The 230,686-nt window shown below is 30.6% G+C and carries 190 protein-coding genes, 6 tRNA genes, 6 rRNA genes and 4 pseudogenes (2 of these 206 running past the window's edge); 156 read left to right on the forward strand and 50 right to left on the reverse strand.

Annotated features, from left to right (window positions below; all coding sequences use genetic code 11):
- The 7 genes from AXF11_RS06185 to AXF11_RS06215 form a co-directional block, all read left to right on the forward strand.
- Positions 1 to 6,655, forward strand: the 3' portion of a protein-coding gene (locus AXF11_RS06185; RefSeq protein WP_068155956.1) for a two-partner secretion domain-containing protein. The gene continues 1,799 nt to the left of window position 1, outside the view; the window shows 6,655 of its 8,454 coding nt (coding positions 1,800–8,454); its start codon lies off the left edge, out of view; its stop codon occupies positions 6,653 to 6,655.
- Positions 6,656 to 6,799: 144 nt separating this feature from the next.
- Positions 6,800 to 7,366, forward strand: a complete 567-nt coding sequence (locus tag AXF11_RS06190) for a toxin-antitoxin system YwqK family antitoxin (RefSeq protein WP_068155959.1) — start codon at positions 6,800 to 6,802, stop codon at positions 7,364 to 7,366.
- 181 nt (positions 7,367 to 7,547) lie between these two features.
- Positions 7,548 to 10,523, forward strand: a complete 2,976-nt coding sequence (locus AXF11_RS06195) for a hemagglutinin repeat-containing protein (RefSeq protein WP_068155964.1) — start codon at positions 7,548 to 7,550, stop codon at positions 10,521 to 10,523.
- Between the two features lie 2 nt (positions 10,524 to 10,525).
- Positions 10,526 to 11,095 carry a hypothetical protein gene (locus tag AXF11_RS06200; RefSeq protein ID WP_068155967.1) on the forward strand — a complete coding sequence of 190 codons (570 nt, stop codon included), beginning with the start codon at positions 10,526 to 10,528 and terminating at the stop codon, positions 11,093 to 11,095.
- Between the two features lie 175 nt (positions 11,096 to 11,270).
- Positions 11,271 to 11,573, forward strand: coding sequence for an EndoU domain-containing protein (locus AXF11_RS06205; RefSeq protein ID WP_068155970.1), 303 nt, complete (start codon positions 11,271 to 11,273; stop codon positions 11,571 to 11,573).
- Positions 11,574 to 11,668: 95 nt separating this feature from the next.
- Positions 11,669 to 11,893: a hypothetical protein gene (locus AXF11_RS06210; protein WP_068155974.1), complete on the forward strand. Its 225-nt coding sequence runs from the start codon at positions 11,669 to 11,671 to the stop codon at positions 11,891 to 11,893.
- An 84-nt stretch (positions 11,894 to 11,977) separates the two neighbouring features.
- Complete coding sequence (locus AXF11_RS06215) at positions 11,978 to 12,535, forward strand: ankyrin repeat domain-containing protein (RefSeq protein ID WP_156440393.1); 558 nt, start codon at positions 11,978 to 11,980, stop codon at positions 12,533 to 12,535.
- A 438-nt stretch (positions 12,536 to 12,973) separates the two neighbouring features.
- On the opposite strand, the gene AXF11_RS06220 is transcribed toward AXF11_RS06215, so the two are convergent.
- The gene (locus AXF11_RS06220; RefSeq protein ID WP_068155980.1) at positions 12,974 to 13,255 is read right to left on the reverse strand and encodes a hypothetical protein; all 282 of its coding nucleotides are present in this window, start codon (positions 13,253 to 13,255) and stop codon (positions 12,974 to 12,976) included.
- A 482-nt stretch (positions 13,256 to 13,737) separates the two neighbouring features.
- Here AXF11_RS06220 and infA point away from each other — a divergent pair, with 482 nt between their 5' ends.
- The 10 genes from infA (at position 13,738) to AXF11_RS06265 (ending at position 20,075) form a co-directional block, all read left to right on the forward strand.
- Positions 13,738 to 13,956: a translation initiation factor IF-1 gene (infA, locus tag AXF11_RS06225; RefSeq protein ID WP_006805851.1), complete on the forward strand. Its 219-nt coding sequence runs from the start codon at positions 13,738 to 13,740 to the stop codon at positions 13,954 to 13,956.
- 21 nt (positions 13,957 to 13,977) lie between these two features.
- On the forward strand, positions 13,978 to 14,091 hold the full coding sequence (rpmJ, locus tag AXF11_RS06230) for a 50S ribosomal protein L36 (RefSeq protein ID WP_068155982.1): 114 nt from the start codon (positions 13,978 to 13,980) through the stop codon (positions 14,089 to 14,091).
- Between the two features lie 193 nt (positions 14,092 to 14,284).
- The gene (rpsM, locus tag AXF11_RS06235; RefSeq protein ID WP_068155983.1) at positions 14,285 to 14,650 is read left to right on the forward strand and encodes a 30S ribosomal protein S13; all 366 of its coding nucleotides are present in this window, start codon (positions 14,285 to 14,287) and stop codon (positions 14,648 to 14,650) included.
- 30 nt (positions 14,651 to 14,680) lie between these two features.
- Positions 14,681 to 15,070 carry a 30S ribosomal protein S11 gene (gene rpsK, locus AXF11_RS06240; protein WP_068155985.1) on the forward strand — a complete coding sequence of 130 codons (390 nt, stop codon included), beginning with the start codon at positions 14,681 to 14,683 and terminating at the stop codon, positions 15,068 to 15,070.
- A gap of 28 nt (positions 15,071 to 15,098) precedes the next feature.
- Positions 15,099 to 15,686: a 30S ribosomal protein S4 gene (gene rpsD, locus AXF11_RS06245; RefSeq protein ID WP_068155988.1), complete on the forward strand. Its 588-nt coding sequence runs from the start codon at positions 15,099 to 15,101 to the stop codon at positions 15,684 to 15,686.
- A 31-nt stretch (positions 15,687 to 15,717) separates the two neighbouring features.
- Positions 15,718 to 16,698, forward strand: a complete 981-nt coding sequence (locus AXF11_RS06250; RefSeq protein ID WP_068155990.1) for a DNA-directed RNA polymerase subunit alpha — start codon at positions 15,718 to 15,720, stop codon at positions 16,696 to 16,698.
- 35 nt (positions 16,699 to 16,733) lie between these two features.
- Entirely contained in the window at positions 16,734 to 17,108 is a 375-nt protein-coding gene (gene rplQ / locus AXF11_RS06255; RefSeq protein WP_068155992.1) for a 50S ribosomal protein L17, read from the forward strand.
- A 117-nt stretch (positions 17,109 to 17,225) separates the two neighbouring features.
- Positions 17,226 to 17,930 (forward strand): S1 RNA-binding domain-containing protein, encoded by a 705-nt coding sequence (locus tag AXF11_RS10870; RefSeq protein WP_231724657.1) that lies wholly within the window; start codon positions 17,226 to 17,228, stop codon positions 17,928 to 17,930.
- A gap of 2 nt (positions 17,931 to 17,932) precedes the next feature.
- Positions 17,933 to 19,036 (forward strand): S1 RNA-binding domain-containing protein, encoded by a 1,104-nt coding sequence (locus AXF11_RS10875; RefSeq protein ID WP_231724658.1) that lies wholly within the window; start codon positions 17,933 to 17,935, stop codon positions 19,034 to 19,036.
- A 97-nt stretch (positions 19,037 to 19,133) separates the two neighbouring features.
- Positions 19,134 to 20,075, forward strand: a complete 942-nt coding sequence (locus AXF11_RS06265; protein WP_068155994.1) for an aminotransferase class IV — start codon at positions 19,134 to 19,136, stop codon at positions 20,073 to 20,075.
- Between the two features lie 41 nt (positions 20,076 to 20,116).
- Here AXF11_RS06265 and AXF11_RS06270 read toward each other — a convergent pair whose 3' ends face one another.
- From AXF11_RS06270 to nadE, 6 genes are all read right to left on the reverse strand, one after another.
- A complete protein-coding gene (locus AXF11_RS06270; RefSeq protein ID WP_068155996.1) occupies positions 20,117 to 23,398 on the reverse strand; it encodes an AAA family ATPase in 3,282 nt (1,093 codons plus the stop codon).
- On the reverse strand, positions 23,395 to 24,537 hold the full coding sequence (locus tag AXF11_RS06275; RefSeq protein ID WP_068155999.1) for an exonuclease SbcCD subunit D: 1,143 nt from the start codon (positions 24,535 to 24,537) through the stop codon (positions 23,395 to 23,397). Before AXF11_RS06275 ends, AXF11_RS06270 begins: the two co-directional genes overlap by 4 nt.
- Before the next feature lie 74 nt (positions 24,538 to 24,611).
- Positions 24,612 to 26,249, reverse strand: a complete 1,638-nt coding sequence (locus AXF11_RS06280; protein WP_068156003.1) for an ABC1 kinase family protein — start codon at positions 26,247 to 26,249, stop codon at positions 24,612 to 24,614.
- 207 nt (positions 26,250 to 26,456) lie between these two features.
- Complete coding sequence (locus tag AXF11_RS06285) at positions 26,457 to 26,993, reverse strand: adenylyltransferase/cytidyltransferase family protein (protein WP_068156006.1); 537 nt, start codon at positions 26,991 to 26,993, stop codon at positions 26,457 to 26,459.
- Between the two features lie 31 nt (positions 26,994 to 27,024).
- Positions 27,025 to 28,077: a nicotinate phosphoribosyltransferase gene (gene pncB / locus AXF11_RS06290; protein WP_231724659.1), complete on the reverse strand. Its 1,053-nt coding sequence runs from the start codon at positions 28,075 to 28,077 to the stop codon at positions 27,025 to 27,027.
- A gap of 149 nt (positions 28,078 to 28,226) precedes the next feature.
- Positions 28,227 to 28,964 (reverse strand): NAD(+) synthase, encoded by a 738-nt coding sequence (gene nadE / locus AXF11_RS06295; RefSeq protein ID WP_068156009.1) that lies wholly within the window; start codon positions 28,962 to 28,964, stop codon positions 28,227 to 28,229.
- Between the two features lie 163 nt (positions 28,965 to 29,127).
- On the opposite strand from nadE, the gene AXF11_RS06300 reads away from it, so the two are divergent.
- The 8 genes from AXF11_RS06300 to AXF11_RS06335 all read left to right on the forward strand — a co-directional run bounded on the left by AXF11_RS06300 (position 29,128) and on the right by AXF11_RS06335 (position 38,299).
- Complete coding sequence (locus AXF11_RS06300; RefSeq protein ID WP_068156013.1) at positions 29,128 to 30,432, forward strand: hypothetical protein; 1,305 nt, start codon at positions 29,128 to 29,130, stop codon at positions 30,430 to 30,432.
- 182 nt (positions 30,433 to 30,614) lie between these two features.
- Positions 30,615 to 32,125 (forward strand): 16S ribosomal RNA (locus tag AXF11_RS06305).
- 112 nt (positions 32,126 to 32,237) lie between these two features.
- Positions 32,238 to 35,142 (forward strand): 23S ribosomal RNA (locus AXF11_RS06310).
- A 57-nt stretch (positions 35,143 to 35,199) separates the two neighbouring features.
- Positions 35,200 to 35,313 (forward strand): 5S ribosomal RNA (gene rrf / locus AXF11_RS06315).
- Together the 16S, 23S and 5S rRNA genes with 1 tRNA gene alongside form the textbook arrangement of a ribosomal RNA operon.
- 14 nt (positions 35,314 to 35,327) lie before the next feature.
- Positions 35,328 to 35,404, forward strand: a tRNA-Asn gene (locus AXF11_RS06320).
- A gap of 264 nt (positions 35,405 to 35,668) precedes the next feature.
- Positions 35,669 to 36,694, forward strand: a complete 1,026-nt coding sequence (galE, locus tag AXF11_RS06325; RefSeq protein ID WP_068156016.1) for a UDP-glucose 4-epimerase GalE — start codon at positions 35,669 to 35,671, stop codon at positions 36,692 to 36,694.
- Between the two features lie 53 nt (positions 36,695 to 36,747).
- Complete coding sequence (locus AXF11_RS06330) at positions 36,748 to 37,983, forward strand: aminopeptidase (RefSeq protein WP_068156019.1); 1,236 nt, start codon at positions 36,748 to 36,750, stop codon at positions 37,981 to 37,983.
- 25 nt (positions 37,984 to 38,008) lie between these two features.
- Positions 38,009 to 38,299 carry a chorismate mutase gene (locus tag AXF11_RS06335; RefSeq protein WP_068156021.1) on the forward strand — a complete coding sequence of 97 codons (291 nt, stop codon included), beginning with the start codon at positions 38,009 to 38,011 and terminating at the stop codon, positions 38,297 to 38,299.
- 55 nt (positions 38,300 to 38,354) lie between these two features.
- Here AXF11_RS06335 and AXF11_RS06340 read toward each other — a convergent pair whose 3' ends face one another.
- From AXF11_RS06340 to AXF11_RS06365, 6 genes are all read right to left on the reverse strand, one after another.
- Positions 38,355 to 39,395: a glycosyltransferase family 4 protein gene (locus tag AXF11_RS06340; protein ID WP_231724660.1), complete on the reverse strand. Its 1,041-nt coding sequence runs from the start codon at positions 39,393 to 39,395 to the stop codon at positions 38,355 to 38,357.
- A complete protein-coding gene (locus AXF11_RS06345) occupies positions 39,289 to 40,551 on the reverse strand; it encodes a glycosyltransferase (RefSeq protein WP_068156027.1) in 1,263 nt (420 codons plus the stop codon). Before AXF11_RS06345 ends, AXF11_RS06340 begins: the two co-directional genes overlap by 107 nt.
- Positions 40,552 to 40,583: 32 nt before the next feature.
- Positions 40,584 to 41,453 (reverse strand): ribosome biogenesis GTPase YlqF, encoded by an 870-nt coding sequence (gene ylqF / locus AXF11_RS06350; protein WP_068156033.1) that lies wholly within the window; start codon positions 41,451 to 41,453, stop codon positions 40,584 to 40,586.
- Positions 41,454 to 41,584: 131 nt separating this feature from the next.
- Positions 41,585 to 42,277: a 16S rRNA (cytidine(1402)-2'-O)-methyltransferase gene (gene rsmI / locus AXF11_RS06355; RefSeq protein ID WP_068156036.1), complete on the reverse strand. Its 693-nt coding sequence runs from the start codon at positions 42,275 to 42,277 to the stop codon at positions 41,585 to 41,587.
- A gap of 16 nt (positions 42,278 to 42,293) precedes the next feature.
- Entirely contained in the window at positions 42,294 to 43,595 is a 1,302-nt protein-coding gene (locus tag AXF11_RS06360; protein ID WP_068156039.1) for a S41 family peptidase, read from the reverse strand.
- A gap of 44 nt (positions 43,596 to 43,639) precedes the next feature.
- The gene (locus AXF11_RS06365; RefSeq protein ID WP_068158293.1) at positions 43,640 to 44,383 is read right to left on the reverse strand and encodes a TlyA family RNA methyltransferase; all 744 of its coding nucleotides are present in this window, start codon (positions 44,381 to 44,383) and stop codon (positions 43,640 to 43,642) included.
- A 307-nt stretch (positions 44,384 to 44,690) separates the two neighbouring features.
- Between AXF11_RS06365 and glmU the strand changes: the two genes are divergently transcribed.
- The 12 genes from glmU (at position 44,691) to AXF11_RS06425 (ending at position 55,407) form a co-directional block, all read left to right on the forward strand.
- Positions 44,691 to 46,025, forward strand: coding sequence for a bifunctional UDP-N-acetylglucosamine diphosphorylase/glucosamine-1-phosphate N-acetyltransferase GlmU (glmU, locus tag AXF11_RS06370; protein WP_068156043.1), 1,335 nt, complete (start codon positions 44,691 to 44,693; stop codon positions 46,023 to 46,025).
- A 28-nt stretch (positions 46,026 to 46,053) separates the two neighbouring features.
- Positions 46,054 to 47,046 (forward strand): ribose-phosphate diphosphokinase, encoded by a 993-nt coding sequence (locus AXF11_RS06375; protein WP_068156046.1) that lies wholly within the window; start codon positions 46,054 to 46,056, stop codon positions 47,044 to 47,046.
- 3 nt (positions 47,047 to 47,049) lie between these two features.
- Positions 47,050 to 47,676 carry an L-threonylcarbamoyladenylate synthase gene (locus AXF11_RS06380; RefSeq protein WP_068156048.1) on the forward strand — a complete coding sequence of 209 codons (627 nt, stop codon included), beginning with the start codon at positions 47,050 to 47,052 and terminating at the stop codon, positions 47,674 to 47,676.
- A 37-nt stretch (positions 47,677 to 47,713) separates the two neighbouring features.
- Complete coding sequence (locus tag AXF11_RS06385) at positions 47,714 to 48,190, forward strand: viral A-type inclusion protein (protein WP_068156051.1); 477 nt, start codon at positions 47,714 to 47,716, stop codon at positions 48,188 to 48,190.
- A 41-nt stretch (positions 48,191 to 48,231) separates the two neighbouring features.
- Positions 48,232 to 49,374 (forward strand): GspE/PulE family protein, encoded by a 1,143-nt coding sequence (locus AXF11_RS06390; RefSeq protein ID WP_068156055.1) that lies wholly within the window; start codon positions 48,232 to 48,234, stop codon positions 49,372 to 49,374.
- Positions 49,375 to 49,451: 77 nt separating this feature from the next.
- Positions 49,452 to 50,237 carry an SDR family NAD(P)-dependent oxidoreductase gene (locus AXF11_RS06395; protein WP_068156058.1) on the forward strand — a complete coding sequence of 262 codons (786 nt, stop codon included), beginning with the start codon at positions 49,452 to 49,454 and terminating at the stop codon, positions 50,235 to 50,237.
- A gap of 221 nt (positions 50,238 to 50,458) precedes the next feature.
- A 16S ribosomal RNA gene (locus tag AXF11_RS06400) occupies positions 50,459 to 51,969 on the forward strand.
- A gap of 42 nt (positions 51,970 to 52,011) precedes the next feature.
- Positions 52,012 to 52,088: transfer RNA gene (locus tag AXF11_RS06405), tRNA-Ile, on the forward strand.
- Between the two features lie 10 nt (positions 52,089 to 52,098).
- Positions 52,099 to 52,174, forward strand: a tRNA-Ala gene (locus AXF11_RS06410).
- Between the two features lie 66 nt (positions 52,175 to 52,240).
- Positions 52,241 to 55,145: ribosomal RNA gene (locus tag AXF11_RS06415) — 23S ribosomal RNA — on the forward strand.
- Positions 55,146 to 55,202: 57 nt separating this feature from the next.
- Positions 55,203 to 55,316: ribosomal RNA gene (gene rrf, locus AXF11_RS06420) — 5S ribosomal RNA — on the forward strand.
- A gap of 14 nt (positions 55,317 to 55,330) precedes the next feature.
- Positions 55,331 to 55,407: transfer RNA gene (locus tag AXF11_RS06425), tRNA-Asn, on the forward strand.
- A 97-nt stretch (positions 55,408 to 55,504) separates the two neighbouring features.
- Here the strand turns inward: AXF11_RS06425 and AXF11_RS06430 are convergent.
- Together AXF11_RS06430 and AXF11_RS06435 are read right to left on the reverse strand one after the other, a co-directional pair.
- On the reverse strand, positions 55,505 to 56,188 hold the full coding sequence (locus AXF11_RS06430; protein ID WP_231724661.1) for an N-glycosylase/DNA lyase: 684 nt from the start codon (positions 56,186 to 56,188) through the stop codon (positions 55,505 to 55,507).
- Between the two features lie 15 nt (positions 56,189 to 56,203).
- Positions 56,204 to 57,082 carry an alpha/beta hydrolase fold domain-containing protein gene (locus AXF11_RS06435; protein ID WP_068156059.1) on the reverse strand — a complete coding sequence of 293 codons (879 nt, stop codon included), beginning with the start codon at positions 57,080 to 57,082 and terminating at the stop codon, positions 56,204 to 56,206.
- Positions 57,083 to 57,294: 212 nt separating this feature from the next.
- Between AXF11_RS06435 and AXF11_RS06440 the strand changes: the two genes are divergently transcribed.
- Positions 57,295 to 58,053, forward strand: a complete 759-nt coding sequence (locus AXF11_RS06440; protein ID WP_068156062.1) for a DeoR/GlpR family DNA-binding transcription regulator — start codon at positions 57,295 to 57,297, stop codon at positions 58,051 to 58,053.
- A gap of 201 nt (positions 58,054 to 58,254) precedes the next feature.
- Here AXF11_RS06440 and AXF11_RS06445 read toward each other — a convergent pair whose 3' ends face one another.
- A complete protein-coding gene (locus AXF11_RS06445) occupies positions 58,255 to 59,352 on the reverse strand; it encodes an RNA-guided endonuclease TnpB family protein (RefSeq protein ID WP_068156065.1) in 1,098 nt (365 codons plus the stop codon).
- 399 nt (positions 59,353 to 59,751) lie between these two features.
- Between AXF11_RS06445 and lacA the strand changes: the two genes are divergently transcribed.
- The 8 genes from lacA to AXF11_RS06485 all read left to right on the forward strand — a co-directional run bounded on the left by lacA (position 59,752) and on the right by AXF11_RS06485 (position 67,645).
- Positions 59,752 to 60,174, forward strand: coding sequence for a galactose-6-phosphate isomerase subunit LacA (lacA, locus tag AXF11_RS06450; RefSeq protein WP_068156067.1), 423 nt, complete (start codon positions 59,752 to 59,754; stop codon positions 60,172 to 60,174).
- A gap of 49 nt (positions 60,175 to 60,223) precedes the next feature.
- Positions 60,224 to 60,739 (forward strand): galactose-6-phosphate isomerase subunit LacB, encoded by a 516-nt coding sequence (gene lacB / locus AXF11_RS06455; RefSeq protein ID WP_060918037.1) that lies wholly within the window; start codon positions 60,224 to 60,226, stop codon positions 60,737 to 60,739.
- A 128-nt stretch (positions 60,740 to 60,867) separates the two neighbouring features.
- A complete protein-coding gene (locus AXF11_RS06460) occupies positions 60,868 to 61,806 on the forward strand; it encodes a tagatose-6-phosphate kinase (RefSeq protein WP_068156070.1) in 939 nt (312 codons plus the stop codon).
- A gap of 93 nt (positions 61,807 to 61,899) precedes the next feature.
- Complete coding sequence (gene lacD, locus AXF11_RS06465; RefSeq protein WP_068156072.1) at positions 61,900 to 62,877, forward strand: tagatose-bisphosphate aldolase; 978 nt, start codon at positions 61,900 to 61,902, stop codon at positions 62,875 to 62,877.
- A gap of 65 nt (positions 62,878 to 62,942) precedes the next feature.
- Entirely contained in the window at positions 62,943 to 63,260 is a 318-nt protein-coding gene (locus AXF11_RS06470; protein ID WP_068156073.1) for a PTS lactose/cellobiose transporter subunit IIA, read from the forward strand.
- Positions 63,260 to 64,963: a lactose-specific PTS transporter subunit EIIC gene (locus tag AXF11_RS06475; RefSeq protein WP_068156076.1), complete on the forward strand. Its 1,704-nt coding sequence runs from the start codon at positions 63,260 to 63,262 to the stop codon at positions 64,961 to 64,963. Before AXF11_RS06470 ends, AXF11_RS06475 begins: the two co-directional genes overlap by 1 nt.
- Before the next feature lie 53 nt (positions 64,964 to 65,016).
- On the forward strand, positions 65,017 to 66,423 hold the full coding sequence (gene lacG, locus AXF11_RS06480) for a 6-phospho-beta-galactosidase (RefSeq protein ID WP_068156079.1): 1,407 nt from the start codon (positions 65,017 to 65,019) through the stop codon (positions 66,421 to 66,423).
- 214 nt (positions 66,424 to 66,637) lie between these two features.
- On the forward strand, positions 66,638 to 67,645 hold the full coding sequence (locus AXF11_RS06485; RefSeq protein ID WP_068156083.1) for a LacI family DNA-binding transcriptional regulator: 1,008 nt from the start codon (positions 66,638 to 66,640) through the stop codon (positions 67,643 to 67,645).
- 230 nt (positions 67,646 to 67,875) lie between these two features.
- Here AXF11_RS06485 and acpS read toward each other — a convergent pair whose 3' ends face one another.
- From acpS to hemA, 4 genes and pseudogenes are all read right to left on the reverse strand, one after another.
- Complete coding sequence (gene acpS / locus AXF11_RS06490) at positions 67,876 to 68,241, reverse strand: holo-ACP synthase (RefSeq protein WP_068156086.1); 366 nt, start codon at positions 68,239 to 68,241, stop codon at positions 67,876 to 67,878.
- 18 nt (positions 68,242 to 68,259) lie between these two features.
- The gene (cobA, locus tag AXF11_RS06495; protein ID WP_068156089.1) at positions 68,260 to 69,759 is read right to left on the reverse strand and encodes a uroporphyrinogen-III C-methyltransferase; all 1,500 of its coding nucleotides are present in this window, start codon (positions 69,757 to 69,759) and stop codon (positions 68,260 to 68,262) included.
- A gap of 43 nt (positions 69,760 to 69,802) precedes the next feature.
- Positions 69,803 to 70,749, reverse strand: a pseudogene (gene hemC, locus AXF11_RS06500) (hydroxymethylbilane synthase).
- A 9-nt stretch (positions 70,750 to 70,758) separates the two neighbouring features.
- On the reverse strand, positions 70,759 to 71,775 hold the full coding sequence (gene hemA / locus AXF11_RS06505; RefSeq protein ID WP_068156091.1) for a glutamyl-tRNA reductase: 1,017 nt from the start codon (positions 71,773 to 71,775) through the stop codon (positions 70,759 to 70,761).
- Between the two features lie 242 nt (positions 71,776 to 72,017).
- Between hemA and AXF11_RS06510 the strand changes: the two genes are divergently transcribed.
- From AXF11_RS06510 to AXF11_RS06595, 18 genes are all read left to right on the forward strand, one after another.
- Positions 72,018 to 73,475 carry a PTS transporter subunit EIIC gene (locus AXF11_RS06510; protein WP_068156094.1) on the forward strand — a complete coding sequence of 486 codons (1,458 nt, stop codon included), beginning with the start codon at positions 72,018 to 72,020 and terminating at the stop codon, positions 73,473 to 73,475.
- Between the two features lie 81 nt (positions 73,476 to 73,556).
- Positions 73,557 to 74,918 carry a 6-phospho-beta-glucosidase gene (locus AXF11_RS06515; protein WP_068156098.1) on the forward strand — a complete coding sequence of 454 codons (1,362 nt, stop codon included), beginning with the start codon at positions 73,557 to 73,559 and terminating at the stop codon, positions 74,916 to 74,918.
- Between the two features lie 14 nt (positions 74,919 to 74,932).
- Positions 74,933 to 75,268: a PTS lactose/cellobiose transporter subunit IIA gene (locus AXF11_RS06520; RefSeq protein WP_068158299.1), complete on the forward strand. Its 336-nt coding sequence runs from the start codon at positions 74,933 to 74,935 to the stop codon at positions 75,266 to 75,268.
- A gap of 102 nt (positions 75,269 to 75,370) precedes the next feature.
- On the forward strand, positions 75,371 to 75,676 hold the full coding sequence (locus tag AXF11_RS06525; protein WP_068156101.1) for a PTS sugar transporter subunit IIB: 306 nt from the start codon (positions 75,371 to 75,373) through the stop codon (positions 75,674 to 75,676).
- Between the two features lie 137 nt (positions 75,677 to 75,813).
- The gene (locus tag AXF11_RS06530; RefSeq protein ID WP_068156106.1) at positions 75,814 to 77,163 is read left to right on the forward strand and encodes a PTS sugar transporter subunit IIC; all 1,350 of its coding nucleotides are present in this window, start codon (positions 75,814 to 75,816) and stop codon (positions 77,161 to 77,163) included.
- The gene (locus AXF11_RS06535; protein ID WP_068156110.1) at positions 77,164 to 78,255 is read left to right on the forward strand and encodes a DUF871 domain-containing protein; all 1,092 of its coding nucleotides are present in this window, start codon (positions 77,164 to 77,166) and stop codon (positions 78,253 to 78,255) included. It begins immediately after the preceding gene.
- A 26-nt stretch (positions 78,256 to 78,281) separates the two neighbouring features.
- Positions 78,282 to 79,163: an N-acetylmuramic acid 6-phosphate etherase gene (murQ, locus tag AXF11_RS06540; RefSeq protein ID WP_068156113.1), complete on the forward strand. Its 882-nt coding sequence runs from the start codon at positions 78,282 to 78,284 to the stop codon at positions 79,161 to 79,163.
- A gap of 210 nt (positions 79,164 to 79,373) precedes the next feature.
- Positions 79,374 to 81,605 carry a formate C-acetyltransferase gene (gene pflB / locus AXF11_RS06545; RefSeq protein WP_068156116.1) on the forward strand — a complete coding sequence of 744 codons (2,232 nt, stop codon included), beginning with the start codon at positions 79,374 to 79,376 and terminating at the stop codon, positions 81,603 to 81,605.
- Positions 81,606 to 81,763: 158 nt separating this feature from the next.
- Positions 81,764 to 82,492: a pyruvate formate-lyase-activating protein gene (pflA, locus tag AXF11_RS06550; protein WP_068156119.1), complete on the forward strand. Its 729-nt coding sequence runs from the start codon at positions 81,764 to 81,766 to the stop codon at positions 82,490 to 82,492.
- 79 nt (positions 82,493 to 82,571) lie between these two features.
- Positions 82,572 to 83,732 carry a nucleotidyltransferase family protein gene (locus AXF11_RS06555; protein WP_231724662.1) on the forward strand — a complete coding sequence of 387 codons (1,161 nt, stop codon included), beginning with the start codon at positions 82,572 to 82,574 and terminating at the stop codon, positions 83,730 to 83,732.
- A gap of 79 nt (positions 83,733 to 83,811) precedes the next feature.
- Positions 83,812 to 84,768 (forward strand): alpha/beta hydrolase, encoded by a 957-nt coding sequence (locus AXF11_RS06560; RefSeq protein ID WP_068156122.1) that lies wholly within the window; start codon positions 83,812 to 83,814, stop codon positions 84,766 to 84,768.
- Positions 84,769 to 84,853: 85 nt separating this feature from the next.
- Entirely contained in the window at positions 84,854 to 86,107 is a 1,254-nt protein-coding gene (locus AXF11_RS06565; RefSeq protein ID WP_231724663.1) for an MFS transporter, read from the forward strand.
- 18 nt (positions 86,108 to 86,125) lie between these two features.
- Positions 86,126 to 86,935, forward strand: coding sequence for a transketolase (locus AXF11_RS06570; RefSeq protein WP_068156128.1), 810 nt, complete (start codon positions 86,126 to 86,128; stop codon positions 86,933 to 86,935).
- A gap of 12 nt (positions 86,936 to 86,947) precedes the next feature.
- On the forward strand, positions 86,948 to 87,874 hold the full coding sequence (locus AXF11_RS06575) for a transketolase family protein (protein WP_068156134.1): 927 nt from the start codon (positions 86,948 to 86,950) through the stop codon (positions 87,872 to 87,874).
- A 167-nt stretch (positions 87,875 to 88,041) separates the two neighbouring features.
- On the forward strand, positions 88,042 to 88,302 hold the full coding sequence (locus AXF11_RS06580; RefSeq protein ID WP_068156137.1) for an HPr family phosphocarrier protein: 261 nt from the start codon (positions 88,042 to 88,044) through the stop codon (positions 88,300 to 88,302).
- Positions 88,303 to 88,493: 191 nt separating this feature from the next.
- Positions 88,494 to 89,804 (forward strand): phosphopyruvate hydratase, encoded by a 1,311-nt coding sequence (gene eno / locus AXF11_RS06585; protein WP_068156140.1) that lies wholly within the window; start codon positions 88,494 to 88,496, stop codon positions 89,802 to 89,804.
- A 374-nt stretch (positions 89,805 to 90,178) separates the two neighbouring features.
- On the forward strand, positions 90,179 to 90,616 hold the full coding sequence (locus AXF11_RS06590) for an adhesion protein FadA (RefSeq protein WP_068156145.1): 438 nt from the start codon (positions 90,179 to 90,181) through the stop codon (positions 90,614 to 90,616).
- Position 90,617: 1 nt separating this feature from the next.
- On the forward strand, positions 90,618 to 91,013 hold the full coding sequence (locus AXF11_RS06595; RefSeq protein ID WP_068156148.1) for an adhesion protein FadA: 396 nt from the start codon (positions 90,618 to 90,620) through the stop codon (positions 91,011 to 91,013).
- A 317-nt stretch (positions 91,014 to 91,330) separates the two neighbouring features.
- Here the strand turns inward: AXF11_RS06595 and tpx are convergent, their stop codons facing one another.
- Both tpx and AXF11_RS06605 read right to left on the reverse strand, forming a co-directional pair.
- Entirely contained in the window at positions 91,331 to 91,846 is a 516-nt protein-coding gene (tpx, locus tag AXF11_RS06600) for a thiol peroxidase (RefSeq protein WP_068156150.1), read from the reverse strand.
- Between the two features lie 64 nt (positions 91,847 to 91,910).
- A complete protein-coding gene (locus tag AXF11_RS06605; protein WP_082729391.1) occupies positions 91,911 to 92,288 on the reverse strand; it encodes an ArsR/SmtB family transcription factor in 378 nt (125 codons plus the stop codon).
- A gap of 308 nt (positions 92,289 to 92,596) precedes the next feature.
- Between AXF11_RS06605 and AXF11_RS06610 the strand changes: the two genes are divergently transcribed.
- The 10 genes from AXF11_RS06610 (at position 92,597) to AXF11_RS06655 (ending at position 109,395) form a co-directional block, all read left to right on the forward strand.
- A complete protein-coding gene (locus AXF11_RS06610) occupies positions 92,597 to 93,094 on the forward strand; it encodes a KdsC family phosphatase (RefSeq protein WP_068156154.1) in 498 nt (165 codons plus the stop codon).
- A 44-nt stretch (positions 93,095 to 93,138) separates the two neighbouring features.
- Positions 93,139 to 95,643, forward strand: coding sequence for a DegV family protein (locus AXF11_RS06615; RefSeq protein WP_068156157.1), 2,505 nt, complete (start codon positions 93,139 to 93,141; stop codon positions 95,641 to 95,643).
- A 293-nt stretch (positions 95,644 to 95,936) separates the two neighbouring features.
- Positions 95,937 to 97,355 carry an NADP-dependent glyceraldehyde-3-phosphate dehydrogenase gene (locus AXF11_RS06620; protein ID WP_068156160.1) on the forward strand — a complete coding sequence of 473 codons (1,419 nt, stop codon included), beginning with the start codon at positions 95,937 to 95,939 and terminating at the stop codon, positions 97,353 to 97,355.
- 594 nt (positions 97,356 to 97,949) lie between these two features.
- On the forward strand, positions 97,950 to 98,579 hold the full coding sequence (locus AXF11_RS06625) for an MliC family protein (protein WP_068156163.1): 630 nt from the start codon (positions 97,950 to 97,952) through the stop codon (positions 98,577 to 98,579).
- A gap of 688 nt (positions 98,580 to 99,267) precedes the next feature.
- Entirely contained in the window at positions 99,268 to 101,184 is a 1,917-nt protein-coding gene (locus tag AXF11_RS06630; protein ID WP_068156167.1) for an autotransporter-associated N-terminal domain-containing protein, read from the forward strand.
- 188 nt (positions 101,185 to 101,372) lie between these two features.
- Positions 101,373 to 105,743 (forward strand): autotransporter domain-containing protein, encoded by a 4,371-nt coding sequence (locus AXF11_RS06635; RefSeq protein WP_068156170.1) that lies wholly within the window; start codon positions 101,373 to 101,375, stop codon positions 105,741 to 105,743.
- Positions 105,744 to 105,923: 180 nt separating this feature from the next.
- Positions 105,924 to 106,340 (forward strand): hypothetical protein, encoded by a 417-nt coding sequence (locus AXF11_RS06640; protein WP_068156174.1) that lies wholly within the window; start codon positions 105,924 to 105,926, stop codon positions 106,338 to 106,340.
- Between the two features lie 121 nt (positions 106,341 to 106,461).
- Entirely contained in the window at positions 106,462 to 107,514 is a 1,053-nt protein-coding gene (locus AXF11_RS06645; RefSeq protein WP_068156177.1) for a hypothetical protein, read from the forward strand.
- Between the two features lie 40 nt (positions 107,515 to 107,554).
- Positions 107,555 to 108,250: a PspA/IM30 family protein gene (locus AXF11_RS06650; protein ID WP_068156181.1), complete on the forward strand. Its 696-nt coding sequence runs from the start codon at positions 107,555 to 107,557 to the stop codon at positions 108,248 to 108,250.
- 167 nt (positions 108,251 to 108,417) lie between these two features.
- The gene (locus tag AXF11_RS06655; protein WP_068156186.1) at positions 108,418 to 109,395 is read left to right on the forward strand and encodes an SPFH domain-containing protein; all 978 of its coding nucleotides are present in this window, start codon (positions 108,418 to 108,420) and stop codon (positions 109,393 to 109,395) included.
- A gap of 122 nt (positions 109,396 to 109,517) precedes the next feature.
- On the opposite strand, the gene AXF11_RS06660 is transcribed toward AXF11_RS06655, so the two are convergent.
- Positions 109,518 to 110,222, reverse strand: a complete 705-nt coding sequence (locus AXF11_RS06660; protein WP_068156190.1) for a hypothetical protein — start codon at positions 110,220 to 110,222, stop codon at positions 109,518 to 109,520.
- A gap of 650 nt (positions 110,223 to 110,872) precedes the next feature.
- Between AXF11_RS06660 and AXF11_RS06665 the strand changes: the two genes are divergently transcribed.
- The 22 genes and pseudogenes from AXF11_RS06665 to AXF11_RS06770 all read left to right on the forward strand — a co-directional run bounded on the left by AXF11_RS06665 (position 110,873) and on the right by AXF11_RS06770 (position 137,904).
- Complete coding sequence (locus AXF11_RS06665) at positions 110,873 to 111,472, forward strand: histidine kinase (RefSeq protein WP_068156192.1); 600 nt, start codon at positions 110,873 to 110,875, stop codon at positions 111,470 to 111,472.
- Positions 111,473 to 111,478: 6 nt separating this feature from the next.
- A complete protein-coding gene (locus AXF11_RS06670) occupies positions 111,479 to 112,231 on the forward strand; it encodes an energy-coupling factor transporter transmembrane component T (RefSeq protein WP_068156197.1) in 753 nt (250 codons plus the stop codon).
- Entirely contained in the window at positions 112,216 to 113,052 is an 837-nt protein-coding gene (locus AXF11_RS06675; protein WP_068156199.1) for an energy-coupling factor ABC transporter ATP-binding protein, read from the forward strand. The genes AXF11_RS06670 and AXF11_RS06675 overlap by 16 nt, the downstream gene beginning before the upstream one ends.
- A 61-nt stretch (positions 113,053 to 113,113) precedes the next feature.
- Positions 113,114 to 113,676 (forward strand): annotated as a pseudogene (locus AXF11_RS06680) (macro domain-containing protein).
- Positions 113,673 to 114,485 (forward strand): hypothetical protein, encoded by an 813-nt coding sequence (locus tag AXF11_RS06685; RefSeq protein ID WP_068156203.1) that lies wholly within the window; start codon positions 113,673 to 113,675, stop codon positions 114,483 to 114,485. Before AXF11_RS06680 ends, AXF11_RS06685 begins: the two are co-directional and overlap by 4 nt.
- Positions 114,486 to 114,517: 32 nt before the next feature.
- Positions 114,518 to 115,315, forward strand: a complete 798-nt coding sequence (locus AXF11_RS06690; RefSeq protein ID WP_068156206.1) for an energy-coupling factor ABC transporter ATP-binding protein — start codon at positions 114,518 to 114,520, stop codon at positions 115,313 to 115,315.
- A gap of 19 nt (positions 115,316 to 115,334) precedes the next feature.
- The gene (locus AXF11_RS06695) at positions 115,335 to 116,006 is read left to right on the forward strand and encodes an OB-fold nucleic acid binding domain-containing protein (protein WP_068156210.1); all 672 of its coding nucleotides are present in this window, start codon (positions 115,335 to 115,337) and stop codon (positions 116,004 to 116,006) included.
- Between the two features lie 631 nt (positions 116,007 to 116,637).
- Positions 116,638 to 117,882 (forward strand): RNA-guided endonuclease InsQ/TnpB family protein, encoded by a 1,245-nt coding sequence (locus AXF11_RS06700; protein ID WP_068156213.1) that lies wholly within the window; start codon positions 116,638 to 116,640, stop codon positions 117,880 to 117,882.
- A 71-nt stretch (positions 117,883 to 117,953) separates the two neighbouring features.
- Positions 117,954 to 119,360: pseudogene (locus tag AXF11_RS06705) on the forward strand (ATP-dependent DNA helicase RecG); the annotation flags it as partial.
- Between the two features lie 87 nt (positions 119,361 to 119,447).
- Positions 119,448 to 120,305: a DMT family transporter gene (locus tag AXF11_RS06710; RefSeq protein ID WP_068156216.1), complete on the forward strand. Its 858-nt coding sequence runs from the start codon at positions 119,448 to 119,450 to the stop codon at positions 120,303 to 120,305.
- 106 nt (positions 120,306 to 120,411) lie between these two features.
- A complete protein-coding gene (locus tag AXF11_RS06715; RefSeq protein ID WP_068156219.1) occupies positions 120,412 to 121,395 on the forward strand; it encodes an FAD-dependent oxidoreductase in 984 nt (327 codons plus the stop codon).
- Between the two features lie 768 nt (positions 121,396 to 122,163).
- The gene (locus AXF11_RS06720) at positions 122,164 to 122,439 is read left to right on the forward strand and encodes an ACT domain-containing protein (protein ID WP_068156222.1); all 276 of its coding nucleotides are present in this window, start codon (positions 122,164 to 122,166) and stop codon (positions 122,437 to 122,439) included.
- 27 nt (positions 122,440 to 122,466) lie between these two features.
- On the forward strand, positions 122,467 to 123,831 hold the full coding sequence (locus AXF11_RS06725) for a PFL family protein (protein WP_068156224.1): 1,365 nt from the start codon (positions 122,467 to 122,469) through the stop codon (positions 123,829 to 123,831).
- Positions 123,832 to 124,669: 838 nt separating this feature from the next.
- A complete protein-coding gene (locus AXF11_RS06730; RefSeq protein ID WP_068156226.1) occupies positions 124,670 to 131,011 on the forward strand; it encodes an autotransporter-associated N-terminal domain-containing protein in 6,342 nt (2,113 codons plus the stop codon).
- A 220-nt stretch (positions 131,012 to 131,231) separates the two neighbouring features.
- Complete coding sequence (gene ulaG, locus AXF11_RS06735) at positions 131,232 to 132,323, forward strand: L-ascorbate 6-phosphate lactonase (protein WP_068156229.1); 1,092 nt, start codon at positions 131,232 to 131,234, stop codon at positions 132,321 to 132,323.
- Between the two features lie 135 nt (positions 132,324 to 132,458).
- Entirely contained in the window at positions 132,459 to 133,991 is a 1,533-nt protein-coding gene (locus AXF11_RS06740; RefSeq protein WP_068156231.1) for a PTS ascorbate transporter subunit IIC, read from the forward strand.
- Positions 133,992 to 134,117: 126 nt separating this feature from the next.
- On the forward strand, positions 134,118 to 134,396 hold the full coding sequence (locus AXF11_RS06745) for a PTS sugar transporter subunit IIB (RefSeq protein ID WP_068156234.1): 279 nt from the start codon (positions 134,118 to 134,120) through the stop codon (positions 134,394 to 134,396).
- 87 nt (positions 134,397 to 134,483) lie between these two features.
- On the forward strand, positions 134,484 to 134,939 hold the full coding sequence (locus AXF11_RS06750; RefSeq protein ID WP_068156236.1) for a PTS sugar transporter subunit IIA: 456 nt from the start codon (positions 134,484 to 134,486) through the stop codon (positions 134,937 to 134,939).
- Positions 134,940 to 135,046: 107 nt separating this feature from the next.
- Positions 135,047 to 135,706: a 3-keto-L-gulonate-6-phosphate decarboxylase UlaD gene (locus tag AXF11_RS06755; RefSeq protein WP_068156238.1), complete on the forward strand. Its 660-nt coding sequence runs from the start codon at positions 135,047 to 135,049 to the stop codon at positions 135,704 to 135,706.
- Positions 135,707 to 135,843: 137 nt separating this feature from the next.
- Positions 135,844 to 136,731 (forward strand): L-ribulose-5-phosphate 3-epimerase, encoded by an 888-nt coding sequence (locus AXF11_RS06760; RefSeq protein WP_068156240.1) that lies wholly within the window; start codon positions 135,844 to 135,846, stop codon positions 136,729 to 136,731.
- Entirely contained in the window at positions 136,731 to 137,432 is a 702-nt protein-coding gene (gene araD, locus AXF11_RS06765) for an L-ribulose-5-phosphate 4-epimerase (protein ID WP_068156242.1), read from the forward strand. Before AXF11_RS06760 ends, araD begins: the two co-directional genes overlap by 1 nt.
- Before the next feature lie 70 nt (positions 137,433 to 137,502).
- On the forward strand, positions 137,503 to 137,904 hold the full coding sequence (locus AXF11_RS06770) for a helix-turn-helix domain-containing protein (protein ID WP_068156245.1): 402 nt from the start codon (positions 137,503 to 137,505) through the stop codon (positions 137,902 to 137,904).
- 22 nt (positions 137,905 to 137,926) lie between these two features.
- On the opposite strand, the gene AXF11_RS06775 is transcribed toward AXF11_RS06770, so the two are convergent.
- Positions 137,927 to 138,382 (reverse strand): low molecular weight protein-tyrosine-phosphatase, encoded by a 456-nt coding sequence (locus AXF11_RS06775; protein WP_068156248.1) that lies wholly within the window; start codon positions 138,380 to 138,382, stop codon positions 137,927 to 137,929.
- Positions 138,383 to 138,469: 87 nt separating this feature from the next.
- Positions 138,470 to 139,390, reverse strand: a complete 921-nt coding sequence (locus AXF11_RS06780) for a hypothetical protein (protein WP_068156251.1) — start codon at positions 139,388 to 139,390, stop codon at positions 138,470 to 138,472.
- Positions 139,391 to 139,795: 405 nt separating this feature from the next.
- On the opposite strand from AXF11_RS06780, the gene AXF11_RS06785 reads away from it, so the two are divergent.
- The 17 genes from AXF11_RS06785 to thiD all read left to right on the forward strand — a co-directional run bounded on the left by AXF11_RS06785 (position 139,796) and on the right by thiD (position 154,397).
- Positions 139,796 to 140,275 carry an S-ribosylhomocysteine lyase gene (locus AXF11_RS06785; protein WP_068156254.1) on the forward strand — a complete coding sequence of 160 codons (480 nt, stop codon included), beginning with the start codon at positions 139,796 to 139,798 and terminating at the stop codon, positions 140,273 to 140,275.
- 51 nt (positions 140,276 to 140,326) lie between these two features.
- Entirely contained in the window at positions 140,327 to 141,208 is an 882-nt protein-coding gene (locus AXF11_RS06790) for a hypothetical protein (RefSeq protein WP_068156256.1), read from the forward strand.
- A gap of 19 nt (positions 141,209 to 141,227) precedes the next feature.
- Positions 141,228 to 141,755 (forward strand): hypothetical protein, encoded by a 528-nt coding sequence (locus tag AXF11_RS06795; protein WP_068156259.1) that lies wholly within the window; start codon positions 141,228 to 141,230, stop codon positions 141,753 to 141,755.
- 25 nt (positions 141,756 to 141,780) lie between these two features.
- Complete coding sequence (locus AXF11_RS06800) at positions 141,781 to 142,323, forward strand: DUF6892 domain-containing protein (RefSeq protein ID WP_068156261.1); 543 nt, start codon at positions 141,781 to 141,783, stop codon at positions 142,321 to 142,323.
- Positions 142,324 to 142,387: 64 nt separating this feature from the next.
- Positions 142,388 to 142,993: a hypothetical protein gene (locus AXF11_RS06805; RefSeq protein WP_068156264.1), complete on the forward strand. Its 606-nt coding sequence runs from the start codon at positions 142,388 to 142,390 to the stop codon at positions 142,991 to 142,993.
- A 63-nt stretch (positions 142,994 to 143,056) separates the two neighbouring features.
- Positions 143,057 to 143,821 carry a TatD family hydrolase gene (locus tag AXF11_RS06810; RefSeq protein WP_068156267.1) on the forward strand — a complete coding sequence of 255 codons (765 nt, stop codon included), beginning with the start codon at positions 143,057 to 143,059 and terminating at the stop codon, positions 143,819 to 143,821.
- 232 nt (positions 143,822 to 144,053) lie between these two features.
- Positions 144,054 to 145,226 carry a D-alanyl-D-alanine carboxypeptidase family protein gene (locus AXF11_RS06815; protein ID WP_068156269.1) on the forward strand — a complete coding sequence of 391 codons (1,173 nt, stop codon included), beginning with the start codon at positions 144,054 to 144,056 and terminating at the stop codon, positions 145,224 to 145,226.
- Positions 145,227 to 145,291: 65 nt separating this feature from the next.
- Positions 145,292 to 146,077 carry a glutamate racemase gene (murI, locus tag AXF11_RS06820; RefSeq protein WP_068156271.1) on the forward strand — a complete coding sequence of 262 codons (786 nt, stop codon included), beginning with the start codon at positions 145,292 to 145,294 and terminating at the stop codon, positions 146,075 to 146,077.
- 15 nt (positions 146,078 to 146,092) lie between these two features.
- Positions 146,093 to 146,722: a Holliday junction branch migration protein RuvA gene (gene ruvA / locus AXF11_RS06825; RefSeq protein ID WP_068156272.1), complete on the forward strand. Its 630-nt coding sequence runs from the start codon at positions 146,093 to 146,095 to the stop codon at positions 146,720 to 146,722.
- 72 nt (positions 146,723 to 146,794) lie between these two features.
- Positions 146,795 to 147,541: an adenosylcobinamide-GDP ribazoletransferase gene (gene cobS / locus AXF11_RS06830; RefSeq protein WP_068156274.1), complete on the forward strand. Its 747-nt coding sequence runs from the start codon at positions 146,795 to 146,797 to the stop codon at positions 147,539 to 147,541.
- Positions 147,542 to 147,557: 16 nt separating this feature from the next.
- Complete coding sequence (locus tag AXF11_RS06835; protein WP_068156277.1) at positions 147,558 to 148,157, forward strand: histidine phosphatase family protein; 600 nt, start codon at positions 147,558 to 147,560, stop codon at positions 148,155 to 148,157.
- Positions 148,158 to 148,282: 125 nt separating this feature from the next.
- Entirely contained in the window at positions 148,283 to 149,002 is a 720-nt protein-coding gene (locus tag AXF11_RS06840) for a YebC/PmpR family DNA-binding transcriptional regulator (RefSeq protein ID WP_068156280.1), read from the forward strand.
- 295 nt (positions 149,003 to 149,297) lie between these two features.
- Positions 149,298 to 150,518, forward strand: a complete 1,221-nt coding sequence (locus AXF11_RS06845; RefSeq protein ID WP_068156282.1) for a S1C family serine protease — start codon at positions 149,298 to 149,300, stop codon at positions 150,516 to 150,518.
- Between the two features lie 122 nt (positions 150,519 to 150,640).
- Positions 150,641 to 150,781: a methylenetetrahydrofolate reductase gene (locus tag AXF11_RS10595; RefSeq protein ID WP_231724664.1), complete on the forward strand. Its 141-nt coding sequence runs from the start codon at positions 150,641 to 150,643 to the stop codon at positions 150,779 to 150,781.
- A 618-nt stretch (positions 150,782 to 151,399) separates the two neighbouring features.
- Complete coding sequence (locus tag AXF11_RS06850) at positions 151,400 to 152,647, forward strand: RNA-guided endonuclease InsQ/TnpB family protein (protein WP_068156285.1); 1,248 nt, start codon at positions 151,400 to 151,402, stop codon at positions 152,645 to 152,647.
- A gap of 46 nt (positions 152,648 to 152,693) precedes the next feature.
- Complete coding sequence (locus AXF11_RS06855) at positions 152,694 to 153,473, forward strand: methylenetetrahydrofolate reductase (protein WP_257720984.1); 780 nt, start codon at positions 152,694 to 152,696, stop codon at positions 153,471 to 153,473.
- A gap of 105 nt (positions 153,474 to 153,578) precedes the next feature.
- Positions 153,579 to 154,397: a bifunctional hydroxymethylpyrimidine kinase/phosphomethylpyrimidine kinase gene (gene thiD / locus AXF11_RS06860; protein WP_068156289.1), complete on the forward strand. Its 819-nt coding sequence runs from the start codon at positions 153,579 to 153,581 to the stop codon at positions 154,395 to 154,397.
- Positions 154,398 to 154,489: 92 nt separating this feature from the next.
- Here thiD and AXF11_RS06865 read toward each other — a convergent pair.
- Positions 154,490 to 154,565, reverse strand: a tRNA-Thr gene (locus tag AXF11_RS06865).
- Between the two features lie 103 nt (positions 154,566 to 154,668).
- On the opposite strand from AXF11_RS06865, the gene AXF11_RS06870 reads away from it, so the two are divergent.
- The 7 genes from AXF11_RS06870 to AXF11_RS06900 all read left to right on the forward strand — a co-directional run bounded on the left by AXF11_RS06870 (position 154,669) and on the right by AXF11_RS06900 (position 163,299).
- Positions 154,669 to 155,229, forward strand: a complete 561-nt coding sequence (locus tag AXF11_RS06870; protein WP_068156292.1) for a 5-formyltetrahydrofolate cyclo-ligase — start codon at positions 154,669 to 154,671, stop codon at positions 155,227 to 155,229.
- A 100-nt stretch (positions 155,230 to 155,329) separates the two neighbouring features.
- Entirely contained in the window at positions 155,330 to 157,672 is a 2,343-nt protein-coding gene (locus tag AXF11_RS06875) for an endonuclease MutS2 (RefSeq protein WP_068156295.1), read from the forward strand.
- 22 nt (positions 157,673 to 157,694) lie between these two features.
- Positions 157,695 to 158,345 carry a precorrin-8X methylmutase gene (locus tag AXF11_RS06880; protein ID WP_068156298.1) on the forward strand — a complete coding sequence of 217 codons (651 nt, stop codon included), beginning with the start codon at positions 157,695 to 157,697 and terminating at the stop codon, positions 158,343 to 158,345.
- Positions 158,346 to 158,347: 2 nt separating this feature from the next.
- The gene (gene cbiD, locus AXF11_RS06885; protein ID WP_068156302.1) at positions 158,348 to 159,466 is read left to right on the forward strand and encodes a cobalt-precorrin-5B (C(1))-methyltransferase CbiD; all 1,119 of its coding nucleotides are present in this window, start codon (positions 158,348 to 158,350) and stop codon (positions 159,464 to 159,466) included.
- 160 nt (positions 159,467 to 159,626) lie between these two features.
- Positions 159,627 to 160,658 (forward strand): rod shape-determining protein, encoded by a 1,032-nt coding sequence (locus AXF11_RS06890; RefSeq protein WP_068156304.1) that lies wholly within the window; start codon positions 159,627 to 159,629, stop codon positions 160,656 to 160,658.
- Between the two features lie 151 nt (positions 160,659 to 160,809).
- Complete coding sequence (locus tag AXF11_RS06895; RefSeq protein WP_068156307.1) at positions 160,810 to 162,291, forward strand: phosphoglucomutase; 1,482 nt, start codon at positions 160,810 to 160,812, stop codon at positions 162,289 to 162,291.
- A gap of 42 nt (positions 162,292 to 162,333) precedes the next feature.
- The gene (locus AXF11_RS06900) at positions 162,334 to 163,299 is read left to right on the forward strand and encodes an ATPase (protein ID WP_068156310.1); all 966 of its coding nucleotides are present in this window, start codon (positions 162,334 to 162,336) and stop codon (positions 163,297 to 163,299) included.
- Positions 163,300 to 163,356: 57 nt separating this feature from the next.
- On the opposite strand, the gene AXF11_RS06905 is transcribed toward AXF11_RS06900, so the two are convergent.
- Positions 163,357 to 164,172, reverse strand: coding sequence for a Cof-type HAD-IIB family hydrolase (locus AXF11_RS06905; RefSeq protein WP_068156313.1), 816 nt, complete (start codon positions 164,170 to 164,172; stop codon positions 163,357 to 163,359).
- Positions 164,173 to 164,348: 176 nt separating this feature from the next.
- The gene (locus AXF11_RS06910) at positions 164,349 to 165,008 is read right to left on the reverse strand and encodes an outer membrane beta-barrel protein (protein WP_068156316.1); all 660 of its coding nucleotides are present in this window, start codon (positions 165,006 to 165,008) and stop codon (positions 164,349 to 164,351) included.
- Positions 165,009 to 165,346: 338 nt separating this feature from the next.
- On the opposite strand from AXF11_RS06910, the gene AXF11_RS06915 reads away from it, so the two are divergent.
- Positions 165,347 to 165,919 (forward strand): outer membrane beta-barrel protein, encoded by a 573-nt coding sequence (locus AXF11_RS06915; RefSeq protein WP_068156321.1) that lies wholly within the window; start codon positions 165,347 to 165,349, stop codon positions 165,917 to 165,919.
- 328 nt (positions 165,920 to 166,247) lie between these two features.
- On the opposite strand, the gene AXF11_RS06920 is transcribed toward AXF11_RS06915, so the two are convergent.
- Both AXF11_RS06920 and AXF11_RS06925 read right to left on the reverse strand, forming a co-directional pair.
- The gene (locus AXF11_RS06920) at positions 166,248 to 167,186 is read right to left on the reverse strand and encodes a hypothetical protein (protein ID WP_156440395.1); all 939 of its coding nucleotides are present in this window, start codon (positions 167,184 to 167,186) and stop codon (positions 166,248 to 166,250) included.
- 41 nt (positions 167,187 to 167,227) lie between these two features.
- Positions 167,228 to 167,725, reverse strand: a complete 498-nt coding sequence (locus tag AXF11_RS06925; RefSeq protein ID WP_068156323.1) for a methylated-DNA--[protein]-cysteine S-methyltransferase — start codon at positions 167,723 to 167,725, stop codon at positions 167,228 to 167,230.
- Between the two features lie 611 nt (positions 167,726 to 168,336).
- Between AXF11_RS06925 and AXF11_RS06930 the strand changes: the two genes are divergently transcribed.
- Positions 168,337 to 169,566, forward strand: coding sequence for a replication-associated recombination protein A (locus AXF11_RS06930; RefSeq protein ID WP_068156325.1), 1,230 nt, complete (start codon positions 168,337 to 168,339; stop codon positions 169,564 to 169,566).
- Positions 169,567 to 169,648: 82 nt separating this feature from the next.
- On the opposite strand, the gene AXF11_RS06935 is transcribed toward AXF11_RS06930, so the two are convergent.
- From AXF11_RS06935 to AXF11_RS06950, 4 genes are read right to left on the reverse strand one after another with little or no spacing between them, the layout of a single operon-like run.
- Entirely contained in the window at positions 169,649 to 170,410 is a 762-nt protein-coding gene (locus AXF11_RS06935; protein ID WP_068156326.1) for a hypothetical protein, read from the reverse strand.
- The gene (locus AXF11_RS06940; protein ID WP_068156328.1) at positions 170,403 to 171,209 is read right to left on the reverse strand and encodes a hypothetical protein; all 807 of its coding nucleotides are present in this window, start codon (positions 171,207 to 171,209) and stop codon (positions 170,403 to 170,405) included. The genes AXF11_RS06935 and AXF11_RS06940 overlap by 8 nt, the downstream gene beginning before the upstream one ends.
- 12 nt (positions 171,210 to 171,221) lie before the next feature.
- The gene (locus AXF11_RS06945) at positions 171,222 to 172,040 is read right to left on the reverse strand and encodes an SH3 domain-containing protein (RefSeq protein ID WP_068156331.1); all 819 of its coding nucleotides are present in this window, start codon (positions 172,038 to 172,040) and stop codon (positions 171,222 to 171,224) included.
- On the reverse strand, positions 172,024 to 173,040 hold the full coding sequence (locus AXF11_RS06950) for a hypothetical protein (protein WP_068156333.1): 1,017 nt from the start codon (positions 173,038 to 173,040) through the stop codon (positions 172,024 to 172,026). The genes AXF11_RS06945 and AXF11_RS06950 overlap by 17 nt, the downstream gene beginning before the upstream one ends.
- Before the next feature lie 231 nt (positions 173,041 to 173,271).
- Here AXF11_RS06950 and AXF11_RS10880 point away from each other — a divergent pair.
- Both AXF11_RS10880 and AXF11_RS06955 read left to right on the forward strand, forming a co-directional pair.
- Positions 173,272 to 173,349: pseudogene (locus tag AXF11_RS10880) on the forward strand (hypothetical protein); the annotation flags it as partial.
- 271 nt (positions 173,350 to 173,620) lie between these two features.
- Complete coding sequence (locus AXF11_RS06955; RefSeq protein WP_068156336.1) at positions 173,621 to 174,013, forward strand: MliC family protein; 393 nt, start codon at positions 173,621 to 173,623, stop codon at positions 174,011 to 174,013.
- A 191-nt stretch (positions 174,014 to 174,204) separates the two neighbouring features.
- On the opposite strand, the gene AXF11_RS06960 is transcribed toward AXF11_RS06955, so the two are convergent.
- Positions 174,205 to 174,281, reverse strand: a tRNA-Arg gene (locus AXF11_RS06960).
- 139 nt (positions 174,282 to 174,420) lie between these two features.
- Between AXF11_RS06960 and AXF11_RS06965 the strand changes: the two genes are divergently transcribed.
- The 22 genes from AXF11_RS06965 (at position 174,421) to AXF11_RS07075 (ending at position 201,889) form a co-directional block, all read left to right on the forward strand.
- Positions 174,421 to 176,139 carry a phospho-sugar mutase gene (locus AXF11_RS06965; protein ID WP_068156338.1) on the forward strand — a complete coding sequence of 573 codons (1,719 nt, stop codon included), beginning with the start codon at positions 174,421 to 174,423 and terminating at the stop codon, positions 176,137 to 176,139.
- 143 nt (positions 176,140 to 176,282) lie between these two features.
- Entirely contained in the window at positions 176,283 to 177,524 is a 1,242-nt protein-coding gene (gene hemW / locus AXF11_RS06970; RefSeq protein ID WP_068156340.1) for a radical SAM family heme chaperone HemW, read from the forward strand.
- Between the two features lie 67 nt (positions 177,525 to 177,591).
- On the forward strand, positions 177,592 to 178,281 hold the full coding sequence (locus tag AXF11_RS06975; protein ID WP_231724665.1) for a YggS family pyridoxal phosphate-dependent enzyme: 690 nt from the start codon (positions 177,592 to 177,594) through the stop codon (positions 178,279 to 178,281).
- Positions 178,282 to 178,293: 12 nt separating this feature from the next.
- A complete protein-coding gene (locus AXF11_RS06980) occupies positions 178,294 to 178,833 on the forward strand; it encodes a cell division protein SepF (protein WP_231724666.1) in 540 nt (179 codons plus the stop codon).
- A gap of 1,032 nt (positions 178,834 to 179,865) precedes the next feature.
- Positions 179,866 to 180,681: a toxin-antitoxin system YwqK family antitoxin gene (locus AXF11_RS06985; protein ID WP_068156343.1), complete on the forward strand. Its 816-nt coding sequence runs from the start codon at positions 179,866 to 179,868 to the stop codon at positions 180,679 to 180,681.
- Between the two features lie 13 nt (positions 180,682 to 180,694).
- Positions 180,695 to 181,603 carry a DNA-binding protein WhiA gene (gene whiA / locus AXF11_RS06990; RefSeq protein ID WP_068156346.1) on the forward strand — a complete coding sequence of 303 codons (909 nt, stop codon included), beginning with the start codon at positions 180,695 to 180,697 and terminating at the stop codon, positions 181,601 to 181,603.
- 14 nt (positions 181,604 to 181,617) lie between these two features.
- Positions 181,618 to 182,625: a tetraacyldisaccharide 4'-kinase gene (gene lpxK, locus AXF11_RS06995; protein WP_068156349.1), complete on the forward strand. Its 1,008-nt coding sequence runs from the start codon at positions 181,618 to 181,620 to the stop codon at positions 182,623 to 182,625.
- A 124-nt stretch (positions 182,626 to 182,749) separates the two neighbouring features.
- Positions 182,750 to 183,490, forward strand: coding sequence for a hypothetical protein (locus AXF11_RS07000; RefSeq protein WP_231724667.1), 741 nt, complete (start codon positions 182,750 to 182,752; stop codon positions 183,488 to 183,490).
- Positions 183,491 to 183,528: 38 nt separating this feature from the next.
- Positions 183,529 to 184,800, forward strand: coding sequence for a serine--tRNA ligase (serS, locus tag AXF11_RS07005; protein ID WP_068156355.1), 1,272 nt, complete (start codon positions 183,529 to 183,531; stop codon positions 184,798 to 184,800).
- Positions 184,801 to 185,006: 206 nt separating this feature from the next.
- Positions 185,007 to 185,738 carry a GH25 family lysozyme gene (locus AXF11_RS07010; RefSeq protein ID WP_068156358.1) on the forward strand — a complete coding sequence of 244 codons (732 nt, stop codon included), beginning with the start codon at positions 185,007 to 185,009 and terminating at the stop codon, positions 185,736 to 185,738.
- Positions 185,739 to 185,843: 105 nt separating this feature from the next.
- Positions 185,844 to 186,827 (forward strand): class II fructose-bisphosphate aldolase, encoded by a 984-nt coding sequence (locus AXF11_RS07015; protein ID WP_068156360.1) that lies wholly within the window; start codon positions 185,844 to 185,846, stop codon positions 186,825 to 186,827.
- Between the two features lie 350 nt (positions 186,828 to 187,177).
- Positions 187,178 to 188,788 carry a CTP synthase gene (locus AXF11_RS07020; RefSeq protein WP_068156364.1) on the forward strand — a complete coding sequence of 537 codons (1,611 nt, stop codon included), beginning with the start codon at positions 187,178 to 187,180 and terminating at the stop codon, positions 188,786 to 188,788.
- A gap of 10 nt (positions 188,789 to 188,798) precedes the next feature.
- Positions 188,799 to 189,365: a bis(5'-nucleosyl)-tetraphosphatase (symmetrical) YqeK gene (yqeK, locus tag AXF11_RS07025; protein WP_068156368.1), complete on the forward strand. Its 567-nt coding sequence runs from the start codon at positions 188,799 to 188,801 to the stop codon at positions 189,363 to 189,365.
- Between the two features lie 750 nt (positions 189,366 to 190,115).
- Positions 190,116 to 191,306 (forward strand): M50 family metallopeptidase, encoded by a 1,191-nt coding sequence (locus AXF11_RS07030; protein ID WP_068156371.1) that lies wholly within the window; start codon positions 190,116 to 190,118, stop codon positions 191,304 to 191,306.
- A 374-nt stretch (positions 191,307 to 191,680) separates the two neighbouring features.
- The gene (locus tag AXF11_RS07035) at positions 191,681 to 192,271 is read left to right on the forward strand and encodes a TetR/AcrR family transcriptional regulator (RefSeq protein WP_068156374.1); all 591 of its coding nucleotides are present in this window, start codon (positions 191,681 to 191,683) and stop codon (positions 192,269 to 192,271) included.
- A gap of 17 nt (positions 192,272 to 192,288) precedes the next feature.
- A complete protein-coding gene (locus AXF11_RS07040) occupies positions 192,289 to 193,557 on the forward strand; it encodes a TolC family protein (RefSeq protein ID WP_068156376.1) in 1,269 nt (422 codons plus the stop codon).
- Positions 193,558 to 193,590: 33 nt separating this feature from the next.
- Entirely contained in the window at positions 193,591 to 194,787 is a 1,197-nt protein-coding gene (locus AXF11_RS07045; protein ID WP_068156381.1) for an efflux RND transporter periplasmic adaptor subunit, read from the forward strand.
- A 54-nt stretch (positions 194,788 to 194,841) separates the two neighbouring features.
- A complete protein-coding gene (locus AXF11_RS07050; RefSeq protein WP_068156384.1) occupies positions 194,842 to 197,919 on the forward strand; it encodes an efflux RND transporter permease subunit in 3,078 nt (1,025 codons plus the stop codon).
- Positions 197,920 to 197,958: 39 nt separating this feature from the next.
- Positions 197,959 to 198,255 (forward strand): PG0541 family transporter-associated protein, encoded by a 297-nt coding sequence (locus AXF11_RS07055; RefSeq protein ID WP_068156387.1) that lies wholly within the window; start codon positions 197,959 to 197,961, stop codon positions 198,253 to 198,255.
- A gap of 204 nt (positions 198,256 to 198,459) precedes the next feature.
- Positions 198,460 to 199,155: an ABC transporter ATP-binding protein gene (locus AXF11_RS07065; protein ID WP_068156393.1), complete on the forward strand. Its 696-nt coding sequence runs from the start codon at positions 198,460 to 198,462 to the stop codon at positions 199,153 to 199,155.
- A complete protein-coding gene (locus AXF11_RS07070; RefSeq protein ID WP_068156395.1) occupies positions 199,155 to 200,009 on the forward strand; it encodes a hypothetical protein in 855 nt (284 codons plus the stop codon). The genes AXF11_RS07065 and AXF11_RS07070 overlap by 1 nt, the downstream gene beginning before the upstream one ends.
- Before the next feature lie 74 nt (positions 200,010 to 200,083).
- Entirely contained in the window at positions 200,084 to 201,889 is a 1,806-nt protein-coding gene (locus AXF11_RS07075) for a peptidylprolyl isomerase (protein ID WP_068156399.1), read from the forward strand.
- Between the two features lie 318 nt (positions 201,890 to 202,207).
- Here the strand turns inward: AXF11_RS07075 and AXF11_RS07080 are convergent, their stop codons facing one another.
- From AXF11_RS07080 to AXF11_RS07140, 13 genes are all read right to left on the reverse strand, one after another.
- Positions 202,208 to 203,818, reverse strand: a complete 1,611-nt coding sequence (locus AXF11_RS07080) for an Rqc2 family fibronectin-binding protein (RefSeq protein WP_068156402.1) — start codon at positions 203,816 to 203,818, stop codon at positions 202,208 to 202,210.
- Positions 203,819 to 203,854: 36 nt separating this feature from the next.
- On the reverse strand, positions 203,855 to 205,645 hold the full coding sequence (gene sppA, locus AXF11_RS07085; protein ID WP_068156405.1) for a signal peptide peptidase SppA: 1,791 nt from the start codon (positions 205,643 to 205,645) through the stop codon (positions 203,855 to 203,857).
- A 551-nt stretch (positions 205,646 to 206,196) separates the two neighbouring features.
- A complete protein-coding gene (locus AXF11_RS07090) occupies positions 206,197 to 206,973 on the reverse strand; it encodes a polyphenol oxidase family protein (RefSeq protein WP_068156408.1) in 777 nt (258 codons plus the stop codon).
- A gap of 122 nt (positions 206,974 to 207,095) precedes the next feature.
- On the reverse strand, positions 207,096 to 207,800 hold the full coding sequence (locus AXF11_RS07095; protein ID WP_068156410.1) for a hypothetical protein: 705 nt from the start codon (positions 207,798 to 207,800) through the stop codon (positions 207,096 to 207,098).
- Positions 207,801 to 207,832: 32 nt separating this feature from the next.
- Entirely contained in the window at positions 207,833 to 208,750 is a 918-nt protein-coding gene (locus AXF11_RS07100; protein ID WP_068156412.1) for a polyprenyl synthetase family protein, read from the reverse strand.
- 78 nt (positions 208,751 to 208,828) lie between these two features.
- The gene (gene xseB / locus AXF11_RS07105; protein WP_068156416.1) at positions 208,829 to 209,050 is read right to left on the reverse strand and encodes an exodeoxyribonuclease VII small subunit; all 222 of its coding nucleotides are present in this window, start codon (positions 209,048 to 209,050) and stop codon (positions 208,829 to 208,831) included.
- Between the two features lie 129 nt (positions 209,051 to 209,179).
- On the reverse strand, positions 209,180 to 209,731 hold the full coding sequence (gene rsmD / locus AXF11_RS07110) for a 16S rRNA (guanine(966)-N(2))-methyltransferase RsmD (RefSeq protein ID WP_068156417.1): 552 nt from the start codon (positions 209,729 to 209,731) through the stop codon (positions 209,180 to 209,182).
- Between the two features lie 15 nt (positions 209,732 to 209,746).
- On the reverse strand, positions 209,747 to 210,484 hold the full coding sequence (locus tag AXF11_RS07115) for a hypothetical protein (protein ID WP_068156419.1): 738 nt from the start codon (positions 210,482 to 210,484) through the stop codon (positions 209,747 to 209,749).
- A 108-nt stretch (positions 210,485 to 210,592) separates the two neighbouring features.
- Positions 210,593 to 211,321 (reverse strand): tRNA1(Val) (adenine(37)-N6)-methyltransferase, encoded by a 729-nt coding sequence (locus AXF11_RS07120; RefSeq protein ID WP_068156420.1) that lies wholly within the window; start codon positions 211,319 to 211,321, stop codon positions 210,593 to 210,595.
- A 76-nt stretch (positions 211,322 to 211,397) separates the two neighbouring features.
- Positions 211,398 to 212,060 (reverse strand): MarR family transcriptional regulator, encoded by a 663-nt coding sequence (locus AXF11_RS07125; protein WP_068156422.1) that lies wholly within the window; start codon positions 212,058 to 212,060, stop codon positions 211,398 to 211,400.
- Positions 212,061 to 212,077: 17 nt separating this feature from the next.
- Positions 212,078 to 212,713 (reverse strand): ribulose-phosphate 3-epimerase, encoded by a 636-nt coding sequence (gene rpe, locus AXF11_RS07130; RefSeq protein WP_068156424.1) that lies wholly within the window; start codon positions 212,711 to 212,713, stop codon positions 212,078 to 212,080.
- 27 nt (positions 212,714 to 212,740) lie between these two features.
- Positions 212,741 to 213,631: a ribosome small subunit-dependent GTPase A gene (gene rsgA / locus AXF11_RS07135; RefSeq protein WP_068156427.1), complete on the reverse strand. Its 891-nt coding sequence runs from the start codon at positions 213,629 to 213,631 to the stop codon at positions 212,741 to 212,743.
- Between the two features lie 31 nt (positions 213,632 to 213,662).
- Positions 213,663 to 214,652 carry a PASTA domain-containing protein gene (locus AXF11_RS07140; RefSeq protein ID WP_068156430.1) on the reverse strand — a complete coding sequence of 330 codons (990 nt, stop codon included), beginning with the start codon at positions 214,650 to 214,652 and terminating at the stop codon, positions 213,663 to 213,665.
- 230 nt (positions 214,653 to 214,882) lie between these two features.
- On the opposite strand from AXF11_RS07140, the gene AXF11_RS07145 reads away from it, so the two are divergent.
- From AXF11_RS07145 to AXF11_RS07190, 10 genes are all read left to right on the forward strand, one after another.
- On the forward strand, positions 214,883 to 216,016 hold the full coding sequence (locus AXF11_RS07145; RefSeq protein WP_068156434.1) for an SIMPL domain-containing protein: 1,134 nt from the start codon (positions 214,883 to 214,885) through the stop codon (positions 216,014 to 216,016).
- An 89-nt stretch (positions 216,017 to 216,105) separates the two neighbouring features.
- Positions 216,106 to 217,197 (forward strand): SIMPL domain-containing protein, encoded by a 1,092-nt coding sequence (locus tag AXF11_RS07150; RefSeq protein ID WP_068156437.1) that lies wholly within the window; start codon positions 216,106 to 216,108, stop codon positions 217,195 to 217,197.
- A gap of 46 nt (positions 217,198 to 217,243) precedes the next feature.
- Positions 217,244 to 218,293: an SIMPL domain-containing protein gene (locus AXF11_RS07155; RefSeq protein WP_068156440.1), complete on the forward strand. Its 1,050-nt coding sequence runs from the start codon at positions 217,244 to 217,246 to the stop codon at positions 218,291 to 218,293.
- A 125-nt stretch (positions 218,294 to 218,418) separates the two neighbouring features.
- Positions 218,419 to 220,110 carry an alpha,alpha-phosphotrehalase gene (gene treC, locus AXF11_RS07160; protein WP_068156443.1) on the forward strand — a complete coding sequence of 564 codons (1,692 nt, stop codon included), beginning with the start codon at positions 218,419 to 218,421 and terminating at the stop codon, positions 220,108 to 220,110.
- Positions 220,111 to 220,229: 119 nt separating this feature from the next.
- Positions 220,230 to 221,531 (forward strand): sucrose-specific PTS transporter subunit IIBC, encoded by a 1,302-nt coding sequence (locus AXF11_RS07165; RefSeq protein WP_231724669.1) that lies wholly within the window; start codon positions 220,230 to 220,232, stop codon positions 221,529 to 221,531.
- A 281-nt stretch (positions 221,532 to 221,812) separates the two neighbouring features.
- Positions 221,813 to 223,066, forward strand: coding sequence for a Glu/Leu/Phe/Val family dehydrogenase (locus tag AXF11_RS07170; protein WP_068156445.1), 1,254 nt, complete (start codon positions 221,813 to 221,815; stop codon positions 223,064 to 223,066).
- Between the two features lie 149 nt (positions 223,067 to 223,215).
- Positions 223,216 to 224,889: a sensor histidine kinase gene (locus AXF11_RS07175; RefSeq protein WP_068156449.1), complete on the forward strand. Its 1,674-nt coding sequence runs from the start codon at positions 223,216 to 223,218 to the stop codon at positions 224,887 to 224,889.
- A gap of 140 nt (positions 224,890 to 225,029) precedes the next feature.
- On the forward strand, positions 225,030 to 225,446 hold the full coding sequence (locus AXF11_RS07180) for a Fur family transcriptional regulator (RefSeq protein ID WP_068156452.1): 417 nt from the start codon (positions 225,030 to 225,032) through the stop codon (positions 225,444 to 225,446).
- Positions 225,447 to 225,471: 25 nt separating this feature from the next.
- Complete coding sequence (locus tag AXF11_RS07185; RefSeq protein WP_068156456.1) at positions 225,472 to 225,969, forward strand: ferritin; 498 nt, start codon at positions 225,472 to 225,474, stop codon at positions 225,967 to 225,969.
- Positions 225,970 to 226,054: 85 nt separating this feature from the next.
- Entirely contained in the window at positions 226,055 to 227,266 is a 1,212-nt protein-coding gene (locus tag AXF11_RS07190) for an IS256 family transposase (RefSeq protein WP_068153993.1), read from the forward strand.
- Positions 227,267 to 227,476: 210 nt separating this feature from the next.
- Here the strand turns inward: AXF11_RS07190 and AXF11_RS07195 are convergent, their stop codons facing one another.
- Positions 227,477 to 229,939 (reverse strand): glycogen/starch/alpha-glucan phosphorylase, encoded by a 2,463-nt coding sequence (locus tag AXF11_RS07195; RefSeq protein ID WP_068156460.1) that lies wholly within the window; start codon positions 229,937 to 229,939, stop codon positions 227,477 to 227,479.
- A 114-nt stretch (positions 229,940 to 230,053) separates the two neighbouring features.
- A protein-coding gene (gene dapA, locus AXF11_RS07200) for a 4-hydroxy-tetrahydrodipicolinate synthase (RefSeq protein ID WP_068156464.1) crosses the window boundary here: on the reverse strand, positions 230,054 to 230,686 show its 3' portion. The gene runs 252 nt beyond the window's last position; the window shows 633 of its 885 coding nt (coding positions 253–885); its start codon lies beyond the right edge, outside the window — the gene reads right to left on this strand; the stop codon is at positions 230,054 to 230,056.

Raw genomic sequence — 230,686 nt, forward strand, 5'->3', positions numbered from 1 at the left:
GGAAGCTGTAGAAGATATAAAGGTTTCGGGAAATGTAAGAAACACTAAAGAGATAGCGACAAATGGTAATTTTTCTGGTAAGAATGTGGTTTCAAAAGGGAAAATTATTTCCAAAAATTTTGAATCTGATGATTTGGATAATGATGGGAAAATTTCTTCAAATGAGAATGTAAAAGCTAGAAATATTAAAAATACTGGAGAGATTCAGGCTGTAGGATCAATATCAGGAAATAATTTAAAAACTTCAGGAAAAGTTAGGGCAAATAAAAAAATTACAGTTTCAGGAGAACTTGAAAATGGTGGGGATTTAGAATCAGGAAAAAGTCTGACTGTTTCAAAAAATATTAAGAATACTGGAAAGATTGCTGTAAATGAGGATATTTCAGGGAAAGATACTCAAAATTCAGGAACCATGTATTCTAAAAATCTTAAAACTGATAATTTGAAAAACGATGGAAAAGTTGAAGTTGGAAACGATTTGAAAACGGCGGATATTGAAAATACTAAAGATATTACAGCTGTTGGGAAAATCTCAGGGAAAAATGTCAATAATTCTGGAAAAATTTTGACTAATGGAACACTGGATGTTAAGAATGTTAAAAATATTGGAAAAATTGCAGCAGGAAGTGATGTTACATCGCAAAGGCTTGAAAATTCAGGAGTTCTGGCGACAAATGGGAACATTACGACTTCGGATTCGATGACTAACAGCGGAAATATTGAGGGTAAAAATCTTGATATAACTGGTTTGGAATTCACAAATAGCGGTAAAATATCAGCTGACAACATTAGGGCAAGGGTTAATGACACTAAAAATAATGGAAGTATTTCTTCAGCAAATGACATTGATTTAACGACAAATACTTTAACGAATACAAAAGAAATGCTGGCAGTAAACGACATAAATTCAAATAATGCGACAGTTTTAAATTCAGGAAAAATGGCTTCAAACGGTAAAATACTGCTAAATAATTCAAGCATTACAAATATTGGACAGATTTTGTCTGGAGAAATTTCTATGCAAAATGCGAAAAAATTTGATAATACTGGAACTGTAAAAGGGAATAAGACGGTTCTTACAACTGACCAGGATCTAAATCTGGTTGGAAATTTGCATGGAGAAAGCTTGCTTGAAATTTCAGGAAACAACATTACAAACAATGGAAATACGACAGGGGCGGGGCTTATTAAAATAAGTTCTAATGACTTTACAAATAATAAGGAACTGGCTTCAAATGCTGTGATTATTGATGGTCGTGGGAATGTTGTAAACAACAATATGATTACTGGAAATGATGGTAAAATTAATGGAAACAGCATTACTAACAATGATTTGATCGCTTTTGATAATTATCTTGAGATGAATGCTAAAAGTAAGGTCTTGAATAATAAAGATAAAAGTATTTATGGTGGTCAAACTTTAATTATTCACGGTCAGGAACTGATGAATGATGAAGGTGAAATTCTTGGTGGAAATATGGATCTGAATGCTTCTAAAATCACTAATAATGTTGGAACTGTTCAGTCAACTGGGGATATTTTCGTTACTTCAAATGATTTTCAGAATATTGGAAGAGTTACTGGTTTAGGAAATTATGAGAAGTATTATGAAACTTGGGATGGACAAAGATTATCTGAATCAGAAATTGCAAGTAAATGGCTGCTTAATGATAATGGAGGATGGAAGAAAAAAACTAGCGGACATACTAGAAAAAAAGCAAGAAAAGAACAAAAAGAGTGGTTTGAAAAACAAATCCAGAATAATAATAAATCTGAATCTAAATCATATCTGCTTACAAAATATGAGCAATTTTTTAGATCGATTTTAGGACATACAAACGTAGATGATTCAAAAAAAGTAGCAAGCAGTACCAAAGATCCGACAATACCTCTTGTTGGAAAATTAAAAAGTAAAGCATCAACTGAATATGGAAAAGTCCTGGCAAATGGAAACATTACAATAAATTCAGGTAATTTTAAAAATAAGGACAGTTTAATTTCAGGTGGAGGCTTAGTCAATATTACTGCAACAAATTTTGAAAATTCAGTAAGCATTGATGATAAAAATCCTATAAAACTAAAAAATGGTAGAGAGATATTGGATTTAAATATCAAGGAGGGAACTCATCATCATATTCTAAGAACTACTCTAGTTGCTGTTCACACAAGAGATATGGTTGACGAGGATATAGGCTATGCAACAGGACAGCCTTCTATCATTGAAGGTTCACTTGTAAACGTGAATGCTCCAAATATCATAAAAAATTCTATTGAAGCAGGAAACGGAAAAGTACTGAATAATGGTGGGGCAACTGGTAGAGCCTTGATTTCTTCAAATTCAATAGGAATTAACAAGGGTACAGGTTCAGCAAATGGAGCGGTTCAGGTTGCTGGAAATGCTTTACTATCCAAAGTAAATAGCGGCTTTAATGGAAATTTACAGGTTAATGGCAGCAGCAATAATAGTTTTGACAGGGCAATACAAATTTCAGGAAATAATTCAGTTATTCAAAATATTAAAAAAACTGGAACAATTGATGTAAACCCACTATTAAGCAGCGCAATGTTTACGATGAATATGAGTCCATCTTCAAAATATCTTCTAGAAACTCGTTCAAAATACATAAGTCTAGGTCAATACTATGGAAGCGACTACTTCACTTCAAGAGTTGGGTATTCGGAAATTTGGGACAGAAGTAAAAGATTAGGAGATGCCTTTTATGAAAATCAATTGCTTACAAGAGCTTTAAATGAAAAGCTTGGAACAAGCTTTTTGAACGGAAAATCTAATCAGGAATTGATTCAGTCAATGATGGATAATGCGGCTGATGAAAAAGCAAGGCTTGGTCTTGTTGTCGGTCAGGCATTGACTCAGGATCAGATAAATGCCTTAAATGAAGATATTATCTGGTATGTCTCAAAGGAAGTGAATGGAGTCAGTGTTTTGACACCACAAATTTACTTGTCAAGCAGAACTAGGGAAAGCATAAGCGATGACACTAGAAATAGAATTGGTGGAATAAATGGAACTTATGTCAAGACTAAAGATTTTGTAAATGACGGGACAAAATGGGGTAACGGCGGAGTTACCTATGTTGAAGCGAATACTGTGAGAAATGAGACTACAACAAATCTTCTTTCTGAAATTTCAGGAGATAGAACATTCATAAGTTCAGTTGGAAATATTGAAAATATCGGCGGAAAAATAAAGGGAAATGAAGTTGTAGGTTTAATTTCTGAAAATGGAAATGTAATCAACAATACAACCAAAAGAAAAGTAGGATTCAATAATGGCGAGTTTGACAGAAGCTGGCATGAAGAAATAGGCTCAATTGGGCAAATTTCTTCAAATGGATTAACTTTTATTAAGGGTAACAGCTATGAGTCAACAGGAGGAATTCTAAACACAAATCATCTTGAACTTGATGTAAATAAATTCAATGTATCGGCATTGTCTTTAAGCGGTGAAGATAAATTCGGCAAGGGCAGCAATAATTACACAAAATATGGTGCAACAGAACATTTAGGCGGAGAAGTAACTGCAAATTCTACTTCAGGAAGAATAGGAGATTTAAACCTTACAGGCTCAGCATTTATTGGCGGAGATACACAAGGTCTGAAAATTGGGAAAGTGAATGTAGAATCCGCTGTAAACAGTTACGACTTGGAGTCAAAACAGACAAGTAAGAATACGGTTTCTAAAAGCAGTACATACATAAAATCTCATCAGGAAGAAAATGTTGCAGGAAATTTACAGCTTAGCGGAGCAAGAATTGAAGGAAACTTGACAGGAATCGGAAGTAACATTGATTTAGGTGAAAATACCTTTGTTGGCGGGAAATTGACAACAGATTCGAGAGAATTACATAATAGTTTTTATGAAAAAAATACGTCCAGAGGATTTAGTGCAGGAATTAGTCACGGAACGGCTTCATTAAATTATGGAAAATCAGGCAGCACCTATGATGAAAAAGATACGATAAATGCCAAATCAAATTTAAGAATTGGCGATGGAAGTGTGCTAAATAACGGAGCGGAAATTACTGCCACAAATTTTGAGTATGGAAATATTCAAATTAATAATGGTGACGTAAAATATGGTGCAAGAATTGATACAAGAGATGTAAAAACTACTTCAAGAAGTAGTAATTTTGGTGTGTCAATTGGAATAAACAGTCCAATTAAAGATAGAATTGAACAAGCAGCTGGAGCTGTAAAGCAAGCTAGAAGGGGAGATACGATAGGTGGTCTTGTAGCGGGAGTAAATGCAGGAACTGGAATGGTTTCAGGACTTGCAGGAAATCAAGGGACAAGACAGGCTTATCACACAGGAAATTTAAGTCAAAGTGAAGTAAGAAATGCGAGTGCAAACAATAACTTTTATGCAAATATTGGAGTAAATGCAGGATATTCTACTTCTAAAAACAGTAACAACTCCCACAATGAAAGTGCCGTAGTTACGACAATGAAACCAATGCATGAAAATTCAAGCATAACTTACAACAATGTAAACAACATAACTTATCAAGGAACACAGGCTCAAGGTGGAACATTCATTTACAACAATGTTAAAAATATTCGGAAGGAAGCAGTAGAACTTCATAACAGCAGCAGTTCAAGAAGTTCAAATTTTGGAATAAGTACGGGAGCGACAATTGGATATGGCTACGGAACACAGATTACTGGAAATGGTGGAAGTGTTTCTGCAAATAGAAGTAATCAAAATACGAATGAAACTATTTATCAAAATGGTAATTTTCAAAATGTAAATGAAGTTCACAATAATACTGGTACAATGACACTTTCAGGATTTAACCAGGAAGGCGGAAAAGTTACAGGTAATATCGGCAAGTTGGTTGTAGAAAGTAGACAGAACACAAGCACGACAACTGGAAGATCAAGCGGTGCAAGTGTAGGAATAAATGCAAATGGAGTTCCTAGTTCTTTAAATGTAAATGGAAGCAGAACAAATGGAAGTAGAGCATTTGTAGATAATCAAAGCAGCTTTATTGTTGGAGAGGGAAGTAATCTTCATGTTGGTACAGTTGAAAATACTGGAGCAATTATTGGAAAACAGAGTGAAAACGGTACTACATTTAAAGTTGATAAGTATGTTGGCCACGATATTCAAAACTACGATACAATGACAACAACTGGAATTTCAGTAGGGACTTCATTAGGAAAATCTCCTAGAGTTACAAATATCGGATTTAATCAAGAAACAGGAGATAAACAAGGAGTAACTAGAAATACAGTAGTTGGAAATGTAGAAATAGGAGAAGCTTCTGGAAGTCCAATAAATAAGGATGTTACAAAAGCTAATGAAGTTACAAAAGATGTACAGCATTCGACTAATATTAATGTTGAGAGTCAGACTATTGAGTATGCTACTAATCCTGGTAAGTTGAAAGAAGATTTGAATAAGGCTAAAGATGAAATAAAGGATGTTACAAAGGCACTTGATAATTCAATTCATGACCCGGGAGATGACAACAGAAATTTCTTTGGACAGTTGAGAGAAACTAGACTTTCTGAGACAGTCAATAATATTGCTGGAGAGAGATTGAAAGTTGCACAAACAAGAAAAGAAATAGCAAGTGCCTTTGAAGAGGCTTACTCTGATTTGGGATATAAAAATGTAAAAGTAATTTTTACAACACCTGAACATGCTAGTCAATTGATTGATGAAAATGGAAAACCAAAGGCTGGAACGGCTTATATAAATAAAAAAACAGGTGAAAAAACAATATTTATCAATGAAAATGCTGAGGAAAATCAAACAAAAACAGGACTTATTGGAGTAATTGCTGAAGAAGGAAGCCATATTATAAATGGAGTTGAAGGAAGACAAATAGAAACAGGAACTGAAGAAAAAGGACTTGAAAGTACAGGAAGAGCAACTAATGAATATTTCCAAGAAAAATATAAAGATGATGCTGACAAGTTAATAATTCATAAATCTGATGGGATTGACTATTCTGGAATTGATTTTGGAGAAAATGTAGGAGATAGAAAAGGAAAAGAAATTACAAGTACTTTTCTAGATTTCGTACCTTATGTTGGAACAGCAAAAGGTATAATTGAAGGAATAACGGGGAGAGATTTAGTAACTGGTGAAAAAATTGACCTATTTTCAAGAGTGATGGGAATAATTCCAGGTGCAAAAGCAGTAGGTAAAGGAACAAAAGCAACAGTTAAAGGAATAAAAGCATCAGGTAAAATAATAAAAAATTCCAAAAAAATAAAAGTAGTGTTATCAGATGGTTCAAAAATAACATTAAAGTCAAATGAAGTTACTAAATTAGAAAATAAATTTAAATTTAAAATATCTACGAAAAAAGAAAATATTAAGATAAAATCTACGCGAACAATTAATTCGAGTAAAATAAAATCAGATATACTTCAAACAAATAAAAATATAAAGTTTAACGCATTAAAAACTAACATAAAGGGACAAAAAGTTTTTAAAAATTCAAAAGGTTTTGTCTTTTATGCAGATGATTTTCATTATCCAGTTCATTATGAAGTTTTTAAAAATGGGAAGCATGTAGGTATAATAGATGCGAAGACTCTACAAAAAAATAAAGGAAATTTTGATATAAAATCTGTTAATACAAGTGAAGCCAAAAAAGGAAGAACTATAAATATGAAATGAAAGGAGAATATTAATGTATAGAAAAATAAAAATTTTTCAAGATATTTATTTGTATAATTATTACGAAAACAATATTTTTATTTCGGATTATATTGTATATAAAAAAATATATTAGGTACTTTTTATTTTAAAAAAGAAAATAATGTGTCTGAGTATTCTTGCTTAAATAATTATATTCAAATTGGAATGAAGATAGAGATAGATATAGATGATAAAACCTTTTCGATATGTACAATAGATGAAAATGAGGAAGAAATAGGAAGAAGTTTAGTTTATGATATAAAAACAGGAAAAATATATCATAATATAATTTCAATTAACAATAAATGGTATTATGAAAAAGATTTTACGGTAATTAATAAAGATAAAAATTCAGTAGAAAAATCCTTGATATTAGATAAAAAAATCATATTAAAAAAAATCTTTTATAATGAAAAATGTATAGATTTTAAATTATTTAAAAGTAATAAATTATATGGTTTTAGAGAAATTAGAGATAATAATGGTAAATTATTACTAAGAGGAAGTTATTTAAATGGGAAAAAAATAGGATTATGGTATGAATATGAAAATGGAAAGATTATTTATAAAGCTTCTTTTGATGAGAAAGAGAGACTTTGTGGATTATGTAAAGAATATGACTTAAACGGAAAATTATTAGCAAAAGAAATTTATCTAAAAGGTAATCTAATAAAAAGGATAGAAATATAAAGAAAAATTACATGTACCGTAAATTTTGCATAATCAAATAGAAGATTATTTTTCGGCTTGTTAAAATATATTCCAAATAAATAAGAATACGGTTTCTAAAAGCAGTACATACATAAAATCTCATCAGGAAGAAAATGTTGCAGGAAATTTACAACTTAGCGGAGCAAGAATTGAAGGAAACTTGACAGGAATCGGAAGTAACATTGATTTAGGTGAAAATACCTTTGTTGGCGGAAAATTGACAACAGATTCGAGAGAATTACATAATAGTTTTTATGAAAAAAATACGTCCAGAGGATTTAGTGCAGGAATTAGTCACGGAACGGCTTCATTAAATTATGGAAAATCAAGCAGCGCCTATGATGAAAAAGATACGATAAATGCCAAATCAAATTTAAGAATTGGCGATGGAAGTGTGCTAAATAACGGAGCGGAAATTACAGCCACAAACTTTGAATACGGAAATATTCAGATTAATAATGGTGATGTAAAATATGGTGCAAGAATTGATACAAGAGATGTAAAAACTACTTCAAGAAGCAGTAATTTTGGTGTGTCAATTGGAATAAGCAGTCCGATTAAAGATAGAATTGAACAAGCAGCTGGAGCTGTAAAGCAAGTTAGAAGGGGAGATACAATAGGTGGACTTGTAGCTGGAGTAAATGCAGGAACTGGAATGGTTTCAGGACTTGCAGGAAATCAAGGGACAAGACAGGCTTATCACACAGGAAATTTAAGTCAAAGTGAAGTAAGAAATGCGAGTGCAAACAATAACTTTTATGCAAATATTGGAGTAAATGCAGGATATTCTACTTCTAAAAATAGTAACAACTCCCACAATGAAAGTGCTGTAGTTACGACAATGAAACCAATGGATGAAAATTCAAGCATAACTTACAACAATGTAAACAACATAACTTATCAGGGGACACAGGCACAAGGTGGAACATTTATCTACAACAATGTAAAAAATATTCAGAAGGAAGCAGTAGAGCTTCATAACAGCAGCAGTTCAAGAAGTTCAAACTTTGGAATAAGTACGGGAGCGACAATTGGATATGGCTACGGAACACAGATTACTGGAAATGGTGGAAGTGTTTCTGCAAATAGAAGTAATTTGAATACAACTGAAACTGTTTATCAAAATGGTAATTTTCAAAATGTAAATGAAGTTCACAATAATACTGGTACAATGACACTTTCAGGATTTAATCAGGAAGGCGGAAAAGTCACAGGTAATATCGGCAAGCTGGTTGTAGAAAGCAGACAGAACACAAGCACAACAACTGGAAGATCAAGCGGAGCAAGTGTAGGAATAAGTGCAAATGGAGTTCCTAGTTCTTTAAATGTAAATGGAAGCAGAACAAGCGGAAGTAGAGCATTTGTAGATAATCAAAGCAGCTTTATTGTTGGTGAAGGAAGTAATCTTCATGTCGGTACAGTTGAAAATACTGGAGCAATTATTGGAAAACAGAGTGAAAATGGTACTACATTTAAAGCTGATAAGTATATTGGCCACGATATTCAAAACTATGATACAATGACAACAACAGGAGTTTCAGTAGGGACTTCATTAGGAAAGTCTCCTAGAGTTACAAACATTGGATTTAATCAAGAGGATAGGGATAAACAGGGAGTAACTAGAAATACGGTAGTTGGAAATGTAGAAATAGGAGAAGCTTCTGGAAGTCCAATAAATAGAGATGTTACAAGAGCAAATGAAGTTACGAAAGATAAACAACATTCGACTAAAATCAATGTTGAGAGCCAGACTATTGAGTATGCTACTAATCCTGGTAAACTGAAAGAGGATATTGGAAAAGCCAAAGGGGAAATAAATGACATAAAATGGGCAATAAAAGAGTCAATTCACGATAGAGGAGATGACAACAGGAACTTCTTTGGACAGCTTTCAGAAGTTAGACTGGACAAGAGTCTTGAAAATATAACGAGCGAAAGACTGATAGGTAAGACAGTAGATACTGAAATAGCAGATGTTTTTAAGGATGCCTATAAAGATTTAGGATACGATATAAACATCATATTTTCAGATCCTAAAAATTCTCCGCAATTATTAGATGAAAAAGGAAAACCAAAAACAGGAACGGCTTATGTACGTGATGAGAATGGAAAGAAAATCAAGACAATAATAATCAATGGAGAAGATCCTAAGAATGCAACAAAGGCTGGACTTATCGGAACAATAGTTGAAGAGGGAAGCCACGTAATAGGAAAAGTCGAAGGTAGACAAAGAAAAACTGGAACTGATGAGAAAGGATTAGAAAGCACAGGAAGAGCTTCAAATGAATACTTTGCTGAAAAATACAAGGATGACAATACACCTATTAGTATTCATTCGGATGGTAAGGATTATTCCAATGTTGATTTTGGGGAGAATGTGGGAGATACTGCAAGTTCAGTTAATCTCTATAGATTAGTAGGAGCTTTAATTAATGCAGAAAAAGTATTATCTCAAAATTATAGTGATAAACATAAATATTTCTCCGTGTTGAAAGAAGTAGGAAAATATGCAGGACATAGAGTTGGAAGCCCATATGAGGCATTGTATTTAATATCAAAAAAAGGTAGGAAAAATGTTTTAAATAATAATAATTTAGATATAAAAAGTTTTGATCCAGAGGGATGGAAGAGAGTTGAAGGAAGAAATGAATATAAAAAAGCAGTAGAAAGTGTAAAAATTAAGGCAAAAAATATTGCACTTAACATTTTAAGAGAAAAACCTGACACTAAATATTTAGAACGACGTAGTAAGGGAGATATTGTTTCTGGATTTAAATTAGAAGGATCTGAAAAAATAATAGATAAAAAAGTTTCTAATACTTTAGAATTTGCTTTAGGGAGTCCTGTTATTACTGGAACAGCACTAATACAGAAAAATGTGAAATCTAATGGTAGGATAGATTTAAAAATTAGTGTCAGATATAATCTATCAGATGAATTTGGAGATGTTTATGGTATAAAAGAAGCTCAAAAAAAATTCTGGAAAATATTAGGATTAAAAAATATGCCTCAATTAATTCCATCAGAATATGGAGCTCCTTATGGAATGTTAGGACCTTCTAAAACTGAGAAAATTCTTTCAGAACAATTTAAATCGAAAAAAGAATATTTAAAATTTTTGGAAGGAAAATATTAAAAATGAGAAAAAAATTATTACAATTTTCTATATCAATCTTTCTATTAGTTTTTATAAAGTATGTAGGCTTTTTTCTGTTTGGAATTTTTCCTTTATTATTTAATTTATTAACTTTAAAAACTGAATATGATACAAATGGTAAAAATTTAAAACTTTCAAAAAGTTATAATATAATAGATTGTGATTTTGGAAATTATTTAGTCTTACATGGACCAGAATATTTGTATTCTTTCAAAAAAAAAGATTATCTTAGCTATGATTATGGGGTAGTAACAAAACTTGTCAAAAATGGAAATGATTGGATAGGTTTTATTCGAGATGAAGACAAAGAAAAAATAAAATATTATATGGTTAATTTTTCAAAAGAAGATGAAGGGTTTTATAGAGCATCAGAAAAAAAAGTTAGGGAAGTACATGGATATTTTATAATAAATGAAAAAGAAGCTGTCTTCAATTTATCTGAAGAAGAATTAAAAAACAGAAAAATAAATAAGATAGAATTTAAAAACCCTGGTTATTATGTAGCAAAATATGGAGAAAATACGTGTAAAGATATTCTTAAAACAAAATAGTTTTGTTCGGCAATCTTTTATTTGAAGAATAATATTAAAGTATAATAATACTGTTGATAAAAATGATAAATGTTGTTGCAAAAAATAAAAAAACTTAGAGAGGAAAACTGTTTTTTGATATATTAAATTAAATCCTAAATATAATATAGAATTTTCAAATAGAAATGTTGGAAATGTGACAGTACCAATAGATTTTGATAATCATATTATAGGCGGAGAAATAAACAGACGTGGAGATCCGGTAGGAGGTCACAGCACTCTAACTCCAACCGTTAGAATTAGCAATGATTTGGGAGTTACATCAAATGGAGTTCGTAAAAATAATATTGAGATATTTAATTCAAGAACTAATCAATGGCTTCCGAAGAGATATATAAATACTATGTTTCCAGAATGGTGGACAGGGAATAGAATAAAAGTTGAAAATGATACGGCGTATAAATTAAGAACTCAGCATCCTACAAATCAATCAAAATGAGAAGGAATTACGCCATCAGGAATTAAAGTAGAAGGATTCGAATATCCGAGAACAACAGTATTTCCTAAAAAAAATCAATAAGAAAGGATATTAAAATGAAGTTTAAATTTAAATTTGTGTCTGTAGGAAATAATAATCTTATTAAAACGAGAGCTGATTGTATTAGTTTAAATAATTCAATACAGGAAAAAAATGTAACAAGTTATTTAGCAGATATTGAAGAAGATATATTAAATGGAAAAATTGATTATAAATATAATATAAAAATGTTGAGAAGTGATGTATATGATGTAAAAACTGGAACTGAAGGATGGGCATGATATATAGTAGCGAACAACATGTATCTTTCATTTATTTTTTCTCCAGAAGATAGATATTCGCAGGCGGAAATTTCAAGGAAATCAATGTCAGTACTATTAAAAAAATGGACTAAATTTTTAGAAAGAGAACCAGAATTAAATTATGAAGAGATAGTTGAATTGCCTGATAATGAAAATCCTACTGTGTATTCAGAAGCATATTTTGGTACATATGAAACTTTTCTAGAAAAATTTGAGGAGGGGCAACAATATGAGGAAGATTTACTATATACTGCTTTTTGCAATTATGAACCTAAAGAAAAATATAAAATAGTTAAATTTTTATTAAAAAAGGGAGCTTCAGTCAAAAAGAAGAAAGGGGGTGGAATAAACCTGTTTTTCCCATTGTTTAGTAATATATCCTTGGATAATAGAAAAACAGATTTAGAAATTACATTGGATTTGTACAAAATATTACTAGAAAGAGGAGAAAGTTTATCGTCAATAGATATGAATACAGGAGAATCTCCATTAAATCGCCTTTTTTGTGCATATGGGACATTGTATCCTGATGAAAAAATGACATCATTATACAATATAGTATTCTCAGAACCCAATTTAAAAATTTTATTTAAAGATAAAAATGGGAATACTCCAACTTGATATAGCCAGAAAAAATAGAAGAAAAACAGGTGTGAAATATATGGAAGAATACATTGAAAAATATCATTTAACAAAGGAATAAAATATATTACAGAAAAACAGACGGGGAGAACTATCTTGTCCCGAGATACAATGAAAGTCCAGTTTTTTCTTTCAACTTTATACATTCCAAATAATTAACACAAAATATTTTGACTATATCAAATTTGCCCATATAACCCCTACAAATTAAAATTTTTATTTAAGGCATAGAAAAGTTTATACCAAAAATCGATTTTTCAAGCTATATGGATGTTATATGGACTTTTTAAATGATATTTTTTTAATAAGTTAGATGGCATATTTTTTAAACCAGTTTTCAAAATAATTAAAATCTCAAGAGCATAAATTTTTTTATATAAATTCCTAAAATTATAAATGGATACTCCCTTTTTTTATTTATCTTTCCAAAAATTTTGAAATTAAATCTTTAACTTTTTCATTAAATTCTTTACTTAAAAAATAGTCTTTTACTTCTTTCTGAATACCGGAAAGTCTAGTTGCAGATTCCATAATTTTAGTAACAGGATTTTCTTTTCCTGAACTGAATTTCTTTATATTTTTTTCTTCTAATTTAAATTGCTTCTCAAATTCAAAATATTGTTTTTTTAAAGTCAGCTCTTCTTCAAAATTTAACAATTTTTCAAAATTAATTATTGGATAAAACTTATTTTTATACATTCCATAAAGATAAGATTTCTGATAAATTTCTTAGATTTTAGATTACTTTTTTCTTCCATAGTTATTACTCCTTTTTCTATATTTATTTATAAAATTCTTTCTTTTATTTTGGATAAATTGTATAATAAAATACAGTAAGAAATTTAAATATTTTAAGAAAATTAGAAATATCTATACTTGAAGAGTTGCCATTTAGAAAAAAATACAGTAGAAGAATAAAAAGGTATACTATATCATTAGATGTGAGAAGATAATTAAAATTATTTTTTAAAATATGAGGATAATATTGTAAAAAAAAGAAAATAAAAAAAGGTAGTTTAAAATATTCATGTCATTGCCTGCATTCTAAAATTTTTTTATTGAAAAAAATGTCAATATATGATAAACTAAAAATTAGTATAAGTAAATTTGAAATTTAAAAAAATTTACTGGACAATTTTTTTAAAATTTGATACAATAAAAAGGATCCGAGGTGATTTTCAATGGCAAAACAGGATGTTCTTGAGCTAGAAGGTGAAATAATTGAAGCACTGCCTAATGCGATGTTTCAAGTGAGGCTTGAAAATGGACACGAAGTTTTAGGACATATCTCAGGAAAGATGAGAATGAACTATATAAAGATTTTACCAGGGGATAAAGTTACGGTTGAAGTTTCTCCGTATGATTTATCGAGAGGTAGAATTGTGTATAGAAAAAAATAAAATCTGGAAGGAGGGTTTTTAGTGAAAGTAAAAGCTTCAGTAAAACCTATGTGTGACAAATGTAAAGTTATTAAGCGTCACGGAAAAGTAAGAGTAATATGCGAAAACCCTAAACACAAACAAATACAAGGATAATTAATATTTTTTAAAATATTTAGGGCGAAAAAAGTTAAAAACAAACTGATTAAAAATTTTTATTATAAGACTTTTAAAGATATTTAAAATAAAAATTGTAAAAGTATGTTTAGCTGTAGAGCTTATTCCTTATATCATTTGTGAGGGCATATTGAAGAAGATTAAAAATATCAAATAACGAGGAGGAAACAATTTGGCTAGAATAGCAGGAGTAGATATTCCAAGAAATAAAAGAGTAGAAATTTCATTAACTTATATTTTTGGAATTGGAAAAAGCACTTCAAACAAAATTTTAGAAAAAGCAGGTGTTAATAAAGACACTAGAGTTAAAGATTTAACAGAAGAACAAGTAGCAAAAATCAGAAACTTTGTAGAAGAATATAAAGTTGAAGGTGAATTGAGAAAAGAAATCAGACTTAATATAAAAAGATTGCTTGACATAAAAAGTTACAGAGGATTAAGACATAGAAACGGTTTACCTGTAAGAGGACAAAAAACTAAAACAAATGCAAGAACAAGAAAAGGGCCAGTAAAAATGGCGATTGCTAAGAAAAAATAATAAATTATTGAGTTAAGGAGGAAACCATAAGTGGCTAAAAAACCAGCAGTTTCAAAAAAGAAAAAATTAAAAAATATTCCTAATGGGATAGCATATATACACTCTACTTTCAATAACACTGTTGTAACAATTACAGATGCAGAAGGAAAAGTAGTAATCTGGAAATCAGGAGGGACTTCAGGGTTCAAAGGAACTAAAAAAGGAACTCCATTCGCAGCTCAAATAGCAGCTGAACAAGCAGCACAAGTTGCAATCGAAAACGGAATGAAACAAATCGAAATTAAAATAAAAGGACCGGGATCTGGAAGAGAAGCTTCTATAAGATCAATTCAAGCAACTGGATTAGAAGTAACAAGAATAGTTGATATAACTCCAGTGCCTCACAATGGTGCAAGACCACCTAAAAAGAGAAGACCGTAATTTTAAAAACTAAGGAGGAAATAGATAAATGGCAAGAAATAGACAGCCGGTTTTGAAAAAATGTAGAAATCTTGGCTTAGATCCAAGCGTTCTAGGAGTAAATAAAAAGTCAAACAGAAATATTAGACCAAACGCAAATAGAAAATTAACTGAATATGGAATACAATTAAGAGAAAAACAAAGAGCAAGATTTGTTTACGGAGTTCAAGAAAAACAATTTTATAAATTATATGAAGAAGCAACAAGAAAAGAAGGAGTAACAGGGGAATTGTTACTTCAATATTTGGAAAGAAGATTAGATAACGTAATTTATAGACTAGGATTTGGTTCTACAAGAAGACAAGCAAGACAAATCGTAAGTCATGGACATATTTTAATTAACGGAAAAAGAGTAGACATCGCTTCTTACAGAGTAAAACAAGGTGATGTTATTACCGTAAAAGAAGATTCAAAAGAGTTAGCTATTATCAAACAATCTGTTGGACAAAAAACAGTTCCAGGATGGTTATCACTTGAAGAAGGTTCATTAACTGCAAGAGTAATGGAGAATCCAGGAAGAGATGCTGTTGACTTCGAAATTGATGAAGCAATGATTATCGAGTATTACTCTAGATAATAATATTTTGTTCGAAGGAGATGAATTAGCTTTGTTAAAAATTGAAAAAATAGCTAAAAATGTTAAATTAACAGAAGAAAAAACAGATGATTATACAGCAAAATATACATTAGAACCTTTATATAGAGGTTATGGAAATACTATTGGAAATGCATTAAGAAGAATATTGTTATCTTCAATACCGGGAACAGCAATAAAAGGAATTAAAATTAATGATGTTTTAAATGAATTTTCTACAATAGAAGGTGTAAAAGAAGCAGTTACAGATATTATTTTAAATGTAAAAGAAATCGTTGTAGAAGCTGATGAACCTGGTGAGAAAAAAATGTCCCTATCTGTAAAAGGGCCTGCCGTAATAACAGCTGCCGATATAAAAGTAGAGCCTGGTCTAAAAATTATAAATCCTGAACAAGTTATAATGACTGTTACAGTTGACAAAGAAATCAATATGGAGTTTCTTGTTGATTCAGGAGAAGGATTTGTAATTTCGGATGAAATCAATACGGATGGATGGCCAATTGGATATTTAGCAGTAGATGCAATTTACACACCTATCAAAAGAGTAAATTATGCTGTGGAAGACACAATGGTTGGAAGGGTTACAAACTACGATAAACTAATTTTGGAAGTTGCGACAGACGGAAGTATCGAAATAAAAGATGCATTATCTTATGCAGTAGAATTACTGACTTGGCACGTGGAGCCATTTGCAAATATTGGAAACAGTATGAGTAAATATCGCGAAGAAGAAGTTGAAGCGGTTGTATCAAGTAACGAATCTGAATCCAGTGTCGAAGATATGAAAATTGAAGAGTTAGACTTTACTGTTCGTTCTTATAACTGCTTAAAAAAAGCTGGAGTCAATACAATTTCTGACTTAACTTCAATGAGTTATAACGAACTTTTAAAAATAAAAAATTTAGGTAAAAAGTCTTTAAATGAAATCATTGATAAGATGAAAGAGCTTGGTTATGATCTAAGCGACCACGTTTCAACTAATGAAGAAAACTAAAAAAATTTAACTAAAACTTTTGACGAGGAGGGAAAATGAATCATAATAAATCATATAGAAAGCTAGGTAGAAGAACTGACCATAGATTAGCTATGCTTAAAAATATGACAATTTCTTTAGTAAAAGCAGAACAAATTGAAACTACTTTAACAAGAGCTAAAGAATTGAGAAAATTTGTTGAAAAATCTATAACTTTAGGGAAAAAATATAATAATTCAACTGATGTTGCAAGAAGAGTACATTTGAGAAGACAAGCTTTTGCTTTTTTAAGAAATGAAGAAGCAGTTGGAAAAATCTTTAATGAAATTGCTCCAAAATATGCTGATAGAAATGGTGGATACACTAGAATTATTAAAACAGCAGTTAGAAGAGGGGATTCAGCTGAATTAGCGATTATTGAATTAGTATAAATTTTACAGGAGCGGTTTTTAATCGCTCTTTTTTTTAAATTTAATATATTAAATTGTCGCCAGTTCATAAGTGTGGTATAATAAGTACATAAAAATTGTGAAAAAGAGAGGAAGATTATGAGCGAAAAAGATTTATTTGAAGAAATGCTGCCAGATTATTTGCCAAAAGAGAGAAAATCAGGTGATGTAGTTGAAGGTATGATTTCAAGAAAAGAAATTCAGTTTGGATATTTGGATTTAAATTTAAAAAAAGAAGGAAGAATTTTAATTCGTGAAATTGAAAATTTCAATGTTGGAGATAAAATTGAAGTTAAGATTTTAAGAGAAGATGAAAATAACATCATTGTTTCAAAATTTTTATTGGACAAAGCTAAAGAATTTGTTTCGTATAACGTAAACGACATTGTTACAGGAGAGATTTCTAAAAAAGTTAAAGGTGGATATATTGTAAAAATTGGAAAAAATGAAGCATTTTTGCCATTTTCACTAGCTAGATTTGAAAAAGACAAAGATTACACAGGACAAAAGTTCAAATTTTTGATAAAAGAGAAAACTAAAAATAAAATTATAGTTTCCCGAAGTGATTTAATTAAAATTGAAGAAGAAAAATATTTTGAAAAAATAAACGTTGGAGATATCGTAACTGGAAAAATTAAGGAAGTACTTGATTTTGGACTAGTTGTAAATTTAGGAGCGACAAATGGGTTTGTTCATATTTCTGAAATTTCTTGGAATCCTGTGGACGACTTAGTCGAAAAATTCGGAATAAATGATGAAATTAGTGCAAAAATTATTGAAAAAGATACTGAAAAAATAAATTAAAATTGAGTATAAAACAATTATCACAAAACCCTTGGGAACTTTTTGAAGAAAAACACAAAATAGGGGATATTGTAAAAGTTAAAGTGATAGAAATTCTTGATTTTGGAATAGTTGGAAATATCGTGGGAAGTGAAGTTTCAGGATTTATACATATCTCTGAACTGGCTTGGAATAATGGTGCAAAAGAATTGAAAAACTATAAAATTGGCGATGAATTTGATGCAAAAATCATTGAAATTGAAAGCACTAAAAGAAATGTAAAATTGAGTGTAAAACAGTTGTCTGAAAATCCTTGGGAAAAAGTGAAAGAAAAATATAAAATTGGAGATGTTTTGGAAAAACCAATTGCAGAAATATTTGATTTTGGACTGCTTATTGCAGTTGAAAAAGATGTAGACGGACTACTGCACATTTCAGATTTGGCTTATAAAAAAGTTTCAAATTTGGCATCAAAATATAAAGTTGGTGATGTAATCAAATCTAAAATTATAGAATTTAATGATGAAAAAAATAGAATCTCATTGAGTATGAAAGCAATTTTTGATGAAAAATGGGAAAATATTGAAAATAATTATGACTTATCTGGAGCTTTAAAAGGGAAAGTTGTAAATGTTCAAGATTATGGAATTTTTGTGGAAATTGAAGAAGGAATTGAAGTATTTATCCATAAAAATGAGTTTTCTTGGGATAAAAGGGAGAAAAAATCTTATAAAGTTGGTGACGAAGTTGAATTTAAAATAATTGTAATGGACAAAATCGATAAAAAGTTGGCAGGAAGTATAAAACAGCTTTTAAAATCTCCGTGGGTTGAGGTAACAGAAAAATATAAAAAGGGAAACATTGTAAACACTCAAATCGAAGAAATAAGCGAAAATTTTGTGCTAGTGAAGTTAACTGACAGATTTAATGGAATTGTGCCAAAAAGAGAATTATCAGAACATTTTTTGAAAAATATCTCTGAAAATTTTTCTGTTGGAGATAAAGTTACTGCGGTAATCACCGATATTAATGACAAGAGAAAATCTATCGCGCTGTCAATTAAGAAAGTTGAAGAAATGGAAGAAAAAAAAGAAATGGAAGAGCTGATGAAAATTTACGGAGTATAGATTTTGTATTAAGAAAAAAATTTTACATATTGAGCTAAAAGTGGTAAAATAGTACTCAAGAATAGCAATAAAAAAATTAAAATATTGGAGGAAAAAAATGGCAGGTAAAACTAAATTTATGAAATATGCTTATTTCGATGGAAAAATAGTGGAGTTTGAAAAAGCGACAGTAAGCATTGCAACAAACAGTTTACAATACGGAACAACTTGTTTTGGAGGTGTCAGAGGATATTACAGAAATGGAAAAGTGGCAATTTTTAGACTAAAAGACCATTACATAAGACTTATGACAGCTTCAAAAATGTTGGGGTATGAATACTTTATGGAATGGGATGAGTTTAAAAATATCGTAACAGAATTGGTTAAGAAAAACGATATAAAAGAAGATTTCTATATGAGACCTTTTATTTTCTGTAAGGAACCAAGAATATCACCTAAAAAGGCAGGACTTGATTTTGAACTTGCAATTTATATGTTGCCACTTGCAGATTATGTAAGTACAAAAGGTGGACTAAAATTAATGAGTTCAACTTACAGAAAATACAATGATTCTTCTATTCCAACCAAAGCAAAAGCAGGTGGATCTTATGTTAATTCATTCCTTGCAACAAGTGATGCTCAAAGAAACGGTTATGATGATGCGTTAATGCTTGATGATGCAGGAAATGTAGTAGAAGTTTCTGTTGCAAATATTGTATTAATTTACAGAGATCAAGTAATAATACCTGATACAGGAAATGCAGCGCTTGAAGGAATTACAGTTAGATCAGCATTAGAATTGTTGGAATACAACGGATATAAAGTTAATCGTGGAAAAATTGACCGTTCAATGGTATTTACAGCGGACGAATTGCTAGTAACTGGTACAGCAATGAAAATCACTTATGCTGAATCATTGGATAAAAGACCAATTGGACAATTAGATTTTAACGCAACACCAAAACCTGGTAAATTCTACGAATTGTTAAAAGGTGAATACGAAAAAGTAATTAATGGAGAACACGAATTGTCTAAAAAATGGTTATTTATTGTAGAATAATTTAAATAAAAATTTCAGGAGTTATAATAACTCCTGTTTTTTTATGAAATGTTTATTTTTGCATGGCTGATTCCATTGGCATCTTTTGTTATGAGGATCTGTTTTTCAATTTCTTCTTTTAATTCATTCACGTGAGAAATTATACCGATAAGTTTATTATCCGTTGAAAGACTTTTAAGAGCCGTCATCGCTTGTTCTAGTGTCGTATTGTCAAGCGTTCCAAATCCTTCATCAATAAACAAGGTGTCAAGTTGAATTCCTCCTGACATTGCCTGAATTTCATCAGAAAATCCAAGAGCTAAGGATAAGGATGCAAGAAAAGACTCCCCTCCTGAAAGAGTTGTAACTTCTCTAATCGTTCCATTGTGATGGTCAAGAATATCTAAATTTAATCCAATTTTTGAATTTCCGTCAGAGTTAATGCTTCTTTTTAATTCATATTTTCCATTTGACATAGTAAGAAATCTTTTGTTTGCTCGAAAAAGTATTTTTTCAAAATATTTTGCATGAATGTAAGTTTCAAATTTTATTTTATCTTTTCCAGTTAAATTTCCTTGAATTGTGTCCAAAAGAGCTTTTATCAAAGTATTTTTTCTTTGAGCTTCTTTTAATTTATCAGTTTTTTCCTCGTATTCTATTAAGATTTTTTGATTTATCAAAAGCTTGGAATTATTTTTTTGAAAATTTTCGTTTTTCAAGTCCGCTTCATTTTTTATCTTTTCAAAATTTTGTAAAAGAAACTCTATGTTTAAGCTCTCACTTTTTTGAATTTCCTTTTCCAGCTCAAAAATTTTATTTTTTATTACAATTAAAATGTTGTTTGATTCGTCAAAAAGCTTCTTTTCATTTTTTATCTTTTCTCTAATTTTAAAAATTTTATTTTCCAATTCTAAAATTTTTTCTGTAGCTAAATTTTCATTTTCAAATTCAAGAGAGCTTTTTATTTTTTCAATATTTTTTTCGTAATTTTTTAAATCAGCTTTTGTCAAAGTTATTTCATTTTCCAATCTAGTTACATCTTTTTTTCCATTTTCAATTTCAATTTCTTTTGAAGGAATAATTTTTTTCAGATTTTCAAATTCCAGAGAATTTTTTTTCTCATTTTCAAGTAGTTTTTCTAATTTACTTTTTTCGTCAAACAAAATATTTTCTTCTTTTAAAAGTTTATTTTTTTCATTTTCAAATTCAAAATTTTCTTTTGTTCTCTTTTCAATTTCAAAGACAACATTTTTAAAATTAGCAGTTGTTTCCGCTTTTAGAGAAATCGCTACTGTTTTTTCATTTTGATTTGTTTTTTGAGCTAAATTTAGATTTTCTAATTCTTTTTTTAAGAACTCAATTTCATTTTGACATTTTCTCTTTTCAACTTTTCTTTTTTCTTCATTTTCGATTAATTTTTTTATTTGCTCCAATTCATTATTTAAAGAAGAAAATTTATTAGAAATCCAGTCTTTAATTTTTTCTTCGTCAATATTTTCCATCTCGAAAAAATCTTTCAAATTTTTTTGCAAGTCCAATTTTTTTATTTCAATTTTTTTTGCTATTCCACCACAATCTGTAGTTAAATTTTTCATTTTTAAAAACAATTCTTCGGATGTCTTTTCTTTCATTTCCACCTTTTCCAAAGTTATATTTTCGATTTCAGAAGTATAAGCGGGTTTCGGATGATTTGTTGAGCCACAAACTGGACAAGGCTCATTGTCAATTAAAGTTTTAGCAAGAAAGCCAGCCTGATTATTGTTGTAAATTTTTCTTAAATTTTTGGAAATTTTATATTGTGCTTCAAAATCTTTTTGAATTTTGTCATATTCCATTAGTTTTAAATTATATTCATTGCGAGTTTCGTCTAGTTCCTCTGTCAAATTTTTCAAATTATCCAAATTTTTTAAATCATTTAAAATTTTATTTTTTTCCAAAGAAAAATTTGCCAAATTTTTTTCAATCGTGTCAAAACTTGTCAATTCTTTTTCCTTATTGTTCAAAAACTCATTATTTTGATGAATTTTATCTATAATTTCGGTTTCTATTTTTTCCAGTTTTTCAACTTTGTTTTCGTAATCTTTTTTACTTTCTTTTTTTTCGCAGTAATCTTTAAAAAGATTTTTTAATTCTTCCAGTTTATCAATTTTATCTTTCAATTTATTCATTTCATTTTCAAATTTAAAAATATTTTTAGAAGAGTCTTCTAAACTTTCTTTTTTATCTTTCAAAATTTTTAAATTCTTTAATTCAAATTCCAGTTGTTGTTCCAAATTTATTTTTTTCTTTTCTTTTTCAAAAAATAATTTTTGTAAATCATTTTTTTCAAATTCCAAATTTTTTAATTCAGAATATTTCCCCAAATCCTTTTTTATAATTTCTTTTTCCCCATTCAATTTATCAATTTCAAGTTCTTTATCTGGGTGATTTTTCAAATTTTTTTCGTAATTTTCAAATTTAATTTTTTCTTTTATTTCCTCTTTTTTCAAATTTTCTAATTTTTCTTTTTTTAATTCAATTTCTTTTACTCTATCCAATTTTTTTTCAACAGATTGTTTTTCATTTTCAATATTTTTAATTTCATTTTTCAATTTTTCGTTTTTTTCTGACTGTAATGAAATTAGTTCTCTTAAAAAATTAGAAAAATCTATATTTTTTGTATCTTTAGGAAGAAAATTTAATTTACAATCTTCGTCATATTCCACTCTTTCTTTAAAATTTTCCAGTTGTCGTGTCAAAAAAGTATTGTCATTTTCAATATTTTTATATTTTTCTTTTATTTTATTTTCTAAAATTCCGTAATTTGCTGTTTTAAAAATATCTCTAAAAATATTTTCTTTCTCAGAAGTTTTCGCAAAGAGAAATTTTGCAAAATCACCTTGTGCAATCATACAAATTTGTCTAAATTGATTTTGATTGACTCCTAAAATGTCCTTTATTTTTTCATTTACTTCATTTTTTTTTGTTAGAATTTTGCCATTTGGCAGGTGAAATTCAACTTTTGAGTGTTGAGTTACAGTTTTAGCTTTTCCTCTTTTTGATTTTCTTTCATAAGTTGGATTTCTTTTAATGAAATATTTTTCATTTTTATAAGAAAATGTAAGTTCGACAAAAGTTTCCTCGGTTTCAAGCGCATATTTAGATCTTAAAGTAGACGCTTCATTAATATCGTTACTCGGATTTCCAAAAAGTGCAAAGCTTATCGCATCAAAAATAGTAGTTTTTCCAGAGCCAGTTTTTCCAGCAATTAAATAAATTCCATTATTTCCTAATTTTTCAAAATCAATTTCTTCTTTTTTTCCATAAGATTTAAAGGCGCAAACAGTCAGTTTTAAAGGTCTCATAATTCCATCTCCCAAATTTCGTCAATTAAATTTTTCATTATCTCTTCTTGTTCAGTCGTCATTTTCTGATTATTTTGCAATTCATAAAATTCTGAAAAAATGTCAAATGGGTTTTCTTTTTCAATTTTTTTCAAATTAATTGAGTTATACTTTTGAGTTCTTTTATTATCATAGTCTAATTTTAAAATGTTTTCATAAATATTTCGCAATTTTTGGAGTGCATTTGGAATGTCATTTTCATCAGTCAAAGTTATGGCAGTAAAATTTTTCGTATTCATATCACAATAAAATGATTTTTTTGAAATTTCTTCAAAAGATCCTTTTATAACTTGCATATTTCGTAGTGGGATAAGCGGTATAGTTTTCATTTTAAAATCATTTTTTGAATCTAATTCCACAACTGTAACCGATTTTTCTACATTTATTTCGGAAAGCGAATATTTTAGTGGAGAGCCACAGTATCGTACTCTTTTATTTTTTCCAATACTATAAGCTCTATGAATGTGTCCCAGTGCAACATAGTCAAAATCACCAAAAATATCAGAACTAATATTGTCAATTTCCCCAACATTTATTTGATCTGAGATATTTTCGCTTTCTTTGCTTTCAGTCACAAATTGATGTGCAATCAAAATATTTCTTTGGGAAATGTCAATATTCATATTTTTTACCATTAATTTTGCAGCATCGTTGTAAGAAATTATTTCTTCGTTTGGAAAATATTTTTTTACGTTCACAGGTTTTAAAAATGGTAAAAGATAAAAATTAATTTCCCCTTTTTCGTCGGTCAATGTATATTTTGAAACTTTTCCCTCAAAGACAGGTGAAATATAGATTTTTCCAAACTTTAGAATTTTTGCTCCAAATGAGAGCCTTTCTGCTGAATCATGGTTTCCACTGATTATAAATGTATTGATTCGCCTTTTAGAAATTTCAAAAATAAAATTGTCTAAAACTTCAACAGCTTCCACAGTCGGAATCGTTTTGTCGTAGACGTCTCCTGCGATTATAATAACATCAGGTTTTATATTATCTATAATTTTTAAAATTTGTTTCAATATAAATTTTTGATCTTCTATCATCGAAAATTCATTAATTTTTTTTCCAATGTGCAAATCAGCTAAATGTAATATCTTCATTAATTTTCCCCTTTTTTTCATTTTTATAAATTATACAACAGAACTAATAATTTAAAAATATTTTATTTTTTTGATTAAAACTTTTTATTTTTTTTCACTATTTCAATTATTCCCAAAATAGCTGAAATTGCATATCCTAAAAATCCTAGCGCAGGAATTCCATTTATTTTAGGTGGAATATTTGACAGCACTAGTATTGATGAAGCAATTAATAATGCCGCAATGATTATAGCAGTCACCAATCTATCGAGAGTTTTTTGCAGCTCTTTAAACCCCATAACTTCGTGTTTATGTTTTAATTCGCCGTTTAATAGCTTTTGGGATATACTTTTTAAGTCTTCGGGAAGAGATAACCAACTTTCAGACACTTGTGCAAATTTTTGACTTCCTTTTTCAAAGATATATCTTGGATTTAATCTTTTTTTTGAAATTTCGTTGGCGTAAGGCTTCATAATTTTACTTATGTTAAGGGATGGATCCAGGTGTCTTCCAATTCCTTCAATTTGACCTATTCCTTTTGCCAGAAGATAAATATCTTCGGGAAGAGTAATTTGATTTTTACTTAAAATAATTCTTGTTTTTTCAAAAATATCTTTCAAGCTAATTTCATTTAAGGAATTCCCATCCACCATGTACACGATTTCTGTCAATTCACGCTCAAAATTTTTTTCATCGGGAACATTGTACATCACTGAAAGTTCTCTGATTGTTTCAATTGCTTTTTTTATATTTTTTTGAATAAAATACATCAAAAGACTTTCCAGAAGTTCCTTATCTTGTGGATAAAGGCTTCCCATTGCTCCAAAATCAATAAAGACTATCTTTCCATTTTCTGTCATTAAAATATTTCCTGGGTGTGGATCGGCATGAAAGAAGCCATATTTTAAAACTTGTTTAATATACAGATCCAAACCTACTTTTGCTACTTCTTCTGGCAAGAATCCACATTTTTTAATTTTTTTTATGTCTGTAATTTTAAATCCGTCTATAAATTCCATACAAAGAATGTTGTCGTTTGACAGCTCTTTGTAAGTTTTTGGCGTATGAATTCTTTCGTCATTTTTAAAATTATTTGCAAAGCGCTCCATATTGTTTAGCTCGTTTCTAAATGACAGCTCTTTTGTGATAGAATTTGCAAAAGTATTTATTATGTATGACAAATTTATTTTTTTTATTTCTTCGTTTACTTTTTCAAGATTTGACGCAAAATCCTTCATCACAAGCAAATCTGCCGCCACAATTTCTTTTATATTTTCTCTTCTAACTTTTAATACAATTTCATTTCCATTTTTTAAAATCCCCCTAAATACTTGTCCCATCGAAGCCGAGGCTATTGGAATTTCTTCTATTTTTTTAAAATATTTAAAAGGCTCGATATTTAGTTCATTTTTTATTTTTTCATAAATATTTATTTTTTCAGGTTCTACATTATCTTGTAATTTTTGAAATTCTGCAATTAATTCTGGTGGGAAAATATCTGTTCTGTTGCTACACATCTGTCCCAATTTGACATAAGTCGGCCCCAATTCTTCCATTGCCATCCGGATTCTTTCGGGAAATGAAGTTGCTTTTATGTTTTCAATTTTTTTGCTTTTCTGCTTAATTTTATTTGGAATAAATTTTTCAATCCCGCTGCGGTCAAAAAGCTCCTCAAATCCATATTTGAAAAGAATTTCTGATAATCTTGCCATCCTTTTAAATTTTTGTATCATTTTTTTCCTTTCTCTTTAACTTTTTTTATTGTATCATTAAATTTCTATTTTTTCCACTGGAGTAAAAAATATGATAAGTTAAAACTTTTTTTGTAGATTTTAATTGGCTTTTGTTACGAAATATTACTTTATTTAACAAAACTCTTTAATTTTTTTCATAATACTTTGGTCATTCTAACATCAAATTATCAAACTTTTAAATTAGTTTCATATTTTGTTCAAAATTTTTCTCATCTTTTCAAATTCATCCCAATTTTTTTCATTTACAAATCTCTTCCAGTTTTCAAAATTGTTTTCTCTCATATATTTTCTCAAGGTGGAGGCATTTATTTTTATATTATTTCTGGAAATTGGAATAAAATTCACCTCAGTTTTTATTTTTTCGTTAAACCAGCTTTGGCATTTTGTTTCCTCGCCGTACACAATACAATCGATTTTTCCTACTAACTTTTTCGCTTGACTGAACAAATAATCTCCCCATTGGGTAACATTTCCTACACCTAGGTCAGCTAGTGGAAAAATTATTAATTTATTTTTTTTTATTTCATCTTCATAAATTTTTTTTATCATTTTTTTTCTTAGTTCGTAGGAAAAAGGATTTTCTTTTGTTCCAGATTTATTGCTGGAGCCTATAAATACTAAAACTTTACTGCAAATCTCAAGAGCTTTATTTATAATATATTCGTGTCCTTTGTGAAATGTTTGAAATCTTCCCAAAACTAAACCTGTTTTATATTTTTTCATTTAAGTTCTCCATTTTCATCGTAAAAAAATTTTACTGATATTCACGTTCCCGCTCTAATCTGAATTTTACCGAGTCCTTCAAATATTTTAAGTATTTTTCGTCATCACACATAGTTTTTCCTTCAACATCACTCAATTTGGCGACAGGTCTATCGTTTACATACTGAAGCTTAATTACAATATTTAGAGGTTTTTCTTTGGTGTCATTAGTTATAAATGTTCCGATTCCAAAAGAAATTTTTACTTTATCTTTAAATTTTTGATATAATTTTTCAGCATCGTCAAAATTTAGTGAATCGCTGAATAAAAGTGTTTTTGTCTTTGGATCTATTCCATATTTTTTATAGTGATTTAATATTTTTTCAGCCCAGGTATATGGATCACCTGAATCATGTCGTACTCCTGTGTAGTTATTTACCATGCTCCTGTCAAAATCCCTTAAAAATAAGTCTGTAGTTATCGTATCTGTAAGCGCTGTACCATTATCTCCCTTATATTCGTTGTACCAGTCTTCTAGTGCATAATGATTTGTATAAGCTAGTGGAATGGAGTCAATTCCCTGATACATCTGAACATATTCGTGTGCATAAGTTCCAATTGGTACTAAATTGTATTTCATTGCCAAAAATACATTGGAAGTTCCAACCATATTTTGAGTTTCGCTGGATAATTTTTTCACTACTTCTTCCTGCCATTCCCTTGAAAGTCTTCTTCTACAGCCAAATTCCGCAAATTTAAAATTATATTTTTTATTTTTAAAATCCAAAATTTTTTTATCCAATTTTTCTTTTGCTGAAATTATCAGTTCGTCGTAGTCAAATTTCATTCTAAAATACACTTCATTAATAATTTCAAGCAAGTAAATTTCAAATTGCATAGCACTAAAAAGCGGACCTCTCACAATAACTTTAAGTACTCCATTTTCAAGTGTTGTAGTCACATAATCTTTAATTGGATGCCACAATCTCAAAAATTCAACGTAATCTGACTTAATAAATCTTATCGAGCGTAAATAGTTCAATTCTTCACTTTTAAAACGCAAATTGCAAAAATAATCAATCTGATCGTTTATTTCCTTTAACATTTCTTCGGTAAAAATAATTCCTGAGATTTCTGCATTTAAAGTGATATTCTCCCACTAAATCCGTATGTTTGTGAAATATTACCTGATTCATATTGAATTTGTAGAAATCCGTGTCCAGTAAAGATGTTATAATGGGTTTTAATTTCATTTTATTTGTCCCCCTTTTTATATTTTGGCATAGGTAGTATTTTGTGTAAATTAATTTTATGTAAATAATCTATTTTTTCTTTTGCTTTTAAATCAGAAATATTTCCTGTTCTAATATATTCGTCCAAAATTTCATAGCTAAATCCTAATTTTTCTTCATCAGATTTTCCGCTCATTCCATCTTCAGGTACTTTTTTTAAAAACATTTCAGGTAATCCAAGTTCAGCTCCCAATTTTCGCACTTCAGTTTTTGTAAAATCGGAAATCGGTGAAAAATCTCCTGCAGCATCTCCAAATTTTGTCGAATAGCCCACATAATCTTCAGATAAATTACAAGTGTTAGCCACTCTCCCGCCAACAATAGCAGAAATTCCATACAATACAGCCATCCGTATTCTAGCAGGTTGATTAGTTTTGTAAGCGTCGAATTCATCGGGATTTACTCCCATTTGTAAAGAAATTGCCTCTTTCAAATCGTTTACAGTCTTTTCAATGTTGACTTCATAGTGCTCTATTTTCAAAAATTCCACTAATTTTTTTGAAAAGACAATATCGTGCTGTAATCCCTTCGGCATAAGGACTCCTATTACATTCTCATTTCCTAGTGCTTCCACACAAAGTGCTGCTACAACTGAGGAATCTGTTCCTCCAGAAATTCCCACGACAGCTTTACAGCTTTTTCCATTCTCTTCAAAATATTTTTTGATCCAGTTGATAATTTCTTCTTTTTCATTTTTCATGAATACCACCTCTTTTTTATATTATACTCAGAAATTTAAAGAATAACAAGTTTTATGAAAAAATTATAAAAATAATATTCATATTAGAGTTTTCTAATGTGAAATACAGTCTGTTATAGTATAAAAAATATATAATTAAAAAATTTAAAAATAATGAGGAAAAATGGATAAGATAAATAAAAAAGTAATGGAACTGACGGAAAATTTACTTTCAATAAATAAAAATATATTTTCCGAGTTATTAATTGATAATTTTAACAGTAAAACGTTAGAAAAAATTTTTTTTGAAAATACTAAATCAAGTAAAAATTTTTTTGAAAAAGAAGTTAAAATTATTTTAGAAATAAAAAAAGGAAACAAGAATATTTTAAAAAAATTAATAAATTTTAATAATGAATACGTAAAAAAAAATTATTTGAATTTGAAAGAACAGGAGTATTTGGAAGAATTTAAAAAAAATAAAATAAGAAGAATTTTTGGACGCGGAATAAATCCTGAACAAATGATACTTTACATTTTAAGTACAAATGAGATGTCCAATTATTTAGATTTTTTCAAAAAAGAATATTTAATTTGTACTCAAAATTTTAAAGAAAGTACAGCAGAAATATTTAAAGAAGCTCCGTTTGTAAATGAAATGTTTAAAGACAAAAATTTCAAAAAAGAGTTTCAAAATTATATAGAAACAAAATTTAAAAATACGAAAAACAGAAATTTAGAAAAAATATCAAAAAAATATAGTTTGGAATTGGATAAAGAGTCAAAATCTTTCTTTGTTCCAGTAGAATACATCACTTTTTTTGATGAAAAAATAAAAGAATGCTTTGAGATGTCTGAAAAGTTTAAAACTGGCTTTGAAGTTTTTAACACAAACTCACATAAAATGAGTGAAACGGAAAAAGAGTTGGAAGAAATAATGGTAGAAATGGAAAAAATTGAAGAAGAAAATATATTTTTTATTTCAGAACACGATAAACTTGAAAAAGAAAATAAAGAATTAAAACAAAGTTTAAAAAAACAAAAAGATAGTAAAACTGAAAAAACAATTGAAAAACTGCAAAAAGAAATTGAGAAATTAAAAAATAAAATTGAAAAACTTAACGAGAAAATCACAAATATGGAGCAAGATGAAAAAACAGAGATACTAGAAAATATAAATATAAAGGAAGTTTCAGAAGAAAAATTTTTGAATTTTAAAAATAAAAATGTAAAAGTCGTTGGAGGAAAATGGAATTCTCAAAGTATAGAAAAAGCGAAAGAATATGCATTAGAAGCAGAATTTGACATAGAATTCATAAGTGCCAAGAAAGTTTTTAGAAATTTCGACAAATTGAAAAATTCCGATATAATAATTTTCGATACTTCGTACAATTCTCATTCTGCATATTACAAATTAAAGAGTTATGGATTAAAAATATGCCGTATTTCAACTTCAAATTTAGAAAAAATAAAAAAATTAAATTTATAAACTAAATTTAAAAATTGAAAAAAAACAAAAAAAATAAGAAAAAAGTAGTTGACAAGGAAAAGAAACTTTGATATAATATATTTCGTCGATACAAAAAGTGTCGCAAAAGGACAATGAAAAAAGAAGAAGAATTTAAGTGTGATAGATTAAAAAAATATGTAAGGTGAAATTTAATATATTGTTGAATGAAGAGTTTGATCCTGGCTCAGGATGAACGCTGACAGAATGCTTAACACATGCAAGTCTATGGGGAAACGGTGCTTGCACCGCGTTAACCATGGCGGACGGGTGAGTAACGCGTAAAGAACTTGCCGGATGGTCCGGGATAACAGTCGGAAACGACTGATAATACCAGATATTATGAGCCTGCCGCATAGCCGGCTCATGAAAAGCAATGCCATCCGAGAGCTTTGCGTCCTATTAGCTTGTTGGTAAGGTAACGGCTTACCAAGGCTATGATAGGTAGCCGGCCTGAGAGGGTGGACGGCCACAAGGGGACTGAGATACGGCCCTTACTCCTACGGGAGGCAGCAGTGGGGAATATTGGACAATGGGGGCAACCCTGATCCAGCAATTCTGTGTGCACGATGAAGGTCTTCGGATCGTAAAGTGCTTTCAGCAGGGACGAAGTCCTGACTGTACCTGCTAAAGAAGCGACGGCTAAATACGTGCCAGCAGCCGCGGTAATACGTATGTCGCAAGCGTTATCCGGAATTATTGGGCATAAAGGGCATCTAGGCGGCTTTGCAAGTCCGAGGTGAAAACTATTGGCTCAACCAATAGCTTGCCTTGGAAACTGCTTTGCTAGAGTATTGGAGAGGTGGACGGAACTGCACGAGTAGAGGTGAAATTCGTAGATATGTGCAGGAATGCCGATGATGAAGATAGTTCACTGGACGATAACTGACGCTCAAGTGCGAAAGCTAGGGGAGCAAACAGGATTAGATACCCTGGTAGTCCTAGCTGTAAACGATGATTACTGGGTGTGGGCATGAAGAGTGTCCGTGCCGAAGTTAATGCGATAAGTAATCCGCCTGGGGAGTACGGCCGCAAGGCTGAAACTCAAAGGAATTGACGGGGACCCGCACAAGCGGTGGAGCATGTGGTTTAATTCGACGCAACGCGAGGAACCTTACCAGATCTTGACATCCTCGGTAGGTGATAGCAATATCACCGTGCCCTCGGGAACCGAGTGACAGGTGGTGCATGGCTGTCGACAGCTCGTGTCGTGAGATGTTGGGTTAAGTCCCGCAACGAGCGCAACCCCTATCGCTAGTTGCCATCATTAAGTTGGGGACTCTAGCGAGACTGCCTGCGAAGAGCAGGAGGAAGGTGGGGATGACGTCAAGTCATCATGCCCCTTATGATCTGGGCTACACACGTGCTACAATGGCTGGTACAGAGAGACGCAATGCAGCAATGCCTAGCTAACCTCTAAAGCCAGTCCAAGTTCGGATTGAAGTCTGCAACTCGACTTCATGAAGTTGGAATCGCTAGTAATCGCAGATCAGCAATGCTGCGGTGAATACGTTCTCGGGTCTTGTACACACCGCCCGTCACACCACGAGAGTTGTCTGCACCTGAAGCTGCCGGTCTAACCTTTCGGAAGAAGGCATCTAAGGTGTGAACAGTGATTGGGGTGAAGTCGTAACAAGGTATCCGTACCGGAAGGTGCGGATGGATCACCTCCTTTCTAAGGAGTTTGTTTCTACACTTTCTTCTTCTTTACAGTTTTTCTTTTCAAGGACAATGGGAAATGAATAGTAGGTAAAAGATTACAACAAAATAGTTTATTCTGTTAATAAAAAAAAGCTAATTAAGAGCACACGGAGGATGCCTAGGTAATAACAGCCGATGAAGGACGCGATAAGCTGCGATAAGTCAGGTCGAGATGCACATAATCAATGACACCTGAATTTCCGAATGGGGTAACCTGCATACCCAGATGGTATGCGCGAAAGCGGTAAGCCTGTGAACTGAAACATCTAAGTAACAGGAGGAAAAGAAAGTAAAAACGATTCCCTCAGTAGCGGCGAGCGAACGGGGATAAGCCTAAACCGTACCGGTGCCAAGCTGGCAGCGTTGCCGGTACGGGGTCGTGGGATTTCATCCGACTTATGCCATAATGTCTAAGTAGCATAGCAGTAAGAAGAATCAGATGGGAAGCTGAACCATAGAAGGTGATAGTCCTGTATGTCGTATATGCTGTACTATGATTTGAAACTCCCGAGTAGCGTCAAGCACGAGGAATTTGGCGTGAATCTGCGTGGACCATATCACGTAAGGCTAAATACTGTTATTGACCGATAGTGAAGAGTACCGTGAGGGAAAGGTGAAAAGAACCCTGTGCAAGGGAGTGAAATAGAATTTGAAACCGTGTGCTTACAAACGGTAGGAGCACTTTATGTGTGACTGCGTGGATTTTGGTTAATCATCCTGCGAGTTATGATCAGTGGCAAGGTTAATTAATGAAGCCGAAGGGAAACCAAGTCTTAATAGGGCGATTTAGTCGCTGGTCATAGACGCGAAACCTAGTGATCTAGGCCTGTCCAGGCTGAAGCTGAGGTAAGACTCAGTGGAGGGCCGAACTCACCGCCGTTGAAAAGTTGGGAGATGAGATAGGTCTAGGGGTGAAAAGCCAATCGAACTAGGAAATAGCCCGTTCTCTCCGAAATGCATTTAGGTGCAGCCTGAATTTTAGATATGTGGGGGTAGAGCACTGTATGATCTAGGGGGCATATTGCTTACCGAAATCAAGCAAACTACGAATACCATTTATTACTAATTCGGAGTGAGTCCATGGATGATAAGGTCCATGGACAAAAGGGAAACAGCCCAGACCACCAGCTAAGGTCCCTAATTATGTCTAAGTGGGAAAGGAGGTGGATATTCACAGACAACCAGGAGGTTGGCTTAGAAGCAGCCACTCCTTAAAAGAGTGCGTAATAGCTCACTGGTCGAGAGTATCTGCGCCGAAGATGTAACGGGGCTAAAGACATAAACCGAAGCTGTGGAAGCGGCTTTGCCGCTTGGTAGGAGAGCGTTCTGTAGGTCTACGAAGGCTGGCCGTAAGGCCTGCTGGAGACATCAGAAGTGAGAATGCAGGAATGAGTAGCGAGAAGGAGGGCGAGAATCCCTCCGGCCGGAAGTCCAAGGTTTCCGGGGGAAGGTTCGTCCGCCCCGGGGAAGTCGGGACCTAAGCGTAAGCAGAGATGTGATTGCGAATGGTAAATAGGTTAATATTCCTATACCACTGTCAGTCGTCTGAGTGATGGAGTGACGCAGTAAGGTATGTGAGAAGGCTGTCGGAATAGCCTTTCTAAAGGCCTAGCCTGGGCACGCAGGTAAATCCGCGTGCCTATAGGTGAGACCCTACGGGTAAGTGCTTTTGCATAAGTCACAAATCCTACACTGCCTAGAAAAACTTCTAACAAGACTCGTCAGTGCCCGTACCCTAAACCGACACAGGTGGACAGAGTGAGAAACTTAAGGCCGACAGGATAACTCTAGCTAAGGAACTCTGCAAAATAGCCCCGTAACTTCGGGAGAAGGGGTGCCTGATATACCTAAGTGGAGAAACACCTCAAGGGGAAACAGGCCGCAGTGAAGAGTCTCAAGCAACTGTTTACCAAAAACACAGGTCTATGCTAAGCTGTAAGGCGACGTATATGGGCTGACACCTGCCCAGTGCCGGAAGGTTAAGAGGAGGAGTGAGAGCTCCAATTTGAAGCCCCGGTGAACGGCGGCCGTAACTATAACGGTCCTAAGGTAGCGAAATTCCTTGTCGGGTAAGTTCCGACCTGCACGAATGGTGAAATGATTTGAGAGCTGTCTTGGCTGGAGACCTGGTGAAGTTGTAATGTCGGTGAAGATACCGACTACCTGCAGTAGGACGGAAAGACCCCGTGGAGCTTTACTGTAGCTTGGCATTGGGTTTTGACAATGTGTGTATAGGATAGTTGGGAGACTTCGAAGTTAAGGCGTCAGTCTTTTCTGAGTCACTGTTGGAATACCAACCATATGTTGTCGGAATTCTAATCCTTTCCCGGAGACAGTGCTAGGTGGGCAGTTTGACTGGGGCGGTCGCCTCCAAAAGAGTAACGGAGGCGTTCAAAGGTTCCCTCAGGCTGGATGGAAATCAGCCTTCGAGTGCAAACGCATAAGGGAGCTTGACTGCAAGACCGACGGGTCGAGCAGGTACGAAAGTAGGAGTTAGTGATCCGGCGGTCCCTAATGGAAGGGCCGTCGCTCAACGGATAAAAGCTACCCCGGGGATAACAGGCTGATACTTCCCAAGAGTCCATATCGACGGAAGTGTTTGGCACCTCGATGTCGGCTCGTCTCATCCTGGGGCTGGAGAAGGTCCCAAGGGTTGGGCTGTTCGCCCATTAAAGAGGCACGCGAGCTGGGTTCAGAACGTCGTGAGACAGTTCGGTCCCTATCCACTGCAGGCGCTGGAATACTGAAAAGTTCTGTCCTTAGTACGAGAGGACCGGGATGGACAAACCTCTGATGTATCAGTTGTCACGCCAGTGGCACGGCTGAGTAGTCACGTTTGGTTAGGATAATCGCTGAAAGCATCTAAGCGAGAAACCCCCTTTAAGATGAGTATTCCCAGTATCCACATAGACTATGTGGTCGATAGGCTGGAGATGTAAGCGCAGCAATGCGTTCAGTTGACCAGTACTAATATTACTTAAGCTTTTTTTATCTTTTACTCCTACTATTTATTTCTCATTGCCTTTTTTCAATACCCTTTATATTCTGTTTGGTGACTATTGCAACAGGGATACACCTGGTCTACATTTCGAACCCGGAAGTTAAGTCTGTTTACGCCTACGATACTTAGTGTTTACTAGGAAAAATAGGTAATTGCCAAACTTTTTCTTTTTTGCGTCTCCGTAGCTCAGCTGGTTAGAGCATCTGACTGTTAATCAGAGGGCCGTTGGTTCAAGTCCAACCGGGGACGCCACTTTTTTTTAAATAAAAAAATACCAATCCTATATTTTGTCATTTCTTTTTATTGAATTCTGTTTATCTTTTAATTTTATTCACTTGAAAAAATTTTTAGTTATGATAAGATTAAATATAATAAATTAAAAAAGTTAGAAATTTATTTATTTATATAAAGTATACTTTAGTGAATTTTTAAAATAATGGAATATGAGATATTTAAATGTGAAAAAAATATTGTAGTTTGATTTGCGATATTTATTTTTAAGAAAGAAGGGAAGATATGAAAACTATTTTAGTTCCTGGTGGAGCAGGATATATCGGTTCGCACACTGTGTTAGATTTGATTAAAAAAGGATTTAATCCTATTATAGTGGATGATTTTAGTAATTCTAGTAAAAAAGTTATTACAATTTTAGAAGAACTTTCTGGAGAAAAAATAAATTTTTATGAAATGGATATAAAGAATAAAGAAAGTTTGAGAAAAATTTTTAGAGAAAATAAAATTGACGCTGTTATTAATTTTGCAGGATTTAAGGCGGTGGGAGAATCTGTGGAAAAACCGCTTATGTATTATGAAAATAATTTATTTGGAATGATTACTTTACTTGAAGTAATGAAGGAATTTAATGTAAAAAATATCGTATTTAGTTCGTCAGCTACTGTTTACGGTGTTTCTGAAAAAGTGCCTTTTGTGGAAACTGATCCAATGGGAGAAGTTACAAATCCTTATGGGCGTACAAAAGTAATAATCGAACATATTTTAATGGATTTGGCAAAATCTGACAATACTTGGAATATAATTGCTCTTAGATATTTTAATCCATTAGGTGCTCATGAAAGTGGAAGAATTGGAGAAGATCCAAACGGAATTCCAAATAATCTTTCACCGTATATAACTCAAGTTGCAGTTGGAAAATTGGAAAAATTACATATTTTTGGAAATGATTATGACACTCCAGATGGAACTTGCATAAGAGATTTTATTCATGTAAATGATTTGGCGGCAGGACATTCAGCAGCATTAAATTATTTATTTAATAATGAAAATCTTGGTTTCGATGCAATAAATTTAGGAAGTGAAAAAGGTTACAGCGTACTTGAAATTGTGAAAAATTTTGAGAAAGCGGTTGGGAAAAAAATTCCGTATGTCATAGATGGCAGAAGAGCGGGAGATGTTCCAGTTTGCTATGCTGATGCTTCTAAAGCTAAAAAACTTTTGAACTGGAGTGCAAAATATTCGATAGAAGATATGTGCCGTGATTCTTGGAATTGGCAAAGACAAAATCCAAATGGTTACAAAAAATAAAATTTTTTTAAATAAATTAGACTTTTTAATAAAAAATTTTGAGAGGACAAGAAATGAAAAATTTTGAAGAAAAATTAGATAAATATGCCGAGATTATTGTAAAAATCGGGGCAAATGTACAATCTGGACAGAAAGTTTGGATAAACTGTACAACGGATTCATTGACTTTGGTTTATAAAGTTACGGAGTTGGCATATAAAATGGGAGCAAGTGAAGTTAATGTAAAACTTTCAGACGACAAACTTACTAGATTACATGCTGAATATCAGTCTAAAGAAGTGTATTCAAACATCCCGAAATGGGCTGTTGATGAAAGAAACGACTATTTGGACAACAATGTTGTGTTTATACATATTTTGAGTAGTTCTCCAAATCTTCTTGCAGGAATTGACCCAAAGAAAATAGGTGCTCATACTAAAAATGTGGGAGAAGCTTTTAAATATTATCGTTCAAGAATTATGAATGATATAAATTCGTGGACTATTGCAAGTTATCCGTCTGAAAATTGGGCAAAATTGGTATTCCCAGAAGAAAAAGATGTGGAAATTGCAAAAGAAAAATTACTTACTGAAATTTTAAAGACCGTAAGAGTTGATAAAAGAGATCCCGTGCAAGCGTGGCACGAACATCATAAGACATTGTCTGAAAAAGCCGATTATTTGAATAAAAAAAGTTACAAGGCACTGCATTATAAATCAAAAGGAACTGATTTGACAGTGGGACTTCCTAAAAATCACATTTGGGTTGCAGCTGGTAGTAAAAATGCGAAAGGTACAGAATTTTTGCCAAATATGCCGACTGAAGAAGTGTTTACAGCAGGGGATAAATATCGTGTGGATGGCTATGTTTCAAATAAAAAACCACTTTCTTACAGAGGAAATATAATTGACAATTTCAAATTGACTTTTAAAGATGGAAAAGTTGTGGATTTTGAAGCGGAAGAAGGGTATGAAATTTTAAAACAATTGCTTGAAACAGATGAAGGTTCCAAAAGAATAGGAGAAGTGGCACTAGTTCCCAATGATTCTCCAATTTCAAATTCAGGATTACTGTATTATCAGACATTGTTTGACGAAAATGCGGCAAATCATTTGGCACTTGGAGCGGCTTATCCGACAAATGTTAAAAATGGAATTAATATGAGTGAAGAGGAGCTGGAAGAAGCTCATGTCAATCAGTCAATTTCGCATGTAGATTTTATGGTTGGAGATGCCGAAATGGATATTGATGGAATTACGGAAGATGGGACAAAAGAGCCAGTATTTAGAAATGGAAACTGGGCATTTTAAATTTTAAAATTTTGGAGATAATATTGTGAAATGTGATAGTTTGGAAGAAGTGAGAGAAAATATTGATAATATAGACGATAAAATTATAAAATTAATTGCACAGCGTTCGGATTATGTAAAACAGGCTGCTTATTTTAAAAAGTCAAAAACAGATGTAAAAGCGGCTGACAGAGTTGAAAAAATAATAAAAAAGGTCAGGGAAAAAGCTAAAGTTTATAATTGTAGTCCAGATGTTGTGGAATTGATTTACAGAGATATGATAAATTATTTTATTGGTGAAGAAATGAAAACTTTTGAAAAAATAAACAGTCAATAAATAGTCAAAAAAAAGAAACTACTTTAAATTTAAGAGTTTCTTTTTTTATAAATTTTTATCTAAAATTATTTAAAATATCTTCATAATATTTTTTATATTTAGCCCCAATAAGTTTTAAATCCCTTTCACAAGCCACATTGTACGCATTTTTTATAATATCATCCAAATTTTCGACTTTATTTTCCACAATATTTTTTATTTTTTGACAAAATTCTTCGTTATCTTTAGCTTTAAAACAGCTCTTGCCGTCTTCAATCCAATCGTTGTAAACAGGGATGTCTCTTACAACTAATGGTAGTTTTGCTGAAAAAGTTTCAAGTACGACAATTCCTTCATTTTCTTCGTAGGTCGTGAATAAAAAGGCTTTTGCTGCACTAAAAGCTCCGATTAAAATATCTTTTTCAACATATCCTGGAAAAACTAAGTTTTTTGGCGGATTGTCTATTATATCTTGAATTCTTTTTGGAAGCATCGATTTTACGCTTGATGAGCCAAACCATAAAAATTGATAATCACTACATTTATTTACAATTTCTACAAAATCTCTTATTCCCTTTCGCTCAAAAGGAAGTCCTGCTGTGATTATAAGAGGTTTTCTTATGTCATAGATATTTTTGTACTCGTTTAAAAATTTTTGTTTTAATTCCTCACTTTTTTTAAATTTTTTGGTATTAACTCCATTTGAAATCACTCTTATTTCTTTATCTTTTTCTAAATACTTTGTCTTTATCAAATTTTTTGTGTATTCTGATGGAGAAATTAAGTAATCGGCGGCATTGTATAATTTTTTTGCCCAAAATTTTATTATTGGTGACAAAAAATAACTTCCTTTTATGCTTCCACGAAAATCCTCGTAAGTTGTATGCGTATGAAAAATAACAGGTTTATTTAATTTTTTAGCTTCTTTTAACATATCATAGGATTTTATTCCAATTGTATTTATATGAACTAAATCATAGGTATCATCTTTGTCTAATGTAACTTCGACATTATTTTCTCCAAGGGCTTCTATTTGATGATTTAGGGCTTGCCCAACGCCTGATTTGCTGAATGAATTTTTCCCCTCTGAATAAAGTAAAACTTTCACTACTATCATACTCCTCTATCGTTTTTTTATAAAGTGCTTCCACACGGTTTCCAAAATTTTCGGCTGTATAATCCATAGAAACTTTAAAAGCATTCTCTATAGTTTTTTTCCTGAATTCCGTGTCTTCTTTTAGTTTTTTTATATTATTAATAAATTCCTCTTCATTTCTATAAACAAGTCCCGCTTCAGTTTCTACAAGCAAATCTTCCAAATTTAAATCATATCTTGCGTTAACTGGAACTTTTGCAACCATCGCTTCAACAAATGTAAGTCCTTGCGTTTCAGAAACACTGGCATTTAAAAAGACTTCTCCAATTTGATAATAAATTGCGACTTTTTCATGTGGAACTTCTCCTACAAAAATAACCCTGTCTGAAATTCCAAGTTTTTCAGCTTGTTCTTTTAATTTTTTTCCAGTATCTCCATAACTTTTTCCAACAATCATAAATTTACATTTTGGATCATCAATTTTGGAAAACATATCAATTAAGACATCGATACTTTTTTCTTGTGCTACTCTTCCAACATATACACATAAAAAATCATTTTTTTCAACTCCAAAACTTTCTCTTATGAACTCCCTATCTTCGTTAGTATAATTTTCACGGTAAAATTTATCAACATAAATCCCCGTTGGAATTATATTTGGTTCTTTTTTTATGCCGTAAGATTTTAGTATAACGGCTACTTTTCGTGTTGGAACAATTAGCTCATCACATCTTTCACAGTAAAATTTACTTATTGCAGCAGCTACTTTTTTCCTTTGGTTTTTTAAATGGTTTCCAAAAATATAGTGTCCGTAGTATTCGTATAAAGTGTGATAAGTGTGTACTAATGGAATCTCAAGCTTGGACGAAACAAATCTTGCAAATGTCCCAACTCCCCATTCTGTCTGGCAATGAATAATGTCAAGTTCCAATTTACTTATCTTTTTTATGATTTTTGAAGAATAGACAAGTCCCAATCTATATTGTGGCGCGGGTTTAAACTCTATGCTGGGAATTCTTAAAACATTAGGCTCAACCGCTTTTGCATCAGGATCAGTTGTCGTTATGATGTAAACTTTGTGTCCTTTTTTTCTAAGTTCTTTTTCTAACGTTGTAATCGAACTCACAACACCGTTTACTTGCGGTCTGTATGTATCAGTAAATATACCTACTCTCATAAATTTCACTCCTTTTATTTTTTTATAGAATTTTAGAAATCCTCCAAGAAAATTTTTCCAATTTTTCCTATTCGATAATCTTTTAAAAGTCGCTTAGAAACAATGCTGTAATCGTGCTCATCAGCTTTTGAAATTCCAAGTCTAGTTTCAAGAATACTTAAAATCTTGTGATTATCCAGCTCATAAATATTATTGTTTTCAAAATATTTTTCCAAATTATATGACTTTATTAAATTTTCAATTTTATTTAATTTTTTCAATTTTTCCAAAAATTTTAATGTAACTTGCTCCATAGGAAGTACATTATCTTTAATTGAACCCGTGATCGCAAGGTTATAAGCTACATTTTCATCTTCAAATTTTGGCCACAAAACGCCTGGAGTGTCTAAAAGCTCCAATTTTTCGTCGATTCTTATCCATTGCTTTCCTCGCGTAAAACCAGGAGCATTTCCAACTCGAGCTTTATTTTTATTAACAAATTTATTTATAAATCGTGATTTTCCAACATTTGGAATTCCTACTATCATTGCTCGGACAACAGTTTTTCTAAGTCCCTTTTTTTTCATTTTTTCAAGTTTAAGTTCATAAATTTGATTTATGATCTTTCTTAATTCACCAAAATTTGTCCCTTTTTCGCAGCTCAAAGCTACAAAATACTCTGAAAAGTTATTAGAGATAAAATAATTTTCCCATCTTTTTAATTCTTTTACATCGATCAAATCTATTTTATTTAAAATAATGATCTTTTTTTTGTTTTTGGCAAGTTCTGAAATATCAGGATTTTTACTGGCAATAGGAATTCTTGCGTCCAAAATTTCTATTATAATATCAACTAGTTTAAGATTTTCCACTATCAAATCTCTTGTTTTTTTCATATGTCCTGGATACCAGTTTATATTCATTCTTTTCTCCAATTTTTAAATTTATATAATAAAATTATTTAAAGCAAAATAAATAATTTTATTATATACTCAAAAAGTAGATTTGAGCATATATAAAAAAGTAAAATGTTTAAAAATTTTAAAATTTGTTTTTAATCTGTATTTTTAAAATAAATTCCATCGTCATTATTTGCTCGAATAAATAAGACAATTTCACCTTTTATTGCTTTTTTTTCTAATCTTTCGATAATTTCTGAAACATTTCCTCGAATTATCTCTTCATAAATTTTTGTGAGTTCCCTTGTTATGACGACATATCTTTCACCCAAATATTCCTTTATGTCTTTTAATGTTTTTAAAATTCTATTTGGAGATTCTAGTATGACGATTGTCCGCTCCTCTTCCTTTAATTTATTAAAAAGCGTTTGTCGTCCCTTTTTTTTGGGCAAAAATCCCTCATAAGCCATTCTTCTCATGTCTAAACCTGAAACGCTTGCTCCTGTTATTATGGAAGAAGCGCCAGGAATTCCTACAACTTTTAAGTCATTTTTTAAAACTTCGTTTACTAGTTCAAAACCAGGATCAGAAATGCACGGAGTCCCAGCGTCAGTGACTAATGCGATATTTTTGTTGTCTTTCAATAAGTTTATTACATTTTGAATTTGGTGTAATTTGTTATGTTCATGATATTGGTACACCGTTTTTTCTATTTTGTAGTGTGAAAGCAATTTTTTTGTAACTCTTGTATCTTCGGCAAAGATGTAATCCACTTCATTTAGTACTTTTATTGCTCTAAAAGTTATATCTTCTAAATTTCCAATTGGTGTACCAACAACATAAAACATAATTTTACTTCCTTTTTTATTTTTTTATTTTTTTGTTCATTTCTTGAATTGCTCTTTTTAGTTGAACATCTCCAGCTGAAATTATTTTTTTAGCTTCAGCTTCGCCTTTATCTTTCTTGATTATTTCTTCAATTTCTTTTTCACGATTTTTTTTAGCTTCGTCACTTTCATTTGTGTATCCTTTTAGTGTTAATAATTCTTCCATTTCAATTTTTATATCAGGCTCAATTCCTTTTTCGTGAATGTAATTTCCTTTTGGTGTAAAATATTGAGCAATGGTAAGTTTTATCGCATCATTTGTTGCTGGAAGCGGTATAACTTGCTGTACGATTCCTTTTCCAAAAGTTTTATCTCCTATAATTGTGGCACGTTTATAATCTTTTAATGCACCTGTTACAATTTCTGAAGCAGAAGCACTATTTTTATTTGTTAATACAATTAGAGGAAAATCTCCCAAATAGTTTAGTGTTCTGTTATATCTTTTTTCTGAACCATTTTTATCTTTTAAGTATACAATTAAATTTTCTTTTACAAAAAGTGAAGTAATATCTTGAGCTTCGTTTAAATTTCCTCCTGGATTAGATCTTAAATCAAAAATTAAACCTTTCATTCCTTGTTTTTGTAAATTTTTAATAGCTTTTTCAACTTCGTGTCCAACATTGTTTCCAAATCTGATTAAGCTTACATAACCAATTTTATTTTCAAGCATTTTACTTTCAACCATTTCAAGTTTTATTTTAGATCTTGTCATAGTAACTTTAAATGGCTCTTTTCTTCCGGCTCTTGTAACTTCAACTTCAACTTTTGAATTTTCTTTTCCTTTTAGTAATTTTACTGTTTCATTTGCAGTAAGTGGTAAAATATCCTTTCCATCAACTTTTGTAATTTTGTCTTTTGGTTTCATTCCAACTTTTTCAGCGGGACTTCCGATAAATGGATCGACAACTTCTAGTGGTTCTCCTTTTTTCTTGCTGATAGTCATACCAACTCCGACATATTCACCATCCATATCTTCAGAGAAATCTTTTAAATCATCAGGTGATAAATATTCAGAATAAGGGTCATTTAATTTTCCAATAATTCCTGAAACCGCTCCTTCATAAAGTTCTTTTTTGCTCGGTGTGGCTTCTTTTCCCACAAATCTTTTTTCGACGATGTTTATAACATCGACAATTCTGTTAATTTCTGTTTGATCTTTTGAAACACTTGCATCATTTGCTCTGTCTATTCGACCTGTTTTAATTGCAGTAGCAGCTGCTAAGGGCAAACTGACAAGTGCCACTCCCAAAATAACTTTTAATATTTTGTTTTTTTTCATTTTTCCTCCTAAATTTTTTATCAAAAAAGTTAAATTTTATAAAGTTAATTAGTATAATTTTTTAAATATATTAAAAATTCTTTATTTCCTTTTGTTCCTTTTATCGGTGAGTCTTCGACCCCGACTAATTTGTAGCCACATTCTTTAGAAAAGGAAATTATTTTTTTTATTGCTTCATCGTGATATTCTTCATTTTCTACAACACCATTTTTTCCAATTTTTTCTCTTCCCACCTCAAACTGTGGTTTTATAAGCATAATAATTTTTCCATCTTGTGAAAGAAACTTTTTAAAATACGGTATGACTTTTGTAAGAGAAATAAATGATACATCAATTACAATAAAATCAACTTTTTTATAATTTAAGTCGCTTTCTTTTAAATCTTTTATGTGCATTTGCTCCATCGAAACGACTTTTTTGTTATTTCTAAGTTTCCAATCCAGTTGATTTTTTCCAACATCCACGCTAAATACTTGTTTTGCACCATTTTGCAGAGAACAGTCAGTAAATCCTCCAGTTGAAGCGCCGATGTCCAAAACGGTTTTCTCATTAAAGTTTAAATTCCATATTTTTATAGCTTTTTCCAATTTTAATCCGCCACGACTTACATATTGAAGTTTATCTTTAATTCTTATGTTTAATTCCTCAGAGTCTTTAAACATTGTTCCGGCTTTTGTTATACTTTGCTCGTTGACGATGACATTTCCTGCCATGATCTCTCTTTTGGCTTTTTCTCTTGTTTCAAAAAAATTTTTTTCTATAAGCAATAAATCCAGTCTTTTCTTCATTTTTATCCCTTTTTTCAAAGATTGTTTTACTAAAAATAAAATATTTGAGACAATAATCATTATTATGATAAAATATTTTCCTTAATTTTATATTTATTTTATATTATTGTAAGATTATTGAAAATTCTGAAAAATTTTGTGTAAAATGAGCACAAAAAATATTTTAAAATTTCTAGCTAATTAAAGCATTATAACATATTTTTATATTTTTTTGAAGTTTTTTGAAAAAATTTGAATTAAATAAAAAAAATTGTTATAATTGAATTAAGAAAAATAATTATATAATATTAGAAATTTAGGAGGAAAAATGTTATCAGTTATTTTGGCAGCTGGAAAAGGAACGCGAATGAAATCTTCAATTCCGAAAGTTTTGCACAAAGTAAACGGTAAACCAATGTTAAAATTGGTTACTGAAGTGATTGAAAATGTAGGAATTACAAAAAATATCTTTATTTTGGGACACAAAAAAGAAGTTGTGCTTAAGGAGATGAACGATATAGAATATGTAACTCAAGAAGAACAGCTTGGAACAGGACACGCAATCTTAATAGCAAAAGATAAAATTGAAAAATACAAGGAAGATGTTTTAATAACTTGTGGTGATACGCCACTATTAAAAGAAGAAACACTAAAAAATTTGAAAAAGGCGTTTGAAGACAAACAATTGGATTGTATCGTTCTTTCGTGTAAAGTAAAAAATCCATTTGGCTATGGAAGAATTATTAAAAAAAATGGAAAAATTACAGATATTGTGGAAGAAAAAGAAGCTACAAGTGAAGAAAAATTAATAGATGAAATAAATACAGGAGTCTATATTTTCAAATATGAAAGTTTAATTTATGCAATTCAAAAAATTGATAATAATAATTCTAAAGGTGAATATTATTTGACAGATGCTATAAAAATCTTGACAAGTGAAAACTATAAGGTGGACAGCTATCAAATAGACGATGAAAGTGAAATATTGGGAGTGAATTCAAAAGTTCAACTTGCACAAGCAAATGAAATTTTAAAAATGAGAAAAAATACTAGCTTAATGAATAGTGGGGTAATCTTGATTGATCCTAAAACAACATATATTGAGCAGGAAGTAAAAATAGACGAAGATACTGTAATTTATCCAAATGTTGTAATTCAGGGAAATACAAAAATTGGGAAAAATTGTGAGATTTTGTCAAATACAAGAATTGAAAACTCTGTTATTGGAGATCATGTGAGAATTGAAAGTTCGGTTATTGAAAGCGCAGTAGTTGAAAATAGTGCGACAATTGGGCCTTTTGCACATTTAAGACCAAAAGCGCACTTAAAAGAAACAGTTCATGTCGGGAATTTTGTTGAAATTAAAAATGCGACGCTTGAAAAAGGAGTAAAATCTGGGCATTTGACTTATATTGGAGATGCACAGGTTGGGGAAGATACAAATATCGGTGCTGGAACAATAACTTGCAATTACGATGGAAAGAATAAACATAAAACAGTGATTGGAAAGGGTTCATTTGTTGGAAGTAATTCAATAATTGTAGCACCAGTGAAAATAGGAAACGAAGCATTTACAGCAGCTGGATCGGTAATTACAGAAGATGTTCCAAATAAAGCTTTGGCATTTGGGAGAGCAAGACAAGTTAACAAAGAAAAAAAATAATTTTATCAGCGAAAGAAGGTAATAAAAAATGATTTCATTATCATCGAAAGACAAAGAAAGAATGAGGATATTTGCAGGTTCTTCAAGTAAAAAATTAGCCGAAAAAATTGCAAATTATTTAGATATGGAACTAGCCTCAATTCAAATAGTAAAATTTGCGGACGGAGAAACATTTGTAAAATCAAATGAAAGTGTGAGAGGTTGTAAAGTATTTGTTGTACAGTCGACTTCAAAACCAGTAAATGAAAGCTTAATGGAACTTTTAATATTTATTGATGCGCTAAAAAGAGCTTCAGCAAAAGAAATTATAGCAGTTATGCCTTATTATGGATACGCAAGGCAAGATAGAAAAGCAAGTCCCAGAGAGCCGATTACATCAAAATTAGTTGCAAATTTATTGACAGTTGCAGGAGCAACAAGAGTTATTACAATGGATTTGCACGCAAGACAAATCCAGGGATTCTTTGATATTCCAGTGGACCATATGGCAGCACTTCCAATTTTAGCAAAACATTTTATAAAATATGGATTTAGTCCAGAAGACACAGTTGTTGTATCACCTGATGTAGGTGGCGTAAAAAGAGCAAGAGGCCTTGCGAATTGGCTGCATACTCCACTTGCAATAATTGATAAAAGAAGAGCAAAAGCAAATGTATCAGAAGTTATGAACATAATTGGGGATGTAAAAGGTAAAAAAGCAATTTTAATCGACGATATGATTGATACAGCTGGAACAATTTGCAATGCAGCTCAAGCATTAATAGATAAAGGAGCGACAGAAGTTTACGGATGTGCGACACATGCAGTGTTTTCAGGGCCTGCTGTTGAAAGGTTAAAAGATTCGGCGTTTACAGAAGTTGTCATAACAGATAGCATAGAATTGCCTGAAGACAAAAAATTTGATAAATTAAGAATACTTACAACGAGTAAAATGTTTGCAGAAACAATAAAAAGAATAGCAACAAGTGAAGCAATCAGTGATTTGTTTGAAATGCCGGCAACATCTACGGAACAAAAATAAATTATGGGAAAAAATAAAAGAAGAAGCGCTACTGTAAAAGAGGCTGTAAGAGTGATAAAAAATGGAGGAGTTGTCATATTCCCAACGGATACAGTCTATGGAATTGGAACTCTTCCGCAAAAAGAATCTGTTGCAAAAATTTACAAAATAAAAAAAAGAGATTATAGTAAAAAAATAATTGCGTTGATAAGTGATATAAAAGTATTAAAAAATTTAGTACAAGAGTCTTGTGAAAATATGTCAAAAATAAATAAAGTATTGGAAAAATACTGGCCTGGAGAGTTGACGGTAATTTTTCGTGCAAATAGAGATTTTACAAAAAAATTTGATGTGCAAATGACAACTATTGGTATAAGAATTCCTAAAAATAAATTGGTTTTGGAATTAATTGAAAAGTCTGGAGGAGTTTTACTTACAACGAGTGCTAATATTTCTGGAAAAAATTCTGTTTCCAAGATTAAAAATTTGGATTTTGAAATACAAGAAAAATCGGATGCAGTAATTTTTGATGAAAAAAATGAAAATTTGACAGGAAAACCATCAACAATTGTGAAATACGAAAACGGGAAATTAACTTTGCTGCGGCAAGGAAATATTTTATTTGAAGAAATAGAAAAAAATTTAGATTAATAAATTGAAAATTAAAATTTTAATAAAAGGAGAATATATGGCAAAAGTAGTGAATCCTAATTCTGTAAGCAATATGGATTTGATAAATCAAAAAGCACAAGCTAAAATGCAGCAATTAGTTCAAAAAATTGGAAAAGGGAAAAGAAGAGTGACAGTAACTTTTTCAAAAATGTCAAGAGGTTATGTTGCAAAAATGATTGAGGAAATGAAAAAAGCAATGGCACAATATGAAAGACAATTACCAAATCTTTTTAGTTTTTTTAATTATTTGGAAAAAGAGGTGAGAATTACAAAAGAAAATAAAAAAGAAAAAACAAAAGATGTAAAATTTTCGTATGAGGAAATAGATTTTTTTAAGTTGCAGCTAAATGAGACAATAAAAGGGATTGACACGCAAGTTGCAACATTAAAATGGTACAATTTAATAAAAAAAGGGTTATTTAAGACGCTAAAAAAGCAGACTGAAACTGTTTTAGAAGAAGTTAAAAACGGAAAAACAATTAAGAAAAAATAAAAAAAGAAACATAATAAAATAAAAGGGTTTGGGGGAACTTTATGGAAAACAAAAATAACATCATTTCAAAAAATGTTATTTCATATGTAAATGAAATTTTAAAGACAGGAATTTTTGAAAATGCAAGTGATATACACATAAAATATGACAACATTGAGGGAATGGAAATAAAATACCGAAAAGATGGTTATCTTACAGAAAATTCAAATTTATACAAAAATATAAACAAAAATTTATTGGAAAAAAATATTGTGGAAATAATTTCCAGAATAAAAATATTGTCGCAAATGAATGTCGCTGAAAAAAGAAAGCCGCAGGATGGAAGTTTTTCAATTTCACTAAAAGATAGAAGATTTGATATAAGAGCAGCGTATATGCCGACTTTTTATGGAGAAAGTATCGTGCTTAGAATTTTGGAAAATTATTTGGATGATGTAAAATTGGAAACGCTTGGATTTCTTGAAGAGAGTATAAAATTAGTAAAAAAAATTCTATCAAGAAAACATGGCCTTATTTTAGTGAGTGGTCCAACTGGTTCTGGAAAATCGACTACACTTCAATCAATGATAAATAAAATCAATGATGGAAAAAGAAAAATAATAACTGTGGAAGATCCCGTGGAAATTAAAATTAATGGAATAGTGCAAGTTCAAATAAACAACGAAATAGGCGTAACTTTTTCAGAAGTTTTAAAGGCAACATTGAGAAATGACCCAGATGTCATAGTTATCTCAGAAATTCGGGACGAAGTGACGGCAGAAATTGCAGTAAGAGCTGCGCTAACTGGTCATTTAGTCATTTCAACAATTCATACAAATGACGCTGTTTCAACAATTGTGAGATTAGTGGATATGGGAATTCCCAAATACTTAATTTTAGATTCTTTGATAGGAGTAGTGGGTCAGAGATTAGTGCAAAAAAAATGTCAAAAATGCGGTGGATTAGGGTGTACGGGATGCAGCAATGGTTATAGTGGACGAATTTCAATAAATGAAGTACTTTTGATAAATGAAAGAGTCAAAGACATTTTAAAAAATAACAATTTAGGAATTGAATGCAAAAATAAGTTAAAAGAATTAAATGATAAATTTGAAAAATGTTTTATAGATTTTTATGAAGATATAAAAAATAAAATTGAAAAAAATTTAATTTTTGAAACAGATAATGTAGATATTTTATTTTAAAAAAATCAATAAAAAATAACCTTGAAATTTATTTTTGAGGTTATTTATTTTTGAGAAAAAATAGTTAAGGGAAATATATGGAAACGGTTTTAATAACAGGAGCAAGTAGCGGAATTGGCTATGAGTTGGCAAAAATTTATGCAAAAAATAATTACAATTTAGTTTTAGTTGCCAGAAGAATTGAAAAATTGAAGCAATTAAAGCGTGAAATAAAAAAAAGTAATTCCAAAATTCAAATAAAAATTATAGAAATGGATCTTTCTGAAAGCAAAGCACCAAAAAAATTGTTTTTTTTATTGGAAAATGACAATATAGAGATAGACATATTAATAAATAATGCGGGAATAGGGGTGTATGGAAATTTTTTAGAATTGTCGCACAAGGAAATGGAAAAGATAGAAAAAATGTTAAATTTAAACATAATAGCAGTTGTAAAACTTACAAAAATATTTTTAAACAAGATGAAGAAACAAAAAAGAGGTACAATTTTAAATGTTGCGTCAACAGCGGCATTTCAACCAGCAGGGCCGTTAATGGCAACTTATTATGCAAGTAAAAGTTTTATGTTATCTTTTAGTGAAGGAATTAGGTATGAATTAAAAAATACAAATATAAAAATTTCCACACTTTGTCCAGGACCAACAATTACGGAATTTGAAAAAATGTCAAAAACAAAGAAATTCACAGATAAAATAAAAATGATGTCAGCTGAAAAAGTTGCAAAAATAGCTTTTAATGGCTTAAAAAAAGGTAAAAAAATCATAATTCCAGGATATTTAAACAAAGTTTCAGTTTTAACGAGTAAAGTATTTCCAAGGGAATTATTGTTAAAAATCATAAAAAAAATTCAACAAAATAAATAAATTTTTAAACAGAAAATAATTAAAATAGAAAAACCATTTATAAAAACGATGTATTTCTATAAAAAAACCAAAAAATAAGAAAAAAGTAGTTGACAAGGAAAAAAATCTTTGATATAATATATTTCGTCGATACAAAAAGTGTCGCAAAAGGACAATGAAAAAGAAGAAGAATTTAAGTGTGATAGATTAAAAAATATGTAAGGTGAAATTTAATATATTGTTGAATGAAGAGTTTGATCCTGGCTCAGGATGAACGCTGACAGAATGCTTAACACATGCAAGTCTATGGGGAAACGGTGCTTGCACCGCGTTAACCATGGCGGACGGGTGAGTAACGCGTAAAGAACTTGCCGGATGGTCCGGGATAACAGTCGGAAACGACTGATAATACCAGATATTATGAGCCTGCCGCATAGCCGGCTCATGAAAAGCAATGCCATCCGAGAGCTTTGCGTCCTATTAGCTTGTTGGTAAGGTAACGGCTTACCAAGGCTATGATAGGTAGCCGGCCTGAGAGGGTGGACGGCCACAAGGGGACTGAGATACGGCCCTTACTCCTACGGGAGGCAGCAGTGGGGAATATTGGACAATGGGGGCAACCCTGATCCAGCAATTCTGTGTGCACGATGAAGGTCTTCGGATCGTAAAGTGCTTTCAGCAGGGACGAAGTCCTGACTGTACCTGCTAAAGAAGCGACGGCTAAATACGTGCCAGCAGCCGCGGTAATACGTATGTCGCAAGCGTTATCCGGAATTATTGGGCATAAAGGGCATCTAGGCGGCTTTGCAAGTCCGAGGTGAAAACTATTGGCTCAACCAATAGCTTGCCTTGGAAACTGCTTTGCTAGAGTATTGGAGAGGTGGACGGAACTGCACGAGTAGAGGTGAAATTCGTAGATATGTGCAGGAATGCCGATGATGAAGATAGTTCACTGGACGATAACTGACGCTCAAGTGCGAAAGCTAGGGGAGCAAACAGGATTAGATACCCTGGTAGTCCTAGCTGTAAACGATGATTACTGGGTGTGGGCATGAAGAGTGTCCGTGCCGAAGTTAATGCGATAAGTAATCCGCCTGGGGAGTACGGCCGCAAGGCTGAAACTCAAAGGAATTGACGGGGACCCGCACAAGCGGTGGAGCATGTGGTTTAATTCGACGCAACGCGAGGAACCTTACCAGATCTTGACATCCTCGGTAGGTGATAGCAATATCACCGTGCCCTCGGGAACCGAGTGACAGGTGGTGCATGGCTGTCGACAGCTCGTGTCGTGAGATGTTGGGTTAAGTCCCGCAACGAGCGCAACCCCTATCGCTAGTTGCCATCATTAAGTTGGGGACTCTAGCGAGACTGCCTGCGAAGAGCAGGAGGAAGGTGGGGATGACGTCAAGTCATCATGCCCCTTATGATCTGGGCTACACACGTGCTACAATGGCTGGTACAGAGAGACGCAATGCAGCAATGCCTAGCTAACCTCTAAAGCCAGTCCAAGTTCGGATTGAAGTCTGCAACTCGACTTCATGAAGTTGGAATCGCTAGTAATCGCAGATCAGCAATGCTGCGGTGAATACGTTCTCGGGTCTTGTACACACCGCCCGTCACACCACGAGAGTTGTCTGCACCTGAAGCTGCCGGTCTAACCTTTCGGAAGAAGGCATCTAAGGTGTGAACAGTGATTGGGGTGAAGTCGTAACAAGGTATCCGTACCGGAAGGTGCGGATGGATCACCTCCTTTCTAAGGAGTTTGTTTATACACTTTCTTCTTCTTTTAGATTTTGGGCGTGTAGCTCAGGTGGTTAGAGCACTGTGCTGATAACGCAGGGGTCGCTGGTTCGAGTCCAGCCATGCCCACCATTCTTTGTATGGGGATATAGCTCAGTTGGGAGAGCGCTGCCCTTGCAAGGCAGAGGTCAGCGGTTCGAACCCGCTTATCTCCACCAATTCAAGGACAATGGGAAATGAATAGTAGGTAAAAGATTACAACAAAATAGTTTATTCTGTTAATAAAAAAAGCTAATTAAGAGCACACGGAGGATGCCTAGGTAATAACAGCCGATGAAGGACGCGATAAGCTGCGATAAGTCAGGTCGAGATGCACATAATCAATGACACCTGAATTTCCGAATGGGGTAACCTGCATACCCAGATGGTATGCGCGAAAGCGGTAAGCCTGTGAACTGAAACATCTAAGTAACAGGAGGAAAAGAAAGTAAAAACGATTCCCTCAGTAGCGGCGAGCGAACGGGGATAAGCCTAAACCGTACCGGTGCCAAGCTGGCAGCGTTGCCGGTACGGGGTCGTGGGATTTCATCCGACTTATGCCATAATGTCTAAGTAGCATAGCAGTAAGAAGAATCAGATGGGAAGCTGAACCATAGAAGGTGATAGTCCTGTATGTCGTATATGCTGTACTATGATTTGAAACTCCCGAGTAGCGTCAAGCACGAGGAATTTGGCGTGAATCTGCGTGGACCATATCACGTAAGGCTAAATACTGTTATTGACCGATAGTGAAGAGTACCGTGAGGGAAAGGTGAAAAGAACCCTGTGCAAGGGAGTGAAATAGAATTTGAAACCGTGTGCTTACAAACGGTAGGAGCACTTTATGTGTGACTGCGTGGATTTTGGTTAATCATCCTGCGAGTTATGATCAGTGGCAAGGTTAATTAATGAAGCCGAAGGGAAACCAAGTCTTAATAGGGCGATTTAGTCGCTGGTCATAGACGCGAAACCTAGTGATCTAGGCCTGTCCAGGCTGAAGCTGAGGTAAGACTCAGTGGAGGGCCGAACTCACCGCCGTTGAAAAGTTGGGAGATGAGATAGGTCTAGGGGTGAAAAGCCAATCGAACTAGGAAATAGCCCGTTCTCTCCGAAATGCATTTAGGTGCAGCCTGAATTTTAGATATGTGGGGGTAGAGCACTGTATGATCTAGGGGGCATATTGCTTACCGAAATCAAGCAAACTACGAATACCATTTATTACTAATTCGGAGTGAGTCCATGGATGATAAGGTCCATGGACAAAAGGGAAACAGCCCAGACCACCAGCTAAGGTCCCTAATTATGTCTAAGTGGGAAAGGAGGTGGATATTCACAGACAACCAGGAGGTTGGCTTAGAAGCAGCCACTCCTTAAAAGAGTGCGTAATAGCTCACTGGTCGAGAGTATCTGCGCCGAAGATGTAACGGGGCTAAAGACATAAACCGAAGCTGTGGAAGCGGCTTTGCCGCTTGGTAGGAGAGCGTTCTGTAGGTCTACGAAGGCTGGCCGTAAGGCCTGCTGGAGACATCAGAAGTGAGAATGCAGGAATGAGTAGCGAGAAGGAGGGCGAGAATCCCTCCGGCCGGAAGTCCAAGGTTTCCGGGGGAAGGTTCGTCCGCCCCGGGGAAGTCGGGACCTAAGCGTAAGCAGAGATGTGATTGCGAATGGTAAATAGGTTAATATTCCTATACCACTGTCAGTCGTCTGAGTGATGGAGTGACGCAGTAAGGTATGTGAGAAGGCTGTCGGAATAGCCTTTCTAAAGGCCTAGCCTGGGCACGCAGGTAAATCCGCGTGCCTATAGGTGAGACCCTACGGGTAAGTGCTTTTGCATAAGTCACAAATCCTACACTGCCTAGAAAAACTTCTAACAAGACTCGTCAGTGCCCGTACCCTAAACCGACACAGGTGGACAGAGTGAGAAACTTAAGGCCGACAGGATAACTCTAGCTAAGGAACTCTGCAAAATAGCCCCGTAACTTCGGGAGAAGGGGTGCCTGATATACCTAAGTGGAGAAACACCTCAAGGGGAAACAGGCCGCAGTGAAGAGTCTCAAGCAACTGTTTACCAAAAACACAGGTCTATGCTAAGCTGTAAGGCGACGTATATGGGCTGACACCTGCCCAGTGCCGGAAGGTTAAGAGGAGGAGTGAGAGCTCCAATTTGAAGCCCCGGTGAACGGCGGCCGTAACTATAACGGTCCTAAGGTAGCGAAATTCCTTGTCGGGTAAGTTCCGACCTGCACGAATGGTGAAATGATTTGAGAGCTGTCTTGGCTGGAGACCTGGTGAAGTTGTAATGTCGGTGAAGATACCGACTACCTGCAGTAGGACGGAAAGACCCCGTGGAGCTTTACTGTAGCTTGGCATTGGGTTTTGACAATGTGTGTATAGGATAGTTGGGAGACTTCGAAGTTAAGGCGTCAGTCTTTTCTGAGTCACTGTTGGAATACCAACCATATGTTGTCGGAATTCTAATCCTTTCCCGGAGACAGTGCTAGGTGGGCAGTTTGACTGGGGCGGTCGCCTCCAAAAGAGTAACGGAGGCGTTCAAAGGTTCCCTCAGGCTGGATGGAAATCAGCCTTCGAGTGCAAACGCATAAGGGAGCTTGACTGCAAGACCGACGGGTCGAGCAGGTACGAAAGTAGGAGTTAGTGATCCGGCGGTCCCTAATGGAAGGGCCGTCGCTCAACGGATAAAAGCTACCCCGGGGATAACAGGCTGATACTTCCCAAGAGTCCATATCGACGGAAGTGTTTGGCACCTCGATGTCGGCTCGTCTCATCCTGGGGCTGGAGAAGGTCCCAAGGGTTGGGCTGTTCGCCCATTAAAGAGGCACGCGAGCTGGGTTCAGAACGTCGTGAGACAGTTCGGTCCCTATCCACTGCAGGCGCTGGAATACTGAAAAGTTCTGTCCTTAGTACGAGAGGACCGGGATGGACAAACCTCTGATGTATCAGTTGTCACGCCAGTGGCACGGCTGAGTAGTCACGTTTGGTTAGGATAATCGCTGAAAGCATCTAAGCGAGAAACCCCCTTTAAGATGAGTATTCCCAGTATCCACATAGACTATGTGGTCGATAGGCTGGAGATGTAAGCGCAGCAATGCGTTCAGTTGACCAGTACTAATATTACTTAAGCTTTTTTTATCTTTTACTCCTACTATTTATTTCTCATTGCCTTTTTTCAATACCCTTTATATTCTGTTTGGTGACTATTGCAACAGGGATACACCCGGTCTACATTTCGAACCCGGAAGTTAAGTCTGTTTACGCCTACGATACTTAGTGTTTACTAGGAAAAATAGGTAATTGCCAAACTTTTTCTTTTTTGCGTCTCCGTAGCTCAGCTGGTTAGAGCATCTGACTGTTAATCAGAGGGCCGTTGGTTCAAGTCCAACCGGGGACGCCACTTTTTTTTAAATAAAAAAATACCAACTCTTAATTCCTTATTTCTAAGTTTAAATATATTTTAGAATCGGTATCTTTGGATTTTGTAATGCCTTTTTTTATTTGAAAACTTCTCCAGCTTCTTTGTACCATAGAACTAAATCTAGTTCGTCCATATTTATTTTACAAAATTTCGAATAATTTCTCATTTTTTCTTCTATTTCGTAATATTTTTTTTCAGTTATCGTTTTTGGAATACTATCAATAACATTTAATTCATTTAAATTTCTTAATATATGTCTATCTAAAATAGCTATGTTTTCTCCAAATCCAAGATTTCTTAGAACATGGCTTGCTTCTTTTAATCCCATTCCCTTTATGTTTTTTAAAATCCATTTTCTTTTTTCAAAAGTGTCATTTATTTCAGATAATATTTTTTTTGGCTGAAGTTTTTCACCTCTTGTCATTAAATTTCTTAGTTCTATTAAGTACTTGGCTTTGTTGTTTTTGAACCTTACAATATTTAAGTAATGTACTATTTCTGTGGCGTTTCCTGTATATAAAAGATTATTTTCAACAAGAGTTGTGATTGCACTCCAGGCGTTTTTTGCCTTGGATTGAGGAGTTAAGATACAAAATGCTATTTCTGCAAAAATTTCTTTTTCTGATTTATTCCACGCCTCTTTATAACCTTTGATTGCCTTTTTTATTTCAGGTTTAATAGTTTTATAAATTTTTAAAATTTTTTCATTTTTTTCTTTGTTTATAGATTTTTCAAAATCATTTTCAGTCGTTTGTTTCAAGGTTCCTCCTAAAATTTATGAATTTAGATAAAAGTTACATATTTCATCAATAGTTTCGTTAGTTTCTTTTAATGGTGCTAAAATCCAGTCGTGACACATATTTTTTCCAACCTTTACTTTGACAGTCGTTCCAGTTGAAGTTTTCAATTTATCATTTAGTTTTAGACAATCTGGATAAAAAATTTCATTTGTGCCAAAAATTAGAAAAATATCTTTTAAATTGTCCATATTTCCATATATCGGCGAAATTAACGGGTCTTGAGTATTCAAATTTCCTGCAAATTGTTTTCCCGTCGTTATTAAACCATTTAATGGTAGAAGCGGGTCTTTCTCTTCAAAATTTTTAATTTCACTATTTGTCATAGAAACGTCAACCCAAGGGGACATCAATACTGTTTTTTTGGGAAAAGGGACGTCATTTCTATTTTTTAGTTGCTGTAAAAAAGATAGTGCTAGTCCTCCACCAGAAGAATCTCCAAATAAAAAAAATTCGTCATTTTTATATTTTGAAGTAATTTTTTTGTATGTTTTTGATAAAATTTTATGTGCTTTTTGAATGTCATTTTCAGGCGCCAAGGGATAGTCAATAAATGTGACTTTTAAATTATACTTTTTTGCCATTTTTTCAATAATAATTTTATGTCCTTTGACGGCTTTCATCACATATGCTCCGCCGTGTAAAAATATAACGTGTTTATTTTTAGTATTATTTTTAAAAATTGTCAGTACTTGAAATCCGTCAATAAATTGTTCTTTTATATTCAGAGTTTTATCAAAAAATTTTTTATTTAAAAAATCAGTATTTCTTTTTGGATTTAAAAAATCTTTTTCTTTATATTTTTTAACATTTACTAATTTTGCAACAGGTACTGCAATATCTGATAATATACTCATTTAAAGTTTTTTTTATATCCTTTCTTAGTTTATAACTTTGTTTATTATAACATTTTTATAAGTTTATTTGTACTAAAAATTATTATTTTTATTTTTTGAAAATTTTATACTTTGAAAAATAAAAGAAGTTTGGTAAAATATTAATATGTAGTTTTATGTTTAATAATGATAATTTTTGTAATAATTAAATTGAAAAAAGAGGGTGTTTTTAAATGCTAAGCAAAAATAAACGATTAGAAGCGATAACGAAAATAGTTGAGAAAAAGGGAACGGTGAGAGTTTCGGAGATAGTTACGAGCTTAAATGTTTCCGATATGACTGTGAGGCGTGATTTTACTGAATTGGAGGAATTGGGAATATTAAAAAGGACACATGGGGGAGCTAAGAGTAAAAATACATTTCAGTATAAGGAGTTGTCGCATGAGGATAAATATGTCTTAAATATAGAAAAAAAGAGAGAAATAGCTCTAAAAGCTGTAAAATTGTTAGGAGAAGGAGATACAATTTTTTTAGGTCCTGGAACAACGGTTGAATTAATGGCAAAAGAAATCAGTCTTAAGTCGCTTAGAGTTTTGACAAATTGTTTACCTATCTTTGAAATTTTGTCTGAAAAAAAAAGTGAGACTTTCAATGTGTTTCTTGTCGGAGGAGAGTTTAGAAAAATAACGAAGTCGTTTGTGGGAGAAATAGCAAATATGACGCTAAAAAATATGAATTTTAATAAAATGTTTTTTAGCTGCAATGCAATAAAAGAAAACGATATCATGACATCTACATTCGAAGAAAGTTACACACAAGAAATAGTTTTAAATAATTCAGAAGAAAAATATTTACTTGCGGATGATTCAAAAATTGAAAAAGTAGATTTTATCAACTTTTACACATTGGATAAATTGACAGGAATCGTAATAAATAATACCGAAAAAGAAATATTAAATAAAATTGAGAAATACGTAAATTTAGTTATTTAACAAAAATTAAAAAAATACAACTGTACCAAAAAACTTAAAAGTTTGGAGGTACTTTTTTTATATCAAATCTTAAATTCAAATCAATAAGGTGAACTACTCCCGCTTTTAAAAGCGGGAGCTTCTTGGGAAGTATCTGCTTTTGCTAGCCAAATATATTTACCAAGCTCTTCGGGCAGTCCCTGCCCTGTTTTTTTTATTTTCCTAATATTCCAACATCAATTTTCCAATGTTTTTTATATTCAGTGCCGCATTGTAATCTCTATCAATCTCAATTCCACAGCACTCACATTTATAACTTCTTTCTGATAATTTCAATTTTTCTTTAACGTTTCCACATTTACTACAAGTTTTCGATGACGGAAACCACTTATCTATCTTCAAAAATTGTTTCCCTAAAAACATTAACTTATATTCAAGCATCCTCAAAAACATTCCCCATCCATTATCTCCTACACTTTTCCCAAAATTTAATGCCTGACTCATCCCTTTCATATTCAAATCCTCAACAACCACAGCATTATACGTTTCAGACAATTTTTTTGATAATTTATGTAAAAAATCTTTTCGACAATTTTTGATATACTCATGTAGTTTTGATATTTTCTCTTTTTGTCTATACCAATTTTTAGAAAATTTTACTTTTCTCGATAATGATTTTTGTAATTTTTTCAATTTTTTCTCCAACATCTTAAAATATTTTGGATAATCAGCTCTTTGGTTTTCAGAACTGACAAATAATTCAGACATTGAAAAATCAAGTCCAATCACTTTATCATTACTTGGATTTTTTTGGATTTCTTTTTCAAATTCCGTCAAAATAGAAACATAGTAATTTCCATTACTGTTTGTTAGTGTTACCGACTTTATTCTATAATTCTTTGGTATTTCTCTATGATATTTCAATTTTACTCTTTTCAATTTTGGCAAAACCAAATATTTGTTTTCCTCTATTCGTATCGAATTGTTCACACAATTTGTCGTATAACTTTTAACATTATTCTTTTTAGATTTGAACCTTGGAAACTTTGCTCTCTTCTGGAAAAAATTCGTAAACGAGCGTTTTACATTTAATTGAGCATTTGAAAGTGCCAAACTATCTACTTCTTTCAAAAATTGATTTTCACTTTTCAAACTGGCAGGTGTAATTATTTTATTTTTTCCAGTTTCTTCATAAATTTTATTAGCAGTATACAAAATCGTATTGTAAACAAAACGAACACATCCAAAAGTCTTGTTTATCAATAATTCTTGATCTTTATTTGGATAAATTCTGTATTTGAATGCTAAATTATATTTCATAAAATTACACCTCCTTTTGATTTTGAATATTATTTCTAATTATTTCTTTAGAAATTTTATTATTTATAACGTCTCTTCGATATTTTATACAAAAATTGTATCATGGATGTATCCTTTTTTCAATAAAAAAAAAGCAATTCATCTCCCACTTGTAGAAAGCCTACGACTTCTTGCTATCTTTTTGTTAAAAATATTATTTTATTATCTAAATAGCAACTAAAACTTTGTTTACTTCAAAATAAGCCACTTAAATTATATAGAAAATATTATATAAAAAAATTTGTTTACTAAACAAATAAACAATTTTATGTTTGAAATACGAACAAAAACTATTGTTTTTTGTTTTTTTTGAGGTATACTCAAAAGTAAGAGAACATTAAAATAAAGGAGATGGCTGTGATGAAAGTAATACTAGGTGCTGATGTGGATGGAAGAGAATTAAAAAACTACATTAAAAATTATCTTTTGGAAAATGGTTATGATGTAGTTGATAAGTCAGAAGATAAAGACTTTGTAGATACAACTTGTGCAGTGGCAAAAGAAGTTTTATCAGATGATGAAAATTTAGGAATTGTGTTTGATGCGTATGGTGCGGGAAGTTTTATGGTCGCTACGAAAATAAAAGGAATGATTGCGGCGGAAGTTTCGGATGAAAGATCAGCATATATGACTAGAAGACATAATAATTCTAGAATTATTACAATAGGATCTGAAATTGTTGCAAAAGGACTTGCTAAAAATATCGTAAAAGATTTTTTAAGTGCTCCTTACGACGGAGGAAGACATCAAATTAGAGTGGATATGTTAAATAAGATGTGTTAGTTTATTTAGTTTAAAAATAATAAAAAAATGATGAAGGATGGGAAAAAATATGAAAATTGCAATTGGATGTGATCACATAGTAACCGATGTGAAAATGGCATTATCGGATTTTTTGAAATCAAAAGGTTATGAAGTTTTAGATTGTGGAACTTATGATTTTACAAGAACACATTATCCAATTTATGGTAGAAGAGTTGGAGAAGCTGTAGTAAGTGGAAAAGCTGACTTGGGTGTTTGTATTTGTGGAACAGGAGTTGGAATCAACAATAGTGTAAATAAAGTTCCAGGAATCCGTTCAGCTCTAGTAAGAGATATGACTTCAGCACTTTATGCAAAAGAACATTTGAATGCAAATGTAATTGGATTTGGTGGTGCAATAACTGGAAAATTATTACTATTTGATATTGTGGAAGCCTTTATAAAAGCAAAATACAAAAAAACTGAAGAAAGTGAAAAATTAATTGAAAAAATTAAAGCGGTGGAAACTGTGAATCCGGAACAAAAAAATGAAGATTTCTTTGATGAATTTTTGGAAAAATGGGACAGAGGGGAATATAAAGACTAGAAAAATTTAAAATTTATTTTCAAAATTTTTTGATTGTATAATGAAATTTAAAATCGGACTTAAAAAAAACCTGTTAATTTATAATATTTTCTCTTCTTAAGTTCGATTTTAAGAAAGGAGCTAGTTAAATGATTTTGACGGTAACGATGAATCCGTCTGTGGATATTTCATATCCCTTGGAGAAATTTAATTTAGATACTGTAAATAGAGTAGTTAAAGTTAGCAAAACACCTGGTGGAAAAGGGTTAAATGTTACAAGAGTGCTAAAACAGTTAAATGATGAAGTTGTTGCAACTGGACTTATAGGTGGTGCTTTAGGAACAGATATTCAAAAGAAATTATTAGAAAAAGGGATTAAAAATAATTTTTTTGAAATTTCAGGGGAAACTAGAAATTGTATTGCAATTCTGCACGAGGGAAATCAAACTGAAATTTTAGAAAAAGGACCGACTATAACAAAATCTGAAAGTGATAATTTTTTGGAGCATTTTGAGAAATTAGTGAAGAGTAAAGAAATTAAAATTATCGCTATTTCAGGAAGTTTACCAGATGGATTGGAAATCAACTATTATTCAAAAATGATTGGAATTTGTGAAAAGTATAAAAAATCAGTTGTATTGGACTGTTCTGGAAAAGCATTGTTAGAAGTTTTAAAAAATAAATATAAACCAAAAGTAATAAAACCTAATACAGAAGAGTTATCACAATTAATTGGAAAAGACGTATCTAAAAATCCAGATGAATTAAAAAAAGTTTTAAAAGATAAATTATTTGAAAAAATTGAGTGGATAATTGTTTCACTTGGAGCAGATGGAGCTTTTGCGAAACGCAATGATAAATTTTATAAAGTAAATGTGCCTAACATAAAAGTTGTAAATCCTGTAGGTTCTGGAGATTCAACTGTTGCAGGAATAACATCGGCAATTTATGAAAATGCAAGTGATGAAAATTTATTGAAGAAGGCTAATACGTTAGGAATGTTAAATGCAATGGAAAAATTGACAGGATTTGTAAATTTGGAAAATTATGACAAATTATTTAATGAAGTAGAAATTTTGGAAATATAATTTCAAAGATAAAAAGCAAATAGAAAAAATATTTATAGAGCAAGGAAGAAAAATCTCTTTGTTAAAAAGTATAAAAAAACGGAGGAAAAAATAATGAAATTATCAGCACAAAAAAGAAAATATTTAGAAAATTTAAGTGATAAAAATGGCTTTATATCGGCACTAGCAATTGATCAAAGAGGTGCCTTGAAAAAAATGATAAATAAAAATCAGGAAAAAGAAGCAACTGCTGAACAGATAAAAGAATTTAAAGTATTAGTTTCAAAACATTTAACAAAATATTCTTCTTCAATCTTGTTAGATCCTGAATATGGATTGGATGCAGCAAAAGCTAGAGATAAAAATGCGGGATTATTGCTGGCTTATGAAAAAACAGGATATGATGCGAATGCAGTTGGAAGATTACCAGACTGCCTTGTTGAATGGTCTGCAAAAAGATTAAAAGAAGAAGGAGCGGATGCAGTAAAATTCTTGTTATACTATGATGTAGACGAATGCGAAGAAATAAATATTCAGAAAAAAGCATATATGGAAAGAGTAGGAGCCGAATGTGTTGCAGAAGACATACCCTTCTTTTTGGAAATTTTAAGTTACGACTGTAAAATTGACGACAACAGTACAGCAGAATATGCGAAAGTAAAACCTAGAAAAGTTATTGAAGCAATGAAAGAATTTTCAAATCCAAGATACAATGTTGATGTTTTAAAAGTAGAAGTTCCTGTAAATATGAAATTTGTAGAAGGATTTGCTGATGGAGAAACTGTTTATACAAAAGAGGAGGCTGCAAATTACTTTAAACTTCAGGAAGAAGCAACATCATTGCCATACATTTATCTAAGTGCTGGAGTAAGTGCGAAACTTTTTCAGGATACATTAAAATTTGCTCACGATTCAGGTGCTAAATTTAACGGAGTATTGTGTGGAAGAGCGACTTGGGCAAATGGTGTGGAAGTGTTTGCTAAGGAAGGCGAAAAGGCGACTGTGGAATGGCTGGACACTGCGGGAAGAAAGAATATTGAAGAACTAAATGAAGTAGTTGAAAAAACAGCAACATCTTGGAAGGAAAAGTAGATTTTAGAAAAATCGAAATAAAAAAAACAAGATAGAAAATAAAAAATATTAAAAGGGAGAGAATTATGACAAAAGAAGATGTAACAATGGTTGGATTTGAAATAGTAGCTTATGCAGGAGATGCAAGATCTAAATTAATGATTGCATTAAATAAAGCTCAAAATGGAGAATTTGAAGAAGCAGAAAATTTAGTAAAAGAAGCTGAAGAATGCTTAGTTGGTGCACATAATGCACAAACAGATATTTTAGCTAAAGAATCAGCTGGAGAAGATTTGGAAATTAGTTTCATTATGGTTCATGGGCAAGACCATTTGATGACAACAATATTATTGAAAGAATTAATGAAACATTTAATAGAATTATATAAAAGAGGAGCGAAGTAATGGAAAAACTGATTGAATTTATAGAAAAAGGAAAACCTTTTTTTGAAAAATTATCTCGGAATATATATTTAAGAGCAATTCGTGATGGTTTTATAGCTGGTATGCCAGTTATATTATTTTCTAGTATTTTTATTTTAGTTGCTTATGTTCCAAATGCTTTTGGATTTTTTTGGCCAAAAAGTATAGAAGCTTTATTAATGAAACCATATAGTTATTCTATGGGAATCTTAGCATTTTTAGTAGCTGGAACAACAGCTAAATCGTTAACAGATTCTGTAAACCGTTCTATGCCAGCAACTAATCAAATTAATTATCTTTCTACGCTTTTAGCCTCAATGGTTGGATTGTTGTTATTAGCAGCAGATCCAACTAAAACTGGAGTTTCAACTGGATTCTTGGGAACAAAAGGACTTTTAACTGCGTTTTTAGCATCATTTATAACTGTAACAATTTATAAGTTTTGTATAAAAAATGAAGTAACTATTAAAATGCCTTCAGAAGTTCCGCCTAATATCTCACAAGTTTTTAAAGATGTAATACCATTTACTTTATCAGTTGTATCACTTTATGTTCTTGATATTCTTGTACGTCATTTTATTGGTACAGGAGTTGCAGAGGCAGTAGGTAAACTTTTTGGACCATTATTTTCAGCAGCTGATGGATATGTAGGAATTACTATTATATTTGGGGCTTTTGCGTTCTTCTGGTTTGTTGGAATTCACGGGCCTTCAATTGTAGAACCAGCTATTGCAGTTGTTACTTATGCTAATATAGATGCAAATTTAAATCTTATGAGAGCTGGACAACATGCGGATAAAATCTTAACTTCAGGAACACAAATGTTTATAGTTACAATGGGAGGAACTGGAGCTACTTTGATAGTACCATTTATGTTTATGTGGATTTGTAAATCTAAGAGAAATAAAGCTATTGGACGTGCTTCTGTTGTACCTACATTCTTTGGTGTAAACGAACCAATTTTATTTGGTGCTCCAATTGTATTAAATCCAGTATTCTTTATACCATTTATCTTTGCACCAATAATAAATGTTTGGATTTTTAAAATATTTATAGATGTACTTGGAATGAACAGCTTTACTGCTAATCTTCCCTGGACAACTCCAGGACCACTGGGAATAATACTGGGAACCAATCTTCAGGTATTATCGTTTATTTTAGCAGCACTTTTAATTGTTGTGGACTTTATTATTTATTATCCATTTATAAAAGTATACGATAAACAAATTCTCGAAGAAGAACGCCTAGGAACTACAAATAACGAATTAAAAGAAAAAGTTGCTGCAAACTTCAACACTGAAAAAGCAGATAATATTCTTGAAAAAGCTGGTGTTGAAAAAACTGCTGCCGTTAAAAATAATATAACAAAAGAAACAAATGTACTTGTACTGTGTGCTGGTGGGGGAACCAGTGGACTTTTAGCAAATGCTTTAAATAAGGCGGCAAAGGAATTTGATGTTCCTATTAAAGCCGCAGCAGGTGGATATGGTGCACATCGTGAAATACTTCCTGAATTTGATTTAGTTATTCTTGCGCCACAAGTTGCATCAAATTTTGAAGATATGAAAGCAGAAACTGATAAGTTAGGAATTAAGTTAGCAAAAACCGAAGGGGCTCAATATATTAGTTTGACCCGTGACGGTAAAGGTGCATTAGACTTTGTGCAAGCACAATTTCAAGATTAATTAATATATTTTAATACTAAGTAATAGTTTTATATAATTATGGAGGTTTAATTATGTCAAAAAAATTACCAGAAGATTTTATTTTTGGAGGAGCAACAGCGGCATATCAGGCTGAAGGTGCAATCAAAATTGATGGGAAGGGACCAGTTGCATGGGATAAATTTTTAGAAGAAAACTATTGGTATACAGCAGAACCTGCGAGTGATTTTTATCATCAATATCCAGTTGATTTGAAACTTTGCGAAGAATTCGATATAAATGGAATAAGAATTTCAATAGCATGGTCAAGAATTTTTCCAAATGGCTATGGAGAAGTAAATCCAAAAGGAGTAGAATTTTATCATAAATTATTTGCAGAATGTAAAAAAAGAAAAGTAGAACCTTTTGTAACTCTTCACCATTTTGATACACCAGAAGTTTTGCACTCCAACGGAGATTTTTTAAATCGTGAAAATATAGAGCACTTTGTAAATTATGCGAAATTCTGTTTTGAAGAATTTAGTGAAGTAAACTATTGGACAACATTTAATGAAATAGGACCTATTGGAGAAGGACAATATCTTGTTGGGAAATTTCCTCCAGGAATAAAATATGATTTTGAAAAATTATTTCAATCACACCACAATATGGTTTTAGCACATGCAAAAGCAGTTAATTTATTTAAGAAAAATGGCTATCACGGAGAAATAGGCATGGTCTGTGCATTACCAACAAAATATCCCTATGATCCAAATAATCCAAAAGATGTGAAAGCGGCAGAACTAGACGACATTATTCATAATAAATTTATTTTGGATGCTACTTTTAATGGTGAATATTCAAAGAATACAATGGAAGGTGTAAATCATATTTTGCAAGTTAATGGCGGAAAATTAGATTTAAGAGAAGAAGACTTTGAAATATTAAAAGCTGCAAAAGATTTGAATGATTTTCTTGGAATAAATTATTATATGAGTGACTGGATGGCTGAATATGATGGTGAAACTGAAATTATTCATAACGCTACTGGAAATAAGGGAAGTTCCAAATATCAGATAAAAGGCGTGGGACAAAGAAAAGCCAATGAAAGTATCCCAAGAACTGACTGGGATTGGATAATTTATCCAAAAGGACTTTACGATCAAATTTTTAGAGTTAAAAAAGATTATCCAAACTATAAAAAAATCTATATCACTGAAAATGGTTTAGGATATAAAGACGTTTTTGAAGACAATACAGTTTATGATGATGCTAGAATTGACTACATAAGACAACATCTGGAAGTAATTTCAGACGCTATAAGAGATGGAGCTAATGTAAAAGGATATTTCTTATGGTCGTTAATGGATGTATTTTCTTGGTCTAATGGCTATGAAAAGAGATATGGATTATTCTATGTTGACTTTGAAACACAAAAACGTTATCCGAAGAAAAGTGCTTATTGGTATAAAAAGGTAGCGGAAACAAAAGAAATTGAATAAAAAAACTGGGGATAGTTTGGGTTATCCCCATTTGTAGTAAAAATTTTTGATTAAATAAATGATTTTTTGCTTTTTTTATTATGCAATATATTCATTACTAAGTTTTTAATCTTTAAAAAGTTCTTACTTTTGCTGTGTTTTTATTCAAAAAATCTTGATAAAATAAAAAAATAAAATATTATAAAATTTTTAAATTAATAGAAAGGAGGGCAAAATGGCTACAATCAGAGAAGTTGCAAAAAAAGCAGGAGTTTCAATAACAACAGTTTCCAGAATATTAAACAATGACGACAGTTTTAATGTGAGTAAAATTACAAAAGAAAAAGTTTTAAAAGTCATAAAACAACTAAATTATGAAAGAAAGAAAAATAAAAATAGAATATCACAGTCAAATATTTCCGTAATAAAGTGTTTTGATGAAAAAATTGAAAACGAAGATCCTTATTTTGTCTCTTTGAAAATAAATTTGGAAAATATGCTAAAGAAAAAAGTTTCAAAAGTGAATTTTTTTGATCTGGAAGAAATTGAAAAATTGATAAAATATAATGAAATATCAAATTTTTCTTTGACAGATGCCGTTATTTTCATTGGAGAAACGAGTAAGGAAAAATTGAAATTTTTTAAAAGTTTAAATGAGAATATTATTTGCGTAGATGTATATGACACGGATAATATCACAGATTATATCAAGTTTGATATGAGAAATTCTGTTGAAATAGTTTTAAATTATATTTTTAAATTAAATCATAAAAAAATTGGACTATTGGTAGGAAGAAATAAAGTCGTAAAAAATTTAGTGGATTTTCGTGAGAAATATTTTAAGGAAATAATGGTAAAAAATGGATTGTATAGAGAGGAATATTTGCAGATTGGGGATTTTTCGATGGAAAGTGGCTATATTATGATGAAAGAAATTTTAAAATTGGAAGATAGACCAACGGCAGTTTTTTGTGGAAATGATTCAATTGCAATGGGAGCATATAAAGCAATTAGAGAAAATAAGTTAAAAATCCCCGAAGACGTATCAATAATAGGATTTAACGATTTGAAATTATCACAATATTCTATTCCGCCTTTGACAACAATAAAAATTGATACAAAATTAATCGCTCAAGAAACGGTAAATTCTTTGATTGAATTATTGGAAGGTAAAAGGGACTATCATAAAAAAGTTTTTTTACCGATTGAATTAATTGAGCGGGAAAGCTGCCAAAGAATATAAATTAAGATTTTTTCCAAAAAATAAAAAAATTATACAGACATAAGAAAATTTAGATTTTTAAAAGCAAATGAAAAATTTGTTATTTAAAATATTTCTAGTCTGTATTTTTATTGTAAGAGTGTAAATTTTTTTGTAAGGCTAAAAAAATTGTATATTACTTAATTTGTGCATATATTTACACAAGATTATGGATATTTTATTTTTAAAATAATTTTATTTTTAGTTATAGTTCATTTGTAAATGATTACCGTTGAAACCGCATATTCTCTGCTATGCGAAATACTTATCTGAATTTTGAGATTTTTTGCAAGTTCCTTTATTTTTCCGTAAAGTGTAACATAGGGTTTTCCCAATTCGTCATTTAAAATTTCAATATCTCTTAGGGAAAAACCGTACACCCCTGTTCCAAATGCTTTAGAAACCGCTTCTTTTGCTGCAAAACGTCCCGCATAACTTGCGTATGGATTTCTTTTTTTTTCGATATATTCAATTTCTTTTTTTGTGTAAACTTTACTTTTGAATAAAGCTATGTTATTTATTGCATTTTTTATTCTCGATATTTCGATAATATCGGTTCCAATTCCATAAATTTCCATATTTTTACCTCAATTTTATTATTTTTTATATTTTAATATTTCTTCAAAAAGTCCGTCTTCCGTGTATCTTTTTGCTTCAATTTGAACATTACAACCTAAATTTTGAATAGTTTTAGTTGTGACGGGACCGATTGAAGCGATAATTTTTTCATTTAATAAATTTTTATTTTTTAAATTTTGCCAAAAATTTTTAAATGTTGAAGAACTTAAAAACATCAAAATATCACTTTTTTTGACATAGTTTTCCACAATTTCTTCTTCATGTTTCACGCCATTTGTATTGTAGACTACGACTTTTTCAAATTTTCTTTCGTATAAATCACCATATTTTTTGGTATTAACTGGCGAAATATTTGAAACTACAAATAAAATTTTGTCGTTTTTAGATGTAAATTTTGTACTTTCATAGGCCAATTTTTCGACTGTGTACTTTTTCGGATAAAAATCTGGAATAATTTTATATTTTTTTATTTCTTCGGCAGTTTTTTCACCGACAACACCAATTTTTACATTCGCCAAAATTCTCATATCTTTTATTTTTTTCATAAATCCAATTACAGAATTTGCGCTGTTAAATAAAATGGCGTCAAAATTTTTTAGATCTGGCAAGTCAAAATCTAAATATTCAATATCAATAAATGGTAGTAAAAGTGCATTTCCGCCAAATTCGTTTATTTTTTGCAAAATATTTTTTTGTTTATTTTTGTTTCTTGTAATTAAAATATTTTTTCCAAACAATTTTTTATTTTCAAACCATTTCATTTTTTCTCGCAGTTTTACAACTTCCCCAATCACAATAATTACAGGAGATTTAACATTATTTTTTCGTACAATTTCACAAATATTTTTTAAATTTCCAATAAATGTCTTTTGTTTAGAAGTCGTCCCATCTTTTATCACGGCAACTGGAGTGTCTTCGGTTTTTCCGTATTTTATAAGACTTTGAGTAATTTTTTCCAAGTTTGAAAGACCCATCAAAAAAATTAGCGTTCCTTTTAATTTTGCAATTTTTGAAAAATCATGCTCTTTCCCATCTTCTCTTGTGTGTCCTGTAAAAATGTGAAAAGAAGTATTAATTCCTCGGTGAGTAACTGGAATTCCAGCGTATTCTGGCACAGCGATTGCAGAAGTAATTCCTGGAATCACTTCAAAATCTATTTTAATATTATTTTTTTTGTTATTTTCCAAAATCGCTTCAATTTCTTCTCCACCACGACCGAAAACAAATGGATCGCCACCTTTTAGACGAAGCACAATTCTAGGTTTACTTTCAGAATTTTGAGTCCCTTTTTCGACAATTTTTTCATTTATCTTTTTTTGCAACTCGCCACCTTCAAAATTTTCTTTTCCCATATAAATGAGTTCGGCATCATTTTTTTTATATTTTAAAATATTTGTATTGACAAGTCTGTCATAAATTATGCAGTCGGCTTTTTCAATAATTTTCTTTAGTTTTAGCGTAATCAATTCTTCGTCGCCACAACCAGCTCCAGCTATAAAAACTTTATTATTTTCCATTTTTATCCCTTTTTATCCTTTCAATTATCCTTTCAAAATTTTTTCATATTTGCTTTTTTATTTTTCGTGCCAGTTCTTGTGCCAATTTTTTCGCATCTTCTTTTTTTCCATAAATTTTGCAGGAAATTCTTTTATTTCCGTTGTAATACATTCCTTTTACCGTAATTTTATCATCTAAAATTTTTGCACAGCAGCCAATCGGAGTGTGGCACCCGCCATCAAATATTTTTGAAAACTCTCTTTCCGCAACACATATTAATTTTGTATTGCGGTCATTTATTTCAAGTAGGAAATTTTTTATAATTTCATCGTCATTTCGACATTCCACACACAAAATAGCCTGTCCGGGAGACGGCATAATTTCATCATCACTAAAATATTGAGTAATTTTATTTTCTAATCCAACTCTTTTTAAACCTGCCGCAGCAAGAACAATCGCATCGTAGTCTTCCGTTTCAAGTTTTTTTAGTCTTGTGTGGATATTTCCTCTTATCCCTTTTACAAGTAAGTCATCTCGTAAATTCAAAATTTCTTTTTTTCGTCTTACACTTCCAGTCCCAATTACAGCGCCTTTTGGCAAATTTTTTAAACTTTTTCCAGTTTTTGAAACTAAGACATCCCTTGAGTCTTCTCTTGCAGGAAAAGAGATATTTATAAGACCTTCTGGAGTTTTTTGCGGCATATCCTTTAATGAATGAACCGCTAGGTCAATTTTTTTTTCTAGCATTTCTTTTTCAATTTCTTTTACGAACAAATCTTTTTGTGTATTAGATTTTATTTTTTCAAAATCCTGCATATTTTTGTCGCCTTTTGTCACAATAACTTTTATTTCAATTTCCAATTTTTTCACATTTTCTTTAAAAATAGATTCAATTTTTTTCTATCATTTTTTAAGAAAAAATCAAATTTTTTTTGCAGCAATTCTTTAATTTTTTCAGCTTGAGCTAATGCCAAAATACTGCCGCGTGTCCCAATAACAATCTTTTTCACATTTTCTCCTTAAATTTTTGAATATTTTTTCTGTTTTTCCAATTTTATTTTTAATTTTTCAAGTTGTTCTTCGATTATATAAAAAAAGTTTTCCACAATTTGTTCCCGCTTTTCCACATTTTGATTATAAAGATCCCAAATGTCATCTAAATTATATAAAAAAACATTTTTAAAAGCTGCAATTTTTTTGTCAATATCTCTAGGAACCGCTAAATCCAAGAAGAAGCGCTCTTTTTCATCACGCAAAATATCTTTTATTCCGCTATATTCCACAATTAAATGTGGCGCAGAAGTTGCGCTAATTATCACATCACTTTTTTTTATAAATTCATATTTTTGGCTAAATTTAGCGGTTCTTATATTGTCATAAACTTTTTTTAATTCTTTCGATTTTTTCTCGCTTCTGTTCGTAACAATCAAATTTTTATGTCCCATTTTATGAAATAAAGTGAGAATTGACTGAGTTAAATCTCCAACTCCAATTATAAAAATAGTTTTGTCTTCAATATTTTTCACTTTTTCTTTTATAAATTTCACTGAAATTGAATCAAGCGACATATTTTTTTCATTAATTTTACTTTTGTTACGAAATTTTTTCCCCGTTTCAATCGCACTGTTAAAAATTATATTTAGTAGTTTAGAAGTTTTTTTATTTTCTAGACATTTGAAAAACGCTTTTTTTATTTGTGCCAAAACTTGATCTTCACCTTTAATAATTGAATCCAATCCACAAATTACATCAAATAAATGAATTAGTGCCTCTTCATTTCTAAAAAAACTCATATTCTGAAAATCAAACTGACTTATAAGATTATTCATCTCAAAATTTTGTTTTGTTTCAAAATATATTTCAATTCTAAGGCAGGTTTCCACAATCACATATCCCAAAAAATCCCCTTTTTCAAAAAAATTTTCAACTATAGTTTTATATTTACTTTTTACAAAATTTTCTCTTTCTTCAATCGACATTTTTTTATAGCTAAAGCTAATTACAAAAAAATTTTGGCAAAAAATACTATTTTGCATCTATTATTTCCTCTCCAAATTTTATAATTTTAAAATTATATATAACAAATAAAGTATAACATTTTACTATACACATATCAATAAAAAATATTTTTTTAGATAGTGTAAAAATTTTAAGTAAAATAATTTGTGATTTCAAGTAAACATTTTATTTTATTTCAAGAAATTAAAAACATTTGGAAAAATAAAAATGTTAAGGTATAATTAAACAAGAGAATTTTAAATTTAAAAGGAAAATTTTTATGGATAAAGAGAAACTAGCGCAAAATATTTTGGAATTTCTTGGAAATAGGGAAAATATTGAAGAAAATACGACTTGTATGACAAGGTTAAGAGTGAAAGTCTTTGATTTGTCAAAAGTGAACGTAAGTGAGTTAAAAAAAGTTGATGAAGTGCTTGGCGTTGTCTGTAATGGAAATTTAGTGCAAATAGTTTTGGGAGCGGGAAAAGTTGATAGAATTGGGAAAAATTTTTCAGAATTGACAAAGCTTTCTTTGAATGAAAGTCGAAACAATGATAACAAAAAAGTTGATACGAAAAATGAAGATATAAAAAAAATATTAATAAAGAATAAAAAAACTTTTGAAAATAATGGAAAATTTCAGTTATTTTTTCAAAAGATAACAAATATATTTGTACCACTACTTCCTGCAATTATTGCGGCTGGACTGCTGCAAGGAGTAACAAATACAATAGATATAATGTCTTTAAATTTTCAGACAATTTGGTGGTATCAGCTGGTAAAGACGATTAGTTGGATAAGTTTTACCTATCTTCCAGTTTTTGTAGGAATTAACGCTACAAAGGAATTCGGAGGAACTGCGATTTTAGGCGGAATTATTGGAGCTTTATTTGTTCAAAATGAAAATATGCCGATTTTAAAAAATATTGGAAATATTGGAAAAGTGATTTTACCAATTGTTAATAAAAATTTTTATGTTGGTGCAGGAGGACTTTTTAGCGCACTATTAGTTGGATTTTTTGTCGCATTTGTTGAAAAAAATGTACGAAAAATTGTGCCAGATATATTATCAAAAATTTTAACTCCTGTGTTGACATTGATTATATGTGGAATACTAGCTATTTTAGTAATTTTGCCACTAGGTGAGATTATCACAAAAATTTTATTTTTATTTTTAAATTTTATTTATAATAAAACAGGGATTATAAGCGGATTTGTTATATCAGCGTGTTTCTTGCCACTGGTATCAATGGGACTTCATCAGGCTCTGATTCCAATATATATTTTATTAAACGACCCATTAGGAGCAACAAAAGGAATAAATTATTTTTTTCCAATTATAATTACCGCTGGTGGTGGTCAAGTTGGAGCGGGAGTTGCACTTTACATAAAGACTAAAAATAAAAAATTGAAAAAAATATTAAAAGATACAATACCTGCTGGCATTTTAGGAATGGGAGAACCTCTGATGTACGGAGTAACACTGCCATTAAAAAAGCCTTTTGTAACAGCGTGTCTTGGTTCAGGCTTTGGAGGAATTGCTGCGGTAATGCTGCATTTGGGAACAATAACTCAGGGAGTTTCAGGACTACTTGCACTTTTAATAGTTATTCCTGGAAGTCAGCTTTTATTTCTTTTAGCTATGTTTTTTGCATATTTGGGAGGATTTGTACTTACATATTTTTGGGGAGTTGACGAAGGAAAGATTTTTGAGATATATGGGGAAGTGAGGAAATAAAATAATGTTTAAATAGAGAAGATTTTGTTTTAATATGTAAAAGAATACTAGACAATCAAAACGAGAGGAGATTTTATAAAAATGTCACAGAAAAAAGAAAAAAAAGGACTTAAAATAGTAACAATCGGAGGTGGTTCCAGTTATACGCCAGAACTGATTGAAGGGTTTATTAAAAGGATAAAAGAATTGCCTGTTACAGAAATTTGGCTTGTGGATATTGAGGAAGGGAGAGAAAAACTGGAAATAGTCGGAAGTTTGGCTAAAAGAATGGTTAAAAAAGCGGGGATTGACTGCGAGGTTCATCTGACTTTGGATAGAAGAAAAGCTATAAAAGATGCGGATTTTGTGACAACACAATTTCGTGTGGGACAACTTGCTGCTAGAATTAAAGACGAAAGAATTCCTTTTGAAAACGGTCTTCTGGGGCAGGAAACAAATGGAGCAGGAGGAATGTTTAAAGCGTTTCGGACAATTCCTGTGATACTTGATATTGTTAGCGATATTAAAGAATTAGCGCCAAATGCATGGCTTATCAATTTTACAAATCCTGCGGGAATAGTAACCCAAGCAGTTTTAAATTACGCAGATTTTGATAAAATCGTTGGACTTTGTAATATTCCAGTTCATACGCAAATGGATTGCGCAAGTCTTTACGAAAAAGATGTAAGCGAGTTTAGATTTCAGTTCGCTGGATTGAATCACTTTGTCTGGTATAGAGTTTGGGATAAAAACGGAAATGAATTGACAGCAGATTTGTGGGAAAAAAGACAGGATAAAAAAAATCTTGGAGTAAAAAATATTGTTAGTATCAACTATGACTACGACCAAATTAAAGATTTGGGAATGCTTCCGTGCGACTATCATAGATATTATTATTTGCAAGATGAAATGTTAAAAGAAGGATTGAAGTCATTTAGAGAAAAAGGTACGAGAGGAGAAATTGTTAAAAAAGTTGAAGAAGAGCTGTTTGAATTGTACAAAGATGAAAATTTGTCAGAAAAACCAAAACAGTTGGAACAGAGAGGAGGAGCATATTATTCTGATGCGGCCTGTGAGCTTATTAGTGCAATTTATAACGACAAAGGGATAATTATGGCTGTAAATACTAGAAATAAAGGTGCAATTTCAGATTTGCCATACGATGCGGCGGTGGAAATATCGTCATACATCACAGCAAATGGACCTATACCTATAACTTTTGGAAAATTCCCAAATGCAGGACAAAGAGGTTACATTCAGCTGATGAAAGCAATGGAAGAACTTGTGGTAAAAGCCGCAGTTACAGGAAATTATTACACAGCACTCCAAGCGTTTGCAACAAATCCATTGGTGCCAGGAACAACTGTTGGAAGAAAGGTTTTAAACGAATTACTGGACGCACACGAAAAATATTTGCCACAGTTTAGGGATTACTATGAGAATAGGGAGAAATATAGAAAATGAGGGAGGAAAAGTTAATGGATAACGAAAAAATGGAAATGGTAGTTTTTGATATTGTAAATAGTGCAGGAACAGCAAAAGGACTGGCTTATGAAGCACTTGATGAAGCTTTTAAAGGAAATTTCGAAAAAGCTGAGAAACTTTTGAAGAAAGCAGATAAGGCACTACTTGCAGCGCATAATGTTCAGACAGAAATTATACAAGATGAGGTAGAGGGACGAGGAATAGCGCCAACAGTGTTATTTGTCCATTCGCAGGACCATCTTATGACGGCAATTGAAGCAAAAACATTGATTGAAGAGATGATTAAAATGTGTAAAAGAATTAATGTATTGGAGAAAAAGATTAAATAAATTGATTTTAAATATAGATTTTTTTAGTTTTTATTTCTAAGTAATTGAATTAAGGAATTTATTTAAAAAAATATATAGTTTAAAAAAATTAGGAGGAAAAAAATGAAAGTATTATTTGTATGTTCACTTGGAATGTCAAGTGCAGTGGCGGTGAAAGCGTTGAAAAAGGAAGCTAAAGCAAAAGGAGTTGAAATTGAAGTAAAGGCAGTAAGTACGCAGCAATTTGAAGAAGAAGTGAAAAATGGGTATGATGTGGCAATGGTCGCTCCACAAATTAGACATAGATTTGACACATTAAACGCCTGTGCCAAAGAAGCAAAAGTTCCTTGTGCTATGATTACGCCACAGGGATATAGTCCACTTGGAGGGCCTAAATTATTAAAACAGATACAAGAAATTTTAGGTTAATTTTTGAAATTTGTAAAATGAATAGATTTAAAATTTGATTAAATTTTTGATGTTGATTTAAAAAATTTTGAAATTTTAATTTTTTAAAATTATAAAATTGATTATATAAAATAAATTAAAGAAAGGAAATAAAAATTATGATAAATTTGGAAAAACTTTCAATGAATATGGCAAAAATATCGGAGCAAAGACATTTAAGAGCAATTCGTGATGGGATTGTATCGACTTTGCCATTGATTATAATAGGTTCAATATTTTTGATTATAGCAATTCCGCCGTTTCCAAAAGACTGGGCAATTTCGATATTAGCTAAAAAACATGCAGCACAAATATTGCTGCCATTTCGTATGACAATGTTTATTATGGGACTTTATGCGGTTATAGGAATAGGTTACAGTCTTGCAAAATCGTATAAATTGGATGGAATTACAGGTGCAATATTGTCAGTGTGTGCATTTTTACTTACATTAGTGCCTAAAGTGATAAATCCAATAGAAACTATAACTCAGACTGTTGGAGGAAAAGCGGTTCAAGTTGTGGTAGCGGAAGGGACAAAAGGTTCGCAGTTTTTGCAAGAAGATTTAGGTTATGTGATGCAAATGTCAAATTTGGGTTCAGCAGGACTTTTTGTTGGAATAATTGCTGCAATTTTTGCGGTTGAAGTGTATCGTTTTACGACAAAGACTGGATTTAGAATAAAAATGCCTGATGCTGTGCCGGAATCAGTTGCTCGTTCTTTTGAAGCATTGACACCTGCGGCAATAATTATCTTTACTTTGACGATTATCACTTATTGGTTAAAAATTGATCTTCATCACATAGTTGGATTAATTGTAACACCGTTTTTAAAATTGAGTGATTCGTGGTTTTCAGTTGTAGTAATCGTATTTTTAATAACATTTTTTTGGTCTTTTGGAATTCATGGAGATTCCATCATAGGTTCGGTTGTAAGACCACTGTGGCTTATGTTATTGGAGCAAAATGCAACAGCTCTTGCAAATGGGAAAGCCATTCCGCATATTGCGGCAGAACCTTTGTACCAGTGGTTCATCTGGATTGGCGGTTCAGGGACAACTATAGGACTTGCACTTTTAATGCTTTTTAAAGCAAAATCATCTTACGGAAAAGCATTGGGAAAAGCGGTTATTTTACCAGCAATATTTAATATAAACGAACCTATAATTTTTGGTGCACCAATTATGTTAAATCCAACATTACTTCCACCATTTATCATAGTTCCCATTGTAAATGCTTCAATTACTTATTTTGCGATGTCTATGCACTGGGTAAATCGCGTAACTTCCACACCACCTTGGACACTGCCGTCGCCAATAGGAGCATTTCTAGCTACAAACGGAGATTTTAGAGCAGTAATTTTAAATATTATTTTAATAGTAATTTCTATTGTAATTTATTATCCTTTTTTTACCGCCTACGAAAAAAAATTGTTAGTGGAAGAAAAAGCCGAAAAGACTGGAGAAGAATAGATGAAAAAATTGGGAATTTCAATTTATCCTGAAAAGACAACTGAAGAAAAAATTATAAAATATATTGATAAAGCCAGTAAATCTGGCTTTTCTAGAATATTTAGCTGCTTACTTTCTGTAACTGAAACTAAAAAGCAAATTATAGAAAAATTTACACGGATAAATGAGTTTGCAAAAGAAAGAGGTTTTGAGATAATTTTGGATGTAAGTCCCAGAATTTTTGATGATTTGAAAATAAGTTATGACGACTTGTCTTTTTTTAAAGAAATAAAGGCGGATGGAATTAGGCTAGATGTAGGATTTACAGGGTTGCAAGAGAGTATTATGACTTTTAATGAAGAAAACTTAAAAATTGAAATAAATATGAGTAATGATACTCACTATATTGACACAATTATGGATTATCAGCCAAACAAAACTAACTTAACTGGCTGCCACAATTTTTATCCACATGTTTACACAGGTTTGGGATTAGATTTTTTTCAAAAATGTACAAAAAATTTTACAAAACACGGTTTGAGAACTGCGGCGTTTATTACTTCACAAGCCAAGGATACTTTTGGACCGTGGCCTGTAACGCAGGGACTTCCAACTCTTGAGATGCACAGAAATACGCCATTAATTGTCCAATTTAAGCATTTAGTGGCATTGGGAAACATAGACGATATAATAATTTCAAATTGTTATCCGACAGATGCTGAGCTAGATGAATTTAAAAAAGTGCGGAAAGACATGGTAAGTTTTTCGGTAAAACTTGAAAAAGATATTCCAGAAATTGAGAAAAAAATAGTTTTGGACGAATTTCACTACAACAGAGGAGATACTTCAGAAAACTTAATTCGCTCGTCAAATAGCCGTATAAAATATAAAAATCACAATTTCAAAGTATTTAATGCTCCTAAAATTATAAAAAAAGGCGATGTAATAATTGAAAGCAGCAAATATGGACATTACGCGGGAGAATTAATGATTGCAAAAATTGATATGGAAAACACTGGAAAATCAAATGTCGTGGGAAGAATTACGGAAGAAGAAATATTTTTAGTTGATTATATAAAGGCTTGGCAAAAGTTTTGCTTTATAGAAAGCTGATTGTCTAGTGTGAAAGAGGAGGAAAAATGCTGGAAAATTTGACGACAGAAAGACGGAATAAAAAGACTGAGAATCTTGATGAGTTAAGTACAAAAGAAATTTTAAGAATAATGAACGAGGAAGATAAAACTGTTCCAGCTGCGATAGAAAAAGAGCTTGGTAAAATTACAGAAGCGATAGAAATTATAAAAGATAAAATAAGTCGTGGTGGAAGACTTATTTATCTTGGTGCAGGAACAAGTGGAAGGCTTGGAATACTGGACGCTGTGGAATGTGTTCCGACATTTAACACAACAGATGAAGTTCTGGGAATTATTGCAGGGGGTGAAAAAGCTTTTGTAAAAGCGGTAGAAGGAGCAGAAGATTCGCTTACATTGGCACAGGAAGATTTAAAAAAAATAAATTTTAGTCGAAATGATGTGATTTTTGGAATCGCTGCGAGTGGAAGAACGCCTTATGTAATTGGCGCTTTAAAATATGCCGAAAGTGTTGGAGCAAAAAAAATAACGCTAAGTTGTAATAAAAATGCTAAAATTTCAAAATATGCGGATGTTGCAATAGAAATTGACTGCGGTCCAGAAATTCTTACTGGTTCGACAAGATTAAAAGCGGGGACAGCTCAAAAATTGGTGTTGAATATGGTTTCAACAGCAACAATGATTGGACTTGGAAAAGTTTATAAAAATCTGATGGTCGATGTGAAGCCGACAAACAAAAAACTTGTGGAAAGAGCAACGGGAATAATTGCCAAAGTTACAGGAGTTACAGGAGAAGAAGCACACAAATATTTGCTAGAAGCCAATAAAAATGTAAAAGTGGCAATAACAATGATACTTACAAATTGTAGCTACAAAGAAGCAAAAGAAAAGCTGGGATTAGCAAAAGGATTTGTAAAAAAAGTAAAATAATATCGAATTATTTTTGTGAAAATATGGCAAATTTATCCATAAAAATATAGGTTTTTTGTATGATAAAAGTGAAAAAAGTAATTTAATAATAAATTTGCTTTTATAAAAAATATGGGGTATAATATTTGTAGACTTAAGATTACAATATTAAAATGATTACAAACAAAATGCAAAGTAAAAAAAATTTTTTGAAAGGAAGTTTATAATATTATGGATGCATGGAGAGGATTTAAAGAAGGAAATTGGAAAGACAACATCGATGTTACAGAATTTATAAGACTTAACTATACTGAATATTTAGGAGACGAAAGCTTTTTGGAAGGACCAACTGAAGCAACTACTAAATTGTGGAAAGAGCTTTCTGAAAAATTTAAAGTGGAAAGAGAAAAAGGTATTTATGATGCAGAAACTAAAATACCTTCTCAAATAGATGCTTATGGAGCTGGATATATCGACAAAGATTTGGAAAAAATTGTAGGACTTCAAACTGATGAACCGTTAAAAAGAGCAATTTTCCCAAATGGTGGACTAAGAATGGTAAAAAATAGCTTAAATGCCTATGGATATAAACTAGATCCAGAAACTGAAGAAATTTATACTAAATACAGAAAAACTCACAATGACGGAGTTTTCTCAGCTTATACTGAACAAATAAGAAAAGCAAGACATACAGGGATTATTACAGGACTTCCAGACGCTTATGGACGTGGAAGAATTATTGGAGATTACAGAAGAGTTGCACTTTACGGAGTGGATAGATTAATAGCTGATAGAGAAGAACAGTATAAAAACTTAGACCCAACTGAAATGACAGAAGACGTTATTAGACTTAGAGAAGAAGTTTTTGAACAGATTAAAGCATTGAAAGCTTTAAAGAGAATGGCTGAAGCTTACGGATTTGATATTTCAGGGCCTGCAACAAACGGAAAAGAAGCAGTGCAATGGTTGTATTTTGCATACTTAGCTGCTACAAAAGATCAAAATGGAGCTGCTATGAGTATTGGTAGAACTTCTACATTCCTAGATATTTTCTTGGAAAGAGATTTGCAGGAAGGAACTTTAACTGAAAAAGAAGCTCAGGAAATAATGGATCACTTTGTTATGAAATTAAGAATCATAAGATTTTTAAGAACACCTGAATATGATGCATTGTTCTCAGGAGATCCGGTTTGGGTAACTGAATCAATTGGAGGAATGGGAGCAGATGGAAGATCAATGGTTACAAAAAATTCATTTAGAATTTTACACACATTGTACAACATGGGAACTTCACCTGAACCAAACTTAACAGTATTATGGAGTGAAAAATTACCTGAAACTTGGAAAAAATTCTGTGCTAAAGTGTCAATCGATACTTCATCAGTACAATATGAAAATGACGACATTATGCGTCCACAGTTCGGAAATGATTACGGAATCGCATGTTGTGTATCTCCGATGACAATTGGACACCAAATGCAATTTTTTGGAGCGAGAGTAAACTTGCCAAAAGCACTATTATACGCAATTAATGGTGGTAAAGATGAAAAATCTAAGATTCAAGTTACACCAGTTGGACAATTTGAACCAATTAAAGGAGATTATCTTGAATTTGATGAAGTTTGGGAAAAATTAGACAAAGTATTAGACTGGTTAGCTTCAACTTATGTTAAAGCACTAAATATCATTCACTATATGCACGACAAATATTCTTATGAAGCATTGGAAATGTCATTACACGACATCAACATCAGAAGAACAGAAGCATTTGGAATTGCTGGACTTTCAATTATTGCAGATTCACTTGCAGCTATTAAATATGGTAAAGTTAAAGTTGTAAGAGATGAAGACGGTGATGCAGTTGACTATATCAATGAAAAAGATTATGTTCCATTTGGAAATAATGATGATGCAACTGACCAATTTGCAGTAGATATTACAAGAAGATTTATGAATAAATTGAGAACTCACAAAATGTACAGAGATGCAGTACCTACACAATCAGTATTAACTATTACTTCAAATGTTGTTTATGGTAAGAAAACAGGAAATACTCCTGATGGAAGAAGAGCTGGAGCACCATTTGGACCAGGAGCAAACCCTATGCATGGAAGAGATGTAAATGGAGCAGTGGCTTCACTTGCCTCAGTTGCAAAAATTCCGTTTGAAGATGCAAATGACGGTATTTCATATACATTTGCAATTTCACCAGAAACATTAGGTAAAAATATTGATGAGAAAAAATCAAACTTAGTTGGATTAATGGATGGATATTTCAATCAAACAGGACATCATTTAAATGTAAATGTATTCGGAAGAGACTTATTGGAAGATGCAATGGAACATCCTGAAAAATATCCTCAATTGACAATCAGAGTTTCTGGATATGCTGTAAACTTTATAAAATTGACAAGAGAACAACAGTTAGACGTAATTAACAGAACTATTGCAAGTAAAATGTAATAAATTTAAATAATTTTATATTATTTAGAATTTAGAAAAATTTAACATAATGTTTTATTACAATGTCGCATATTTTCATTAAGTTGAATTGTGCGACATTATTTTTAATTAATTTGATTGTGAATAAAATAAAAAAGATTACTTAGGAGGTTAATGAAATGGAAGCGCTTATTCATTCATTTGAATCATTTGGAACAAAAGATGGACCAGGAATTAGATTTGTGCTATTTTTACAGGGTTGTCCATTAAGATGTCTATATTGCCACAATGTGGATACTTGGGATCCGAAAGATAGAAAAAAAGTGATGAAACCAGAAGAAGTGATGAAAGAAATTTTGAAAGTAAAAGGCTTTATAAAGACAGGTGGGGTGACGGTTTCAGGCGGAGAACCGCTTATGCAGCCAGATTTTTTACTTGAATTTTTTGAACTTTGTCGTCAAAATAAAATTCATACTGCACTTGATACATCAGGATATATTTTTAACGAAAAGGCAAAAAAAGTTTTGGAGATTGTGGATATGGTGCTGCTTGATATAAAACATATAGATCCTGAAAAATATAAGATACTAACTTCCGTAGATTTGGAAAATACACTAAAATTTGCAAAATATTTGAAGGAAATAAATAAACCGACTTGGTTAAGATATGTGTTAGTTCCAGGATATTCTGACGATGAAAAAGATTTGCACGACTGGGCAAAATTTGCGTCACAGCTTACAAATGTGGAAAGGGTGGATATATTGCCGTTTCATCAGATGGGAAAATCAAAATGGGAACAGATGAAAAAAGTTTATAAATTACAGGATACACCAACTCCCACAAAGGAAGAAATTGAAAAAGCCGAAGATATTTTCAGATCTTATGGGCTAAAATTATTGGCAAAATAAATTTTAAAAATTAAATTTGTATTTTTTTTGATAAATATGTGGTATAATTTTAATATGATAAAGTTTTTGAAGGATAAGAATGAAAAAGAGAATTTTAAAAGTTGGAATTGTAGTGGAGTACAATCCATTTCATAATGGACATTTATATCAAATTAATAAAATAAAAAAAATTTTTGGAGAGAAAATATTTTTAGTTATAATTGTAAGCGGAGATTTTGTTCAAAGAGGTGAGATGTCTTTTTTAAACAAATGGGAAAAAACACAAGCTGCACTAAAAAGCGGGATTGACTTAATAGTGGAGCTGCCACTGTATTATTCGATACAAAATGCCGAAATTTTTTGTAAAATATCTACAAAAACTTTAGATTATTTAAACATAGATATTCAAGTTTTTGGAGCAGAAGAAGAAAATATTGAAAAATTGAAAAAAGTAATTGAGATTCAGGAAAGTCAAAATTATAAAAATAAATTAATGGAATATATGAAACTTGGGAACAGTTATACTTCTTCTCAGAGATTGGCGCTGGAAGAATATGGTTTACAAGATGTCGTAAAATCAAATAATATTTTAGCAATAGAATATATGCGGGAAATAAAAAAAGAAAAACTGAAAATAAATCCATACGTTATAAAACGAGAAATTTCTGAGTACAATGAAAAAAAAGTCAAAAAATCTAGTAAAAATTTTGCAAGTGCTTTGTTTATCAGAAGTAAAATTGAATTTGAAGGACAAAATATTGATTACGATGAGATAGGAAAATATGTTCCAAATGAGGTCATCAAAATCATAAAAGAAAAAGTGGGAAAAAAAAGAGATGAAAAAAAAATAAAAGAAAAAATATTTGAAATTTTTAAATACAAAATATTGACTGAAGAAAAAGAAAAAATCTTGCAAATTTATGATATTTCGGAAGAAATTTACAGAAGATTGACAAATGTAGTAAAAAAATCTCAAAATTTTTTTGAGTTTACAAAAAATGTAAAGTCAAGAAATTTTTCTAATAAAAGAATTGATAGAATAATTTTTAATGTTTTACTAAATATAAAAGAATCTATTATGAATTATGAAATTGATTATGTCAGAGTATTGGGATTTAATCATACTGGAAGATTGCTTTTGAAGGATTTAAAAGAAAAAAAAGTCTTTGTGAACTGGAAAGATATTGAAAAATTTTCAAAAACTGAAAATAATAAAATTTTAAAGGAAAAAGTAAAAATTGAAAAAAATGGTTTTTATTAAAAGAGTTATTTTTAAAAGAAAAAGAAAACTTAAATCCTATTATAAAAAAATAAAATTTTTAAGAATAGAAGGGATAAAAATGGCAATAGAAGTTTTAATAGCAATTAATGTCTTATTTTTGATATTTTTGTTTTTGATTGCATACATATCGCTCAGATATTTTATAAATCAGATTGAAAAATATCCAAAAGTTACTCTTGAAGAAGTTTATGACAGTAAAAAGTTAAGACAAAAATATAATATTGAAAACAAAGCAAATCCAATGGATTATGGTTTTAGTTATGAAGAAGTTGGCTATAAATCAGGGAAAATTCAGTTGTATGGCTGGTACATAGAAAATAAAGGTGCAGAAAAAACTGTAATAATTTCTCACGGGAGAGGAGTTAACAGACTTTCTTCAATCCAGTATTTGCAAATATTTAAAGATACAGGATTAGATAAAAAATATAACTTTTTTATTCCAGACTTGAGAAATTCGGGAGCATCCGATGTGGCGAGAACAAAAATGGGTTATAATTTTGCGCAAGATATTTTTCATACGATGGAGATGCTGTCTGAAAAATATTCGAAGAAAAATTTTATTTTGTATGGATTTTCTCAAGGTGGAATGGGTTCTGCAATTGTTTCCAGATATTATCAGTCAGCGCTTAGAAAACAAGGCATTGTCATAGAAAAGATGATTTTAGACAGCACTATTTCTAATGTGAAAAAAAGAATAAAATCAGATGCTAAGAAAAGAAGAGTTCCCAAATTTATTGTGAGTATAGTTATAAGAATTTTTAATTTAAGAGTTGGAAATCATCTTGAAAATTTACGACTTTCATATTTATTAAAAAGAATACCGACGCTTATAATTCAATCAAAAAACGACAGAGCTACCACTTATGGAATGCTTATGGAAGAGTACAATAAACTTGCAAATCTTGAAAAAATACAGCTCAAAGTCTTTGAAAAAGGTGCTCACACAAGAATTTACGCAGAACCTGAATGCAGCGCTGAATATACAAAAGTTGTAGAAAATTTTTTGAAAAATTAGAAATCCATAGGAAAGGGAACGGTTTATGAATCTTAAACTGAAAAGAAAACATTATTTTATATATGGACTGGGTGTATCATATTTTATGATAGACCAAATTTATAACCAATGGCTTCAATATTATTACTTGCCACCATCGAATGACAAGAGTTTAACACCGCTTTTAACTTCAAAATCGCTAGTGATAGCGTTTATTATTGCAAGAATTATAGATGCGGTAACTGATCCTGTTGTAGGATATTTGTCTGACAACTCTAAGTCAAAATTTGGGAAAAGGTCAATTTTTATGTTGTTGGGTGGCGTGCCACTAGGTATTTTTACAATTATGTATTTTTTTCCGCCTAAAAGCTCTGAACTTGCTACATTAATATTTTTATCAGTGGTTGGAGGACTTTATTTCACGGCTTATACTCTAGTTGCAGCACCATATAACGCACTGATTCCTGATTTGGCGTCCAATAAGAATGAAAGGCTTAATTTATCGACTTCTCAGTCAACATTTAGGCTTATATTTACTGGAATAGCGATGATTTTGCCAGGAATCTTGATCTCTAAATTAGGCGGTGGAAATACTGAAACTGGAATTAGAGCGACAGTGATTATAATTTCTATCTTAGCAGTAATCGGAGTTTATGCGTGTATATTTTTGTTAAACGAAAAAAAGTATTCCAAAAATCATGTGGCAAAACAAAATAAATCTGCCGGTTTTTTTGATTCATTAAAAAAAATTAATGAAAAAGAGATAATTTTATATTTTTTAGGATATTTCTTTTTCTTTTCTGGATTTAATATTTTACGGGGAGTGATGAATTATTATATCTCTCTTGTAATGAAGCGGGAAATGAGCTATTTAACAGTAACAACTCTTATTTTATTTGGAGTGGCAGGACTATTTTTCCCTGTAACAAATAAATTAGGGAAAAAATATTCGTATAAAAAAATATTGGTATTAGATATGTTTCTTTTGATTGTAGGAACAATTGGCTTGCTTTTCATAAATGAAAGTTTGTACAAATTTGCTTATATATTTTTTGTGATTTGCGGAATAGGACTAAGTGGAGCTGCATTTATTTTTCCACAAGCGATGCTGAGTGAACTTTCTGTAAAAGTGTCAAAAATTAAAAAGACAAGTTTGGAAGGCTTTATGTTTGGAATACAAGGGATGTTTTTGAAATTGGCATTTCTTGTGCAGCAAGTAATTCAAGCAGTTGTATTGACATTTGGAAATACTGGTCAATTAAAAGGTGCAACTGCATTTGGTGTAAAATCTTCGTTAGTTGTAGCGCTAATCTTGTTTCTAGTATCACTGTTTTTTTATAAATCGTACAAAGAAGATTAAAGAATTATGGAGGTTTTTATGGAAATTAGAGAATTGCAGGCGATAGCAAAAAATTTAAGAAAAGATATCATCGAAATGATTTACAGAGCAAAATCGGGACATCCAGGAGGATCATTATCAATTGCTGATATTGTAGCAATTTTATACTGGAAAGAAATGAATATTGATCCAAAAAATCCTAAAATGGAAAATAGAGATAGATTTGTTTTAAGTAAGGGACACGCAGCACCTGCTCTTTATGCAGCATTAATGGAAAAAGGATATGCAAGTAAAGATTTAATCCCAACTCTTAGAAGATGGCACTCTCCACTACAAGGACATCCAGATATGAAAAAGTTGCCGGGAGTCGAAATGTCTACAGGTTCATTAGGACAAGGATTATCAGCTGCAAACGGAATGGCACTAAGTGCAAAAATATATAAAAAAGATTACAGGGTTTACGTGATTCTAGGAGATGGAGAATTACAGGAAGGACAGATTTGGGAAGCTGCAATGACTGCTGCTCACTATAAATTGGACAATTTAGTTGCAATTGTTGACCATAATCGTTTACAAATTGATGGAAATGTAGCTGATGTAATGAATGTTGCACCAGTTGGTAAAAAATTTGAAGCATTTAACTGGAATGTACTTGAAATTGATGGACATAATTACGACCAAATTATTAAAGCATTGGACAAAGCTAGAACTGTAAAAGGCAAACCAACTGTAATTGTTGCAAATACCATAAAAGGTAAAGGAGTGTCGTTTATGGAAAATAACGCTGGATTTCATGGATCTGCTCCAAATGACGAAGAATACAAACAAGCAATGGAAGAATTAAAATAGGAGGGATGAATAATGGAAAAAAAATCAACTAGACAGGCTTATGGAGAAGCTTTAGTAAAATTGGGAAAAATAAATGAAAATGTAGTAGTATTGGAAGCAGATTTATCAAAATCGACAATGACAGCATATTTTAAAAAAGAATTTCCAAATAGACATATAAATGTAGGAATTGCAGAAGCTGATATGATAGGAACTGCCGCAGGATTTGCAGCAACTGGGAAAATACCTTTTGCTTCAACATTTGCACTTTTTGGAGCGGGAAGAGCATACGACCAAATTAGAAATAGCGTGGCTTATCCTAAATTAAATGTAAAAATTTGTCCCACTCATGCAGGAGTTTCATTGGGAGAAGACGGAGGTTCACATCAATCAGTAGAAGACCTTGCGCTAATGCGTGTAATTCCTGGTATGACAGTTTTATGTCCAGCCGATGCCATAGAAACTGAAAAAATGATTTTTGCAGCCGCTGAATATGAAGGACCTGTCTATATAAGATTAGGAAGATTGAATATCCCAGTATTATTCGATGATAATTATAAATTTGAAATTGGAAAAGCAAAAACACTTACAGAAGGAAATGATGTGGCAATTTTAGCGACTGGATTAATGGTCTACGAAGCAACCGAAGCTGCAAAACAATTGGCAGAACAAGGAATCAAAGCAAGAGTAATCAATGTTTCAACAATCAAGCCACTAGACGAAGAAACAATCTTAAAAGCCGCAAAAGAATGTAAATTTATCGTAACAAGTGAGGAACATTCAGTAATTGGAGGACTTGGAAGTGCTGTATCAGAATTTTTATCCGAAAATTACCCAACAAAAGTTATAAAACATGGAATTTATGACAAATTTGGACAAAGTGCCGACGGAGAAACAATGCTTGATAATTATAAATTGAGAGCGAAAGATATTGTGGAAATTGTTTTAAAAAATAGATAAAATAATAAAAGTTTTTTTGAAATGGAATAAATTGTAAATAATAGAATTAAATTAATAATAAAATTTTTATTTAAAAAATTTAAAAATATAGAAATATTATATTTGACAAATGATGAAAACTGTTGTAAAATTATAATAAGAATAACATTATTAGGAGGAATAAATAAATGGCAAGTAAAACAGTTACTATGACAAATCCTACAGGACTACATACAAGACCAGGTGGAGTATTTGTTGCAAAAGCGAAAGAATTTGAAAGCTCAGTTGAAGTAGAAAACGATGGAAAAAAAGTTAATGGAAAATCATTATTAAAATTATTATCTATCGGAATTAAAAATGGTTCTGAAGTTACTATCTATGCGGAAGGTCCTGATGCTGATGAAGCAGTTGAAGTTTTAGGAGAATTATTAGCAACTATTAGGGATTAATTCAGGTAATGTTTTAAAAGTAAAAACTATCTTAGATATAATATTTAAGGTAGTTTTTTTGTAGATTTTATTTTTAAAAGCTTAAATAAAAAAGTTCAAAAAATAAAAATTTTTTTTGAAAATAAGTGAACAATATGATATAATAGGTTTGGAAAGTTGAATAAATATAAATTATATGGAGGTAATTAGAAATGACTAGAATTGAAGATATCTATGCAAGAGAGATACTTGATTCAAGAGGAAATCCAACAGTAGAAGTGGAAGTATTCTTGGAAGGTGGAGCAATGGGAAGAGCATCTGTGCCATCAGGAGCCTCTACTGGAGTACATGAAGCAGTTGAATTAAGAGACGGAGATAAAAATAGATATTTAGGACAAGGTGTTTTAAAAGCAGTTGAAAATGTAAACAAAATTATTGCTGAACACTTAATCGGATTTGATGCATTAGATCAAGTTGCAATTGATAAAGCTATGATTGAACTAGATGGAACTCCAAATAAAGGAAAATTAGGAGCAAATGCTATTTTAGGTGTTTCATTAGCAGTGGCAAAAGCAGCAGCTAACCAATTGGGTATACCTTTATACAGATATTTAGGTGGAGTAAACGCTAAAGAATTACCAGTACCAATGATGAACATCTTAAACGGTGGATCTCATGCAGATTCAGCAGTTGACGTGCAAGAATTCATGGTACAACCAGTAGGAGCTAAAACTTACAAAGAAGCATTAAGAATGGGATCTGAAATTTTCCATCATTTAGGAAAAATTTTAAAAGCAAATGGAGATTCTACTAACGTAGGAAATGAAGGTGGATATGCGCCATCTAATATTAATGGAACTGAAGGAGCTTTAGATGTAATTTCTCAAGCGGTAAAAGCAGCTGGATATAAATTAGGTGAAGAAGTAACATTCGCAATGGATGCCGCTTCATCAGAATTTGCAACTCAAAATGCTGATGGAACTTATACTTATACTTTCAAAAGAGAAGGTGGAGTTGTAAGAAATTCTGATGAAATGATAGAATGGTACAAACACTTGACTTCTAAATATCCAATTGTTTCAATTGAAGACGGACTTGCTGAAGATGACTGGGAAGGATTCAAAAAATTAACTGATGCAATTGGTAAAGACGTTCAATTAGTAGGAGATGATTTATTCGTTACTAATACTAAGAGATTAGCTGACGGTATTGAAAAAGGTGTTGCAAATTCAATCTTAATCAAAGTTAACCAAATCGGTACTTTAACTGAAACATTAGATGCTATCGAAATGGCTAAAAAGGCAGGATATACTGCAGTAGTATCACATAGATCAGGAGAAACTGAAGATGATACAATTGCTGATATCGCAGTTGCTACAAACGCAGGACAAATTAAGACTGGATCTGCTTCAAGAACAGATAGAATGGCTAAATATAACCAATTATTAAGAATTGAAGACGATTTAGCTGACGAAGCTGTTTATGAAGGTAAAAAAGCATTTTATAATATTAAATTAAAATAAATATTGTAAAAATTTTTAGTAAATATTTTTTTCTGATGAATTATTAAAAAAATTCAAAAAGTATTTTTGGGATATAATTTCTCAAAAACTAAGTTAAGAACTACTCAAAAAACTTGATAAGTATCTACAACAAAGTAAATATTTTTCAAGAAGTACCTTTTATTAGTTAAAAGGGAGAGTAGTTCACTTAATTAAATTATTTTTATATTTATTTGTCGCACAATAATGTCAATGTTACAAGAATATTTTGAAATTTAAAAAAATAAAACAAGTTTTTTAAATTTTTTACTATTTATTTTAAATAAAAATTGACATTAAGGGAGAAATAATATATAATAATAGAAAATCAAAGATAATTTTTATAGGAGGCAAAAATGAAAAAAGTTGGAATTTTGTTTGTAGTTTTAAGTATGATGTCATTTTCTGCTAATACAACAAGAACTGCAAAAACAAAACCGGAAAGAAAAGCAACAAAAACAACAGCAGCACAATCAGTAGTTGGTAGATTTAATCAATTAGAAGCTGAATATGCAAGATTAGTAGACATGGAAAATAGAGAATATGCGAAAATTAAAGCAAATGCAGAAGTAGCAGCTAAACAACTTGAAGAAAAACAAGCATTGAAAGCTCAAATTGAAGAAAAAATCGCAAAAGTTGATGCAGCATCAAATTCTAAAATATTTAAAGCACAATATTCTGGAGTTATAAAAGGATATCAGAATGTTGCTAAAGCATTAGATGCAGAAATTAAAAAGTTATCAACTGTAGTTGAAAATTTCCAAGCATTGGAAGAATTAAAAGGAGAACAATAATATGAAAAAAAAATTAGCAATTTTATTGGGAGTAATAGCATTGAGTAGTATGTCATTTGGAGCTACTACAAAAACAGGAGCAAGTTCAATTGAAAATAGTTTAAATAACTTAGAAAAACAATTAACTGATTTACAAAAAATGGAAGATCAGAAATATGCTCAAGAAGAAGCTAAAGCCGCTGCGGCTCAACAAAAAATAGATGAATATTCAAAAATACAAGCAACAATTGATGAAAGAATTTCTACAATTGAATCAACAGCTGAAACAAGCATTTTTGGAAAAGAGTTTAAATCAAAAATTTCAGAATACAAAGCTTTGAGAAATCAATTAGATAAAGAAATCGCTAATCAGCAAAAAATTATTGATAATTTTGAATTATTAAAATCTTTAAGATAGTAGAAAAAATGTTTCCCAGAGGGGAGACATTTTTTTATTAAAAATTAACTTTAAGAACTGAAAATAAATAGTAAAATCAAATAAATAAATTTTAATTTTTATGGTCTTTATAAATTGATTAAAAAAATTTTTGATTTTAATTGTGAAAATTTTTTAAAATTTAAAAACAGAGTTAACTTTATAAATAATCAGATTCGATTAAAAAATTAAGTGTATAAAAATACCTTCTGATATAATAGTAATAGGTTTATTCAACCTACTATTGTAAAAGAAGGTATTTATTAATTTTTTTCTGCTATTTTGAAGTAAAATTTTTTTTAAACTAATTCTTTTATTACTTCCAGTGCTTTTTCATAGTTTGGATGTTCGCTGATTTCAGGAACATATTCAACATATTTTATAATGCCGTCTTTGTCGATGATGACAGTTCCTCTTGCAAGTAACCGTAGTTCTTTTATTACAAAGCCATATTTTTTCCCAAAGTCTAAATCTCTGTGATCTGAAGCAGTCAGAGCGTTTTTGATTCCTTTGTCAGCACAATATCTTCCAAGTGCAAAAGGTAGATCAACTGAAATTGATAATAGTTGCACATCATCGCTAAAACTTGCTGCTTCTTTGTTAAATCTTGTCAACTGTAGTGCGCAAACTCCTGTATCAACTGATGGAAATACCGCAATTACATCAACTTTCCCACGGTAGTCGCTTAATTTTACTTCTTTTAAATCAGGAGCTAAAACAGTGAAATCAGGTGCTTTATCTCCTACTTTTACTTCATTTCCAAGTAATGTAACTGGATTTTTTAAGAATGTTACCTTATTTTTATATTCTTTCATAATTTATATTTTCCTTTCTTTTTTAGATAGTTAATATTAACACACATTTAAAATGAATTCAAGTTTATTTTTTTTCTAAAATATGTGAAATGGATTCATCAACGATATGTTTTACATGTTCATCTTCCAGAGAATAATAGACAACCTTTCCTTCTTTTCTGTATTTTACAAGTCTTGTCTGTTTTAAAACACGTAGTTGATGTGAAATTGCGGATTGTGTCATATTAAGTAAGTTCGCAATATCACACACACACATTTCTTCTTGAAATAATGCACTTAATATTTTCATTCTTGTAGCATCTCCCAAAACTTTGAAAAATTCCGCAGTGTTAATTATTATTTCTTCTTTTGGAAAATTTTTCTTAACTTTTTTTATAACTTCGTTATGAATAGTTTTTGTCTCACAAGTAGGAATTTCATCTTTAGTCTTTTTTATATTCAATTTTTTTGTATTTGCTCCTTTTCAAGTCTTTATATTATTATATACGTTTTTTTTTATATTTTCAATAAAAACCTTTTCATTAGACAGGATGAGATATTTAGGAATAAATAAAAACTTAAACATAAAAAACTATACTAAGTAAAATAATATCTTGTAATCAAAATAAATTAAAAAATATTGAAATTAAAATGTACACTAAAATTTTTACTTCATCCAAATGTTGAAAATTTATTGTATAAATTAATATTATTATGGTATAATAATTAATATTAGTAATATTATTTAAAGGATAGTGGAGTAAAAAAAGTATGATTAAATTAATTTTATTAGATGTTGACGGGACACTTACAGATGGCGGCGTCTACCACGGAAATGACGGAAATGAGATAAAAAAGTTTAATGTGAAGGATGGTTTTGCTATTGTGAATGCTCGTAAAATAGGGATTGAGTTTGGTATAGTTACTGGTGGAAGAGGAAAACTTCTGGAGTATCGTGCAAAAAAATTAAAGATAAAATATTTATTTTCTGAAAACGATAGAAAAGAACAGATTCTTACAGAAATAATGAGTCAAACTGGTTTAAAAAGCGAAGAAATCGCTTATATGGGTGATGATCTGAACGATATAAACATAATAAAAAAAGTTGGTCTTTCAGCGGCGCCGGCGGATGCTATAAGTGAAGTTTTAGAAATAGTTGATTTTGTTTCTGAAAAAAAAGGTGGCAACGGAGCAGTGAGAGAGTTTATTGAATTTGTTTTGAAAAAAGAGAATTTATATGAAAAATTTTTAAAAGTATGTTTAATTTAGAATAAAAAAAGAAAAAATATAAAAAATTATTTTAGGAGGAAAAGATGGCAGTTAAATATTTGGACGCCAAGAGACTAAAAATGCTATTTATTGGCGGAGGGAAATGGGTAATAAAACACGAAGAACTATTAAATGAATTAAATGTTTATCCAGTTCCAGATGGTGATACAGGAAGTAATATGGCAATGACTTTAAATTCTATGATAGATGATTTAGAGAAAAAGACAAATGAAAAAATAACTATGAAAGAATTTATTGAAACAGTAGAAGAAGCGGTACTTATGGGTGCCAGAGGAAATTCAGGAACAATCTTATCACAAGTGATAACAGGGTTTTTACGAGGGATTGGTGAAAAGACAAAATTACTTCCCAAAGATGTCGCAAATGCGCTTGTAAGTGCTAAAGAAACAGCTTATAATGCGGTTGGAGAGCCGATAGAAGGGACAATTCTTACTGTTATAAGAAAAATATCTGAAAAAGCAGTGGAATGTTCTGAAAAAATTGAAGATTTGGTCATATTCTTGAAAGAAATAGTTGAAACAGGAGAAAAAACAGTTAATGAGACTCCAGAACTGTTACCAAAATTGAAAGAAGCAGGAGTTGTGGATGCTGGTGGAAAAGGACTTTTCTTTTTGTTTGAAGGATTTTATAAAGTTACAACTGAATTAAATTTATTGGTTGAGCTGCAAAAGTCGCAAGTTAAAGAAACTGAATTTGATAAAACGATAGCAAATATTGACCACGATCCTGAAAGTATACGTTTTCAATATTGTACAGAATTTATAATTTTAAATGGAAATTTTGATACGGAAGAATACAAAAGAAGAGTGTTGGAATTGGGAGATTCAGCGGTATTTGCTCAAACTTCCAAAAAGTTTAAAACACATATTCATACAAATCATCCAGGAAAAGCTTTTGAAATAGCGTTGGAATACGGTCCACTTGAAAAAATGAAAGTTGAAAATATGAGACTTCAACACGACAATTTGCAAATTTTCAGTGAAAAAGATGAAGCAAAAATATTTGAAAATCCAAAAGCTGATAAGACTAAAAATGCTTTTGTAATTTTGGCAGATACTGAAAACTTGAAAGAAGAATTTTTGAAATTGGGAGCTGATGTTGTAATACTTGGTGGACAAAGTAAAAATCCGAGTGTTCAAGAGATACTAAATGCGATTGAAAAAGTTAAAAAACGAAATATTTATATTTTGCCAAATAATAAAAATGTCATTACAACGGCAAAATTAGCGGCTGAGAAATCCAAAAAAACAGTTATCGTGCAAGAAACAAAAACAATGCTGGAAGGATATTATTACTTGAAAAATAAAGAAGACGGAGTTGAAGAAATAAGAAAGGCTGTTAAAAGAAACTATTCGATTGAAATCACAAAAGCTATAAGAGATACGAAAATTGAGAGTTTGACAATTGAAAAAGATGATTTTATTGGACTTGTAAACGGGAAGATAAAATATTCTAAAAAAACTTTGGATGAACTTGTAAATCAGATGTTTAATGAATTAATAACTGAAAACACAATTACAGCGACAGTTGTAGTCGGAAGTCAAAGAGATGAAGCTTCTAAAAAAAGAATTGACTCTAAATTGGCAAATATAAAAACTAAAATTATCGAGGGAAATCAAAATAATTACTATTATTATATCTATTTGGAAAATAAAGATCCAAAAATGCCTGAGATAGCGATTTTGACAGATTCGATTTCAGATTTGACAAAAGAAGATATAGAAGAACTGCCAATAAAAATTGTTCCACTAAAAATTGATATCAACGGAGAACTTTTAAAAGATGGGTTTGAAATAACAACATCAGAGTTTTGGCATGAAATGATGGGAAAAAATGCAAATATAAAAACTTCACAGCCATCACCGCAAGAGTTTTTAAACGCTTACAATAGACTTTTTGAAAAAGGGTACAAAAAAATAATTTCAATCCATGCTTCTTCAAAATTGAGTGGAACAATACAGGCGGCAAAAGTTGGTAGAAGCCTTACAAATAGAGAAAACGACATCGAACTAATAGACAGTATGGGAGTTTCATTACTAGAAGGATTTTTAGTACTAGGAGCCGCAGGAAAAGCTATAAGAGGTGAAAGTTTTATAACAGTTGTAAATTGGGTGAATAATTTTAAAAATAAAGGGAAATTGCTTATGATAATTCCTGACTTAAAATATTTAGAAAGAGGAGGAAGAATTGGAAAAGCAAGTTCTACAATAGCTGGAGCGCTTAACATGAAACCGATTTTGACAATTAATCAAGGAGAAATTGCTGTTGAGAAAAAAGTTCTAGGTGAAAGAAATGCACAAAAATATATTGAAAAATATATTGAGAGAGAAAGTAAAAAACAAAGCATAATAGTTATGAGTGGTTGGGGTGGAACTCAAACTGAACTGGACAGTGTAATGAAAGTTTATTCAGAAGTTAAAAGCAATCCTAAAATAAGTACACTTATTTTAAATAGGGAAATTGGTGCGGTTATTGGAGCGCATGCGGGACCTGTTTATGGTCTTTTCGTTTTCCCTAGACTTAGTTAGAATAAGATAAATATTTTTGTAATCAAAATATTTTTTTAAAAAACTATATTAATTTAAAAATAAATGTGCTATAATGATGTTATCTAAATTTTATTGAAAATTTTTAGTAAGTTTAGATTTCACAAGCGAATAAGTGAAAAATTAAAAATTTTCAAAGTGAAAAATTTTTGAAGCAAAAAATGATTTTTTTGGTAAACAAAATGTAAAAATTTGTATGAAAATAAAAAATTATATAACTTCAATTAGATTTTGAGAGCTTACAAAATACATAAAAAACAAATAAGGAGGTTTTTATGAAATATCAAAATTTAGTAAATGGGGAATGGGTGCATTCAGCAAAAGAAATTACTATTTATTCTCCGATAAACAATGAAGAAATTGGAACAATTCCATCAATGACTAGAGAAGAAGTAGATATTGCGATGGAAACGGCAAAAAAAGCGCTAAAGAGTTGGCGAAATTTATCAGCTGTGGAAAGAGCAAGATATTTATATAAAGCGGCAGACATTTTGGAAAGGGATAAAGAAATAATTGGCGAAATTTTAACAAAAGAAGTTGCAAAAGGGTATAAGTCAGCAGTTGGAGAAGTTGTGAGAACGGCTGATTTGATTAGATATTCAGCTGAAGAAGGACTTAGAACAGTCGGAGAAATAGTTGAAGGTGGAAGTTTTGAAGCGGCTAGCAACAGAAAAGTTGCGATGGTAAGAAGAGAACCTATGGGACTTGTACTTGCAATTGCACCGTTTAATTATCCAGTAAACTTATCAGCTTCAAAAATAGCGCCAGCATTAATCGGTGGAAATGTTGTGTTGTTTAAACCACCGACACAAGGAGCAATAAGTGGACTTATGCTAGCGAAAGCGTTTAAAGAAGCTGGAATTCCTGCAGGAGTATTAAATACAGTGACAGGTAAAGGTTCTGAAATCGGGGATTATTTAATTGAGCACAAAGAGGTAGATTTTATTAATTTTACCGGAAGTACTAAAACTGGTAAAAGAATTGGGGAATTAGCTGGAATGAGACCTATTTTACTTGAATTAGGTGGAAAAGATGGAGCTATTGTCGCTGAAGACGCCAATTTAGAAAAAGCTGCAAAAGATATTGTAAGTGGAGCGTTTAGTTATTCTGGACAGAGATGTACCGCTATTAAAAGGGTGCTTGTTGTTGAAGAAGTAGCGGACGAGTTAGCTAGATTAATCAAAGAAAATGTAAGTAAACTTACAGTTGGAAATCCATTTGACAATGCGGACATAACTCCTTTAATTGACTTAAAGGCGGCGGACTTTATTGAAAGACTTATGGAAGATGCACTAGCTAAAGGAGCTATCCCGTTAAATCCAGTAAAAATGGAAGAAAATTTGTTGTGGCCAGTTGTTTTTGACAATGTTACGCTTGATATGCAAATTGCGTGGGAAGAACCATTCGGACCAGTTTTGCCAATAATAAGAGTGAAAAACTTGGATGAAGCTGTTAAAATATGTAATGAATCTGAATACGGGTTGCAATCCTCAGTATTTACAAGAGATTATCAAAAAGCGTTTGATATTGCATCAAGACTTGAAGTGGGAACAGTTCATATAAATAACAAAACCCAAAGAGGTCCAGACAATTTCCCATTCTTAGGAATTAAAGGTTCTGGAGTCGGAGTGCAGGGAATTAAATACAGTATTGAAAGTATGACAAAAATAAAATCAATTGTTTTTGATTATTAAATATAAAAGAATTTTATAAAACTGTTTTGAAAAGATTTGAAAGTCTTTTTGAAACAGTTTTTTGATAGATTAATACTATTCCCCGTTTAAAAAGCGAATATTTATTCTAATTATTTGAAAATAAATATTAGATTTAACCTACTAAAAAGATTTATAATGTATTCGTTATTCAAATGGGGTTTAGTATAAAAATTTTAAGGGTTAGTTCAAATTATAAGATAATTCCTAAAAATTGGGAAGATTACATGGTAATAAAATATAATAAAATTGATATTTTATCTAATCCAAGAACAGATGTAATATTGAAAGAGGAATATTATTAAAAACTACAGAAAATATAATCAAAATCAACAAGTGAAAATAACGATAAAATAAAAAAAGGATTTAATAAAATGTCGGAATATAGGACAGTATCAGTAGTAGCGGCAATATTGGGAACAAAGGTAGAGATTCTGAAAAAATAGACATAATACTTTTAAATTCCAAATAAAACTAATATAAAAATAATTAAAAACATTTAATATTCAAAGAGATATAATGTATATTTAGAATGCTAAAAATTAGTAGAATAAGTTTTAGAAAGAAGGAATTAAAATGAAAACAAAAAGAATGATTACAATGGCAATAGCAGCAATAGTTCTAGGAAGTTTTTCAGTGAGTTATGCAGCATCAAGAAATGCGAGAAGAACTAGACAAAATACCACAAAAACAACTAAGGTTTCTAAAAACTCTCCTAAATTAGTTGAGTCAAAAGATTATACTTGCGGAAGTAGTAATTTAAAAGCTGATTTTTTTGACAATGATATAGCAAAAGTAAAAGTTGGAAAAAAAGTCTATAATTTGAAAAGAGCAGTTAGCGCTAGTGGAGAATATTTTGAAGACGGAAAAGGAGTGAGCCTTCATGTAAAAGGGGATGAAGGAGTATTTACAGTTGGAGGAGTCGATAAAAGCTGTGAAGTTGCTGGCAAAAAATCAACATCTGAAAAACAAGCTGTAACTTATAGATTAAATGATGAAACTTTAAAAAATAGAAATATTAAAGTTGAATATGGAAATGATACAGCAAAAGTAACTGATTTTAACGGAGATGTTCATAATTTAAAAAGAGCAAAAAGCGCAAGTGGAATGTATTTTGAAGATACTGATGGAGTAAGTCTTCACGTAAAAGGAAAAGAAGGAATATTTACAATATCAGGAGTAGATTATTCTTTTGAACAAAAATAATTTTATGACTTTTAGCAAAAAGTTGTGAGGTCTTATAATTCAAGGATAAATTGTACAAAATTTTTGACAAAATCTTTGATTGTTAAAATATTTTTATAAAACTGTTTTGAAATAGTCTGAAGCTTTTTTGAAACAGTTTTTTTGCATCTAAAAAGAAATAAAAAAATAGTAGCTGTAGTGTAAAAACATGATGTATTCCTAACAAGTGATGATTTTATACTAAACCCCATTTGGATAACGAATATATTATAAATCTTTTTAGCAGAGTAAACCTAATATTTATTTTCAAATAATTAAAACAAATATTCGCTTTTTAAATGGGAAATAGTATTAAAATAAGAGTATGGTTAAAATTAAGAAAAATAATTTTAAATAAATAAAAAATCTTTTTTATTAAAAAAATAAAAAAATATTTGTGTAAAACTAGTGATTTAGATAAATTTTTAGATTAATCTTTAAAAAATAAATAAAAAAGTTGTATATTTTTTAAAATTTCTTAGAAAAAGTACTTGTTTTTTTTTTTTTTTGTGCTAAAATTAGAGAGTAAGATAAAGATTTTTTATAGAAAGCGAAAAAATTTTGAATTATCACTCACTCATTAAAAAAAACTATTCCTTAATTTTTTTACTTTCAGAAAAATTTTTAAAATACAAAAAATATGTGAAAAAATTTTTGAAAGGAAATCATTATGGGAAGCAATAATTTAAAACAACTCAAAAAAGATTTGAAAGCTTTTGCCAAAAGAGTAAAAGACTTTAAATACACAGAATCAGCGCTGATTGCATTCCTTTTGACAGGAATGGTAATGCTTGGCGTTTCAAATTTAACATTTTCTGCTCAGGATGAGATAACAGCTCAGACTAAGCAAATAAATAGCTCAATAAGCGATATAAGACAGCAGTTTAAAAGAGCTAGAGCTGAAAATAATAAATTACTTAGAGATACAAATTTAGAATTAATACAGCTTATGGAACAAGGAGATCAAGTAGTGAAATCGCCTTGGAGCAGCTGGCAATATGGAATAAATTATTTTTATAATGACTGGCATGGACATTATAGAGGCAGAGGGGACAAGATAGACAGCTTTGTCTACAAAAGAGATGACTCAATCGTAAACAGAAGCGTTTACCCAGGAAAAATTGAAACAAAATACGGAGCAACAACATTAGGACTGGTAAGAGAGCCAAATGCCGCAATGGACGTATCAGCAGCACTGACACCAAAGAGCGTAGATAAAGTGGCACCAAGATTTACAGTACAAGGAGCAGGAGGAGGCTTTCCAAATTTTGCAACAAGAGTAGTAAAGGCGCCAGAAGCGCCAAGTGCTCCAATAAGTCCTAGTATAACTGTAAATCAAGCACCAGTAATAACGTTTCAGGCACAAGGATTTGGGCAAGGTAGAGATGCGGAACTACATGGAGATCAAGGAATACATTTAATGAATTTTTCTAATTATACAGCCACAGGAATTGCTAATTTTAATGTAACCAATAATACGTCTACTCTAACTTCAGGTTCAATTACTTATGATCCTTTAAATCTAGGAGCATTATCTATGAGTCCAGGAGTTTCTGCTACGCCTCACTCAGCAATTCCTGCTGGAACAATATCAGCTACTGATACAATGACTATAGCTTCTAATCCTTACAATCCAGATGGTATTATGAATGCGGTATTTAGTCATGTAGTTCCTATGAATGTTACTATGACGGGAAATTATTCCCTTAATTCGACTGCAGATCATAATATATTATTTATAAGTGTTAATCCTTATGACTATTATGAAACGGCAGGAGATAAAACATTTAAGTTTAATGGAAATGTTACTTTAAATAGTAATGGTGGAAGTTCTGTAGTTGGAATAGAGCATCAACTATTAAATGGTAATGGAGGTGGAGGAGCTAATCCAGTTAATCAAGTAGTTTCTAGTGTTGAAAATAATGGAAATATTACATTAGGTAGTGGTTCATATATGATAGGTATGATGATTGATACTGAATATTATGGAGTTTCATCACATAATAAATTTAATAAAAATCCTAAGACGGATAATAATGGTAAGATTATTATTAGTGGTGATGCTAAAAATAGTATTGGTATTGATTATGGGTTTTATGCTTTAGATTCAACTAAAAAAGGGCCTAATAGTTCAGTAAGAATAGGAGATATCATAATTGACGGTAAAAAAAGTTATGGGTATAGACAAAAAGATTATACAAATTCAGTTGCTCCTGCGGGAACTCCTTCTTCAAAAGGAGATATTTATTACGATGAAATGTCAACAGTTGATGGTGGAAATGGGTCAATCATATTAAATGGAGAAGAAAATATAGGAATGGCTATCTTCCAAGGAAAAACTACAGGAGATCCTATTGATAATTTTAAAAATATAAATATTAAAGTTGGAGGTTCAAAAAATATTGGTTTTTTAAGAGGAACGCCTGATAACGGTTATTCAAATGGTAATGATATAACATTAGATGGTACAAAATTAAGTGCAATTGGATTTGGAGGAAGTTATACAGATGCTTCTGGAACAAAACAAGATATAACTGTTGGAGATGACAACGCTCTTATAAGAAGTGAAAAAATAAGATTAAATTAGACAAGTCTATAAATACTTCTGTAGACACAGGAAAAAGAAATTCAATATTACAGGCTGTAAAAGATGGTAAAGTTTCAACAACCACAAGTGGTAAAATAACAGTTACTTCTGGAGATACTGTTTATGGTGTAACAGCAGGGTTTGATAGTGGTGGAGCTGCTGAACTGGAAACAGCAGGAGATATTGATATGACTGCTAAAAATAGTATTGGAATAGCAGTAGATACTGGAAGAACAGGAATTAATACTGCAAGCAAGGTTACTATGACAGGGAAAAACAACACTGCTATTTACAATTTAGGAACATTTAGCCAAGAAGGAAATATCACTGTCGACGGAGAAAAATCTAACGGAATTTTTAACACAGGAACATTTAAATTAACTAATAATACTGTAATAACTGCTAAAAATGGTGCAAATGGAATTTATAACACAACTGTAGGAACTTTTGTAGATCCAGACAAATTGACAATTAATGTGGTTGATAGCACGAAAAAAGGAGTTGGAGTTTATTCAGATGCAAATAGTGTTACACTTAATGGAAGTAAAATTAGTGTAAATGGAGGAGCTTCGGCAGTTGTAGCAAAAAATGGAACAATAAATTTACAAAATAATTCAAAGGTTTCATATAATGGTGAAGGGTATGCACTTTATACGCTAAATAATGGTAAAATTGATATGACAGGATCAGAATTAACACTTGATGGACAGGCGGTTGGATTCGTCGTTGACGGAGGAAGTGGAAGTTATTCATCAGGAGTAACGTTTGGTACAGGTTCAACAGTAAAAATTCTTTCAAATGATGTAATTCTTATGGGTGTAACTCATCCGACTACATTAAATTTAAGCACTTTTGACAGTACGTTATTATCTGCTGCAGGAGGATTGACAAACACTATGATTAATGCGACTGCTGCGCCAAATTATAAATTAGCGGTAATTGAAGGGTTGAACGGTGGAAAATCATTTATTCTGGATAATGATCCTTTAAGTTCAGATGGAAGTTTTAATAAGAGTCTAGCTGTAAGCACGCCAACATCACAAAGCTATAAATTTTCAAGAAATTTGCTAATTCAAAGAAGTATATTGGATGTAAATGCTGATGTAAAAGCAGTGTTAAGCTCAGCAGATGCCAATACAATTAAAAATGTTGCTTCGGGTGCACCGGTTATCGGACTTGACATTAGTTCAAGCACTGGGGCTGCAAGTAATGCGGAAACAGGAATTAATGTAAACGGTAAAACTGTAACGGTTGACAGAACGGATGCAGGTGACGGCGCAATCGGGCTGTATGCAAATTTTGGTAAGATTAATATAAACAGCGGAACTTTGAATGTTGAAACAGACACTGCTAACACTGTGAATGATCAGGCTGTGGGAGTTTATGCTGTAAATGGTTCAGAAGTTAATAATAACAGCGGAAATATAAATGTAGGCGGAAATAACTCAATTGGTATTTTGGGACTTGCATACAGGGAAGATGCTGCTGGAAATCCAGTATTAAATGAATTTGGAGGAGTAGCTGGCCAAGGAAAAGCAACTATAAATAATGATGGAAATATAACATTGGACGGTACTGGCGCTAAAGGTGTATTTGTAAAAAATAATAACAGTACGTCAAGCGTTGCAGACAGTGTTGCTACGAATAAAGCTAACGGCGTAATTACAATGTCTGGAGCTGGAGCCGTTGGAATGTATGCTGATAAAGCCACATTAAATAACTATGGAACTATTGATCTAAAAACAGGAAGCAATGCAAAAATTGGAATGTATGGAATCAATAATTCAGACATGACAAACTGGGCAACTGGAAATATTATTGTAGGGGATTCAGTGCTTTCATCTGCTTCGGATGTTCCAAATATCGGTATGTATACGGCTGACAGCGTAACGTTGAATAACTATGGTACATTGGATATAAAAGATAGTTCTTATGGAATGTATGGAGAAAATATACATGCTTATGGAACTTCTAAGATTAAAGTTGCTCAAAATGGAGTCGGAATATTCTCGAAAGGAACAGCGGGGACAGGAACTGTAACATTGGATTCAGGTTCTGAAATTACAACAAGTGCCAGCGTGAAAGGTAAGGAAGTGGTTGGAGTATTTACAGCGGGAACTAATCCTGTAAATATAAACGATAACGGTTCAAAAATGGATCTTAAGGACTGGACATTTGGATACGTAATAAAAGCTCCTGGAACATTGACTACAAATGCAAGTTCAAATGTAACTATGGATAATGAAACTGTTTATGCTTATTCTGATAATAATTCTTCAGTTATTAAAAACTATACTCCAATAAAAGCGACAGGTAACAGAAACTACGGAATCTACTCTTCCGGAACAGTCGATAACTATGGAAATATGGACTTGAAATCTGGAAATGGAAACGGTAATATAGGTATATATTCTACAGCTGGAACAGCAACAAACTGGGCAACAATTGATGTAGGTAAAACTGATAAGAGTACAAAATCATACGGAATAGGAATGGCAACAGGTTATTATGATGGAACTTCATCAAGAAATCAAGGAACTATTATAAACAAAGGCACAATTAATGTAACAGAAGAAAATAGTATAGGAATGTATGCAGTTGGAAGAAGTTCTAAAGCAATTAATGCCGCTGGAGGAATAATTAACCTTAGCGGTAAAAATACAATTGGTATGTACATCGATCAGGAAGCGGAAGGTGAAAACTACGGTACTATTACAGGTAACGGAGATAATTTGAAAGGTGTTGTAGTGGCAAATCAAGGTAAATTCAAAAACTACGGTACAATTCAAATTACTGGAAATAAAGGTATAGGAATTTATACTGATAAAGGTGTAGTGTCTGCTGATGGTATAGATGGACCTGGAGCCGTAAATACAGGATCTTTTAAAAATGTATATGAATCACAGCCAACTGATGAAAAAGTCGAAGGAAGCGTAACAATAAAGGTTCCGCCAAAGGCAACTCCAGTAACAGTTACAATAAATGGAGTGCAAGTTCCAATAACAGGTGTTGACACAAATGTTGCCTCGCCTTCAGCAACCGAAGTAACAGTTACATCGCCTTCAGGAGTTACAGTATTAGATCTTGCAAAATCAGGGCTTATGAATTTCCCTTCAGGATCTAAAGCAACAAGTGTAGGAATGTATGTTGATACATCTGGAATAAAATATACAAATCCTATTCAAGGATTAAGTAATTTAGCAGGACTTACAGATATTAACCTGTATTTTGGAACAGAAGCTGCAAGATATACAAATGCTAGAGCGATAGAACTAGGAGATAATATAATAAAACCATATAACGATGCACTTGCAAGCTTAGTTACAACTGGAACAGTGTTAAATACTAATTCAAGTAGCCTTACATGGTTAGCAATACCAACAAAATCAGCGGCTACAGGATTGTATGACAAAGTATATCTGGTTAAAATTCCATATACAGACTTTGTAAGTGCAAAAGATCCTAATACTTACAATTTCTTAAATGGACTGGAACAAAGATACGGTGTTGAAGGGCTTGGTACGAGAGAAAAGGAACTGTTTAATAAATTAAATGATCTTGGAAAAGGTGAACAGCATATCTTTACACAGGCTGTAGATGAAATGAAAGGACATCAATATGCAAATGTTCAACAAAGAATCAACGCCACTGGAAATACTTTGGATAATGAATTTGGATATTTAAGAAATGAATGGAGAAATCCGACTAAGCAAAACAACAAAATTAAAGTATTTGGTGCAAGAGATGAATATAATACCGATACAGCGGGAATTATCGATTATAAGAGCAATGCGTATGGTGTAGCCTATGTTCATGAAGATGAAAAAATTAAGATGGGTAACTCAAGCGGATGGTACGCAGGAGCTGTAACAAATAGATTCAGATTTAAAGACTTAGGAAAATCAAGAGAAGACCAGACAATGCTTAAAGCCGGGGTGTTTAAGACAATGTCACCAGAAGGCGACCATAACGGGGCATTGCAATGGACAATTGCTGGAGATGCGTTCTATGGAATTAACAGCATGAAACGTAAATACTGGATAGTGGACGATGTGTTTGAAGTGAAATCAAATTATAATTCTTATGGGCTTGCTCTTAAAAATGAACTGGGATATGACATAAGAATGAGTGAAAGAACACATTTACGTCCATTTGGAGCATTGAAGATGGAATATGGAAGATTTACAGGCATAAAGGAAGACAGCGGACAGATGAGACTGGAAGTAAAAGGGAACGACTACTTCTCAGTTAAGCCGGAAGTCGGAATGGAATTCAAGTATGTTCAGCCGTTAGCAGTAAGAACAAATTTGACAGTAGGATTATCAGCAGCTTACGAAAACGAAATTGGAAAACTTCAAAAAGGAAACAGAGCAAAAGTAAGATATACAACAGCCGACTGGTATAACTTGGAAAAAGAAAAGGAAGGCAGAAGAGGAAACGGCAAGTTTGACTTGAACATTGGAGTTGACAACACAAGATTCGGAGTGACAGTAAATGCTGGATACGACACTAAAGGCAACAATGTCAGAGGTGGACTAGGACTTAGATTAATTTACTAGAAGACTAGTTACCGTAATAAAAATGGTTTAAATTATTAGTCATAATATAAAACAAAGAAATAACTCTTTTTAGATTTAAAAAATCTATATTAGAGTTATTTTTTTTTAAAAAAGTATTGACTTTAAAGAAAAATGGGGTATAAAATAAATTTAAGTAATAAGAAGAAAGTAGGGAATTATATGAAAGTTCAAAAAAGGAACATAATTTTGCTTTTGGGATTAGTAATTTTAATGGAGAGAAGTTTGGATTCCAAAAATATTGCTTCAAATAAAAAAATTGATGAGATAAAAAAATCTACTCGTATAGAAAAAAAATATTTTAGAGAAAATCCAGTGATTAATGAAAAAAGAAAACTTATCTACACTAGAGTCTTTAAATGCGCTGGAAAAATATATGAATTAGATTATTTAACACCGAGAGTTGCAAGAATTACAAATGTTTTAAAAAATCAGAGTCATCAATTGGATAAAAATGATGATATGGCTGGTGAATACTTTTCTAATGGAATAATTTCCATTCAAATTTTAAAAAGAAAAATCGTTTTAACGCAAAATGGAAATAGAGTAACATGTCATGAAATTTTTAATAAAAAATAAAATGTGTCATTATCAATAAATGTATGGTATAATAAAACGAAATGTTTAAAACAGAATATTTAAAAAGATTTATAATTTTTTTTAATGTTTCAGAAATTTTCAGAAAAAGAATGGAGAAACTATGAAAAATGAAAATTTCAGTTGTAAAAATTGTGGTGGACCAATGAAATATGATCCAAAATCACAAAATTTAAAATGCGAAAATTGTGGATATCAGGTAGAATTGCCCAAAGAGATGACGTATAAAAGGCATGCTCTAAAAGAATATGAATATAATTTAAGAAAGGTTCCAGAAGAAAAAACAACTGTCATTCAATGCGAATCTTGTGGTGCAACAATAGAATTAAGCTCGGAAAAAGCTTCAACAAATTGTCCTTACTGTGGCTCAAATATTATTGTCAGTGAAAAGATAATGTCAATTTTGGAGCCTGATGGACTTCGACCTTTTTTAATAGAGCAGAAGGAAGTTAAAACGATTTTTTCAAATTGGATAAGGAAGAGATGGTTTGCGCCAAATGCACTAAAAAATCTTTATCAAACTGGAAAAATTATGGGAATTTATCTACCTTACTGGTCCTTTGACAACGATGCGGATTGCGATTATGTAGCTGAAGGCGGAATTGACAGAATGGAAGAGTATGAAGAAGACGGAAAAACGTATACAAGGACAATAACGGATTGGTATCCGGTTCGTGGAAATGTCGAAAATGAGTTTGTCGATGTTGTTGTACCGGGTTCTAGAAGTTTACAGAGAAAGTTACTGAATAAATTACCTGAGTTTAGTGTAGAAAGCACAATTAAATTTGATTCAGGATATTTAGCTGGATATAGCTCGGAAGTTTTTAAAGTACCGATGCAAGAGGGATATGAGCAAGCAAAAGAAATAATGAGAGATGTTTTAGAAAATTTAATAAGCGGCGATGTTCTAAGAAATTATGACCATGTCCGGAGTATAAGAATGAGTGTAAAATGGTACAATGAATATTACAGACTTTTGATGTTACCTGTATATTCGACGTCGTATTTATATGATAAAAAGACTTATCAAGTTGTAATCAATGGCGAAAATGGAGCAATAATTGGAGAATATCCAAAATCAGTAGTAAAAATAATGTTGGCTATTTTAGCAGGAATCATTGTTGCAATATTAATTTATAGTTTTTTAAAAAATTAGAAAATAAAAATAAAAATTCAAAAAAATGGAGGAATTTAAAATGGCAAATATTTTAACAAGATTTAAAGATATAATGGCGGCAAATGTAAATTCGTTGCTTGATAAAATGGAAGATCCAGAAAAAATGATTGACCAGTATTTGAGAAATATGGAACGGGATTTAGCTACTGTAAAATCTGAAACAGCAGCAGTTATGGCGGTTGAAAGTGCGTCTAAAAGAAAAGTTGAAGAGTGCAAATTAGAAATTTCAAAAATGGAAACTTATGCTAAAAAAGCGTTAAAAGCTGGAAATGAAAGTGACGCTAGATTATTTTTACAAAAAAAGGAAACTTTGACTACAAAACTTCAAGCACTTGAAAAAGATTGCGAAATAGCAGTGGCAAATTCTTCTAAAATGAGAGAGATGCACAATAAATTGGCAGATGATATTCAAAAATTATCAGAAAAAAGAACAGAAATAAAGACAAAATTAAAAATTGCAAAAACAACAGAAAAAGTAAGTTCAATGACTTCGGTGTCAGGGTTTAGTGGAAATAAATCGTCGTTTGAACGAATGGAAGAAAAAGCAAATAGAATGCTTGATGAGGCAAATGCCAAAGCGGAATTAAATACACCTAAAAAAGATGAAGTTGAAGATTTGATGAAAAAATATGATGACAAAAATTCGGACGAAAATAAAGTTTCTTCAGCAGTTGACGAAGAATTGGAAAAAATGAAAAAAGAATTGGGACTGTAATTTAATAAACTTATTCAAAAACTATATGTTTTTAAAATTTATTGAAATAAATATTTTGAAGGAAGAGGATCTTAACCCTCTTTCTAAAATGAAAAAAATTGTTTATTGGATACATCTAAATTAAAAAGATTTTATTTTTTATAATATTTTTTGGAAAGGAAATAGAAATGGGACTATTTGGAAAGCAACTGGCAAATGTGATAGAATGGTATGAATACAATGAAGATACACTTTTTTGGAAATGGTCAAATAACGAAATAAAAAAGGGCTCAAAACTTATACTAAAACCGGGACAAGATGCGATATTTTTACACAATGGAAAAATTGAAGGGATTTTTGAAAATGATGGTGAATATGATATTCAATCGGAAATAATACCGTTTTTATCCACTTTAAAAGGTTTTAAATTTGGATTTAATTCGGGACTTAGAGCGGAAGTGATATTTGTCAACACAAAAGAAGTTACGATAAAATGGGGGACTAAAAATGCAATAAGTATTCCAGCTGCGGGACTTCCAGGTGGAATGCCAATAAGAGCTTTTGGGACAATGTCTTGTAAAGTTGACGACAATCAGGTTCTAATTGAAAAAATTGCGGGAATAAAACAGCAGTTTGGGATTGAAGATGTGAAAGAAAGAGTCTTGTCGATGCTAGACCAGCTTTTGATGAAGTGGATTGCAAAAGAGGGAAAAGATATGTTTAATCTTCAGGTAAACGCTTCTGAAATAGGCAATGGAATACAGACAGACTTAGATTTGGAAATGAGAAAAATTGGACTTGCAGTGACAAACTTTGCAGTTTCAAGCTTTAACTATCCTGAGGAAATTAAAAAAATGCAAGAAAAAGCAGCGGCTCAAAGTATGGTGGGCGATGTGAACAGATATACCCAGATGTCTTTTGCTGATTCGATGTCAAATGGTAATGGCAGCGGTGTAGCGCAAGATATGGCTCAGATGCAAATGGGAATGATGATGGGGCAAAAGATGGTAAATCAAATGAATAATGGAAGTAATCAAAATTCAAATAATAATGCACAGCAGTCAGAAAATAGTTTAAATGGAACAATCCCGAAATTTTGTCCTAATTGTGGTACAAAGACAAATGGTGCAAAATTTTGTCCTGAATGCGGAACAAAATTGGTGTAAAAATCTCAAACTAGAATAAAAAAACTACACTTTATCTTATTTTTAAGATTTTTGTGTAGTTTAAAAGGAGCTATTTGGCTCCTTTTTTTATAAATTTTTTTGAAATAAAAGAGTTAACGGATTTATTTTTCACCTAAAACTCTTTTTTCGTGCTCGATATCTTTTGGTCTCATTTTTATTCCGTAGTGGTTGACAACAGTTTTAAATTTATTCAAAATTTCTTTTTTATCAGAAATTTTCATATTTTCCATACTCAAAAGAATATCTTTCAAAGTTGCGTCAAAACTTCGGATTGACTGTGTCAAAAGAAGTTTTTTCTTAAAGTGCGGCTCTTTTTTTATGTCGTCAAAGTCAATAAAAACAATCTTTTTAGTCTTTGGGTCAATCATAAAGTTATTTAGGTTAAAATCTGTATGAAAATAATTTTTTTGTAAAAATGTATACTCAAATTTGTACCACAAGTCAATTGCTTCGAAAAACTTTTGCTTGTTATTTTCTTTTATCAAATATTTTGAATATTCCACGAAATTCCCTGAAAAAGTTTTATCCACATTTTCTGAACAAACCAGAGTTTTTATTGAAAATGGACTATTTTTAATTTTTTCATAGCTCAAAATTTTCATAAAATTCCAAGTTGGAAAATCTCTTTTCAAATCTTCATACAAATTGTAACTATTTTCCCCTTTCTCTTTGGACAGTTTCAAAAAAATCCGAAGAGCTTTAATTCCCTTATAGTTATAAAATTTTTTATAAATATTTTCTTTCTTTAAAAATTCGTGAGTTTTTTCTTCCTTAGTAAAAATTTCTACATCATTATCTTTCATCATAAACATCCTTTCCTTTTATAAGCCCCTATAAAACTTAGCCTTCTTGATATATTTATTATACAATAATTTGAAGAAATTTTCAAAAATAAATATTATAAAGACAGAGTAAAAAATATAGGGGCAAATAAAAAATCTTATTTTAAGTTTTTCATTCAATCCAGAAAGTTACTAAAATAACAATTTTTTTCTATTCCTTTTTTAAGCAGAAGTGCTCATCGCCGCACCCCTGCACCCCGGCAAGGCTCAAGACATTTTTATGCACTGCCAAAAAACTCGCTTACGGCGGGGCAGTTTTGTCAGCACATAAAAATGCTCCAACGGTTTAAATTTTACTATTATACAAAAGGTGTCGTGATTTTTTTGGAGTAAAGACGACTGTTTGAGCACGTTTAGTGCGAGTTTCGGCTTTGACGCAGAAAAAATGCTTAGACTGACGTGGGGATTATAAGGGAAAATGGCGGTCCTTTCCCCTTATGTAAAAAATAATATTAAACAAAATAACATCTTGTAATCAAAAATAAGCTAAAAAATTTGAAATTAAAAAATCTGCCCCTAAAATTTTTAAACCATCATATTATAAAATAGGGGTTGAAATATTGGGCAATATATTTTAAAATATAGAAAATAAAGATTTTTTTAGGAGGTTTGTTATGAAAAGCATAAAAGAGGATTTTTCCTTGATGTCAAGTTTGCTGATACCGGTGGCGGTGGCTATTAATTTTACAGGTTTTGGGATTGCGAAACTTTTACAGTTGCCTATATTTCTTGATTCAATTGGATCGGTGTTTATTAGTCTTATTGCAGGGCCTTGGGTGGGGACAGTAACAGCAATTATTACGAGTCTGATTACAGGAAGTTTTTCTCCAGAATATTTTGCATTTATACCTGTGGCAATATGTAATGCCTTAGTTGTAGGGGTTCTTGCAAAAATGAGAACTAAGAATTTAGTAATAAAAACAATTATAGTAAGTTTGGCACTGGCTTCGGCTTCAATAATTGTATCTATTCCTATAATTATTAAAGTTTATGGAGGATTTACAGGAAATGCTTCATCTGCAGTGGTAGTATTATTTAAAAGTATAGGATTTAGTTTGGAACAAGCAGTTGCGATAGCCACTATGCTTACAGAAGCGGCTGATAAAATTGTAACAACAGTAATTTCTATATTAATTATAAAAAGCATGTCAGATAGATATTTAATAAAATTTAAATATGGAGAAAATTATATCTATAAGAAAAATGGAGAATAGGAAGTTATGATCAAAAATTTTTTTAGAAACTTGTATCCTCTTACGAAGTTCTATTTAGCCGCAGTATTGTTAATATCAGCATTTATATTGCCAAACTATATTTATGGATATTTATTGATAGCAATTTGTGGAATTGTTGCCTATTTTTATGAAAAGTTGGGAATATACTTGAAAAGAGTGTTTTTTAGCCTATTTTTTCTAACTTTGATTATATTTGCTGTACAGGGGCTGATGATTCCTTCTAATGATATTATGGCAAAATTTGGTTTTATTACAGTATATAAGACTGGGATAATAACTGCAGTAAGATTGACTTCCAAAATTGCAGCTCTAGTTTCTACTATAACAATGTTGACACTAATATCAAAAGCTAAAGAGTTCACAGTGGCTCTTGAAAAAAAAGGACTTAATCCTAAAGCGGCATTTATCTTGCTTTTATCGCTTCAAATGATACCAGAAATGAATAGACAGGCAAATATAATTTTAGATTCACAAAAGTCCAGAGGGGTGGAAACAGAAGGAAATATCTTTGTGAGATTTAAAGCACTTATTCCTGTGTTTATTCCACTTGTGCTAGGATCAATTGTAAATACGGAGGAAAGAGCGATTACATTGGAAGCAAGAGGTTTTTCAATCGGAAAAAAAAGGACGATATTGAATGAACTGGAAGAAACAAAAAATGATAAAATTGTAAAAATAATACTTGCTATTTTTATAATTTTGTGCGTTGTTTGGAGGATTTTATGGTTGTTGAAATAAAAAATTTTAGTTATAAATATCCGCTGGAAGATAAAAATGTTTTGGAAAATCTAAATTTAAAGATTGAAAAAGGCGAGTTCTGGGCGATTATTGGAAAAAATGGAAGTGGAAAAACGACCCTTTGTAATGCTCTTAGAAGATTTGTGCCAGATTTTTACAAAGGAGAAATGGCTGGAGAAATTATAGTTGATGGGAAGAACTTAAAAGATTTTGGAGTCGAAGAGCTTGTAACGAAAATTGGTTTTGTATTTCAAAATCCATTTACACAAATTAGCGGAGTAAAGGATACTGTTTTTGGCGAAATTGCTTATGGCTTGGAAAATCTTGCAGTTGAAAAAGAAGAAATAATAAAAAGGGTAAATGAAACATTGCAGTTACTTGAAATAGAGCATTTAAAGGATAAAAATCCGCAAGAGATGTCAGGAGGTCAAAAGCAACGGGTTGCATTGGCTTCAATCATCGTGATGGACCCTGAAATATTGGTAATCGATGAGCCTACTTCACAGCTTGATCCAAAAGGAACGCAGGATATTTTCAAAATAATAAATATTATGGCAAAAAAAGGAAAAACGATAATTTTAGTGGAGCACAAACTGGAATTAATCGCTCAGTATGCTGAAAAAGTTGTAGTTTTGGACAAAGGAAAAATAATTTTGAGTGGAGATAAAAAAGAAATTTTAAATAATAGACTTCTTGAAGAAAAGGGAATAGGAATGCCACAGTATTCAAAACTTTTCTACGAACTTATAAAAGTGGGAAAAGCAAAGTTTGAAGAAATTCCGATAACCAAGGGAAAGACAGTGGAATTATTGAAAAAATAAAGTAACAAAAAATAAAAATTGTTAAGCAAATCTTAAAAATATTTGTTAAAAAGGAAAAATTATGAAATCAAAAGATTTGAAAAATAGAATTGTGCTTGTAAAAGGCGATATTACCGAATATCCAGCTGATGTAATTGTAAATGCTGCAAATTCTTCTTTACTTGGAGGAAGCGGTGTCGATGGTGCGATTCATAGAAAAGGCGGGAAGGAAATAGCCAAAGATTGTCAAAAATACGAAATACTCAAGGAAAATGCGATGTTGGTAAAGCTGTTATTACAAGGGCAGGAAATATGCCTTTCAAAAATGTAATTCACACAGTTGGGCCTGTCTGGCAGTCAGGAAAAAATAATGAAGCAAAATTATTTGCAGAAAAGTTGTTAAAAAAAGCCTATATTTCAAGTTTAGAATTGGCTGAAAAAAATAAACTGAAAAATATTTCATTTCCAAATATTTCGACAGGAGTGTACAGATTTCCAAAAGATTTAGCTGCAAAAACAGCTATTAATGCTGTAGTAGAATATTTGGAGAAAAGCGATTTTATAGAAAAGGTAAATTTTGTATGTTTTGAAAATGAAAATTTTAAGATTTATCAAAAATTACTGGAAGAGAAAGGGATTTTATGAAAGAGGGGAAACTGAAAAAAATTATAAAAATAGACTGGACTATATTTTATTCCAAACCAAGAATACAAATTTTAGGAATTTTGATATTTTTGGATATAATGTTGCTTTTCTCAGTGACAAAAGAAATGGAAAAAGGCTTTAGCATATCTTCTGTTTCAACTTCAATAGTCTTATTTATACTATTTATATTATTAAATGGATTGTTTATTTTTTATTACAAAAATAAATTTCCTAATATAGAATTTTATGATGATTATTTTATTTTCAAAAAAGAGAAAGTGTATTATGAAAATTTAAAATATTTTTTCTTTAAGGATAATAGAGTATTTCAAATGAAGAAATTTTCTAAAATTTTGTATAGACCTGATGGCGGTAATTGGAAAAAGATAGATGGAAGCGGGTATGATTATGACTTATTTTCAGTATTTCAAAAATGTTTTTTAGAAAAAAATTTTTCAAAAGCAGTAGAAAAGATTGAAAATGGCGGAGTTGAGATTTTTCCATTTCAAAATCAAGGTTTTGTGAAAAATAAATTTTTATTTTCAAGTGAAGAAGGATTGCAGGAATTGACTCAGATTTTTGAAAGTTCACCCAAAATACAAGTGTCGAATAAATCTGTAACATTTGATAATGAGATTTATAATTGGGAAAATTATAATATTGAATTTGAAATCGGCACAATTACAGTAAGTGATTTGAAAAAGAATACGATTCTTGAAATTGAAGCTAAAAATACAGTAATTTGTCAGGAAATTTTATTAAAAAACTTAATAGAAAATTTTGATAAAAAATATCCTAAATTCTATTAGAAAATAAGAAAATTTTTAAAGGAGAGATAATTATGAGTTTTATTACTGTAAAAAATTTGAGTTTTAAATATCCTAATGGTACAGAAAATGTGCTTAATGATGTTTCTCTTGAAGTTGAAAAAGGAGAAAAACTTGCAATTATTGGACAAAATGGAGCTGGGAAGACGACTTTTGTGAAGATGTTAAATGGACTTTTAAAGGCGGAAAAAGGAGAAGTGGTTGTTGACGGTTGGAATACTAAAGATTTTTCTGTGGCTAAGATGAGCAAAAAGGTCGGATATGTGTTTCAAAATCCGATGGATCAAATCTTTCACAACAATGTTTTTGACGAAATTGCCTTCGGAGCAAAAAAGTTAAAATATTCTAGGGAAAAACTTGATATCCTTGTGGAAAAAGCGATGAGACTTACTAAACTTAGTGAGTTTAAAAAGGAAAATCCTTACAATCTTCCTTATTCGATGAGAAAATTTGTAACTATTGCGTCCATTATCGCTATGGACTGTGATATCATAATTATGGACGAGCCAACTGCTGGACAGGATTATTTTGGTATGCAAGTTTTGCACAATTTGATTGAAGGATTGAATAAAGAAGGGAAAACTGTAATTACGATAACTCACGATATGGAATTTGTTGTGAATAATTTTGACAGAATAGTTGTTATGACAAATGGAAAAATAATTGCAGATGGCGATAAAAGAGATATTTTTTGGGATTTGGAAATTCTAAAAAAAGCTATGTTAAAACAGCCAAATATAAGTGACTTGGCACGAGAAATTAATCTAAATAAAAATATCCTGTCAATTGAAGAATTTGTGGAAAGTTATTAGTTTTACTGGGGGTGAGAGTGTGAGTGCATATTCTTTGCTTTATAAAAATATTGATGAAGTAAAAATCAAGGGAGTTACAAAAACAAATCTTCCAAAATTAAAGACATTGGGAATTGAAACAGTCTATAATTTGTTTTATCATTTTCCGAGAGCGTATGAGAATAGAGATAATTATAAAAAGATAAACGAGGTTTTGGATGAGGAATTTGTCATTTTAAAAGGGACGGTTGTAAATATTGCAAATAGATTTTCAAAAAGAGGAATGGTTATGGTGTCGGCGGTTTTGAGTGATGGGACTGGAATGATGGAACTTCTCTGGTTTAACAACCGCTATGTGAAAAACAATGTAAAAGTTGGAAATGAAATTATGGTTTACGGAAAAGTTAAAAAAGGGATGAAATTACAAATTATAAATCCTGAGTATAAAAAAATTGATGAAAAGTATTTTGATCCCAAAAAAGAAAATCAAATTTTGCCAATTTATCCATCAACGGAGTCTCTTCGTCAAATTTCAATAAGAAAAATTATTGAAGCTGCGCTAAATAGCTATGGATATTTGCTTTATGAAAATATGCCAAATGAATTTTTAAAAAAAGAGAAAATTATTGGTAGAAAAGAGGCGATGCTAAATATTCATTTTCCAGAAAATGAAACAAAAAAGGAAGAAGCGCAAAAAAGATTTATTAAATAATGCAAGAACACTCGCGACTTTTAGTCGTGAGATGAATTGTTTGAGAATTTTAGTAAGCATATAGGGAAACTTGTATGTAGACACAGAAAGAACTGTGCAACAAAGAAACTGAATTGCTGGGAACTCTTAAAGCTGGTATAACCACAACATAGCAATCTTACTCATAAGAGGCAAATGTGAAGGTAGCGAAAGCAGAAAAAATATACTAGATGGTGCAAGGTTAAATCCTAAACACTGAGCCATATAGAAAGGCATACAATAGACAATCAGCAGCTAAGCCTGAAAAGGAAAGTTCAACGACTATCCCTCGTGAGGGGAGTACAATACAAGCGATTGGTATTGGAAGTGGTTTCGCCTAAGTCCTTGAAATAGGATATGGATAAGATATAGTCTGTGCTTGTTAGAGATAACAAGAAGTTTAAGATATTCTTTTCTCCTTAACTTGTTAAGGAGTGAAAATATTAGGAGAACTGCATAAGTAGTAGCGAACTTATGTGAACGACACTTCCCACTGTTGTGGGGTTTTAAAAACTTTAAAAATATTTAAAAATAAATAAAAAATATTACTTTTTAATAGTTAAAATGTAGAATATATAGTATAATATCTCTGATGAAAAGGAGGTGATTATATATGTATTTAACATTAAAACAACAGGTAAAACATCTTAGTAAAAAAGAGTTTAGAATTTTAAAATATCTATCTCATATAGCCAAGAACTTAACTAATGAAGCTATATATAATGTTAGACAATACTATTTTAATAAGAAAAAGTATTTAAGTTATAATGAAAACTATAAAATACTTAAAAATAGTGAGAATTACAAGAAATTAAATTCTAATATGGCTCAACAAATTATAAAAGAAGTAGACGGAAGTTTTAAATCATTTTTTGGACTTTTAAAACTTGCTAAGAATGGTCAATATAATTGTAAAGTAAAATTACCTAAATATCTTGCTAAAGATGGTTTTACAACTCTTGTTATAGGTTTTGTTAGATTAAAAGATGGTATGCTGATAGTTCCTTATTCAAATTCGTTTAAGAAAACTCATCAGGAAGTTAAAATTAAGCTGCCACCAGTATTAAAAGACAAGAAGATAAAAGAGATTAGAATAATACCCAAACAACATTCTAGGTACTTTGAAATTCAATATACTTATGAAGTAGAAGAAGTTCAAAGGAAATTAAATAAAGAAAATGGACTAGGAATTGATTTAGGTATAGATAATCTTTGTACTTGTGTTACAAATACTGGAGCTTCATTCATAATAGATGGGAGAAAATTAAAATCAATAAATCAATACTATAACAAGATAAATGCAAAATTACAAAGCATAAAAAATAAGCAAAAGACCTTCCGAACAACATTAAGGCAAAAGAGAATAGCTAGAAAGAGAAATAATCGCATAGAAGGTTATCTTTCAAAAGCAGCAAGAATAATTGTAAATTATTGTCTTAATAATGATATAGGAAAGATAGTTCTAGGATATAATGAGGATTTTCAAAGAAATTCAAATATAGGAAGTATAAATAATCAAAATTTTGTGAATATACCATATGGAAAATTAAGAGATAAATTAATATATCTATGTAAACTATATGGAATGGAATTTAAACTACAAGAAGAAAGTTATACATCAAAAGCAAGTTTTTTTGATGGAGATGAAATCCCAATATACGATAAAGAAAATCAAAAAGAATATAAATTCAGTGGAAAAAGAATAAAAAGAGGACTATATCAAACAAGTAAAGGATATCAATTAAATGCAGATTGTAACGGAGCATTAAACATATTAAGAAAAAGTAAAGTTGTGGATTTAAGCGTCCTATACAATAGAGGTGAGCTGAACACGCCTAAAAGAATAAGGGTAGTGTAAAACTATCAAACTTCTTAGAAAATTTTTAAATAATTTTAAAGATTTTAGAACCCCGCGACGTAAGAAATGGGAGGTTCAGGTTTGAGGAAATTTTACTTTTGGAAATGGGAATTTTGCAAAGCAGATTTCAAAGTGAAAAAAATAATAAAAATGTTTATAAATTGGAGGATAAAAAGAGCCTTGTTTCAAAATTTGTAAAAAGTTTGCCGTATGAGCTTACAAAAGCTCAAAAAACTGTAATAACGGAAATTTATAAAGAATTAAAAGCTGGAAAAATTGTAAACAGACTTATTCAGGGTGATGTGGGTTCAGGGAAAACGATTGTTTCTTTTGTAATTCTTCTCTATATGATTGAAAATGGTTATCAAGGTGCGATAATGGCACCGACGGAAATTCTTTCAATTCAGCATTATTTAGGAATTATAGATGAATTTTCAAAACTTGACATAAGAGTTGAGCTTTTGACGGCTAGTGTTAAAGGAAAAAAAAGAGAAAAATTACTTAATGAGATAAAAGAAGGACTTGTGGATATTGTGATTGGAACACATTCTTTAATTGAAGAAGATGTAGTTTTTAAAAATCTTGGGTTAATTGTTATCGACGAACAGCACAAATTTGGGGTAAGACAGAGAAAATTACTAAGAGATAAAGGAAATCTGGCAAATCTTATAGTCATGAGTGCAACTCCGATTCCCCGTTCTTTAGCGCTTACGATTTATGGAGATTTGGATGTTTCAATAATTGATGAATTGCCGACCGGTCGCTCTCCAATTAAGACTAAATGGATAAAAGATGAAATTGAAAAACAGAAAATGTATGATTTTATCGACAGAATGATAGAAAAAGGAAGACAAGTTTATATTGTTTCACCGCTAATCGAAGAAAGTGAAACTTTGAATGTGAAATCGGCTCAGGAAACTTTTGAAGAATACAAAGATATTTTTCCTAATAGAAGAATAGATATTATTCACGGACGGCAGAAATATAAGGAAAAACAGGAAATTATGGAAAAGTTTAAAAATCATAAAATTGATATTTTGGTGTCGACAACCGTTATTGAAGTTGGAGTGAATGTGCCAAATGCGACAGTTATGGTAATCAGGGATGCACAAAGATTTGGACTTTCATCGCTTCATCAGTTGAGAGGTCGTGTCGGTCGGGGAAGCCACAAATCTTATTGCTTTTTGGAATCTAAAACGAATAATGAAGTTTCGGTAAAAAGACTGGAAGTTATGGAAAAGACGACAGATGGGTTTAAAATAGCTGAAGAGGATTTGAAACTGAGAAATTCGGGAGAAATTTTGGGAATAAAGCAAAGCGGCGTGTCAGATATGGTTTTTACTGACATTGTAAAAAATGTTAAAGAAATTAAAAAAGTTCATGATTTTGTTGTGTGGTACCTGGAAAAAAATGATGGAAAAATTGAAAATGAGTTTTTGAAAATGGATATTTATAAAAAATTTTTCCGTGCAGAATAAGAGTAAAATTATAAAAAAATAGTGTTTTTTATAATAGCAAAGGATTTTTTATTCCTTGTCAAAAAAATAAAAAATAAGGAGAATTTTGTGAAACAGTATATAGCGGATTTCGGGCTGTTAATAGTCGGAATATTGTGGGGATTGGGTTTTGTGTTTGTAAAAATTGGGTTAAATACGGGAATTAATCCATTTTATCTGTCGGCATTAAGATTTTTAGTCGGAGGAATTTTATTTTACCTCGTATTTTTAAAAAAAATGAAAAAATTTAGAAAAAAAGATATTGTTGCGGGACTTGTTGTAGGAATTTTTCAATTTTTTGGTTACGCTTTTCAAACTTACGGCGCAATGCTTACAACGGCTAGTAAAAATGCTTTTTTTACTTCGATAAATGTGATAATTGTACCGTATATCTTTTGGATTTTACACAAAAGAAAGCCAAAAGCGATGACTTTTATTTGCTCTGTTATCTGTGTAATTGGAATTGGAGTCATAAGTTTTGATAAAGATTTGAATTTGTCTGACATTAATTTTGGAGATATTTTGACGATAATAAGTGCAGTATTTTTTGCATTTCAAATAGCGACAACTGGATTTTTTTCAAGAAAAGTTGAGCCACTAAAATTAATCTTTTTACAGATGATATTTGCTGGAATTCTATTTGTAATAAATTTTTTTATTTTTTCAAATCCTAGAGAAATTTCGGATTTAAAAGGAATGGCACTGATTTCAGTCGGTTACTTGACAATATTTTCCACGATAGTTCCGACACTTTTGCAAACGGTCTGTCAAAAATTTACGACTTCGACACGAGCTTCACTTTTGATGTCGACAGAATCACTGTTTGCACCAATGTTTGCATTTTTTATCTTAGGCGAAGTATTAAGTTTAAAAGTGATTATAGGCGCAGGAATAGTTTTATTTTCAATAATTTTGTCGGAAATTTAAAAATTATAATTTAAAAAAAATTTGACTTTTTTGAAAAAATGTTATAAAATTAATTATAATGATTACAAAATTATAATAATTTTATATATAAAATTTGGAGGTAAAAATGGACTTTAGTTTAAATTTAGGTGTTTTGGATGAAGGAAAACTACAAAAAATTGACGAAAATAAACTTTATGATGTAACTGTGATTGGAGCGGGACCAGCGGCGGTTTCTAGTGCAATTTATGCGGCTCGTAAAGGTTTAGATGTTGCAATGGTCGGAGTAAAAGTGGGTGGACAAGTTTTGGACACAAATGAAATTGAAAATATAATAGGAACAATTTCTACAACTGGAAGCAAATTTGCCGAAACTTTGCACAATCATTTAAAGGAGTATGCAATTGCGTTTAAAGAAGGGCATGTTGTAAAAGAAATTTCGCTTGATGGAAAAGATAAAGTTTTTGTAACTGATGACGGGAAAAAATATAAGACAAAAGCTATAATTTTAGCAACTGGTGCAAAACCTAGAAGTCTTAATATTCCTGGAGAAGCTGAATATGTTGGAAAAGGAGTGCATTACTGTTCAACTTGCGATGGGCCTTTTTACAAAGGACTTGATGTCGCTGTAATCGGCGGTGGAAACTCAGGCGTGGAAGCTGCGCTTGATATGTCAGGAATTGCAAAAAATGTCACTTTAATTGAATTTATGCCAGAATTGAAAGCCGACAAAGTTTTACAGAAAAAATTGGCACAGCGTGAAAACGTGAATGTAATTTTAAATTCAGCAACTACGGAAGTTTTAGGAACAGAATTTGTGGAAAATTTAAAATATAAAAATCGGGCTACAGACGAAGAAAAAACTCTAAAATTGGACGGAATATTTATCGAAGTCGGACTTTCTCCAAGCAGTGAAATTGTAAAAGATTTAGTTGAATTGAATAAAGTGGGGGAAATTGTAATAAATCCAGTAAATAATGAAACTTCAGTGGAAGGAATCTTTGCCGCAGGAGATGTTACAAACATAAAACAAAAACAAATAATTGTTGCAATGGGAGAAGGTGCAAAAGCAGCACTTAGCGCATTTGATTATTTAATCGCAAAATATTAATAAAATTTTTTAGACTTATGAAGTTTTTCATAGGTCTTTTTTTTTTGATAAAATTTCTAATATTTTCTTTTAAATAATTAAAATAAATATTCACTTTTTAAACGGGGAATAGTATAAATTTTAATTTATTTTTGTTTACAAGATGTCGTTTTGTTTAGTATAGTTTTTTATTTTTTTTACATAAGGGGAAAGGACCGCCATTTCCCCTTATAATCCCCACGCTCGTCTAAGCATTTTTTTGAAGCAAAGCCGAAACTCACTTCGTTCAAACAGTCGTCTTTACTCCAAAAAAATCACGACACCTTTTGTATAATAGTAAAATTTAAACCGTCGGAGCATTTTTATGTGCTGACAAAACTGTCTGAGCACGATTAGTGCGAGTTTTTTGGCAGTGCATAAAAATGACGAAGACTAGCCGGGGTGCAGGGGTGCGGCGATGAGCACTTCTGCTTAAAAAAGGAATAGAAAAAAATTGTTATTTTAGTAACTTTGTGGATTGAATAAGAAACTTAAAATAGAAGTTTTTACTTAAGTATCTTATTTCGTTTTAAATTTTTAATTTTCTTGCTAAAAATTTTATGTAAAAAAATAAAAAAACTATATTAATCAAAATAACATCTTGTAATCAAAATAAATAAAAAATATTGAAATTAAAACTTTTCTTTAAATATTTTATTTCATTTTAAATTTCTAATTTTCTTGCTAAACATTGAAAATTATTATATAATTAACCCATAAAAAATAAAAAAATATATTTTGGAGGGAAAAATGAAAGAGAGAATTGTTATAACTGTTATTGGAGAAGACAAAACAGGAATTGTTGCAAATGTGTCGACAAAATTGAGTGAGCTAAAATTAAATATTATTGACATAACTCAAAAAGTTTTTGAAGATAATATTTTTGCTATGATAATGTTAGTGGAAGTTGAAAAAAATGTAGATATAAAAAAATTGCAGGAAGAATTTAAAGTTTTTGAAGGAAAAATCGGAGTAAAAGTATTTTTGCAACACGAAGAAATTTTTAAAACAATGCACAGAATATAATTTTAGAAAGAAAATTAGGAGGAAAATATGAATTTATTACCAGACGAAATACTGGAAACAATAGATATGATAGAGATGCAAAATCTTGATGTAAGAACAGTTACAATGGGAATCAGTCTATTGGACTGCATCGAAACATCGGCTGAAAAAACAGCTGAAAATATTTACAACAAAATTGTAAAAAATGGAAAAGATTTGGTAAAAATTGCAGATGAAGTGGCTAGTAAATATAATGTTCCAATCGTAAATAAAAGAGTTTCTGTTACGCCAATTGCAATAATTGGAAATGCTACAGATGCGACTGACTACACTATTTTTGCAAAAGCATTAGATAAAGCTGCAAAAGAAATTGGGATTGACTTTATCGGTGGATTTTCGGCACTTGTTGACAAAGGTTTTACTAAAGGTGATTTGAGATTAATAGAAAGTATTCCCTCTGCGCTTTCTCAAACTGACCGTGTCTGCTCTTCAGTAAATGTCGGTTCGACAAAGTCAGGAATTAATTTGGATGCCATAAAGATGATGGGAAAAACTGTAAAAGAACTGGCTAATTTATCAAAAGAAGCAGATGGACTGGCAGCGGCAAAATTTGTTGTATTCACAAACGCTGTGCCTGACAATCCTTTTATGGCTGGAGCATTTCACGGTGTAGAAAATCCTGATATTGTGCTAAACGTGGGAATAAGTGGACCTGGAGTTGTAAGACACACACTTGCAAACATTTCAAAAACTGCTAAAATCGACGAAATTACAGAGGCTATAAAAAAAGTGAGTTTTAAAATCACAAGAATGGGAGAATTGGTTGGACGAGAAGTTGCAAATAGACTTGGCGTCGAATTTGGAATAATAGATTTATCACTTGCACCAACTCCAGCGGTTGGAGATAGCGTGGGAAATGTGTTGGAAGAATTTGGCTTGGAATCTGTCGGAGCATATGGGACGACTTTTGCGCTTGCAATTTTAAACGATGCCGTTAAAAAAGGAGGGGCTATGGCTGCAACCAGAGTTGGAGGCCTAACAGGAGCATTTATTCCAGTGAGTGAAGATCAGGGAATGATAGATGCAACAAGCAAGGGTTACTTGACACTTGAAAAATTGGAAGCTATGACTTGCGTTTGTTCAGTTGGACTTGACATGATAGCAATTCCTGGAGATACAACAGAAGCGGTTATTTCTGGGATAATAGCCGATGAAATGGCAATTGGAATGGTAAACAGTAAAACTACGGCAGTGAGATTAATTCCAGTTCCAAATAAAAAAGCTGGAGACAGAGTCGTATTTGGAGGACTTTTGGGAGAAGCTGATATAATTGACATAAATAATTTGGACTGTTCAGTTTTAATAAACCGTGGTGGAAAGGTCGCACCTCCAATTCAAGCTTTAAAAAACTAATTTTTAATATGAAGGAATTTTTGAACTCCAGAATACTCATGGTATATGGAACGTTATAAAAATTAATGATTTAATTCTTTTTAACAAGGGGAAAACATCGCCTTTTCCCCTTGACCCCGCGCTAGTCTACGACATTTTTATGCACTGCCAAAAAACTCGCACTAAACGTGCTCAAACAGTTTTGTCAGCACATAAAAATGCTCCGACGGTTCAAATTTTACTACCATGCAAAAGTGTCGTGATTTTTTTGGAGTAAAGACGACTGTTTGAACGAAGTGAGTTTCGGCTTTACTTCAAAAAAATTCTTAGACGAGCGTGGGGATTATAAGGGGAAATGGCGGTCCTTTCCCCTTATGCAAAAAATAAAAAAATAATATTAAACAAAATAACATTTTGTAATCAAGAATAATTTAAAAAATTTAAAATTAAAAATCTGTCCCTAAAATTTTTAAACCATCTTAATATGTTAGTAAAGTTTGAATTTCTGATGTGTTCTTATTTTTTTATAAGTAAAAATAAAATATAAAAAAAATCTTTTTTATTAAAAAAATAAAAAAATATTTGTGTAAATCTAGTTATTTAGACTTATTTTTAGATTAATTTTTTAAAAATAAATAAAAAAGTCATATTTTTTTTAAAATTTCTTAGAAAAAGTGCTTGTTTTTTTTTTTTTTTTTGTGCTAAAATTAAAGAGTAAGATAAAGATTTTTTATAGAAAGTGAAAAAATTTTGAATTATCACTCACTCATTAAAAAAAACTATTCCTTAATTTTTTTGCTTTCAAAAAAATTTTTAAAATACAAAAAATATGTGAAAAAATTTTTGAAAGGAAATCATTATGGAAAGCAATAATTTAAAACAACTCAAAAAAGATTTAAAAGCTTTTGCCAAAAGAGTAAAAGACTTTAAATACACAGAATCAGCGCTGATTGCATTCCTTTTGACAGGAATGGTAATGCTTGGCGTTTCAAATTTAACATTTTCTGCTCAGGATGAGATAACAGCTCAGACTAAGCAAATAAATAGCTCAATAAGCGATATAAGACAGCAGTTTAAAAGAGCTAGAGCTGAAAATAATAAATTACTTAGAGATACAAATTTAGAATTAATACAGCTTATGGAACAAGGAGATCAAGTAGTAAAATCGCCTTGGAAATCATGGCAATATGGAGCCAATACGTTCTTAAATGAATGGAAAGGAACGTATAAAGGGCATGGAGACAAAACTGGAAATGTCAAATATAAAAGAAACGCTGGATTAGGTAAATACAATTACCAAGCAACAGAAGGAAAATATGGAACAACTTCAATAGGATTAAGAAATGCAATGGAAAGACCAGTAGAAATTCAAGTGGATGCTTCATTGAGAACATTGTCAATAGATAAGCCAGCACCTACTTTTGTGCCTACTACTCCTAGTGGGGGATTGCCTCCGTTTGAGCCCAGGGTTATAGCGGCACCTAATTTGCCTAAAACTCCTGATAATCCAAAAATAACAGTACTTGATCCTCCTGATTTATCGTTTAATGGAACTGGTTTTGGACAGCCATCTTCTCCAAAAACTAATCAAAGTCTATTATATGTTGAAAATTATCGTACTTATAATACAACTACGCCTGTATTTGTAACATATGGAGCTTCTAATACTAAAACTATGACAGGTGGAAGTGTTACAGTTACTAAAGATGATGGTTCAACTGGAACTACATTAGTGTCAGGAACAGGGAGTTACGATAAAAACCATCCTTATTTTATAAATGATGCAGCAGACCATTCATCTACTATAAATGGAAATTATGATATAACAAGAGCAACAGATTCAGGACCGGGAACATTATACTTTGTAAGTTTAAATCCTTACGAAGTAGGTCATAATAGTTCTTCAGATGGTGTGTATAATTTTGCAGGTAATTTAACATTGCATGGTCATAATAATCCTAGCTCTGGAAGTCTTTTATTGGGATTTGAACATCAATTATTAGCAAACAATGGTGGAGGTAGTGGGCATTTTACAAATGTTGAAAATGGAACTGTGACAAGTATTTTAAAAAATACAGGAAATATAACTTTACAAGATGGATATAATTTGGTGGGAATTCAAATAGATACAGAATATAGTTCTGGTTCAAATGGATATTTTAGAAAACAACCTCAAACAATAAACGATGGTACAATAACAATAAATTCCCAAAATAGTATAGGTATTGATTATGGTAAATATTATGATGCTTCACCTAATACAAAATTAACTGTAGGAAATATTAATGTAAATGGAAAAAATAACTACGGTTTCAGAATGAAAGCATACAATGGTGAATCTTCTAGTAGTGGTGGAACAGTTGGAATGGACTATTATGATAAAACAGATATAACAGGTGGAACAGGTAAAAAAATTACGGTTAAAGGAACAAAAAACGTTGGAGTTTCAATTGCACAAGGAACACATTCAGGAGATCCTCTATCTAGAGTAACAGGATTAAATATATTAGTTGGTGGAACAGGAAATGTTGGATTTCTAAGAAATTCTCAAGGGAATAATACAAATCATAACGTTATGAATTTAGATGCTACAAAAATGAGCAATATAGCATTTGATTCAGATGCAACAGAAAGTGCCTTGATAAGAAGTGATAAGGATGAAATAAAATTAGATCAAGATATAACAGTAGGTTCTATAGGAACTAAAAATACTTTGTTACAAGCAGGTAAACAAGGAACTGTTAGATTAGGAAGTGGAAGAACAATAACATCAACTTCTTCTGATGAATTTTATGGAATGACAGCTGGTAGTTTCCCTACTACTGGAGCAGGAACAAGTGGTGCTAAAATAATTAATGATGGGACTTTAACTATTGGTGGAAATAAAAGTATAGCTATGGCAATAGATACAGGAAATACTGGTGAACATAATGGAACTATAACTTATACAGGTAACAATGCTTCTGCCATTTTTAATAAAGGAACATTTACAGCAGCAGGTACTAGTAATACTACAATATCTGGAGATGGAAACGTAGGAATTTACAATAAAGGAACTATGCATTTAAATGGAACTGTTGGAATGATATTGAAAAATGGTTCTACAGGTATATTCAGTGATGGTGGAACAGTTACTTCAGCTCCAAACAAAGTAACAATTAGTATAGATGATACTGCTATTCCTGCAGGAACTTCAAAGGGTGTAGCTGTTTATGCTAGAAACGGTGCTATTGTCGATTTACAAGGATCAAATTTAACTGTAAAAGGTGGTGCCTCTGGTGTAGTTTCAGAAGGAGCAGGAACTAGCTTGAATTTGTCAAATTCAAAAATTGATTATGATGGTGATGGTTATGGAGTGTATAATGCAAATGGAGGAACAGTAAACTTATTAAATGCGACATTAACTTTAAGAGGGAATTCTGTAGGATTTCAAAAAGACTTAAGTGCTCCAGGTTCCATTACTACAACAGGAATGCATATAAATGTATTCTCAAATGATGCCACTGTAATGAATTTAAGAAATGCAACGGGTCCTTTAAATTTATTAGGTTTAGATAGTAATTTGGCTACGCTTGTAGGATTAGCACCAGGAAGCATTAATAATACAGATCCATTAGGAACTACATATAATGGGTATAAACTAGCTTCGATTGACGGACTTAATACGTATGAAATTAATAAAGATTTAGATAAATCGTTAGCAGTAACTGGTGCAGATGCAGATGTAGATACGTTTGTAAAAAAATTATTAGTTCAAAGGGCAATTTTAAATGTTCAAGCAGGTAAAACAGTAACAGCAAACCTAAATTCTTCAGACTTAACAGCAACAGGAATGAAAGGTGTAGTAGGACTTGATATGAGTTCAAGTAGTTCAGCAGCTTCAAATGCTGAAACACAAATAAATCTTGCTGGAGGTTCTACTGTAAATGCAGACAGAACAGACGCTGGAAACGGAGCAGTAGGATTATTTATAAACTATGGAAAAGTTCATACTGATCCATCAGCTACAATAAATGTTGAACAATTAACAACAAACCCTCATAATGACAGTGCTGTAGGTATTTATGCAGTAAATGGTTCAGATGTAAACAATGAAGGTACTGTAAATGTTGGTGGAAATAGTTCGATTGGATTATTAGGATTGGCGTATAGAGAAGATGCGACTACCGGGGCACCAAAAGTAAATGAATTTGGAGGAAAACCTGGTGAAGGAACGATTAACGTTGTAAATAAAGGTAATGTTACATTGGATGGAACTACATCTTATGGAATTTATGTGAAAAATAATAATTCAGCAGGAACAAAAGCTACTGCTACTGGAACAAATACAGGAAGTGGAGTGTTAACTTTATCCGGAGATAAGTCTATCGGAATGATAGGAGATAAAGCAACATTGACAAATGATGCAGGTGCAAAAATCAATATGACAGGACAAGAACAAGTTGGAATGTTTGCAAATAATAGTTCATCATTAATAAACAATGGAGAAATTAATTTGGCGACTTCGACAGGTTCAATTCCAAGTGTTGGAATTTACACTGATGATGTTGCTACAGATATTACGAATAATGGTAAGATTACTGGTGGAAATAAAAACTACGGTATTTTTGGTAAAACAGTAACTCATGGTTCGACTGGAGAAATTACAGTTGGAGATGAAGGTGTTGGAATTTATTCGACAGAAGGAAATATTACATTGAATTCAGGTTCTAAAATAAATGTTGGAGCGAATGAAGCAGTTGGAGTATTTACTACTGGAACAGCAGGAAGAACGATAAATGCTGATACGAATATGACAATTGGGGATTCTTCATTTGGTTATGTAATTAAAAATACAGGAACAACAAACTTAACTACAAATGGAACTGCAACATTAGGAAATGAAGCGAAATTTATTTATTCAAATAATAAAGATATAACAGTAACAAATAATGTTCCATTAACTTCAACAGGAAATAACACTTACGGAATTTATTCTGCAGGAACAGTAACAAATAATGCAGATATTGATTTTGGAAGAGGAACAGGAAGTGTAGCAGTTTATGCAATTGATGGAGGAACTGCTAGAAATGCTGCAGGAAAAACAATTACAGTAAGTGGAAGTAATTTATCAGCAACTCCAGTTCCAGAATATGGAATGGGAATGGCTACTTCTAATGGAACAATTATAAATGATGGAACAATAAAAGTGGCTCTTGATGAAGGAATTGGAATGTTTGCTTCAGGAAGTGGTTCAAAAGCAATAAATAATGGTACAATTGAATTAAGCGGAAAAAATACAAAAGGAATGTATGTTGATAATAACGCAGTAGGAGAAAACTGGGGAATTATTAAAACAGTTCCAACAGCAAATAATGATGGTATCTTAGGTGTAGTTGCCACAGGTGGTGGAGTAATTAAAAACTATGGACAAATTATTGTAGATGGACCTAATAATAAAGCTGGATATCTTGGTTCTACAGGAACTTTCTCAAATGAAACTAGTGGAGGTACAACAGGAACTGTTACAAATACTGGTGGAGCCGAAGGAGTTGTAAGAAAATCTGGAAGTCCTACAGGTAAAACAGTAGCAGGAATAGAAATTATAGCACCAGCAGGAGCAACTTCAGCTACAATTAAAATAAATGGTTCAGTTGTAACACCAACTTATGTTGACACAAATGCAAAAACTAGTACACCAAGTACAGTATCAGTTACTTCTCCAAGTGGAGCAACAACAATTGTTGATTTAGGAGCAACTGGTTTAGGAAGTATTCCAACAAATGAACAAGTTGGTTCATTAGGAATGTACATTGATACATCAGGAGTAAACTACACACATCCAATTGTAGGAGTTAATAATCTTAAAGGATTACAAAAAGTTGACTTGTTATTTGGTAATGAAGCAGCTAGATACACTGGCAGTAAAGTAATTGAAGTTGGTAGCAACATAATTGATCCGTATAATTCAATGATTTTAAGTATGGCAACTGCAGGAACTGGAACTAAATTTGCATTAAGTGCTGGAAGTTTGACATGGTTTGCAACTGCAACACAAAATTTATCAACAGGTGCTTTAGGAAAAGTTTATCTAGTTAAAATACCTTATACAGCTTTCGCTCAAGATAAAAATACATACAATTTCTTGGATGGATTAGAACAAAGATACGGAGTAGAAACTAGCGGAAGAGAAAAAGATTTATTCAATAAATTGAATGATTTAGGAAAAGGAGAAGCTCACATTTTAGCACAAGCAATTGATGAAATGAAAGGTCATCAATATGGAAATGTGCAACAAAGAATTAATGAAACTGGAAATGTGTTAGACAAAGAATTTAATTATTTGCAAAGTGAATGGAGAAATCCTACTAAAAATAATAATAAAATTAAAGTATTTGGTATAAGAAATGAATATAATACTGATTCTGCTGGAATTTATGATTACACAAGTAATGCGACTGGAGTAGCTTATGTTCATGAAAATGAAACAGTTAAACTTGGAAATAAATCAGGATGGTATGCAGGAGCTGTAAATAATTATTACAAACTTAAAGATATAAGTAGATCAAGAGAAAACCAAACTATGTTAAAAGCTGGAATCTTTAAAACAATGTCGCCATATATGGATCATAACGGTTCATTACAATGGACAATTGCTGGAGATGTATTCGCAGGTAAAAATGAAATGAAACGTAGATTCTGGATTGTAGATGATACTTTTGATGCAAAATCTGATTATTATTCATATGGAGCTGCGTTCAAAACAGATTTAGGATACGATATCAGAACATCTGAAAGAACTCATTTGAGACCTTACGGAGCATTAAAAATGGAATATGGAAGATTTACTGACATTAAAGAAGACGAAGGACAAGTTAGATTGGAAGTAGATGGAAACAATTACTTCTCAGTTAAACCAGAAGTTGGATTAGAATTCAAATACGTTCAACCAGTAGCAGTTAAATCACAATTATCAGTTGGATTAACAGCTGCTTACGAAAATGAATTAGGAAAAGTAAACAGAACAAACAAAGCAAGAGTAAGATACACAAATGCTGATTGGTATGAATTGAGAAGCGAAAAAGAAGACAGAAGAGGAAACGGTAAATTCGACTTTAATTTAGGTATAGACAACACTAGATTCGGAGTAACTGTAAATGCAGGATACGACACTAAAGGCAACAATGTAAGAGGTGGACTAGGACTTAGATTAATTTACTAGAAGACTAGTTACCGTAATAAAAATGGTTTAAATTATTAGTCATAATATAAAACAAAGAAATAACTCTTTTTAGATTTAAAAAATCTATATTAGAGTTATTTTTTTTTAAAAAAGTATTGACTTTAAAGAAAAATGGGGTATAACAATAGTGTTAACAATATGTAAACAATAAAGTTTATTGAAAACAAAATATATTATAAAAATTTAGGAGGAATTAACTATGAGTAAAGTAAGTGAAATCACAAGAGAAAGCTGGATTTTATCGACATTCCCTGAATGGGGAACTTGGTTGAATGAAGAAATTGAAAATGAAGTAGTTCCTGAAGGAAACTTCGCTATGTGGTGGTTAGGTTGCGTTGGTGTCTGGATTAAAACTCCAGGGGGAGCAAATATCTGTATGGACTTATGGTGTGGAAGAGGAAAAAACACTAAAAAAGTTAAAGATATGGTAAGAGGACATCAAATGGCCAATATGGCAGGAGTTAGAAAATTACAGCCAAACTTAAGAGCTCAACCAATGGTATTAGATCCATTTGCAATCAATGAATTGGACTACGTGTTAGTATCTCACTATCACAGTGATCACATCGACCCTAATATAGCGGCAGCAGTTATAAACAATCCTAAATTAAATCACGTTAAATTTGTAGGTCCTTGGCACTGTGCTAGAATTTGGAAAGAATGGGGAGTGCCTGAAGACAGGATTATTACAGTAAAACCAGGAGATACAGTTGAAATAAAGGACGTTAAAATTCACGCATTGGATTCATTTGATAAAACTTGCTTAGTTACACTGCCTGTTGAAGGCGCTGAAGAACAAGGTGGGGAATTACACGGATTATGTCCATCTGATGAAGAAATGGGAAGAAAAGCAGTTAATTATGTATTTGAAACTCCTGGCGGAACAATTTATCATGGTGCAGATTCACATTATTCAATTAATTTTGCAAAACACGGAAAACAATTTGATATAGATGTTGCATTAAACAACTATGGAGAAAACCCAGTTGGTATTGCCGATAAAATGACTTCAGTTGATTTACTAAGAATGGCTGAATGCTTGAGAACAAATGTTATTATTCCTGTTCACTACGATATTTGGACAAACTTTATGGCAAGTACAGATGAAATTTTGGCTTTGTGGAGAATGAGAAAAGATAGACTTCAATATAAATTCCATCCGTTTATTTGGGAAGTTGGAGGAAAATACGTTTACCCACAGGATAAAAACTTAATCGAATACCATCATCCAAGAGGATTTGATGATTGCTTTGAACATGAACCAAACGTTCAATTTAAATCAATACTATAATTAAGTGAGTTAAGTAAAATAAGTCCTTATGGTTAGTCTATTAACTGATAAATTTAGCAAAAACTCTGATCATAAGGATATTTTCTAATTAGATGGTTTTATATAAAACAGATATAAAGCGAAAGGATGAAAGTTATGAATATACTTTATACTATAGGAACATTTTTTGCCAATAATATTTTGACAAAACCACAGTTCTTTGTTGGGTTATTGGTATTTGTTGGATATTTATTTTTAGGGAAAAAAATATATGAAGCTGTTGGTGGATTTATAAAGGGAACAGTTGGATATATGATATTAAATGTTGGTGCAGCAGGGCTAGTTGTAACATTTAGACCTATCTTAGCGGCATTAAAAACAAAATTTAATCTGGATGCAGCGGTAATCGATCCGTATTTCGGATTACAGGCAGTAACAGAAGGATTGAAAAAACACAATTTAATTGATAATACAATGATGGTATTATTAATCGGATTTATAGTAAATATTATTTTAGTTTTATTAAGAAAATTTACAAAATTGAGAACATTGTTTATAACAGGTCATATTATGCAGCAACAAGCATCAACAGCATTATGGATTGCAGTGGTAAGTTTTGTTCTGACAAATAAAGCTAATCCTGGATTGGCAGTTCTTTTAGCAGGAATTTTTGCAGGAGTTTACTGGTCAGTAGCAACAAACTTGACAGTTGAACCTACTCAAAGATTGACAGGAAATGCGGGATTTGCAATAGGACACCAACAAATGTTCGCAATTTGGTTTGTAGATAAAATAGCTCCCAAAATTGGAAATCCTAAGAAAAAATTAGATGATATTAAATTGCCAAAATGGTTGTCAATATTACACGATGATATTATTTCTACAGGATTGATTATGATTATATTTTTTGGTGCAATTATGTTATTATTAGGACCAGATTTCTTTACAGCAAAATTAGGAAAATGTGTAGTTGAAGCAGGAAAACAAATTTGTCCAATCAAAAATCCTAATGGAGTTTCTCCTAATCCTATGGTTAGCGCATTTGATGGAAAAAAAGAATGGTTTGGAACATATGTAATTTCAACAACATTAGCATTTGCAGTTTATTTAACAATATTAAAAACAGGAGTTAGAATGTTCGTATCTGAACTAACTACATCGTTCCAAGGTATTTCAAATAAAATATTGCCTGGTTCTTTTCCAGCAGTTGACTGTGCGGCATCTTATGGATTTGGATCTCCAAGTGCAGTATTATTTGGTTTCTTAGCAGGATTGATTGCTCAATTTATATCAATTGCAGGATTACTAATATTCAAATCACCAGTATTTATTATAACAGGATTCGTTCCAGTGTTCTTTGATAACGCAACAATAGCTGTTTATGCAGAAAAACGTGGAGGAGCTAGAGCGGCATTGATTTTATCAGCATTGTCAGGATTTTTACAAGTAGTACTAGGTGCTGTAGCAGTTTCAATCTTCCAAATGAAAGGTTTAGGAGGATGGCATGGAAACATTGACCAAAGTACAATTTGGTTGGTACAAGGCGGATTTATGAAATATTTAGGATACATCGGATATGCAATAGTAATTATTACAATGTTAATTATTCCTCAATTACAATTTAAAAAAGCAAAAGATGCAGATACATATTTTGAAGGATTAGTTCAATTGGAAGATGAAGATTGCTAAAAAATTTAAAGATTTAAATAATGTAAGAAAAAGTTAAAAATAATAAAAAATATAAGAAAAGAGAATAAAATAATAAAGTATATTTCGTAGAAGGAATAAAAATTTTAAGAAGGAGAAGTGAGTTAAATGAAAGTATTAGCAGTGTGTGGAAGTGGAATGGGAACAAGTATGATTATGAAATTAAAAGTAAGTCAATTATTTCAAAAGTTAGGAGTGCAGGCTGATGTAAATTCTTGTAGTTTAGGTGAAGCAAAATCAGGACTTTCAAACTACGATTTAGTTTTGGCGTCAACTCATATTGTACCCGAATTAAAAGCAGGACCAAAAACAAAAATAATCGGACTTCAAAATTTACTTGACAACAAAGAATTGGAAGCAAAATTAAAAGAAAACGGAATTGTATAAAATGTGAGCTGTCTTAAAGTAAATTTTAAGGCAGCTTTTAGCTAAAAAATAAATTTAGTTTTTATAAATTATTTTGGAGGAAAAACTATGACTTTAAAAGAATCATTGAAAGAAAATAATTCAGTTGTGCTAAAACAGAAAGCTGATACTTGGCAAGAAGCCATAAAAATTTGCATGGCTCCGTTAGTGAAAAGTGGAGCAGTAAAATCAGACTATGTGGATGCGATTATTAAAAGAACTAAAGAATTAGGGCCTTTTTATATACTTGCACCAGGACTAGCAATGCCACACGAAAGACCAGAATGTGGGGTAACAAAAAATTCATTTAGCTTTATAACTTTAGAAGAACCAGTAGTTTTTGATGATGGACAACAAGTAGATATACTAATAGGACTTGCTGCTGAAAATGCAGATGTTCACAACGGGGAAGCCATTCCACAAATCGTTATGCTTTTTGAAGAAGAAGACATATTTGATAAAATTAGAGCAGCAGAAAAATCGGAAGATATTTACAAAATCATTGATAATGCTGTAAATTCTTGATTTTAAATAAAAATTTATAAAAATTATGGATTAATACAAAAATATATATTATATAAATGACCCAGAATAACGATTATTAATTTCAAAAATACGAGGAGGAAATTATTATGGCAAGACCATTATTACAAGTGGCATTGGACCATTCAGACTTAAAAGGAGCAATAAAAGCGGCAGTTTCAGTAGGAGATGTAGTTGATGTTATTGAAGCTGGGACTGTTTGTCTGTTGCAAGTTGGAAGTGAATTAGTGGAAGTTTTAAGAAATTTATTTCCAGAAAAAACAATAGTTGCAGACACAAAATGTGCTGATGCAGGTGGGACAGTTGCTAAAAATAATGCTGAAAAAGGAGCTGACTGGATGACTTGTATTTGCTGTGCAACAATTCCTACGATGAAAGCAGCTTTGAAAGCAATAAAAGAAGTAAGAGGCGACAAAGGTGAAATTCAAGTTGAACTGTATGGAGACTGGACTTACGAACAAGCACAGCAATGGCTAGATGCAGGAATTAGTCAAGCTATTTATCATCAAAGTAGAGATGCACTACTTGCAGGAGAAACTTGGGGAGAAAAAGATTTGAACAAAGTAAAAAAATTAATTGAAATGGGATTTCGAGTTTCAGTAACAGGAGGATTAAGTACTGATACATTAAAATTGTTTAAAGGAGTAGATGTATTTACATTTATTGCAGGAAGAGGAATTACTGAAGCAAAAGATCCAGCGGCAGCAGCTCAAGCGTTTAAAGATGAAATTGCTAGAATTTGGGGATAATTTTTTTGATGATGAATCGGAATGTTTGGACTGTTAATTTTAAAAATTAATCAGTAGTTATTTGAATGTAAAAGAAAAATAGTTCACGTTATGTTTTATTTTACAAAAGAAAAAATTTGAAAATAAATGAGGATAATATGAGAGATTTAGATAAGTTAAATTTAGGAATTTATGAAAAAGCACTTCCAAAAGATATTGACTGGATTGAAAGAATAAAATTGGTAAAAGAGTGCGGATATGATTTTGTGGAAATTTCTATTGACGAAACTGATGAAAGACTTGCAAGACTTGACTGGTCAGACGAAAAAATAAATAGAATTCATAAGGCACTGATTGATACTGGTGTCAGAATCCCTTCGATGTGTTTTAGCGGGCACAGAAGATTTCCAATGGGAAGTATAAATCCAAAAACTCGTGAAAAAGCGATGGAATTGATGAAAAAAGCGATAATTTTTTCAGATAAAATGGGAATTAGAACGATTCAAATGGCAGGATACGATGTTTATTACGAGCCAGACGGACAAACTGGAAGTGAAAAGACGAAGAAATATTTTATTGAAAACTTGAAAAAAGCGACTGAATGGGCAGCTTCTTATAATGTAACCTTGTCAATTGAAATAATGGACCATCCATTTATCAATTCGATTACAAAATATATGGAATTTGATAAAACAATAAATTCACCTTGGTTAAAGGTGTATCCTGATGTTGGAAATTTGACTGCATGGCCGGAAAATGATACTTTGCACGAGTTGGAATTGGGGATGAAAGAGGCGGTTATTACAGGTATTCATTTGAAAGATACATTAGCTGTAACTGATACATTTCCTGGAAAATTTAAGGAAGTTCCATTTGGAGAAGGGTGCGTTGACTTTCCAAAGGTGTTTGCGAAATTGAAAGAGTTGAATTATAAAGGTCCGTTTTTGATTGAAATGTGGACTGAAAAATCAGATGATCCGATTGCTGAAGTGAAAAAGGCGAAAGAATGGATGTTAGACAAGATGAAACAAGGAGGATTTATCTAATGTTGGAAAAATTAAAAGAAAAAGTGTTCAAGGCAAATCTAGAGTTGCCCAAACATGGATTAGTGTTATTTACTTGGGGAAATGTTAGTGCTATTGACAGGGAAAAAGGGCTAGTAGTAATTAAACCAAGCGGTGTTGATTATGAGACAATGAAAGCAGAAGATATGGTTGTAGTAGATTTGGATGGAAATGTAGTAGAAGGAGACTTAAATCCATCATCAGACACTCCAACTCACTTGGAATTTTATAAAGCGTTCCCAAATATTGGTGGAGTTGTTCACACACATTCGACAAATGCTGTGATATGGGCTCAAGCAGGTAGAGATATTCCAGCATACGGAACTACTCACGGAGATTATTTTTATGGACCAATTCCATGTACCAGAAAGATGACGCCTAAAGAAATAGCTGGAGAATACGAAAAAGAAACTGGTACAGTTGTAATTGAAACGTTTAGAAAAAGAAATATTGATCCTGACATGGTTCCAGCGGTATTAGTGCAAAGTCATGGACCGTTTACTTGGGGAAAAGATGCTAAAGAAGCGGTTCATAATTCGGTAGTACTTGAAGAATTATCAAAAATGGCATTGTTTACTGAGAAAGTAAATAAAGATGTAGATTCTATGCAACAAGAATTACTTGATAAACATTTCTTGAGAAAACATGGAGCCAATGCTTATTATGGACAAAAGAAAAAATGAGTTTAATAAAATTTGAATTTTTGTAAATTTTGTTGTATTATATTTGTATAATAAAAATTAAGGCGGAGATATGGACGATAAACAGGATATAAGAACAAATCCTAATCTTGTTGAAGCATTAGGCTACTATATAAAAAACAAAAGATTACAAAAAAATATTGGTCTTCGAGAAATGGCGGATATGTTAAATATAAGTCCTGCCTACTTATCAAAACTTGAAGCTGGAAAGCATACTATGACCAATCCACTTTTATTAAAAAAAATTTCAAAAGTTTTAGAAGTTGACCATTTAAAGTTGTACAAAATAATAGGCTATACGGATAAAGATGTTTTGGAATTAAAGGAAGAATTGATTAATGAAATAGTTGAAGAATATGCCAATAAAGAAATTGGAGGAATAGTAAAGGATTTATTAAAACTTTCGAGTAACAAAATTTTGCGTGTCAGACAGTTTATAGAAAAAATAAAATAAGGAATTTTTACATTCCTTATTTTTAAATTTCTTCTTTCAATTTTTTTAACAAAGCCTGACAGCCTTTTGTAACATCAACAAATGTTTTCTCAAAGTCTCCCGTAAACCAAGGGTCAGCAATATCACGAGTCTCTCCAGCATATTCCAGAAGTCTTTTAACTTCCCCTGTTTTTCTTCCATTTATAAACGAATTAATGTCCTTTATATTATTTTCATCCATTCCAATGATATAGTCAGAATCCAAATCCGAATCTTCGAGAGTCCGAGAGTATATTCCAGCAGTTGAAATTCCCTCTTTTTTCAATCTTTCACGAGTCCCGTGATGAACAGGATTTCCGTGTTCCCAAGAACTTGTTGCTGCAGAATCAACGATGATTTTATCTTGTAAATTCTCATCTGCAACCATTTTTTTTAAGACAGCTTCAGCCATCGGAGAACGGCATATATTTCCAAGACAGACAAATAATACTTTTTTCATTTTTTGACTCCTTCTATTTTTAGGTTTTTCTCAAAAAAATCAAATTTCCAGTTTTAAGATTATAAATTTAAAAAATAAAAAATAAGATTAATTGTTGTAAGTTTCACAACGGTTCAACCAGCCTCTAAGCCATCTTTGCTCATTTTTTGCACCGGAATTTTTTACTCTTCTTTCAAGCACAGATTTTGCCGACTGACTAAATTCTTCAAGTGCAGCTCTTCCAGTTTGAGAACCTTTCATATTTTCCAAAACTTGCAGTAGTCCCCAGCCTTGTCCATTGTAAGTTTCTGATGGCAAAATTCCTTCACCTTTGAAATTTACATAATCAATTAGTGGATATAAGCCATTTGGCGAGTTTGCAACACGGTAAAATTGTTTTTTGACATTTTCTTTATTTTTTGCAACTTTTAACATTTTTTCCAGTGAATCTTCCAGACGGTTGAAAATAAACTCAATTTGTGTATCCTGCGTGTTGTAAAGAAAATTAATCAGTTCGGTAATTTCTGGATTATTATTCTGTTTTAATTTCAAAAATTCTTCTCGGCTTTTCCAAGGTGCAAATTTGTTATCTTTAATAATTTTTGGTAATTCAATATTTTTAGATTTATAAAATTCCACAAGTGGCGGAAAACTTTCTTCAAATTTACCTTTTTCACCTTTTTTATACCAAATAAAATGTCCTATCCCAAGTGACGGGAAATTCTCTCCGCTATTCCAAACAACTAAATCATTCTTTTTCCCAGCAGCTTCATTTTGAAAAATTCTTTTTGCTACACGGTTAAGTTCTTCTTTTGAAATTGATAATTTCGGTCTTTCACTCAAGTTTTGAGAATTGTCATTTTCGTTAGTACTAATATTTTTATTTTGATTCAAAGTACTTGATTTTTTAACAACTTTATTTGTATTTTCTTTTTTTGTTTTTGACAATCTTTTGGAAAATCCAAAAGATGTCAAGGAAGCTATTAGTGCTCCAAGTAAAATAATTGTTTTTATTTTTTTTGATTTCATAAGTTTTCTCCTTTTTTTAGTAATTTTATCATATTTTTAGGATTTTATAAAGCAATTGTTTTTTTTGTTATTTAATTTAAAAAATGATATAATTTCATTAATCCTTTTTAGGAAGGAAGTGTTTGTTAAATGAGCCATAATTTCTGGATTAAATTTTTGATATTGGTAATGTTACATATCATTATCATTTTAATTGGAGAATTCTGGAAATAAGAAAAAAGAGAGTTTTACTGACCGGTTAAACTCTCTTTTTTTACTTTGTGTTTGCGTTATGAGCCTTTTACATATTGTTATTATATCACGAAGTGTATAAAAATTCAATATACATATTTAAAAATAACTTCAAATTTCTAAATTTTTGTGATATGATTTTGATAAGAAAAAAAGTTAAAAGGAGCAAAAAAAATGGAAAGAATAGCAAGTTTTACAGTAAACCATAAAAAATTAAACAGAGGAATCTATGTGTCAAGAATTGACGAAATTAACGGAAATTACATCACAACTTTTGATGTTAGAATGAAATTGCCCAACAGAGAGCCCGTAATAAATATCGCAGAACTTCACACAATGGAACATTTAGGAGCGACATTTTTAAGAAATCATCCAACTTGGAAAGATGAAGTTGTGTATTTCGGGCCAATGGGTTGTAGAACTGGATTTTATGTAATTTTGAAAGGAAAATTAGAATCAAAGGACATTGTTGATTTAATGAAGGAACTTTACAAATTTATGGCAGAATTTAAAGGTGAAATCCCAGGAGCGACTGCAATTGAATGTGGAAACTATTTAGATCAAAACTTGGCGATGGCTAATTTTGAGGCTAAGAAGTATTTGGAGGAAACGCTGGAGAATTTGGGAGAAGAAAACTTAAATTATCCTGAGTAAAAAACACTATGACCATTTTTAAGAAGTATTTAAAAATAAGGTGGTAAAAGGATGGAAGAATTAAATACATTTGAAAAAACTTTACCAGATAAATTGGATTTTCTAATTAAATTGAAGCAATTCGTACGTTTAGAAAAAAATAGTTTGGAAAAAATTAGTTTAGCAGTTATTTTTTTAGAATTAATGCAGAAAAATGGAAAAAGTGCAGAAATAAAAAAGATTAATGGACTTGAATATGTTTATGAAAATTTAACAGGATATTATTTTTTAGTTAGCTCAAAAAAAGTAAGCGATTGTTATGATTATATTATAAAAATTTTTCATGAAAAGTTATTTCCAAATGGAGTAATTGATAAAATAATAGAAAATTATTCATCTTATGGCTGTATAAAAGAAAGAGCAGAATATTTGTTGAGTAGATGGATAAAATTTGGGAAATTAGATTTTTATGTTTCATTATTGGATTGTGAAAATATAAATTTAAAAATGGAAAAATTAAAAGTTGAAAATAAATGGAAATTAATTATATATGAAAATATAAAAACTTCATACATTAAAGATTATTATTTGGCTACAGAAGAAGCACTGTATTGTGATATTTTTTTGGAAAAATTAAAAATAGAACCTTTGTATGATAAAATTCAATACAATGAATTTTTGAAAAATATATCTCCTTTATTGAAAAAGGAATTATTAGATACAGCTGAAAATTATGAAATTGAAATATTAGTTGATAAATATCCTGTTACAAATAATAAAATGCAATTTTTAGATGATGAAATGGATATTTATATTACTAAAAATGATTCAAATATGCATCCTTTGGAAAGTTATCCTGAAATATATTTTAGAGATACAGTGAATTCTTGGAAAAAATGTGAAATTATGAAAAGTCGAAAGCAAAAAATATATATTCTAAAATATAGAGCTTAATGAGGAAAAATGGAAAAAATTGCCAGAATTTCAGATGATGCCTGAAATAGAGCATAAAAATGTATTTCCACCTGTTTTTAAAAAAGTAGAAAATAACATTTTCGATATAGTTTATATTCCTAGAGAATGGGATGATGATGACTGCGGATTTAGTGTATCAGAAGAATTATTAAAGAAAATGATAGGATTGGGGTATGATGTTGAAATTATAAGTAATAAGGATAGATTTTTTAATACCCATTCACCATATAAATTAAAAACGGAAAAAGATATTTTATGGATTTATGATTATGAAAATAATTGGTATATATTGCCACTACTAGATTTTGATACATTAGAACGAAAAGTTATAGATGGAGAAGTTGTGACGTATGCAACTACTTCTGTACAAGTATATCATGAAAAATATTGTCCAGATGGAAAGTTGTATTTTCAAAAATCAGAGATAAAAAATTATGGAATAAGTGATGCGATTCATTTGGGATTTGGTGAGTGGGTTGTTAATGAATATCAAAAGCTGATTGAAAGTTATAAAAGTAAAATTTAAGTATCTAAATTAACAAGGAGGAAAAATGCCTTACATTTTAAAAGAAGAAAATATCGAAGAATTTTTGAGAAAATCAGAAATGGATGAATTTGAAGAAGAGGATTTTGGAGAATTTTATCCTGATGATTACAAAATGGTTGATAAAAGTGGAATGTTTGAGGATTTTAGGTTTAAATTAGTTGTTTTGGAAAGTTTACTTGGGAAAAATGCGAGTTTTGTTGATGAATTTAAAGAATTTACTAAAAAATTAGAAGAAAAATATGATGATTATGTTTTTGAAATTGGAAATTTTATTAATCCTGTTATAATTGAACCAATTTTAAAATTTTTGGAAAATGTAGAATTGACAGAAGAAGATTTAGAAAAAGTAGATGAAATTTGTATTGGTGGTGGACTTGAAATTTATGGTATTCTTTGTCCAAATTGGGATGGAGAAGATGAATTATTTGAAATAAAAAGTGTAAAAGGATTTGAAAAATTGAAAAATTTGAAAAAAGTAATTTTTATCTCTTGTTGTGATGAGGAATTGCTAGATGAATTTAGAGAAAGTGGAATTGAAGTTGAATAAAATTAAATTTAAAAGTTATAATTTTTTAGATTTTTTCAAATAATTAATATAAAAAAGGAGATTTATGAAAAAAATATTTGTTTTATTTTTACTAACAACAAGTCTTGGATTTTCAGCAAATTACAAGGTTGAAGTTAAGCCAAATGTGAAAATTCAACAGTCAGAAATTGAAAAGAACAATTTGGAAATTGAAAAAGTTTTTTTGGAAAATACAAAACGAGATACTTCTGAAAGCATAAAAGAGGTTGACAATCAGATTGCGGAACAAAAAGATGAATTAAGAGCCAGATTTTTTGGTGAAATTTTGAAAGAATATATGAGAAATATGGAATATCGTATTAAGGATATAAAATATAATTCTATTTCAAGTGCAAATTTAAAATTTGTTTTAAAAGCACCTAAATTAGATTTTAATTCTTTTTTGGGAGCTGAAGACCAAGAAAAAATCAATAAAGCATTTGAGAAAAAAACTGGAAAATCAATAGAATATTTGTCAAATGTTTCAAGAGAAGATTTTCAGAAAAAATGGATGCCAACCTTGATACAGATAATATCAAAAACAGTTTCAGATAAAATTAAGGATATAAAAGAATTTGATGAAAAAGAAGGGACTGTTGAAGCAACAAAAATTAATGGGAAATGGAATATTATAATGAATAATTTAAAATAGAACATTTACTGATACTTTTTTATATAGAAATTGTAAATTTTTTGTAGCAAAGGAAGGATTGAAATGGCAAAAATAATAGACACACATACACACATTTACGACGAGCAATTTGCAGAAGATTTTGATGAAGTTGCGGAACGGATTGAGGAGCAATTGGAAAGTGCTGTTGTTATTGGGTGTGATTTGGAAACTTCGCTTACGAGTGTGGCTCTTGCGAATAAATATCCGTTTATTTATGCAGTGATTGGAGTTCATCCTGTGGATATAAAAAAATATAATGATGAAGTGGAAAAAGAATTGGAGCAACTGGCTTTAAATGAGGAAAAGGTTGTTGCAATTGGGGAAATTGGACTGGATTATCATTGGATGGAAGATCCGAAAGATGTACAAATTGCTATATTTAAAAAGCAGATGGAACTTGCTGAAAGAGTGAAAAAGCCTGTTGTGATTCATACGAGGGAAGCGTTGCAGGATACGATTAATGTTTTGAGGGAATATCCGAATGTTGATGGGATTTTGCATTGTTATCCGGGATCGCTTGAGGCGGCAAAACCTCTTTTGGATAGATATTACATCGGAGTTGGTGGGACTTTGACATTCAAGAATAATAAAAAGACGAAAGAGCTTGTGAGAGAACTTCCTTTGGAAAAAATAGTTTTGGAAACAGATTGTCCGTACTTGACCCCAGTTCCTTTTAGAGGAAAAAGAAATGAGCCAATTTATACGAAATATGTGGCGGAGGAAATTGCTAGAATTAAGGAAATTTCTGTGGAAGAAGTTATAAAAGTGACTACGGAGAATGCTAAAAAGATTTATGGAATAAAATAGGGATAATGAGGAAAACTGAATATGAAAAAATTTTTTATTTATATTTTTAATAAGTTCTAGTATATTAAAATTAGAAATATTTTGATTAATCAAATAAAAAACTAATATTAATATGTTAATATTGAACGTTAGCAATGAACTTATCTAGTAATTTTTTTTTGGAAAGTAAAAATTTTTAAAAGGTATAAAATAAGTTTATTAAAGTAAAAATGGAAAAGGGGAAAACAAAAAAATGAAAATGAATAAGAAAATATTGTTTTCAATGTTATTTTTTGGAGTATCTTCAATGGCTTTTTCAGAAGACTATTTTGATTATAAAGCGCTTTTGGTGGGAGATATAAATGGAAATATAATTAAAGAAGATAACAGTAGCGCAGTTAGACCACTTGCGTCTGTAACAAAAATTATGACTGTAATTTTGACAATGGATAAAATAAAAAGTGGACAAATTTCTTATGACACCAAAGTTACAGTTTCGGCAAAAGCAGCAAAAGTTCCTTATGGAGTAACTTTAGTTGCTGGAAAACAATATACAGTAAGAGATTTATTGAAAGCAACAATTATAAAATCATCAAATAATGCGGCTTATGCGTTAGGAGAATTTGTGGGAGGAAGCATTCCAAATTTTGTAAGTATGATGAATCAAAAGGCGCAGCAATTTGGTCTGTATTCACTAAGATATTGTTCTCCAAACGGATTGCCACCAAGTTATACAGGCTCTTGCATGGATCAGGGAAACGCAAGAGATTTATATAAATTGGCGCAGATTGTAGTAAAAGATTACAGCGATTACTTAAATTTTTCAAGAAATAAAGTGGATTATATCGACAATGGAAATACAAAAGTTTCTTCAACTAATACTCTTTTGGGAAATGTTATAGGGGTGGACGGATTAAAGACAGGTTATCACGATGCAGCGGGATCGAATATCGTTCTTACCGCAATTCGTGACGGAAATAGAATGATAACTGTAATCTTAGGTTCTGCTCACGCCAAAGATAGAAATGCAATTGGAGCTCGAGAAATAAACGAATATTATGCAAATGGATACGGTCGAAACAATAATTATGCGCAAAATACAAATAACAATAATAATACGTCATCAAATAAAGGAAACAAAATTTCTCAATTTTTTAATTCATTAGTTGGAAGAAATAGTGATGGAACTAGAAAAATAAAAGTAGTTAATAAAAATGATATAGTTGCGATAGTAAAAATTGGAAATGACAAATTTAATTTGTATCCGACAAAAGATGTGGAAATTGAAGCAAAAGAAAAGCCGCGTTTAAAATACAGTGTTACTTTAAATCCAGGAATTTCAAGACAAAGTAGAGGACAAGTAGTCGGAACATACACTGCAACAGACGGTATTCAAACTTTTACTGGTGAATTAATAATGAAATAATATTATGAGCTGTATTTACAGCTCAATTTTCTATTTTACAAAAAATAAAATGAGGAGAAAAATAGATGTCAATTGGAGTATTTGATTCTGGAATCGGCGGACTTACCGTTTTAAAAGAAATTAGAAAAGTTTTGCCAAATGAGAAAATATTTTATTTTGGAGATACGGCGAGAGTTCCGTATGGAGAAAAGACAAAAGAGCTGATAACTAGATATTCAAAACAAATTGTGGAATTTTTGCTGGAAAAAAAAGTGAGTGCGATTGTAGTCGCTTGTAACACAGCTACCGCTTTGGCGCTGGAAGAATTAAAAAAAACATTTAAAATACCAATAATAGGAGTTATAAAAGCTGGAGCGAGAACGGCAATAAGTACGACAAAATCAGGTAATATTGGTGTCATTGGGACAAAGGCGACTGTTAATTCAAAAAGATATGAAGAAGAAATAAAAAAATTAAATGAAAATGTAAAAGTCGTTGCAAAAGCTTGTCCACTGTTTGTTCCTGCGGTGGAAGAAGGAATTTTGGACGGAAAACTTGTCGATCAGATTATAAAAACATATTTAGATGACTTTGAGAAAGAAATTGACACACTTATTTTAGGGTGTACGCATTATCCGCTATTAAAAAGTGCAATTGGGAAAATTTATACCGACTTAAATATTGTTGATCCTGCGAGAGAAACTGCACTTGATTTAAAAGAAATTTTGGAAGAGAAAAATTTATTAAAAAATGATGCAACAAAAAATAAAGAAGTTAAATATTATGTGACCGATGGAAAAGATAAATTTAAGGAAATTGGAATTATGTTTTTGGACGAAAATATTGAAAAAGTTGAGTTGGTAAAACTTTAAAATAAAGGGGAAAATATGTTTGAATACATTTTTGGAAAATTAGCTATAAAAAAAGTAGATTATGTAGCAATTGACATAAACGGACTGGCTTATAAAATTTACATTTCACTCAAAACTTTTGAAAAATTAAATGAAATTGGAAAAGATGAAAAATTGTACATTTTCACAAATGTAAAAGAGGACAGCATTTCTTTTTATGGATTTAAGACACAAAATGAAAGGGAATTATTTAAAGAATTAATCACAATAAGCGGTGTTGGTCCAAAACTTGCAATAGCGATATTGTCAACTTTTGAGGTGCAAGAAGTGATAGAAATTGTGTCAGTTGATGAAATAAAAATATTTACAAAAGTGCCAGGACTTGGATTAAAAAAGGCGCAGAAAATTATTTTGGACTTAAAGGATAAAGTAAAAAAATTAAACATTACAGAAAATTTTGATAAGAAAAATGAAAATACTAAAAATTCCTTAAATTTTGAACTTTTGCCTATGAAAGAAGATTTAAAACTCGCGCTTGCGTCACTGGGCTATCAAAATGAGGATGTTTCAAAATGGATAACGGACGAAGAACTTTTTAAAATTGGCGATATAAGTGAAGCAATAAAGATTGTGCTGCAAAAAATTCAAATAAAAAAAAGAAAATGATAAAACAAAAAAATAACAAAAAATAGATAATAAAAAAATAAATATAGAAAAAAATAGAAATGAGAAAATAAAATGAAAAATATTTTTGAGCAGCTTATCATTTTGACGAAATTTATGACAAGAATTCCAATTCCCATCAAAGTCGACTACGATCCAAAAAAACTTGGAAAATCAATAAAATTTTTTCCGCTTGTAGGATTGGCAATTGGACTTATTTTATATTATTCGAGTATAATTTTGGTAAAATTTTCAAAAAATAATTTGATAAATGCTTTGATTGTTATAGTTATAGAACTAATGGTAGTTGGAATAATTCATATTGACGGACTTTGCGACACATTTGATGGACTTTTTAGTTACAGGGAAAAAGAAAAGATGCTTGAAATAATGAAAGATTCGAGAATTGGGACAAATGGAGCGATAATTTTAGTTTTATATTTTATTGCAAAAATTTTATTTATTTCAGAAATTTTTTCGATAAATTTAAAATATTTGATAATTTATCCAGTCTTAGCAAGACTTGCCACTCCAATAAATGCCGCTTTTTCAGATTATGCCAGAAAAAATGGGATGAGCAATTTTATAATTTTGCAAAATGCCACTTTTGAAGGAATTTTTTCGATAATTTTAGCGGCAGCTTTATCTTTTTTAATACTTAGTTTTAAAGGATTTGAGATATTTTTAGGAGCTTTTTTATTTATAATTTTTTTTATGCAGTTTGTAAAGAAAAAAATTGGCGGTGTGACAGGTGACACGATGGGTGCGGCGCTTGAATTGACGACAATTTTTGTATTATTTTTAGCGATGTTTTTGAAGTGAGAAAAGGGGAAAAACTATGACAGAGTTATTATTTATTAGACATGGGGAAACAGACCACAATAAAAATAGATTATTTTATGGGCATCTTGACCCAGATATTAATCAAACTGGGATTGAGCAGTTAAATAAGACAAAATTGAAGTTGAAAAAATTTGAAGAAAAAATAGATGTTGTTTTTTGTAGCGATTTGAGACGATGTCGACAAAGTCTTGAAATACTTGAAATTTCAAATAAAGTTAAAAGAAATTTTACAAAAGAATTGAGAGAAATTAATTTTGGAATTCTGGAAGGGAAGACCTATGAAGAAATTGAAGCTGAAAATCCTTATTACATCGAGCAAATAGAAAATAATTGGAAATATTTTAAAGTTGAAGGTAGCGAAAGTGTTTTTGAATTGCAAAATAGAATTGTTAAAAAAACCGAAGAAATCATAAAAAATTATCAAAATAAAAAAATTTTAGTAGTTGTTCACGGCGGCGTAATTCAGTCGCTAATCAGCTATTATCTTACAAAAAACTTGGATTTTTACTGGAATTTTCAAGTTGACAATGGAAGTATTACAAAAATGACTGTGACAAAAGATAATTTTGTTTATTTTAATTATATAAATAGATAAAATATTTTTGATAAAAACATAAATTATTGACTTTTAAAAGTGCTTATGTTAGTATATATGTATTAGTTTTGTTAAAGAAAATATTATTTAAAAATTTTAGATTAGGTAAAAAATAGGAGGAAATAATGGGAAGACACGGTACAATAGCTGGTCGTAAAGAAGCGCAAGATAAAAAAAGAGCTGCATCATTTACAAAACTTGTAAGACTTATAACAGTTGCAGCAAGAGGTGGGGAAAACCCAGAATTTAATGTGGCACTAAAACACGCAATCGAAAAAGCAAAAGCGATTAATATGCCTAATGATAACATCAACAGAGCGATTAAAAAAGGCGCGGGAACAGATGGTTCAACAGCATTTGAAACATTAAATTATGAAGGATACGGACCTGCAGGAGTTGCGATTATTGTGGAAACATTAACTGACAACAAAAATAGAACTGCTTCATCTGTAAAACACGCTTTTGATAGAAATGGGGGAAAACTTGGAGTTTCTGGTTCCGTTTCGTATATGTTTGGAAGAAAAGGTGAAATTATAATTGAAAAAACTGACGATATTGACGAAGAAGCGTTGATGGAAGTTGCATTAAACGCTGGAATGGAAGATATGGAAACATTGGATGACAGTTTTTATATAACAACTGACCCAAGTTCTTTTGATGAAGTAGCAGATGCGCTTAGAGAAGCGGGATACACATTGTTAGAAGCTGATATTCAGTATTTGCCGTCAATCGAAGTGGAAACTCTTAGCGATGATGATTTACAAAAATTAAGAAAATTAATTGAAGTGTTAGAAAATGATGATGATGTACAAAAAGTTCATCACAACTACGCAGGAGAATTATAATCTAAAAATCAGTAAAATATGGCGGATAGATTTTTTCCGCTTTTTTTATTTTTTTATCATAGATTGGAATATTAAAGATAATATTTTTTAAATTTTTAGAAAGAAATAAAAAAAATTAACTTATAAAATTGAATAAAATAAATTGATGTAATCTAAACTTTTTAGATATTTTGTTTTACAAAAATTAGAAAGTTTAGAACAAGAATTGTCAAAGTGTAATCTAATTCAAATTTGCTAAAATCCTTTTCAAATAAAAGAATAAAAGACTTTATAAATACGGAAAGAAGGAATAAAAATGAAAAACAAGAAAAAATATTTAATATTAGTTTCAATGTTATTATTTGTTTTAAGCTGTTCCGAAAAATCGAACAAGATAATTGGTACAACAGAAAATAGCGAAAAAAATTCAGAACAAGAAAAATCCATTTCTTTGAAAGAGTTACCTAAATATACTAAAAATGCGTTGCAGACACAAGATGCTTTTGTAAGCATTCACAACAGCGCAAAAGATTCGATTGTAAATATAAGAACTAAAAAAACTGTGAAGGTAAATACATACAATCCACTAGAAGCACTATTATTTGGAAATTCAGGTGGTGAAGAAACAAGGGAATCTGGAGCATTGGGGTCAGGGTTCGTAGTTTCTAAAGATGGTTATATTGTAACGAATAACCACGTCATCGATGGTGCGGATGAAATTTATGTAAAATTTTCTGATGGAAGAGAATACAAGACAAAACTTGTAGGGACTTCGCCAGAAGTGGATATAGCAGTTTTAAAAATTAATTCAAATGAAACATTTAAACCTTTGGCGTTTGCTAATTCAGATGAAGTTCAAGTCGGTCAGTGGGCGATTGCTTTTGGAAACCCTATGGGACTTAATGACTCGATGACTGCTGGAATTGTAAGTGCAGCGGGAAGAAGTTCGCTTGGAATTGAACAAATTGAAAACTTCATTCAAACTGATGCTGCAATCAATCAAGGGAATAGTGGAGGACCATTAATTGATATAAATGGAAGAGTTATAGGAGTTAATACGGCTATTTATTCTCAAAGCGGTGGAAGTGTGGGACTTGGATTTGCAATTCCTGCAAATTTAGTTGTGAGAGTAAAAGATTCTATTATTTCTACAGGAAAATTTGAGAAACCATATATTGGTGTTTATTTGGATAGCTTAGATGCGGAAAAAATAAAAACGTTAAATTTGAAGTCGTCAAATGGAATATATATTGCGGGAGTGGTTGCAAATGGTCCAGCAGCAAAAGCGGGACTTGCTAAAAATGATGTAGTTACAGCAGTTGATGGAAAAGAAATAAATTCAGCAGGAGCTTTCGTCGGAGAAATAGCAGCTAAAAAAGTTGGTCAGAAAACTAATTTAACCGTGATAAGAAACGGTAAGACAATAAATGTGGCGGTTACAACAGCAAAAACACCAAATGCATTGCAGCAGCAGCAAATTTTGCAACAAAGACAGCAACAGCAGCAGCAACAATATGAACAACAGTTTGGAAGATAAGAAGATAAAAAGTTAAAAAAATTCATTTGGCAATTTGTTTGTTAAATGGATTTTTTTATATACAAAAGATAATTTTTGTAGTAAAATAATAACAAAAAAATGAAAATGGAGGTAGTGAGTTTATGAAAATAAAAGATATTTTAGAAAAAAAAGAATGTACTGTTTCATTTGAAATTTTTCCACCAAACAAAAATTTTTCGGAAGAGAAGTTAAAAGATGTAACGGCGGAATTAGTACAATACAAGCCTGATTTTATTAAATAATGCAAGAACACTCGCGACTTTTAGTCGTGAAATGAATTGCGCAAAAATTTTAGTAAGCATATAGGGAAACTTGTATGTAGATACAGAGAGAAGCTGTACAACAAAGAAACTGAACTGCTGGGAACTCTTAAAGCTAGTATAACTACAACATAGTACCTTCGTTAAAATATGGTACAAGTGTGATAGTGGAGAAATCAGAAAAAATATACTAGATGGTATAAGGTTAAAACCTAAGTATTATGATAATAGACAATCAGCAGCTAAGCCTAAAAAGGAAAGTTCAACGACTATCCCTCGTGAGGGGAGTACAATACAAGCGATTGGTATTGGAAGTGGTTTCGCCTAAGTCCTTGAAATAGGATATGGATAAGATATAGTCTGTGCTTGTTAGAGATAACAAGAAGTTCAAGATATTCTTTTCTCCTTAACTTGTTAAGGAGTGAAAATATTAGGAGAACTGCATAAGTAGTAGCGAACTTATGTGAACGACACTTCCCACTGTTGTGGGGTTTTAAAAACTTTAAAAATATTTAAAAACAAAGAAAAAATATTACTTTTTGATAGTTAAAATGTAGAATATATAGTATAATATCTCTGATGAAAAGGAGGTGATTATATATGTATTTAACATTAAAACAACAAGTAAAACATCTTAGTAAAAAAGAGTTTAGAAATTTAAAATATTTGTGTCATATAGCCAAGAACTTAACTAATGAAGCTATATATAATATTAGACAATACTATTTTAATAAGAAAAAGTATTTAAGTTATAATGAAAACTATAAAATACTTAAAAATAGTGAGAATTACAAGAAATTAAATTCTAATATGGCTCAACAAATTCTAAAAGAAGTAGACGGAAGTTTTAAATCATTTTTTGGACTTTTAAAACTTGTTAAGAATGGTCAATATGATAATAAAAAAATAAAATTACCTAAATATCTTGCTAAAGATGGTTTTACAACTCTTGTTATAGATTTTGTAAGATTAAAAGATGGTATGCTGATAGTTCCTTATTCAAATTCGTTTAAGAAAACTCATCAGAAAGTTAAAATTAAGCTACCACCAGTATTAAAAAGCAAGAAAATAAAAGAGATTAGAATAATACCTAAACAACATTCTAGGTACTTTGAAATTCAATATACTTATGAAGTAGAAGAAATTCAAAGGGAATTAAATAAAGAAAATGGACTAGGAATAGATTTAGGAATAGATAATCTATGTACTTGTGTTACAAATGCTGGAGCATCATTCCTAATAGATGGTAGGAAATTAAAATCAATTAATCAATACTATAACAAGATAAATGCAAAATTACAAAGCATAAAAGATAAGCAAAAGACCTCCCGAACAACATTAAGACAAAAGAGAATAGCTAGAAGGAGAAATAATCGTATAGAAGATTATCTTTCAAAAGCATCAAGAATAATAATAAATTATTGTCTTAATAATGATATAGGAAAACTAGTTCTAGGGTACAATGAAGATTTTCAAAGAAATTCAAATATAGGAAGTATAAATAATCAAAATTTTGTGAATATACCATATGGAAAAATAAGAGATAAATTACAATATCTATGTAAACTATATGGAATAGAATTCAAGCTACAAGAAGAAAGTTATACATCAAAAGCAAGTTTTTTTGATGGAGATGAAATCCCAATATACGATAAAGAAAATCAAAAAGAATATATATTCAGTGGAAAAAGAATAAAAAGAGGACTATATCAAACAAGCGCAGGAAAACTCATAAATGCAGATTGTAATGGAGCATTAAACATATTAAGGAAAAGTAAAGTTGTGGATTTAAGTATCCTATACAATAGAGGTGAGCTGAACACGCCTAAAAGAATAAGGGTAGTGTAAATCAAAGCTATCAGACTTCTTAGAAAATTTTTAAATAATTTTAAAGATTTTAGAACCCCGCAACGCAAGAAGTGGGAGGTTCAGAAGCGTAACTTACGGTGCGGGAGGAAAGACAAAATCTGGGACAATAGAAATGGCATCGCATATAAAAAATAATTTAAAAACGGAAGTTATGACTCATTTGACTTGTGTTGGGAGTAAAAAAAGTGAAATAAATAATTTTTTGAGAGAAGTGAAAGAAAATAATATAAATAATATTTTGGCGCTTCGTGGAGATGTTCCTGTTGGTGAAACTGAAGAAATATATGACAGAGGCGACTACAAGTACGCATCAGAATTAATTTCTGATTTAAGACAAAATGAAAAGTTTAGCAGCCTTTCAATAGGAGCGGCATTTTATCCAGAAACTCACTATCAAAATAACGATTTAGTGGATTTGTTTCATCTAAAAAATAAAGTTGATTCTGGAGTGGATTTTTTAGTTTCACAGATGTTTTTTGACAACGACCTTTTTTTAAAATTTAGGGAAAATGCTGAAAAGCTTGATATAAATGTACCTTTAATCGCTGGAATAATGCCAGTTACAAATGCAAAACAGATAAAAAGAATAATAGAGCTGTCAAAATGTTCAGTGCCAAAAAAATTGGAAAAGTTAATTGAGAAATATGGAGATAATCCAGATTCAATGAAAAAAGCTGGAATAATGTATGCAAGTGAGCAAATTATTGAACTTTTTGCTTATGGAATAAAAGGTGTCCACATTTATACGATGAATAAGGTGGGAAATGCGAAAGAAATTATAAAAAATATTGATTTTTTGAGATAAAAATTTAAATTTAAGTTACTTGACTTTTATATTTATTAGGTGTAAAATTTTAATATATATTTGTATATAAAAATATTTTTTTATATAGTTCAGGAGGTAAGAAATATGTCTTTAAAAAAAGTACTTACAATCGCAGGTTCTGATACAAGCGGTGGAGCAGGAATTCAAGCGGACCTTAAAACTTTTCAAGAAAGAGGAGTTTATGGAATGAGTGCAATTACAGTAATTGTTGCAATGGATCCAAAAAATTGGGCGCACAAAGTTTTTCCAGTTGAACTTTCTGTAATAAAAGAACAAGTTGACACAGTTATAAAAGGAATCGGAATAGATGCTCTAAAAACGGGAATGCTTCCCACAGTAGAAATTATTGAATATGTGGGTTCCATTTTAAAAGATATCAAAAAACCAATTGTCATTGATCCAGTAATGGTTTGTAAAGTAAATAGTGAAGGAGAAGGAAATGCAGAAAATCTTTTTCCTGAAAATGTTGAAGCTATGAAAAAATATCTGTTACCCTATGCGACTGTCGTAACGCCAAATTTATTTGAGGCAGCGCAACTTGCTGGAGTAACAGCGATAAAAACAATTGATGAAGCAAAAAAAGCCGCTAAAAAAATACATGAATTAGGAGCGAAATACGTGGTTATCAAAGGAAGAACTTTTTTTGCCGGAGAAAATTCGGTGGATTTGTTGTATGATGGAAAAGATTTTGAATTTTTTGAAAGTAAAAAAATTGACACAAAATGGAACCACGGTGCCGGATGTACTTTCTCAGCTTCAATTACCGCAGAAATTGCAAAAGGCGAAACTGTTTCAAAAGCAGTGAAAACAACGAAAGAATTAATTTCCTCTGCACTTAAAGATTCATTTCCGTTAAATAATTTTGCAGGTCCAATAAATCATAAAAAATTTGCAGTAAAATAAATTAAATAAAGGGAGAATTTCTCCCTTTTCTAAAAAAATTATAAAAAAAACTACTTTAGAAAAAATCTAAAATAGATTATTAAAAAAGTCTATGGTGCCGCTTGTCGGACTCGAACCAACCACCTACTGATTACAAGTCAGTTGCTCTACCAGATGAGCTAAAGCGGCATAACACAATCATTATATAGAATTTTTTGAATTTTGTCAAGAGTAAGGTAAAAGTTTTTATTTGAAGTTAAAATAAATTTTATAAACGAAGGGGGATTTTTTGATGAAAAAAGTTGATGAAAAAAAAGAAATTAGAAAAATTTTATTAAAAAAAAGAAATTTGATGGATAAAAAAACTGTTGAAAAAAATACGGATTTAATTATTGAAAATTTGAAAAAATATGTTGGAAATGCTAGAAATATTATGATTTTCATGGACATGGGAAATGAAGTGAATATCACAAAATTGCTTGAACTTTATCCAACAAAAACTTTTTTTATTCCAAAAATTTTTCCTAAAAGAGAGATGAAAATTAATAAATATAATAAAAATGAGCTTGTTTTGCATAAATTTGGATATTATGAGTCGTCGTCTAAAGAGTATTATGATGAAAAAATATTAGATTTAATCATTGTCCCAGGAATCGGATTTGATTACCAAAGAAATCGAATTGGCTTTGGAGGTGGATTTTACGATAATTTTTTGACTAAAGTCAGAAAAATGAAAAAGGAAATTGTGTGTGTTGCAGTTTGTTATGATTTCCAAATTGTAGAAAAAGTTCCAACAGAGGAGCATGATGTGAGAGTTGACGCGGTTGTCAGTGAAAAAAGAGTGATTGTATAAAATAAAAAAATCTTTGAAATAATGGAACTGGAGAATGTTTAAAAAATATGGTATAATTCATCTATTGTTTAAATCATTAAAAAAAGATTGAGGGATAAAAATGAAAAAAAATTATGATGTATTAGAATTTCATAAAATAATTAACGAACTTGTTGAACTAGCTCTTTTAGAGAGCACGAAAGAAAAATTTTTGGATATTGATATTATAAAAGAAAAATCTATTTTAGACAAAGAACTTGTTTTGATGACTGAAATGATAGATTTTTATAAATATGATGACGGGATGGAACTTACAGGTCTAGCTGACTTGACAAAGATGTTTAAGTCAATTGACGTCATTGGAAGTTACTTGAGCAGCGAAGATTTTTCTGTGCTTAAAAAAAATTTGGCAATTTTTAGAATTTCTAAAGGGAGAGCCAAAAATGTGAGAGATAAGTATAAGACAATTTGGAATTTGTTTTCAGATACACAGGAAGTTAAAGATATTGAAAACTTTATTTCTGAAGCAATCGATGATAATGGAGAATTAAAAGATGATGCTTCTTTTGGTCTGAGGGATGTGAGACGGCAAAAACAAAATATAAATGCGAATATAAAAGAAAAATTTGATGATTTAATGTCAAATAAAGAGACTCAAAGAGCTGTGCAAGAGAGAATTATAACCAAAAGAAACGAAAGATATGTAATCGCTGTAAAAACAGATTTTAAAGGACTTATAAAAGGTATTGAACATGATAGGTCAGCTACTGGAAGTACAGTTTACATTGAGCCAATAAATATTGTTTCACTGAATAATAAACTTAGGGAATATGAAGCAAGAGAAAGAGAAGAAATTAGAAAAATTTTGCTGCGGTTGACAGAGATTGTAAAAACTAAAAAAGAAGAAATTTTAAAAATTAAGGAAATATTGGAAAAACTTGACTTTTTAAATGCCAAGACAATTTATTCGATAAATAAAAAGTGTGTTGTGCCAAAAGTTATAAATAAAGAATATTTGAAATTGGTGGATGCAAGACACCCGTTGATTGATGAAGAAAAGGTTGTGCCAATTAATTTTTCGGTTGGAAATGGTGAAAATATTATGCTTATAACAGGGCCAAATACTGGTGGAAAAACAGTTACGCTAAAAGTGGCGGGACTTTTAACTTTGATGGCTCTGTCAGGAATTCCAATTCCAGCGGGAGAAAAAACGGAAATTGGATATTTTAACAATGTACTGGCTGATATTGGGGATGAGCAAAGTTTGGAGCAAAATTTGTCGTCATTTTCAGGGCATGTCAGTAAAATAAAAGAGATTATTGAAAATTCGAGCAGTAAATCACTCGTTTTGATGGATGAGCTTGGAAGTGGAACGGATCCTATGGAAGGTGCAGCTTTTGCAATGTCAATTATTGATTATTTAAATAAAAAAAATATAACATCAATAATTACAACACATTACAGCGAAGTGAAAGCATATGCTTTTAATTCTGAGAATATAAAAAGTGCATCTATGGAATTTGATGCAGAAAGTTTGTCGCCAACTTACAGGCTTTTGGAAGGGATTCCAGGTAAGAGTAATGCACTTATAATTGCAAAAAAATATGGAATTAGTGATGAAATAATCGAAAATGCGAAAAGATATATAAGTGAAGATAATAAAAAAGTCGAAGAGATGATTAAATCAATTAAAGAAAAAAATGACGAACTTCACTTGTTGACTCAGGAACTTGAAAATTCTAAAAGTGAACTTTTGACGCAAAAAAATCTTTATGAAGAAAAAATTATAAATTTGGAAAATGAAAAAAATGAAATTATAAAAAAAGCTTATGACAAAGCGGATGACTATTTGAAAAATATTCAGGCAAAAGCAAAAAGTCTGATTGAAAAAATTAGTCGGGAAGAAAGTAAAAAAGAGGATGCGAAAAATACACAGCGAAGTTTAAATATGCTTCGTGAATCATTTATAATTGACAAGAAAAAAAATGTTAAAGAAAAAAAAGTGACGGCTAAAAATATCGATTTTTCTGAAGGAGATGAAGTTCTGGTAAAAACGCTAAATCAAAATGGAAAAATTTTAAGAATAATGCCAAAAGAAAATAGAGTCCAAGTGCAATCAGGAATTTTAAAATTGGTTGTGTCGATGGATGACGTTGTAAAAATTCAAAAGAAAAAAAATAATAAATTTAAAAATTTTGCTTCGTTAAAAAGAAGTTCGCAAGTTCGAGGGGAACTGGATGTGCGTGGAATGAATGCAGATGAAGCAATTTCTGAAATTGAAACATATTTTGACCGTGCAATGCTCACAGGTTACAATGAAGTTTACATAATTCACGGCAAAGGAACTATGGTTCTAAGAAAAAAAATTCAAGAATATTTGAGAACTTCAAAATATGTGAGTGAATTTAAAGATGCCAATCAAAATGAAGGTGGAATCGGTTGTACGGTTGTAATTTTGAAATAATAAAAGAAATTGGGAGAAAAGAATGTCATATATAAAAGATCCAAAATCCATTGAAACAAGAAGTTTTGAGATAATAACTGAAACTTTAGGAGATAAACTTGACAAATTTAGTGAAAGTGAAAAACTAATTGTAAAAAGACTTATTCATACAACTGGGGATTTTGATTATGCAAATATTGTCGAATTTGGGAATAATCCAATAGGATCAGCAGAAGAAGTGCTAAAAGAAGGAAACTGTAAAATTTACTGTGATACGAATATGATAGTAAATGGACTTAATAAAAATGCTCTTGCAAAATTTGGTTTAGAAGCTTATTGTCTTGTTGCTGATAAAGATGTAGCAAGAGAAGCAAAGGAAAAAGGCGTAACTCGATCAATGATTGGGCTTGAAAGAGCGCTAAAAGATCCCAAAACTAAAATTTTTCTCATTGGAAATGCGCCAACTGCACTTTTTACTTTGCTTGAAAAGATGGAAAAAAGAAATCTGCCAAAATTGATTGTGGGAGTACCAGTTGGATTTGTCGGGTGTCCCGAATCAAAAGCCGAGCTTTCAAAATATGAAGTTCCATTTATACGGACAAATGGGACTAAAGGTGGAAGCACAGTTGCAGTTGGAGTTATGCACGGAATTTTATATCAGATGTACGAAAGGGACAAATACTTTAATAATTAAAAATGGAAAATTATGTTTATTTTCAAGGGAAAAAATTAAGATGTGGTTACACGACTGGAACTTGTGCGACGGCTGCTACAAAAGTTGCAATTCTAGTACTTTTAAAAAAAATAAAAAAAGATGAGAAATTTGTGAAACTTAAAGTTCCAGCTGGAGAAACTTTGACAATACCGATTGAAAAAATTGAAGTTTTTAAAAAATTTTCTAAAGTTACAATTTTAAAGGATGGAGGCGATGATCCAGACGTAACTGATGGTGCAGAAATTGTGTCGAAAGTGAGTTTTAGAAATGACAAAAAAATAAATATCTTTGGTGGAATTGGCGTTGGAAAAGTTACGAAAGAAGGTTTACCTGTAAAAATTGGAAAATCAGCAATAAATCCGACTCCGATGAAAATGCTAAAGAATGTGGCAAAAGAGCTTTTAGCTGATAAAATTGGCGTTGATATTGAAATAAGTGTCCCAAAAGGAGAAGAACTCGCTAAAAAAACTTTAAATGAAAAATTGGGAATAATTGGCGGAATTTCAATTTTGGGAACGACGGGAATTGTAAGACCGATGTCAGAAGAATCTTGGAAAAGTTCCCTTGCGCTTGAATTAAAGCAATCACTTGAAATAAATGACAAAGGAAAAGAGAGAACAGCAGTTTTTATTTTTGGCAATCGTGGAAAGCTGTATTTAGCCAAAAATTATCCCAAAAGAGAAAAGCAAGGTGTTGTGATTAGCAACTTTGTTGGATATATGTTTGACAGAGCTTGTGAATATGATGTGCAAAAAGTATATTTTGTGGGAGAACTTGGGAAATTTGTAAAAGTTGCGGGTGGAATTTTTCACACTCACAGCAGAGTCGCTGATGCCAGAATGGAAATTTTGACTGCAAACGCTTTATTAGTTGGAGAAAAAGTAGAAAATTTAAAAAAAATTATGAACTCGAATACGACTGAAGAAGCGACAAAGTATATTGAAAAATTGGAAGTTTATGATTTACTTGCACAAAAGGCAAAGGTAAAATGCGAAGAACATTGCAGAAAAAACGGGAAAGAAATTGAAGTTGAAACTTTAATTTTGTCAGCTGAAAAGAAAATTTTAGGGAAAAGCGAAAAATTTTTTAAAAATTTTTAAAAAATAATAAATTTTTCTAAAAAAATATGATATAATTAAGGAGTTAAAATATAAATTATTATTGTAGCAATATTTATTAAAATAAATTTTTATATTGCGGTAAATAAAAGTAATTTTATTAAAGAATAATTTTAGTAAGAAAATAAGTATAGGAGGAATAATGGGAGCATTTGATTTTGTAAAAATATTCAGAGTAAACAAAAGTATTTCAATAGATTTGGGTACAGCGAATATTTTAATTTACGATAAACAAAGAAAAAAAATTGTATTAAATGAACCATCGGTAGTAGCCAGAGACAGAAAGACAGGAAAACTGATTGCAGTGGGAAAAGAAGCCAGAGAAATGTTGGGGAAAACACCTGATAGTATCCAAGCCATAAAGCCGCTTCAAGACGGAGTTATTGCGGATATTGATTCCACAAAAGAGATGATAACATATTTCATTCACAAAATTTATGGAAATTCACTATTCAAACCAGAAGTTATGATTTGTGTGCCAATTGAAGTTACAAGTGTTGAAAGAAAAGCACTTTTTGATGCTGTAAGAGGAGCCAAAAAAACTTATATCATAGAAGAAGGAAGAGCAGCAATAATTGGTTCAGGAGTGGATATTTCACAACCAGAAGGAAGTATGGTAATCGATATAGGAGGAGGCTCTACTGATATTGCCATTCTATCATTAGATGAAATTATCGCAAGTAAATCAATAAGAATTGCTGGAAATAAATTTGACGACGATATAGTTAAATATGTAAAAAGAAAATATAATTTATTAATTGGAGATAGAACAGCTGAAAAAATTAAAAAAGAATTAGCTTCAGCACTTGAAGTTCAAAATCCTGAAATTTTAGAAATTAAAGGTAGAGATTTAGAAACAGGAATTCCAAATATAGTTGAAATAAATGAAAATGAAATTTATGAAGCTATAGAAGAATCATTATTTCAAATAGTGGCAGCGACAAAAGAAGTTTTGGAAAAATGTCCACCAGAATTAGCAGCTGACATTTTAGACAATGGAATTATTATGACAGGTGGAGGTTCATTAATTAAAAATTTCATTGATATGATGGAAAAAGAAGTTGGAATAAAAGTATTCTTGTCGCCTAATCCACTAGATTCAGTAGTTTTAGGTGGAGGAGCTGCATTTGATAACAAAAAATTACTACGAACACTTCAAATGAAAGAAAATTAAAATATATACAGAAATAAGTTTTTAGAAAGTCAATAAATAAAGAGTTTTATAAAAAATCTTTATTGAAATAAGTTTTTTATTGACTTATTTTTGTATTTTTTAAATATTTTTTATTAAAATTATTTTTAAGGAAAGAGAGCGTGGAAAGTTTATGGGATTTGAAAAATTGATTAGCGGGACTGATATAAGAGGAATTGTTTCTGACTTTGAAGAAAAAAAAGCTAATTTAACAGAAAAAGAAGTGAAAGAGATTGCAGAAGCATTTGGAAAATGGATTACTCAAAAATGTGAAAAATCTGCCAAAAATGAAAGTAGAAATATCAGAGTTGCAGTTGGATATGACGCAAGACACACAGGACCTCTTTTTTCAGAAATTATTCGTGATGAACTAAAGTCACAAGGAATAGATGTACTTAATTGCAAAATGTCAATAACACCTTCTCTTTTTATGACAACAATTTTTCCTAGTTATAAATCGGACGCTGCGATTATGATTACAGCAAGTCATTTGCCAAGTTATTACAACGGAATAAAATTTTTTACAAAAGATGGTGGAGTTGAAAAAGAAGACCTTTTTGAAATGGTAAAATTTTTGAAAAAGAGTAAAAAAGTTGGAAAAGGTAATGAAACTGTCAAAAATTTAGCAGACGACTATGCAAAATATTTGTGTGAATTGATAAGAAAAGAAGCCAATAATGGAGAAAAACCATTGGAAAATTTAAAAATTGTAATAGACGCTGGAAATGGTGCAGCTGGATTCTTTGCGGAAAAAGTTATAAATGAACTAGGTGGAGATTCAAAAGGAAGCCAGTTTTTAAATCCAGACGGTGATTTTCCAAATCATGTACCAAATCCAGAAGTTCCAGAAGCGATAAATTCAATAAAAGAAGCTGTTTTGAAAAGTAATGCTGATTTTGGTATAATTTTTGATGCCGACGGGGACAGAAGCGCGTTTATTGATAAAAGTGGAAGGGAAATTAACAGAAATAGACTAATAGCATTAGTAAGCGATATTTTGTTAAAGCAGAAACCAAATGGAATAATTGTAACAGATTCGATAACTTCTACAGAACTTACAAAATTTATCGAAAGTAGAAATGGAATTCATCACAGATTTAAAAGAGGTTATAAAAATGTAATTAATGAAGCGAAAAGATTAAATGCAGAAGGTAAATATTCACCACTTGCAATAGAAACTTCAGGACACGCGGCGCTTATTAATAATTATTTTTTGGATGACGGAGCTTATATGGCGGCACTTCTTTTAATTCAGCTGGTTCAGAGCAAAAAAGAAAATATTGATTTTACAGCTGTTTTAAATGAATTGGGAGAGCCAGCGGAAGAAAAGGAACTTCGAATAAAAATTGAAGACGACAACTTTCGTGAACTAGGAAATAAAATATTAAAAGATTTGGAAGAATATGTAAAAACTATAAAAAATTGGGAAAAAGTTGAGCCAAATTATGAAGGCGTGCGTGTAAATGTGGATAAAGACAATTGGTTTTTGATAAGAATGTCGCTGTATGAACCATTATTTTGTATAAATATTGAAACTAGTGAAGTTGGAAAACTTTCTAAAATTTTAAAAGAAATTTACAAATTCTTGGGAAAATACAAACAAGTGAAAATTTAAAGTTTAGTGTAATTTTTTGCTGTTAAAATGGAGAAGTATAGAATGAAAAGTGATGAAATTATAAAAAGATTTGAAAATGAGATAAAAACTGGAAAAGTGAGTGCAAGTTATCTTTTTTATGGTGATAAAAGAGTTGATTTACTAAATTATGCCTTAATTTTTTCAAAAATGGTGCTGACTCAAAATGTAGAAAACGAAGAGCAAAAACTGAAAATTGAAAGGCAAATTGATAATTTGGTCCATCCCGATGTTGAAATTATTAATAAAAATAATGGAAATATAAAAATTGATGAAGTTAGGGAAATTATTTATGAAACGATTGAATCTTCTTTTAGTTCATTGAAAAAAATATTTATCATTTGTGGCATAGAAAATATAAGAAAAGAATCAGCAAATGCTTTGTTAAAAACGATTGAAGAACCACCTAAGGATGTTTATTTTATCCTTTTATCACGAACATTAAATATAATTCCAACGATAAAATCTCGTGCAATAAAATTTCATCTGGAAAGTTCCAGTAGCTTTGAACTTAAAATTGATAAAAAAACTTATGATTTTTTTGACGGAAATGAAAATGATATAAAATTGTTTAAAAAAAATTATCTAGAAAAAAATATAACTCTTGAAAACGTTTCTTTTAAAATAAAAACAGTTGAAGATATTTTAAAAAATATTTCTGAAATGCAAAATTATTTGTTTTACAATTTAGAAAATGGAAATTATTTGGATTTAGTGATAAAGTACAACAAGAGTATTGAGTTTTTAGTAACAAAAGTAAAATTTTGGGATATGGAAAATATATATTTTATGCTAAATGAACTTGAAATTGAAGTCAAAAAAAATAAGCAGTTTTTGATAAACTTTTTGGCCAAAATAATTATTAATGCAAAAGTTATGTTAAATAGCGAAAATTTAAAAAAATTAATAGAAATAAAAAATAGTGTAAGAAACAATGTAAATGTCAGAAGTATTTTATTTAATTTTTTTAACATATTGTACGACGTTTAAAAAAGGAAAGGAAAATCCTCTCACAATCTTAACAAATTGAGAGGATTTTTTTTGAAGTTAAGAGTTAAAAAATTTATCAATTACAGTTTTTAGTGCATGTTCATTATTTGAAGTAGAAATAAATTTTGATAAATCTTTTATTTCTTTAGCTGCATTTGCCACAGCAACAGGCATTCCTACAGTTTCTAAAAGTGGTCTATCATTTCCACTATCTCCAACCGCTATCATTTCTTCAGTTTTAATTTGCAAAATTTTCCCAAGTCTGGTCAAAGTTTTCCCTTTACTCACATTTTTGTTTGCAATTTCCAAAAAAATAGGCTTTGAAGTTGCTATAAAATAGTCATTTCCATAAAGTTCTTTCATATATTTTTCGGCATTTTTTACAAGTTTGGGGTCCCCCACAATCATACATTTTGCAGTTTTTGTAATACCAAATGACTCAAGTTCTTTTAATGTGTTAAATTTTTGAAATTTCATTTTACAAAGTCTGGCTTCGACTAATGCTTCAGCTGCTTCATTTGTCGCAAAAACAGTGTCATCTCGGTATAGTAACATAGTTAAATTTAATTTTTTTGAAGCATTGTAAATAATTTCTATGTCTTTTTTTTCAAGTCCTTGTTGAAAAACTAATTCATTATTTTTAAAATTAATTAATTCGCCGCCATTAAAAGCCAAAATATATCCTCCAAATTTATCCATTTGAAGTTTTTTTGCATATTCAAACATGGCAAAGCTGGGTCTTCCACTTGCAAGTACAAATGTTACTCCTTTTTTTTGGACATCCACAATAGATTTTTCGTTTTCAATTGATATTTCTTGAGCTTCATTTAATAAAGTGTCATCCATATCAGTTGCAATTAATTTATAATTCATAACTAACTCCTTTGAAAAAAATAAATTTTGTTAAGAAAGAAAACATAACTAATAAAATTATACCAAAAAAGGTTTTGAAAAGCAATAAGGTTATTTTTTTAGATAAACTATAATAAAAAAAGTTCTTTTTAAATTTTAAATTTAAAAAGAACTTTCAAAAGACTGATTAAGAACGATTAGTTTTTCAAAGAGTAACCAACACTTAATGTTAACATTCTGTGATTTAAAGTATCTTTACTTGATGTTTCAAGTTTATTTCCTGCTGCATCGTTGTAGCTGTAGTTGTATTTAGCTCTTAATGTATTTGTGTTGTATGACAAATCAGCAACGAAGTTATTATATTCAATTCCAGCTCCTACTCCGTAATAGAATCCGTGTTTGAATTTCATTTCAGCAGTTTCATCTACACCAGGTGTATTGATTTTTTGGAATTGAACTTTTCCTGAGTTTACTGCAAATCCTAAGTTAGCTTTTACATAAGGTGTTACAGCTGAATCGTTTCTGAAGTTGTATCTTGCAGTTCCGTAAATAGGTACAGAGTGTAATCCTTTCATAGAAACGTCAGTATTATTTTTATTAACTTCAACTTTTTTATCAGTTAAGTTATTGTATTTGTAAGAAAGTCCAGCTCCTAAATCAAAATTATTTGTTAGTTCTCTTCTGTATTCGAATGAAACTTCTGGACCAGTTTTTAATACATCTTTTCTGATTTTATATTCTTTATCAGTGTCTTTTGCTCTGTTGTATAAGTCCCAACCTGCTCTAAATTCATAAACATTTCCTTGAGCCATTGCAACTGACCCAGCTAATGATAATAATACTAAGATCTTTTTCATTTTTTTCTCCTTCTAATATATTATGTTTTACAAATTTCAACGTTAGTATAGCATAATTTGGATGAAAAAGCAAGTCAAATTTTCCTAAAATTAATTTGCTTTAAATGTTTTTTTATTTATTTTATTTTAGCTGAAATTTAGACACTTTTAATCAAATGAACTTTTTTTTTTCTAATGGAAAAATATTTTTAAAAAAATTGACTTATAAGTCAATTACTGTATAATGACCTTAAGTTCAAGGGAGGAAGATTTCTTGAACGAATCTAAAAAAAGCGGAAGACTCTATGTATAGTATGATGATTTAGAGTTTATCCAAAAAGAAAGAAAAGGTGTTTACTATGAAAAGAACATTTATTGGATTATTTTTGGTTTTAGGTTTGGCTTCGTTTGCAGCAAACGCAGGAAAAGTTGAAGTAAAAGGCGCTTATGATTTAGGTGGAAAATATCATTATGATAATAGTTCAGAAAAAGCAAAAGCTACAGCTGGAGAAGTAGGTGCAGAATACAGATATGAAGTAACTCCAGGATTGGAAGTAGGAGCAGGAACTGCTTATCAATGGCACAAAAAAGTAAAGGCTAGAAACTCAAGAGATGAAAATTATGAAAATTATAATTCAGTACCAGTTTATGGAACTGCAAAATATACTTTTGCTACTCCAACAACTGTAAAACCTTATGTAAAAGGTGATTTGGGATATTCAGCAAATACTGGAAACATTGATGATTATAAAGCTAAAAATGGGCTTTACTACGGAGTTGGTGGTGGAGTAAATTACAACAACTTTAATGCGGAAGTTATGTACAAAGAAAATCAAGGTGAATACAAAAATAACAACACTGGAGATAAAACAGATGCAAACTATAAAAGAGTATCTTTAGGCGTAGGTTATAATTTTAATCTAGGATACTAATGCCAACTAAACTTTAGTAACTAAGTAAAACAGCTAATAACAAATAATTTTTTTGAAAACTCTTAAAAAAATAAAAAAACTATCACAAATTCGTGGTAGTTTTTTTTACTAAATAACTTCGTCATCAGTAATGTTGGTAATTTTATATTTGTGTTCGACAATTTGGATGGTGTGCAAAGTATTTGTCAAAATATTTCATAATTCCCTTTGTGTCATTAATGTTTGTCATTATTAACCAAAAAAAGAATTTTTTTCTTGTAGAGCTTTATGACAGTATTTTAAGCAGTTTTTTTATTTTTTGTCATAAAACAGCAATATTTATATCTTTTTAAATCATATTATTATTTTCAAAAATTTCTTCTAAATTCTTACTACTTTTTTCAAACTCAGTTCCTTCCAAATATTTTTCCAAATAATCTTTATCTTTTGCAGTTTCTAATTTTATTTTTTTTGCAATAAATGTATTTTCCATCTTTTTCAAATTTTCCTTTTTTAGAGCAGAATTTTTGATTTCTTCGTTTATCATCAAAATATTTAAAAAGAGTAAAGTTTCTTTTCGTTCATTATATTTTCTGATGGTATCAGGAACATCACTGTTTACAATGTTTTTTATATATTCCGAAACTGCTTTTTCAATTTTTCCAGTATTATAATATTTTCTTGCTTCTACAAGCGTGTAGGTTAAATTCATTGAATGAATGTCCTCATCAGCCAGTCCCAGCTCTTTTTTCACATTTTCATCTTTCAATAAATTTAACACTTTTTTTATTTGTGCTTGCCTTTGTATTTTGTCTTTTGTTGTATAAATTTTTATCATTTCCAAAATCAGAGTATTTTTATATTTTTCTTTTAACTGAGAATAATATTCGTCGTATTTTTTTTGACTTCCATAACTTCGCGCGTAAACCATTTTAGCAAAAGTTTTCTCAAAGTCGTAAGGTGTGTATTTTACAAATAAATCCAAGTAATTTTTGTAATCTTTTCCAATTTTTGACTCATAAATTGTAATAATATTCTCAGCAGCAATATAATTTCTTTCATCTTTTTTCAAAATATCTGAAAATCGTTGTAATATTTTCCCAATTACAACTTCATCAGTTTGAAAAGCCACAATGTCTCTTGCATCATAGTCAGCTTTTACTGTTTCGTTAATAATTTCTTGATTAATTCCCAGTTTTTGTAAACTATTTTGTATCTTTTCTTCTCTTGTAAAAGAAAAACTTAAAATACTTAAAATCAAAAATTTTATCAAAATTATTTTTTTCATCAAATTCTCCCTTTTTATCATTTAGATTTTTATTTATCAAATTATTTTATTTGAACTCCTTCCAATTCTAACAAAAACTGCTTTATATGAAGTCCTCCACCATAACCAACCAATTTTCCATCCGCACCAATCACACGATGACACGGAATAAAAATAGCAATTTTATTTCGATTATTTGCCATTCCAACTGCACGAACTGCTTGAGGATTGTTAATTTCAAGTGCAATATTTTTATAGGAACAAGTTTTTCCATATGGAATTTTTTCAAGAGCATTCCAGACAGAAATTTGAAACGGCGTTCCTTGTTTTAAAAGCGGTAAATCAAAGTTTTTTCTTTCTCTTTTAAAATATTCAAAAAGTTGATTTTTTGCTTGTTTAATCAATTTCGTTTCACAAATTTTAAAATCATTATGTTTTTTAAAATCTTCAAAATCTGATTCCCAAATTAAATCTGTAATGTGAGAATCATTTTGAGTTGTGGCGATTCCAATTTTTCCAATTGGGGTATTTGTTTCATAAAAGTAGATATTTTTTTTCATTGTTTTACCTCTTTATTTTTATTTATGAATGATGGTTTAAAAATTTTAGGGGCAGATTTTTTAATTTCAAATTTTTTAGGTTATTCTTGATTACAAGATGTTATTTTGTTTAATATTATTTTTTTATTTTTTACATAAGGGGAAAGGACCGCCATTTCCCCTTATAATCCCCACGCTCGTCTAAGCATTTTTTTGAAGCAAAGCCGAAACTCACTTCGTTCAGACAGTCGTCTTTACTCCAAAAAAATCACGACACTTTTGTATGGTAGTAAAATTTAAACCGTCGGAGCATTTTTATGTGCTGACAAAACTGTTTGAGCACGATTAGTGCGAGTTTTTTGGCAGTGCATAAAAATGTCGAAGACTAGCCGGGGTGCAGGGGTGCGGCGATGAGCACTTCTGCTTAAAGAATAAAAAAATATTTTAGTAACTTTCTGGATTGAATGAAAAACTTAAAATAAGATTTTTTATTTACCCCTAACTATTTTACTCTGACATTTATGAATAATTTTATTGTTTTAAGTAAGTGAATATATTATAATATGAATTGTGAAAAAAGTAAATTAATTGATTTTTACAAAAGATACAAATTTAATAAAAGGAAGTAAAAAATGAATTTATTTGACAAAGTATATGAAAATAAAAAGCCACTTGCGTTTAGATACCGTCCGAAAAGTTTGGATGATTTTTATGGACAGGAAAAGTTGGTTGGAAAAAATGGAATTTTGAGGAAGATTATTGAGCGCGGGAATTTTATGAATGCGATTTTTTGGGGAGCGCCGGGGACTGGGAAGACGACTCTTGCGGAAATTGTCGCTGAGAAAATGAATTATCATTATGAATATTTGAATGCGATAAAGGCGTCTGTAACTGATATAAAGGAGATTTCTGATAAGGCACACAACAGATTTCATACGAATGGACAGCAGACACTTTTGTTTTTAGATGAGATTCATAGATTTAATAAGTTGCAGCAGGATTCGCTTTTGCAGGATTTGGAAAATGGGAATATTATTTTGATTGGAGCGACTACTGAAAATCCTTATTATAACTTGAATAACGCATTATTATCACGATGTATGGCATTTGAATTTAAAAAATTGAGTGAAAAAGATTTGCTTAAAATATTAAAAAATATTAATGAAAAAGAGAAAATTGGAATTTCAGATGAGATTTTGAAGTATATTTCGGAGATTATTGAAGGGGATGCGAGACAGGCCATAAATATTTTGGAATTAATTGCGAATGTTGGGGTGGATTTTACGCTTGATGAAGTGAAGGAAGTGCTGAATACGAAAAAATCTTATCACAAGACGGAAGATAAGTACAATACGGTTTCTGCGATGATAAAAAGTATTCGTGGAAGCGATCCTGATGCAGCTGTTTACTGGATGGCAAAAATGCTCTCTGGTGGCGAAGATATTTTATATATTGCAAGAAGGCTTGTAATTTTGGCATCTGAAGACATTGGGCTTGCAAATCCGCAGGCGTTACCAATTGCAGTGGCTGGACTTAATGCGGTAAAGGAGATTGGAATGCCTGAAGCGAGAATAATTCTCTCAGAAGTGGCGATTTATCTGGCAATTTCTCCCAAGAGCAATTCAGCCTACAATGCCATAAATTCAGCACTGAAACACATTGAAAACGAAAAAATTCAGGAAGTGCCAGTTCATCTCACAAAAGTTGGGAAAAAAGATTATAAATATCCTCACAATTATAAAAATCACTATGTGGAACAGGTTTATATGAATGAAAAAATCAAGTTTTATGAATTTGGGGAGAATAAATTTGAGAAGGCAGCGGCAGAGTGGTTGAAAAAGATTAAGAAGGATGGGAAATAAACTTTTGTATTTTGTAAAGTAATTGAAATAAAAAATACTCAGATGGCGGATTACACCATTATTTGAGTATTTTTTTGAATATTTAATTGTCAGAATAATTATAATTTTGAAAAAACCTTAAACTTTTTGTAAGTTTTCGTATATCATACTGACAATCAAGATATTCGCGAGATTTTTCTTTAAATAATTGACTATCAGTAGATTTAAACATGGTATTGTCAGTGACATCATCATTAAGAAAAATTTTAATCATTTCAATTCTTAGAGTGTAATATTTTTTAAGACGTTCTCTGTAAAGTTCTAAAATTGTACAAGTCAAATTACATTTAATATTTTCTAATTTTGAAATATTATCTTGCGCTACTTCAAGATTAGCCAAAGCAACTTGTCTAGCTTCTTGATGATTAATCATATATGAATATTCAGGACGAAATTTATCGTCAGAAATAATTGAAAGTAATTCTTCAGTAATTCTTTTATTTTCAGCATTATATTTTTTATTTTCTAATTTTTCCTTTTCTTTTTTTTCTGCCTCCAGTCTTTCTTGTTCTTGCACATTTTTTTCCTGCTCTTCTGTAGAAATATTTTCAGAAGAATATGTTTCTTTTGTTTGTTCAATTTCTTTATCGGAATTTTTATCTTTAAGCCAATTTATAATAGGACTTGGTGTAAAAATATATAGAAGTATAACCAAAACTCCAGAAAGGATAAGTTTTTTCTTAATACTAGTTTTAGTTTGAAGAATTACTATAAAAAGTAACCAAGGAAATAATATAATAAAAAGGACACCCCATCCTTCTTGATACCATCTTTTTTTATTTTGATTATTTTCAGTATTATTCATGTGTCTTCCTTTCAGCTTTTATATTTTCAAAAAAACTAATTATTTTATTTTGATATTCAGTATATTCGATAACTTTTCTTTTAAATATTTTTTCTTCTGGAATAGTTGCAATATCTTCAATGCCGTAACTAGCATCAGCAAATTTTATAAGTTCTTTGAGCATGTCAATTCTTAAAATGTAGAGTTTGATAAATACAGCTTTGACTTCATTTAAATTATTACAAGCCAAGTTACATTTTATATTCTTTAATTTTTCAATAGAATATTGTGATTTGTTAATATTATTTATAGCAATCTTTTTTGCTTCTAAGATACTGTCATATGAATAATTATCTGCAAGATAATTTGCCATTAGCTTAAAATCCTGTCTAAAAGGTTTGTCATCATTTGAAACTATTGATAAGATTTCACTTGATAATTGTTTAATTTCATCATCAATTTGTTTTTCAGTTTCTGCCTTTAATTTTGCTTCCTGTTCTAAATTCATTTTTCTTTTTTGATTTTCTAGTTCATTAATTTTGGCTTCCTGTTCCAGTGTTGCAGTTTTTTCTTGTTCTAATTTTTTTAATTGTTCCTGTTTCTGCTTTTCTTTAGCGATTTTTTCCTCTGTATTAGGTTCAAGTGCTGTAATCAAAAATATAAATAAAATAAAACTTCCAAATAATGTTGAAAATATAATTTTTTTCTTTTTATCAAGATTACTTTGTAAAATAACTAAAAACAATAGATAAGGACATAAAATAATAAGTAGAATTCCCCACCATTTTTTAAACCATCTTTTTTTATTTGGATTATTCATATAATTTTCCTCCTAATTAATTTTTTTCAAATATTCCTTATTGACATATCCAAATTCTTCGCCATCTAAAACTTGAACATAATACCAATTACCTTTTTCATTAATTAAACTTACAGTTTTTCCATTTTTTACCTTGCCACGAATTGTTGAATTGCTGTCAGGCTTTCTCATAAAATTAACATATCCATTTGGCGAATTTACAATATATTTTTCTCGCTTTGCTCTTTTTTCTTCTAAATCTTCATAATCATTATATCCAGAAACAAAATCTCCCCTTCTTACAACATCTATTATATTTCCGTGAATTTCAAAGTCTACTACTTCTTGATTAAAATCAATTCCAGAAGGTTTTCCATCAAAACCTTTATCATTATAAATTTTACAAAATACTTTATTTTTATCAATGCATGAAGTGAAATCTACTTTAAAACTGTGAGGATTACTTTCAGATTTACTGCTAAATATTTCAAAAAAATTATTATATATTGAATTAAAAACAGCATCTTCAATGTGAATTTCTGTTATTTTGGGATTTGGAGTACAATCTCCTAAATTTCCAAATCCAATTTCTTCAACTTCTTTTTCATCAGTATAATGTACTCCATAAACTTTAGCATTTTTGGAAAGTTTAATTATTACTGTACCTGTTTCATCTTGTCCCAAATAACTTCCATTCAAAGTATCTACATCAATATTGTAAATCATTTCAGGATTACATTTCTCATAAGCCAATCCAATAATATTTATAATGAACAAACTTAAAATTAACACCAAATTTCTCATAATTTTTCTCCAATCTTTTAAAAATTTATTTTTACCAAGTAATATCATTTAATTTTTCTGCAATTTCTAAAGTTGATAATTTTTCTACATTTTCAATTTCTAAATTTACTTTTAAGTCAAAAAGTCTAGAGCCTAGCAAACCATATTTTGAAGTTTTTTTAAATTTTGTTGGACAAAAGTCATTATTGTCAAATAAAAAGAATATATGTCCTTTTGAAATATCGCCATAGATGTAAATTTCTGGGAATTCCCTTATTGTGTTGATGATTCTGTTTTCTTCCTCGCTAGTAATTTCCCCATTGCCTGAAATTTTTTTAGTAATTAATTTTCCTTCTTCTGTAAGTTCAGCCAAAAAAACTTTGTTTATTTTTCCAATATATTTCATTTCTTTTGCAGTATATATTCCAGTAAATTGATGGTTTGAATATCCTCTGGATTCAGGTTGGAAGTATAAATGATATTTTTCGTTTAATTCAAAACTTTTATTGCATGGAACGATTCTGAATACATTTTTTATTAGACCCATTGAACTGCAATAATAATAAAAATCTTTGGATAAACGGTATAGTTCTTCATTAAAAGGGTATTCGTCCACAATTTCCTGAAGAGAAGAAATTAATTCGGAAAAAGTTATTGAAACAAACTTAAAATTATAAATTCCAATTTTTTGATTTATAGATTTTATGGTAGTTTCATCAAAGGTAGAATCACTTATGTGAATTAATATATTTGTTTCAGTTAAATTTTCGTTTTTGCAATAATTAATAAGTTTTTTTGTATTATCTAATCCTGAAATTTTAGTTTCGATAATGATTTTTGTTGCTTTTGTCTGAATATGTCCGTCGATAATCCCTCCTTCCTTTTGTGATTTTTGTTGTGTAAAAACAGGGATAACCTCATAATTGATATTTTCTGGAAGAACACTGTTTATAAATAATTCATAAATTTTTGGATTTATTCTATACAAGTTTGATAGAAGTAATAGAATATTATTTGTAATAGTATCTTCTCCTTTAGAGTAAATTTGAAATGGATTAATAAATCCCATAAAAAACCTCCTTATTTTTTTTAAGTTATATTCTTATTTTAGTTATACCTTTTTTTTTTTTTTTTTTGATTATATATTGATTAATTTATAGTTAACTTTATAAATTGTTGTATAATAATTTTAAATCTACAATTTTTAAAAAGCTAATATTTTTGACAACTTTTTACAAAGGTTGGGAAAAAAGATTATAAATATCCTCACAATTATAAAAATTACTATGCGGAACAGGTTTATATGAATGAGAAAATCAAGTTTTATGAATTTGGAGAGAATAAATTTGAGAGAGCGTCGAAGGAGTATTTTATTTAAATTATAATTACAAACGTCTGAACCAGGATGATGAAGAATCAAACCATATTCCATCTCAACTCCATTATTAACACCAGTTGCAGCCTAAGTGCTGCCAATTAGTGATCCTAAAGCAGAATTTGTATCATCAAGTTAAATTTAAAGTTATAAAATAAAAAACGAGAATTTCTATAGAATTTCTATTAAAATTATTATAAATTTATAATCGAAATAATAGTTTTTTAGTGTATACTCTTACTGAAATAAATCATAAAGAAAAGAGATGGTAAAGATGACATTGTTGAAAAAATCTATGTTAGTATTATCTGTAATGACATTAATTGGTGGAATGGGCTTTGCTGCAAAAGCTAGAACTACTAGAACTAGAAGAAAAGCAGTTGCTAAAAAGACAGTTGCCAAGAAAAAAGTTACGAAAAAAGCTGCAAAAAAAGTTCCTTCAGAATCTTACACTTGCGGTTCTGAAAGAATAACAGTTACTTATCCGACAACAAAAACTGCAAAAGTAACAACTAAAGAAGGAAAAGTTTATAACTTGAAAATAGCAGTTTCAGGTAGTGGATCAAGATATGTATCTAAAGGTGGAGATATTGAGTTCTTTAAAGGTGGAAAAGACGTTATTTACAGAGGAGCAAATAATATCGAAAAATCTTGTAAAAGAAGATAATAACCTTGAAAATTAAAAGAAAAACATAATTGACAGATCGAACAGAAACTTGTAAGATTTGAAAATTATGTTTTTTTATTAGGATTTATTTTAAAATAGATACAACATAAAAATTATGATTTTTAAAATATTTTGTCTTGAATTAATGAAGAGTGATTTGAAACATTGATAAAATTTTAAGATTAAAAAAATGGCGTACCTGTGAGGAATCGAACCCCAAGCCTTCTGATCCGAAGTCAGACGCTCTATCCAGTTGAGCTACAAGTACACAAAATAATGTTATCATATTTTTTTTAAATAGTCAACGAAAAAAGTTTGTAAATTTTGATAAATGTGGTAAAATTAAAGTGAATAGATAAAGTTATTTAATAAAAATTTGCAAAATAAAATTTTAGGAGGAAAATATTATGGATTTTATGAAAAAGTACGAATATTGGCTAAATTCAGATGCCATTGATGAAAAAGACAGGGAAGAATTGAAAAGCATTGCAGGGAATAAAAAAGAAATAGAAGATAGATTTTTCAAAGATTTGAGTTTTGGAACTGGTGGAATTAGAGGAGTTCGTGGAATTGGAACTAATAGAATGAATAAATATGTAATTAGAAAAGTAACTCAAGGACTTGCAAATTATATGCTAAGTTTTGATGAAAAAGCTGCAAAAGAAAAAGGAATTATAATTGCTCATGACTGTAGAATAGGTTCGAGAGAATATGCGCTAAATACTGCAAGAGTAATGGCTGCAAATGGAATTAAAGCATATATTTATGAAAGTTTACGTTCAACTCCTGAGTTGTCATTTGGTGTGAGATATAAAGGATGTATGTCAGGAATCGTTGTTACGGCTTCTCATAATCCAGCTGAATACAATGGATATAAAGTTTATTGGGATGATGGAGCACAAGTTGTTGACCCACATGCACCAGCAATTGTTGAAGAAGTAAATAAAATTTCTACATTGGAAGAAATAAAAGTTATTTCTGAAGAAGAAGGAAGAGAAAAAGGATTAATCATTCAGCTTGATCATAAAATTGATGATGACTATATAGCAGCAATTAAAAAACAAACTATACATACAGATATTCCAGGAAAAGAAGATTTCAAAATTGTTTACACTCCGCTTCATGGAACTGGTGGAAGACCAATGAAGAGAATTTTATCTGAATTTGGATACAATTTTGAAGTTGTAAAAGAACAAATTGAGCCAGATGGAAACTTTCCAACTGTAGTTTATGCAAACCCTGAAGAAGTGGCAGCATTCAAATTGGGAACAAAATTAGGGAATGAAATTGGAGCACAATTAATTTTGGCAAATGACCCAGATGCTGATAGAATTGGTATTGCGATAAGAGATGACAAAAACGAATGGTACTATCCAAATGGAAACCAAGTTGGATTGTTGTTATTGCAATATTTATTGAATTACAAAAAAGATATTCCAGCTGATGCACAAGTTATTACAACAGTTGTTTCAACACCTATGATTGATGTTGTTGCACCTGCTAAAAATGTTGGAGTTATGAAAACATTGACTGGATTCAAATACATTGGACAAAAAATTAGACAATTTGAACACAAAGAATTGGAAGGATCATATTTATTTGGATTTGAAGAAAGCTACGGATATTTGATAGGAACTCATGCAAGAGATAAAGATGCACTAGTAACTTCAATGGTTATTTCTGAAATGGCAACTTATTACCATTCAAAAGGAACTTCTATTTACAAAGAATTACAAAAATTATATAAAGAATTTGGATATTACTTAGAAGGAATTAAATCAGTAATGTTAAAAGGTAAAGATGGAATTGAACAAATGGCAGCATTGATGTCTAACTTGAGAGAAAATGTTAAAGATGAATTGCTTGGTAAGAAAATTAAAATTAAAAGAGATTTCTTCTCACACAAAGAACATAACTTGGAAACTGGTGAAGAAAAAGAAATTAATTTACCAAAAGAAAATGTATTACAATTTGTTCTTGAAGACAATACATTTATTACAGCAAGACCATCTGGAACTGAACCCAAAATCAAATTCTATTTCAGTGTAAATGCAGATTCTAGCGAAAATGTCAAAGCTAAACTTGATAAAACAATGGAAGAATTTTCTAAATTTATTGGATTATAATTTTGAGTGATTTATAAAAAAATAATTGTAATATTTTGTTGAAATTTATTTTAAGAAAAAAATAAAGAAAGGATTTTATCATAATTACAGAAAAGTTATGCTCTGAAATCCTTTTTTTAAAATATGAAAATAAAAGGTAAAAAATGATTGAAAAAAATAATAAAAAAATTTCAGAAAAAAAAGATGCAGATGCAATATACATTCATATTCCATTTTGTGATAAAAAATGTGAATACTGTGATTTTTGCACATTTGTGAAAATGGAAAAAGAATACAAAAAATATACAGATTATTTGATTAAAGAGATTAGAATGTATCCAAAACTTAAATACGATACGATTTATTTTGGTGGTGGCACACCTTCTCTGTTGCCTGTCAAAATGATAAGTGAAATAATAAACGAACTTGATTGGTCTGAAAACGCTGAAATTACATTAGAATTAAATCCAACGGATATGACTTTTGAAAAATTGAAAAAACTTAACAAAATTGGAATAAATAGGTTAAGTATCGGAATTCAGAGTTTTCAGGATCATGTTTTAAAATTTATTGGAAGGCAGCATAGTTCTAAAGATGCAATAAATGTTTATAAAATGGCAAGAGAGGCAGGATTTTGTAATATTACAGTGGATTTGATGTTCGGAATTCCTAATCAAAGTATTAAGGACGTACAAAGGGATCTTAATATTTTGAAGGACTTAAAGCCTGAAAATGTGTCGATTTATTCGCTCATTTGGGAAGAAGGGACTGTCTTTTGGAGTAAATTGAAAAAGGGGATTTTGTCTGAAATTGATCAGGATCTGGAAGCTCTGATGTATGAAAAAATTATTGATTTTTTTGAGAAAAATGGATATTGTCAGTATGAAATTTCTAATTTTGCAAGAGTGGATGACAAAAATATTAAAATTGATAAAATAATGGATTTTGAAGACTTAAAAAATCTGCAAAAAAATGCGGGAAGGCATAATTTGAAATATTGGCGAAATCAGAAGTTTATTGGTGTTGGAATGAGTGCAGCTTCTTTTTTTAATAAAAATCGGCATAGTAATGTAAGGACTTTTAAGAAATATTATGAACTTTTGGATAATAAAAAATTGCCAATTGATGAAAAAACGGTTGAAAAAGTTGATAAAGTCGAATTTGAAAAATTGAAAAAAATATTGGGATTGAGGCTCACTAAAGAAGGAATAAATTATACCAAAAAAGATTCAAAAAAAATTGAAAAACTATTGAAAGATGGATTAGTTGAAGAATTTTTTTTAAAAAATTTTGAAAAAATAAATTATGAAAGCGGGAAAAAGGTCGATAAAGATTGTGAAAAAAGAATAAAATTGACAAAAAAAGGAATTTTTTTAGCGAATAATGTATTTGTTGAATTTATTTAAAAAAAAGGTTATAATAAGATAACTATAAATAATAAAAATTCTTTGATTTTTAAAATAGGAGCAAAAAATGGAAAAAAAAGAAATAAAACTTAATTGTGAAAAAATCAAAAAAAATTATGCTGAAATTTTGGAAGATATAAAGAAATACGCTTCAAATCCAGAAAAAGTAAAAATCTTGTTTGTCAGCAAATATCTTGATGTAGAAGAACATAAAAAAATTGTCAAAATGGGTTATAATTATTTTGGAGAAAACAGAGCGCAACTTTATCGAGATAAATTAAATGAAATAGGTAATAAAGGTATCAAATGGGATTTCATTGGAAGGTTGCAAAAAAATAAAATAAAGTATATAATAAATAGCGTAAATTTGATACATTCCATTGATTCATATGATTTACTTTCTGAAATTAACAAAAAGGCACTGGAAAATAAGAGAAATGTAAATGGATTGATACAAATAAATGTTTCAAGAGAAGAGTCAAAAACAGGAATTTATATCGAAGATTTTGAAAAAGATTATGAAAGATATTTTTCACAAAGTAATGTAAAAATAATGGGTTTTATGACAATGGCGCCATTTTCGGCAACACCTTACGAAATTGATGATTATTTTAAAAAGATGCAAGAATTAAAACAAAAATTTGAAAAAAAATATAATTATTTGACAGAACTTTCAATGGGAATGTCAAACGATTATAAAATTGCTCTAAAAAATGGTGCGACAATAATCAGAATAGGAAGCAAATTATTTGAATAGGAGGTTAGTATTTTGGGACTAAAACGAAAATTAATGGAATTTTTTGGGGATGACATTGAAGATGACGATGATGAATTTGAACAATCGCCGGCAGAAGAAAGTAAAGAAGTAGAAAATCAAAAAGTACAGTCGCAGCAATCAAAACCTAAACCAATCTTTAAAGAAGATAAACCCGTTGAAGAAAAAAAAGGTGGTATAGGTAGTATTTTTGGTGTAGGAAATAAAAAGGAGGAGAGTGCAAAAATGACAGCAACAACGGCATCAGCTACAAAAGTTAGTTATGTTTCAATAATCAGACCAAAAGTTTTTGAAGATTCAAGACTTATTGCAGACGCAATAAAAGAAAATAAAGTGGTAACTTTCAGCTTAGAATTTTTAGAATACGAAGTGGGACAAAGAGTGATAGATTTTGTAAGTGGAGCAGCATACGCTATGAACGCACATTTATCAAAAGTTACAGATAAAGTGTTAACTTCAATTCCAGTTGGAATAGATTATGAAGATATCGATGCTTCATTAGGTGATGATTCTAAAGATAGTAATTTTTTATAATTATAAATTTTGATTCAATTCATAAAAAAAGAATTATTTCTATTTTGCAATATTTTAGGAATAATTCTTTTTAATTTAAAGGAAGAATGAAATATTTTTTTAATTATTTTTAAATAGAGGTATCATTGCTGTACTCTGTAATTCAGCTAGCCTTTGTTACTTGTTTGTGCTAATAAAAAACTTACTTTCGATAGGGGTAATTTTGTTCAACACATAAAAAATTCCTAGACTGACGTGGGGGATCATAAGAGAAAATAGCGGGTAAAAAAATAATACTATTTCCCATTTAAAAAGCGAATATTTGTTTTAATTATTTAAAAATAAATATTAAGTTTAATCTGTTAAAAAGATTTATAATATATTCGTTATTCAAATGGGGTTTAGTATAAAAAGCTGTAATAAATGAGATGACATTGTGGAATAAGAATAAATTAAAAAAATATTTTATTTCATCTTAATTTAAAGATGGTTTAAAAATTTTAGGGGCAGATTTTTAATTTTAAATTTTTTAAGTTATTCTCGATTACAAGATGTTATTTTGTTTAGTATAGTTTTTTATTTTTTTACATAAGGGGAAAGGGCCGCCATTTCCCCTTATAATCCCCACGCTCGTCTAAGCATTTTTTTGAAGCAAAGCCGAAACTCACTTCGTTCAGACAGTCGTCTTTACTCCAAAAAAATCACGACACTTTTATATGATAGTAAAATTTAAACCGTCGGAGCATTTTTATGTGCTGACAAAACTGTCTGAGCACAATCAGTGCGAGTTTTTTGGCAGTGCATAAAAATGTCGAAGACTAGCCGGGGTGCAGGGGTGCGGCGATGAGCACTTCTGCTTAAAAAAGGAATAAAAAAACATTGTTATTTTAGTAACTTTCTGGATTGAATAAGAAACTTAAAATAGAAGTTTTTATTTCCCCTAAATATTTTACTCTGTCTTAATTTAAAAAAAATTTTAAAAAAAGAGAAAAATTTGTTATAATGTAAAAAGGGTAATTTAAATATTTTAATAAAAAAGTAGGAGATGTAAATATGAAAAAAATAAGTAAGAGAAAGATACTATTTATTGTAGGACTAATGGCTATGTCGGCAATTTCTTATGGGAAAGACGTATTTGCAAATTATAGTGTTAATTTTGGAAAAGTAAATTTAACTAAGGCTAGCGGCATCAGTCCTCAAGATGCTAAAAGAATTGATGGGACAACTTATCAGCTCGTTGGAAATGGGGAGTACAGAATTATGGAAGAAGGGGGAAGAAGACTTGTAGTCAATGTAAATAATGGTGTTTTGAACGGAAATTATACCGAATATTATGCAAATGGAAATAATTATACGACAGGGAAATATGTAAACGGGAAAAAAGAGGGAGAATGGCTAGTTTATTCAGAAAATGGGAAATTATGGAAAAGATATCAATATAGCAATGATGAATTGAATGGAAGATATTCTTCGTATTACGGAAAAACTGGAAATCAAGAAACAGTTGGACAGTATCAAAATGGGAAAATGACTGGAAATTGGACAGAATATTATGAAAATGGATCAAGAAAGTCGCAAGGAACTTATGTAAATGGTTACAGAAACGGACTTTTTACTGAATGGAACTCAAGTGGCTCAAAATCTTCGGAAATTAATTATCAAGATGATCAAATTAATGAACCTATGAAAGTTTACTATGAAAATGGAAATTTATTGTATGAAGCAAATTTAAATAATGGTGTTGGGACCCTAAAAGGTTATTATACAAATGGAGCAGTTGGATTTACTGGAAATCTTAATGGTCGAAGAAGAGTTGGAACATGGACTTACTATGATAAATCTGGGAATTCAAGAACTGTAAATCATTAAAAAGGGAAGAAAAATGTCATATTCAACAAATTTAAAAAGAGAAATATTAGGATCTGAAAACGAAAAGATAGAGATAATTTTTGCAGAATTATTCGGAATACTCGCTGCAAAAGGTGCAGTTTCTGAAAGTGGGATTTTTTTTAGCACGGAAAATGTTTCGTTTGCTAAAAGAGTTTACTCGAATTTAAGAAAAATTACAAAAATGGATATTCAGCTAAAATATATCATAAAAAAACGTCAGTTATCATCAAAAATATACAAAATAATATTAATTCCAACAAGACAAAATGAAAAAGAATATAAAAATTTTATAAAAAAATTATTTTCTTATAAAAACTGTAAAGCCAGAAATATTGAAGATGAAGAAAAAATTGCGGGAATAATCAGAGGTGCTTTCCTTAGTTGTGGTTATATAAAATCGCCTGAAAAAGCTTATGCACTGGACTTTTTTTTGGATAGCGACGAATTCTCTATTTACTTATATAATTTGTTTTGTGAAATGGGAAAAAAAATCTCAAAGACTGAAAAAAAAGACAAAAAAATTGTTTATTTGAGAAATTCGGAAGATATTTTGGACATTATTTTTTTGATAGGAGCGGTAAATGCTTTTTTTGAATTTGAAGAAGTTACAGTGAATAAGGAAATTCGTAATAAAATTAACAGAAATATGAACTGGGAAATTGCAAACGAGACAAAAAAAATATCAGCATCGGAAAAGCAAATAAAAATGATAAAATATATTGACAAAAAAATAGGTCTTTCTGAGTTATCGAATGTTCTACAAGAAACAGCAAAAGCAAGGCTTGAAAATGAGGAGCTCTCACTTCAGGAATTGGCAGATTTAATGGATATTTCAAAATCTGGAGTAAAAAATAGATTTAGAAGAATTGAAACGGTGTACAACGATTTATTAAACTATTAAAATTGGAGAAAAAATTGGAATTATTATCAATAATATATGAATTTTTAGTATTTTTACGAAATAAACTTTATGATTTGAATATTTTAAAATCTAAAAAAGTTGATGGGGTAAAAGTGATTTGTATTGGAAATATTGTTGCAGGAGGGACTGGAAAAACGCCAGCTGTACAGTATTTTGTAAAAGAGTATTTAAAAAAAAATATAAAAGTTGGGATTTTAAGTCGCGGTTATAAGGGTAAAAGGGAAAAAGATTTGCTCTTAGTGCGAGATGAGAAAAAAATTTTTTGTACTTCAAAAGAATCGGGAGACGAAGCATTTTTTCACGCTGAAAATTTTGAAATTCCAGTAGTTGTGTCAAGAGATAGATATAAAGGTGTCAAATTTTTAAAAGAAAATTGTGGTGTTAAAGTTGTCATTATGGACGACGGGTTTCAGCACAGAAAACTTTTGAAAGATAAAAATATTGTTTTAATTGATGCAACAAATCCTTTTGGAAATGAGAAATATCTGCCAAAGGGGAGACTTCGAGAGTCAGTGGATGCACTCAATCGTGCGGATGAAATAATTATTACTAAAAGTAATTATGTGGGAAAAAATGAAATTTTAAAAATTTTGGAGAAAATAAAAAAATATAGAAAAGAAATTTTTTTCGCTACCTTTGAAAGTGATTATTTGTACAAATTAAATTTTGAAAAAGACAAAAAATTTGGTAAAATAAATAGTGAAAGTAAAAAAAATGAAATTTCTAAAAATATTATAAAAAATAAAAATATTTTAATTTTTTCATCCATCGCAAATCCTGCGGTTTTTTACAAAACTATAAAAGATTTGGAACCCCAAAATTTGGATGAAATAAAATTTTCTGACCATCATTTATATAGTTTTGAAGATTTTGTAGAAATTCAAAAAAAAAGTAAAAATTATGACTTTGTCGTTACAACTGAAAAGGATGCAGTTAAAATTGAAAAAGAAATAGAAAATTTGTTAATTTTAAAAATGAAATTTGAGCTAAAAAGTCTTTAAAAATTTTAAAAAATAGAAAGATTAAAAGTTTAGAAAGTTAAAAAAGCTAAAAAATAAAAAATTTAAGAAATAAAAAAATAGAAAAGGACGATTTAGTACATTTAAAAAACGAAAGGAGAAAATTTTGGAGATAAAAAGTTTTTCACAATTTATTTTAGAACATAAAAATCATTTTGAAAAAAGGAAATATTTTGTTTTGGACAAAAACTTTAAGATTATTCGCAAAGAACCTTCATTTCTACTTGAACTAGCTTATATTTATTGTGAAAATGAAAAAAAAAATGAAAAAGTTCTGGAAAACATAAGAAGTGAATTTGAAAAAACATTTATGGAAAAGGGAAAAAATGTAAAAAGACTTTCCAAAGTTGAGATTAGAAAGTTGGAAGATAGTTTTGTACGAAGTCTTTTTAACAGGGAGAGCATTCATGCACTAAAACTTGGAAATGAATTATTTTACAAAAATAAAAAAAAATTTTTTGAAATTTTATACAATTTTTCACTTATTTCAGCTGACGAAAATAAATTTATAAAAACTTTTTTTGCAGAAAAAATGGTTGAAAAAATTGTTCTTGAGAATGGCGAAAAATATTCAAATGTAAGATTTTATGTGGAAGAAATATTAAAAAATATTTTGAATTATTTTACAAAATCTAAATTTTGCTTTTTGGATTTTGAATGTGAAAAAAATATAAAGTATTTTTTGGAAAATGAAGTAGATGCACTTTATAAAAAAATTTATGTGGAAAACTTTGATAAAATTGTGGAAAAATATAATATTCAAAATGTGAAAAAAATAAATTTTGAAAAAGATTACAGTTCTAAAAAATTATCAGAAAGTAAAAAAATATTATATAATTTTATTTAAAAACAAAAAATAAAAAAATAAAAAAGAAAGGAAAAAAGATGCTAGAAATGAGATATATCCGTGAAAATGCGGATAAAGTAAAAGAATTTTTAAAAAATAGAAAAAGTGATTTTGATTTGGATGCACTTTTAAAATATGATGAAGTGAGAAGAAATCTATTGCAAGAAGTGGAAATGTTAAAAAAGGAGAGAAATGAATCAAGTTCGTTAATCGGAAAATATAAAAAAGAGGGAAAAGATACGACTGAACTGCTTTCAAGAATGCAGGAAGTGAGCGCAAAAATAAAAGAATTGGACCAAAAATTGGCTGAAAATGATGAAAAACAACTTTTATTGAATTATACAATTCCAAATAAATTAAGTCCTGATACGCCAATTGGAAATGACGAAGATGACAATGTGGAAATAAGAAAATGGGGAACTCCACGAAAATTCGATTTTGAAATAAAATCTCACGATGAATTAGGAGTTAATCTTGGAATTTTGGATTTTGAAAGAGGTGCAAAATTGGGAGGTTCAAGATTTACAGTTTATAAAAATGCAGCTGCTAGACTTGAGAGAGCGTTAATTGCTTTTATGATTGATGTTCATACGCAAGAAGAAGATTTTGAAGAAATTTTTACGCCGCAGCTTGTAAAAAAAGAAATGATGGTTGGAACTGGACAGCTTCCCAAATTTGCCGAAGATGCTTATAAAATTGAAGGTGAAGAAATGTATTTGATTCCAACAGCAGAAGTAACTCTTACAAATTTACATAACGGGGAAATTTTAGATGAAGAAGAATTACCTAAGCATTACTGCGGATATACGGCTTGCTTTAGAAAAGAAGCTGGCTCAGGTGGGCGTGATTTAAAAGGACTGGTTCGTCAACATCAATTTAATAAGGTTGAAATGGTAAAAATTGTAAAACCTGAAACTTCTTATGATGAACTTGAAACAATGGTAAACAGTGCAGAAAAAATATTGCAAAAATTGGAGTTACCATATAGAGTGATTTCACTTTGCAGTGGAGATATAGGATTTAGTGCGGCAAAAACTTACGATTTGGAAGTTTGGGTACCAAGTCAAGATAAATACAGAGAAATATCATCTTGTTCAAATACTGAAGACTTTCAGGCAAGACGTGCTATGATAAAATATCGGGATAAAGAAACTAAAAAAAGTCATTTTGTACATACATTAAACGGTTCGGGACTTGCAGTGGGAAGAACATTACTTGCGATTATGGAAAATTATCAACAAGCTGATGGAAGTATAAAAATACCAGAAGTATTGGTGCCTTATATGGGTGGAATGACAGTTATTAAATAGAAAAAATTTCTTCGGGTTGTCATAAAAAGTGATTGAAATTGGCTTAATTACCAATTTTATCAAACAAATACTATAAACCGGATTTATTGAGTTGTAGAAATAATGATTAAGTGAAAAATGACTGTTTCCTATAAAATAAAAGTTAAAAGAAATATTTTTATTTGTTTGACTAAAATTCGTAAATTGAGTTAAAAAGGAGGAAAATCATGAAGCAAATTATATTCAATATTTTGAAATTTTTGGTAGTTATGATAATCTTTGGAGGAATCGTACTTTTTCTGGAATGGTATGGTTATTTACATCATAATGATTTTTTAGCTATGTTAAAAGGATATACTGTTGAAGGTCTTGATATTTCACATCATCAGGATAAAGTAAATTGGAATAGAGTACCTAAAAAGTATAAATTTATTGTATTGAAAGCAACAGAAGGTCAAAATTTTTTAGATTCAGATTTTTCATATAATTGGAATAATGCCAGAATAAATGGATTTACAGTGGGTGCATATCATTTTTTTACTATGACGAGTAGTGGAGAGGCTCAAGCGGACTTTTATATAAGTAAAGTTCCATATTCAAACAAAACTTTGCCACCAATTATAGATTTAGAGATTTCTACAAAAAAATATAAAAAAAATGAAGTTTTGACAGAGTTAAAAAAGATGGTACAAAAATTGGAAAATTATTATCAGAAAAAAGTGATTTTTTATGTAAATTACAAAACATATAATGGTTATATAAAAGGTGAATTTTTGCAAAATAAACTTTGGATAACGGATTACAAATACTATCCAAAAATAGCAGAAGACGGAAGATGGATAATTTGGCAGACTACTAAAAAGGGAAGAATTGAAGGAATTCCGGGGTACACTGATAAAAATGTATTAAAAAAAGGGCTTACGGTAGAGCAGCTAATAAAAGATAGTAGATTGGATTAGAAAATAAAAATTATTTTTATTTTAATTATTGATTTTTGTAAAAAAATTTGGTAACATATAAGTGGAAAATTAATTTATTAATTAAAATATTTAGGAGGCAAAAAAATGAAATATCATTTTAAAGATTTAGGGTTAGTAAACACTAAAGAAATGTTCGCTAAAGCAAACAAGGAAGGGTATGCAGTTCCAGCGTTTAACTTTAATAATATGGAACAATTACAAGGTATTATTGAAGCAGCTGTTGAAACTGGTTCTCCAGTAATCTTACAAGTTTCTACAGGAGCTAGAAAATACATTGGTAAAGAAATGTTGCCTTGGATTGCTAAAGCTGCGACAGCTTATGTTAAAGCAGCAGGATCTGATATTCCAGTAGCGTTGCACTTAGATCATGGTCCAAGTTTTGAAGAAGCTAAAGATTGTATTGAATATGGATTTTCTTCAGTAATGTATGATGGTTCTCACTATCCATACGACCAAAATGTTGCAGAAGCTAAAAAAGTTGCTGATTTCGCTCATCAACACGATGTAACAGTTGAAGCTGAATTAGGAGTTTTGGCTGGAGTTGAAGATGATGTAAAAGCAGCTGAACATATCTACACTCAACCCGATGAAGTTGAAGATTTCGTTTCAAAAACAGGAGTTGACTCACTTGCAATCGCAATTGGAACTTCTCATGGAGCTCATAAATTTAAACCAGGTGAAGATCCTAAATTAAGATTAGACATCTTAGCTGAAATTGAAAAAAGAATTCCTGGATTCCCAATCGTATTACACGGTTCTTCAGCAGTACCTCAACAATTCGTAAAAATGATTAAAGAATATGGTGGAGAATTAGCCGATGCAATTGGTATACCTGATTCAGAATTAAGAAAAGCTGCTAAATCAGCAGTAGCTAAAATTAACGTAGATACTGACGGAAGATTGGCATTTACTGCAGGAGTTAGAGAAGTGTTTGCTAAAAAACCTCAAGAATTTGACCCAAGAAAATATTTAGGACCAGCTAAAAACTATATCAGAGATTACTATAAAGATAAAATCAAAAATGTATTCGGATCTGATGGTGCTTACAAAGCAGGTTCTGCAAGATAATAATTTTAATTAAAAAAATTAAAAAATTAATTCAAAAAGGGAAAGTTAGTGTGATTTTTATTGATTATTTACTAGCTTTTCCGTATAAATCTGCATTAATATTTAAAAAATATATAAACCGTAGAAATTATGGAGGTAACTTGATAAATATATGTGGCTAGTAATCCACGCATATTTTTCAAGAAACCTGTACCGTAAGAAATGGAAAGTTCAGTCTTTAAAATGAGATGAAAATTTTTTTTTTCATCTTTTTTTTGTAAAATATTTAAAATTAATAAAAAAAATGAATAAGATAGAAATAAGATAGAAAATGGCATTAATATTAAACTGGATAATAACGAGGAGGAAAAATGAAAGTAAAAGGAGAAACAAAATATATATTTGTTACAGGTGGAGTTGTTTCTTCGCTTGGGAAAGGGATTGTTGCTTCATCGCTTGGAAGACTTTTGAAAGAGAGAGGGTACAAAGTTACAATACAAAAGTTTGATCCTTATTTGAATGTGGATCCAGGTACAATGAGTCCTTATCAGCACGGAGAAGTTTTTGTAACGGAAGATGGTGCAGAAACTGACTTGGATTTGGGACACTATGAAAGATTTATCAATGAAAATCTTACAAAGTATAACAATCTTACATCGGGAAAAATAATGTCAAGAATTATAACAAAGGAAAGAAAAGGGGAATTTTTGGGACGTACGGTTCAAACAGTTCCACATGTTACTGATGAAATTAAAAGTAATATCAAACTCGCTGGAGAAAAAACTGGTGCAGATTTTGTAATTACTGAAATTGGTGGGACAATTGGAGATATTGAAAGTGACCCTTTTATTGAAGCGATTAGACAGTGGAAAAGAGAAGTCGGGAGAGAAAATATTGCATATATTCACGTAACCTTGTTGCCTTATCTAAAAGCTGCTGGAGAACTTAAGACAAAACCTACTCAACATAGTGTAAAAACGCTGCAAGGACTGGGAGTAGCACCTGATGTGATAGTTGTGCGAAGTGAACATCCAGTAAATCAAAGTATCAAGAAAAAAATCTCAATATTCTGTGATATTGACGAAGAAGCTGTGATTGAATCGGAAGATGCCGAAAGTCTTTATGAAATTCCACTAACAATGGAAAAACTAGGGCTTGCTGATGTAATATGTAAACATTTTAATTTGGAAAATAAAAAGCCATCTCTAAAGGAATGGAGTGAAATGGTAAATAAATTTAAACATCCAAAAAAAACGTTGAAAGTTGCAGTTGTAGGAAAATATGTGGAATTGAAAGATGCTTATATAAGTATTCATGAGTCAATAGAACATGCTGGATTTAACCTTGATACAAAAGTTGAAATTGACTATTTCAAAGCGGGAGATTTTGATATCAGTGTACTTTCAAATTATGATGGGATCTTGGTTCCAGGAGGATTTGGTGATAGAGGAATTCAAGGTAAAATAGATGCGATACAATTTGCAAGAGAAAATAATATACCATTTTTGGGAATTTGTCTTGGAATGCAGATGGCGTGTGTGGAATTTGCAAGAAATGTACTTGGCTATAAAAATGCGACTTCGACAGAGTTTGATAAAAATACAAAGACCCCTGTAATTAGCCTTATGGAAGAGCAAGAAGGAATTGAGGATATGGGTGGAACGATGAGACTTGGATCTTATCCGTGTGTGTTAAAAGACGACAGTATTGCTGCAAAAGTTTATGGAAATACTGAAATTGCTGAAAGACATAGACATAGATATGAATTTAACAATGTATACCGAGAAGAATTTGAAAAAGCTGGAATGGATATTGTGGGATTATCACCAAATGGAAAGTATGTGGAAGTCGTAGAAATTAAAGACCATCCATATTTTGTGGCTTGTCAATATCATCCTGAGTTTAAAAGTAGACCGAATAGACCGCATCCGTTATTTACGGGATGGATAAAAGCTGCCATAAAAAAAAGTGAAGGAAAGTAGGGAAAAAATTATGGATATTCAAAAAATTAGAAAAAATGTGAAAAAGTATTTGGATGAAAAAAGATATGCTCATGTGGAAAGAGTGGTGAAATGTGCAAAGGAATTAGCAGAAATTTACAAGGTGGATACGAAAAGAGCAGAAGTTGCAGCTCTTCTTCACGATGTGGCAAAATTTTTTGAATTACCTCAAATGCTTGATTTAGTAAAAGGAAAGTATCCTGAAATTGAAAATAAGATTTTTAAGACAAATGCGGTTTTGCATGGATTTGCAGGGGCTGAATTTGTGAAAAAAAATTATGATTTATTTGAAGTAGACGATGAGGAAATCTTGGATGCAGTAAGATATCACACAATTGGCGCTGAAAATATGACAACTTTGTGCAAAATCATCTATCTTGCTGATGCAATTGAAGAAAAAAGGGATTGGGACGGCGTGGAAACAGCAAGAGAACTGGCAACAAAAGATTTGGATTTGGCAATAAAATTTGAAATTGATAAAAAATTGGAATATTTATTGGACAGAGATACAGTTATTCATCCAAATATTATTAAGTTGAGAAATTCTGTCTTGAAGTAAATGTTTTTTTAAAAACAGAAATAAAAGTTATTTGAAAATTTAATATTTTTAAATAACTTTTTTGTTATTTTTATTTAAGGAAATGGACCGCTATTTGTCATTATGTAAAAAATAAAAAAACTATATTGATTAAAATAATATCTTATAATAAAAAATAAATTAAAATAAAAATTTATCCCTAAAATTTTTATTCTATTGATAAATAAGTCAGAGTAAAATAGTTAGGGGTAAATAAAAAATCTTATTTTAAGTTTTTCATTCAATCCAGAAAGTTACTAAAATAATTTTTTCTTTTTTAAGCAGAAGTGCTCATCGCCGCACCCCTGCACCCCGGCTAGTCTTCGACATTTTTATGCACTGCCAAAAAACTCGCACTAATCGTGCTCAAACAGTTTTGTCAGCACATAAAAATGCTCCGACGGTTTAAATTTTACTACCATACAAAAGTGTCGTGATTTTTTTGGAGTAAAGACGTCTGTCTGAACGAAGTGAGTTTCGGCTTTGCTTCAAAAAAATGCTTAGACGAGCGTGGGGATTATAAGGGGAAATGGCGGTCCTTTCCCCTTATGTAAAAAATAAAAAAATAATATTAAACAAAATAACATCTTGTAATCAAGAATAACCTAAAAAATTTGAAATTAAAAAATCTGCCCCTAAAATTTTTAAACCATCTGATAAATAAAAAAATTTGCTTTTTTTATAAAGTTGTGATAATCTAGATGAATAAAAAGATAGAAAAGGGAGATAGTTATGAGTATAATTTTGACATTGATATTGCTTGGAATTATAATTTTAATTCACGAACTGGGGCATTTTTTGACAGCAAAATTTTTTAGAATGCCTGTCTTTGAATTTGCAATTGGGATGGGGCCTAAGGTTTTTTCACGGAAAAAAGGAGAAACTGTCTATTCAATACGGGCTTTGCCACTTGGAGGATTTGTCAATATTGGAGGAATGCAGCCAGAGGAGCTTGACTTTGAAAATTTAAAAAAAGAAAAAATCGATGAAATCGCCAAAAAATTAAAAGACGAAGAAGAGTTTAAAAATGTGGAATTTGATGATGAAAAATTTGTGGATGAAGTGGAAAAAAGGCTAAATTTGGTGCTGAAAGAAGAAAAGGAAAGACAAAGTTATATTTCTAAAAACGGATTTTATAAAAAATCTCCGTTTGCAAGATTTATCGTTCTAATTGCCGGGGTCGTAATGAATTTTGTTTCGGCAATAATTGCAATTTTTATAATGCTTTCAATAACAAATATGAAGCCTATGGTACTTACTAAAGCTGTAGTTGGAGTAGTTAGAAATGATTCAAAAGTTAGTGGAAAGTTAAAAATAAATGACAAAATTTTGGAAATTAATGGAAAAAAAATTCAAAACTGGAAAGAAATGACTGATGAAATTTCAAAAATTAGTAAAAATTATAAGAATGAAGATATTTCACTGAAAATATTGAGAAATAATAGAGAAATAACACAAAATGTAAAATTGACCTATTACAATGAAGCAAAATCAAATTTACTTGGAATACAAGTTTTACAAAAAAAACTGACTTTAGGTGAAAAATTCCATTCAACTTTTTATACATTTAAAGAGTATTTTAAAATGACGCTTGTCGGTGTAAAAATGCTAGTTACAGGAAAAGTTGCACTAAAAGATATGACAGGACCAGTAGGACTTCCTAAAATAGTGAATTTGGCTTATAGTAGTGGAGGCTTGTTAGCTCTGCTTGGAATATTTATTTTAATTTCAATAAATATCGGAATAATGAATCTACTTCCAATTCCAGCTCTTGACGGAGGAAGAATCCTATTCGTATTGCCAGAATTTATTGGAATAAAAATTAATAAAAAAATCGAGGAAAAAATACATATCATTGGAATGATATTTTTAATGATTTTAATGTTAATAATCGTATTTTTCGATATAACAAAGTATTTTTAGAAAATTTTTTTAACAAATCTTAGCAAGAAGCTCCCACTTATAGAAGTGGGAGTAGTTTACTAATAAGGTATCGTGATTTTTTTGAGTAAAAATGATTGTTTGAGCACGTTTAGTGCGAGTTTCGGCTTTTTTTCCAAAAAATACTTAAACGAGTGTGGGGATTATAAGGGAGAATGGCGGTCGTTCCCCCCTTGTATAAAAAATAAAAAAAGCTGTATTAAGCAAAGTAACAATTTGTAGCTGAGAAGAAATGTGAAAAATGAAAAATAAAAAAAATATTGACAAAAGGGGGAAAAAATTATATTATATTTATTATATATAAAATGACCTATTAGTCATTTTAGGTAAAAAAATATGATTTTAGGAGAAAAAAGTTGGCTAGAAATTGTGAAAAAAAGAAAAAAAGAGATAAAATTTTAGAAAAATCTTGGGAATTGTTTAGAGTAAATGGTTACGAGGAAACAAAAATTGAGAGAATAACAAAGGAAGTGGGAATTTCAAAAGGAAGTTTTTATACTTATTTTAAGACAAAAGAAGATGTCTTATTTTCAATTTTAGAAAAAATTGAAATTGAAATTGAAAATTTACTAAAAAAAATAAATGTTTCAAAAGAGCCTTCCAAAATTTTGTACGAATTTTTGGAACGAAGGATGGAGTTATTTTTAAAATATGTGCGAAATATGAAATTGGAAAATTTGTATATTATGAAATCAGGTCAAATTGATAAATTTAAAAATAGGATAAATGTTCTTTATACAACTTTTATCAAAGATAGTATTATGAAAAAATATGAAAATGAAAAAGTTTGGAACTCGGAAATTATTTCAAAATATATAAATTCTTCAATAGAAAGTTATTTTTTTCAAGAAATTTTTGAAAATAAAGGAATAGATGAAGATTTTGAAAATAGAAGCAAGAAGGCAATTAAAGAATTTACAAAATTTATAGATAGCGCATTAAGATAAGTTTACTAGGAGGAAAAATGAAAAAAAATAATTTGAGAATACTGGTGTCATTATTATTGTTTATTGCAATACCAGCTTTTGCAGAAAAAATCTCAATTCAGGACGCTGCCGAAATGGCAATTAAAAATAATAAAGATATTAAAATAGGGATGTTAAAAACCGAACAAAGCAAAATTGATGTAGATAAAGCATGGTCTAAAAAGTTTTTTACAGTGGGATATACAGCTGGTGCAAATACGTATTTAGATAAAAATTTTTCCAAAACAGGAGAAAAGTTTCAACATTATTTGACTTTGTCGCAACCAATTTACACAGGTGGAAAATTAACATTGGGCCATGAGATAAGTAAAGATAAATTGACGCTTTCACAGCTTAATTTGGACAAAGTGAGAAAAGATACAATTCTAGAGACAGTTAAAGCTTATATTGATGTCTATGATGCTATGAGCACATTAGAAGTTTTACAAAAATCTAAGGAAACATTAGATGAAAATTTGAAGACACAGCAGGAATTATATGATTTGAGAATGACGACAAAGCCTGAATTTACAGAGGCTCAAAGAAGTGTTGCCGACGTTGAGGCACAAATTGTGGAACAGGAGGGAAATATCGAAGTTTCAAAAGAATCACTTGGAATCTTGATAGGAGTAAAAGATAGCTCAAAAATTGAAATAGTGCCTTTTGGAGTGGATGAAAACTTTACTTCGACGATTAAATTGGACGAAGATTTGGCTAAACTAAAAACTGATAACACAGAATATAAGATTGCAATGAAGCAAAATGATATTAGCAGAAAAAATATAAAAGTAGAAGAAGCGGAGTTTAAACCTACTGTCAATGGAGTTGTAAATTATGGAACACTTCAAGGGCAAGATAGATTTGGAAATCTTTTTAGAACAAAAAACTTTTCAAGTTCTGCAGGAGTAAATTTTAGCTGGAATATATTTGATTGGGGCGAAAGAAAAAATAGTGTAAAATATGCAAGAAAATCTCAGGAAATTTCAGAAGTACAAGTGGACCAAACGCTCGATACAGTTACTGCAAATATGAGAAAAACTTATTTTCAGTTAAGATCGCTTGAAAAAAGTATAAAAGCATTGGAATTAGCGGTGCAAAAAGCTGAAGAAGCATATGAAATGGAAAAAGAAAGATATTCATATCGTCTTATTACAATGGAAAATTTATTACAATCAGAAACTAATTTAAGACAAGCTCGTGTAAATTACGCTCAGGCAAAATTAAATTATTATTATTTGGTATCAAAATACGGAGCATTTTTGGATTAATAATTTAGACTAGAAAAAATGTAGGAGGAGAAGATGAAAATAAATAAAAAAATAGTTATGGTAATGGCAATTTTAGCGATGTTTGCAATTTCGTGTGGAAAGAAAAAACCAAAAACGTCAAGTAATTCAAGACCAGTAAAAGTTCAAATGCTAGGTCAAAATGAAATTTCTCTGGGATATTCTGCAAGTGGAACGATAAAAGGGATTGAAGAAATACCATATACAGCAACTTCAAGTGGAGAAGTTGTGGCGATAAATGCACAAAATGGAGATTATGTGGGCGCAGGTCAAGTGATTGTCTCAATCGACAATCAGGCGGCCAGATCTGGAGTGAGATCGGCAACTTCAAATGTGAGAACAGCTGAATCAAATATAAGTTCGGCAAGAGCTGACATTAGTGCATCAGAAGGAAACATAAGCTCAGCCCAAGCTGCTGTCGAAGAAGCAAGAATAAATTTTAGAAAATATCAAATGTTATATGAAAAGAGACTAATAACAGAAACTGATTATTTACAGGCAAAAACACAATTAAGTGCAGCACAGGCTAAATTAAATTCAGCAAGAAGCAGTTACAATACGGCAGTAAATTCGCTGTCTGCCAGAAGAAACAGTTTAAATTCAGCACAAGCAGATCTTGATACAGCAAGGGACACAAATAGCAAATCAAGTATAAAAACAAAAGTTGCAGGAGTAATCGCCAATATGAATCTGGAAAGAAGCCAGCAAGTATCAAATGGACAGCAACTATTTACTTTGGTAAATGAAAGTGAAATGAAACTGGAAATCGGGGTTTCGGCTGACATAGTTCAAAAAATACAAATTGGTTCACCAGCAGTTGTAAAAATTGATGATTTGAAGGGAAAAGAAGTCGCAGGGATAGTTTATGAAGTATCGCAAACAGCTGATTCGGCAAGTAGACAATTCATTGTAAAAATAAAACTTCCAAATGAAAATAGAGAACTAAAAAGTGGAATGTATGCAAAAGCCAATATTTCAACAGGAGCTGAAAATGGGTTAGTAATTCCTAAAAAAGCCATTGTTGTAAGAGGAGTTCAACAGATTATTTATGTTGTGAGAAATGGAAAAGCAGTGTCGATCCCTATAAATATAACAAATCAAAATGAAACTTTTGCAGCGGTTACAGGACAAGGATTGGCTTCTGGAGAAGAATTGATCGTCGATGGACAAAATGTAGTACAAGAAAATGAAAAAGTCAGAATTGTCAGATAATTGTTTTTTAAATTTAGTGAAAGGAGCATGCGATTTTTAGTCGTGTGAAAAAAAATGACAGTAGCAGAATTTGCAACAAAAAGAGTTGTATCCACAACTATGATACTTATATTTATGATTTTTTCTGGTTGGGTGGCAATGACAGGTATGAAACAGGAAAGAATACCAGATTTTGATATACCGATAGTCGTTATTAACGCTACTTGGACGGGAGCAACAGCGGAGGACGTAAAAACACAAGTATCAAAAAAATTAGAAGATGCGGCATTAAATGTAGATGGAATTAAAAATATTACAACTTCATCTTCTTATGGTTCATCAGTAGTTACAATCGAATTTAACTACGGTGTAAACACGGATATTAAACAAGTCCAAGTTCAAACACAAATAGATAAAATTAAAGGTGATTTGCCTAATGATGATAACTTTAGTGATCCGGTAGTTTCAAAAATGGATGCGACAGGTAACTCAAATATGGCGCTAATGATAGGAATTACGGGTAAAAATCAGCCACTTATAACATCATTTGTGGAAGAAACATTACAACCAAGATTAAAAAGAAATAGAGGGATAGGAAATATCACGATAATGGGGAATGCGACAAGACAGATTAAAGTTTGGCTGGATCCAGCTAGATTAAAAGAATATAATTTGTCTTCAGCAGAAATCTACAGTAAAATAAAAGCAGCTAACTCGATTACACCAGCAGGTACGATTACAGATGGTTCAAAAGAATTTATTTTAAAAGTGGATGGAGAAATAAAAGAACTTTCTCAAATTCAAGATATAATTATTTCAAATAAAGACAATAAAACCGTAAGACTTGCCGATGTCGCCAAAGTGGAATACGGAACAGAAGATAAAAAGGCATATGTATCGTATAACGGAAAAGATATGGTCGCAGTTATGATTCAGAAAAGTAAAGATGGTAACTTAGTGGAAGTTGCAAACAGAGCAAAACAGACACTGAAAGAAGCAAAACCATTATTTCCATCTGGTTCAGATTATACAGTAATAGTTGATAACAGTGAACAAGTTAGTGAATCAATAAAAAATGTCGCAAGTTCAGGTATACAGGCAATTATAATTACGATTATAGTACTTTTCGTCTTCTTGAAAAATCTTAGAGCGTCGCTTGTTGTGGGAGCGTTAATACCAATTTCGGCAATGTTTACTTTCTTTTTGCTTGCAACACAAGGAGTAACTCTAAATATGGTTTCGTTAATGGGACTATCACTTGCAGTAGGTTCACTTGTAGATAATGGAGTTGTTACGTTAGACAACATATTTGATCACATTCAGATCAACAAAGAACCGGCAAATGTTGCAGCTGTTCGTGGTACAAATGAAGTAATACTGCCGATGATGGCTTCCACCGCAACTTCAGTTTGCGTGTTTTTACCGATTATATTGTTTGAAGGACTAGCAAAAGAAGTATTTAAGGGTATTGCATTATCAATGATGTTTGCACTGTCCACTTCAATAGTTGTTGCCATGCTGTTGGTTCCGATGGCTTCAAGTTTGTTTCTAGATGTAGAAAAAATCTCAGGAAATGCTGAAAAAGCTGTTAAATTCAACGCTTTTAGAGATAAATATAGAGAACTTGTAGGAAAAGTATTGGAAAACAGATGGAAAACTGTAATAGGAGTAATAATAGCGTTTGTGATAGTTGTATTTGGAATAGGAAAAACAGTAAAGACAACTTTTTTCCCTACAATAGATGACAATCAATACTCAGTGGTAGCTTCACTTGCAACAGGACTTGATTTAAGCGTGTCAGAGGATATTGCAAATAAGATGGAAGCGGTTGTAAAAGCGGATCCCGCTACTAAAGATGTCAATGTAATTGCTATGAAACAAGCAGCAATAGTTAATGTCGACGTTAAAAAAGATACGATGAAAGCGATGGCTCGTGTCAGAGATAAATTAAAAAATTTACCAAACGTTACACTTGCAGTAGTTCCTCAAAAATCAGGAGGACGTTCGGTACAAAAAGATTATTCGTTCCAAATTGAAGGGGAAGATCAGGAAGAATTGGAAAGAATAGCAAACGCTATGATGGCTGATATGAAAACGCAGTCATGGTTCAAAGATATAAAATCTTCGACAGAAGGTGGTTATCCACAAGCTAAATTAGAAGTTGACAGGGTTAAAGCTGAAAGTTATGGAATAAGTGTAACAGATATCACACAAATGCTTTATATGACAGTTGCTGGAGCTGCAAATCCAATTGACGTAACTCAGAGTACAGAAACATTGGATGTGGTCTTGGAATTAGAAAAAAGTCAAAAAAATTCATTGGATAAAATTATGAATTTAGAGATAAAAACTAATCAGGGGACTTTTGTTAGGTTAAGTGATATCGCAACAATGCAGTTTGAAGAAAGTGCTTCGTCAATTTCAACTGAAAATGGTTCAAGAATTGTAACAATTGGTGCAAACTTGGACAGTTCAAAAGGATTTAATGACGCTGCAGCATTTATTCAAAAATCATTCCAAAAAACAAACCCAGCAGTTGGATATAAAATTGGGACAGCAGGACAAGCTAAAAATCAAGCTGAAATGGGTGGACAGATTATGAAAGATTTGTTACTTGCGATTGCTTTAATTTATACGGTACTTGCAGTTCAGTTGGAATCATTTATCTTGCCGATTATGATTATGACAACATTGCCACTTTCAATGATTGGAGTAATTTTTGGACTAGCGATAACTAGAGTACAACTTAGTATGTTCGTTATGATTGGTATCTTGATGTTATTTGGTATGGCGGTTAATAATGCGATTGTAATGCTTGATTTCGTTGCAGGATTGCGGAAAAAAGGCTGGTCAATACATGATGCCTTAGTAGAAGCCTGTGGTTCGAGACTTCGACCAATACTTATGACAACACTTACAACGATATTAGGATGGCTTCCAATGGTATTTTCAAACAAGGGAAGTTCGGGATACTATCAAGGTATGGCGATTGCAGTAATGTTTGGACTTTCATTCTGTACGGTCTTGACATTGTTCTTTACACCAGTGTTGTATTCATTAGTTGAAGAAAGAAAAGAACAAAAACAAAAAGAAAGAGAAGAAAGAAGAAGACAGCAAAAAGCAGAAGAAAGAAAAGGATATGAAAGAAAATAAATAATTTATTATAAAAGATTACTAGGAAAGGACAATGCTATGAAAAGAGTGGAAGTATATTACGATTCATATTTTACTGAAAAACTAAAAGAAGAATTGAGAGAATACGGAATCGAACAATATTTTATAGTTCCAATAATTTATAGTTCTTGGAGTAAAAATTTTAAGCATTTTAATACGCATGTTTGGCCAGGAACTGACAGTATGCTTATTGCCTACATAGAAGACGAACAGGCAAAAGAAATTTTACGGCTTATAAAAATTATGAAAATAGATTTAGGAAAAGGTATTTCAATGGGAGCAGTGATGTTTCCAATAGAAGATATTATTTTATAAAGTAAAAAAATCAGCAGAGATGCTGGTTTTTTTACTGTTTAGAGTTAGGAATAACATAGAGAATAAAAAAATTTTTTATTTTTATTTAAATATTTTTAAATTTATGGTAAAATACTTTGTAATTAAAAAAAGCACAAATTATCTTATTCCTTATGTTATAGATGTTTTTGTGTTAATTGATAAATTTAGAAAGGATGTAAGGTTATGGAAAAAATATTGGAGTGCAAAAATTTGAGAAAATCGTATAAAGAAAATGTAGCACTGAATAGTATTAATTTATCCGTTAATAAAAACAAAATAATCGGATTACTTGGTCCGAACGGTAGCGGAAAAACGACATTTATTAAACTAGCTATGGGACTTTTGAAGCCGACTTCAGGGGAGATGTTAATTGACGGGTTGCCAATAGGCGTGGAAACTAAAAAAATAATATCGTATCTTCCTGACAGAGATTATTTGGACAAAAATCAGAACATTGATTCGTTGATTCAGCTTTTTGTGGATTTTTATCCAGATTTCAATGAAGCAACGGCAAAAGAAATGTTAAAAGATTTAAAGATAGATACAACTGCAAAATTTAAAGCGTTATCTAAAGGAAATCGTGAAAAAGTGCAACTTATCTTAGCGATGAGCAGAGAAGCAAAATTGTATTTACTGGATGAACCAATAGCGGGAGTCGATCCTGTTACAAGAGATTATATTTTAAATACGATAATAAAAACTTACAACAAAAATGCGACACTTATTATTTCAACGCATTTGATTAACGATGTGGAAAAAATTTTGGATGAAGTAATTTTTGTAAATAATGGAGATATTTTGTTGTATGATTCTATTGAAAATATAAAAAAAGCTCATAATGTCAGCATTGATGAATATTTTAGGGAGGTGTTTAAATAATGTTTAAATTGTTTAAATATGATTTTAGAGCGATTAGCAGACGGCTTGTACCGCTATATTTAGTGGCAATTGTAATTGGAGTGGTAAATCAAATATGTTCAACAGTTGTAATTCGTATGAGTAACCATATATCAGAAGGAAATGCAGTTTATGCCATATTTTATGTTTTAAAAATGGTATTTTCATTTTCGTTTTTTTTAATGATGTCATATGTTTCCATTCTAACAATTTTTATTTTGATAACGAATTTTAATAACTCAGTTTATGGAAATGAAGGATATTTGATAAATTCTTTACCGATAAGTTCAAAAGACTTAATTTTTGCAAAATATTTTAACTTTGTATTTTGGACTTTTGTTTCTGGAATACTTTACATAATTTTTTATATAATAGGAGTATCTAACAGCATTCTTGCAAGTGGTCAAAATGTAGATATTCCAAAGTCAGAGTTAGATTTTATGAAACAGCGAATTTTTAGTAGCCCGTATTTTCCTAAAATTGTAGGAATAATAATAATTGTTGTAATTTGCTTAATCTTATATCAGTTATTATGTTCATGGATTTTTATGATGTGTGTAACTTTTGCAAATTTGGTAAAATCAAATAAACTTATTATGGGGATAGTTACTTATGTCATAACAGGTGTAATAATTGGGATAATTTATCTTTCATTAATGATAAGTTTTTTTCTAAAAGTAGAGTCACTTGCTAGTAAAGGCAATGGTGATGTCGCTGTGGTTTTTGACTTGGTTAGAAATTATGGAATAATTTGTATTATTATTGAAATTCTTCTAAATATTGGAGTTTTCTTTCTTATAAACTATATTCATTCCAAAAAAATAGATTTGGAATAGAAAAAAAAGTTGTAATGTGCTATAATGATTGATAGTAGAAAGAATGGAAATATTTAAGAAAGGAAAGTTTGAAAATGGGAAACAGCAGAAAAATGATTAAAAAGTTGTCTATTATTATGATAGTTATATTTGCAATTGGAATGCTCGCAAGTGCAATATTATTTTTGAAAAATAATATTTTTGGACAAATGTCGAATAGAGAAGTTATTGCGACAGTTAATAAACAAAAAATTTATAAAGATCAGTTCGAGTCGTATAGACAGATGTTAAAAGAACAGCTTTTACAAATCAATCAGCAAAAAGCACAAATGGGAGTACCACAAGAAAATTTAAAAGATGTCCCAGATAGCGTAACGGATGAAATAATTTTACAAAATCTTATAAGTAAGGCGCTTTTAATTTCGGCAGCATCTGATTTTAAAATAAAAGTATCAAGTGGTGAAGTTAATAAACAAGTAAACAGTGAAATTAAAGGTGTAAAAAAGGAAGATCTTGCAAATGCGTTGGCAGCTCGTGGGTTTAGAAATCTGACTGAGTACAAAAATGCAGTAAAACAAGATAAGATTATGAAAAAATTACAGGAAAAAATGTTTGCAAAATATCAGCTTTCTGATGCGGATGTAAAAAAAGCATTTGACAGAGAACAGTACGCAGGGCTTGCTGGAAAAGACTACAATGAAATAAAAGTTAAATTGAAAGAAAGTTTACAGCAAGAAAGAAACGATTTACTGCTAACTTCTTATTTGACAAAATTAACTGAAAAAGCAAAAATTGAATTTCAAAATCCTGAAATAAAAAAAATATATAATGATTCCAGAGTGATTGTAGCAAGAAATGGTGAATACAAAATATTTAATAAAACAGTAAATGAGAGAATTTTAAGAACAATTTCAGAAACACAGGAAGGGTATTCTGACAAATTACTAGACGAAGTAAAAGCTAATTTGAAAGTGGAATTGGATAAATTAGTAAAAATTTCTGTAAAAGCAAAAGCTGCAGGAGTAAAACCTGATCCAGAGCTTGTGGGAGTTGCACAGTTGCAAGATTTGTCCAAAAGATATTACAATTCTTTGATTGACAATTTCAAAGCTGATGATGCAACATTAAAAGCTAGATTTGAGCAAAAAAAAGACAGTTACAGCATTAAAAACAGCGTTGGTGGTTATGTGATAGGTGATGAGTATCAGCCAAGTTCACAGGATTTGGAAAATGCTAAAAAGCAGGCACAGGAAATTATGAAAACTACAAATAAAGATAATTTTGCACAAAAAGCAAAAGAATTCTCAAAAGACCCTGGTTCAGCTGCTAATGGCGGAAGTTTGGGAGAAACAACTGACTTATCAGGACTTGTTCCAGAATTTGCAAATGCAGTGAAAAACGGAAAAGCGGGAGATATAACAGGGCCTATTCAAACGCAGTTTGGGTATCACATTATTTACATTGAATCAAAAGATGCAAATAATCCAAATGTTGCAAAAATTCGTCATATTTTAATTACACCAGCTATATCGGAAGCTACAAGACAAAAGGTTGCACAAAAAATTAATGACTTAAAAGCGCAAATCCAAAGCGGCAAAACTACTTGGGATCAAGTTGAAAAACAAGAAAAATTTAATTTTAGTGTAAAAGAAAGATTTAAAAAATTAGTAAAAGGTGAAACAGTTCCAGGAATTGGAAAAGATGATGAGTTAGTAAATAAAATATTTGCTTCCAAAGTAAATCAAATTATTGAAAAGAATAATCCGTCAATAGGCTATTTCTTAGTTGTAAAAACTTCAGAAATACCGTTTACACCTGCAACTTTTGAAAATTCAAAAGAAAGAGCAAGATTAGAATTAGCACATGAGTTTGCTGACAAGATTCTTGCGAGTATAAATTAATTTAATGAAAAGTACTGATAAAATAAATAGATTCAAGATTTTTATCTTGTCAAAAACATTTTTTACTTGATTAAAGTTAGTTTTTGTAGAAGGCAGGATAAATATAAAATTAGTAGTAAATAAAGAGTAAATTTTAGCCGATTTACTCTTTTTTTCTTAATTGAGAGTGTAGTACAACAATGTGTATGTGTAGAAAATAGAAAAATAGGAACTATCCGCTGTGTGAGTACAGAAATGAAATAATAAAAAACACGTTCCGCATAATAGAAAAGTTGTTCAAGCTTCTATTAATGAAAGGAACGTGTTTATATGAGTTTTTTATACTTCAACTAAAATCGAATGAAAATTCGTATAAATAACATTTCCAGGTTTGCTATTTTTTATTTTTTTCACAAATTTTCTCTGACAGTAATCAACTGTAACTTTGTCGCCTTTTTGCGCTTTGGAATGTTCACAGGCTAGTTTTGCGGCGTGAAAAATGACATCTTCACTTGGAATTCGATTTCCACAAAGGATAAGCACATGACTTCCAGGAATATCTTTTATATGAAGCCAAATGTCATTTGGTTCTCCTTTTGAAAAAGTAATCTCTTCATTTTCCTTATTATTTCTTCCAACAAAAATTTTAAAGCCGCTGTATTCAAATGATAGTAATTCCCTTTTTTTATGTTTATTGAGTTTAATTTTTTTTGTGTTATTGAAATTTGACATTTTTAGCTCCGATTCAATTTCCTCAATTCCAATAAAATCATTCTCTTTTTCAATAAACATCTTAATTTGTTCAAAATATTTAATTTCATCTTGAATATCAATAAGTCTTTCATTTAGTGCTATAAGCGTTCTTTTCCCTTTATTGTACTTGTTGTAGTAAAAATTTAAGTTATCTTTTGGTGAAAGAGTTGCATCAAGATTTATTGTAATTTCTTCATTTGCGTAAAAGTCAAAAACTGTGACTTTTTTCATTCCATATTTTAATTTGTGCATATTTGCAGCTAGAATATTTCCAATATTCTTGTATTTTTGATAATTCTCATTTTTTTTCAAATCGATATTTATATTTTTGTTTATTTTCTTAAATTTTTTAATTTGTGTGTCAACATATTTTAGCAAATTTTTTTTCTTTTCATTAAGCACATTTGAAGTAATCGTTGCTTTAAAATATTCGTTAAGACCTTCATTCAAAGTTTCATAATATTCATTTTCGTCAACTTTTTTTTCCTCAAATTCAGAAAATTCATTATAAGTAAAAACTTTTTGCATTTTTTTATTTTTTGAAATTTTATAAATCACAGGTTTATAATTTTCCAAATATTTTTTAAAAGTGTCATAATTACTTGCACATTGTACAGCAAACGGAATTCCAGCGCCTTCACATTTTTTTAGGAAATCCTCTGTTTTGAAAGGAAAATTTTCTTTCTCAAAATAAATTGGCGAAATTTTTTTTTCTTCAAATGGCAAAGTGTATTTTGCGCCAGTCATAATAACACGGTTTCCTATTTCAAGAGTTGTAAAATAAAGAGCAGATAAAATTTTATTTTGGCAAGTGAGAAAGACATTGCTTGCCTTTCCCATAATTTCCATAATGAGAGTATATTTTTCAATATCTCCAAACTGATTGAGCTTTTCAAAGTCAAAATATACAATTCTGTCAAAACTTTCCTGTCTTATATTTATTAAAATTGAATTTTGTAAATATTTTTTCAGAGATAATAAAAATTTTGACTGATAGTCAGTGTTCAAATCTTTTTCATTTTTCAAATAAAAAATTGTAGAATTGTCTTTCACTTGAAAAATTAAATTATTTTTCCCAAAAAAGAGTGAAAATGAATTTCTGTTATATTGAAAAATTTTTGTGATCTTATATCTTAAAATTTTTTCTTTAATTTCTTTAATCAAAAATGAAATTCCGATTCCGTCCAAATAAATCATATTATCTCCTTTCAATTATAATTTTAAAATAAATTTTTAATATAGCTCCAATTTGTATGGCAAATAATAAAGTGGTTTATTTTTGTTCGCAAGAGCTACATCATAAGCGTCAAACACTTTTTTAGTTTCAGGAATTTTTTCTTTTAGCTCAGTTGATAACTTGAATTTTTCAGAAACTCTTGAAGTTAGTGCTTGTAATTTTGTCATCAGATCTTCTTCCAAATAAATATTTTCAACTGCATAATTTCTTTTGTCAATTCCTAAATCTTTTGCCATAATCTTTATAACTTCATCAAGACTTGCAATTCCATCAACCAAATTTATATTTTTAGCTTCATCTCCCAGCCAAATTTTTCCCTGTGCATAATTTTCCAATACATTTTCATCAATTTTTCTGTTATTTGTAACTCGAGATTTAAACTCAGCATAAGTTTGTTGCATTGACTGAACAAGTTTTTGTTTTGATTCCTCAGACAACGGAGAAAAACTGTTATTAATATCAGAATATTTTCCTTTACTTATGCTGTTTGCTGAAATTCCAAGTTTACTTTGAGTGTTATATAATTTTGGAACCATTGAAACAACACCGATAGAACCTGTAATTGTTGCATTGTCGGCAAATACTTTTTTACCTGACATTGAGATATAATAACCACCTGACGCTGCCATATCAGACATTGAAACATAGACTGGAACATTTATTTTAGAAAGTTCCTGATAGATAACTTCTGAAGCCAAAGCCGAACCTCCGCCAGAATTTACACGAAGCACAATTCCCATCAAATTTTTAGTTTTCATCGCTTTTTCAAGTTTCTGAGTGATATTGTCAGGAGTGATCACACCTTGTGTAACGCCACTTGCATCGTACAAAATTGAACCTTCTGCATAAATCACAGCAATTGTCCCATTTGAGCCATTTCCAACTTTTGTATCTTTAACTTTTTTTTCATAGTAATCGTAAATATCTGAAACATTGTCCTCTTTAATATTTAACCTTTTCGTAAAGTCAGAAAAATGTTCCAATTTATCGACTAATTTTTTATCTCTTGCATCAAAAATTGATAGATTAGTATCAACACCGCTTACAATATCGTCATTTAAAGCATTTTTATCAATATTTCTATTTTTTGAAATATCAGTTACAAATTTTTGGTATCTATTTTCAAAAATTCTTGTAAGTTCCGATTTTAGTTCAGGCGACATCTGATTAGAAACGTAGTTTTCTCCATAAGATTTATAATTTCCGATTCTTACAACTTCCATATTTATTCCAAGTTTATCGAAAAGTCCTTTCATATAGATGTCAGAATAATTGTATCCTGTTAAATTAACATTAGCTGAAGCAGACGGAACTGCAATAATTTCATCAGCAATGGACGCCAGTTTATAATTTGCATTTGTGATATATGCTCCAAAAGCATATATTTTTTTATTATTTTGTTTAATTTCCAAAAACTTTTTCATAAGTTCTTCAACTTTAGAAGAAGACAAATTGATGTCGTCCAGCGATAAAATAACCCCTTTTACGGAATTGTCATTTTTTATCTCGTCCAAACTTTGTAAAATATCCATATATGATATGTCTTTTTTGTCAGAAAGGAAATCTGATCCGATAACTTTATCTTCAACAACATTTGAAACATTAAACAGTACATAATCATTATTTTTCTTGATCTTTTCACCTTTTAATTTTGAATTTACAACCGTTATCGCTGAAAATCCTATAATAAAAATTAAAAATATCAATAATGCCAATTTCAAAAAAAACGAATAAGTTTCTTTTAAAGTGAACCAAAAAAATTTTTTTATAAAATCAAAAAATTTCATTTTTTACCTCCAAATTTAAGTTATTAAAAATTATAACATTTTAAAGATAAAATATCAAATTAAGAAAAACTTTTGACAGAGTAAAATAGTTAGGGGTAAATAAAAAATCTTATTTTAAGTTTTTCATTCAATCCAGAGAGTTACTAAAATAATTTTTTCTTTTTTAAGCAGAAGTGCTCATCGCCGCACCCCTGCACCCCGGCAAGGCTCAAGTCATTTTTATGCACTGCCAAAAAACTCGCTTACGCTCAGACAGTTTTGTCAGCACATAAAAATGCTCCGACGGTTTAAATTTTACTATTATACAAAAGGTGTCGTGATTTTTTTGGAGTAAAGACGACTGTTTGAGCACGTTTAGTGCGAGTTTCGGCTTTGCTTCAAAAAAATTCTTAGACGAGCGTGGGGATTATAAGGGGAAATGGCGGTCCTTTCCCCTTATGTAAAAAATAAAAAAATAATATTAAACAAAATAACATCTTGTAATCAAAAATAAGCTAAAAAATTTGAAATTAAAAAATCTGCCCCTAAAATTTTTAAACCATCAAAAACTTTTAAATAAAACTAATCATAGCGGTAGCTCTTCCGCTTAGTTTGCCTTCTCTTCTGTAGGAATGAAATTTTGGATCAAAAGTATCTTCATTTGACACGACTAGATTTTCTTTTAAAATCCCCAGTTTTAGTGCCATAATTTCATTAAATTTCGTGTTGTCAAAATGATATTTTCCAGTTTTTTCGTTCCAGTTAAAAGATTTTTTTATAAGTTCATTTTTTTCTCCAAATTTGTCTGAAAATTTTTCATAAAATTCTATACCAACTTCATAATGTTTTTGTTGTATTCCAATTCCAAGTCCCATTAAGACATCTTTTGGATCAATTTTGTAAGTTTTTCTCATTTTGTCAAGTCCACTTTTCATCATCTCTTTAAATGTTCCAGGCCAGCCTGAGTGCCACACTCCAATCACCTTATTTTTTTTGTCATACACAAAAATTGGAAGACAATCCGCATAAAAAGTGAAAATGACAATATCTTTTCTTTTTGTGAGAAATCCATCAATGTCGCACTCCTTTTCATAATAATATTTTGTTGTATTTTCATCAATCACAAAAACATTTGCAGAATGCGTTTGAAACGCCATAACAGACTTCTTATTTTCAAATCCAAACTGCTCTAATAATTTTTTTCTATTTTCTTTTTGAATTCCTTCAATTTGATTTTCAATGGGACAGTAATCTGACATATTTCCAGCATTCTTTTTTGTATAAATTGCCTTTACTCCCAATTTTTCAAATTCCTCTATGTAGTAATGATTTTCTTTTTCTATAAACATCATTGTCCCCTTATAAATCTACTTTTATTTAAATTTTTTAATCATCAAAATATTTTTCTGAAAATTTTATTATTTTAATTTATTTTATCGAAAAATTTATATTTATTCTTTATCGAAAAATTTTATTTTTTGAAGGCTTGTGATAAATTTGAAAATATAATTTCTATATTTTTAATTTGTTCATTTAAATCTTTAATTTGCCATTTTCCGTTAATTTTTTCCATATTTACAGTTGAGCTTATTTGTGTGTAATTTTCTTCTTTTTTCATTTCGTCATCCATAACATCAGCAATTCCATTCATGATTTTAGAAAAAGCTTCATTTTTGTTCATTTCTTGCATTTTAGAAATCATTTCGTTTACATCTTTGTAATTTAATTTTTTTGCCACAAGTCCAAAAAGCATAGGTTCATTTTGAAGCTTTTGAATTTTAGAGTTGTCCAAAACTTTTACTTTTTGAGAAATTTGTGCTTCTTTGTCGCTAAAAAACTTTATTTCTTCCACTTTTGATTTTTGATATTCAATTCCTTTTTCTATCATTCTAACTGCCATTTGTTTTGCAACTTGAATGTTTATCGCATCTTCACCAGTTTGATAAGATGATTTTATCTGTTCGTCAATTACTTTTGTTGCAAGTTCTTTCACTTTATCCTTAAATTTGTTTTGATCTTCTTCAAATGCTTCTTTTACTTGTAGAGAGTTTTTTTTCATCTTTCTTTCTGAAATTTTATAATTTTCACTTTTTGTTACGTTATAATCTAATTTTACGTCTGGAGCACACATTTGTAATGACAGCGCCATAAGTAGGATCATAAATAATTTTTTCATAATTTTTCACTTCCTTTTTAAATCAAAATTTTTTATTTTTCTCTGTTTCCAAAATACTGTGTAAGTTCTAAAAGTAGTTTGTTTCCACCAAAATTATCTTCGATAATTTTACTTGCTTTATTTAGACATTCGTTTAACATTTCCTTACTTTTGTTTAAGCCAAAAAGGCTTGGATAGGTTATTTTACCGTTTTCTATATCATTTGATTTTTTTCCAGTATTTATAAAATCTCCTTCAATGTCCAAAATATCATCTTTTATTTGAAAAGCAAGTCCAATTAATTTTGAATATTCCACTAATTTTTCTTTTTTTGGTTCTTCTACTTCAAGTGCAATTAATGGCAACTCAATTGCGGCAGTAAGTAGTTTACCTGTTTTGTGCGCGTGAATATATTCCAGCATTTTTTTATTTTTTTCAATATGTTCACTTAAGTTGACATTATTTTCTGTTTTGTCTTTTAATCTTCTTTCCATTTCCACATCTTCAAATTGTCCACCAACCATTCCATAAAACCCTGAGTATTCCGATAATTTTGAAATTATTTTCACTTTATTTTTGTCGTTAATTTTCTTGGAATGAGTAGCGATGTTAAACGCCTCCGTCAAAAGTACATCGCCAACTAGAATAGCCACTGGCTCATTGTATTTTATGTGAGTTGTCAATTTTCCACGGCGATACATGTCGTTGTCCATAGCAGGTAGGTCGTCATGCACAAGTGAATAGCAGTGAATAAATTCAAGTGCAGTTGCGATGTCTTCCACGCTTTCATAACTTTTATGAAATAAATCGCACATCATATACATAAGAATGGGACGAAGCCTTTTTCCACCGTTCATCACAGCATAATTCATCGCTTCAGACAATTTATTTGGAAATTTATAATTTTGCAATTTTTTTTGCAAATTTTTTTCCACAATTTCTTTTTTTTCTTTTAAATAATCTTTTAACATAGTTTTTTACACCATTTCATTTATTTTTTTTACGATTTTTCCCTAACTAAAATAATTTTTAAAAAGTGATTTGAAAAACTAATCTAAATCTTCGGTTTCCACTTTTCCATTTTTTTCCAAAACTTTTAATACTTTTCCTTCGCCTATTTCCAGTAACTTTTCTGAATCTTTTATAAGTTTTATCGCTTTTTCATATTCCGCAATTGAGTCGTCCAGCGATAAGTCTTCACTTTCCAATTTTTCTAAAATTTTGTCAATTTGCTCGATATTCTCTTCATAAGTTTGTTTTTTTGCTGCCATTTTAATACTTCCTTTCTTTTTTATTTTTGTGTTTTTAGTAGATGAATGTTTTCCTAAATAATATAATAATTTTATCTTTTTTCTTCAAAATATATTTTAATATATTTAATTATTATTATTTTTTATTAATTATTCATAACTGTAAAAACTGACGATTTTTTTATTGTAATCTCTTTCGTCATATTTTACAAATTTTTCTATTTTTTCTGGCATCTTTTCATAAACTCCGTGTTCTGAAATTATAATTCCGTTCTCATCAAGTATTTTGTACTCAAAGATTTTTTCAATCGTTTTTGTCGAAATATTTTCTTTGTATGGGGGATCTAAAAAGATTATGTCAAATTTTTCATTTTTTCTGCCAAGTATCTCTATTGCTCTGAAAACATCGTTTTTATAGGCTCTACAACTTTCTGCCAAATCTAAATTATTTATGTTTTCGATAATTACTCTTAGTGCATCTTTGTCTTTTTCTATCATTACTGCTCTTTTAGCTCCACGGCTGAGCGCTTCTATCGCAATATTTCCAGTCCCAGAATATAGATCTAAGAATTTTGCGCCGTCAATTTGTTTTCCAAGTATGCTAAATATCGCTTCTTTTATTCGTTCCAACGTCGGTCTTGTGTCTCTTCCTTCCCTTGAATAGATTTTTCTATTTTTTAACTTTCCTGCAACAATTCTCATCTTTTTCCTTTCATTTTAATAAAAATTTATTACCATTTTGTCATCTAAATTAACATTTCCTGCGAGAAGTTCAAAATGTTCGTTGTTTTTATTTTTAGTTATGTTTTTAAATTCGTATCCTTTGTAATCTATATTTTTTATTTTTTTAGCTGACTTATTGTAAATATTTACATAAAAAATTTCCGCTTTATTTTTATTTAAAAAATTATTTACTAACTCAAAACTGTATGTAAAATCTTTTGTTTGTAAAAAATTTGTATTTTGTAAATCGTAGGAAAGAAAAATTTTTCCTTCTTTACTTGGTTCTATAACTTTTGAAATTGCAAACCATTCTCTTTGAATATTTTCGTTTTTTTGATTTTTGTAAATATTTTCATCAAATTTTATGACAGCTCTCAAATTTTGAGATTTTTTGTAATCGGAGAAAAATTTTATATTTTTTATATATCGTCCTCTGTTATTTGTATTTTTATTACTAAAATCTTCTTTTTCTACTTTTTCGATATTTGAATCCAGCCAAAAAAGAAATGTTGATTTCACATTGTAATTTCCAACATTTTCAAAAGTGTAAAAACTTTCAACTTTTATAGTATTATCTTTTTCAATCGTGATATTAAGATCTTCTCTTTTAATTATAAGTGGCTCTTGTCGTACAATTTTTACATTCCCAACTGCTAAAAATTTACTTTTTTCTGAAAATGCTATTATATTTATTAATAAAAACGTTATTAAAATAAGTATTTTTTTTAACATATTCACCTTTCCAAATTTATTTTTTATAATTTTAATTTATTTAATTATATAAAAATTATCACAGTCTACAGTAAATGTCAAGAACATAATTAAATTTTTCTAAATAACTTATTTATAAAGCTTTTCAATGTATTCGTCCTTTTTCCCATTTTTATCATAGACAAAAATGGGCATTTCAATGCAAAGTCCTTTATTTGCGCCTTTAATGGCTTCAATCATGCAAATTTTAGCGTGTCCATTCCATTTTGTATAACAGGTTTTCATCTTTTTAGGTTCTAAACTATATTTTTTTAGAAGTTCCATAATTTCAATTAGCCGTTCACATCGAAAAACGATAAAAAAACTTCCCATATTTTTTAGTAAATCTGCTGAAATTTTTATGATTTCTTCAAGTGTCAAATTTACATTGTGGCGAGCATAGGCTAATTGCTCCAAATTATTAATTTGAGAGATTTCGCCTTTAAATTCAAAATACGGCGGATTTGTAACTATTACGTCAAATTCAGCGTAAGAAAAAATTTTCTTGTAATTTTTTATGTCTTCATTTACAATTGAAATTTGACCGTTAAAACCGTTATTTTTCACATTTTCCTTAGCAATTTCAACCATTATTTCCTGTAATTCAATTCCTGTAATTTTTGCTTTTGAGCGTTTTGCCAAAAGAATTGAGATAATGCCGCAGCCAGTTCCGATGTCAAGTATTTTTTTGGTTTTCCTATTAATTTTTACAAAGTCAGAAATTAAGACGGAATCTAAAGTGAAATTTTGAAAGTCGTTTCTTTGAATAATTTTTAAATCTTTAATTGATGTTATCGTTTTTTCTCCATTTTTTTTCATAAAACCTTCTTTCACATAAATTCTTTTTTGTAAAGAAAATAAAAACTCTTTAAAGAGTTTTTAAATTTAAAACAAATTACAAGGAATTTTTTCTAACCATTATATTTTCTGCATCTTCTACATTTAAAATTTTTTCATCTCCATCAACTAACATCGTAATCAAAAATTTGTCAATATTTATAATTTTTATGAGTGATTTTATCAAAACTCCTTTTTCGTTCAAATATTTTCTAATAGCAACACTGCCTTTAATTGAGGAAACTTGAACTGTATCCCCCTCCTTAAAAGTCAAAATTGACTCTGGCTGAATATCTTTTTTTACTTCTTCCAAATTATTAACGATAGTTTCAAAAGTTTTAACAAATGCTTTTAATTCTTTTTCCGAAATATTTTCTGTAATTTTTTCTAAGATAGTTGAATGAAAATTACCGTGATAATTTAGTGCCATTTCTCCTTTTTTGGAAAGTTTTACAAAAACTTTTCTTCTGTCTTCGTCAGAGCGGATACGCTCAATGAATTGTTTTTCATTTAATTTATTTATGGCAATTGATGCTGTTCCCATCGTAATTCCAAGTTTTTCAGATAGTTCATTCATTGTTATTTTATCTTGTCCAATGGCTTCTATCACGTGCAATTCAGTTGTAGTAAGACATTTGATAACTTGATTCAAATTAATTTCTTCAATTTTATAATACGTTTTATAAAATTGATCCAATAAATTTTCCATTTTATTATACATTTATTTTTTCCCCTTTCTTATAATTTTAATGAGTTAATTTTATTTTGGTAATCTCCACTAAAGATGTAAGAGCCAGCAACTAATATGTTTGCACCAGCTTCTACTGCAAGTTTTCCAGTTTCATTATTTATTCCGCCGTCCACTTCAATGTCAATTTTTGGAGCTAATTTTCTCAATTCTTTTATTTTAGTAAGCATTTCTGGGATAAATTTTTGTCCGCCAAAACCAGGATTTACCGTCATAATTAGCACCATGTCGATGTTATTTAAATCATATTTTAAAACATCTAGTGGAGTCGATGGGTTAAGAGCTACTCCTACCTTTTTTTCCATAGACTTTATTAGTTGAATGGTTCTATTTAAATGTTTTGTACTTTCTGCGTGAACAGTAATAATATCTGCACAGTCTTTGAATAAATGAATTAGATGACAAGGATCTTCAACCATCAAATGAACATCAAAAACAAGGCTTGTGTGAGGTCTTATCGCTTTTAAAACAGGTGTGCCAAAACTAATATTTGGTACAAAGTTTCCATCCATAACGTCGAGATGAAGAAAGTCAGCTCCAAAATTTTCAACTTCCTGAATTTCTTTTTTTAGATTACTAAAATCCGCTGCTAATAGAGAAGGTGCAACAATTATCTTTTTTCCCATTAAAATCTCCTCTTTCTTTTTTAAAATTTATTTGATTTTTATATTTTCCAGTGAATAAAGGTAAAAGTCATATCGTTTTTTATGAATTTTATGGTTTTGTACATTTTCTTTAATCGCACAAAAAGGCTCATTTGTGTGAATGCAATCACGAAATTTGCAATTTTGTAAAAATTGTAGGAACTCTGGAAACAGTAGCTCCAATTCCTTTTTATTTTTTAATTTTGGAAAATCAAGTGTAGAAAATCCCGGTGTATCAATTATGTAAGAATTTTCGTTTGTCATAAAAAATCTACTTTCAGTGGTCGTGTGGCGTCCTTTTTTTGTTTTTTGACTGATGTCATTTGTTGTAAGTATTTTTTCACCTATCAAAGAATTTATAAGTGTGGATTTTCCTGATCCAGATGGTCCAGAAATTACGATAGACTTTTTATTTATATAATTCTTCAATTCTTGAATTCCTAAATTTTCTTTTATGGAAATTGGAAACACACAAATCGTATTTTTAAAAATTTTCTCAAAATCGTCTAAAAACTGATTTAGTTCATTTTCAGAAACCAAGTCAATTTTTGATAAAATCAAAATACACGGAATATTTTGATAATTTGCGTTTAATAACATTTTTTGAAAGTTAGTAAAATCAAACTTTGGATTTTTAATTGCAAATAAAATACCGATAAAATCTATATTTGAAATTAGTGGCCTAATCAAATAATTTTTTCTCTCAAAAATTTTAGTTATAACTTTTTCATTTTCGTCAAATTCTACGACATCTCCAATAATACAGTTCATTTTGTTGTTTTTTACTTTTAGGCTACCTCGCAATTTACATTCGTAAATGTTATTTTCTTCCAAATTTTTCGCATCTTTATCCACGATATAGTAAAAACCTTTAATTTTTCTGATAACTTTTCCTTTTATAACTTTTCTCCTCTCCTAGTAGTAAAGAATTTTACTCACCATCCTCATTTTGTGGCGGTGATTGCTGACTGCTTGAATTATTTCCTTGCGAAGAAGAATGACCTGAAGAATTTGAGTTACTTCCTCCGCTACTTCCACTGTTTGTTGTATTAGTGTTTGTACCTTTATTTTCTGTTTCGCTGTTGTCAATTTTGTTAATTGTGTCGTCAATTGCTTTTTCTATTCCATTTTTGTTGATATCACTTTTTGAATTATTTATGATTTCCTCAGTTGTTTGACGTTTTCTAGCACGGGAAACTGTATTTATGACAACAGATACATTTTGTCCATGCTGAATTCTAGCTCCAGCTGCAGGATTTGTGGAAATAATAGTGTTTAGTGGCAATGTCTGATCACTTGTGTAAGATACATTTTGAATATTTATTCCCACTTGTTTAGCAAGCTCTCTTGCGTCGTTCAAATCAAGTCCGATTAAATTTGGCATTACAGACGGATCTATCATTTGCTGAGAAGATACAAGTATTGAAATTTTTTGATTAATTTCAAGTTTTGTTCCAGGCTTTGGATAAACTCCCAAAATTGTGTTATATTTTTGGTTTGACGGATAATAGTCAATAGTTTCAATTTGAATATTTTGTCCTTTTAATTTTGAACGTGCTTCCAAAAGTTCAAGTCCAATTATATTTGGCACAACTTGATTTTGTCCATTATTTACCCAAATTTTTATAACTCTATTCACCTTAACTTTTTTTCCAGGACGCGGATCCTGATTGTGAACCACGTTTAGCGGTACTTTTTCAGTTTTTGAATGAATAACTTTGACCTTTAGACCAGCTTCTTTCAAATATTTAATAGCTTCTTTTTCATTCAGGTTAGTAACATTCGGAATAACAGTCATACGAGTGTTAAAAAAATGTCTTTCAAACACACCTCGTCCAAAAATTCCTAGCGTTACTAAACAAATCATCACAATAACAAATCTTGTTACTTTACCGGGATTTAATTTTTTTGTTGTTGCCATCGTACACCTCATATTTTTATAATTTTTATTTTAATAAATTACTCATTAATATAATATCACAATTAATAAATAAATACAATTTTTAAATTAAAGATTGTAAACTAAAAAATCAACTTTAAAATTATACTTTTAAAATAAAAAAAATATGGTATAATTATGATTAAGATAATAAAAAATAAATAAAATTTAAAAAATAAAAAAATTAAAAACAAAAAAAGAAGGAGGATTTTATGAAAAAAATAATGATGTCTTTGCTTATTTTAAGTAGCTTTAATTTGTTTTCATCAAATGAGAATCTTATAAGAAAAATAAGTGTGACTGGAAATTCTGAAAAAGAAGTTATGCCAGATATTGCGGTTATAAATTTTTTGATTTCAGAAAAAGACAAAGATTTGAATGTGGCTACAAAAAAGGCAAAAGATGCGCTAGAAAATTTTAAAAAAGAACTTGGCGCTAGAAAAATTCAAACGGGAGAAATTGAGACAGTTTCATTTTACGATACAAAAAAGACGGAGTATGAAGAAGATATAAAGCCAAAAAATTCAAAAAATCAAAAACAAAAAAGTGAAATAAAAACGCCAGTTTCTTATACCGCCGAAATTGAGATTTTGGTAAAAAATATTGATTTTAATAGATTAAGTGGATTAATTGGTGTAGATGGGGACAAAAATTTTAGTAAAATTGAAAAAAATTTTTCTCAAAATGCTTATTCTGTAAATTTGAAAGAAACAGATAAAACTGTGGATGCGGCTTTGAATGAATTATTTGTCAAAGTAAACGATGTAAAAGAAAAATTGCAAAGCGTGAGTGAAACTAAAAATGACGTCATCTTTGGTGGATATAAAATTACTGAAAATTATACAAATGACAGTAAAACACCTGTTGACATGTATTATGTAAATCATAATTTAAAATTGACAGTAAAAAATTTAAAAAATTTGAATACGATAATTTCTATTGCTGCGGACAATGATATTAATATAAATGGCTCAATTCAATTTGACTTGTCAAATAAAGATGAAATTGAGCGGCAGATGTATAAACAGGCATTTAATGAAGCTGAGAAGAAGGCAAAAAGCATATTAAAGTCAAGTGTGCTAAAACTTGGAAAGCCAATTATAGTCAGCGAAGATTTGGATTTTCAGCAAAAAATGATAGATAAAATTGACAGTCAGTGGGAAGTGAAAGCAGTAACAAACACAGTAGAACTTCCAGCGCCAGAAAAAGAATACGGTTTTACTGCTGAATATTCAGATGGATACGGATATTCTTCAGCAAAAAGAGCAGTCAGTACAAAAGTTGATTATACTCCAAAACCACTGAAATTAGAGCAAAATGTGTCTGTGATGTATGAGATAAAATGATTTTTATAAAAGAGAAAAGAAAAAAATAAAAAGTCAATAGAAAAGTGATCAATGGATAAAATTGTAAAGTCTTTAAAGGAGATATAAACATGAAAAAAATATTAGTGGTACTTTTTGCATTATTAAGTCTAAATATTTTTTCTGCAAATGAAGATAATGTAAAAAAAATAAGCGTGACGGGAAATGCACAAAGAGAAATCATGCCAGATATGGCAACTTTGAGCTTTCAAATTAAGGACAAGGACAAAACTTTGAGTGCGGCGTCTTCCAAAGTGAAGCAAAAACTGGAAAAATTTAAAAAGGATTTGAGAGCGCAAAATATTGAGATTAGTAATATTGAAACAGTTTCTCTCTCAGATAGAAAAATTAAAGATAAAAATTATTCAGACAATAAAAGTGTGTCTTCATATTCTGGTCAAATGAGTATTTTTGTAAAAAATGTAGATTTTGAAAAGCTGGGAGAACTCATTGAACTAAATAACGGAGATAAATTTCAAAGCGTGAAAAAGGATGAGAAAGAAAATGTTTACGAAATTAAGTTAAAAGAAAGCGATAAGACATTAAATGGCACTTTGAATAAATTATTTTCAAAACTGGATATTTTGAGAAGTAAACTAAAAGCAATAAATGCAACAAAAAATAATGTTTTTTTTGGAGATTATGAAATTAAAGAAAATGCCAAAAATTATAAAGAAACGGAAGTTTATGAAGTAACTCACAATTTAAAAGTTACAACAAAAAATTTAAAAGATTTGAATGCGATAATAACTTTGGCGGACACCGATGGCCTTAATATAGCAGGTTCGATAAAATTTGACTTGTCCAACAGAAATGAAATCGAGTCGCAGATGTACAGTGATGCCTATAATGAAGCAAGACAAAAGGCAGAAAGTATCTTAAAGTCAAGTAATTTAAAAGTTGGAGATGTGATTGTCGTAAGTGAAGATGTGGACTTTCAGCAAAAAATGATAGATAGGATTGACAGCCAATGGGAAGTGAAAACACAAGCTAATGATTTAACAGAAGAAAGAAATTCTTCAGGAATGCAGATAAGAGGTGGGTATGATTTTAATAGAGGCTATAGAGACTATAAAGTTGGGAAAACAAGAGTTGACTACACTCCAAAACCTTTAAAAATAGAGCAAAATATATCTGTGATGTATGAGATGCAAAAAAAATAAATGAAAGGAGATAAAATTATTTAAATAATAATTTTAAAATAAAAAAATGAAAAAAATAATGACATTTTTATTTATGATGACTTGTGTTTTAACATTTTCTGATGTCGTCTCTGGAAAAAGAATACAAGTTAGAGGAATTGCGAAAAAAGAAATATTTCCAAATTCAGCAAAAGTGGAGCTTACAATAAAAACTCAAGATGAAAATTTGGATAAAGCGAGTCGGGAAAATTCGCAAAGACTTGAAAAATTTAAAAGTTTACTAAGTAAATCTGGTGGAAAATATGAAAAGATAGATTCAGTTTCTTATTTTACCGATAAATCTTATGATTGGGAATATGAAACGGTCAATAAGGGAGCGAAGGAATACGAAACAGTTTTAACAATTGAAGCAGATAAGCTTGAGTTAAACAGTTTAAAAGACTTTTTGCAGATTTTATCAAATGAAAAAATTTATAAAGTTGAAATAAATTCACAAGGAATAAATACTTTTGAGATAAAAGCAAGGGATAAAACAGCTAAAGCCGCTTACCAGAAAGCGATTGATAAATTTAACGGTTTACAAAAGAAACTTGGCACAAAAGGACTTAGAAATATTGTAAAAATTGCTGGATTTAAAAATGACGAAGTCAGTCTTGAAAAAAGAGAAAGTGTAAAAAAAGAAGTTAACACAGTCACTCACAATGTTGAAGTTACAACTAGAGATATGAAAAGTCTGGGAAATATAATAAGCGTTGCGTATGCGGTTGGGATTGGGACAAATGGGTACATTGAATATGATATTGATAACAAGCAGAAATTGGAAGATGAGCTGTATGAAAGCGCTTATAAGGAAGCTCTAAAAAAGGCACAAGTTATTTTGGGAAAAACTAATTTGAGCTTAAAAAATCCAGTTACAATAACTGATAAGTCAAATGGAGTTATCCGAGCATATTCTGATTACAATTATAACTACAATTTATATGCTTCGATTGATTCAAAAATTTTGGAAAAAAGTGACAAAGAATTAATGGACAAGGTTTTGGAAAAAAATATAGTTATAAATCCATCAAAACTCAATATTTCAAAAGAAGTTTACATTGAATTTGAGATGAATTAATTTTTTTGAAGGGAATGAAGAAATTCCCTTTTTTGTGGTATAATTATAATGAAATATTTAAATTTTTGATAAATTTTTGATAAAAAGACAAAAAACAAAAAATAAAAAATGGAGAGTGAAATTAAATGAAAAAAATTTTTAAGAAAAAGTGGTGGCATAAATCGGTAGTTTATCAAATTTACCCAAAAAGTTTTAATGACACAACTGGAAGTGGACAGGGAGATATAAAAGGAATTACAGAAAAATTGGACTATTTAAAAAAATTAGGAGTGGAAGTGCTATGGCTAACACCGATGTATAAATCTCCACAAAATGATAACGGTTATGACATAAGCGACTATTACAACATAGATGAGAGCTATGGGACAATGGAAGATTTTGAAGAAATGTTAAAAGAGGCTCACAAAAGGGATATAAAAATAGTGATGGACATTGTCGTAAATCATTCTTCAACTGAAAATGAGTGGTTCAAAAAATCTGAAGCAGGGGATCCTGAATACAAGGATTTCTATATTTGGAAAGATGCAGTGGATGGAAAAGAACCGACAAACTGGCAGTCAAAATTTGGTGGAAGTGCTTGGAAGTGGAGTGAAAAAAGAAAACAGTATTATTTGCACTTATTCGATGTAACTCAGGCTGATTTGAACTGGGAAAATGAAAACGTGAGAAAAAAAGTTTATGAAATGATAAAATATTGGCTTAACAAAGGAGTTGACGGATTTAGATTTGATGTGATTAACTTAATTTCAAAAGACCAGAGATTTTTAAATGACGATGGAAGTGACACAAGATTTGTTCCAGATGGAAGAAGATTTTACACAGATGGGCCTAAAATTCACGAATATTTGAAGGAAATTCACAAAGAGGCATTTGGAGAAAATGATTTACTGACTGTTGGAGAAATGTCATCAACGAGTCTTGAAAATTGTGTAAGATATTCAAATCCGCAAGAAAAAGAACTTTCAATGGCTTTTTCGTTCCATCATTTAAAAGTGGATTACCCAAATGGAGAAAAATGGGTAAAAGCACCATTCGATTTTGTAGAACTTAAAAAAATACTTTCAAAATGGCAGATTGGAATGTATGAAGGAAATGGATGGAATGCAACTTTTTGGACTAATCACGATCAGCCAAGAGCTTTATCAAGATTTGGAGATGACAAAAATTTTCACGAAAAATCAGGGAAAATGCTTGCAACAGTACTTCACGGACTCCAGGGGACACCGTACATTTATCAAGGAGAAGAATTCGGAATGACAAATCCATATTTTGATAAAATTGAAAAATATAGGGATGTGGAGTCTAAAAATATGTATAAAATATTGAGAGATAAAGGACTTTCTGAAAAAGAAGTGCTTGACATTTTGATGCAAAAATCAAGAGATAACTCAAGAACGCCAGTTCAATGGGACGATACAAAAAATGCCGGATTTACAAGTGGTACTCCGTGGATTGAAATTCCAGAAAATTATAAGAAGATAAATGCCGAAAGTGCACTAAAAGATAGTAATTCGATATTCTATCACTATCAAAACCTAATTCAGTTAAGAAGAACAGAAGAGCTTTTGATTACAGGAAAATATGAAGATATCGATTTAGAAAATAAAAAAGTTTACGCCTATAAGAGAGTAGGAGAAGATGCGGAATTGGTAATAATTGCCAATTTTTATGACAAAACTACTGAATTCGATGTAAAAGGACTGGATTTGGAAAAAGCCTTTATTTTACTTTCAAATTATGTGGAAAGTCCTGAAATAAATAGGGATAAACTTGTTTTAAAGCCATATGAGGCAATAATTTTTAAAAAGGTAAAATAAGTTTAAAATTGTTTAAATATAAGAAAATTAGAAATCTTGTTGACTTTTAAGAAAAACAAGGTATACTTTTATAGTGAGAAAAATTTAGAGAAAATATTTATTAAATTGAAGGAGGAAAAATGGCTAAAAGTTACGAAGAAATAGCTAAAGAAGTAGTTGAAGCCGTCGGCGGAAGAGAAAATATCCGTTCATTTGCGCATTGTGCGACAAGACTTAGAATAATGGTAAATGACGAAAATAAAATAGATAAAGAAAAAGTCGACAATATCGAAAAGGTAAAAGGAACAATGTTTACTTCAGGACAGTACCAAATTATTTTTGGAACTGGAACGGTAAATAAAGTTTTCGAAGCGGTTCAAGGACTTGGAGGAGTCAGCGAAACATCTGTTTCAGATATGAAGAAAGAAGCGGCTCAGCAAGGTAGCATAATTCAAAGAATTTCAAGAACATTCGGAGATATATTTGTACCAATTATTCCAGTTTTGGTTGCAACTGGTCTGTTTATGGGACTTCGTGGATTACTTACAAATGAAAATTTATTGAAATTATTGGGAATGACACCAGATAGCATAAATCCAAATTTTTTATTGTATACACAAGTATTGACTGATACAGCATTTGTAATATTACCAGCATTAGTTGCTTGGTCTGCATTTAAAGTTTTTGGAGGATCGCCTGTATTAGGAATCGTTTTAGGTTCAATGTTAATAAGCACTTCGTTGCCAAATGCATATCAAGTGGCATCAGGAGATGCACATCCAATAATGTTCTTTAAATTTATCCCAGTAGTTGGATATCAAGGGACAGTTTTACCAGCGCTATTCGTTGGAATGATTGGAGCAAAATTAGAACAAAGATTGAGAAAAGTTGTACCAGATGCATTAGATTTACTAGTTACACCATTTTTAGTATTTTTAATAATGAGCACATTGGGATTATTTATAATAGGACCAGTATTCCATTCACTAGAAACTTATATTTTAAAAGGAACAGAATGGATTTTAGCACTTCCTTTTGGACTTGCAGGAATCGTAATTGGAGGACTTCAACAATTAATAGTTGTTACAGGAGTTCACCATGTATTTAATTTCTTGGAAATTCAATTACTTGCAAAAGATGGGTTTAATAAATTTAATCCATTGTTGTCAGCAGCAGTTGCAGGACAATTTGGAGCAGTTTTGGCAGTTGGAGTTAAAACTAAAGATGTAAAATTAAAAGCATTGGCATTGCCATCAGCGTTATCAGCTGCATTAGGAATTACAGAACCAGCAATTTATGGGGTAAATTTAATTAAAGGAAAAGGGAAACCATTTTTGATGGGACTTGCAGGTGGAGCTACAGGTGGATTTCTAGCTTCAATTTTTGGACTTAAAGCTTCAGGAATGGCTGTAACTGTAATACCAGGAATTTATTATTCTTAAATGCTCAATTACCACTATACCTAATTTCTATAATCGTAGGAGCAGCAGTAAGTTTTACATTGACTTATATGTTTGTAAAATTGGAAAAATAATTAGACAATATAGATTGAAAAGACTATTTCTAAATTTTTAGAAATAGTTTTTTTGAAAAAAGTTTCAAAAGAAAAAAATTTTTTCATATTAATTTTGAAAAATTTTAAAAAAAACTTGCAAAATTTCAAATTTTATAGTATAAAATATTTGTTAATCGAAATATATTTTGAAGATAAGGAGAAAGAATTATGGCAAAAGAAACATTAAATCCGTTTGAAATTGCACAAAAACAGATTAAATCAGCTTGTGATAAATTAAATGCAGATCCAGCTGTGTATGAAATTTTAAAAAATCCTCAGAGAGTGTTGGAAGTATCATTTCCAGTAAAAATGGACGATGGAAGTATTAAAACGTTTACAGGTTACAGATCACAGCACAATAACGCAGTAGGACCTTATAAAGGTGGACTTAGATTTCACCCAGGTGTTACAAGAGATGAAGTAAAAGCTCTGTCTACTTGGATGACATTCAAATGCTCTGTTGCAGGAATCCCTTACGGTGGTGGAAAAGGTGGAATGGCAATAGATCCTAAAGATTACTCAAAAGGTGAATTAGAAAGAATTTCAAAAGGGTTTGCAAAAGCAATTTCACCAGTAATCGGAGAAAAAGTGGATATCCCCGCTCCAGATGTTAACACTAACGGACAAATTATGTCTTGGATGGTTGAGGCTTACGAAGAAAAAGTTGGAAGATCAGCGAAAGGAATTTTCACAGGAAAACCATTAGAATTTGGAGGTTCACTGGCTAGAACTGAAGCTACTGGATACGGAGTTAACTTAAATGCCAAAAAAGCACTTAAAAAATTAGGAATTGATATAAAAGGAGCAACTTACGCAGTTCAGGGATTTGGAAATGTAGGATTTTATACAGCTTATTACGCCCACAAAGACGGAGCAAAAATCGTAGCTTTCTCAAATACCGATGTTGCAATTTACAATGAAAATGGGATCGATATGGAAAAAGTCATCAAAGATTTTGAAGAAAATGGTCGTATCATTGAAAATAAAGGTTATGGAAAAGACATCACAAATGCCGAATTATTGGAATTGGAAGTTGATGTACTTGCACCTTGTGCACTAGAAAATCAAATTACTTCTGAAAATGCGGACAAAGTTAAAGCTAAAATTGTTGCAGAAGGAGCAAACGGACCTACTACTCCAGAAGCTGACGAAATTTTATTCAAAAAAGGAATTACAGTAATTCCTGATATACTTGCAAATTCAGGTGGAGTTGTAGTTTCATATTTTGAATGGGTACAAAACTTGCAAAGCTATTACTGGTCATTTGATGAAGTTCAACAAAAAGAAGATGCGCTATTATCAAAAGCATTTGAAGATGTGTGGGAAATAGCTGATGAATATAAAGTAGATCTAAGAAATGCAGCTTATATGAAGAGTATTGATACAATTTCTAAAGCAATGAAAGTAAGAGGTTGGTACTAAAATCTAGTTTTTATAATTTAATAATAAAAAAGGCTTATTCTTTTGTGATAAGTCTTTTTTTAGAAAAATAAATTTAATTTTTATAAAAAAATTTTGAGAATGAGTGATAATGTTGTATAATAAGCATATCTTATAAAAAAAGGAGGAAAATGAGAGTTTTTGGGAAAATAAAGTTTAAAAATAAAATATTTTTTAAACTGCTTTCTTATTTTGGTTTATCACTTCTTGTGTTTTCAATTGTAGTGGGGATTTTCTTTTATTATGTCTTTCGACAAAATACTATTTTGTTGCATAAAAAGAATTTGGAAGAACGAGCCATAAAAATATCAGAGACTTTGTCGGATATGTGGTTTTCCCCAAGACCTAAGGAGTTTTTAAAAGACGGCGGGGGAAAAATGGAAAAGGAAAAAAGGAAGCTTCCAAAGCCTCCTGATTTTCCAAATGCAATCGGAAATTTAAATAATCAAAATTTTCAAAATGGCAATTCTCCAAAAGTAGAAGAGAGTCCTAAAATAGGTGAAAAGAAAGAAAATAATAAAAATTTACATGAGATTGACGAAGAGCAGGAAAATAGTTTTAGAATTTTTAGAAGTATGAAAATGATTGAAAATATTGCGATGGCAGAAGTGTGGATTTTGGATGCAAAGACAAGAAATATAGTACAGGGAGAAAAGAATCAGTCAATTTCTTATTTTAAACTTCCTCCAAATGCTGAAGATACTATAAAAAAAGCATTGGATGGAAAAGTTACAACTACTGAAAATTTTAATGATTATTTGAGCGAAAATTCGATAACCGTTGCAGTTCCCATAAAGAATGGTACAAAGATTGAAGGGGTGGTTCTCTTGCACTCTCCTATAAAATATTTGTCTCTTTCTTTGAAAAGTGGAACTTACACTCTTGTTCTAAGTATAGTCATCGCGTTGTTTTTGGCAAGTATTGCGGCAATTTGGCTGTCTGCAAGTTTTACAGATCCGCTTAATAAAATAAAAAATACTACTTTGGAACTTGCAAAGGGGAATTATGAAATTAAAACAGACGTGAAACAGAGCGATGAAATAGGGGAATTGGCTAAAAGTATTGATATTCTTGCACTGGAATTGGATAAGAGCTTAAAAGAGCGCAAGAGATTTGAGAGAATGAGACAAGATTTTATAGCAAATGTATCTCATGAGTTAAGAACACCAATAACTGTTATAAGAGGCTCTATAGAGGCCATTTGTGATGGAATTATAACGGATCCTGCTCAGCTTTATGAATATAACCATCAAATTTTGGCAGACAGCATTCATATGCAAGGGTTGATAAATGATTTAATTGATTTGACGAAATTACAAAATTTGGATTTTTCAATAAGAGAAGAAAGAATAAGTCTGAATGACATTATAAATGATGTGGTGAGAAGCATGAAACAAATTTCTGCCAAAAAAAATATAAAAATCAATTTTGAGATGGAAAATCCCAAAGAAAATTATTTATTTCGAGGAGATTATCAAAGAATCAGGCAAATGATAATAATTGTTGTCGATAACGCAATAAAATTTTCAAAAGAAAATCAAAAAATTGATATTCTTTTGAAAACAGTTGGAAATAAATATGAATTAAAAATTGTCGATACAGGAAAAGGGATTAATTCTGAAAATATTGGAGAAATTTTTAATCGCTATCATAAGTCAGACTGTGAAGAAAACAAAAACGGAATGGGACTTGGACTTGCAATAGCAAAAGAAATAGCACAAAGACATAACATTTTAATAAATGTCGAAAGTGAACCAAATGTTAAGACAATATTTACATTTTTTATAAAAAAATTGAAAATTTGAGAATAAAATTAAATATATTATTTGACAAATTTTCAAAAAAAGTATAAAATTGTAATAGATACAATTAAGTTACCAAAATACCTTCATAAATTTAATTAAATAAAAGAATTAATTAATATAAATAAAATTAAGGAGGAAGAATGCACGTAGAGAATGTAGGTGAGTATTTAAAAGGAAATGGTATAAAACCCTCTATCCAAAGAATGAAGATATTTCAATATCTGTTGGATCATCATACACATCCGACAGTTGATGATATTTTTAAAAATTTATCGTCTGAAATGCCGACTTTATCAAAGACTACAGTTTATAATACACTGAATATATTTGTGAAAAATCATATTGTTCAGGAAATTGTAATAGAAGAGAATGAAGTCAGATATGACGTAGTAACCCAAAGTCATGGTCATTTTAAATGTAAAAGTTGTGGAGCAATTTTGGACTTTGATGCGGATTTATCAAAATTTGATTTATCGTCATTAGGTGATGTGGAAGTAGAGGAAATGCATTTTTATCTAAAAGGCATTTGTTCTAAATGTTTAAAAAATAAAAATTAAAATAAAAGATAGGAGAAAATAAATTATGAAATTAAACAACGAATTAAAAGAATTATTAAATGCACAAGTAAATATGGAAATTGAGGCAGCATATCAATATAAAGCGATGTCAGCTTATTTTGAAGGAAGACAATTAGAGGGATTTGCAAAGTGGATGGATGCACAAGTAAAAGAAGAATTGGAACATTCTAAAAAATTCTATGATTATCTTTTAAAAAGAGAAGGAAAAATTGAATATTCTGCGTTAAATAAACCTAAAGCTGATTTTTCTTCAGTAAAAGAAGTATTCGAAGTGGCATTAGCACACGAACAAAAGGTTACAGCATCTATTGAAAATATTTACAAAGTTGCAAGAAATTTGGGTGATTTTGGAGTAGAAAACTTTTTAGATTTCTTTATCGAAGAACAGGAAGAAGAAGAAGAAAGTGTACAAAAAGTAATTGATAAAATCACTTTGTTAAATGTTGACAACAAAAATGTTGAGTTATATTTATTGGATAAAGAAATGGGAGAAAGAAAATAACAAAGAAAGGGTGTGTAAAAATTTTTGTGTAAACCTCTAAATAATATATGGTAAAATAACTGTATAATATTTGGAGGTTTTTGTTATGACTAAAAAGAAAATTGACAACGAAATTTTTAAAACACTGATTGAGGATTACAATATTAAAGATACTAATGATATTAAGGATATGCTTAAGGATTTGCTTTCGGGTACTATCCAAACCATGCTTGAAGCTGAAATTGAGCATGAACTGGGGTATGCTAAACATTCTATGAAAGATAAGACTACTTCTAATGCTAGAAATGGACATTCCAAGAAAACTGTTAGAAGTGAGTATGGCAATCTTGATTTAGATATTCCTAGAGATAGAAATGCTGAGTTTGAGCCTCAAATCATCCCTAAATATCAAAGAGAAATTACTGGCATTGAAGGACAGATTCTTTCTCTTTATGCTAAAGGAATGAGCAATAGAGATATCGAGGACCATCTCAATAATCTTTATGGAATTGATGTTTCGCCATCTATGATCAGTAAAATTACAGATAAAATTATACCTGAAATTAGGGAATGGCAGTCTAGACAGCTTGAGGATGTATACCCAATAGTTTTTATGGATGCTATCCATTACAGCGTAAGAAAAGATGGAGTTGTTGTTAAAAAGGCGGTATATTTAGCTATAGGAATAGATAAGGAAGGGCGAAAGGAGGTCTTAGGATTTTGGATAGGAGAAAATGAATCAAGCAAGTACTGGCTAAATGTTTTAAATGAATTAAAAAACAGAGGAGTTCAGGATATACTAATTATGTCTGTTGATAATTTAAAAGGGTTCAGCGAAGCAATATCTTCGGTGTTCCCTAAGACAGAAATTCAAAAATGTGTGGTTCATCAAATTAGAAACAGCATAAGATACATATCTTACAAAGATGTAAGGGAATTTACATCAGACTTAAAAGAAATGTACAATGCACCAACACTGGAACAGGCAGAGTTTAAACTGGATGAACTAGAAGAAAAATGGGGTAAAAAGTATATGGCAGTAATTAATTCCTGGAGAAGTAACTGGAATGAGTTGACAACATACTTTAAATATGATACAAAGATAAGAAAGCTGATATATACGACAAACCCGATAGAAAGCTTAAACAGACAATTAAGAAAGTATACGAAGACAAAATCACTTTATCCGACAGATGAAGCATTGATGAAGTCAGTATATTTAAGTTTAAAGGAAGCAACAAGGAAATGGACTGGAAGAATACCGGGCTGGGGAGAAATATATTCTCAGTTAAGTATTTATTTTGAAGGAAGGATTTAAAAACAGGATGATAAAAATACCATCCTGTACCATATATTATATTTTGAGTTTACACAAAATTCTGGACACTCTCCAAAGAAAATAACGGTTACTGTTATTTTTTATACTACACTTTTTTAGGTGTAGTTTTTTTTTATTTTTTTATTAAAAAAAAATAAAAAGAACCTCAAAATAAATTTGAGATTCTTTATTATTATTGATATTGTGTCATTAGTCAATATAATCATTAACTTCAACTGGTTCAATGTTCCAAATTTCTTTTGCATATTCTGCAATTGTTCTGTCTGAACTAAATTTACCAGCATTTGCAATATTTTTAAGTGCTTTTTTAGTCCATTCCCTCTTATCTTTAAACGCATTTTGAAGTTTATTTTGAGCTTCCCTGTAAGAGGCAAAATCTTTTAATAAGAAATAAACATCAGGTCTCGAACCGTCTACACCGTATAGTAATGAATTTTGTAATTCTTTGAATATACCTGTATGATTGTCATCATAAGTTCCATCTGCTAACTGGTCAACAACTTTTTTTAGTCCTTCGACATTCATATATTCATCGTAAGGATTGTATTCATTGTTAGCTTGGTAAGCTTCTACTTCTTGAGCTGAAAGTCCAAAGATAAAGGCATTGTCCATTCCAACTTCTTCAACAATTTCTACGTTTGCTCCGTCCATTGTTCCAAGTGTCAATGCACCGTTTAACATAAATTTCATATTTCCAGTTCCTGAAGCTTCTTTACTTGCAGTTGAAATTTGTTCTGACACATCTGCTGCAGGGAATATTTTTTCAGCAAGTGAAACTCTGTAATTTTCTAAGAATACAACTTTAATTTTTCCGTTGATAGATGAGTCATTGTTAATAACTTCCGCAATAGAATTAATTAATTTGATAATTCCTTTGGCTCTTCTGTATCCAGCGGCAGCTTTTGCACCAAAAATGAAAGTTCTAGGTTCTACATCTAAATATGGATTTTCTTTTAATTTATTGTATAGATCCATAATATGTAAAACATTCAAAAGCTGTCTTTTGTATTCGTGTAATCTTTTTACTTGAATATCAAAAATAGAATTTGGATCTACTTCGATACCTGTTGTTTCTTTTATATAATCTGCTAATTTTTGTTTGTTGTTAAATTTAATTTGTGCTACTCTATTTAAGATGTTGTCGTCATCTAAATATTTTTCCAATTTTTTAAGTTCATATAAGTCAGTAATCCATTTATCTCCGATTAATTCTGTAATTAAAGCAGCCAACTCAGGATTTGCTTTTAGAAGCCATCTTCTTTGAGTGATTCCGTTTGTCTTATTTAAGAATTTTTCAGGATATAATTCATTCCACTCTTTTAATTCTGAATTTTTTAGAATTTCTGTATGAAGTGCAGCAACTCCATTTACTTTGTGTGAACCTACGATTGCAAGCCACGCCATTCTAATCTGTCCATTTCCAATGATTGACATCTTGTTAATTCTTTTCCAGTCTCCTGGATATTTTTGTTGTAATTCAAGAAGAAATCTTCTGTTAATTTCTTCAATAATTTGATAAATTCTTGGTAAAAGTGGTTGGAATAAAGGAATATCCCATTTTTCTAGTGCTTCTGATAAAATTGTATGGTTTGTATAAGCAAATACTTTTTTACAGATGTTCCAAGATTCGTCCCAATTTAATTTTTCCACATCTAAGAAAATTCTCATAAGTTCAGGAATTGCAACAACTGGATGTGTATCATTCAATTGAATTGCAATTTTGTCAGCGAATCTTGAGAAATCGTTTCCGTAGATTGATTTATATCTTCTTACAATATCTTGCAATGATGCTGAAGTAAAGAAATATTGCTGTTTTAATCTCAATTGTTTTCCATCTTTTTTAGTGTCATTTGGATAAAGTACCCTTGAAATATCTTCAGCTTCTACCGCTTTTGACGAAGCTTGTAAATAAGTTTGGTCATTGAATAGTTTTAGATCAAATCCTTCAGGCGATCTTGCTTCCCACAATCTTAGTGTGTTTATAGTGTCGTTTCCATATCCGACTACAGGCACATCATAAGGAACTGCGAGAACAGTTTCAGTATTTATCATTTTATAATAGTCTTTTCCATATTCATCTTTATAAACTTCAATTTGTCCTCCAAATTTTACTTTAAACATTCTGTCCATTCTTTTGATTGACCAAGGATCGCCGTATTTTGTCCAATCGTCAGGATATTCCACTTGAAATCCATCTTCAATTTTTTGTTCAAACATTCCGTATTTGTAACGAAGTCCATAACCGTGTCCTGGCAATTTTAAAGTGGCAAGTGAATCTAGAAAGCAGGCTGCAAGTCTACCAAGTCCACCATTTCCAAGTCCAGCATCCATTTCAGAATCTTCTAGTTTATTTATATCTACACCAAATTCTTCCAAAGTTTCTCTAATGATGTCATTGATTCTTAAATTGATCAAATTATTTCCCATAAATCTTCCCATTAAAAATTCAGCGGAAAAGTAATAAGTCTGTTTTACTTGTTTTTTTGCATAAGTTTTTTTTGTGTTGTACCATTTTTCTACAACATAGTCTAAAACTGCACGTGATACAGCATAGTATAACTCATATTCATGAGCTTCCTCAATAGTTTTTCCAAAATCTCTCCTTAATTCTTTGGTAATACTGTTTTTTAATTCAGTTTTATCAATTGTCATTTTTCCTCCTAAAAATCTGTATTTTTTTCACTGTTATTTTACTCTTTTTTTAAAATTTTTACAATTAAAAATTTAATTAAAAGTATAATTTAGAAATAAAGGAAATTATAGTTTTTATAAAATCCCTTTTTGACCGAAAACTTTTGTTAATTTTTCATAAGTTTTTGGTTCAGCTGATACAAGTGGTAATCTCACATCGTCGTTATCTATCATTTTTAAAATTTTCATAGCGGCTTTCACTGTAACGGGATTTCCTTCCAAAAACATATTTTTACTTACATCGTAAAGTTTTGTGTGTAGATCAAAAGCCTTTGCAAAATTTTTGTTTAAAAATGAACTGATTAAATCACTCATTTCTTGCGGCATAATATTTGCAACAACAGATACTACTCCTTTTGCTCCAATTGATAACATTGGTAAAATTAGATGATCTTCGCCTGATAAAATTTCAATTTTATCGCCACACAAATTTTGAATTTTAATCATTTGTTCAAGACTTCCAGTCGCTTCTTTTACAGCTACAATTTCTGGAATTTCGGCTAACCTTGCGATTGTTTCAGGCTCAATATTTGTCCCAGTTCTTCCAGGAACATTGTATAGCATTACAGGAAATTTTGAATCATTTGCAATTTTTTTGTAATGTTCATAAAGTCCACGTTGACTTGGTTTATTATAATAAGGACAAGTGCTAAGTGCAGCATCTGCTCCCAATTCTTTTGCATACTTTGTAAGTTCTATTGCTCTATT

Source organism: Leptotrichia sp. oral taxon 847 (assembly GCF_001553645.1).
Lineage (GTDB): Bacteria > Fusobacteriota > Fusobacteriia > Fusobacteriales > Leptotrichiaceae > Leptotrichia.

Coding starts and splice junctions, on each gene's coding strand:
- AXF11_RS06760 (WP_068156240.1), top strand. CDS start 135,844: ATGAGAGATTTAGATAAGTTAAATTTAGGAATTTATGAAAAAGCACTT.
- AXF11_RS06950 (WP_068156333.1), bottom strand. CDS start 173,040: ATGGGATTTATTAATCCATTTCAAATTTACTCTAAAGGAGAAGATACT.
- AXF11_RS06380 (WP_068156048.1), top strand. CDS start 47,050: ATGGGAAAAAATAAAAGAAGAAGCGCTACTGTAAAAGAGGCTGTAAGA.
- AXF11_RS07165 (WP_231724669.1), top strand. CDS start 220,230: ATGGCTAAAAGTTACGAAGAAATAGCTAAAGAAGTAGTTGAAGCCGTC.
- AXF11_RS06665 (WP_068156192.1), top strand. CDS start 110,873: ATGAAAAGCATAAAAGAGGATTTTTCCTTGATGTCAAGTTTGCTGATA.
- lacB (WP_060918037.1), top strand. CDS start 60,224: ATGAAAATTGCAATTGGATGTGATCACATAGTAACCGATGTGAAAATG.
- AXF11_RS06955 (WP_068156336.1), top strand. CDS start 173,621: ATGACATTGTTGAAAAAATCTATGTTAGTATTATCTGTAATGACATTA.
- AXF11_RS06925 (WP_068156323.1), bottom strand. CDS start 167,725: ATGAAAAAAAATATCTACTTTTATGAAACAAATACCCCAATTGGAAAA.
- galE (WP_068156016.1), top strand. CDS start 35,669: ATGAAAACTATTTTAGTTCCTGGTGGAGCAGGATATATCGGTTCGCAC.
- AXF11_RS06875 (WP_068156295.1), top strand. CDS start 155,330: ATGAAAAAAAATTATGATGTATTAGAATTTCATAAAATAATTAACGAA.
- AXF11_RS06345 (WP_068156027.1), bottom strand. CDS start 40,551: ATGAGAGTAGGTATATTTACTGATACATACAGACCGCAAGTAAACGGT.
- murQ (WP_068156113.1), top strand. CDS start 78,282: ATGCTGGAAAATTTGACGACAGAAAGACGGAATAAAAAGACTGAGAAT.
- glmU (WP_068156043.1), top strand. CDS start 44,691: ATGTTATCAGTTATTTTGGCAGCTGGAAAAGGAACGCGAATGAAATCT.
- AXF11_RS06975 (WP_231724665.1), top strand. CDS start 177,592: ATGGAAAAAAAAGAAATAAAACTTAATTGTGAAAAAATCAAAAAAAAT.
- AXF11_RS07045 (WP_068156381.1), top strand. CDS start 193,591: ATGAAAATAAATAAAAAAATAGTTATGGTAATGGCAATTTTAGCGATG.
- ylqF (WP_068156033.1), bottom strand. CDS start 41,453: ATGAATATAAACTGGTATCCAGGACATATGAAAAAAACAAGAGATTTG.
- AXF11_RS07190 (WP_068153993.1), top strand. CDS start 226,055: ATGACTAAAAAGAAAATTGACAACGAAATTTTTAAAACACTGATTGAG.
- AXF11_RS06840 (WP_068156280.1), top strand. CDS start 148,283: ATGGGAAGACACGGTACAATAGCTGGTCGTAAAGAAGCGCAAGATAAA.
- yqeK (WP_068156368.1), top strand. CDS start 188,799: ATGGATATTCAAAAAATTAGAAAAAATGTGAAAAAGTATTTGGATGAA.
- AXF11_RS06755 (WP_068156238.1), top strand. CDS start 135,047: ATGGCAAGACCATTATTACAAGTGGCATTGGACCATTCAGACTTAAAA.
- cbiD (WP_068156302.1), top strand. CDS start 158,348: ATGGAAAATTATGTTTATTTTCAAGGGAAAAAATTAAGATGTGGTTAC.
- whiA (WP_068156346.1), top strand. CDS start 180,695: ATGTCATATTCAACAAATTTAAAAAGAGAAATATTAGGATCTGAAAAC.
- AXF11_RS06845 (WP_068156282.1), top strand. CDS start 149,298: ATGAAAAACAAGAAAAAATATTTAATATTAGTTTCAATGTTATTATTT.
- AXF11_RS06435 (WP_068156059.1), bottom strand. CDS start 57,082: ATGAGTATATTATCAGATATTGCAGTACCTGTTGCAAAATTAGTAAAT.
- AXF11_RS06785 (WP_068156254.1), top strand. CDS start 139,796: ATGGAAAGAATAGCAAGTTTTACAGTAAACCATAAAAAATTAAACAGA.
- AXF11_RS07015 (WP_068156360.1), top strand. CDS start 185,844: ATGAAATATCATTTTAAAGATTTAGGGTTAGTAAACACTAAAGAAATG.
- AXF11_RS06930 (WP_068156325.1), top strand. CDS start 168,337: ATGAATTTATTTGACAAAGTATATGAAAATAAAAAGCCACTTGCGTTT.
- lacA (WP_068156067.1), top strand. CDS start 59,752: ATGAAAGTAATACTAGGTGCTGATGTGGATGGAAGAGAATTAAAAAAC.
- AXF11_RS06470 (WP_068156073.1), top strand. CDS start 62,943: ATGACAAAAGAAGATGTAACAATGGTTGGATTTGAAATAGTAGCTTAT.
- AXF11_RS07030 (WP_068156371.1), top strand. CDS start 190,116: ATGAGTATAATTTTGACATTGATATTGCTTGGAATTATAATTTTAATT.
- cobA (WP_068156089.1), bottom strand. CDS start 69,759: ATGGAAAATAATAAAGTTTTTATAGCTGGAGCTGGTTGTGGCGACGAA.
- AXF11_RS06595 (WP_068156148.1), top strand. CDS start 90,618: ATGAAAAAAAAATTAGCAATTTTATTGGGAGTAATAGCATTGAGTAGT.
- AXF11_RS06965 (WP_068156338.1), top strand. CDS start 174,421: ATGGATTTTATGAAAAAGTACGAATATTGGCTAAATTCAGATGCCATT.
- AXF11_RS06570 (WP_068156128.1), top strand. CDS start 86,126: ATGGAAATTAGAGAATTGCAGGCGATAGCAAAAAATTTAAGAAAAGAT.
- AXF11_RS06270 (WP_068155996.1), bottom strand. CDS start 23,398: ATGAGACCTTTAAAACTGACTGTTTGCGCCTTTAAATCTTATGGAAAA.
- AXF11_RS06685 (WP_068156203.1), top strand. CDS start 113,673: ATGAAAGAGGGGAAACTGAAAAAAATTATAAAAATAGACTGGACTATA.
- tpx (WP_068156150.1), bottom strand. CDS start 91,846: ATGAAAGAATATAAAAATAAGGTAACATTCTTAAAAAATCCAGTTACA.
- AXF11_RS06515 (WP_068156098.1), top strand. CDS start 73,557: ATGTCACAGAAAAAAGAAAAAAAAGGACTTAAAATAGTAACAATCGGA.
- ulaG (WP_068156229.1), top strand. CDS start 131,232: ATGAGTAAAGTAAGTGAAATCACAAGAGAAAGCTGGATTTTATCGACA.
- AXF11_RS06700 (WP_068156213.1), top strand. CDS start 116,638: ATGTATTTAACATTAAAACAACAGGTAAAACATCTTAGTAAAAAAGAG.
- AXF11_RS06805 (WP_068156264.1), top strand. CDS start 142,388: ATGAAAAAAATATTTGTTTTATTTTTACTAACAACAAGTCTTGGATTT.
- AXF11_RS06650 (WP_068156181.1), top strand. CDS start 107,555: ATGGCAAATATTTTAACAAGATTTAAAGATATAATGGCGGCAAATGTA.
- AXF11_RS07125 (WP_068156422.1), bottom strand. CDS start 212,060: ATGTATAATAAAATGGAAAATTTATTGGATCAATTTTATAAAACGTAT.
- AXF11_RS06340 (WP_231724660.1), bottom strand. CDS start 39,395: ATGATAGTAGTGAAAGTTTTACTTTATTCAGAGGGGAAAAATTCATTC.
- AXF11_RS07195 (WP_068156460.1), bottom strand. CDS start 229,939: ATGACAATTGATAAAACTGAATTAAAAAACAGTATTACCAAAGAATTA.
- AXF11_RS06940 (WP_068156328.1), bottom strand. CDS start 171,209: ATGAATAATCCAAATAAAAAAAGATGGTTTAAAAAATGGTGGGGAATT.
- infA (WP_006805851.1), top strand. CDS start 13,738: ATGGCAAAACAGGATGTTCTTGAGCTAGAAGGTGAAATAATTGAAGCA.
- AXF11_RS06620 (WP_068156160.1), top strand. CDS start 95,937: ATGAAATATCAAAATTTAGTAAATGGGGAATGGGTGCATTCAGCAAAA.
- AXF11_RS06690 (WP_068156206.1), top strand. CDS start 114,518: ATGAGTTTTATTACTGTAAAAAATTTGAGTTTTAAATATCCTAATGGT.
- AXF11_RS07065 (WP_068156393.1), top strand. CDS start 198,460: ATGGAAAAAATATTGGAGTGCAAAAATTTGAGAAAATCGTATAAAGAA.
- cobS (WP_068156274.1), top strand. CDS start 146,795: ATGAAAAATATTTTTGAGCAGCTTATCATTTTGACGAAATTTATGACA.
- AXF11_RS06285 (WP_068156006.1), bottom strand. CDS start 26,993: ATGAAAAAATATAAAACAGGTTTAGTTTTGGGAAGATTTCAAACATTT.
- nadE (WP_068156009.1), bottom strand. CDS start 28,964: ATGAAAAATGAAAAAGAAGAAATTATCAACTGGATCAAAAAATATTTT.
- AXF11_RS06460 (WP_068156070.1), top strand. CDS start 60,868: ATGATTTTGACGGTAACGATGAATCCGTCTGTGGATATTTCATATCCC.
- AXF11_RS07020 (WP_068156364.1), top strand. CDS start 187,178: ATGAAAGTAAAAGGAGAAACAAAATATATATTTGTTACAGGTGGAGTT.
- AXF11_RS06905 (WP_068156313.1), bottom strand. CDS start 164,172: ATGAATTATAAATTAATTGCAACTGATATGGATGACACTTTATTAAAT.
- AXF11_RS06725 (WP_068156224.1), top strand. CDS start 122,467: ATGAATTTATTACCAGACGAAATACTGGAAACAATAGATATGATAGAG.
- AXF11_RS06520 (WP_068158299.1), top strand. CDS start 74,933: ATGGATAACGAAAAAATGGAAATGGTAGTTTTTGATATTGTAAATAGT.
- hemA (WP_068156091.1), bottom strand. CDS start 71,775: ATGCAAAATAGTATTTTTTGCCAAAATTTTTTTGTAATTAGCTTTAGC.
- xseB (WP_068156416.1), bottom strand. CDS start 209,050: ATGGCAGCAAAAAAACAAACTTATGAAGAGAATATCGAGCAAATTGAC.
- AXF11_RS06655 (WP_068156186.1), top strand. CDS start 108,418: ATGGGACTATTTGGAAAGCAACTGGCAAATGTGATAGAATGGTATGAA.
- AXF11_RS07155 (WP_068156440.1), top strand. CDS start 217,244: ATGAAAAAAATAATGACATTTTTATTTATGATGACTTGTGTTTTAACA.
- pflB (WP_068156116.1), top strand. CDS start 79,374: ATGGATGCATGGAGAGGATTTAAAGAAGGAAATTGGAAAGACAACATC.
- AXF11_RS06330 (WP_068156019.1), top strand. CDS start 36,748: ATGAAAAATTTTGAAGAAAAATTAGATAAATATGCCGAGATTATTGTA.
- pncB (WP_231724659.1), bottom strand. CDS start 28,077: ATGTTAAAGGAAATAAACGATCAGATTGATTATTTTTGCAATTTGCGT.
- AXF11_RS07185 (WP_068156456.1), top strand. CDS start 225,472: ATGAAATTAAACAACGAATTAAAAGAATTATTAAATGCACAAGTAAAT.
- hemW (WP_068156340.1), top strand. CDS start 176,283: ATGATTGAAAAAAATAATAAAAAAATTTCAGAAAAAAAAGATGCAGAT.
- AXF11_RS07120 (WP_068156420.1), bottom strand. CDS start 211,321: ATGAAAAAAAATGGAGAAAAAACGATAACATCAATTAAAGATTTAAAA.
- treC (WP_068156443.1), top strand. CDS start 218,419: ATGAAAAAAATTTTTAAGAAAAAGTGGTGGCATAAATCGGTAGTTTAT.
- AXF11_RS07075 (WP_068156399.1), top strand. CDS start 200,084: ATGGGAAACAGCAGAAAAATGATTAAAAAGTTGTCTATTATTATGATA.
- rpsD (WP_068155988.1), top strand. CDS start 15,099: ATGGCAAGAAATAGACAGCCGGTTTTGAAAAAATGTAGAAATCTTGGC.
- AXF11_RS07145 (WP_068156434.1), top strand. CDS start 214,883: ATGAAAAAAATAATGATGTCTTTGCTTATTTTAAGTAGCTTTAATTTG.
- ruvA (WP_068156272.1), top strand. CDS start 146,093: ATGTTTGAATACATTTTTGGAAAATTAGCTATAAAAAAAGTAGATTAT.
- AXF11_RS06835 (WP_068156277.1), top strand. CDS start 147,558: ATGACAGAGTTATTATTTATTAGACATGGGGAAACAGACCACAATAAA.
- AXF11_RS06555 (WP_231724662.1), top strand. CDS start 82,572: ATGAAAAAGAGAATTTTAAAAGTTGGAATTGTAGTGGAGTACAATCCA.
- AXF11_RS06200 (WP_068155967.1), top strand. CDS start 10,526: ATGAGAAAAAAATTATTACAATTTTCTATATCAATCTTTCTATTAGTT.
- AXF11_RS07055 (WP_068156387.1), top strand. CDS start 197,959: ATGAAAAGAGTGGAAGTATATTACGATTCATATTTTACTGAAAAACTA.
- AXF11_RS06740 (WP_068156231.1), top strand. CDS start 132,459: ATGAATATACTTTATACTATAGGAACATTTTTTGCCAATAATATTTTG.
- AXF11_RS06790 (WP_068156256.1), top strand. CDS start 140,327: ATGGAAGAATTAAATACATTTGAAAAAACTTTACCAGATAAATTGGAT.
- murI (WP_068156271.1), top strand. CDS start 145,292: ATGTCAATTGGAGTATTTGATTCTGGAATCGGCGGACTTACCGTTTTA.
- AXF11_RS06895 (WP_068156307.1), top strand. CDS start 160,810: ATGGGATTTGAAAAATTGATTAGCGGGACTGATATAAGAGGAATTGTT.
- AXF11_RS07070 (WP_068156395.1), top strand. CDS start 199,155: ATGTTTAAATTGTTTAAATATGATTTTAGAGCGATTAGCAGACGGCTT.
- AXF11_RS06920 (WP_156440395.1), bottom strand. CDS start 167,186: ATGAAAAAAATAATTTTGATAAAATTTTTGATTTTAAGTATTTTAAGT.
- araD (WP_068156242.1), top strand. CDS start 136,731: ATGTTGGAAAAATTAAAAGAAAAAGTGTTCAAGGCAAATCTAGAGTTG.
- rsmI (WP_068156036.1), bottom strand. CDS start 42,277: ATGTTTTATGTTGTTGGTACACCAATTGGAAATTTAGAAGATATAACT.
- AXF11_RS06910 (WP_068156316.1), bottom strand. CDS start 165,008: ATGAAAAAGATCTTAGTATTATTATCATTAGCTGGGTCAGTTGCAATG.
- AXF11_RS07150 (WP_068156437.1), top strand. CDS start 216,106: ATGAAAAAAATATTAGTGGTACTTTTTGCATTATTAAGTCTAAATATT.
- AXF11_RS06275 (WP_068155999.1), bottom strand. CDS start 24,537: ATGAAGATATTACATTTAGCTGATTTGCACATTGGAAAAAAAATTAAT.
- AXF11_RS06485 (WP_068156083.1), top strand. CDS start 66,638: ATGGCTACAATCAGAGAAGTTGCAAAAAAAGCAGGAGTTTCAATAACA.
- AXF11_RS06560 (WP_068156122.1), top strand. CDS start 83,812: ATGGCAATAGAAGTTTTAATAGCAATTAATGTCTTATTTTTGATATTT.
- AXF11_RS07170 (WP_068156445.1), top strand. CDS start 221,813: ATGGCAAAAGAAACATTAAATCCGTTTGAAATTGCACAAAAACAGATT.
- AXF11_RS07095 (WP_068156410.1), bottom strand. CDS start 207,800: ATGAAAAAATTATTTATGATCCTACTTATGGCGCTGTCATTACAAATG.
- sppA (WP_068156405.1), bottom strand. CDS start 205,645: ATGAAATTTTTTGATTTTATAAAAAAATTTTTTTGGTTCACTTTAAAA.
- AXF11_RS06395 (WP_068156058.1), top strand. CDS start 49,452: ATGGAAACGGTTTTAATAACAGGAGCAAGTAGCGGAATTGGCTATGAG.
- serS (WP_068156355.1), top strand. CDS start 183,529: ATGCTAGAAATGAGATATATCCGTGAAAATGCGGATAAAGTAAAAGAA.
- AXF11_RS06215 (WP_156440393.1), top strand. CDS start 11,978: ATGTCAGTACTATTAAAAAAATGGACTAAATTTTTAGAAAGAGAACCA.
- AXF11_RS06715 (WP_068156219.1), top strand. CDS start 120,412: ATGGACTTTAGTTTAAATTTAGGTGTTTTGGATGAAGGAAAACTACAA.
- AXF11_RS06565 (WP_231724663.1), top strand. CDS start 84,854: ATGATAGACCAAATTTATAACCAATGGCTTCAATATTATTACTTGCCA.
- AXF11_RS06375 (WP_068156046.1), top strand. CDS start 46,054: ATGATTTCATTATCATCGAAAGACAAAGAAAGAATGAGGATATTTGCA.
- AXF11_RS06935 (WP_068156326.1), bottom strand. CDS start 170,410: ATGAATAATACTGAAAATAATCAAAATAAAAAAAGATGGTATCAAGAA.
- AXF11_RS06615 (WP_068156157.1), top strand. CDS start 93,139: ATGGCAGTTAAATATTTGGACGCCAAGAGACTAAAAATGCTATTTATT.
- AXF11_RS07175 (WP_068156449.1), top strand. CDS start 223,216: ATGAGAGTTTTTGGGAAAATAAAGTTTAAAAATAAAATATTTTTTAAA.
- AXF11_RS06630 (WP_068156167.1), top strand. CDS start 99,268: ATGGGAAGCAATAATTTAAAACAACTCAAAAAAGATTTGAAAGCTTTT.
- AXF11_RS06770 (WP_068156245.1), top strand. CDS start 137,503: ATGGACGATAAACAGGATATAAGAACAAATCCTAATCTTGTTGAAGCA.
- AXF11_RS06915 (WP_068156321.1), top strand. CDS start 165,347: ATGAAAAGAACATTTATTGGATTATTTTTGGTTTTAGGTTTGGCTTCG.
- AXF11_RS06900 (WP_068156310.1), top strand. CDS start 162,334: ATGAAAAGTGATGAAATTATAAAAAGATTTGAAAATGAGATAAAAACT.
- AXF11_RS06645 (WP_068156177.1), top strand. CDS start 106,462: ATGAAAAATGAAAATTTCAGTTGTAAAAATTGTGGTGGACCAATGAAA.
- lacG (WP_068156079.1), top strand. CDS start 65,017: ATGTCAAAAAAATTACCAGAAGATTTTATTTTTGGAGGAGCAACAGCG.
- AXF11_RS06890 (WP_068156304.1), top strand. CDS start 159,627: ATGGGAGCATTTGATTTTGTAAAAATATTCAGAGTAAACAAAAGTATT.
- AXF11_RS06670 (WP_068156197.1), top strand. CDS start 111,479: ATGATCAAAAATTTTTTTAGAAACTTGTATCCTCTTACGAAGTTCTAT.
- AXF11_RS06280 (WP_068156003.1), bottom strand. CDS start 26,249: ATGATACAAAAATTTAAAAGGATGGCAAGATTATCAGAAATTCTTTTC.
- AXF11_RS06575 (WP_068156134.1), top strand. CDS start 86,948: ATGGAAAAAAAATCAACTAGACAGGCTTATGGAGAAGCTTTAGTAAAA.
- AXF11_RS06590 (WP_068156145.1), top strand. CDS start 90,179: ATGAAAAAAGTTGGAATTTTGTTTGTAGTTTTAAGTATGATGTCATTT.
- AXF11_RS07080 (WP_068156402.1), bottom strand. CDS start 203,818: ATGATTTATTTGGACGGAATCGGAATTTCATTTTTGATTAAAGAAATT.
- AXF11_RS06675 (WP_068156199.1), top strand. CDS start 112,216: ATGGTTGTTGAAATAAAAAATTTTAGTTATAAATATCCGCTGGAAGAT.
- AXF11_RS07140 (WP_068156430.1), bottom strand. CDS start 214,652: ATGGCAACAACAAAAAAATTAAATCCCGGTAAAGTAACAAGATTTGTT.
- AXF11_RS07100 (WP_068156412.1), bottom strand. CDS start 208,750: ATGTTAAAAGATTATTTAAAAGAAAAAAAAGAAATTGTGGAAAAAAAT.
- thiD (WP_068156289.1), top strand. CDS start 153,579: ATGTCTTTAAAAAAAGTACTTACAATCGCAGGTTCTGATACAAGCGGT.
- AXF11_RS06385 (WP_068156051.1), top strand. CDS start 47,714: ATGGCAAAAGTAGTGAATCCTAATTCTGTAAGCAATATGGATTTGATA.
- AXF11_RS10595 (WP_231724664.1), top strand. CDS start 150,641: ATGAAAATAAAAGATATTTTAGAAAAAAAAGAATGTACTGTTTCATTT.
- AXF11_RS06720 (WP_068156222.1), top strand. CDS start 122,164: ATGAAAGAGAGAATTGTTATAACTGTTATTGGAGAAGACAAAACAGGA.
- rpe (WP_068156424.1), bottom strand. CDS start 212,713: ATGGGAAAAAAGATAATTGTTGCACCTTCTCTATTAGCAGCGGATTTT.
- AXF11_RS06640 (WP_068156174.1), top strand. CDS start 105,924: ATGAAAGTTCAAAAAAGGAACATAATTTTGCTTTTGGGATTAGTAATT.
- AXF11_RS06445 (WP_068156065.1), bottom strand. CDS start 59,352: ATGAAATATAATTTAGCATTCAAATACAGAATTTATCCAAATAAAGAT.
- pflA (WP_068156119.1), top strand. CDS start 81,764: ATGGAAGCGCTTATTCATTCATTTGAATCATTTGGAACAAAAGATGGA.
- AXF11_RS06265 (WP_068155994.1), top strand. CDS start 19,134: ATGGCAGGTAAAACTAAATTTATGAAATATGCTTATTTCGATGGAAAA.
- AXF11_RS06530 (WP_068156106.1), top strand. CDS start 75,814: ATGATAAATTTGGAAAAACTTTCAATGAATATGGCAAAAATATCGGAG.
- AXF11_RS06775 (WP_068156248.1), bottom strand. CDS start 138,382: ATGAAAAAAGTATTATTTGTCTGTCTTGGAAATATATGCCGTTCTCCG.
- AXF11_RS06635 (WP_068156170.1), top strand. CDS start 101,373: ATGACTGCTAAAAATAGTATTGGAATAGCAGTAGATACTGGAAGAACA.
- AXF11_RS06880 (WP_068156298.1), top strand. CDS start 157,695: ATGTCATATATAAAAGATCCAAAATCCATTGAAACAAGAAGTTTTGAG.
- AXF11_RS06300 (WP_068156013.1), top strand. CDS start 29,128: ATGGATAAGATAAATAAAAAAGTAATGGAACTGACGGAAAATTTACTT.
- AXF11_RS06525 (WP_068156101.1), top strand. CDS start 75,371: ATGAAAGTATTATTTGTATGTTCACTTGGAATGTCAAGTGCAGTGGCG.
- eno (WP_068156140.1), top strand. CDS start 88,494: ATGACTAGAATTGAAGATATCTATGCAAGAGAGATACTTGATTCAAGA.
- AXF11_RS06440 (WP_068156062.1), top strand. CDS start 57,295: ATGCTAAGCAAAAATAAACGATTAGAAGCGATAACGAAAATAGTTGAG.
- AXF11_RS06745 (WP_068156234.1), top strand. CDS start 134,118: ATGAAAGTATTAGCAGTGTGTGGAAGTGGAATGGGAACAAGTATGATT.
- AXF11_RS06660 (WP_068156190.1), bottom strand. CDS start 110,222: ATGATGAAAGATAATGATGTAGAAATTTTTACTAAGGAAGAAAAAACT.
- AXF11_RS06390 (WP_068156055.1), top strand. CDS start 48,232: ATGGAAAACAAAAATAACATCATTTCAAAAAATGTTATTTCATATGTA.
- AXF11_RS06945 (WP_068156331.1), bottom strand. CDS start 172,040: ATGATATTACTTGGTAAAAATAAATTTTTAAAAGATTGGAGAAAAATT.
- AXF11_RS06360 (WP_068156039.1), bottom strand. CDS start 43,595: ATGAAAAAAAACAAAATATTAAAAGTTATTTTGGGAGTGGCACTTGTC.
- AXF11_RS07050 (WP_068156384.1), top strand. CDS start 194,842: ATGACAGTAGCAGAATTTGCAACAAAAAGAGTTGTATCCACAACTATG.
- AXF11_RS06625 (WP_068156163.1), top strand. CDS start 97,950: ATGAAAACAAAAAGAATGATTACAATGGCAATAGCAGCAATAGTTCTA.
- AXF11_RS06780 (WP_068156251.1), bottom strand. CDS start 139,390: ATGAAATCAAAAAAAATAAAAACAATTATTTTACTTGGAGCACTAATA.
- AXF11_RS07115 (WP_068156419.1), bottom strand. CDS start 210,484: ATGTTAAAAAAAATACTTATTTTAATAACGTTTTTATTAATAAATATA.
- AXF11_RS06510 (WP_068156094.1), top strand. CDS start 72,018: ATGGATAAAGAGAAACTAGCGCAAAATATTTTGGAATTTCTTGGAAAT.
- AXF11_RS10870 (WP_231724657.1), top strand. CDS start 17,226: ATGAGCGAAAAAGATTTATTTGAAGAAATGCTGCCAGATTATTTGCCA.
- AXF11_RS06810 (WP_068156267.1), top strand. CDS start 143,057: ATGGCAAAAATAATAGACACACATACACACATTTACGACGAGCAATTT.
- AXF11_RS06815 (WP_068156269.1), top strand. CDS start 144,054: ATGAAAATGAATAAGAAAATATTGTTTTCAATGTTATTTTTTGGAGTA.
- AXF11_RS06535 (WP_068156110.1), top strand. CDS start 77,164: ATGAAAAAATTGGGAATTTCAATTTATCCTGAAAAGACAACTGAAGAA.
- AXF11_RS06800 (WP_068156261.1), top strand. CDS start 141,781: ATGCCTTACATTTTAAAAGAAGAAAATATCGAAGAATTTTTGAGAAAA.
- rplQ (WP_068155992.1), top strand. CDS start 16,734: ATGAATCATAATAAATCATATAGAAAGCTAGGTAGAAGAACTGACCAT.
- AXF11_RS07010 (WP_068156358.1), top strand. CDS start 185,007: ATGAAGCAAATTATATTCAATATTTTGAAATTTTTGGTAGTTATGATA.
- acpS (WP_068156086.1), bottom strand. CDS start 68,241: ATGGAAATTTATGGAATTGGAACCGATATTATCGAAATATCGAGAATA.
- AXF11_RS06210 (WP_068155974.1), top strand. CDS start 11,669: ATGAAGTTTAAATTTAAATTTGTGTCTGTAGGAAATAATAATCTTATT.
- AXF11_RS06985 (WP_068156343.1), top strand. CDS start 179,866: ATGAAAAAAATAAGTAAGAGAAAGATACTATTTATTGTAGGACTAATG.
- AXF11_RS07040 (WP_068156376.1), top strand. CDS start 192,289: ATGAAAAAAAATAATTTGAGAATACTGGTGTCATTATTATTGTTTATT.
- AXF11_RS06580 (WP_068156137.1), top strand. CDS start 88,042: ATGGCAAGTAAAACAGTTACTATGACAAATCCTACAGGACTACATACA.
- AXF11_RS07180 (WP_068156452.1), top strand. CDS start 225,030: ATGCACGTAGAGAATGTAGGTGAGTATTTAAAAGGAAATGGTATAAAA.
- AXF11_RS06365 (WP_068158293.1), bottom strand. CDS start 44,383: ATGAAGAAAAGACTGGATTTATTGCTTATAGAAAAAAATTTTTTTGAA.
- AXF11_RS06475 (WP_068156076.1), top strand. CDS start 63,260: ATGGAAAAACTGATTGAATTTATAGAAAAAGGAAAACCTTTTTTTGAA.
- AXF11_RS06610 (WP_068156154.1), top strand. CDS start 92,597: ATGATTAAATTAATTTTATTAGATGTTGACGGGACACTTACAGATGGC.
- rsmD (WP_068156417.1), bottom strand. CDS start 209,731: ATGAGAATTGTTGCAGGAAAGTTAAAAAATAGAAAAATCTATTCAAGG.
- AXF11_RS06870 (WP_068156292.1), top strand. CDS start 154,669: ATGAAAAAAGTTGATGAAAAAAAAGAAATTAGAAAAATTTTATTAAAA.
- lacD (WP_068156072.1), top strand. CDS start 61,900: ATGAAATTATCAGCACAAAAAAGAAAATATTTAGAAAATTTAAGTGAT.
- AXF11_RS06850 (WP_068156285.1), top strand. CDS start 151,400: ATGTATTTAACATTAAAACAACAAGTAAAACATCTTAGTAAAAAAGAG.
- AXF11_RS06220 (WP_068155980.1), bottom strand. CDS start 13,255: ATGTATAAAAATAAGTTTTATCCAATAATTAATTTTGAAAAATTGTTA.
- AXF11_RS06730 (WP_068156226.1), top strand. CDS start 124,670: ATGGAAAGCAATAATTTAAAACAACTCAAAAAAGATTTAAAAGCTTTT.
- AXF11_RS07090 (WP_068156408.1), bottom strand. CDS start 206,973: ATGTTTATAGAAAAAGAAAATCATTACTACATAGAGGAATTTGAAAAA.
- AXF11_RS06750 (WP_068156236.1), top strand. CDS start 134,484: ATGACTTTAAAAGAATCATTGAAAGAAAATAATTCAGTTGTGCTAAAA.